The organism is Aeromonas sp. 2MA4 (assembly GCF_029237305.1).
Lineage (GTDB): Bacteria > Pseudomonadota > Gammaproteobacteria > Enterobacterales > Aeromonadaceae > Aeromonas > Aeromonas salmonicida.
Genome location: NZ_JAACFY010000002.1, coordinates 55668 through 286353, shown reverse-complemented (window position 1 = coordinate 286353; position 230686 = coordinate 55668). Strand labels below are relative to the sequence as shown.

Below are 230686 nucleotides of genomic sequence, written 5' to 3'. Positions count from 1 at the left end.
TGAAGCCCACCACGGGGGAGAACTCCTTCTGGGCATAGGTATAGGCGGAGCCGGCAACTGGATAGTGGCGCACCATCTGGCTATAGCTGGTGGCGGTGAACAACACGCCCACCAGGGCCAGCAGGTAGGCGGTAGTCACATGGCCCTGAGTGATGTCGGTGACGATGCCAAAGGTATCGAACACCACCATGGGGGTCATATAGGCCAATCCCATCACCACCACTTGCCACAGGGTCAGGGTTTGCTTCAATCGAGCCGGGCGTTGAGCCATTGGCCTCTCTCCTCGAATTTGGGGCGTATGTCCCGCGCCGCAGGCAGGCGAAGGACGCGTGACAGTGTGGCTGGCCCTGGAGGGAGCCCAGCGCGCCTGTCATCATTTTTTGGGGCGGGGATGATACCGTATGAGCAGGCCGTCCGCGATGGGCGGCCTGCGGTTATCTCACGGTATTTTTCGCCATGACCGATGAAACCGGGTGGATCTAGCCCTGACTGGCGGCGGTGAGCGCCTGTTCCAGCAGAGCCAGCCCTTCCTCGATCAAGGCCGGAGTGGCGGTAAGGGGCGCCAGGAAGCGGATGACGTTGGCCCGCACGCCGCAGGAGAGCAGCACAAGCCCACGTTTGCCGGCCTCGGCCACCAGCCGTTTGGTGAGGTCCGGGTCAGGCTGGCTAGCATCCCGGCCCTTGACCAGTTCCATGGCCACCATGGCGCCCGGGCCGCGAATGTCGCCGATGCAGTCAAAACCCTCGGCCAACTGATGCAGGCGAGCCTTGATCTGCTCCCCTTGAGCCAGGGCTTTCTGGTTGAGTTGCTCCTCTTCGATCACCTCCAGTACCGCCAGGGCGGCGGCGCAGGCGATGGGGGAACCGGCATAAGTGCCCCCCAGACCGCCCGGCTTGGCAGCGTTCATGATGGCCACCTTGCCCACCACGGCCGAGAGAGGGAAGCCACCGGCCAGACTCTTGGCCAGGGTCATGATGTCTGGTTCTATGCCGCTGTATTCAGTGGCAAAGGTTTTGCCGGTGCGACAGAAACCGCTCTGGATCTCGTCACAGATGAGCACTATGCCGTGCTGATCGCACAGCTTGCGCAGGCTCTGCATAAAGCTGGGAGAGGCGGGGTAGAAACCCCCTTCACCCTGCACGGGTTCAAGAATGATGGCTGCCACCCGGGCCGGTTCGATATCCGAGCTGAAGCAGAGATCCAGCGCGGCCAGGGCATCGGCCTCGCTCACCCCCAGGTAATCGCTCGGGAAGGGCAGGTGATAGACCTCTCCCGGGAAGGGGCCGAAACCCGTTTTGTAGGGCAAGACCTTGCCGGTGAGCGCCATCCCCATCATGGTGCGACCGTGGAAGCCCCCCTTGAAGGCGATGGTGCCGCTGCGGCCCGTGTGGGCGCGGGCTATCTTGATGGCGTTCTCCACCGCCTCGGCGCCGGTGGAGAGAAACAGGGTGCGCTTTGGCGTAGGGCCGGGCACCAGTGCGTTGAGCTTCTCGGCAAGCTCGATATAGCCGGGGTAGGGGGTGACCTGAAAGCAGGTGTGGCTGAATTTTTCGAGCTGTTCACGCACTGCCGCCACCACTTTGGGGTGGTTGTGGCCCGTGTTGAGCACGGCGATGCCGGAGGCAAAGTCGATGTAGCGATTGCCCTCCACGTCCCATAGCTCGGCGTTGAGAGCCTTGTCGATAAACACCGGCAGCAGGGTGCCGACGCCGTTGACCACGGCCGCTTCACGGCGGGCCTGCCAGGCCTGGTTGTTGTCTGCATGGCTATCTGAATGACTCATCTTTCCTCCCTGAGAGGCCTTGGCCCCTGTCTCAATGTGGCGAGCCTCCCAACCGGGAGCGCTCACTTGGTCCTTTTCATGACGGTATGCCTGCAAAGGCACGCTGCAGCTTGATAGCCGGACCCCATCCCAACCTTCCCTCTGACAGGGAAGGCGGTTGATGTTGCATCTCCTTCCCTGCCGGGTGGGGCAGTTTGCTCCGCCTTCTTGAGAAGGGAGAAGCCGGGGTCTGGTATAAATCTGCTCCTAGCGAATGCCCCCAAAACAGAGATATTTGGTTTCCAGATACTCTTCCAGCCCCTCGGCCGCCCCTTCGCGGCCCAGACCCGACTCCTTGATGCCGCCAAAGGGGGCCAGCTCGGTGGAGATGATCCCCTCGTTGATGCCCACCATGCCGTATTCGAGCTGTTCGGCCACCCGCCACACCCTGGCGATATCCCGGCCATAGAAGTAGGCGGCCAGCCCGTAGGGGGTGTCGTTGGCGATGGCGATGGCCTCGGCTTCGGTGTCAAAACGTACCAGCGGAGCGACCGGGCCGAAGATCTCCTCCTGCAAAATGGGGTTGGTTTTATCGACATTGCCCAAAATGGTGGGCTGGTAGAACAGCGGGCCGGCGGGATGCGGCTCGCCGCCCACCAGCACCTTGGCGCCGGCGGCTTCGGCCTGCTTGACCAGCTCGGCCACCTTGCTGGCCGCGGCGGCGTTGATCAGCGGGCCTATCTGGGTGCCCTCGCTCATGCCATCCCCCACCTTGAAGCCCTGCACGGCGGCAGTCAGCCTCTCGGCGAAGGCATCGTAGACACCGGCCTGCACCAGGATACGGTTGGCGCAGACGCAAGTCTGGCCCGCATTGCGGTACTTGGAGGCGAGCGCCCCGGCGATGGCGGCGTCGAGATCGGCATCGTCAAACACGATGAAGGGGGCGTTGCCACCCAGCTCCAGCGACAGCTTCTTCATGGTGTCGGCGCACTGGCGCATCAGCAGCTTGCCGATGCGGGTCGAGCCGGTGAAGGAGAGCTTGCGCACAGCCTTGTTGTTGCACAGCTCGTTGCCCACCGCTGACGAGTGATGGGTAGTAACGATATTGATAACGCCAGCCGGAATGCCGGCCGCTTCCGCCAGCGCAGCCAGCGCCAGTGCGCACAGCGGCGTCTCGGCGGCAGGTTTGATGACGATGGTGCAACCGGCTGCCAGTGCCGGGCCCGCCTTGCGGGTGATCATGGCGATGGGGAAGTTCCATGGCGTGATGGCGGCGACCACCCCCACCGGCTGCTTGATGGTGGCCAGACGCCTGTCGCTGGAAAAACCCGGAATGGTGCGGCCATAGGCGCGCTTGCCCTCTTCTGCGAACCACTGGATGAAGCTGGCGCCGTAGGCCACTTCCCCCTTGGCCTCGGCCAGCGGCTTGCCCTGCTCGCAGGTCATGATGCGAGCCAGCTCGTCCTGATTGGCCATGATGAGTTCAAACCAGGCGTAGAGTTTGTTGCTGCGCTCCTTGGCCGTGAGGGCGGCCCAGGGCGCTTGCGCCGCACTGGCGGCCTCGATGGCGCAGCGGGTGTCCACCTCGTCCATGTCGGGTACCTGGGTGATGATCTGGCCATTGGCCGGATTGAGTACCTCGAAGTGGCGTCCGCTATGCGCCTCGCACCAGCGACCATCTATATAGGCAAGGGACTTGATCAAGGAGAGAGCGGGTTGTGATGCTGACATAGAAGGAAGCCTCGATTGTGGGTCAGGGTGGCCAAGGGATCCTGTGCTGCCACCGTATAGAATAATAAGCACAGGAAGACCATAAATTGAGCTTAAATGTTTTTCAAGTGTTAAATATATTTGAGTAAACGGGGCGCTGCATGCTAGAAATGGAGCTGTTAGGGCGATTTTACCGGTTTTTGTGGGATTGGGTGTGCAAAATAATGAACGGCACGTGCCGTGCAGGATAACGAACAGGTCCGGCAATGTGACTCGCTATTTTAACCGGTTGCGCCCTCGAACCGATCCGCAAGCACACTCGACAGGCACACAAGCAGATAAATACGCAAGCCGGCAGGCACACAAGGAGGTGGGCGATGCAGCAACCACAAGCAGAGGCAAAGCGGCAGACCATGACGGCTAACCCGTTTACGGACAAGAGTATGGGGGAGCGCCTCGCCGCCACACGCCGCCGTCTCGGGCTCTCCCAGCGACGGGTCGCCGAGCTGAGCGGGCTGACCCACGGCGCCATCTGCATGATAGAGCAGGACAAGGTGAGCCCGTCGGTGGCCTCCTTGCAGAAGCTGCTTAACGTCTATGAGTTGCCGCTGTCGCGTTTCTTTGCCGAGGAGGAGGGGCGTGCGCCAAGCGTGGTGATCAAGGCCGAGCAGCTGATCGAGCTGGGCAGTCAGGGGGTTTCCATGAAGCTGGTGCACAACGGCAATAATCGTCGCCAGCTTGGCTTCATGCTGGAGACTTATGCCCCCGGCACCGACACTGGCGGTCAGGTCAAACATCTGGGGGAGGAGGTCGGTACCGTGCTGGAAGGGTCTGTGATCCTGACTGTGGCCGGGCAGACCTATCCACTCAGTGCCGGGGACAGCTATGTGATCGACACAGGCGAGCCCCACAGTTTCAGCAATCCGTCGGGGCAGACTTGTCGCATCGTCAGCGCCCATACCCCGGCCAACTTCTAGTGTCGAGGCTATGTCTCGTTTGGGAAAAGAACCGGTAAGGAAACAGGGATCATGACCGAGCATGTAAACAGTTACTACGCAGCCAGTGCCAATCATCACGCACCCTATCCGACATTGACCGAGCAGCTTGAGTGCGATGTCTGCATCATAGGGGCAGGTTACACCGGCCTTTCCAGTGCGCTGCATCTGGTGGAAAAGGGCTATTCGGTGGTGGTGCTGGAGGCGGCCCGGGTAGGCTTTGGTGCCAGCGGTCGCAACGGCGGCCAGATCGTCAACTCCTACAGCCGCGACATCGACACCATAGAAGCGAACTGCCCGCCGGATCAGGCAAGGCTGCTCGGCTCCATGTTGTTTGAAGGGGGGCAGATCATCCGCGAGCGGATCAAACGCTACAACATCCAGTGCGACCTGCAGGAGGGGGGTGTCTTTGCCGCCGAGACGGAGCGCCAGCTCCATGAGCTCAAGGCCCAGCAGGCCCGCTGGCAGAAGTGGGGCAACGACAAGCTGGAGTTGCTCGACGGGGACGGGATCCGCGAGGTGGTAGCGAGTGATCGCTACGTCGGCGGCCTGCTCGACAAGAGTGGCGGCCATATCCACCCCCTCAACCTGGCGCTGGGGGAGGCCGAAGCCATCCGCATGCAGGGGGGGCGGATTTTTGAGCAATCTGCCGTCACCAGCATCACCCCGGGCCAACCAGCACTGGTGAAGACCGCCAAGGGGGCGGTGAAGGCGCGCTTCGTGGTGGTGGCTGGCAACGCCTATCTCGGCAACCTGGTGCCCGAGCTCGCTGGCAAGAGCATGCCCTGCGGTACCCAGGTGATCGCCACCGAGGTGCTGGGGGAGGAGCGCGCCCGCTCCCTCTTGCCGCAAAATTACTGCCTGGAAGATTGCAACTACCTGCTCGACTACTACCGCACCTCCGGCGATCACCGTCTGCTCTACGGCGGTGGCGTTGTGTATGGCGCGCGGGATCCGGCGGATATCGAACGGCTGATCATCCCCAAAATGCTCAAGACCTTCCCGCAGCTGGCAGGCGTCAAGGTGGAGTACACCTGGACCGGCAACTTCCTGCTGACCCTGTCTCGCCTGCCGCAGTTTGGCCGCATCGGCCCCAACATCTATTACATGCAGGGTTACAGCGGTCACGGTGTCACCTGTACCCATCTGGCGGGCAAGCTGCTCTCCGAGGTATTGAGTGGTCAGGCAGAGCGCTTCGATGCCTTCGCCAAGCTGCCGCACTATCCCTTCCCCGGTGGCCGCCTGTTCCGTATCCCCTTTACCGCCGCTGGCGCCGCCTGGTATACCCTGCGCGACCGCTTGGGGGTGTAAGCGCCGCCGATTCAGCCTGCAGGTCGTTCACCTTGGCAGATGCCAGAAACAACAAGGCCACCGTTATGGTGGCCTTGTTGTTGACTGCAGTGACAGACCCGCTGGCTCGGTAATCCGAAGAGGCAGGCCGCAGCAGTTAAACGGACTCGATATAGTAGGCCTCAACGGTGCCTTTCAGGGTGATCAGGATCGGCTGACCGCGACGATCCAGCGCCTTGGGGGAGGGGATTTTCACCCAGCCTTCACTGATGCAATACTCCTCGACATCGGTGCGCTCTTTACCATTGAGTCGAATACCGATCGGGTGTTCGAAACAGGCTGCGACATGGTGCGGGCTGCGCGGGTTGCCCGCAAGGTGATCCGGCAGTGCCGGTTTGGTGTTGGTATCGCTCATCAATATGACCTGAAATGGGTAAAAAGTGCGTCATTGTAGAGAATGCCGTCATGGCATTCAAGGTGGTCATAAAGCCCACAAGCAGCACCCGCCACCCATTTTTGGGGCCTCATTATTGCTCGTTGGTGTTCAGGATGTTTATTGGTTTTTTCGGTCAGTGTCGGGCTTGGCTGACCGTTTGACATGACGGTGTGCAACATATTAACGGGACTGCGTTTCGCTTTGTTTTCTGAATGCACTGGGTGTCAGCCCGGTTAGGCGAGAAAATTCGCGATTAAAGTTGGATTTGGTCTGGAAGCCCGCATTCATCAATATCTGGGTGACGGTTTCATCTGTCGTCAGTAGCGCTTTTTTGGCATGCTCGATACGATATTCATTGATCACTCTGGATATGCTTTTTTTATGTACCTGATTGACCGCCGTCGAGATCTGTTTGGCGGGAATGCCCAGCTTGCGCGACAGCATTGCCAATGTCAGATCCGGATCGAGATAGCTTGCTTTTTCTTGCATCAGCTTATCCAGCATGACGGTAATCTCGTTGGCACGCTCTTCTGTCAGCAATGGTTCCGCGCTTGGCACCTTGGATATATGCGGTTTCTCTGGTTTACCAACGTCATCAAATGATGGCGTATTGACACCCACCATGATTACGGCAAGTGCCAGTGCTGGCAGCAGTATCAAGTGACCTAGCGTTAGAATATAAAGGGAAAACTTGCCCTGATTAACCGCAAAGTCGATGGATATAGCGGTATCAATCACCGCAGAGAATAATAACATCCAACCCGCTGCGTTTTCGGCCCTTTTCACTCCTTCCCAATGACTTAACGAGACATGGATGAGGAGCGGCTCCTTCGCGGAATAACGTACCAGAGCAATACCATAAAACAGATAAATTGCAGTGAGGATCTCATCCAGAGGTAGCGCAAAAAAGGAGTGAGTAAAGAGGCTGATCGCCACCAATATAGGCCCGATGGCATGTTTATAAGCAATTCTGCCTGTGTCGGTGCTCGCACGGGTAAAAATGTGCCAGGCCGCGACCGGGATGAGTGATGCAAGTATTGGCTGGGTAAAACTGAAGAGAGCAATATCGAAAGTCCAGCGAAGTCCTACAAGTCCGGTGGTAGCCGCACAGAGCGCCAAAAACAGGCAAGCCGTTTTTGCTTGTTCGGCCAATCGCACATACAGGGTCACCGCCAGCAAGGTCAGCATTAGAGAGACAACGAAGGGTACGGGAATTGCGAGCATAACTGATCCAGATCCCAGCCATGGTAGTGAAAAGATAACGTCATGCCAGCATAACGGTTCGCATCCACGTAAAGAAGAATGTCACGGACAAAGACAGGTTTTAGCACGTCCTAAAACCGGTTTCAGGACGTCTCACGCCGCGTTCGCCACCAAGATGGGTGACCAAATAACGCTGGAGATATCCTGAATGTTCTCTTTTTATTTACTTGCGTGGCGCCGTTGCTTTGATTTTTCCGGTTTCTCCTCCAGAAAGGAGTTCTGGATGTTCATGTGGGTGCACTTGTTGGTCACTCTTATGTGTATCGCACTGGATGTGCGACTGGATGATATGACCTGGCTGGATATGGGCTATGGCGTGGCAAGTGCCATTCCCGTGGTTGCACTTATCGTCCGCCGTCTGCACGATATTGATCGTTCGGGATGGTGGGGATGTGTCTTTTTTGTCCCTGTCATCGGCCCCTTTGTGTTGCTCTATTTTCTCTCGCAACAAGGCGATTCATACGCTCAATCAGCGGGGAAGACATGATGAAACATTATCTATGGCTGTTCATGCTGGCATGTCCGGTCCTGCTCGCCGAGACTGTTGATATTCATGATTTCCCCAAGGGGGCGCTGGGTATATTGTCGGTAGAGCGTTTGACTCAGGGAAGTCTTTTATGGATGCAGGGGCGAGTTGGTGAAGGGAGCTATACCACAGCTGATAGTGAAGGTCGCCACTGTACAGTCAAGGTACCGGTTGTGGTTGGGCGGGTAGCAAATACCGGGCTGGGGATAGACTCAGTGACGGGACTTTCGATCATTGTGATGAATCAACAGCTAAGTGACGCCTTGATCAAGGGCGAGCGTATTAATAGCAACGAATGGCATTTTGCCGGGATGGCAGAACAGTTGTCAGCAGATGGTTACATAGTAAAAGGCATTGAGGCAGATGAAGGGTTTGTTCTAAATTCAAAACGGCGCTGGATTTCCTGGTTGCTGGATGACAAAGCCGCGTTGAACTGCCGCTAATTGAATATAAAAAACACCGCCAGCTGGCGGTGTTTTGATATGTCGGCTTATTGAGCCAGTGATTTCAGTTGCTGCTTGTCCGGCGGGTTATTCCAGTCGATGGGGCCGTGGGTGAAGCGATACTGCAGGCGGGGCAGGCTGGTTTCCAGCCACTCTTCCCGAAAATAGGCGTAGCCCTGATCCCAGTCGGGATCGTTTGCCCAGCCGCTTTGCAGGAAGTAGAGGCGAGTACCCTGACCTTCAGGCACAAAACGCAGGCTGACCTGAGTTTTTTGCAGACGAATATGGGGCAGGGAGGGCGGAAAGTTCCAGCTGAAGCTGAGCAGGTCGTGGGGCATGACGGCCATCACCCGACAGCCTTCGCTACCACGTTCACCCAGCGGGGCATCGGGCCTGAAATAGATCTCGAAGGGACCATTCGGTTCGGGCACCATCAGGCATTCCGGCGCCAGGAAGCTGCGCAGGCCGCTCTCGGTTGTCCAGGCACGCCAGACATCGTCGATATGGGCCGGAACAAAGATGTTGCCTTCTATCTGCTTGTTATCCATAAATCAGCGAGCCTCAAACCATCCATACATGGGACTCAGGCAGTATAGCCCCATGGGCGATAAAATGGACAGAGGTGTGTCACACCCGTGCCATCGGTCGGCCGTTATCCTAACCATGATATTTGACACTGTGTGGCGATCCATCCGACAGTGTTGCCAAGTGATAACAGTGACGAAGGAAGGCCTGATGATCAGAGTCATACGAGAGACGGATATTCCCCAATTGGCGCAGCTGTACCTGAAGGGGCGGCGTCAGACCTTTCACTGGGTCGACCCTTCCCACTTTCGGCTTGAGGATTTCGACGAGCATACCCGGGGCGAGCAGCTCTGGGTGGCTGAACAGGGTGGCACCCCTTGCGGGTTTGTTTCCATCTGGGGGGATGAGAGCTTCGTGCATCATCTCTACGTGTCGGCCGACTGGCATGGTCAGGGGCTGGGGCGGGCACTGCTGACCCAGGGGTTGGCGGCTTGTCGGAAGCCGGCCTCACTCAAGGTGGCGACCCACAATACCTCTGCTCTGGCCTTTTATCATCGCCTCGGCTGGCAGAATACGGAGGAAACGGGTCACTGCGAGATCACAGGCCCCTGGCGTCGCTTGATCCTCAAATAACATGATGTGAAGCGCGAGGGTGAGAATATAGGGATGGCAGGCATGGGGCGCTATGGGGCAGTAATATATAGCGCCATTCGTCTACCTTGAGCCTCGTCTGAGTGGTACAGGTTTTAACCACAATGGCCAATTGTGAAAATAGCTGACATAAGTGTGATGAGAAATATGCCAGGGTGTGTCCGTCTATTTGTCAGGCACGCCGGGGAGAATTGTGTGGTGAGCGATCACGGCGGTTGCGACAATGAGCAACGAGTGAATAAAGTCGCTGGCATATTCAGCCAATCGTTTTTGTTAAGAAAGTGACAGGAACTATAAAAACAGTATGTTGTTATCAAACAGGCATGCTATTCTCAAGCTGTGTTATCCCTGTGACAAACAAAAATAATTTTGTGAGGAAGTAATGAACGAATTTCTGAAAGTTCTGCTGAACATTCGCAGCCTGCGTGCTGCCATCCGTGAATTGCCGTTTGAACAGCTGCAAGAAGCGAAAGAAAAGTTTGAGCTGGTATATAACGAGCGCGCCGAGTCTGTCGAGCAAGAGCGTGCCGAGCAGGAAGAGCGTCAGCGCAAGCTGAGCGAGTTCACCGAAATGCTGCAGCAAGCCGGTATTGATCCCCGTGAGCTGATCAACAGCGCCGCTGCCCCTGCCGCCACTGCTGGCGCCGCCAAGAGCAAGCGTGCACCACGTCCTGCCAAGTACAAGTATCAGGAAGATGGCCAGGAGAAGACCTGGACCGGCCAGGGCCGTATGCCGAAAGCCATTGCCGAGCAAGTTGCGCTGGGCAAGGATCTGAATGATTTCCTGATCTGATCCACCGGATCGATCATGAATGATGCCGCCCGCGAGGCGGCATTATTATTTGTGCTCACCGAAGTATTCTCCTGTCAATTCCCTCCTCACTTTGTACCGTCCCTGTTTGTCGCAGTGCGACAGCATACTGTCAGCCGTGATGTTTGCCTTTCTTATTGGCCGATTAATTGTCATGTCTGCATCGGCTTGTGGTTTCCCCATCTTGTATTGCCAGCAGTTCACCGACGACCAATGAGAGACGAGTCACTGGACTCATACAGCCCATTGCATATTCGCCTCCATCATTCCCCAGAAAATTAGGGGGCATTAAGCTGCCCGCAAGCAAGCTACGATTCTTTTTACTCATCGAAGGGCTTTTTCCATTAACTGGCATGCTTTTCAGTTTTATCTGACATGGCATAAAGGGGAGCCGGTATGCCGGTTGCTGGTCATCGAGTGAAGAAAGAAGAGAGGTAGCGCGGATATTTTCTTTATCCCATCAAAAGCCCGCACCCTATGGTCTTTATCCTGAACGGATAAGTCTGGACCATTTTATTTGGCGACCTGGCTGACTAAATGGTAATGACGGGACTTGCAGATAATAAGGCTCCCGCTGGGGGAGCCTTCTCTTGTTCAGCTGGCCAATTGGGCATCCCAGTGTACCGTTCCGGGCTGGCGTCGGGTTCGGCTTTGGCGACGCATCTCGACAGCCTCGGCCAGCATGGCGAGCAGGGTCTGGGTATCGTCCCAGCACAGGCAGGCGTCGGTGACCGACTGGCCATAGGCGAGTTCGTTCAATGGTGCAGGCTTCTGGCTGCCCCCTTGCAAGAAGCTCTCGACCATGACGGCGGCGATGGCGTCGCTGCCTTCCCCCAGCTGACGGCAGAGCTCACCTGCCACCCGGATCTGATTTTTGTGCAGTTTCTGGCTGTTGCCGTGGCTGCAATCCACCATCAGGCGGTGGCTGAGCCCCTGCCGCGTCAGGCGTTCGGCGGCATCCTCCACGTCGCTCTGGTGATAATTGGGGCGGGTGCCGCCACGCAATATGATGTGGCCTGCGGGATTGCCTTCGCTCTTGATCACCACAATGCCGCCCTGACTGCCCGGCGCTGTGAACAGATGGGAGGCTTCACTGGCCTGAATGGCATCGATGGCGACCCGGATATTGCCGTCCGTGCCGTTCTTGAAGCCGACAGGGCAGGGCAGCGCCGAGGCCAGCTGACGGTGCACCTGGGATTCGGTGGTGCGGGCGCCGATGGCTCCCCAGCTGATGAGGTCGGCAAGATAGAGGAAGCTGGTGGTATCGAGAAACTCGGTGGCGGTGGCCAATCCCAGACGGTTGATGTCGAGCAGCAGCTGACGCGCCAGCCGCAGGCCGTGACCTATGTCGTTGCTGCCATCCAGATGGGGGTCGAATACCAGCCCCTTCCAGCCCACTGTGGTGCGTGGCTTCTCGAAATAGGTGCGCATCACTATCTGCAACCTGTCTTGATAGGCGTAGGCCAGCCGTACCAGTCGCTGTGCGTAATCGAGGGCGGCGAGGGGATCGTGGATGGAGCAGGGACCTATCACCACCAGCAGGCGATCGTCTTCTCCTGTCAGGATCTGGCGAACCTGCTGGCGATGGTGATCGATCTGCGCTGCAACCTCGCTGGGACAGGGATGAAGAGCCAACAGGTCGGCAGGAGTGGGAAGAGCCTCCACCGCGAAGGCGCGCATTACTGAGTTCAAAACTGCCATCTGGATTACCTTGCTGTGCAAACGGGAGCGAATGACGTGCGCTCCACATCCAAACCTGGGGCATGGAGAGAGGCTGCAATGGGGCGTCATCACTGTTTATTGTTGAGAGTGATTATCATTATCTGGTTGTTTGCATCAAATCAAGCACAACCGCTCGGATCACCACAATGGGGGGCAAGGAGCAAATCAGGGGAGTGCAGATAGCAATCAAGCCCATGACCGGCAGGCCATGAGCTTGATATTCCAAGGAAAAAATGGGCAGATCAGCTGTCCATCACATCGTGACGGGCGTGGTGATAGGCCTCTTCATCTTTGCCGTGGCGCCAGTAGGGGACTGCGTAGACCCGAGTGCGATCCACCTCCAAGGTGCGCCTGACGTGACGGCGCAATGGCACCACCAGCCCCTCTTCACCGCCGAACCAGAAGTAGCTCGCCTGCTCCTGCATCGGCAGGGCGGTGAAATACGCCACCAGTGGTTCAGTCTGCTCGGGGGTGCCGATAAACCAGCGCAAGGTCACGCCGGCGGGTAGTGACAGATCCTGTACATCTTCCTGATAGGGTACCAGCAGGGCGATGTGGCCCTGGGCGTCGGCGGGCATTACCTCGGCCATGGCGCTGATGGCGGGCAGGGAGGTGAGGTCACCCACCATGTAGTAGTGCCGGGCGGGCTGCAGCATGGGATCCGGGCCACCCGGGCCCGAGATGGCAAGCAGATCGCCGGGTTTGACCTGCATGGCAAAGCGGCTGGCGGGGCCGGCATCGCCGTGCAGCGCGAAGTCGATGTCCAGCTCCAGTGCCTCGCGACGAAATGCCCGTATGGTGAAGGTGCGCATGATGGGGCGCTGGCTCGGGTCTTCCCAGCGCGGCCCTTGCGGGGTGGGCGTGGGCAGTACGGCGTGGGTCTGGCCCGGCTGTGGCAGCATGATCTTGATATGAGCGCCGCCGCAGGTGAAGGGGTAGTCAGCGAGTTCCGGGCTGGTCAGGCAGACTCGGCGCAGGTGCGGGCTCACATCCCGGACGTGTTTGACCGTGAGCAGACGAGGGCGATTGACCGGGGTGGGCTGAGACATATGAATACTCCTGACTGACAATGGCGCCCATTTTTCATTAAATGAAAACTATTATCAATTGCTTTGTGTGACAGGCAATCAGGAAGTGGAGATCAAGAGGGGGAAAAAGCACCGCCTCTCATGGCATGAGAGGCGGTGTCGAGCGCGCTGGCTTAGCTGTGATCACTGCCCCCCAGCGCCTTGTAGATCCTGGCCATGGTGTTGAGCTGCTCCTTCTGTTGACCGAGCAGGGCCAGCTCGGCCTCCCACAGGCGGTTCTGCTCATCCAGCCAGGGTTGTACCCCGGTGGCACCGGCCTGGAAGCGAGCCCGGGCAAGCCGTTCCGCCTCTTTGGCAAACGTCAGCTGCTCGGCCAGATAGTTCAGGCGCTGCTCGCCGTGATGGCGGGCGGCCAGACCGTCTTCCACCTCGACCAGGGCGGTATAAAGCTGCTTGCGAAATTCGGTTTCGGCAATCTGGTAATCAAGCTCTGAGCTCGCAATGGAGATCCGGGTCTTGTTGTATTCGAGGAAAGGCAGCGTCAGGCTGGCACCCAGAGTGCCCACCGGATTTTGCAATACCTGGGTCAGGGTGTCCGAGGTGCTGCTGGCACCGCCGGTGAGACTCAATGAGGGATAGAAACCGGTGCGGATCTCATCCCCTTTTGCCAGTGTCTTGCGCAGGCGCAACTCGGCGGCGCGCACGTCGGGGCGCCGCGCCAGCACATCCGCTGGAATGCCGACCGCCAGTGATGGCACCGGGGTCGTCGTCAGTGCTGTCGGGGCAAATTCCAGCGGTCCGCTGCTGCGCCCAAGCAAGAGGCGCAGCCCGTTGCGGGCCTGTTCCTGCTGCATCAAGAGCGAAGTGAGCTCAGCTTGTTTGTTGGCCTTCTGCTGGCTGGCCTGCACCAGATCGAGCCGGGTGATGGCGCCGGCCTGGTACTTGGCCTGGGTCAGCTGTTCGGCGCGGGTGTAGTTTGCCAGTTGCCGCTCGCCCAGTGTGATGGCCGAGCCGAGATAGGCAAGCTGCCAGTACTGCTCCAGCGCCTTGCCGATCAGCATCAGGCGGGTGGCCGCCAGATCCTGGGCGGAAGCCTGGGCTTCCCAGCTCGCCTGATCCCGCGCCGAGGCGAGCCGACCCCAGAGATCCACCTCATAACTGAGGGTGAGAGAGGGGCCCATGCCGCTGCTGGCACTGCCATCTTTCAGATTTTTGGTGCCGTTGGCCCCCAGGCTGGCACTGACCGAGGGGGTCTGGTTGGTATCGGCAAAATCTGCGCCCAGCAGTGCGCTCCTGAGCCTCAACCCGGCGACCTGCATGTCAGGGTTGGCGGCCAGCACGGCTTCCACCAGTTGATCCAGCGCCGGATCATGGAACCCTTGCCACCAGAAGCCGGCCTGCTGATGGGTGAGGCCGTCATCCGGCTGTTGCCAGCTCGGAGCCAGTGCCAGATCTTGTCTGTGATAGGTGCTCTGCTGGCTGCAGGCGCTCGCGCCAGCAGCAAGGGCCAGGCAGAGCGCCAGTTTGGATAAGTTGTGCATCGTCATTCCCTCGCCAGCGCCTCGACCGGATCGAGCCGGGCGGCATTGCGGGCGGGCAGGTAACCAAACAGGATCCCGATGAGCGAGGAGCAACCAAACGCCATCAGGATGGAAAAGAGCGAGAACTGCATCTGAATACTCTCCACGAACAGGGAGAAGAGCAGGCCTATGAACAGGGAGACGCCGACCCCGAGCATGCCCCCGAGCAGGCTGACCATCACGGCCTCGATCAGAAACTGCTGCAAAATGTCGGACTGGCGAGCGCCGACCGCGATGCGGATCCCGATTTCGCGGGTACGCTCCACCACCGAGACCAGCATGATGTTCATCACCCCGACCCCGCCGACGATGAGGGAGATCACCGCGATGGCGGAGACCAGCAGCGTCATGGTGGCAGTGGTCTTCTCCACAGATTTGATGATGCTGTCGCTGCTGAAGGTGAAGAAGTCCTTCACTCCGTGGCGCTGGGTCAGCAGCTCGATGGCAGCCTGTTCGGCAAGGGCGGGTTGCACCCCGTCCTTGACCCGAATGGTGAGCTGGCTGAAGTGGTTCTGGGAGATGAGGCGGCTCATCACGGCGCTGTAGGGCAGCCAGACGTTCACTGACTGGCTGCTGCGGCTAAACCCCGTCTCCTCTTCCACCACACCAATGATGCGCACCGGCAGGGTGCCGACCAGTACCACCTGACCGACCGGATCTTCCTTGCCAAGCAGGCTCTCTATTGTTTTGCCATCCACCACTGCCACCGCGGCCCGGTTCTGGATATCGCGCTCGTCAAACAGGCGGCCACTGGTGAGCTTCATCCCCTTGACCCGGAAGAAGTCGCTGCCGACGCCCACTATGCTGCCACTGCTGGTTTTGTTGCGATAACGCAGCTGACCCGACGAGGCAATCTGGGGGCTGGCCCCTTCCAGATAAGGCTGGCCGAGCAGCGCATCGAGATCCCGCTTGTTGAGGGTCTGGATGCTGGCAGCCTTCTCGTCTCCCCAATCCTTGCCCGGGAAGATGTCGATGGTGTTGGTGCCCATGGCGTTGATCTGGTCGACCACCTTGGCTCGGGCCCCCTGACCGAGCGCGACCACGCTCACCACGGCGGCTATGCCTATGATGATGCCGAGCATGGTGAGGAAGGTGCGCATGCGGTGTGCCAGCATGGCGTGCAGCGCCATGCGTCCCGCCTCGCGATAGCGATCCCAGTCGTTGCCGCTCGCCCTGGCGGCGGGGGAGGCGGCCGGGAGGCGGGCTGTGGTCGTAGCCGGTTTACCGCTGTCTTCCAGCACCCGGCCATCGCGCAGCGTGATGATGCGATCCGCGTGGCTGGCCACTGCCATGTCGTGGGTCACCAGAATAATGGTGTGGCCCTGGACGTGCAGCTCCTTGAGGATGGCCATCACTTCCTTGCCGCTCTGGCTGTCGAGGGCACCCGTGGGTTCGTCCGCCAGTATCACTTCGCCGCCATTGGCCAGCGCCCGGGCAATGCTGACCCTCTGCTGTTGACCGCCGGAAAGCTGCCCCGGGGTGTGATGGCTGCGATCACTCAAGCCCAGCCGTGCCAGCAATGCGTTGGATCGTGCCTGCCGATCGGGGCGGGAGGTGCCGGCATAGACGGCCGGGATCTCCACGTTGGCGGCGGCGTTGAGGTGTGGCAGCAGATGGTAGCGTTGAAAGATGAAGCCAAAGTGGTGGCAGCGCAACCGGGCCAGGGAGAGGGCATCCAGAGTGGCGGTGTCCTGCCCCCGAAACAGATACTGGCCCGCGCTTGGGCGATCTAGGCAGCCTAGCAGGTTCATCAGGGTGGATTTGCCGGAGCCGGAGGCGCCGACGATGGCGATCATCTCACCCGCTTCAATGGTCAGATCCAGCGGATGCAGGACGGTAACCTCCTGCTCTCCGCTCTGGTAGCGTCGCTCTATCCCTTTGAGCTGGATCAGTGGCTCACTCACAACATCATCTCCACATCGGGGCCGTTGACGGGAGCACTTTGACCCAGCTTGACCTTGTCCTGCTCGGTGAGGCCGCTGACTACCTCGACCTTGATGTCATCTTTCATGCCGGTCTTGATGCGGCGTGTCTCTTTCTGATCGTCATCCTTGATCAGGGTGACTTCGTACTCGTTCTCCCCCAGTTTCTTGCCAAGGGCCGTCTGCGGAATGGTCAGCACCTGCTTGCGCTCGCCGAGCACTATGGTGACTTGCGTGGTCATGGCGACTCGCAGGGTGTGATCCGGATTGGGTACGTCGAACAGGGCGTAGTAATAGACGGCGGCATTGTTGGTGGCCGTGGTGCTGGTGGCCTGCTCGTTGATGTTGGTGGGGGCCAGTTCGACCGTGCGCAGGGTGCCGTGATAACGGGTATCCGCATCCCCCATCAGGGTGAAATAGACCGGCATGCCTGCCTTGACCCGGGTGACATCCGCCTCCGAGATCTGTGCCTTGACCGTCATGGTTTCCAGATTGGCGAGCTTGAGCAGGGTGGGCACCGTCTGGCTGGCAGCCAGGGTCTGGCCCTGGCGGGTCACTATGCTGACGACTGTGCCATCCATGGGGGCCAGAATGCGGTTATAGCCCAGCTCCGTCTTGGTGCGATCCACCTTGATCAGCGCATTTTCGATCTCGGCCTGGGCGCTCTGCAACTCGGCCCGGGTGACCGCCAACTGGGCTTCGGCGTTCTCCAGATCGGCGCGGGAGCTGGCTTCCTGCTTGAACATCTGCTGCTGACGGCGCCAGGCCAGCTCGTTTTGCTTGAGCTGTGCCTGTTTGATCTTGAGCTGGGCACGGCGGCTGGCAAGATCCGCCTCGGCGGTCTTGAGGTTGTTCTGGGCGATCAGGGGATCTATCTCGGCCAGCAGGTCACCCTGCTTGACGCTCTGTCCTGCCTCGACGGCCAGATAGGTCACCTGACCCGAGACCTGGGCACCTACATCCACCTGCTCTATGGCCTGCAAGACGCCGCTGGCCAGCACTGTCTGCTCCACATCCTGGCGGGTCACTGGCGCGCTCAGCACCGGGTCCAGGGTCGTATTCGGCCAGGCCAGCCAGGTGATGGCGGCCAGGGGGATGAGTGCGAGCAGGGCAAATTTTCTCTGCTTGGGAGTTATCTTCATTTATCACCTGAATGAAACGTGCGAAGGCATGCAAGGGCAATATCCTGCAGCAAACGAGGCTTAAAAAACAGCGATGAATATGTAAGGAAACATGTAGATAGGCTTGTCAATAGTGAGGCTGCCAGCGGGCTGGGCAGCGGTGGCGGCAATGAGCGAGTCGCGTGGCGAACGGGAAAAGTGCGGGTGTTGACGGCAACAAGAGGGGATAGGGGGAGATGAGGCGCCCACCACTTGAGCAAGCGCCTGTCAGGTTAGCTGACGGCTTTGAGCTGCTCTACGTAGGGTTCGTGGCAGATCTGGATATCGATCGGCAGCTTGTAGATAAGCAGACGGGCCAGGGATCCTTCCATCCAGTGATGGCGGCTGCCCACCAGCAGCAGATCCGTCGGGTGTGAAGCCAGCCAGTGCTTCAGGTCCGACACAACGTCATCGACCACCAGGCACTGATAATCCACTGGATGCTGCAAGGTGGTGATGAGTTCACTGATGATGGCCTTGGCATCCAATGTGCCCTGGGCACTGCGCTCTTCTTCGGACAGCGACAGGCTTTCGCGGCGCACCTTGCTGCTATGAGTCAGGTGCAGCAGGGTCAGCTCAGTGCCCATGCCCTGTGCCAACCGGCTTGCTTTGGCCAGCGTCTCCTGCTCGTAATCCTTGCCTTCCAGCAAGAGCACAATATGGGTTGAGGTCATAAGCAGTTCTCCTTGGCATGACGCGGGTCACCAGAGACACCAGGTGTGTCTCTTACCACTGTGTTCCCGCTATATATATGGTATGGCGCTAACATGTCCTGGTCGTCTGGCGTCACCCTCTGTCGGTGATGCATAGTAAAGCCATGTTCGTTTACATCAGCATAACAGACCGAGTTGAATGGAGAATGAAGGGATCCCGGATATTTGGCGGTTAGTGGGGGAATTGCGGATAAAAATGGTATTTTTTTAGCATGTTTGCATGGTTAGCAAGCACTGCATATCTGAATCATGCTGCCTGGTCTCTACCTGAGTATCGCGTGACGCCGTGAGCACGAACAAGCAGGATGAGGGAAGTTGACGACAGGGCGTACAGAAAAAGTCGAATGCCGACCGAGGTGGCGTGTCAAAGCCATGGGGTAGAAAGAGAGAGCAGGGAACCCGGCATGTACCGCTTCCCTGCCACTTGGCATCACACCGGGTCTGTTGACAGATAGTGGGCCAGCCAGGGCAGACCCTCCTTCTTGCGGCTGACGGCACCGGCCAGATGGATGGGTTGCTCGGGCAAGATGCCGTTGCTGGCGAAATAGAGCAGGCTGTTCCCCTTGGCGAGATCGGTCAGCATCAACACATAGGCATCCAGCTTGTCCTGTTCCAGCCGGGCCTGCATGGCCTGAACCAGCTCTGCTTGCCGTGACTGAAGCTGTGCCGGATCCATCACGCATATCTGGCTGACAGACAGTGTGTAACCGGCAATCTGGTACGCCTTCTCATCGGCGATGAGCAGCTCGGCCAGGGGAGCATCACCTAACTGGGTGCGGCGTTCCAGCAGGGTCTGCGCGAAGGGCTCCAGCGCCAGATCGGCCAGGGGCAGCAGCGCATTGACGGCGGCGCGATCACGGGGCGTGGTCGTCGGCGAGGTGAGGCTGAAGGTGTCGCTGATGATGGCGCCCAGCAGCAGGCGAGCCTGTGAACGGGAGAGGCTGTCATAGCCCATCAGCTCCAACAGCACAGTGGCACTGCAACCCACGGCGCGGATCCAGGCATCGAGAGGGCCCCGAGTCACAAGAGTGCCGATCCTGTGGTGATCGATCAGCCCCTGCACGTCCGCCTCGGCAAGGCCCTCTGGCCCCTGCTCCAGCTCGCTGAAATCGACCAGAAACACAGATTTGTTGGCCACGCTGCCCTGCAGCAGGGGCGGGGCACCGACCCCGGCGGTTTCCAGAATGAAGCGGGTCTCGGCGATGGGGTCACCCAGTGCATAGGCCTGGGCCGGTCTGCCCTGGCCATTGAGCCAGTCGGCGGTGACCAGAGCGGTGCAGATGCTGTCGCTATCGGGGTTCTTGTGACCAAACACGTGGAGCATAAAGGCATTCCTGACGTTGGAGGCGCCTGGTCGACCGCGCAAGGACGCTGGCCGGACAAGGGGGCAGATAAAACAGGTGAAGGCGCACGGGTTTTTGCTCCCGACCCGGTCTCACTCTATGCGTCGGTGCTGGCCATGGCAACCTGGATGACTCGCACCGTCCTTGATGGTCACACCGTCACCTAGCTGGTTGTGTCGCTTGTCCGAGCACCTTGTTACTGAGCCAGACCCGGCACTCGGAGCTGGGTCTGGTTGCTGTGCGGCGCTATTGAGGTTGAGCCAGGATTGGCTCCCACACTCGATCCGGGCCAGAGAGTTCCCTGGATGCTGGCTAACCAAGCGGCTGGTTTGTGGGGAAAAATAGAAGAGAGGATCGGGCGATCGCAACGTCAGATAGCCATATTCAGATAGCTATATAAAGAAGGGGAACCTCACACCCGCAGGTGTGAGGTTCCCCTGTTACTGGCCGTGTTGGGCGTTCCTTCTCAGGAGGCAAGCAGCTCGCGGGCGTTGGCCAGGGTATTGTCGGTGATATGATCGCCTCCCAGCAGACGAGCCAGCTCCTTGAGGCGGGCGCCCTGATCCAGTGCCTGCATCTGGGTTTCCGTTGTCTTGCCGTCTGTGTGCTTGCTCACCACCATGTGCTGGTGGCCCTTGCCTGCTACCTGGGGCAGGTGAGTGACCACCATGACCTGTGTGGATTCACCGAGCTGGCGCAGCAAACGACCCACCACTGCGGCGGTGGGGCCGCTGATCCCCACGTCCACCTCATCGAAAATCAGGGTCGGGGTCGAGACCTTGCGGGCGCTGATCACGACGATGGCGAGGCTGATCCGCGACAGTTCACCGCCCGAGGCCACCTTGCCCAGCGGCTGGATTGGTTGCCCCGGGTTGGTGGTGACCATAAATTCCACCCGATCGATGCCGAGCGGCGACAGGCTGCTCTGGGCATCCGGCCGCACCTCGATGGCGAAGCGGCCGTCCGGCATCGCCAGCTCGTGCATGCTGGCGGTCACCTTGGTGCCGAGCTCCTCGGCGTAACGCTGACGGCTCTGGCTCAGTGCCTCTGCGGCCTGTACGAAGGCAAGGCGGGCTTCGGCCAGTTCATCTTCCATGCCTTCCAGGCGCTCTTCGTCCGAGTTGAGGCGGGCGAGATCACTGGCAAGATCCTGATGGTGCAGTGCCAGCTCGGCTGGTTTGACATGGTGCTTGCGGGCCAGATTGATGGCTTTGGAGAGGCGCGCCTCCAGCTCGGTGAAGCGCTCCGGGTCCAGCTCAAGTCGATCCAGATAGCTGCGCAGCTCGCTGTGGCTCTCCTGTACGCCTATCATCGCCTCGTTCAGCATCTCCAGCACAGGGCTGAGGCGGCTGTCCATGCCCACCAGGCTCTCGGCTTTGTCGACGGCAACCTGCAACAGGCCGGCGATGGTGGTCTCTTCGTTGTCATAGAGCAGATCGAGACAGGCGCCGCACTCCTGCATCAGCTCGGTGCCGTTGGCGAGCCGCTGATGCTCTTCTTCGATCGACTCGAACTCTCCCGGTTGCAAGGCAAATTCGTCCAGCTCCTGCACCTGATATTCGATGAGCTGACGGCGGGCTTCCCGCTGTTGCTGTTCGGCCTTGAGGCGATTGAGCTCGTTTTGCAGCTGGCGCCAGAGCTGATAGTGCTGGCGCACCTCTTCCAGCAGCAGGTGATGGCCGGCATAGCCATCCAGCAAGCTGAGCTGGTAGTCGGGTTTGAGCAGGAGCTGGTGGGCGTGCTGGCCGTGGACGTTGACCAGCAGTTGACCGAGATTTTTAAGCTGGGTCAGGGGGACGGGCACGCCGTTGATGTAGCTGCGTGATCGCCCTTCGGCAGAGAGAACCCGCCGCACTATGCATTCACCTTCGTTTTCCAGCTCGTTGGCGGCGAGCCAGGCACGGGCAGCTGGGTTGCCGTCCAGCAGGAAACGGGCGCTGACCTCTGTCTTGTCGCTATCGGGGCGCACCATGCTGGCCTCTGCCCGCTCACCCAGACAGAGGCCGAGTGCATCTATGGCGATGGATTTACCGGCACCCGTCTCACCCGTGATGCAGGTCATGCCGGGTTGCAGATCGAGTTCGAGAAACTTGACGATAGCGAAGTTGTTGACGGTCAGCTGGGTCAGCATGGTCTCATCCTGTATGGGCCAACATTACTGTGTATGCATCCAGTATATACTGGTTTTCCATACAGTAAAGAGTCGGCCCGCAACAGGATGGACAAGCACGGGTTGAAAGCGGCTTAGAACAGCTTGCTGCCCCAGCCGAGCTTGTTGCGCAGCACGTGGAAGTAGCTGTAATCGAGCGGATGCACCAGGTGCAGCTTGTGTTTGCTCTTCTTGATGAGGATCTCGTCCCCCGGGTGTACCGCCAGTGTCACCTGACCGTCGCAGCTCACCTGCATGGCATCATCCTGATTGTCCGGTGAGACCAGCAGGCGCACCTCGCTGTCCGCATCCAGCACTATGGGGCGGCTGCTCAGGGTGTGCGGGAACATGGGCACCAGCGTGATGGCGTTGAGCTTGGGAGTGAGGATGGCGCCGCCTGCCGATAGCGAATAGGCGGTGGAGCCGGTCGGGGTGGCGACTATGATGCCGTCCGAGCGCTGGCTGTACATGAAGCTGCCATCGATATAGACCTCGAACTCGATCATGTGGGCTATCTTGCCCGGGTGCAGCACGGCTTCGTTCACCGCCAGGTTGCTCGATTTGCGCTCCCCGTGACGATAGACGGCGGCTTCCAGCAAGAAGCGGTGTTCACTCTTGTAGTGGCCGGAAAGCACCTGTTCCAGCGGCAGCAGATAATCCTGCGGCGACAGGTCGGTCAAAAAGCCGAGATTGCCCCGGTTGACCCCGATCACCGCCACATCGAACCGTGACAGCACCCGGGCCGCTCCCAGCATGTTGCCGTCCCCGCCGACGACGATGGCCAAGTCCGCCTGCTCACCAAGCTGGACCAGATCCATCACGTTTTCATCCATGATGCCGAGGGTGTGGGCGACCCGGCTTTCGACCAGCACCTTGAAACCACGGGTAGTGAGATATTGATGCAAGCCGGTCAGGGTCTGGTTGGCCCCTTCGTGGTGGGGTTTGCCAATCAGGGCAATGGTTTTGAACGGAGAATCCATAGTCTGTCGGGTCTGGGATGAGTATTGGGGGGAGTATACCCCGCTTTGTGGGGGATTTGTCTGCTGCCAGCGCTCTGCTCGCGCCAGAGCACCGGGAAAAGTGGCAATTTGCCTGTCGGTGCGGCTCATTGGCGACGATAGCGCCTTTTTCCCCTTGAAAGCCGAGGCTGCGTCCCCATAATAGCGCCATTACAGGGTCTGTTGCCGACTTGTCTCGCACCCGAACGTCAGCAGACCCTCATAAGCAACCCTGAAATTGGAGATGTCATGAACCACGAAGAACAAAAGGTTGAAACGATGGAGCAAGTGGAAGCCCAGCCAGTCGAGCCGACCGATGTAGACAGTGAAGTGACAGCCGAGCAGGCCCGCATTGCCGAGCTGGAGGCCCAACTGGAAGCCGCCCAGCTGGCGTCCAATGAAGAGCGTGAGCGTGCCATTCGTGCCGTCGCCGAAATGGAAAACCTGCGTCGCCGTGCCGCCCAGGATGTGGAGAAGGCCCACAAGTTTGCGCTGGAGAAATTCGCCGCCGAACTGTTGCCGGTACTGGACAACCTGGAGCGCGCCATCGAGCTGGCCGACAAGGAGAGCGAAGAGCTCAAGCCGATGATAGAAGGGGTCGAGCTGACCCTGAAATCGATGCAAAGCGGCGTGGCCAAGTTTGGTCTGAATCCGCTTGATCCGCTCAATCAGCCGTTTGATCCCAATGCCCATCAGGCGATGAGCATGATCGAAAATGGCGAGCTGGCACCGAACACTGTCATCGCCGTGATGCAGAAGGGCTACGAGCTCAATGGCCGGGTGATCCGTCCGGCCATGGTGATGGTCTCCAAGGCGCCAGCCTGATTGCCATCGCTGTGCTGAGCCCGCCGCTCGGCGGGCTTTTTATTGGTTGCGGCGCCAACTGCTTGTTTTTGGCGTCATTTGGCAAGCATTCTTCCGTAAACAAGGCAAGAATGTGCGGTTTTTTGAGGGTAGGGCTTGAAGCGTCAACTTGAGACCCCATATAGGTTCCAAGGCCACGGCGGCACAAAAAATTTGATGCCGGGAGCTTGAAAGCCACACTGGCAGCCCCCACCTAGCCGTTAACGCATTAAGGCGAGTTCCTCGCCAGTTTATTCAAAGTATTTGGAGATTCGTCAAATGGGTAAAATCATCGGTATTGACCTGGGTACTACCAACTCCTGCGTCGCTATTCTGGATGGCGACACTGCTCGCGTGATCGAGAACGCAGAAGGCGATCGTACTACTCCGTCCATCATTGCCTATGCCGATGATGGCGAGATCCTGGTTGGTCAGCCGGCCAAGCGTCAGGCCATCACCAACCCGAAGAACACACTGTTCGCCATCAAGCGTCTGATCGGTCGCCGTTTCGAAGATGAAGAAGTGCAGCGTGACCTGAAGATCATGCCGTACGCCATCGCCAAGGCTGACAACGGTGATGCCTGGGTGGAAGTGAAGGGCAAGAAAATGGCACCGCCGCAGATCTCTGCCGAAGTGCTGAAGAAGATGAAGAAGACCGCCGAAGATTATCTGGGTGAGCCGGTGACCGAAGCCGTTATCACAGTGCCGGCCTACTTCAACGACGCCCAGCGTCAGGCTACCAAGGATGCAGGTCGCATCGCCGGTCTGGATGTAAAACGCATCATCAACGAACCGACCGCAGCGGCATTTGCCTACGGCGTGAACAAGGTCAAGGGTGAGCGCAAGGTTGCCGTGTATGACTTAGGGGGCGGTACTTTCGATATCTCCATCATCGAGATCGACGAAGTCGAAGGGGAAACCACCTTCGAAGTACTGGCGACCAACGGTAACACCCACCTGGGTGGTGAAGACTTCGACAACCGTGTCATCAACTATCTGGTAGATGAGTTCAAGCGTGAGCAGGGCATTGACCTGCGCAACGACCAGCTGGCCCTGCAGCGTCTGAAAGATGCCGCCGAGAAAGCCAAAATTGAGCTCTCTTCTGCCCAGCAGACCGACGTGAACCTGCCGTACATCACTGCAGATGCCACAGGTCCGAAGCACATGAACATCAAGGTGACCCGCGCCAAGCTGGAATCCCTGGTGGAAGACATGGTGAAAGACTCGCTCGAACCAGTTCGCACTGCCCTGAAAGACTCAGGCCTGGCAGTCGGCGAGATCGACGACGTTATCCTGGTGGGCGGTCAGACCCGTATGCCTATGGTGCAGAAGACAGTTGCCGAGTTCTTTGGCAAAGAGCCGCGTAAAGACGTCAACCCGGACGAAGCCGTGGCCATGGGTGCTGCCATCCAGGGTGCCGTACTGTCCGGTGAGAAGACCGACGTACTGCTGCTGGACGTGACCCCGCTCTCTCTGGGTATCGAAACCATGGGCAGCGTCATGACTGCGCTGATCGAGAAGAACACCACTATCCCGACCAAGAAGTCCCAGGTGTTCTCCACTGCCGAAGACAACCAGTCTGCCGTGACCATTCACGTGCTGCAGGGTGAGCGCAAGCGCGCCAGCGACAACAAGTCTCTGGGCCAGTTCAACCTGGAAGGCATTCGTCCGGCTCAGCGCGGCCTGCCGCAGATCGAAGTGACCTTCGACATCGATGCCAACGGTATCCTGCACGTCTCTGCCAAAGACAAGGAGACCAACAAGGAGCAGAAGATCACCATCCAGGCTTCCTCCGGTCTGTCTGATGAAGAGATCGAACGCATGGTACGCGAGGCAGAAGCCAACGCGGCCGAAGACAAGAAGTTTGAAGAGCTGGTGCAGACTCGCAACCAGGCTGACGGTCTGGTCCACTCTGTACGCAAGCAGATCACCGAAGCCGGTGACGCCCTGCCTGCCGACGACAAGACCAAGATCGAGACTGCATTGAGCGAGCTGGAAGCCGTCATCAAGGGTGACGACAAGGCTGTCATCGAAGCCAAACAGCAGGCTCTGCTGGAAGCGTCCCAGAAGCTGATGGAGATTGCCCAGCAGCAATCCCAGGCTCAGGGTGCTGGCGCCGATGCCAACCAGTCCTCTTCTTCCAAGGCTGACGACGACGTGGTCGATGCCGAGTTCGAAGAAGTGAAAGACGACAAGAAATAAGCCACACCCAGATGGGTAGAGCCCGCTCTACCCATCGGCTTGATCGATGAATTTACGGGCGTTGGGTGACCAACGCCCGTCTGCATAACTGTTTACGTAGCAACAGGATCAGTATGTCAAAGCGCGATTTCTATGAAGTGCTCGGGGTATCGAAAGGTGCCGATGAGCGCGAGATCAAGAAGGCGTACAAGCGTCTGGCGATGAAGTTTCACCCGGACCGCAATCAGGGTGATGCCGCATCCGAAGAGAAGTTCAAAGAGGTCAAGGAAGCCTATGAGATCCTGACCGACGAGAATCTGCGGGCTCGCTATGACCAGTATGGTCATGCCGGCGTGGATCAGAGCCAGGGTGGCGGTGGCCACGGTGGCTTTGGCGGCGGTGCCGATTTCGGTGATGCGTTCGGCGATATCTTTGGCGACATCTTCGGTGGCCGCAGCGGCGGCGGTCGTCGTGGTCCGGCCCGGGGTTCAGACCTGCGCTACACCATGGAGCTGACCCTGGAAGAGGCGGTGCGCGGTGTCTCCAAAGAGATCAAGGTGCCGTCCCTGGTCCACTGCGAGGTCTGCAACGGCTCCGGTGCCCACACCGGCAGCACAGCCCAGACTTGCCCGACCTGCCACGGTGCCGGTCAGGTGCAGATGCGTCAGGGCTTCTTCGCGGTGCAGCAGGCCTGTCCGCACTGTCACGGTCGCGGCAAGATCATCAAGGATCCGTGCCGCAAGTGCCATGGCGAAGGTCGTTACCAGAAGACCAAGACGCTGTCGGTCAAGATCCCGGCGGGCGTCGATACCGGCGACCGTATCCGTCTCTCCGGCGAAGGGGAAGCGGGGGAAGCGGGCGCTCCGGCCGGGGATCTCTATGTACAGGTGCACGTCAAGGAGCACGAGATCTTTGTGCGTGACGGCAACAACCTCTACTGCGAAGTGCCCATCAGCTTCACCGCAGCCGCCCTGGGTGGCGAGATCGAAGTGCCGACCCTGGATGGCCGCGTCAAGCTCAAGGTCACTCCCGAGACCCAGACTGGCAAGATGTTCCGTATGCGGGGCAAGGGCGTCAAGTCAGTGCGCTCCGGCCAGGTGGGGGATCTGATGTGCAAGGTGGTGATAGAGACTCCGGTCAAGCTGACCGAGTCCCAGAAAGAGCTGTTGCGCCAGCTGGACGAGTCGTTCAGCGGTGCCGCCGCCAAGACCCACAAGCCGAGATCGGAAGGTTTCTTCGAAGGGGTGAAACGCTTCTTCGACGACCTGACCCGCTGATCTCAGCGCATCTCAGCAAAGCCGGCCTCTGTGCCGGCTTTCTTTTTGCCTGCCATTTGGCCCGTCTCTTCGTTATTGAGTGGATCCTGATGAGGGATCCACCTCACAACTCCCGCCAATTCATTCTGTACAAATGTTATCCCGCTCACAGAGTGGCTGAAACGGTTTAGCTGTCATCTTGAGTTAGCTAAAGGGGTTTAGCTATGCTCTCTTCGCCGATAAAAACAGAGCCCGACCGGGCAACACACGACAGGTGAGGAAGATGACCATGTTCAAGAGCAAATTGGCGTTGGCAGTGGCGCTGGGATTGGGGATGAGCAGCCCGCTATGGGCGGCGGAGGGCGGTATCGAAGCCAGGCTGGCGGCGCTGGAGGCGCGGGTACAGGCGGCCGAAGCAAGAGCCGAGGCAGCGGAGAGTCGTGCCAGTCAGGCTGAGATAAAGGCGAGTGCGGCCAGTGAGGAGGCCCAGGTCGCCAACACCCGCAGCCAGAAGGTGGATGAGAAGACGGCGGGGGCACAGGGCTTCGAGTTTCACGGCTATGCCCGCTCTGGCCTCCTGGTCAACGGCAATGGCAACGGTGGGCGGGGCGGTCCCTACATCACGCCGGCAGGATCTGTGGGGGGCGCAGTGGGCCGGCTTGGCAACGAAGACGACACCTACATGGAAGCGAATCTGCTCAAGACCCAGACGTTTGATGACGGCAGCTGGGCACGCTACAAGCTGATGCTGGCAGATGGCGTGGAGACCAGCAACGACTGGACCGCCAGCGACTCGAGCCTCAATACCCGCCAGGTGTTTGCCGAAATAGGCAATCTGGCGAGCTTCGATGGCGCTTTCAAGAATGCGGTGCTGTGGGCGGGCAAGCGCTTTGATCGGGACAACTTCGACATCCACTGGCTCGACTCGGACGTGGTCTTCCTGGCCGGTACCGGTGGCGGTGTCTATGACGTGCAACTTGCCGACAGCTGGAAGGCGAACTTCTCCCTCTATGGCCGCGACTATGGCGACATCAGTGCCAGCGGTCTGTCGGACATAGAGAGCTACATCCTCACCATGAACAACCGCTTCGGCAACTGGCAGTGGATGGTGAACGGCCTCTCGGCCAATGACAACGAACAGCGCATCAACGACGGTGGCAAGGGAAGCGAGGCGGCAGACAAGGGGGCCCACACCCTGGTGGCTTATCATGCCGACAGCTTCTTTGGTATCAACCCCGGCTTCTCCAAGGCGGCGATCCTCTACGGTCATGGTCTGGGTGCCGAGCTCAAGGGCTTGGGTTCCGACAGCGAACTGCTGCCCGATGCCGATGCAGTGCGGGTCGCCGTGTTCGGTGCTACCGACCTCAACCCGCGCTGGCGTTTCGCACCGGCCCTGCTGGCAGAGCAGAGCCAGGATCGTTACGTGAAAGGGGATGAATACCAGTGGCTGACCCTCAATACCCGGGTGGCCCAGGTGCTGAGCCAGAATGTCGAGCTGGTCTATGAGGCGGCATGGCAGTACATGGATCTGGATCCCAAGGGCTACAAGGGTCGTCAGGCGGTGAACGGCAATTTCACCAAGCTCACCTTTGCCCCCACCTTCAAGGCACAGACCGCCGGCTTCTTCGAGCGTCCGGAGCTGCGGGTGTTCGCCACCTGGATGGATTGGTCATCGGAGCTCGACAGCTACGCCAGCGACGATGCCATGGGCCAGAGCAACTTCACCGCCGGTGGCGAGTGGAACTTTGGCGTGCAGATGGAAACCTGGTTCTAGTTCGTTATCCCGATCACAAAAATGGCAGCCGGTGCCAGGATCTGTTGGTTGGCTAAATCGGTTTAGCTGATAATGAAAGCCAAGAGAGATGAGGGCCCGGCCCTGTCAATGAATCCTGTGCAGCAGTGGAGTAGCAAGGTGACGAATCGTGTGTGGGTAATGGGGGATGCGGTGGTGGACTTGATCCCGGAAGGGGAGCAGCACTACCTCAAGTGCCCCGGTGGCGCACCCGCCAATGTGGCGGTCGGGGTGGCGCGACTCGGCGGCGAGTCAGCCTTTATCGGCCGGGTCGGCGCCGATCCCTTCGGTCGCTTTATGGCCGATACCCTGGCAAGGGAAGGGGTGGATACCGCTTGTCTGCGGGCGGATCCCGCTCATCGAACCTCCACAGTGCTGGTGGAGCTCGATGAAGAGGGGGAGCGCAGCTTCACCTTCATGGTGCGCCCCAGTGCGGATCAGTTCCTCACTCCGACGGACTTGCCCGGCTTCCAGGCCAGCCAGTGGTTGCTGACCTGCTCCATCGCCCTTGCCAACGAACCGGTGCGCGGCAGTTGCCTGCAGGCCATGGCCACCATCAAGGACGCGGGGGGACGGGTCTGTTTCGACCCCAACCTGAGGCCCGAGGTGTGGGGCAACCCCGCCGAGATGCTGCCAGTGGTGCGCCAGACCATAGCGCTGGCGGATGTGGTCAAGCTCTCGGTGGAGGAGCTGCAACTGCTGAGTGGCGAGGATGAGCTGGCCGCGGGGCTTGCCACCATATCAGGCCCGGCGCTGGTGCTGGTGACCCGGGGGGCGGCCGGTGTGGTGGCCCGCCTCGATGGCGAGTTGCTGGAGTGGGTGGGGCAGAAAGTGACGCCCATCGACACCACGGGGGCGGGGGATGCCTTCGTCGCCGGTCTGCTGGCGGCGCTGGCCGGGCGCTCGTCGCTGCCGACGCTGGCCGAGCTGCCCGCCATCCTGGCTCAGGCTCACGGCTGCGGGGCGCTCGCCACCACCGCCAAGGGGGCCATGACGGCACTGCCGACCCGCACAGAACTGGATGCCTTTTTGCGATCAGCCTCAAGCGGCTGTTGAGCTGCGGCTAGAACCGCAGCTCAACAGACCTTACTCTCATGTGACAAGGGCCTGCCAGCGTGGCGGGTCATAAGAGGAATAATATGAATATCAGTGCGATAGCCAAGGATTTGGTGCCCCTGCTCGGGGGCAAGGAGAATATCGTCAGCGCTGCCCACTGCGCCACTCGGCTGCGGCTGGTGCTGGCCGATGACAGCAAGGTGAACAAGGCTGCCATCGACAAGCTGGAGGGGGTCAAGGGGTGCTTCAGCAACGCGGGCCAGATCCAGGTGATCTTCGGCACCGGTCTGGTCAACAAGGTCTATGCGGAGTTTGTGGCTATTACCGGGACAGGGATGGCCAGCAAGGCGGAGCTGACCGACATCGCCAGTGCCAAGCTCAACGTGGCCCAGCGGCTGGCGCGGACGCTCTCCAACATCTTCGTGCCCATCATTCCGGCCATCGTTGCGTCCGGTCTGCTGATGGGGCTGCTCGGCATGGTGCGCACCTATGGCTGGGTCAATGCCGACAGCGCCCTCTTCGTCATGCTCGACATGTTCAGCTCGGCGGCCTTTATCATATTGCCCATTCTGATCGGGTTCACGGCGGCGCGTGAGTTTGGCGGCAACCCCTATCTGGGGGCCACCATGGGGGGGATCCTCACCCACCCGGCCCTGACCAACGCCTGGGGTGTGGCCGGTGGCTTCAAGACCATGGACTTCTTCGGTCTCGATGTCGCCATGATCGGCTATCAGGGCACCGTCTTCCCTGTGCTGCTGGCGGTCTGGTTCATGTCCCATCTGGAGAAGCAGCTGCGCAAGCGCATTCCGGACGCACTGGATCTGATCCTCACGCCGTTTCTCACCGTCATCATCACCGGCTTCGTGGCCCTGCTGTTTATCGGTCCGGCCGGACGGGTGCTGGGAGATGGCATCTCCTTCGGCCTGAGCGCCCTTTATGAGCAGGCAGGCTGGCTGGCAGGGCTGGTGTTTGGCGGGACTTATTCGCTTATCGTCATCACCGGTATCCATCACAGCTTCCACGCCATAGAGGCGGGGCTGCTGGCCAATCCTGCCATAGGCGTCAACTTCCTGCTGCCCATCTGGGCCATGGCCAACGTGGCGCAGGGCGGTGCCTGTCTGGCGGTCTACTTCAAGACCCGGGATCCGAAAATCAAGGCCATTACAGTGCCGGCGGCCATGTCCTGCCTGCTCGGCATCACGGAAGCGGCGATCTTCGGGGTCAACCTGCGCTACATCAAGCCTTTCCTGGCCGGCCTGCTGGGCGGTGCCCTGGGTGGCGCCTACGTGGTGGCGGCCAAGGTGGGGATGACGGCGGTGGGCCTGACCGGTATTCCGGGCATGGCCATCGTCCAGCCCATGAATCTGATCCACTATGTCATCGGCCTGGTCATCGCCTTTGGCGCCGCCTTCGCTGCCTCCTGGCTGCTCAAGTACAAGGTGGAGTGATGAAGGAAGTCGATTTTTTCCAACAGATAGTCCGGTCTTTGCTGACCGGACAGCTCAAGGCGGCGGCCGATCCCCATAGGCCCCGCTGGCATCTGGCAGCCCCGGTGGGGCTGCTCAATGACCCCAACGGCTTTATCGAGCACGGCGGCCGGTATCACCTTTTTTACCAGTGGAACCCGCTGGGCTGCACGCACAGCAACAAGGGGTGGGGGCACGTCAGCTCCAGCGATCTCCTGCACTGGCAGCACGAGCCCATCGCCTTGCTGCCCACCGAGGCGTATGAGAGCCACGGCTGTTATTCGGGTTCGGCGGTGAGCGACGAGCAGGGGCGCCTCACCCTCATCTACACAGGCAATGTCAAATACCCGGATGGCAGCCGCACCGCTTATCAGTGTCTGGCCCGCGCCGACGGTGAGGGTGGTTTTGCCAAGCTGGGACCAGTGCTCGATTTACCTGAGGACTACAGCGGCCATGTGCGCGACCCCAAGGTGTGGCACGACGGCCAGCAGTGGCTGATGGTGCTGGGAGCCTGCACCCTGGACGACAAGGGGGAGGTGCTGCTCTATCGTGGCGAGAGCCTGCAAAGTTGGCAGCTGCTCGGCCCCATCGCCGGCAGCGGGCGAGGCGGTCTGGGGGAGTTCGGCTATATGTGGGAGTGCCCGGATCTCTTCCCGCTGGCTGATCGCCATGTGCTGATAAGTTGCCCGCAGGGGATTGCCCCGCAAGGGGAGGATTATCGCAACCTCTACCAGTGTGGCTGGCTGGCGGGGCAGTTCGATGGCGAGCATTTCGAGCACGGGGCTTTTCACGAGCTGGACCGCGGCTTCGAATTCTATGCGCCGCAGACCACGCAAGATAGCCTGGGCCGTCGCCTGCTGTTTGGCTGGCTGGGGCTGCCGGAGGAGAACGAGATGAGCCAGCCGACCATTCCCTACGGCTGGATCCACCAGATGAGCTGTCCACGGGAGCTGTTCTGGCAGCATGAGTGGCTCTGCCAGCGGCCGGTGGCTGAACTTGCCGCCCTCAAGGGGGAGCTGACCCGTTTCGAGGGGGTCGTCAGCGAGTTTCCGGGGATGACCATCGACTCGGCCTGGCTGGATCTGACGCTGACCGGCGCGGGCAGTCTCTGGCTCGGCACAGTGGCCGAGCTGGTGTGGCAGAAAGGGCGCATTGGATTGCGTCGCCAGAACTGGCAGAGCGGGGAGTGGGAAGAGAGGTCAGCTCCCTGGCTGGGTGGCCCGCTGACACTCTTGTGCGATCGGTCCAGCCTCGAGTGTTTCGTGGATGATGGGCGTCAGACGCTGTCAGCCCGTTACTTCCCCGGTGAAAAGCCGCAACTATCGGCAGGGGATGCGGGCGAGGGCGGCAAAATTTGCCTCAATCACTGGCCGCTGTCGGCGTGCCTAGTACAATAGCCCGGTTCTAGTCAGCCGGGAGGCCAGGTGGAGAAGAAGAAACGGATCACGATTGCCCAGATAGCCGAATTGGCAGGGGTGTCCAAGGCGACCGCCAGTCTGGTGCTCAACGGCAAGAGTGCGGAGTACCGGATTGCCGACCAGACCCGCAAGCGGATCCAGGCGGTGGCGGACGAGTGCCACTACCAGCCGAGCTTTCATGCCCGTGCCCTGCGCGAGACCCGCAGTTACACCTGGGGGCTGGTGATCCCCGATCTCACCAACTTCGGTTTTGCCAGTATCGCCCGGGCCCTCGAGGCCCTCTGTCGCGAGGCCGGGATCCAGCTGCTGATCGCCTGCTCCGAAGATGATCCCACTCTGGAGCAGAAGGTGGTGGACAACCTCATCAGTCGTCAGGTGGATGGCATTATCGTCGCCTCCAGCGGCCACAGCGATGACACCTATGCCCGTATTCACGACCGCCTGCCCGTGGTGCAGCTGGATCGCCACATCGGCGAGTCGCGCCTGCCCATGGTGATCTCCGACGCCTGCAAGGCCACCGCCGAGCTGGTGCGGGACATGGCTGGCGAGTGCGGGGCGGAGATCTACTACTTCGGCGGCCTGCTGGATCTCTCCCCCAGTCGCCACCGGCTGGCGGGTTATGAGCTGGGTCTGCATAGAGCCGGTCTTGAGGCCCAGCCAGCCCGGGTGCGCCATCGGGACTATCAGCCCAGCTCCGGCTATCAGCTGATGGCCGAGCTGGTCGCCGAGCTGGGGGCGCCCCCCAGGGGGCTCTTTACCGCTTCCTTTACCCTGCTGGAAGGGGTGCTGCGCTACCTCAACGAGGCGGGGTTGATGGAGACGGGGATGCGCCTGTGTACCTTCGATGATCACGACCTGCTCGACTGCATTCCCATGCGCATCGACTCTGTGGCGCAAGATTGTCCGGCGCTGGCCCGCGCCGCCTTCGAGCTGATGCAGCAGCTGATTGCAGGGAATGTTCCCGGCCAGACCGCCCAGGTCATAGCCCCCAGAGTGCGCTGGCGCAGTCGCCGCTAGTCGCGTTCCCATCAAAAAGCCCCGCCAATGTTGGCGGGGCTTTTTGTTTATCGGGAGAGGACGCAAAGATATTCCCCGTGCGTTCAATCCGTGGTGCTGGCGCGCCAGAACACCTGCTTGATATGGGGATGAATGGCCAGCTTGACCATAAGGGCATCCAGCTCGTCGCCGTCGATGGAGGTGGCCAGCAACACGGCCGATATCTCCAGATCCCGCTCGCCGAACGGTGCTATGTCCAGCTCGCTCAAGGGGTAGTTGGCCTGCTCCATCATCTCTTCCAGCCAGTGCAACACCTCCTTCTGATACTCGCGCTGGGCGAGAGCCGTGACCCTGTAGGTCACCTCGGTATCGGTATTGTCCACCGGGCGGCGGTTGATCTGGTTGACCAGGGGGCGCAGCAGGGTGTTGGCGGCCAGCACGAACAGGGCACCGAGCACCGCCTCCATGGCGAGCCCGGCCCCACTGGCTGCCCCCACGGCGGCTACGCCCCACAGGGTAGCTGCCGTGTTGATGCCGCGGATATTGCCCGACTCGCGCATGATGACACCGGCGCCGAGAAAACCGATGCCGGAGACGATATAAGCCACCACATGGACCACGTTGTAGTTGCCACCGTGCAGGTCATAGATGCGCTGGGCCAGGCTGACGAACAGGGCGGCCCCCACGGCGACCAACACGTTGGTGCGCAGGCCGGCGGTGCGTTGGCGGTACTGACGCTCCAGCCCGACCAGGCTGCCCAGCACGAAGGCCAGCAGCAGGCTGGCCAGGGTGTCGAGCAGGGAAATCATGTCAATTTGCTGCCACATTCTCATGGCGTACTCCTTCTGATAACTGATGGCCTTCGGGATGCATGATGGCGTGCCAATGGGCACTCCTGATGAATCGCAAGGCTGCATGCGGTAAAGACCACCATGGAAAATGAAAACGGACGTCCGGGTCGCACAGACCCGGATATTCAGGCGCTCAATGAAAGGCGACGGGCGAGGTGCCGGGTCAATGGAGAGGGGCCAGCATGGCTGGCCCCGGATTCACCTGATAGCTGTCAGTTGAGCACTGGCTCGGCATCACGCCGGGGGCGCAGCTCCCAGCGTACCGGGTGGGCTACCCCGACCTGATGCACGAACTGCACCAGATACCGGCGCTGGGGCGGGGTGCAGTGCAGGTTGAGCACCAGCTCCCGACCACCACTGCGCCCAGGTCTCAGGGATTGCATGGGATGCAGCCCGGCCGGTTGCAGTGTGTGGCTCACCATGTCGAGTACCTGCTCCATGTCGGCGCGATCCTGGCAGCGGATCTGCAACCGGTAGTGGTGCTGACTCGGCTTGCCACGCAGCCAGAGTGGCAGCAGACCACGGCCCAGCTTGCTCAGCAGGGGGTGAACCTGGGTGGACCCAGATTTGGTTGAAATAAAACGCATAGCAGCCTCCTTGTGGGAAGCAGAAACTATGCAGGCAAGGTGTCCAGGCCTGGGCTTGGGTCACCTGACGTCAAGTGTAAAAACAGAGAAGAGGGGAGTGGATTTCCGCTTCTCGCAGGGTTGCGAGAACGCGGCAGAGGAAGACCTGCGGCTATCTCGCGACCTGGGTGCCGACTATGAGGGTCGGCCTACAACTGTCACTTGATGAATTGCCCACTGATGGTCTCCGCTGTTGATGAACGGCCAGATGGTACTCATCCAGAGCGATGAGGTAAAGCCCTATCCTCCTTCAGCAACATTTAGATACAAGTTTGTCAATAATGTGAGCCAGTTGGCTACATCAGCGACAACCGAGCCTGCGCAGTACCATGGCGGCAGGGCAGAAACCGGTGAAAGCGCTCTGGATCAGGTTGACCCCGACAAAAACACTCAGCCAGAAAAAGCCCGGATGAACCCATTGGGTCAACGCCAGTGACAACAACAGCATGCTTCCCGCCACGATTCTCACTCCGTTATCAACAGTCATATCTTGTTCCTTGGTTGTTTATCCGGCTGCTTGCGAAGGTTTAAAATTAGAAGTTGCTAATTTAGGTTTTATTTATAGAATAAAACCAAATATAAGCAACTACTAATTTATGCCTATGGCCCCTTTCGATGAGATGACCCGCCACGCAAGCGAGGCGGCTGTCCTGCTCAAGGCGCTGGCCCATCCAGAGCGATTGATGGTGCTCTGTCAGCTGATTGATGGGGAGAAGGGGGTCGGCGCGTTGCTGGCCCACAGCAAGTTGGGGCAGTCAGCCTTTTCCCAGCAACTGGCGGTGCTCAGGCGTAGCGGCCTGATCCGATCGCGCAAGGTTGCCCAGCAGATCTACTACTCGCTGGCAAACGAGGCGGCGGCGGATGTGCTGGCCGTGTTGCAAACCCATTTTTGTCACTCCCAAGAGGATGAGGTGTCTTGATGTTTGAAACCCAATGGTTGCTTGCCCTGTCCGGGGGCATGCTGGTGGGGCTCTCCGCCCTGATGTTGATGCTGTTCAATGGTCGTGTGGCCGGGATCAGCGGCATTCTGGCGGGAGCCTTGCAGCACAGGCATGCCTGGCGCTGGCTGTTTTTGTTGGGACTCGGGGCGGGCGCCTGGTTGGCGTTCAGCCTGGGCTGGGCCCGGATGCCGAGCTTCAGCGCTCTGCCGACCTGGCCACTGGTCGCGCTGGCGGGTCTGCTGGTGGGTATGGGTACCCGTCTTGGCAATGGCTGCACCAGTGGTCACGGTATCTGCGGCATGGGGCGGCTCTCGGTGCGCTCCCTCTTTGCCACCCTCACCTTTATGGCGGCCGGTTTCATGACGGTGTTTGTCACCCTGCATCTGTTGTAACGAGGTAATGAGATGAAACTTTTTATCAGTCTGCTCGCAGGTCTCTTGTTCGGGCTCGGTCTGGCCATCTCCGGCATGGTGGATCCGGCCCGGGTCATCGGTTTTCTCGACCTGGCGGGGGCCTGGGATCCCAGCCTGGCCTTCGTGATGGGGGGCGCCTTGCTGGTGTTCATGCCGGGCTACCAACTGTTGGTCAAACCGAGCAGCCGCAGCCTGCTCGATGAGCCATACCAGTTCGGCCAGCTCCGGCAAGTGGATCGCCGGCTCATCGCAGGATCGGCCCTGTTTGGTATCGGCTGGGGGCTGGTTGGCATCTGCCCGGGGCCAGCCTTGAGTCTCATTTCCAGCGGTCAGCCCATGATATTGTTGTTTGTGGCAAGCATGGTGGCCGGGATCTTGCTGGTTGATAAGGGATTGAATCGGGTATGGGTGAAGGTGCGGCCATCTCCCATCGCCTGATCCTGTGGCGTAAACCGCTGGCGTACTGAACCGCAGCACCAAAGAGGGAGGTTATCATGAAGCATTTCCGGTTGCCGGGGGCCACCTTGCTGGTCATGACATCCACCCTGGCGCTAGCCGCAGAAGGGAAGAGCGTGGCCCCGCTGACGGTTGCGCCACAGCCGGTGACCGACTGGCTCACCCTGGATGGCACCGTCAGTGCCATCAATCAGGGGACGGTGGCGGCCCAGACCGGTGGTCGGGTCTCCCGCATGTTGGTGGATGTGAACGATCAGGTGCAAGCGGGGCAACCGCTGCTGGAGATCAGCGGCAAGGAGCAGTTTGCCGCCGTCACCGGGGCCGAGGCGCGGTTGGCCCGGGCGCAGGCCCAGCAGGTGGAGGCCGAGCGCCAGCTCGCCCGCTTTCAGGCGCTGATTGCCAAGGGGGTGATCACCCGTGCCCAGCTCGACAATGCCGAGGCCTCAGATCGCGCCGCCCGCGCCGAGGTCAATGCGGCCGAGGCGACCCTCACCCAGGCCCGCGAGGCTTACGGTTATACCCGCATTCTGGCCCCCTACGCCGGTGTGGTGACCAAACGGCTGGTGGAGCTGGGGGAGACGGTGGCCCCCGGTACGCCGCTGCTGTCGGGCTTCTCCCTCGACACCTTGCGGGTGGAGGTGGATCTGCCCCAATCCGCCCTGACGCTTGCTCGTGAGCCTGCGGATGTGCAGGTGCTGCTGCCCGATGGCAAGAGGGTCACCCCAGTCAAATTGACCCGCTTCAACTATGCCGACAGCCAGAGCCACGCCTTCAGGTTGCGCCTCGACTTGCCGCCGCAAACCGCCGGGGTATTGCCCGGCATGTGGCTCAAGGTGCAGCTCAAGCAGGGTGAGCGTCAGGTGTTGCAGGTGCCGGAGCCCGCCCTGCTGCGGCAAGGAGAGTTCAACGGCGTCTATCTGCAGCAGCCTGCTGGTTGGTCCCTGACGCCGGTGCGGGTCGGTCACTGCATGGAGGGGCAGTGCGAGATCCTGGCCGGGCTGCAAGCCGGTGACAAGCTGGCCCCGGATGCCTGGGCGCAACAGCAGGAGCTGGACCATGAGTAGCGAGCTGAACGGCAACAAGGAGAGGCTGGGGCCTGCGGGTCGGCTGGCGGCGCTGTTTCAGGGCTCGGCTATTACCCCTCTGCTGGCGCTGGTGGGGCTGCTGCTCGGCCTGTTTGCGGTGCTGGTGACCCCCAAGGAGGAGGAGCCGCAGATCAATGTCACCTTCGCCGATGTCTATATCCCCTTCCCGGGAGCCAGCCCGGCGCAGGTGGAATCCCTCGTCACCACCCCTGCCGAGCAGGTGGTCTCCCAGATAAAGGGGATAGATACCCTCTACTCCTTCTCCCAACCCGATGGCGCCCTGCTGGTGGTGGTGTTCAAGGTGGGGGTGAGCCGCGAGCAGGCCATCGTCGATCTCAACAACCAGCTCGACTCCAACCGCGACTGGTTGCCACAGGGGATCGGAGTCGGTCGGCCGCTGGTGAAACCCCGGGGGATCGATGATGTCCCCATCGTCAGTTTGACCTTATGGAGCAAAGAGGGGAGCAAGCAACTGGGTGCACCCGAGCTGACTCGGGTCGCCCATGAGCTGGAGACCGAGCTCAAGCGCATTCCCGGTACCCGCGATATCTACACGCTGGGCAGCCAGAGCGCCGTGCTGCGGGTGATGCCGGATCCGTCGGCCCTGAGCGCCCACGGCATCAGCTGGGGTGAGCTGAGTCAGCGACTTGCGGCCGCCAATCAGGTAGGAACGACACAGGCTATCGAGCAGGACAACAGTGAGATCAAGGTACAGGTGGGGCAGTTCCTGCAAAGCGAGCAGGATGCTCGAGAACTGGTGGTGGGGCTGCTGGGCGGCAAGCCGGTCTATTTGGGGGAGGTGGCCAAGGTCTCTCTGGGTCAGGAGACCCCGACCAGGAGCAGCTGGATGGGGATGGGGCAGGCCAGTTATCCGGCGGTGACCCTGGCCATTGGCAAGCAGCCGGGTCAGAACGCGGTCGATGTGGCCAAACGGGTGGAGGCGCGGGTCGAGAGTTTGCAGAACCGGCTTATCCCTGCCGGGGTCGAGGTGACGGTGACCCGTGACTACGGCGTTACCGCCGAGACCAAATCCAACACCCTCATCGGCAAGCTGATTTTTGCCACCACGGCGGTGGTGCTGCTGGTGCTGGTGAGCATGGGCTGGCGCGAGGCGCTGGTAGTGGGGGTGGCCATCGTCATCACCCTGGCGCTGACCCTGTTTGCCAGCTGGGCATGGGGCTTTACCCTCAACCGGGTGTCGCTGTTTGCGCTGATCTTCTCCATCGGCATTCTGGTGGATGACGCCATAGTCGTGGTGGAGAACATCCATCGCCATCGCGGTTTGGGCAAGGGGTCGCTCAAGGAGCTTATTCCGGGGGCGGTGGACGAGGTGGGGGGGCCGACCATACTGGCGACCCTGACCGTTATCGCCGCCCTGCTGCCGATGGCCTTTGTCAGCGGCCTGATGGGTCCCTACATGAGCCCCATCCCCATCAATGCCAGCATGGGGATGCTGATCTCCTTGCTGGTGGCCTTTATCTTCTCCCCCTGGCTGGCGAGCCATTTGCTCAAGGGGGAGGTGCACTGTGTCCACGGCGAAGCCAAGGCTGGTCTCTTTCACCGGCTGATGACCCCTTTCCTGATCGGTGACGGCGCCAAGCGCGCCAGACGCAAACTCTGGCTGGTCATTCTGCTGCTGGTCGGGGCGGCTACCGCCATGCCGGTGGTGCAGTGGGTGGTGCTCAAGATGCTCCCCTTTGACAACAAGTCGGAATTCCAGCTGGTGCTCGACATGCCGGAGGGGGCGACGCTGGAGCAGACCGAGCGCACCCTGCTGGCGGTCGGGCGGGAGCTTGCCAAGGTGCCGGAGGTGAAGGATTACCAGATCTACGCCGGTACCGCGGCCCCCATCAACTTCAATGGCCTGGTGCGCCACTACTTTATCCGCAGCGGCGCCAACGTGGGGGATATTCAAGTCAATCTGGTGGACAAGCATGAGCGGGATCGCAGCAGTCACCAGATTGCCCAGTCGGTTCGGGAACCGTTGCAGGCCATCGCCAGCGCAGTGGGAGGCAACCTCAAGGTGGTGGAGGTACCGCCCGGCCCGCCGGTCTGGTCACCCATAGTCGCAGAAGTGTATGGCCCGACACCGGCCGCCCGCGAAGCGGCGGCCCGCGCCGTACAGGCCCGCTTTGTGGCCACGGCGGATCTGGTGGATGTCGACATCTATCTGACCGACCCGCAGCCCAAGTGGCGGCTGGTGGTGGATCGCAGCAAGGCGGCACTGCTCGGGGTCGATCTCGGAGATCTAGTGGCGACCCTCAACGGCGGCGTGGGCTACCAGGATGCCAGCTGGTTTCATGGTCAGCGCGCCAAGTACCCGGTGCCGATCCGTATCGAGCTGGCCCCCGGTGACAAGCGGGATCTGGCGGGCGTGCTGGCCCTCAAGGTGCGCAGCCAGAGCGGCCAGCTCATCCGGGTATCCGAGCTGGTGAGTCGCCGTGATGAGGTAGCCCCCAGCTATATCATGCACAAGAACATGCAGCCCATGGTGATGGTGGTCGCCGACATGGGCGGTCATACCGACAGCCCGCTCTACGGCATGTTTGCCGCCGGTGCCGACATCGACCTGCCCCAATATTACGTGCAGCAGCCTGATAAATTTGGGGAGGTGGCCCTGTTGTGGGACGGGGAGTGGAAGATTACCTACGAGACCTTCCGCGACATGGGGATTGCCTATGGGGTGGGGATGATCCTCATCTACCTGCTGGTGGTGGCCCAGTTCCGCTCCTATCTGGTGCCGCTTATCATCATGGCTCCCATTCCACTCACCCTCATCGGGGTGATGCCGGGCCACGCCCTGCTGGGGGCCCAGTTTACCGCTACCTCGATGATCGGGATGATAGCGCTGGCCGGGATCATAGTGCGCAACAGCATACTGCTGGTGGACTTTATCGAGCAGCAGCGAAGAGCTGGGGTGGCGTTCGAGCAGGCGGTGATCGAAGCGGCCCAGGTGCGGGCCAAACCCATCATGCTGACTGCGCTGGCGGCGATGATCGGGGCCCTGTTCATCCTCGATGATCCCATCTTCAACGGACTAGCCATCAGTCTGATTTTCGGGATCCTGGTCTCCACCCTGCTCACCCTGGTGGTGATACCGCTGCTCTACTACAGCTTGATGGCACCGCGTGTTTGACGGGAGCAGGGCGCGGCCAGTGCTGGCGTGAGACAGCAAGGTTCAGTGTTTCACCAGACCGGGCGGGGGAGAGGCGAGGGGGCCATCGGGCGAGAGGAGGGCCTCTTCCTGCATGCTGGCCTTCAGCAGCGGGAAATAGCGTCTGTCCTGCTTGACCATGTGACCCAGCACCAGATCCTGCAGAACAAAATCCAGTAGTGCAAGATTGGTGAGCTCGCCAGTGCGGGCCGCCTGATAGAGGCTGTCGGCCTGACGGAGCAGCTTTTGATGCTCCTGATGGTGAGTGCCCAGCTCTGCGTACTCCAGCTTGGCCAAAATGGCCTCTTCATTGTTGAAGTGGCGGGTGGCCAGGGCCAGCAGGGCCTCGAAGTTTTGATGAAACTGGTCGGTATCCTCTTCCATGGTCAGCACGCCGTTGAGCAACTGGTTGGCCAGGGCAAACAGCTGGCGATGGTCATCATCGATCTGCGGGTGGCCGCAGTCGTGGCTCTGTTTCCAGCCCAGCTGCATCTGGTTGGCTGCCTCTCGCGTGATCCCGCCCGCCATCTGGGGCGTGAACAGCTGGATGCGGTTTCGCCCCGCCTCCTTGGCCTGATACATGGCCTGATCGCCGTGATTCATCAACTGCTTCTGGGTGGTGCCGTGCTGCGGATAGAGGGCCACACCGATGCAGCTGGAGATATGGAAATGGAGCGCATCCGTCATGGCAAAGGTCTGGTTGAGACTCTGGTGGATGGCCTCGGCGATGGCGATGGCCCCCGCCTCTCCCGTTATCTCGGGCAGCAGCACCATGAATTCATCCCCGCCGATCCGGGCGACCGTGTCCCCCTCCCGCACACAGTGCAGCATGCGCTTGGCGACGGTGGCCAGCAGCCAGTCGCCTGCCTCGTGCCCATGCTGATCGTTGACCGGCTTGAAGTGGTCGAGATCGATGAACAGCAGGGCCAGCGGCTTTCCGTCCGCCTGTTGCAGTGAGTGTTGCAGCCTGTCTTGTAGCAGACGACGGTTGGGCAGGTGAGTGAGGGGATCATAAAAAGCGAGCTGGCGCATCATCTCCTCGCTGGCTTTGCGATCGCTGATGTCCCGGGTTACGCCGAGCACAGAGACGGGGTTGCCATCCTTGTCGGCATGCAGCGTGGTCACCACTTCTGTGTGGATGAGGCGCCCATCCTTGTGAGGCTGATCCACCAGGGTGACTCGCTTGGTATTGATGTGATCCCCCGCTGCCCATGTTGCCAGCGACTCCTTCATCTGGCGGGCGATGCGGTCGGCAGATTCAGCCGTCATCAGCTCCTCGCCCGTCTGGGCCAGCACCTCCTCGACGGTGAAACCACGCAGGTGCTGTACCGACGGGCTCAGGTAGGTGAAGCGACCACTCTGGATATCCATGGTCCAGATGACGTCGGCACTGTTCTCCGTGATGAAACGGAAGTGGCGCTCATTGTCGGCTATCTCCTGGCTTAGCTGATGGCGTGCCTTGCTCTCTTCCCGCAGACGGCGGTTGAGACGAAGGAAGATCATAAGCAATATCAATAGGAAGGCGGTGACCAGCAGGCCGATGGCGATGCCCTGATAGATCATCAACTGCTGTTGATGCGCTCTCTCTTCCTGCTGGCTGTAGAGGAAACTATCCAGATCCGGCATGGCAGTGAGCAGGCCGAGGTCCATATAGGTTTGCGCTATGTGTTGCCAGCGGCCGGGATACATGTAGCCCATCTCCACCAGATCGGCGCGGATCAGCGGCTGCATCTGCTTGGCTTCAAACAGCAGCTTGTTGCGGTCCAGGGCCGGATTATTGGTCGCCGGATATTGGGTGAGGATCCAGGCCACCACCTCTTCCGGATGCAGCATGGCGTAACGCCACCCCTTGAGGCTGGCTTCGCGAAAGGCTCTGACTCTTGCCCCGTGGTCGCGCAATTCACGCTCGGAGGTAAACAGGTTGTCACCGTAGAAGTCGATGCCTGCGCTGCGGGGAGTAAAGGTCTGATAGGGCACACCGCTTTGCTGCAATGTGTAGGTTTCATCCGTGTTGTAGGCGCTCATGGCGTCCACTTCGCCCCGAATTAGCGCATCAGCACTCAGGGTATGGGGCTGGCGATGGAGCAGCCCAAGTGCAACCCCTTCGTGTTGCAGATAGGCGATCAGCTCTTCGGAGTGATATTCCAGCATCAGACGGCGGCCAACGAGATCATGCACGTTGTCGATATCGGCACGGGCCAGCAGCACCAGAGGGGAGTGTTGAAACGGGGTAGCCAGGACCACGACAGGTTGGCCGCGCTGGCGATCCAGCAGCAAGTCACTGCTGCCGACTCCATAATGGGCGCGCCCCGAGACAACTTCGTCGACCACATCCGTGCCCGGGCCGGCCTCTCTGAGCCTGACATCGAGCCCTGCCTCCCGGTAATAGCCCTGGGCGATGGCCGCATAGTAGCCGGCAAACTGGAACTGATGATGCCACTTCAACTGTAAAACAATCGGATCCTGTGCCGCGACTCTGGCCGGAAGACAGGCCAGTATGATCAGCAGCAACGGCATGAGCAAAGGGCCAATATGCCGGCCCGAGCAATGGAAAAATGCAGGGGGTGAGCTCAAGTAAGGCCGCCTGGTGATGTATCTATGGCTAGCGTCGGGCAATTTCTCTCATGCTGCAAGTGTCAATCCCTCGGTCAGGGGGGGATTTTTGCACGGTTGTGACCGTATCGGTGCTTTTGGCGTCATTCTTGTCAATTTTTGATGGTCTATGGCCACAACCTGGCCTGGTTGAAGACTGCAGGTGAGAAAGAAAGTGGTAATATCGGCCCGCTATTGACTCGATAAAGGCCTGCCCATGACTGCTCTGCGTCTGCTAGTTTCCGACTCTCACGATCCCCTGTTCAACCTGGCGGTGGAGGAGTGCATCTTCCGGCAGATGGACCCGAACCAGCGGGTACTGTTTCTGTGGCGCAACGCCAATACAGTGGTGATTGGCCGTGCCCAGAACCCGTGGAAGGAGTGCAACACCCGCCGCATGGAAGAGGATGGCGTGACTCTGGCCAGGCGCAGCAGCGGAGGTGGCGCCGTGTTTCACGACCTTGGCAACAGCTGCTTCACCTTCATGGCGGGCAAGCCGGGCTATGACAAGAGCATCTCCACCGCCATAGTGCTCGATGCGCTCAAGCTGCTCGGGGTGAGTGCCTTTGCTTCCGGGCGCAACGACCTGCTGGTGGCCACCCAGGACGGGGATCGCAAGGTGTCTGGCTCGGCCTATCGGGAGACCCATGATCGCGGTTTCCATCACGGTACCCTGCTGCTCGATGCAGACTTGAGCCGCCTCGCCAATTACCTCAATCCCGACCCCAAGAAGCTGGCCGCCAAGGGGATCAGCTCGGTACGCAGTCGGGTAGCCAACCTGTGCGAGCTGCTGCCCGGGATCGAACATCAGCAGGTGAGTCATGCGCTCATTGAGGCCTTCTTCGCCCACTACGGTGCGCGCGTCTCCCCCGAGCATATCTCCCCGATCCAACTGCCGGACTTGCCCGGCTTTGCCGACACTTTCGCCCGCCAGCGCAGCTGGGAGTGGAATTTTGGTCATGCGCCTGCGTTCACCCATCAGCTGGACGAGCGTTTCGACTGGGGCGGGGTGGAGCTGCATTTCGATGTGGAGAAGGGGGTCATAGGTCGGGCGCAGATCTTCAGCGACAGCCTGGATCCGGCACCTCTGGATGCATTGGCCCAGCGGCTGGTGGGCGTGACCTATCGCAGCGACGCCATCGCCTCGCTGCTCGGGCAACTGAAGACCGATTTCCCGGCTCGGCAAGCCGAGCTGGATGCGCTTGCTGGCTGGTTGCAGGCGGCACTGCGCTGACCGCATTGTCCAGGCTGCACGCTCACTGGCGAGGTGCCCAAACGAACCTCAAGATAAACGGCGGGATGGAGAGTCCCGCCGTTTATCTTGTCCGTCAATTCACTGTTTTTGCAGCTGGGTGACTGTCAGCTTGCCAGCCGGGTTCTCGGCGTGAAAGCGCACGGCATCTCCCACCTTGAGCCCCTTGAGTTGCGCCGGATCGGCCAGCAGGAACACCATTGTCATGGGGGGCATCTTGAGGTTGTCGATGGCCTCGTGCTTGATGCCCACCTTGCCATTGGCCTCGTCGATACGGCTGATGATCCCCTTGGTCATCATGCTCTCTCCCGTCGCCTGCATATCCATTCCCTCCATCTGGGACATATCGTGCCCCTCGTGGCTCATGGTCATCTCGGCCCGGGCCTGGAGAGAGGCAAGGCCGAGCAGCAATGTCAGGGTCAGCGTCTTATAGTTCATGGTCTTTTCCTTGTGATTGATTCAAACACTTCGTTGATTGCAAAAGGGTTAGTCGGCTTGTTGGTCTGCCTGCTTGCCAAGGCTGCGGCTGCGCCACAGGTAGTAGGCAGCGGGCAGCACCAGCAGGGTCAGTACCAGGGCGCTCACCATGCCGCCGATCATCGGCGCGGCGATGCGCTGCATCACTTCAGAACCAGTGCCCTGGCTCCACATGATGGGCAGCAGGCCTGCGATGATGGTCACTACCGTCATCATCTTGGGGCGCAGGCGCAGGGCGGCGCCGTGGATCACGGCTTGATGCAGGCCCGCCTTGTCCGGTTTGCCCAGGGCCACCAGGTCATCCCAGGCGTGGTTGAGGTAGATCAGCATCAGCACGCCTGTCTCCACCGCGACGCCTGCCAGGGCGATAAAGCCCACCCCCACCGCCACCGAGAGGTTGAAATCCAGCAGCCAGAGGGTCCAGATCCCGCCCACCACGGCGAGCGGCAGTGTGGTGAGGATCAGCAACACCTCCTGCATGCGGCGAAACGCCAGATAGAGCAGCAGCACGATAATGGCGATGGTTAACGGCACCACGTAGGCTAGGCGCGCCTTGGCCCGTTCCATGTATTCATACTGACCCGACCAGGTGAGGGCGTAGCCCGCCGGCAGCACCAGCTGCTTGGCCACCTCGGCCTTGGCCTCATCGACAAAGGTGCCAATATCGCGGCCGCGAATGTCGACGTAGACCCAGCCATTGAGTCGCGCATTTTCACTGCGCAGCATGGGCGCCTCGTCGCTGATGTAGACCCGGGCCACGTCCGCCAGCGCGATGCGCGCACCGTTCGGGGTGACCAGCGGCAGCAGCTCCAGACTGGCCACCGAGTCGCGATAGCTCTGGGGATAGCGCAGGTTGATGGGGTAGCGCTCGCGCCCCTCTATGGTCTGGCCCACCTCCATGCCGCCCACCGCGGTGGCGAGCACCGCCTGCACGTCGGCGATATTGAGGCCGTAGCGGGCCGCTTTGAGCCGGTCGATATCCACCTTGACGTAGCGGCCGCCCGCTACCCGCTCGGCGTAGACCGAGGCTGCCCCCTCCACCTTGCCGACTACTTGCTCAAGCTTTTGGCCGAGCTGCTGGATCACCTTGAGGTCCGGCCCCGCAATCTTGATGCCGACCGGGGTCTTGATACCGGTCGCGAGCATGTCGATACGGGTCTTGATGGGGGGCACCCAGGCGTTGGTGAGTCCGGGGAAACGGATGAGGGAGTCGAGCTCTTCTTTCAGCTTCTCCGGCGTCATGCCGGGGCGCCACTGATCGCGGGGTTTGAGCTGTATGCTGGTCTCCATCATCACCAGATCGGCTGGGTCTGTGGCCGAATCGGCACGCCCCGCCTTGCCGAATACGTTCTGCACCTCGGGCACGGTGCGAATGAGCTTGTCGGTTTGCTGCAAAATTTCCCGCGCCTTGCCCACCGAGATGTTGGCCGCCGTGGTGGGCATGTACATTATGTCCCCCTCGTCGAGCGGCGGTATGAACTCGGAGCCCAGATACTGGAGTGGCCAGAAGCCCGCCACCGTCACCAGCAGTGCGGCGGCCAGCGTGGTCTTGGGGCGCGCCAGTACGGCCTTCAGCAGCGGTATATAGGCCTGGCTCAAGCCACGGTTGAGAGGATTGGCCTGCTCGGCCAGCACCTTGCCGCGAATAAAATAGCCCATCATGACTGGCACTAGGGTGATGGCGAGCGCCGCGGCGGCCGCCATGGCGTAGGTCTTGGTGTAGGCGAGCGGATGGAACATCCGCCCCTCCTGCGCCTCCAGCGCAAACACCGGCAAAAAGCTCATTGTGATGATGAGCAGGGAGAAGAAGATGGCGGGCCCCACCTCGATGCTCGCCTCCGTGATGATATGCCAGCGGTTCTTGTCGGTGAGTGCCTCCCGCTCCATATGTTTGTGGACGTTCTCAATCATCACGATGGCGCCATCCACCATGGCGCCGATGGCGATGGCAATGCCCCCCAGCGACATGATGTTGGCGTTGATCCCCTGCAGGTGCATCACGATAAAGGCCGCCAGAATGGCGATGGGCAGGGTGATGACCACCACCAGCGACGAGCGCAGATGGAACAGGAAGGCCAGACAGACCAGCACCACCACGGCGAACTCCTCCAGCAGCTTGCCGGAGAGGTTGTCGATGGCACGCTGGATAAGATCGGATCTGTCGTAGACGGTGACGACTTCGACCCCCTGTGGCAGGCTGCTTTTCAGCTCCGCCAGCCGCGCCTTGACCCCGTCGATGGTGTGCTGGGCATTCTCGCCATAGCGCATCACAATGATGCCACCCACCACTTCCCCCTCGCCGTTGAGCTCGGCAATGCCGCGCCGCATCTGGGGGCCGGTGACCACATCTGCCACATCCCCCAGCAGCAGCGCGGCGCCGCGCACAGTGGTGCCGAGCGGGATCTGCTTGAGGTCTTCCACGCTCTTCAGATAGCCATTGGAGCGCACCATGTACTCAGCTTCCGCCATCTCGATGACGGAGGCGCCTGTCTCCTGGTTGCCCTGTTTGATGGCGGTCTCGATAAGGGAGAGCGGAATGCCGTAGGCACGCAGCTTGTCGGGGTCGACCCGAACCTGATACTGGCGCACCATGCCGCCGACGGTGGCCACTTCGGAGACGCCATTGACGGTTTGCAGCTCGTACTTGAGGAACCAGTTCTGCAGCGAGGTAAGCTCGCTGAGATCATGTTTGCCGGTTCTGTCCACCAGGGCGTACTGATAGACCCAGCCTACCCCGGTGGCATCGGGGCCGAGCTGGGGGCGGGCGGAGGCCGGCAGGTTGGGGGCAACTTGACTCAAATACTCCAGCACCCGGGCGCGGGCCCAGTAGAGGTCGGTGTCGTCGTCAAACAGTACATAGACGAAGGAGTCGCCGAAGAAGGAGTAGCCGCGCACCGTGGTCGCCCCCGGCACCGCCAGCATGGCGGTGGTGAGCGGGTAGGTGACCTGATCCTCCACCACCTGGGGTGCCTGGCCCGGATAGGCCGTCTTGATGATCACCTGCACGTCGGAGAGATCCGGCAGGGCGTCCACCGGGGTCTGTTTGACCGACCAGAGCCCCCAGGCGGTGAGCATGACGGTCAACAGCAGCACCAGAAAGCGGTTGCCCACGGACCAGCGAATAATGGAAGGGATCATGATATGGCTCCTTTCTCAAAGGGTGCAGAGAGCGGAGTTCGGTTGCCTGCCAAGCAGAAAATGATGGACGGGATCATGGCTTGGCCCCCATATCGTGCTGGCTATGGTCCATGCCTTCCATTTTTACTTGCTCCGGAGCGTGGCCGCTGGCCGGGGCACTTTCCTTGGCACTATCCTGATGAATGGTGGTGATACGGTACTCGTCCCCCTCCTGCATCACCTGCAGATGGAGGGGTTGTCCTGTGGCGAGCTGGGAAATGTCCACTCCATCCACCACGGTGAACTCCATCTCCATGGCGGGCCACTGCCACTCGGGGATGGGCTGGTGGGCCACCATCAGGGTGCGACTGGCTAGCTCGATGCTCTGTATCGTCCCCTGGGTCCACACCTGTGCCGGACGCACCGCCGTCATGCGCTGAAAGTCCGAATCGATGGCCGATTCCGAATCGAGCAGGAACTGGGCCGAGCTGACGATGCTGTCACCCGCTTCTATCCCTGCCTTGATGGCGACCTTGTCGCCAAACTGGGGGCCGAGGGTGACGGCGACTGACTTGAAGTTGCCATCCCCCAGCGCCAGCACCAGCCTGTCCTGACTGCCGGTGCGGATCACCGCTTCGCTCGGTACCACCAGCCGGGGTTCCCCCTGGCCAGTGCGAATGGCCACCTTGGCGAACATATTGGGTTTCAAAAACTCGTCCGGGTTGTCAACGCGCAGCCGCACCTTGAGGGTGCGAGTGGCGGCATCCAGGGTCGGATAGAGGTAATCCACCTTACCTTGCCAGCGGCGGCCGGGTGCATAGTCGAGGGTCATGGTGACCGGATCCCCCACTTTCAGCTGGGCGGCCTGGCGCTCGAACACCTCGGCGCTGACCCACACCTGCTTGAGGGTGCTGATGTTGAACAGGGCGGCGGCGGGTTCCACGTACTGCCCCTCGCGCACTTTGAGCTCAGAGACATAGCCGCTGCTGGGGGCGTAGATGCCAATGGTTTCACGCACCTGCCGGCTGCGCTTGAGGGTGGCAATTTGATCCGCCGGCACCTGCAGGGACTTGAGCTTGCCCTCGGCGGCACGCAGTAGCAGGGGGTTGGCTGTGTTGAGGGCGAGCAGGTATTCGTGCTGGGCGTTGACCAGATCGGGCGCGTAGAGCTCATAGATAAGGCTCCCCTTGGTGACCCTCTGCCCTTCGCTCTTGATGGCGAGGGTGCGGATCCAGCCCGCCATGCGGGCGTTGATGGCCTCCAGCCGATCTTCGTCATAACCGACATAGCCCACTGTCTCGATCTGCTGGTGGATGGGCAACTTCTCCACTTTGGCCAGCCGCACACCCAGGTTCTGCTGGATCTCGGGGCTGATGGTGATGGTACCGGGGGAGCCGCTTTTTTGCTCCTGATAGACGGGGATAAAATCCATCCCCATGTTGTCCTTGGCCGGGCCGTCGCGTTTGTCGCGGGGATCCATGGGGTTGACCCAGTAAAGGGGGGTCTTCTCTTTGGCGGTTGCACCGTCGCCAGTCTGTTTGGCGGCCCAGTAGCCGCCACCGGCCCCGAGGGCCAGCAACAGGGCTGAGACAAGCAGCTTTTGGCTTGACTTATGACTCATAGGGAACCTCCGACCTGCATCAGGCGGGCGCTAATTGTGCAAGGGTGAGCGGCAACAGGTTCGGTCAATCGGGCAGATGACATGTGCATCTTCTCTTCTGTTAGGCCGCCGGCTTGTGATGGTGACAGACGCATAACGAGCGTCTGGTTGCTGCATCTATCGCAGCAGATCACACAGGCTGGGCGGCAAACGGGGCGTTGCTGACGAGTCAGCGGACGCACGGCTCCCTGCTATTGCTGGCGGTGCCAGCCGTCACAGGGTCAGGCAAGGACGTGCAGTGTCGGGCAAGGTCAGCCTTGTCCCATGCACGGGAGAAGATCCTTCTAGTGGCGCAGTACCGACAGCATCAGATGTCGGCGGGGCCAGGAGGGGGGATGAGTACCGCGGCTACGCAGGAAGGGATCCCGCAGCCAGTGATCGAACAGATGGCTGGCGACCCCCAGATGGGGCAGCAGCAAAAGGGGGAGGGCAAGCAAGGTCAGCAGCGCGGCCAGCAGTGGCAGGCCGGCCCCGGTTGGCGAGGTGAGGCCGCCGTGCATCTGGCAATCTCCCTGGCTCATGGCGTTGCCTTGCTCTCCATCATCGGCTGCCATAGTGTGACAGGCGAGCCCCTGCATGGCGGTCGCACTCATGGTTGCGTTGTCGCTGCCGGTTGTCATGGTGGAGGAGATGACATCGGTCCCGTGCCAGCTGATACAGAGGGTCAGATTGCAGACAAGCATCAGCGCCAGCAACAGCCGGGCCAATAGCAGGGTGGGCAATCGAACCAAACTCATCATGTGTCAACTCTGGCAAGGGATGGGGCAAATCTAAACCTTACTCGCGGGAGAAGGTCAAGGCATCTGCTGAGTCTGTCGTTGCTGCTCCAGATAGAGGGTGCTGTATTTGTCCAGCAGTTGATCTATCCACTGACTCATACCCGGGGCCTGCAACATGGGTTCGAGTTTCTCCAGGGTATCGAGGTGGGGGGAGTTGAGGGACACCGAGATGTAGAGTTCTCCCTGTTGCAGGGGCCAGAGCAGATCGGCCAGACCGCTATCCGGGTAATTTTCCCGTAAAAAGAGGCGACCAGAAGAGCGACCGTAGGGCACAAAGTCGACCCTGTCGCTGGCCAGCAGCCCAAAGACCTGCTTGAGGGAGTTGACCCTGTGGATCCGGGTATTCTCTTCCAGAAAAGTGTCCAGCTCGCTGCCAAGGCTGACCCCGATCATCATGGCTCCCCTTAGCCCGGCCAGATCCTCCCGTTGCTCCAATAGACGAGGGCTGGGCTGGCGAACAAACACAGCCATGTCATTGATGGCCATCGGTGTTTGCGTGAAGCGGGAGTAGCTTTCACGCTCGCCGTTGCGCAGGGCACAAATATTGATGTCTACCTCGCCGGAGGCCACCTTTTGCTGGCAACGGGCCCAGGGGCCTACGTAGTCAAGGTTAACGTTGAGCCCCAGCCGTTGATAGAGGGTGCTCACTACTTCGGCGCAGACACCCACGATTTTACCGCCCGCATGCCAGTTCCACGGGGGATAGTCATGGTGACCACAGGCTGTCATGTTTGATCCGGCAAGTGCCGCAGCGAGCCAAAGCTGAACCAGCATAGAAATACTCCCCCTCAAATCTCCCAGAGTTTAGGTGATTGAGCCGAGTTGATTTGAATAAAAACGCCCTCGCAGAGCGAAGGCGTTTGAGCAAATACCATATTGATTGATAACGGTATTAGCGCTTCTTTTGCGAGCCTTGCATGATCAAGCGGAAGAAGAGCGGGATAAAGAAGATGGCGATAAAGGTGGCTGCCAGCATGCCGCCAATGACCGGCCAGCCGAGGGCATGGCGGCTGGCCGCACCGGCACCGCTCGATGTGATCAAGGGGATGCAGCCGAGAATAAAGGCCAGCGATGTCATGACAATCGGGCGAAAACGCAGGCGCGCCGCCTCCAGTGCCGACTCGGCAATACTCATCCCTTCCTCATGCTTCATCACGGCAAACTCCACAATCAGGATGGCGTTCTTGGCCGCAAGCCCTACCAGGGTGACCAACCCAATCTGGAAGTAGACGTTGTTGGTGAGGCCCACGGCCCAGGTGGCGAGCAGGGCCCCGAACAGCGCGAAGGGAACCGCAGTGATCACCGCAAACGGCAGACTCCAGCGTTCGTACTGGGCCGCCAGAATGAGGAAAATCATCACTATGCCGAAGCCAAACGCCATGCCGGCACTGCCGGCAGAGGCTTTCTCCTGATAGGCAGAGCCGGTCCACTCCAGTTTGGCATCGTTGCCGAGGGTACTGTTCGCGATCTCTTCCAATGCGGCAATGGCTTGTCCTGAACTGTATCCCGGTGCGGGTTGCGCCATGATCTTGGCGGCAGGGAACACATTGAAGCGCTCTACCAACTCGGGGCCGCTGGCGTCGCGTACCGTCACCAGGCTGCCAAGGGGGATCATCTCGCCCTTGTCGGAACGGACATAGATGTTGCGAATGTCGCCCTTCTTGGCGCGATAATCCGCTTCTGACTGAAGCTGGACCCGATAGGTACGTCCGAACTGGTTGAAGTCGTTGACGTAAACCTGACCAAAGGTGGCCTGCATGGTGTCGAACACCGCATTGATGGGCAGCCCCAACGCCTTGGTTTTTTCCCGATCAAGATCCAGATAGACCTGAGGAACGTTGGCGCGATAGGTCGATGTGACGCTGGCAAACTCAGGCCGTTCTCTGGCTGCGGCCAGGAAATGTTCAACCTCTGCCGAGAAGGTCTTAGCATCGCTGCCGCTGCGGTTTTGCAGATACCCTTCCAGTCCCCCCGTGGTGGACATCCCCTGGATGGGCGGTGGATTGAAGGAGGCCACAAAGCCATCCGCCAGCCCCATCAGACTCATACCTTGAAAGGTATTCGCCAGGGAGAAGGAGTCTTGTCCTGCGTCTTTTCGCTCGCTCCAGTCCTTGAGGGTGATGAAGCTCAGGCCGCTGTTGCTGACCACAGCACTGGAGAGAATGTCGAAACCGGAGAAGGTGACGACATCCTTCACGTTCGGGTTGGCCATGGCGATTTGATCGAACTTGTCAGCCAGCGCCTGGGTGCGAGTGAGTGCCGCTGCGTCCGGCAGCATGATGGCAGAGATGAGGTAGCCTTGATCCTCATCCGGTACCAGTTCCCCCGGTACTTTCATAAACAGCAGATAACTGGCGAGCAGCATGGTCACTATGATGCTGAAGGCCAGTGCCACCCGGCGATTCAGGAAAGCCACCCCACGCACATATCCTCTGGTGAGCTGGTCAAAGCGGTGATTGAACCAGACGAAGAAGCGAGCGGGCTCCTGATGGCCGTCCTTGAGCAAAACAGCACACAAGGCCGGCGACAAGGTCAGGGCAATGATGCTGGAGATGACCACAGAGACGGCGATGGTGATGGCAAACTGTTTGTACATCACCCCTGTCATACCACCCATAAAAGCCACGGGTATAAACACGGCGCACAGGACCAGGGTGGTGGCGACTATGGGGCTGAACACCTCCTGCATGGCGAGGATGGCGGCTTGCGGTGCCGAGAGCTTTCGCTCGCGCATGCTGCGCTCCACGTTCTCCAGCACCACTATGGCGTCATCCACCACTATGCCTATGGTCAGCACCATACCGAACAGGGTGAGCAGGTTGATGGAGAAGCCCAGCAGCAGCATGCCGGCAAAGGTGCCGATCAAGGACACTGGCACAGCGATACAGGGGATCAGGGTGGCGCGGAAATTCTGCAAGAAGAGGTAAACCACCACGAACACCAGCACCATGGCTTCAAACAGGGTATGCACTACCTCCTCAATGGAGAGTTTTACGAACTCGGTGGTGTCATAGGGGATCTGATACTCGATATCCTGCGGAAACCGGGTTTGCAGTTGCGCCATGGTGGCGTGTACGGCATCCGCCACGGCGACGGAGTTGGCACCCGGTTGCAAATAGGTGGCGATACCGATGGCCGGTTTGCCGTTGGCGCGAGCGACTATGTCGTAATCCTTGCCACCCAGCTCGACCCGGGCAATATCCTTGACCCGGATTTTGGCGCCATTTGGCATGGATCGTATGATGATGTTCTCGAACTCTTTGACATCCTCAAGGCGCCCCTTGGTCTGCACCGTGTAAGTGAAGTCGATGGGCGTGCTGGTGGGCTGAGCCCCTATTTTGCCCGCGGCAAATTGGGTGTTCTGTTCACGGATGGCGCCAATCACATCGCCCGGAGTCAGCTGCAACTGGGCAAGACGATCCGGGCGCAGCCAGATCCGCATGGCGTAGTCAGTGCCACCAAAGAGCATGGTGTCGCCAACGCCAGGTATCCGCTTGAGCTCGTCGATGATGTTGAGCAGGGCATAGTTCGACAGGTAGGTCGTATCAAATGACTGGTTGGGTGACACCAGGGTGATGACCTGCAAGATGGAGGTCGATTTTTTCTTGACCGTGACCCCCTGCTTTTTCACCTCTTCCGGCAGTTGGGCCATGGCGGCCGAGACCCGGTTGTTGACGTTGATGGTGGCCTGATCCGGATCGGTACCGATCTCGAAGTAGACGTTGAGGTTCATCTGGCCATTGGAGGCGGAGCCAGATTGCATGTACACCATATGCTCAACCCCGTTGATCTGCTGCTCGAGTGGGGCTGCAACGGTTTGAGAGATGGCTTCGGGGGTTGCCCCCGGGTAAAAGGCCGTGACCGATACCACGGGGGGCGTGATCTGCGGATACTGCTCGACGGGCAGGGAACGCATGGCGGCCAATCCTGCCAGTACGATAATGATCGATATCACACAGGAAAATATGGGGCGCTCAATGAAGAACTTGGAAAACATACGAGCTCCTTACCTGGCCGCTGGCTTGCTGGCCATCTTGTCGCTGATCGCCTGCATCTCTTGGGCCGAGACAGGTTTGACTATGCTGCCGGGTCTGGCTTTCATCAGCCCCTCTACGATGTAACGCTCGCCTGCATCAAGACCGCTCTCGATCAGCACACCTTCTGCAATGGCCGGACCGAGTCTGACCGGGCGTGGCACCACCTTGTCATCGCCGTCCACCACCATCACCATGCGATCGGCCTGGGATTGCACAATCGCTCTGGCTGGCACCACTATGGCGTTTTTACGAATACCCAGGTCGATGGTGAGTCGGACAAATTGACCCGGTAGCAGGACCCCCTCTTTGTTGTCAAAGATGGCGCGGGCCCGAATTGTTCCCGTTTGCGGGTCGACCCGGTTATCGGAGAAGTTGAGCTTGCCCGCCCGGGGATAGACGGAGCCATCAGCGAGACGGATATGGGTACGCCAGTTGGTGGTGTCTTTGGCCTCAATCAATCCTTTTCGCACCGAGGTTTCAAAATTGAGACGGTCCTGTTCCGAGTAGGAGAAATTGACGTAGAGCGGGTTGTACTGGGTGATGGTGGTGAGCAGGCTGCTGTTGGCATTGGTTGAGATAAGGCTCCCCTCGGATTGGGAGCTCTTGCTCGCCATGCCATCAATCGGTGCCGTCACCTGGGTGTAGCTGAGGTTGAGTTCTGCTTCTTTGACTTTTGCCTGTGCGGCCTGGCGGCTGGCAATGGCCGCTTCGTAGTTGGCGATGGTGTCGTCATAATCTTTGCGGCTCACGACCTGGCGCTTGAACAGCGGTATGATGCGATCCCGATCTGCGCGTGCCTTGTTGAACCGGGCCTGTTCCTGAGCCAGGGCCCCTTTAGCCTGTTCCAGTGCCACCTTGTAGGGGGCGGGATCGATGAGGAACAGCTCCTGGCCTGCTGTCACGGGTTGCCCTTCCACATAAGTACGTTCAAGCAGGATGCCGTTTACCCGGGAGCGAACTTCGATTTCGCGATAACCCGCCGTCTCTCCCACCATCTCGGTCGTCAGCGGCACATCGGTCAGTCTGGCCTCGGCCACTACCACGGGCACAGGGGGGCGTACCTGGGCACTACTGGCGGGTTTGTCGCCGCAGCCAGCCAGCACGCTGACCAGTGCCAGAGCAATGCAGCCACGCTTGAACATACTTTCCCCGATGTTTTGCACCTTCATCATCACACTCCTGTTGGATGGACAGCGATCGCCCTGCCCACCCCTGTTCTGAACTGATGTCATCAACTGCATGATTAATAATTCAACTTATTGGATTACAAATAGTTTTTAAATGATAGAGCACAGACATTGAACCCAAGCTGCTCGGTGTTGAATGTTGTCAGCTCCAATGAGGAGATGGGCGGCAGGCCAGCGACAATGGTTATCCTGGTGGTGCGGGCGCACTCCATTATGAGCATTGCTCATGATCCGGGCGGTTTGTCGGGAATTATAAGAAGGAAAGGGGAGGGGGAAGTGGGGGCTGGGTCACAGTGGGGAGTCAAACGTCCCCACTGTGTGAATTTATCAGGCGAAGGTGGCCCAGATGGGAGCGTGGTCGGAGGGTTTTTCGATACCGCGCAGCTCGTAGTCGATGCCGGTCTCGGTCACTGTGTCCTTGAGGGCGTCGGAGGCCATGATGAGATCGATGCGCAGGCCGCGGTTCTCGTCAAAGCCCTTTGAACGGTAGTCAAACCAGGAGAAACGCTCGGACTCCGTGGGGTTGGCTGCGCGGAAGGTGTCGGTCAGGCCGAACCCTTTCAGGCGTTCCATCCATTCGCGCTCGATGGGCAGGAAGGAGCACTTGCCCTCTCGCAGCCAGCGTTTGCGGTTTGCCTCGCCGATGCCGATGTCGAGATCCGTGGGGGAGATATTCACATCGCCGATCAGTACGAGTTGATCATTCGGGGTGTGGTGAGTTTCCAGATAGTGCTGCAAGTCCTCGTAGAACTTCTGCTTGGCCGGGAACTTGGTCTCGTGATCCTGGTTCTCCCCTTGCGGGAAATAGCCGTTCATCACCTTGATGAGGGAGCCATCCTCCCGTTTGAAGGTCGCCATGATCATGCGGCGCTGGGCATCTTCCGGATCGGTAGGGAAGCCTTTTTGTACCTCGACCGGCTTCTGCTTGCTCATGATGGCCACCCCGTAATGGGCCTTCTGACCGTGGAATTCCACGTGATAGCCCATGGCTTCCACGTCTGCCAGCGGGAAGGCCTCGTCGTGTACCTTGATCTCCTGCAGGCCGATCACATCCGGCTGGTGTTTGTCGATGATGGCTTGCAGCTGATGAAGGCGGGCGCGCAGGCCATTGATATTAAAAGAGATGATCTTCATGTCCGGGATGCTCATGTCATTTTTATAAGTCGCTATTGGACTAGGAATCCGCCGCGGATGCAAGTTCAGGGGCCGGCTTGGTCCCGCTTGCATGGGCGCTTGCCCCGGCGCCATCGCTGGCCGGGGAGGGCGGCGCCACTCAACGGGTCATCTTTTTCACGAACACCACCACAAACAGCGCCAGCGTGAAGCTGCCGGTAAAGGCCTCGAAGGCGGCGAAGATCCGCGACAGGCCCACGGGAGTGAAGTCGCCATACCCCAGGGTAGTGAAGGTCACCACGCTGTAGTAGAGGCATTCGAGCAGGAAGATGGCATTTTGCTTGAAGGGGGCGCCGGGCTGGTAGATAAGGTGCTCACCCTGGAAGTTCAGGCCGAAGAAGAAGTAGAAGATGCTGCAGATGAAGATGAGCAGCAGGGAGAAGAGCACCACCCGCATCGGCGCCTCGCCGTAGCCGCAGAAGAGGTCGACTATCCAGGAGGTGAATCTCTGGATTGACCAGAGCGGCAACTGCAGGCGGCGCATGGTGAGCTCCCGCTGTATGTAGCGGCCTGACATGGTGAAGATGCCTTGCGCCTCCGAGGCTTTGCGCAGATCCCGGTAGGTCTCTTCCGCCTCCTTGAACCAGATGCGGGCCTGTGCCGGATCCCGCTCGCTGCGTCCGCGCCGCTCCTGCATCAGTCGTTTGCCGGTGTTGAGGTTGTCGAGGCGGGTGTTGTGCCAGCGGATGCCGAGCAGATTGACGTCGTCGAGTTCGGCGCAGTGGAGGTTGGCATCACTGAGATCCGCCTTCATCAGGCTGCCGCCCTTGATGCGAATGCCGTAGAGGTGGGCACCTTGCAGGTTGGCCCGATAGAAGTTGCACTGCTCCAGCAAGAAGCCCTGCGGTGCCCCCTTCTTCACCAGATTGAGCCCGGCCAGGTTGGCACGGGCCAGTTGCAGGCCGTGGCACAGACCGTCCTGATGAATGTAGTGCTCAAGCTCATGCGCCGTCTGGGGATCCTGATGATCGGCGTGGGGATCGTGCCATCGGCACAGCTCATGCTCCCCTGCCTCCTCGCTGCAGTGACGCCCGTCCGCCACCAGATATCGACACATCGCCATTGCGGTTCTCCTCCCCTCGCCGAGTCTGTATCAGCATAGGCGAGGGGAGCCGCTCTTGGGTCAGCTGAGCTGGGTAAACTCCTGACGCAGCTTGCGAAAACGATCCTGCTGGGTGGGGTTGAGGGGGATGCCGTCCAGCACCTCCAGCGTCTCCTTGCACTCGGCGCCAAACTCCGGGCTCTTGCGATTCTTCTGCATCAGTTGCAGCAGCACCTGGATCTTGTTGAGGGCAGCACCTGTATTGGCGGGGGCGCGGCGCAGGGCCTCGCGAAAGTGGCCGAGGGCCTGCTCCAGCTCACCGCTCTGATAGGCCTTGATACCGAGATCGTTGAGCTGCTGGTAACGCTGACGCCGCTCCAGCACTGTCTTGTCATCGCGGGTGGCCTGGATGCAGGTGGTGAGTAGCCTGTCTTCATCTTCCGCCAGCAGTGCCTGCAGGCTCTCGGCGTATTCGAATTCGCCGAGCTGGTAGAGGGCCAGTATGGTCTCGCCCAGCAGGCTGGGGGGCATGGTGGCCGGTTGGTCGAGCCAGTTCTGGTTGGCGCGATAGAGCATCTTCTTGCCCTTGAGCAGCTCCCCCAGGGCGATCTGCACCCTGGCCTGGCAGATCTGCTCGAACACCGGGTAGTTGAACTCCGCCATCATCAGCGAATCGCGGATGCGAGACAGGGCCGAATTCACCTGTTTCTGCAGATTGGCGATGTGGTAGCTGTCGTTGCTGTTGAGGGCGTACAGGGTCAGAGTCTGGATATAGGCCCCCAGATAGTGGGGGGTGCGATGGATGGAGTTGCGCGACAGGTCGATGAGGGACAGCAATACATCCTTGGCCTGGGCGTAGTCGTGGCGTAGCAGGCACACTTCTGCCAGCCGGCGGGAGAGCTGCACCGACTGGGGCGAAATATCCACCGCTCGCCTGAGCTCCTGCTGGGCCAGCTCGCTATTGCCAAGGGCCAGCTGGGATTCTGCCAGCCACATGTGGGCCTCCACCATCAGCGGGGTATTCTTGAGGGTAGCCTGCAGGTGGCTCACGGCCTCCTCGTTCAGGCCCAGGGTGTGGCACGCCTTGCCCAGCGTCAGCCGGGCCCAGCTGTTCTCCTGGCCAGCCAGCAGTTGGCGCATCAGGCTGCGCGCCTCCTTGGCCTGCCCCAGCTTGAGCTGGGTATCGGCTTGCAGGCAGCGGCAGAAGTTGGCAAAGCGGGGCACCGCATCGGCCCGTTCTGCACAGACGGTCAGCAGAGCAGGCAGATCGTCCTTGGCAAGAGCGGTGAAGACGCTCTCCAGCGCCTGGCGGCGGGCGAGGGCACGCTTGAGGCGAAACGAAAACTGTTCCTGAGAGAAAGGCTTCATCAGGTATTCGTCGGGCTCGGCCTCCAGCGCACTCAGCACCATGGCGCGGGAGCTGTCAGCGCTCACCATGATCACCACGCTCTGGGGGGGGATGAGATGCTGATCCCGCAGGCTTTCCAGCAGTTGACGCCCGTTCTCGCCGCCCCCCAGTTCGTAGTCGAGCAGATAGATGTCAAAGGTCTCTTTCTGACAGCGGCGCCGGGCCTCCTCGGCCGCATTGACGTAGGTAATGCGGTTGATGCCCAGGTTGATCAGCATGGCCTTCATCATCACCTGAAAGGATCGCTGTTCGTTGACCAGCAAGATGCGTTTGGGCTTGGGCGGGGCTTTTTTCTCTGGTTCGGTGTCAGGTGTCTGCATCTGTCAGGGTCAAGGCGCTACGGGCGGATAACAGAAGTGTGCCACCAAAGCGCGCAGACAGGCAATTGAACATGGGCAGGCCCCGCTGTTTTTCAGCGGGGCCATACGGCTTATGGCTTTTCTTGCACCAGATAAGGGGCAAACTGGGGAGTGAATTTAGCGGTAAAGCCCTGCTCCGTCTTGATGATGAGATAGGCCGCCAGCTGGTGTGCTTTGGCGAAGGCCATAGCCTGCTCAGGCCCCATCACCATGAGCGCTGTATCGAGGGCATCGGCTTCCAGCGCTGTGTTGGCCATCACGCTGGCGGAGACCAGCTTGTGGGTCACGGGGGCGCCTGTTTCCGGGTCGATAATGTGGGAGTAACGCTGGCCATCGAGCTCGTAGTAGTTGCGATAGCTGCCTGCGGTGCTGAGGGCCATGCCATTGGGGGTTACAACATCGGAGAAGGCGCCGGGTTGATCCGCCGGCTTGACAATGGCGACGCGCCAGGGCTTGCCCTTGTTGTTGTGACCTTTGCTGCGCACTGCGCCCGCCACCTCGATGAGGTAGTTGTGGACTCCCCTGCTCTCAAGCAACACGGCAATTTCATCCGAGGCGGCGCCTTCCCCCAAGGTAGAGAGATCGAGGTAGAGATCCGGGATTGCCTTGCTGAGCAGGAAGTGGTCCCCCCGCGGGGTCAGGGTCAGCTTGTCGATACCCACCTTTTGACGCGCCTTGGCGATCTGTACATCACTGGGTTTTTTGAGCGGGCGCATGTCCGGCCCGAATCCCCACAGGTTGACCAGAGGGCCCACTGTGACATCCAGCTTGCCCTGGCTGAGGTGTCCCGTATCAATGCCCTGCTGCACTATGATGGCCATGGCAGGCGGGATCATCATGGGCTTGTTGGCTGGCCCCTGGTTGAAGCGGGAGATGAGGGAGCTCTTGTCATAGGTGGAGATCTCCTTGTTCATCCGCGCCAACAGGGCATCCAGCTCACGCTTCAGCTCTGCTTCACCGCCCGGATAGAGATCGTTCACCGTCACCACATAGTAGGTGCCCATGGTTTGACCCTGAATGCGGGTCTGGGTGGGGGCTGGCTGGCAGGCGGTCAACATCAGCACCAGAGGTAACAGCAGGCCACGCAGGGCCGACATGGAGGTGAACGACATAAGCAAGATCTCTATCTCAAACAGGGCGTTGTGCCATAGGGGCGCCAGCTTAGCCAAGAGGTTGGCGGGTGGCGAGCGTCTGGCGCACAAAATTGCGGACAAAATTAAACACAGGTGGGCCTATGACGAGGCGGGTGCGTATCCATTCAGGCTCAAGGTCTGTTGTTAATAAGGTCAATCTGGTGACTTGACCCGCAGCTTTGCACTAAAGCCATAGCCGATTGACAACACTTGAGTAGAATAAGGTCGATTTTGACAGCATCTTTGCCCGTTGTGGATCACAGCCTGAGGCAATTGTGTTGCCATCTATTGCCAATCAAAGGAGAAGATGATGAAAAAGGCGATTACCCTGCTGTTTCTGAGCACCCTGGCTGCCCCGGCTCTGGCCGATGAGTGCGCGTTGGTCATCGAAGGCAATGATGCCATGCAGTACAACCTCAAAGAGATGAGCGTACCGGCGACCTGCAAAGAGGTGACAGTGACCCTCAACCACACCGGCAAGATGCCGGTGACCGCCATGGGCCACAACTGGGTGCTGTCGAACACCGCCGACTATCAGGCTGTCGCTACAGCCGGCATGAGCGCCGGTGCCGACAACAACTACCTGCCCAAGGATGATCCGCGGGTGCTGGCCCACACCAAGATGATTGGCGGCGGCGAGAGCACCAGCGTGACCTTCAAAACCGATGGTCTGGCCGGTAAAGACCTCACCTTCTTCTGCTCCTTCCCCGGCCACTTCGCCATGATGAAGGGCAGCTTCAAGATCGGCTAAGCCGCTTGTTCTGGTTGTCATGAAGAAAAAGCCGGGCTGCCCCGGCTTTTTTATGATGCGCAAATCTTGTGTCGATCGCGGATGTAGATGAGCCAAGCGATTGAATAAAAGATTCATTTCGTGATCTGGCAAGGAGTGGCCGCGCCTTGGACGGGATAAAATAGGCCGCAAGCGAGGCCTGCTGGCCCGGACACTGAATGGATGTGAGTGATGAGCGCAGTCAAATGGGTTGTCAGCTGTTGCCTGATGCTGGTGTGCGCCCTGGCGCTGGCGGCTGAGCCCCCGGTCAAGAAGAGCCGCAACGGCATCTGCCACCCCCAGGGCGGCACCTACTACAGCCGCACCAAGCACTATGTTCCCTACGACACCATGCAGGCCTGTCTCGACAGCGGGGGCCGCGCCCCCAAACGTTGATCCCGTCTCCAATGGCCTGCGCGGGCCTCTCCCCTATCTGGCTTGCAGGGTAAAGAAGGCGATGGCGGTCTTCTTCTGGCACTCCAGCCGTATGCTCTCCTCGCCGGTCACCACCAGGGTGTCGTTGACCGCCACGGTATGATCCTGAACCGTGAGCTGACCGCTCAGCAGATGGCAGAGGTATGTTTTGTCGGCCTCCAGAGTCAAGCTGAGGGGAAACGGCAGATTGAGCACCCGTACGTTGGCGCTGATGCGCGCAGGGTCGTAGATGAGCCCCAGATCCGTCACCTCTTTTTTCAGCAAGGCGCAGTGGGTCTCGTCATCCCCGCTGAAATGGGCCGCCTCCAGGGTGGCGTAAGGGTGGCCGTTGAGCACGAAGCCGGCGCCGCTGACGGGCAGCAGGATACGCTGATAACCCGGGAAACGAGAGAATACACCGGCTTCCTTGATGGGGGCCGAGCTCAGCCGGTAGTCAAAGTCGAGTTTGTCCAGAGTCGCTCCCCTGGGAGAGATGAGGATCTGGGCTGTGGTGCCCTGCTTGTTCTTCCAGGGCATCTTCAGCTGGTCCGACTCTTTAATCAGGGTGATCACAATGGCGCCTCGGCAGATGGATGAGAGAAGTGGTCAATGAGGCCAAGTGATACCATTCCGCACGGCGGCTCACAAGGCGGCAGGTATCCGCGGCCGTCCGGTTGCCCACTATTTCAGCACTCTTTCGCTGCGCAGGCCGGCTGTCAGGTTACCGGCCTGCCTCTGCCACCCGTTCTGCTCAAGAAGACGCCACTCGACCCGGTCTAGGGGAAGGCAATCGTCAGGGTGTGATCACAGCGCTGTTAAACGGACAGGGTGTCGTTACACTGGCAGCTCCGTTGTTGTCTGGAGGCCCTATGAGCCACAAAATCATTCTGGATACCGACCCGGGTATCGACGACGCCATGGCAATTCTGTTTGCCGAGGCGCACCCCGCCATCGATCTCATCGCCATTACTACCGTCTTTGGCAACGCCACCATCGACAATGGCACCCGCAATGCACTCTGGCTCAAGCAGAAGTACGGCATGAAGGCAGATGTCGCCCAGGGCGCGGCCGCGCCGCTGCTGCGCGATCCCGTGGGGCCGACCACTGTCGTGCACGGCCCGAGTGGTTTCGGCGATGTCGAGGCCGGGGAGGTGAACCTTACCCCGGATGCCCGCCCGGCCTGGCAATACATAGTCGACGCGGTAAAAGCCGCCCCCGGCGAGATCACCCTGGTCACCATAGGGCCGCTCACCAACCTGGCGCTGGCGCTGCAGGAGGTACCGGAGATCACCGGGTTGGTGAAGCAGGTGGTAGTGATGGGCGGTGCCTTTGGCGTCAACGGTCATCGCGGCAACGTCACCCCCTATGCCGAGGCCAATATCCACGACGATCCCGATGCCGCCGACCGGGTGTTTACTGCCAACTGGCCCGTGGTGATCATAGGGCTGGATGTGACCCAGCAGAGCTTCTTCAGCAGTGGCTATCTGGATGCGCTGCGCGATGAGGCGGGCGAGCCGGGCCGCTTCCTGTGGGAGGTGAGCCGTTTCTATCTGCGCTTCTACTCGGAGCGCATCGGCCTGGATGGTTGTCACGTACATGATCCCTCCGCCATCGCCTACGTGATCGATCCGACTCTGTTCACCCTGAGAAAGGGGCCTGTGCGGGTGATCAACAGTGGCCCCGCCATCGGTCATACCCTGCAAAAGTTCGATGACAAATCCCATCCTCATGACGGCTGGGCCGACTATCGTGCCCAGCATGTGGGGGTGGCTGTGCGGGATCAGGCGCTGCTGGCGCTCTATCGCGACACCCTGGTGGCCTGGGGCAAGGATTGCTGACCTGCGTAGGGTGACCGAACGCAAGGTGAGTCGACGGCTGTGATCCGCGCCAAACATTCCGGCAATGGGGCCGCTTATACTGTCTGACAGCAAGACGTCAGCGGGGTGGAAATAGCCTGGAGTGACGTGCTGACACTGAGTCGTTAGGAGGGAAGAGATGGCCTGGTTATCCTTGTTGGTGGCAATTGCCCTGATCGGGTGGTTGATGACGCTGGGGCGGGGAGCCCTGTTCGAGATCCGGTTGCAAGCGGACAAGGTGGTGGTCAAGCGGGGCAAGGTATCCCCCGCGTTTTTGGCCCAGGCCCGGCAGATCCTGCACCACGATCCCGTGCGGGGCCGCATCCTGGGTCAGCGGGATGGGCATGGGGTCAGGCTGGTCTTCTCCCGTTCGATCCCTGAGCCAGTCGCCCAGCGTTTTCGTAATATCTTCCCTTACGCCGATTACCACCAGTCAGCTGTGCCCACCCAAGGTCCCAAGTCCCGCAAGGGCTGACGCCCTGATGGCACACAGCAAACGGGCCTCCATGGGAGGCCCGTTTTTTATGGCTAAGGTCGGCAGTCGTGCTACTCGTGCAGCTCGCGCTGGGCCTTGACGGCTGCCGGTTTGATGGCGGCGCCTTCATTGCCCCAGGAGGCGCGCAGCGTATTGGCCAGCTCGGCCATCTGCTCGTCGTTGAGGGTCCATCCATAACCTGGCATGTGGTAGCCGATATGGCCCTGGGTGATCGGGGTCTCGGCGCCGTGCAGCAGCACGTTGAGCAGGCTGGCCGGGTCATCGGCCAGCACAGTCTGGTTGCCCACCAGTGAAGGAATGACGTGGTCATTGCCCTCACCGTTGACCCCGTGACAGGTCGAGCAGTACATGGCGTAGTCTGCCTTGCCGCCCGCGCTGGCGTAGGCCCGGTTGCCCTGGCTCACCGGCGTGTCGTCACTGAGCTCGGTGAGATAGGTGGCGATGCTGGCCAGATCGGTGTCGCTGAAGTACTGACTGCTGTGAGTGATCACTTCCGCCATGGGGCCAGAAACGGCCTGATGCTGGCTGAGGCCGGTTTTCAGCAAATCGATGATCGCCTGCTTGTCGTACCGGGCACCACGGATATTGGGGGCATACCAGCCATCGAGCGTTGCACCGCTCAGATAGAGGGGGTCTGCCTCGGTCAGGGCCTTTTCCTGCATGCCGAGCCCGCGCGGGGTGTGGCAGCTGCCACAGTGACCGGCACCTTGCACCAGATAGGCGCCACGATTCCACTGCTCGCTCTTGCCCGCTACCGGGGTGAAGCGACTGTCATCGTGATAGAGCCAGTTCCAGCCCATCAGCGGCCAGCGCATATTGAGCGGCCAGGGGATGTCGCTCTCCTTGTTGGCCACCGCCAGCGGGGGAACCTCCTTCATCAGGTAGTGATAGAGATCTTCAAGATCCTTATCGCTCATCTTGGCGTAGGCAGTGTAGGGCATGGCCGGATAGAGCTGGTGACCATCCCGGGCCACCCCTTCGCGCATCACCTTGATGAACTCCGGCAGGCTGTAGTTGCCGATGCCGTGGGTCTTGTCGGGGGTGATGTTGGTGGCGAACACTGTGCCTATGGGGGTCGGGAAGCCCTTGCCACCGGCAAGCGGGGCACTGGCCTCGCTGGTGTGGCAGGCGGCGCAATCCCCCAGCTTGGAAATATACTCGCCCGCCGACATGGCGGAGCCTGCCTGTGCGGGTTGGGCCGCCATGGCTGCCAGCAGGGCGGTGGCGGTCAGTGACAGGGTGCGGATCATTGGGCACCTCCTTTTTGCATGGCGACCAGCTCGTTGACCGCGCGCCAGGCCTGATCGATGGCGGAGTGGGCGTAGGGGCTCCAGTCCGAGTCGGAGTTGGCGATAGTGATGTTGCCGATAGGCTGACGACCCAGCTCAATCCATTTTTCGCACTGCGCTTCGTCATCAAACAGGGTATTGGTGATGTAGGAGTAGCCGTGGGACCAGCGGTTGACCGTGATGGCGAGGATGTCCTGCTCATGGTTGAAACCGGCGCTGCCCAGCATTCCCTGCAGTTGTTCGCGGATCATCTGTTCGTGCTGCTCGAACGGCATGCCGAGGATCATGGCGCGTCCCTTGCGGGACTGTTCGCGAGCCGACAGGCCGCTGCCCGGCAGGGTCGGCACATAGACCATGTGCAGGCACATGGGCTGATCCGGATTCTTGGGATGCTCATAGCCGCCGAGGTTGACCGGGTAGTCCAGCTTGACCCGGCTGTAGGGCGCCGCGGGGGAGTAGACCTCGTGCACTCCCAGCTTGACGAAGGATTGCCAGTTCTTGATCACCACCTTGGTGTAGACCAGCGGCGCCTTGGCGTTCTGGCGCAGCGCCTCCTTCTGGGGCTCTGCCATCTCCGGCACCATGTAGGGGATCATCATGTTGTATCCAGCCATGACTGACTGTTTGGCCCGCACCCTATGGAGCTTGCCCTCCTTGATGTAGGTGACATCCACCCCAGTGCTGCCATCGGTGCGGCGGATGTTCTTCGCCTGCAGCGCTGTGCTGCCAAGGCGTAGTTGCACCTTGTGCTCCGGCAGATCGAGCTTGCCGTAGTCAAACTTGGCCAGCACCACATCCTGCATGGTGTGGCCCGGCGCCACCTGCGGGATCAGCTTGCGCACCATCAGGCGGGTGAGGCCGGCGTTGCCATCCGGGAAGTGGAAGATGTAGGGATCGTCCAGCTCCGCCTGCTCCTCGGCATCGAGAGGAGTGAGGTTCATGCCGCCAAAGCCAGGCAGGGCACAGAGGCGCGCATCGGCGCAGGCGGTGGCATCGATACCGACCGCCTGGAAGTCGTTGGTGCGCTGCTGGAAGTAAGTGATTGCACGCTCGCTCAGGCCCACCTTGTCTCGCAGGAAGCTGGTGTAGCTGTTGCGGGTCATCCAGAGATCTTTCTCCTCCCGGCTCATGCCACTGAGGTAGTCGATCTTCTCTTCGTGCAGGGCCAGCAAGGCTGCACGGTCGTGCTCATCGAGCGGGAAGTCACCGATGAATTCGGCCAGGGGGCGGCCGTTGAGGCGATCCCGGGGGATGTCATCGGCCACGTTGTGGCCAGGGTCACCGCTCACCACCTTGTTGACGCCAAAGTGCTTCTCGTCGAAGTAGACGCCGCGGCTCAGGCCCAGATCCGGATAGAAGGTCTGCTGGAAGCCGGCGGCCAGTTCGTCGATGTTCACCTCGAGCGTCTTGAGCAGGCCGAGTGCGATGGGGCTGTAGACGGAGCGCGGCGATTGCAGGGATTCGCTGCCGCCGTAACCCAGTCGCAGGCCATCGGGGGTTGTAAACTCGTTGCGCTTGGCGTGGCCGCCAAAATCGTCGTGGTTGTCCAGCAGCAGGATCTTTTTATCCGCGCCGAGCAACTGTTGATAGAAGCAGGCGGCGGCCAGACCGCTGATCCCGGCGCCGACGATCACCAGATCGTACTCCCCCTCGAGGGGAACATTGGCGAAGTCATACTGCTTGCCGTCGCGGGCTATGCTGTGGGCCGGTTCAAAGGAGCCTGGGTGGTTGCCCCGCAACCCTGTGAGGGCAGGCGGATAGGCAAGCGTCTTGTCGGCCAGCGCCTTGCCGCCCTCTGCCGCCTGCAACAGATTGATGGGGGCGATGCCTGCCGCTATGGTGATGGCTACGCCGTTGAGAAAGTCTCTGCGTGTGATACTCATGGCAATCCCTGTGGTATGAAGAGTCAAATGGGGAATGGGATAGGTCGGTTTCGTCACTGGCTTGGCAACGAAGGGGCGCAACCTAACGCCATATCCGGATGGAGTCCATGGGTTTGATAATAACTTATTAAACAAGATGATGACGGTTGTGATGAAGCAGACCCGATGAAATGCATGAGACAGGTATGTTCAGGAGATAGTCTCACCAAGAGCATGGAATTAACCTGAGCGTATTTTGATTAATTAAGGGTCTGTAAGAGTCTTTATATCTGCTTTTTATGTGGTTATTTCCATTGTTGAAAACAGGGCCGCTTGCAGCTGATGTAAATACAGGAAAAGTCATTTAACCGCATTAAATAAAGGGTTTAAAACTGATTGTTCACTTGCTGAGCTAATTCTGATTGAAATGAAATCAATGCTGCTGGTGAATAATTGCACATCCTTGTGAAAATGGCGGCTGTCAAGGCATTAACATACATCACAGGTCACCTCCAAACAGAAAACAACTTGCAGATTAATTTCCCACCTTGTTTACATCCATTCTCAATGCAATATAATGATGCGCTTTTTTTATACCTTTACGCCTGCGAATGATGAGGACACTGCATGAGACCTTTTGAATTAAAGAGGGGCTTGGGTGCTTTGCTGTTGATCGCATCGGCCAGCTTGCTGACCGGCTGCGACATGGCGTTGATGAACCCCAAAGGGCAGATTGGTCTGGAGCAGAAATCACTGATATTAACCGCCTTGGGGCTGATGTTAATTGTGGTGATCCCTGTGATTATTATGGCAGTGGTATTTGCCCGTAAATACAGGGCATCCAATACCGACGCCAAATATACCCCGGATTGGTCTCACTCCAACAAGATTGAAGCGGTTGTCTGGACCGTTCCCGTCATTATCGTCGTCATTCTGGCGACCATCACCTGGAAAACGTCCCACGAGCTGGACCCTTACAAGCCGCTCGATTCAGAGGTCAAACCGATCCTGGTTGATGTTATTTCCCTCGACTGGAAATGGTTGTTTGTCTACCCGGAGTTGGGGATTGCCTCGGTCAATGAGTTGGCCTTCCCGGTCAACACGCCGGTGAATTTCCGGGTGACGTCTGACACCGTCATGAACTCCTTCTTCATTCCCAAACTGGGCGGGCAAATTTATGCCATGGCCGGTATGCAGACCAAGCTGCATCTCATCGCCAATGAGGCCGGGAAATATGACGGCATCTCCAGCAGCTATAGCGGTGCCGGTTTCTCCGGGATGAAGTTCAAGGCCATCGCCACGCAGGATCAGGCAGGTTTCGACGCCTGGGTCGCCAAGGTGAAACAGTCACCCAAGCAGCTCACCACAATGGCGGAGTTCGATGCTCTGGCCAAGCCGACCGAATACCATCCGGTGGAGTATTTCTCCAGCGCCGATCCGTCACTGTTCGTCAACCTGATCAACAAGTTCATGGGTGACATGGGCCACGGTGAGCATAAAGGGATGGCGCACGGCGAGACCATGGATCACACCACCATGGATCAGCAAACAATGAACCATGACGCCATGGCGCATGACACACAAATGGATCATGCCGGGCATATGACGATGCCGACGGATGACAACTCTGTGAAAGCGGGATCCGAGGAATAACTGATGTTTGGAAAATTAACGCTCGATGCCATTCCGTACCATGAACCCATCATCATGGTGACTGTGGCCGGTATCATTCTGGGTGGCCTCGGCCTTGCCGGGCTGATCACCTATTTTGGCAAGTGGCAGTATCTGTGGAAAGAGTGGTTCACCTCGGTCGACCACAAGCGTCTGGGGGTCATGTATCTGATCCTCGGCATGGTCATGCTGCTGCGCGGCTTTGCCGATGCGGTGATGATGCGTACCCAGCAGGTGATGGCCTCGGCCGGTGGCGATGGCATTTTGCCGCCCCACCACTACGACCAGATCTTCACCGCTCACGGTGTCATCATGATCTTCTTCGTGGCCATGCCGCTGGTAATAGGTCTGATGAACATAGTGGTGCCACTGCAGATCGGTGCCCGTGATGTGGCCTTCCCCTTCCTCAACAACATCAGCTTCTGGTTCACCGCCGCCGCCGTTGTGTTGATCAACGTCTCCCTGGCGGTCGGCGAGTTTGCCCAGACCGGCTGGCTGGCGTATCCGCCACTCTCTGGTCTGGAATACAGCCCGGGTGTCGGGGTGGATTACTGGATCTGGAGTCTGCAGATCTCGGGGCTGGGTACCTTGCTGACCGGCGTCAACTTCTTCGCCACCATCATCAAGATGCGTGCCCCCGGCATGACCATGATGCGCCTGCCGGTGTTCACCTGGACTGCCTTGTGCGCCAACATTTTGATCATCGCTTCCTTCCCGATCCTGACCGTCACTGTGGCACTGCTCACCGCTGACCGTTATCTCGGCACCCATTTCTTTACCAATGACATGGGTGGCAACATGATGATGTACATCAACCTCATCTGGGCCTGGGGCCATCCCGAGGTATATATCCTGGTACTGCCAGTGTTCGGGATCTTCTCGGAAGTGGTGGCCACCTTCTGCAAGAAGAAGTTGTTCGGTTACACCTCGCTGGTGTGGGCGACCATCGCCATTACCGTGCTCTCCTTCATCGTCTGGTTGCACCACTTCTTTACCATGGGGTCCGGCGCCAACGTGAATGCCTTCTTCGGCATCACCACCATGATCATCTCCATCCCGACCGGGGTGAAGATCTTCAACTGGCTGTTCACCATGTACCGTGGTCGCATCGAGTTCACCTCGCCCATGCTGTGGACCATAGGGTTCATCATCACCTTCACCATAGGTGGCATGACGGGGGTACTGCTGTCAGTACCGGCTGCGAACTTCGTGCTGCATAACAGTCTGTTCCTGATCGCCCACTTCCACAACGTCATCATCGGCGGAGTGGTGTTTGGCTGCTTCGCCGGTATCACCTACTGGTTCCCCAAGGCGTTCGGCTTCACCCTGGACGAAACCTGGGGCAAGCGCTCCTTCTGGTTCTGGATTGTCGGCTTCTTCGTGGCCTTCATGCCGCTCTACGTGCTGGGCTTCATGGGCATGACCCGTCGGGTCAGCCAGCAGCTGGATCCGGCCTTCCACCCCTGGCTAGTCGTGGCCGCCGTGGGTGCCGGCCTGATTGCCATTGGCGTCTTGTGCCAGGTGATCCAGGTGGTGGTCAGTATCCGTGACCGCGAGAAGAATCGCGATCTGACTGGCGATCCCTGGGGTGGCCGTACCCTGGAGTGGGCGACCTCTTCACCGCCGCCCTTCTACAACTTCGCCATCGAGCCGACCATCACAGGTCTGGATGCATTCTGGGAAGCCAAGCAAAACGGCACCGCCTATCAGCAGCCCAAGCAGTATGCGCCGATCCACATGCCCAGGAACACAGGGGCGGGTGTCATCATCGCAGGCTTCAGTGCTCTCTTTGGCTTTGCCATGATCTGGCACATCTGGTGGATGGCGATTGCTGCCTTCGTCGCCATGATTGCCACCTGGATCATCCACAGCTTCAACGATGATGTGGACTACTACGTGCAGGTTGACGAGATCGAACGCATCGAAGGTCAGCATTTTGCCAACATCAACAAGGGGGCGTGACGCCATGGCGACCGACGTTCTACATCACACTCACGAGGGTGCCCATGACCATGGGCACCATGATGCCGGAGCCAACAAGGTATTCGGTTTCTGGATCTACCTGATGAGTGACTGCATCTTGTTTGCATGTCTGTTTGCAACCTATGCAGTCCTGGTCAACGGCACCGCCGGCGGCCCCAGCGGCAAGGATATTTTCGAACTGCCGTTCGTGTTTGCCGAAACCATGCTGCTGCTGTTTAGCAGCATCACCTTCGGCTTTGCCATGCTGGCCATGAACAAGGGCCGTGCCGCTGCCGTCAATGGCTGGCTGCTGGTGACCTTTGTGCTGGGCGCCGGCTTCATCGCGATGGAAATCTACGAATTCCATCACCTGATTGCCGAGGGTTATGGCCCGGATCGCAGCGCCTTCCTCTCCGCCTTCTTCACCCTGGTTGGCACTCACGGCATCCACGTGACCAGCGGCCTCATCTGGCTGATCGTCATGATGGTGCTGGTGGCCAAGAAGGGGCTGACTGACCGCACCCGTTCCCGTCTGATGTGCCTGAGCCTGTTCTGGCACTTCCTGGACGTGGTGTGGATCTGCGTGTTTACCGTGGTCTATCTGATGGGAGCAATGTAAATGAGCACTCATAGCGTTGACAATCATGGCGCCAGCCACGGCAGTGCCAAGAGCTATCTGATCGGCTTCGTACTGTCAGTCATACTGACCGCCATCCCGTTCTGGATGGTGATGGACGGGGGCTTCACCCACCAGACCATGCTGATCACAGTGGTGGCCATGGCGGTGGTGCAGATCTTCGTGCATCTGGTCTACTTCCTGCACATGAACACCTCGTCCGAGGAGCGCTGGAACCTGGTGGCACTGGTGTTTACCGTGCTCATCATCGCCATCGTGGTCGTGGGTTCCCTGTGGATCATGTACAACCTCAACATCAACATGATGGTTCACTGAGCAGGTTGGCAATGATGATGAAGCAATACCTGCAAGTGACCAAGCCGGGCATCATCTTCGGTAACCTCATCTCGGTTATCGGCGGATTCCTGCTGGCGTCCAAGGGGAGCCTGGATGTGCCCCTGTTCATCCTGACCATGGCCGGTGTCTCACTGGTGGTGGCCTCCGGTTGTGTGTTCAACAACTACATAGACAGGGACATCGACTGCATCATGGAGCGTACCAAAAACCGCGCTCTGGTGAGGGGGCTTATCGCCCCCGGCGTCTCGCTCTGGTATGCGAGCGCGCTCGGTGTTGCGGGCATTGCACTGCTCTACTGGGCGGCCAATCCGTTGGCCGCCTTGCTGGCGGTGCTGGGCTTCATTGTCTATGTGGGGGTCTACAGCCTCTACATGAAGCGCCATTCTGTCTATGGCACCCTGGTTGGCAGCCTTTCGGGTGCCGCGCCACCCGTCATCGGCTACTGCGCCGTGAGCGGCCAGTTCGACTCGGGGGCCCTGATACTGCTGGCGATCTTCAGCCTGTGGCAGATGCCGCACTCCTATGCGATTGCCATCTTCCGCTTCAAGGATTATCAGGCGGCCAACATTCCAGTACTGCCGGTGGTGAAGGGGATTGTCGTGGCCAAACACCACATCACCCTCTACATACTGGCCTTCATGGTGCCGACCCTGATGCTGTTCCTCGGCGGTTACGCCGGTTACAAGTATCTGATCGTGGCCACTGCGGTCAGCGTCTGGTGGCTGGGCATGGCGCTGTCGGGTTACAAGCAGGCGGTCGATGACTCCCTCTGGGCCCGCAAGCTGTTCATGTTCTCCATCGTCACCATTACTTGCCTGAGCGTGATGATGTCGGTGGACTTCCAGCCGGACGCGACGCCGGTATTGGTGAGCATGCTGCCGTGATGGCTCGTGTTGCCGGACCCCAAGGCTGTGATGCAACACAGGAAAATCAATAGAATCCAGAGCCGGGAACCCTCCCGGCTCTGTTATTATGAGGCCCGCCCCACGGGGCGCATTGTCGGCTTTTTCGGGTGTGGCGTGCCTTGTCATCCGCCCCTTTTCTCTTCTCTCTCTCTTTGACCTATCGAGGCCATCATGAATGATTTCACCATGACGAGGGGCGAGCGCCGCGCCACCTGGGCGCTCGGCTCCGTCTTCTCTTTGCGCATGCTCGGCATGTTCATGGTGCTGCCGGTGCTGACTACCTATGGCATGTCACTGGCCGGCGCCTCCGAGGCCCTGATTGGTCTGGCCATCGGCATCTACGGCATGACCCAGGCGCTGTTCCAGATCCCGTTCGGCCTGCTCTCTGATCGCATCGGCAGAAAGCCCTTGATCGTCGGCGGCCTGCTGATGTTTGCGTTGGGCAGCGTGATCGCGGCACTGACTCACTCCATCTGGGGCGTCATCCTCGGCCGCGCCTTGCAGGGCAGCGGTGCCATCTCGGCCGCCGTCATGGCGCTGCTGTCAGATCTCACCCGTGAGCAGAACCGTACCAAGGCGATGGCTTTTATCGGGGTAAGCTTTGGCATCACCTTCGCCATTGCCATGGTGACGGGCCCCCTGATTACCCATGCGCTGGGGCTCTCCGGCCTGTTCTGGCTGATAGCCTTGCTGGCCCTGGGGGGCATTGGCATCACCCTCTGGCTGGTGCCGACCCCGACCAGTCATCTGCTCAACCGCGAGTCCAGCATGGTCAGGGGAGGGATGCGCACCGTGCTCACCAACCCGCGCCTGCTCAAACTCAACCTCGGCATTTTGTGCGTCCATACCCTGCTGATGTCGAGCTTCGTGGCGTTGCCGCCACTGCTGGAGCAGGCCGGTCTGCCCCGCGACAGTCAGTGGCAGGCCTATCTGTTCACCATGCTGGTCGCCTTTGTGAGCGTGGTGCCGTTCATCATCTATGCCGAGAAGCACCGCCAGATGAAGCGGGTATTCCAGATCTGCGTGCTGGTGATGCTGATCGCCGAAGTGGTGCTGTGGCAGGCCGGGTTGCAGCTGTGGGGCCTGCTCGCCGGGTTGCAGCTCTTCTTTATCGGTTTCAACGTAATGGAAGCGCTGTTGCCATCCCTCATCAGCAAGGAGTCCCCCCCCGGTTACAAGGGCACCGCCATGGGGGTCTACTCCACCAGCCAGTTTATTGGCGTGGCTCTCGGTGGCAGCCTGGGCGGGCTCTTTTACAGTCTGGGAGGCGGTGCACTGGTGTTTGGTTGCTGCGCCCTGCTGGCCCTGATCTGGCTCGGTGTGAGCCTGACCATGCAGGAGCCCCCCTATGTGAGCAGCCTGCGCATCGTGCTGCCGGAAGGTGTGGAGGCGAGTCCGGCGCTGGAGCAGAAGATCCGCGCCTGTGAGGGGGTGAGCGATGTGATGCTGGCCAGTGCAGAGCGCTCTGTGTACGTGAAAATCGATGCCAAGCGCCTCACTCGCCAGGATCTGGAGCAGTTGATCGCCGCCTGATCTCTTTGTGCCATCGATAAAGAAGCCCGCCAATTCGGCGGGCTTCTTGTTTGGTTTTTTATGAGTCAGGGCAAGTGCTCAATCAGCCTTGCAGCTTTGCTCCCGCATCAGTGTTTGCCTGTCGCCCAGCAGCAGGGTGCTGAGGGCCTGATTGGCACATTGGACACTGCCCAGCTGAACATGGAAGTTGCTCTGCTCGACTCTGACCAGACGGGCCGCCTGCCCAAAGGCGGCCTGCATCTGGCGCGTATTGCTGAAAGGGGTTATGGGGTCATACTCTGCCCCCAGTACCAGTGCCAATGATCCAGCTGGGAGCTCAATCTCTCCGGCGTCCACAGTGGGCACTGGCTTGCGGGGATAGGGCCAATCTGCACAGGCATGGAAGCTGTTATCCAGCATAAAAGCCCCCGCACCTTGGAAGCTGGCATCTTCCGGATCCAGATCCTGCCAGCGGTAAGATTGGCCGTTGTCGGTGCAGTGAATGGCGGAGAAGAAGGGACCGCCCATGATCTCCTCGTAGGGATTGTTCCCCTCTTGCTCTTTGGCGAGACGAGCCAGCAGTTCGCTGGCATCGTCCTGCAGCCAGAACGCCAGCTGGTCGTAGCCCTCTTGCCCGGTGAGCGCATCTCCCATGACCGCCTCCCACTGCTTGTGATCCAGAGTATTGCCTTGGTTATCGACATACAGGCCCTTGTCGCGCACCTGCCGGGTCACCTCCACGCTGCGTTGCAGCGCCTGGGCGCCAAAGCGCCAGTTGAAGACACGGCCCGCATTAGCGGCATCCTCTTGGAAGATGGCTGGATAGCGATCCTCGCTCGGCGACATGGAAGAGTCGACGATCACATCGGCCACGTGGCTCGGGTAGCGCTGGGCGTAGAGAGCTGCGAGGCGGGTGCCATAGGAGAAGGTGAGGGGAGTGATCTTGTCATGCCCCAGGTGTTGGCGCAGGCGATCAATGTCCTGCACTATGGCCTGGGAGCCCAGATGGGGGGCGTAACGACGAAATGGCTCGTCGCAGCGTTCCAGTATCAGTTTGCTGAGAGCCTTGCCGTGATCGCCGCTGTTGTTCAGCGCCGACAGGGCGCCCTTGTCCCGTTCAATGAATAATCTGGCGAGCTCGCTTGGGGTCATGTCAGGTTTGACGCCGTCTTTGTCTTTTAGCAGGCAGCTTCTGAGCTCGTGTCCTAGTGCACTGTAACCAGCCCCTCTGGGGTCCATGGTGACGATATCGTAATGTCTGAGAATGTCAGGATCGGCATTGCGCAGCGCGGTGAGCAGGGGGCCCATCCTCGGGGTTGCTGAATCGGGGCCGCCCGGGTTGAAAAAGAGGGTGCCGTGATAGCCGCCGGTGGCGCGATAGTGCACATAGAAGAGATCGATAGTGTCACCCTTGACCTTGCGGGTCTCCTGCTTGACCTGACCCAGGTCGATGCCGTTTGACCAGGAGGGCGTCGAGAACCGGGTTGTGCTATCTGACCAGGAAGGGGATGAGAAGCGAGTCGTGTTGCCGGAGAGGAAGGAGCTTGCTGTGGTGGGCGCAGGGCGCTTCTCCCATTTGGTCTGTTTGACATCGACCCACTCCTTGTCGTAATCCAGCGGTACTGTCAGGTAGTGGCAACTGAGCTGACTGGCGATGTCATCTTGCTGCCACTCTTGCTGCAATTGGCGGCAGACGACACCTGTGTCATAGGCGGCGGTGATATGTTGCCCCTTGAAGGGAGGCTCCTCTTTCTTTTCCAGTTCGCAGCCCGCCAACAGGGTGGGTGCCAGTAGAGAGATCATCAGCGTGTATTTCATCGTTTGTTTCCATCGTATTGCCTGAACAAGCGGATGGTAAGCGAATGAACAAGATGAAATGCAGTGATTAATTGTGTGAAAATATTGCTGTTGTTTATATCAAAAATAAATGAAAGGCATTAAATAAGAATATAGATAGTAACTGTTGTGTGCGGAACCATTATTTTCAATTTTATCACCCCTGCGTTATTAATTTAAAATGTGTAATTAAACAACAATTTAGGTGATTTTTTTTTGGGTTTAGTTACCTTGTCTGCCAGGTTGCCAATATAGTTTTCAATATAGGCGACTTGATGATAGCCGCTATCTGCGGCTGCTGTTGCAGCCTGTATTTTGGTTGCCTTTTCGCCACGCTGGCGGCCTCTTGCTTTGGATGATAAATAATATAATAGTGAGCTGTCGCCATCCGGGCGAGAGCGGACCAAATAAAAATGCCCACTCATGAAGTGGGCATGTTTATTTTCTGGCCGAGTGCTGGCTATTAGCGCTCCAGCAGGGGGGCGGAGCGGTAACTCCAGAGGCCATAGGTGCGCAGCGCATCGCGGTAGATGCCGAGCAGTTCGCTGTCGCTCACCTTGGCCAGTGCCGAGAGCGGCTTGTCCGGGTAGCTGACGCTGTCTATCTGGATCCCGGCGGGACCGCTCTGCCAGCAGGCGATCTCCAGCAGGGTCTGGCCTCGGCGCACGTGGCTGGCCGAGCTCACCAGGGTCGCATACTGGATCTGGTGACGGGCCAGGGCATAGCCGCTGTAGAGGGCATTTTCCACCGTGCTGGTGGCGTAGTTCTCCTCAATGATGCGCGAGCGATCTACCCCTTTCTTTACCAGCCAGTCGGCCATCAGCTTGCCTTCGGTCTGGCGGTTCTGGGGCACACCACCTGTCAGTATGATCAGCGCAGACGGATTGGCCTGGGCCAGGGAGCGGGTGGTCTCCAGCCTGCCCAGCAGGATCTCGTGCATGCTGCCATCCGGGTTGAGGGCATACCCCAGGGTGACGATGGCTTGCCGCCCCTTTTTCTTTTCCCGGCCCTGACGCTCCTTGAGCGGAGTGGCATTGACTCTGTCTATGGTGTCGAAGATGCGTTTCAGATCGGCGGCGCGGCCGCTGTTGAGCTCGCTCACCCGCTTGAAATAGTCATCAGCCTTGCCCTGATTGCCTTTGAATCGCTGCCAGGTGGCGAGATAGGTGTTCAGATCCAGATCGTCTGGCGCCGTGCTGAGACCCTGCTCGAACAGTGTGATGGCCTTGTCCACGTTGCCGTTGTAAATCTGGGCGTTGGCTGCCGAGATCAACAGGTCGGTGCGGTAGGGTTCGAGCTGATAGGCCTGCAGCAGCAGTTCTGTGACCTGCTCCATGTTGCTCGGCATCTTGGCGGTGAACCCGGCAGTGGAGATGCGAGCCGGCGACTTGAAGACCTGCCAGGCATCCGCCAGCAGTTGATCAACCACCTGGCGCTTGCTGATGTACTGATCGTAATTTTGCTCCTTTTGCAGGGAGCGCACAGGGGCCGCCCAGGCATCGGAGGGGATAAACACTGGCAGCGCCAACAGGCTGGCCAGAGTCAGGGCAATCGCATTTTTCTTCATCATGGCGTTCCACCGAGGGTTAAGGGCACCAAGCCATTCCATCACCCGTAGGGGCTTTTTCAATAAAAACATCAACTTGGTGATTGCTTACTCTACTCCCTTTCAGATGAAAAAAACGTGAACCGCTTCGGTTATCGGGGGATGGGCTGTGGTGGTGCGGTCAAAGAGAGCAGCAAGGTCTGTGATGCAGAGCAAGAACCAATACCCATGCAGATACCGGGGCAGGGTGTGCTTGTCACTTGCCCCCCGACGTTTTGCCGGGGGGACGTGCTGTCGGTGCCGAGGTCACTCCGGCTTCGCGACCTTGTCGAACCAGGCTTTCCACTGGGGGACTGCGGTGGCGAAGGTGCCGCGATGGGTGGTCGGGCCGGTCGAGATGGCCTCGACGTTCTGGTTGCCCGATCCCATGGATTGGGCATACATCATCGCCATGCGACCGACTCCCGGTGTGATTGCCTCATCGGTTTCCCCGTAGTAGTTGCGTACCGGCGACTGTATGACCCAGCGGTAGGCGTGTGCTGAGCCGATCAGCTTGCCGAACGCCGAGTTGGCAAAATAGTGAGGGTCGAAATAGGCCGGGCGGATCAGCTTGTGCAGATCCGTGGTGATGTCGGACGGATTGAAGGGCTCTCTGTCATAGGCCTTCTTGGCAATGTCGTAATACTCGTCGGTCAGCAAGGAGCGGGCGAGCCCGGGTATGCCGTAGTAATGCTCGTAGGCAAAGGATGAGAGGATCATGATGCTGTTGAGCCAGACGGCATCGAACTTGCGCGGGTAGACCAGAAAACCCTGCATCAAGGCGTAGACATCCAGCGGTGCGCTGGCGGTGGCGGCGCCATCGACCTTGACCCCGGCTGCTTCGAGTTTCTCGAGGAAGGCCATGGTCACGAATCCCCCCTGTGACCAGCCCGCCAGAAACAGCTTGTCGCTGACGATCTGCATGTGGGCGAGCACGGCGCGGCTGGCCATCAGCAGATCAAATGTGGCCTGTTGATGGCTGCCCTTGACCATATAGCCTTCCGGCTCGGTCGAGGTGCCGAGGCCAAAGTAGTCGGCACCGATGAGCAGGTACCCCTGACCCACGAACTGCGCGATCATCAACTGGGTTTCCGGTGACTGATCGGCAAAGGAGGGCACCTCATTGTGACCATAGACGGTGCCGTGCTGATAGGAGACGGTTGGAAAGGCCTGGCCACCGGTGTCAGGCACAGCCAGCAGGCCAGAGGCCACTGTAGGCTTGTTGCCCATCTCGGGGATGACGGAGTGGTAGCTGATGCGATAGAGGCGCACGGCATTGCGCGCGGGAGTATACGAGACAGTGATGCCGGCAAAGGCCGGTGTGTCACGGGTCAGGATCTTGTTCAGCTGATCCTGATCCCAGCGTGCAATCAGCTGGTATTGGATGCCTGATGTTACCTGAACCGGCTCGCTCTGTTGAGCAAACGCCTGTGACACGCCTATGTGCAAAAGCAGGGTAAAAATACCGAGACGAATCCAATTTCTCATCCTGAAGACTCCATTTTCCAGTAAAGATACGCAATGTGGCGCTGTTCATTGCCCGGCTTTCTGCGTCTGCAGGTCCTGGGTGTGCCAGCGAGAACACAAGGCAGAGACAGAGCCTGACCACCGTCAGTTTATTCCTGTTAGCCAGCCCAGTGTGATCCATCCGCGCCATGGATGCGACCCTCTTGAGGCTTGATTGCTCACTGCTCATGTCAAGGGCTAAACCCGAAAGGGACAGCAGCGCGTGGTGATAATCGGTTCCCGATCATCCAATGGCCTGTTTGTTGATGGCACCCGGCATCTGGAGGGGGGGGACATGACAAGGCGAGGCCGCATGGCGCGACCTGCCTGGTCAGGCTGATGCCCGCTTCTGCAGATGGGGGGCGATGATATGGCGGTTGGGAGCGAGCTCGGGTTGCTGCATCCGGGTCAGCAGCCGCAGGGCAGCCTGGCGGCCTATTTCCCGTGCCGGTGAGCTGACGAAGGTGAGGGCAGGATAAGTGAGCTCGGCCTCTGCCACGTCGTCAAAGCCGAGCAGGGCTACTTGCTGGCCGATGTAGTTGTCCTTGCCCACTGTGCGTCCGCTCGCCTCCACCCCGTAAATGCCGCCGAGCGCCACCTCTGGGTAGTGACAGAGGATGGCCGTCACCTTGGGGTGCTGGTGCAGCAGCTGGGCTATGGTGTCGGCGGCGCTGCGCTGGGTGCGCTCGCACTCCAGTACCCACTCCGGTTTGAAGGGGAGGCCGTATTGCAGCAGGCTGGCGCAGTAGCCGCCGATGCGCTCGGCGCGGGTGAGGGAGTCGGCCCGCCCGCCGACGTAGGCGATATGGCGGTGGCCCTGCTCGATTAGATAAGTGGTGGCCTGCTGGGCGGCGTGAGTGTTGTCGGGGCCGATAAAGTCCACGTCATCCCGATAGTAGGAGCGGGCGGCGCACACCACCGGCAGCTGTGAGCCCAGCAGGGTCTCCAGGGTTTTAGCCGCCGCGCCGCGCACCGGATTGAAGATGATGCCCGCCACCCCCTGCCGTGACAGGGACTGGATGCTCTGCTGCAATCGCTCCGGGCTGTGGCCGCACTGGGTCAGAAACAGCAGATAGCCCTGCTGCTCCAGCACCTCGCTCACCCCGGCCGTGACCTCGGTATAGAAGGGATCCGTGATGTCGCGCAGGATCAGCCCCACCAGGTTGGATTGCTGGCTGCGCAGGTTGGCGGCGGCACTGTTGGGCACGTAGTCGAGCGCTTTGATGGCCTGCTGAACCCGCTCGGCGGTCGCCGGCGAGATGCGCCCCTTGCCATTGAGCACCATGGAGACGGTAGTGACCGAGACCCCCGCCAGCTGGGCCACGTCGGTGATCTTGGCGTTTTTCGAGACGAGTGATTTGGACGACATAGGTTTGGACGGCATGGGTTGTGACGACATAGTGCGAGTGCTGCAGCCATGGGCAAAGAGACCGGAGAACCACAGCATACCCCCTCGTATACCCAAGTGAAACGTTACATCACAGCTGCGCCGATCTGGCTCACAGATTTTAATCCACTCGCCATTCGGGCCTGCCATTCTGTGATCCTGTCGGCACTTGTGAGTTGATAAAACGTTTTATCATCCACAAAACCTGATGCGGTCTCTCTCCCCTGCCTGCCCTCCTTGAGTGCAGTACGGGAGATCGGCATCGAGACGTGACCTTCACTTCACAAGGATCAGACACATGGCCAAGCCCCAAGCCAAATCCACCATCTGGGAGTTCCTCCAGAGCCTCGGCAAGACTTTTATGCTGCCGGTCGCCCTGCTGGCCTTCTCGGGCATTTTGCTCGGTGTCGGCAGTTCGCTTACCAGCGATGCGGTCAAGCAGAGCATGCCCTTCCTCGACAATACCGTGCTGCAACTGCTGTTCCTCTGGATGACCAAGGTGGGGCTGGTGGCCTTTATCTACCTGCCGGTGATGTTTGCGGTGGCCATTCCGCTGGGGCTGGCGCGAGAAGAGAAGGGGGTCGCGGCCTTTGCCGGTTTCGTCGGCTATGCGGCGCTCAACCTCTCCATCAACTTCTACCTGACCGTGGCCAACGTGATCGGTGATGCAGCGGCGGAGAAGGCCTACGGGGTGAAATCGATCCTCGGTATCAGCTCCATCGACACCGGTATTCTGGGGGCCATCATCGTCGGGGTGATCGTCGCCAAACTGCACGCCCGTTTCTACACCTACAAGATGCCCGATGCGCTCGCCTTCTTCGGCGGTGCCCGCTTCGTGCCTATCATCACCGTGCTGGTACTGGGTGTAGTCGGTCTGGTCGTGCCGTTCGCCTGGCCCTGGTTTGCCGCTGGCATCAATGGTATCGGGGCGCTGATCTCCCACGCCGGTCCCTTCGGCCCCTTCCTGTTCGGTACCGGTGAGCGTCTGCTGCTGCCGCTCGGCCTGCACCACATTCTGGTGGCGCTCATTCGCTTTACCGAAGCGGGCGGCACCCAGCTGGTATGCGGTCACGAGGTGAGCGGCGCCCTCAATATCTTCTACGCCGAGCTCTCTTGCGCCGACACCAGCGGCTTCTCGGTCTCTGCCACTTCGTTCCTCTCTCAGGGCAAGATGCCTGCCTTCCTCGGCGGCCTGCCGGGTGCGGCGCTCGCCATGTATCACTGCGCTCGCCCAGAAAATCGCGGCAAGATCAAGGCGCTGCTGGTCTCCGGCGTAGTGGCCTGCGTCATCGGCGGCATCACGGAGCCGCTGGAGTTCCTGTTCCTGTTCGTGGCACCGGTGCTCTACGTCATTCACGCCATCCTGACGGGTCTGGGCTTTATGACCATGGGGCTGCTTGGCGTCACCATCGGCAACACCGACGGTAACATCATCGATTTTCTGGTGTTCGGCGTGCTGCAAGGCACCGCCACCAAGTGGTATCTGGTGCCGGTCGCGGCCGCTATCTGGTTTGCCATCTACTACAGCGTGTTCCGCTTCGCCATAGTGCGCTTCAACCTGAAAACTCCTGGTCGTGAAAAAGAGAGCCGGGAGATTGAGACGAGCGAGACCGCCCAACCGGCGGGCAAGAAGGTGGGCAACAGCGGTTACAACGGTGAGGTGATCCTTAACGCCTTGGGCGGGGCTGATAACATACTCGCGCTCGATAACTGCATCACCCGCCTGCGGATGTCGGTGCAGGACATGAGCCGGGTCGATGACAAGGTATTGAAAGCGAATGGCGCCATCGGGGTGATCAAGCTCGACGAGCACAACCTGCAGGTGGTGATCGGCCCTCAGGTGCATCTGGTGAAAAACCAGCTGCAGAGCCTGATGGGGGCCTGAACCGGCCAATGACATCCGAACGGGGGGCGCAAGCCCCCCTCTTTGCCTCTCCCAATATGTCTCCTGTTTATGGAGGGAGAAAATTAATGCGCAATATTGATTACTTCGACCGCGTGGTCGATCGCCACGGCACCTACTGCACCCAGTGGGACTATGTGGTCGACCGCTTCGGCCACGCCGACCTGCTTCCCTTTACCATCTCCGACATGGATTTCGAGACTGCCCCCTGCATTCGCCAGACCCTGGCAACGCGGCTCGAACACGGGGTATTTGGCTACAGCCGCTGGAATCACGGCGACTTCAAGGGGGCGGTGAACGACTGGTTTGCTCGCCGCTACGGGGCAGAGCTCGACCCCGAAACCCTGGTCTATGGCCCCTCTGTCATCTATGTGATTGCCCAGCTGGTGAGCCTCTGGTCGGCGCCGGGTGAGGGGGTGCTGGTACATACCCCCGCCTACGACGCCTTCGGCAATATGCTGGCCGCCAACGACAGGGTGTTGCTGCCTTGTCCACTTAAAAAAGAGCAGGGGCGTTACCAGATCGACTGGCAATGTTTCGAGCAACAGGCGGCCCGCTCCGATTGCCGGATTTTGCTTCTGTGCAGCCCTCACAACCCCACCGGCCGGGTCTGGACGCGGGATGAACTGAGCCGAATGGCCGCTATCTGCCTGCGCCACGGAGTCAAGGTGATCTCGGACGACATCCATATGGATGTGAGTTTTGCCCGCTATCTGCCGTGGAGCGAAGTGGCGCCGGACGATCACTGGGCGTTGGTGAGCTCGGGCTCGAAATCCTTCAATATTCCCGCCCTTGGCGGTGCCTACGCCTTTATTGCCAACGCAGCGGCGCGGGCCGCCTATCTGCAGCGGCTCAAGGCGGCCCATGGTCTCTCATCGCCGCCCATTCTGGGGGTGCTGGCCCATATCAGCGCCTATCGGGACGGGGCTGCCTGGCTCGATGTGCTCAAATCCTATCTGCACGGCAACCTCACTCATGTGGCGACGCGGCTTAACGCAGCCTTACCCGCCATCGACTATCGTGTGCCCGAGGGAACCTATCTCGCCTGGATTGACTTGAACGGCCTCGGTATCGACTCCACCGAACGGATGGATGCGCTGCAAACCTTGCTGGTGGAGAAATACCGGGTCGCTATCATGCGCGGCGACACCTACGGCCCGGAAGGCACAGGCTATATCCGCCTCAACGTCGGCTGTCCGCGATCTAAGGTAGATAAAGGCCTCGACGCCCTGATTGGTGCGCTGCAGGATCTGCTTGCCGGATAGAGAACCGCCGCCCTCGGGCGGCGGTTGTTATTTCGAGGCCGCCTTTTCAGGCTTGTAGCGGGTCTGCTCTATTTGATCGAAGCGCAGGATCAGGGTGTCGCCACCCTTGAGGCGGTAGGCGCAGTGGGAGTTGTTGCAGGCGATGCGGATATGGGGTTCATCCCCCAGCAGAGGGGATTGGCTATGGGCCTCGGTTAGCGGCCAGTTGCCTTGTTCTAGGTGGGTAATTTGGCTACGAGCCAGTTCTTCTCCCAGGGGTTTGATATGTTCAGATGCCATGATGACCAGCAAGGGAGGCACGACAAAAACAGCGAGCTTGATAATAGAGTTTCTTAGCCAGAGCATGGCGTTGAAGGTAAAGGGGGCCGGATAGTTATTGGCGATTTTTCCCCCCTTCAGCACGAGGGGGCACAGCACAAAGAAGCGGATAATCCACCAGGAGAGTGTTAGCCGCCACTTCACGGCAAACAGCATGACAAAGAGAGCAAGAAACAGCATTCCTAGCGCAGCGAGTAATGGAAATACATAGGGTAAAAGCAGCTGAATTAGCAGATAAAAACCGGTAAAAAGCGTAATGTCGGCGGATAGAGAAAACTCTGTTGAGTCCAGTCTGAATTGCCCCAGATAACCTTGGTAATAGCGCATCCCCACAAAGTACACAGTTGCCGTCAGCAAGGGGATTAGAGCGCATAGAATGCCGACAAATCCCAGCATGCCTTCTTTATCTTCATCCTCGTCCTTTGAAGCCCGCAGTTCTTGTAGATGTTTCTTAAGCCATTTCCGCTTCAAGGCGGTTAAATCTATCTCCATGTGACTACTCCCTGTCTCAAGTGAGTTGGGTTGTGTTCATCTATTCATGAGTCCCAGTTCGTGTCATATCAATGAAGAGAGGACGATGGTTTGGGGCTATTCAACGGGGCTCTTCGGTACGATACAGCACCTTGCCGCAGGCGAGGCAGGTATGGCGAAAGCGGTTGTCGTACCAGCCGGTCTGGGGGTAACCCAGTACCTTGTCCGAGCCGCAGGCACAGCAGCGGACCCCGAGTGCATCGTCGGTGGTGCACTCGGGGTGGGCGTGGCGCCTGTCCCAGAAACGCATGGCATAGAGGCTGGCCGCAAGGGAAAGCAGGCCAAACAGCCATAAGAGGTCCATGATGTGACTCCTTGGTGAGAAAGCGAGATAAGGGGCCTGGATCAGAGAATGGCGCGGCTGCGAAACAGCACCTTGCCGCAAGCAAGGCAGGTGTGACGCAGGCGGTAATCACCGGAGCCGGTCAGCGGGCTGAACAGTACCTTGTGGGAACCGCAGGCGTAGCAGCTGGCGTTCTCGTCATCCTCGGTGGCGCACTCGGGATGCAGGTTGAGGTACTCGGCCAAGGTGGGCAGCTTGTCCCAGTCGGGCTGAGTGACAGAGCGGTTCTTGAGGATGATGCCGGCGGTCACCAGACCCGCCAGGGTGAGCAGTACGTCCGTCAATTCCATGTTGTGCAAGGCTCCGTCCATGTGCGGTCGCAAGGCCGGCTGGCAGGCGAAGGCACAATATGGCTCCTATCTTATATTTCCATGGGCTGAGTGCGCTATCCCCGTCCGGGTAACGGTTAGCGGGTTGGTGCTTGGCTCCTGCCTGGCATTGAGAGTCTATGGATTGAAATAAACGAAGGGGCCCTCGGCCCCTCCTGCTGCACACCGGATTAAACGCCCTCGTCAGGCTACCTTGCTGCCCGTTAGAGTGCGGGCCAGCAGCCCTTCCGGGTTGTGGATGGCCTCCCTGGTCTTCACATCGATGACCTCGATATTGGCGAAGCGCTCCCGGTTCTTGATGGCCACATCGTGGGCCAGGATGACACAGCGAGCGTTGGCTACGTCCTTGGCGCTGATGCGGTTGATGATGCCGTTGGCGCCCTGGGTCTCTACTTTCAACTTGATCCCGGCCTTGGCGGCCGCCTTTTGCAGGCTCTTGGCGGCGAGGAAGGTGTGGGCCACCCCTGAGGGGCAGGCGGTGATGGCGAGCACGTCCGCTTCCCCTTCCGCTTCGATGATCTGATCGCCGCTGTCGGCGGCTGTCACTGTCTCATCCTCGGTCACCGGCTTTTTCAGCAGGTTGACGATAATGGCCGTGGTCAGGGCGCCGAGCACGGTTCCCAAGATATAACCCATCTTGCCTTCGACCACAGGTAGCACTATCCAGCCACCCCAGGGGGCATGGTTGATGCTGTGCATCATGAAGCCTGTGATGTTGCCGACGATCCCGCCTGCGACTATGGCCGGAATGACCCGTACCGGGTCGGCGGCGGCAAAGGGAATGGCCCCCTCGCTGATGCCTATCATGCCCATGATGGCGGCCGCCTTGCCCGCTTCACGTTCTTCCTTCTTGTAACGACGCGGTGAGAGCAGGGTCGCCAGCGCCATGCCGAGCGGTGGCACGCAGATGGCGATGCCGACCCCGCCCATCAGCCAGGGCTGGGTGTTGACTTGAGTCTGGGCGAACAGGGTCGCCACCTTGTTGACCGGGCCGCCCATGTCAAAGGCGGTCATGCCACCCAGGGTGGCGCCCAGCATCACCTTGCCGGATCCCGCCATGCTGGAGAGCCAGTGGTTCATCCCCTCCATCATGGCGGCGATGGGCGCCCCTATCACCCACATCACTATGCCGCACACCAGGAAGGTACCGATCAGCGGATAGATGAAGATGGAGCCGAGCGAACTCATGGAGTCTGGTAGCTTGATGCGTTTGAGCTGATTGACGATGAGGCCGGCGATAAAGCCCACCAGGATGGCGCCAAGAAAACCTGTGTGGAACTGCTGCACCGCTATCCAGGAGCCGATCATGCCGGGTGCCAGGCCCGGCTTGTCCGCCATTGAGTAGGCGATGTAGCCGCCGAGCACGGCGGTAAAGAGGGTGAGCCCTGCTATCCCCATGTCGGCCATGTCCTTGAGCACGCCCGCCTCGGGCACGGCGCCCTTGCCGCTCATCATCACGGAGAGTGACAGCAGTACGCCCCCCGCGACTATGAAGGGGATCATGTGGGAGGTGCCAAACAGCAGGTGCTGCTTGAGGGTATTGAGCTGGGCCTTGATGCTGCGATCCTGGGGCTCGGGCGCTTGGACTCGCGGTTGAGCTGTTGCCTCGGCGCGCACCGGCTGCTTGCCGGCAACGCCGACAGGCGCCGTGGCCGCCAGCAGTGACAGCACCTCGGCCTTGTTGGTGGCCGCCTGCATCTGGGGGATAAAGCCGGGTTCCAGCAGCTTGGTGGAGAGCTCGGCCAGCACCTCGATATGGTGATTGGCGCCGCCCGCCGGGGAGGCAATCATGAAGAACAGTCTGGAGGCCAGCCCATCTTCGGCGCCGTAGTCGATCCCCTGCCGGCTGATGCCGATGACGATGGCGGGCTGCAACACGGCTTCGCTTTTGGCGTGGGGCAGGGCAACTCCCTGTTCAAAACCCGTGTTGTCGAGGTTTTCCCGTGTCCAGAGGTCGCGCACGAACTGATCCTGATTGCCTATCTTGCCGCAGGCTTTGAGCCGGGCGGCCAGTTCGACAAACAATCCCTGCTTGTCGTTGGCCGCTATGTCGAGGCAGATCAGTCCTTCATCTATCAAGGTGGTGAGCATAGGTGTCTCCTGGCTCTGCGAGCCCTGGTGATATGAGTAACGAATGGAGCAAACGATTGACCTGCCTATTGTTTCGCCCAAGCTATGTCACCGAAATCGGATATATGTGCCCTTTACTGGATTTTTGTGTCAATGCCCCGGCCCTGTGAGCAGGCTCGCACTTTGATTGTCAGGTGAGAGCTGGGCTGAATGGATTTAAATCTTTTTAAAAACAAGTACTTGATTATTTCTCTGGAATGATGGGCAAGAGGCGTTGCGGCTCCGCCCTCTTGCAAAAGGGGAGGTTGGGACGGGGTTTTGAACCCTTTAACCGTCTCTTGAATGTGAGCCGTTTGGCAAAAGTGCTGCCGGGGAGGGGGATCTTCTTTTGCCGTCTATGTCTGTATTGGCAAGCCGGGGCAAGGAAAGGAGGCCAGGCACAAGCTGTCGCAGAGGATTGGCCTCTTTGGGTATATGCATAGACCCTTGATATTGCAGCACAATCTGGGTGGGCAGAATGGTCATCTGCCAGCTTGGGGAGCATGGGCTGCATGGCTTCATAAGAAGCTATCACCCATTTTTTAGATTGGTTTAGAGATAATCAATCGTTTATTTCGTTGGGCAGTTATGGGGATCGGGGTGTCTGACTAGGTGAGCAGGTTGGCCAATAGCGCCGTCAGCCAGTCTTAACCTTGTCATGCTAACCCAATGATGTAAGGAGACATTCTGATGGAAACACTTGACCAGAAGATCGACACCATGCGTGAAGAGTTCAAGCAACAGGAGCTCAAGCAGGCCCACGACAAGTGGCAAGCCAGAGTCGATGAACTGCAACAGATACGGGCAGGGGAACGGCAACCGGATGAACTGGATGAGTAGCCGCTGATCCTGTCACTGGCCGATAGCCAAGCCAGTTGTCATCGTCATCAAGCAGAAAAGTACAACCCCCACAGCCCGCAAAGGAGGTGGGGGTTTTTATTAGTCAGGTGGTACACGTCATGCAGGGCAGGCTAACGGTGAAGATGATTTCCAAAGAAAAACAACAAGGGCCATCAGTGATGGCCCTTGTGCGTTTATTCAGTCATTGAACCCGTGCCGGGTTCACGCCTTAGCAGCGGTTGCCGGCGCGGGCGACCCGGCCTTCGGCCAGCAGCTGGTAGTGGCCGGTGGCAGCAGGGATAAAAGCGGACTGACCCTTCTCGAGGCGCAGCATCTCGTCGCCCTGCTTGAGCGTCGCAGTGCCATCGATGGCAAACAGGATCTCGGCACTGGCGGTGGTGAGCTGATGCTCGCCTGCCGGATAGACGCTGAAGGTGAAGTCCGGCACCGGCACATCGAAGTGCTGTACGGCACCCTCTACGCGGGGGGCCAGCAGGATCTGGTCATCTGGCTTGGGCAGGCAGCGGGTGCAATCCAGCAGCTCGGCCACGTCTATGTATTTGGGGGTGAGACCGGCGCGCAGCACATTGTCAGAGTTGGCCATGATCTCGAGGCCGGTACCGCGCACATAGGCGTGGGGGGTGCAGGCATCGAGGAACATGGCCTGACCCGGCTGCAAGGTCACGACGTTGAGCAAGAGCGGCGAGAAGAGTCCCACGTCCCCCGGGTACTGGGCGGCCAGGTTGGTGATGAGGGCAAAGGTTTCTTCATCCTGATGTGCGCTGGCGTAGGTTAGCAGGCCAGCCAGTGCCTCATCTTTGCGCTCACCGCTGAGGATCAGCAGCTGGTGGAAGAAGTGCTGCAGGCCAGCTTCATTCCGTGACTGGCGCAGCGCCTCGGTCAGGTCGGTCAGCACTGGCAGCGCCATGCGATCGAACAGCGCCAGGATGGCGGGAATGGCACGAAAGCCGTTCATCGCCTGATAGGGGGTGAGAGCAAACACCAGCTCCGGCTTGTGATTGGGGTCCTTGTAGTTGCGATTGCCCGCCTTGATGGGGATGCCAGCGGCTTCTTCTTTGGCAAAGCCCGCTTCGGCCTGGGCTTTGCTCGGGTGTACCTGGATGGAGAGGGCCTTCTCGGCGCACAGCACCTTGAACAGGAACGGCAGGCTGCCGAAGCGGGTGACGGTGGCCTCACCCAGCACGGCGGCCGGGGCGGCATAGATCACCACCGAGAGCTTCTGGGCACTGCCCGCCAGGGTCACCTCGGAGCAGCCGTTGGGGTGGGCGCCCATCCACAGCTCGGCCTGGGGTTTGCCCGTCGGATTGGAGATGCCAAACAGGGTGGTGAGGGAGTCATGGCTGCCCCAGTCGTAACCTTGAATCGGATTTTGCATTAACAAAAAAGAGGGCAGATCGCGACTGCTCATAAGGGATGCCTCATTTAGTGTGAAGAAAGTCGGGTGAAGAAAAGGGTGGCATTGCTGCTGTGGGCCGGACTATAACATGGGCGGTTGTGGCCGCCGCAACCGCTTGCCTCTCTCTCTTTGATCAGGATCAGCATGTCACTTATCTTCAGCCAACTGCTCGATGGCGCCCTCCATGAGCAAGCTCCTTTTGAGCAGATCTGGTTTGCCCAGGATCAGGGGGTGCCGCCCAGTTTCAGCTATCAGGTCAACTTTCCCCGCCTCGAACTGGTGTTCAGCGGCGAATACCTCAACCAGGTCTGGGACAAGGAGCTGGGCTGCAAGGAGATAAGCGTACTGCCGGGGCAGGCGCTCTATATTCCCCCCAACGGTTGGAACAAGCCGCAGTGGACCACGGACTGCTCGGTGCTTAGCCTGCTGTTTGGCAAGCGCCAGCTCGGTTTCAGCCTAGTGAGCAAGCGGCGGGAAGACCCCGATTTTTTCGATGTGCAAAAGCACAGCATAATGGCGCGGGCCGGCCACGTGATCGAACACATACTGGCGGCGCTCAATGTGCTGACCGAGGATCCCGGCCGCTCCCCCACCGACAACCACCTGTTGCAGGCGCTGCTCACCAGTGCCCGCCAGCTGCTGGCGGAATCCGCCGCCGAGCGGCCAAGAGGGGCAGACCTGTTTCATGGCATCTGCATCTATATCCAGGAAAACTTTCACCGCCCCATCACCCGCGACTCCATCGCCCACCGCTTCAATGTGTCGGCCAGCCATCTCTCCCACCTGTTTCGCGAGCAGGGCCACATGCGCCTGGCCGATTACATCAGCTGGGTGCGGATCGACAGGGCCAAATTCATGCTGAAAAAGTACCGCTTCCGCCTTGAAGAGGTGGCGAGCCGCTGTGGTTACGGCGATGTGAACTATTTTTGCCGGGTGTTCAAGCAAAAGACCGGGCTGACCCCCTCACAGTACCGCTCCCTGAGTCAGCCGCAAGGGCAGGGGGATAGGCTGGTGGTATGAGTCATGCCGCCGTCTGGGCCCGAGTACAACAGGGTTGGATGGCGCCGAATGTATGCAGGGGCGAGCGAGCCGGCCGCATTGTGATCCAGTACTCGACTATGGTCTGACATGCGTGCTCGCCATTTGATTATGAAAACGAATGGGCTAAGATGGCCGCGCGCAACTTACAGATTGATAACAAACGGAAGTTAGGAGATGCCGATGGAAAGCAAAGTAGTTATCCCGACCCAGGGCCAGAAAATCACAGTCGATGCCAACGGCAAGCTGCAGGTTCCCAACCATCCGATCATTCCGTTTATTGAAGGGGATGGCATCGGTGTGGACGTGACTCCGGCCATGTTGAATGTGGTCAATGCCGCGGTCGAGAAAGCCTACAAAGGCGAGCGCAAGATCGCCTGGATGGAGATCTATACCGGCGAGAAGTCGACTCATATCTATGGCGAAGGTGCCTGGCTGCCGGCCGAAACCCTGGATTTCATTCGTGAATACTGCGTGGCCATCAAGGGCCCGCTGACCACCCCGGTCGGTGGCGGTATTCGCTCCCTCAACGTGGCCCTGCGTCAGGAGCTGGATCTCTACATCTGCCTGCGCCCGGTCCGTTACTACGAAGGCACCCCGAGCCCGGTCAAGCGTCCTGACCTGACCGACATGGTGATCTTCCGCGAAAACGCCGAAGACATCTACGCCGGTATCGAGTGGAAGGCGGACAGCGACGAAGCCAAGAAGGTGATCGCCTTCCTGCAAAACGAGATGGGCGTGAAGAAAATTCGCTTCCCCGAGTCCTGCGGCATCGGCATCAAGCCCATGTCCAAGGCCGGTACCGAGCGTCTGGTGCGTGCCGCCATCGAGTATGCCATCGACAACGATCGCGACTCCGTGACCCTGGTGCACAAGGGCAACATCATGAAGTTCACCGAAGGTGCCTTCAAGGATTGGGGCTATGCCCTGGCCCAGAAAGAGTACGATGCCCAGCTCATCGACGGTGGCCCCTGGTGCTCCTTCAAGAACCCGAAAACCGGCAAGACTATCGTGGTCAAGGACGTCATCGCCGATGCCTTCCTGCAACAGATACTGCTGCGTCCGGCCGAGTACGACGTCATCGCCTGTATGAACCTCAACGGTGACTACATCTCCGACGCCCTGGCCGCTCAGGTTGGTGGTATCGGTATCGCGCCGGGTGCCAACATCGGCGACGGTGTGGCTCTGTTCGAGGCGACTCACGGCACTGCGCCCAAGTACGCCGGTCAGGACAAGGTCAACCCGGGTTCGCTGATCCTCTCTGCCGAGATGATGCTGCGCCACATGGGCTGGGTCGAAGCGGCCGATCTCATCATCAAGGGCATGGAAGCGGCCATCGCCAACAAGACGGTCACCTATGACTTCGAGCGTCTGATGGAAGGCGCCACCCTGCGCTCCTGCTCCCAGTTCGCCCAGGACATGGTCGATCAGATGTAAGCGGTAAGACTAAAATGCAAAACCGGCGCCATGAGCGCCGGTTTTTTATCGGTGAAGAGTCAAGTGGCTTACTGCGCTTGCTCTGCGTGTTGCTGATAGCGCTGCTGCCATTTGCTGCTTTCGGCTTCGTCACCCTGGGTCTGCCAGAACTCGCAGATGGAGTTGGCGAGCTCGGATGCCATGGCGTGATCTCCATCGCGGCGACTCATCAGATATTGTCCCAGCCAGCTTTGATATTGTTTCATTGCCCGATCTCCTTATCTAAGGTGCCCTTGGGTGTTGCCCGTCTGGTAAAACAGCCTCTCGACTGCGACCAGACCTGACTCAACCAGGTCACTGTTTTTCTGCGCACCTCTGTTCGTTGTTATCACCGGATTGGGTGGCGATCTCGCCGGATAACGGTGCGAACTGGGCGCAGATGTCAAAAAACGGACCCTATCTTATCACAAAATAACCAACTTGGGGGGATTGGCAGCCGCAGGAGGAGACGTGGCGTGCTCATGTTCAAGGCAAAGGATGTGCCATCTTGCTGATCCATGAAGAGAAAAACCCGCCAGAGTGGCGGGTTTATCGGGTGAAAAAAGATCAAATTTTGGCGGTAGTCAGGTATTTTTCCATCTCTTCGGCGGGCACCATGCCGCCGCCGGTAGCCCATACCAGATGGGTGGCCCGGGCCAGAGTAGCGGTATCGAAGCCGCGATCCGCCGGCCATTCGCGATCGGCCGCGATGCGCCACGGGCCCGGCATGCCGGCCAGGGCAGAGGGTTCGAGTTTGATCTGCTCATCCCGCGCCAGCAGCCCCAGCAGGTTATACATCTCCTGATCGCTCAGGGTGTAGAAGCCATCGAGCAGTCGCTCCATGGCGCGGCCGACGAAACCGGATGCACGCCCCACTGCGAGGCCGTCGGCGGCGGTGAGATTGTCGATGCCCAGATCCTGCACCGCAATATTGTCGTGCAATCCTGTGTGGACCCCCAGCAACATGCAGGGGGAGTGGGTCGGTTCGGCAAACAGGCAGTGTACGTGGTCACCGAACGCGAGTTTCAGGCCAAAGGCCACGCCACCCGGGCCGCCGCCGACGCCGCAGGGCAGGTAGACGAACAGCGGGTGCTCGGCATCCACCTTGATGCCCATCTCATCGAACTGCTTTTTCACCCGCTCGCCCGCGACCGAGTAACCAAGGAACAGGGTGCGGGAGTTCTCGTCATCGATAAAGAAGCAGTTGGGGTCGCGTTCGGCCTCCTTGCGACCCTGCTCTACCGCCACCCCGTAATCTTCGGTGTATTCCACGACTATGACGCCGTGTTCGCGCAGCTTGCGTTTCTTCCACTCCCGTGCATCGGCGGACATGTGGACGGTGACGGTAAAGCCGAGTTTGGCACTCATGATGCCGATGGACATGCCGAGGTTGCCGGTGGAGCCTACCGCAATGCTGTACTGGCCGAAGAAGTGGCGAAACTCGTCCGTGAACAGTTTGCGGTAGTCATCCTCTTTCCGCAGCAGACCGGCTTTGATGGCCAGCCGCTCGGCATGGGTCAGCACCTCATAGATACCGCCACGAGCCTTGATGGAGCCGGATATGGGCAGGTGGCTGTCTTTTTTCAGCAGCAACTTGCCGGTTACCTCGACGCCGTAACGCGCATTGAGCGTTGCCTGCATCGCCGGGATGGCCGCGATCTCGGACTCCAGAATGCCCTTGCTGGCACGGGTCTCCGGGAAGGCTTCGCACATGTAGGGGGCGAAGCGGGCAAGCCGGGCTGAGGCATCCGCCACATCGCTGCCATCCAGTCCCACATAGGGCAGGCCAACCGCCAGCGTGCTGGCCTTGGGGTTGAACCAGGTCACGGGCTCGAGTGCCATCAGGGATTGCACCAGCGGGAATTGGTTGGTGAGCTGTTGTACGTCGATGTTTTTCATAGTGTTCTCGGTCTTGTTACACGATACAGGAGAGCAGGAAAGTACCGGCCAGCGCCACCAGGGAGGCGACAAAGGTGGCGGTAGTGTAGTACTTGAGCGTTTCGTTCAGAGTGGCGCCGCAATACTGCTTGACCAGCCAGAACAGAGAGTCGGTTACCATGGTGCAGCCAATGGCGCCGGAGCCGATGGCGAGCGTCATGATCTCGGGGCTTATCTCGGGGTAGTGCACCATGATGGGGGAGACGATGGCAGTGGCCCCCATCATGGCGACCGTGGCCGAGCCTACGGCTGCGTGCAGCACTATGGCCACCAGCCAGGCCAGCAGGATAGGGTGCATGTCCAGCTGGGAGAGGATGGTCGCCAGGCTGTCCCCCAGGCCGCTCGCCTTGAGCACTCCGTTGAAGGCGCCGCCTGCCCCTATGATGAGCAGGATATTGGCGATGGAGGAGAAGCACTGCTCGGTCTGGTTCAGCAGCCCTTCCATCTTCATGTGCTGACGGATCCCCAGCACGTAGTAGGCGGTGAAGGCGGCGATAAACATGGCGGTGATGGGGTTGCCGATGAACTCCAGCAGGGTATAGAGGCCACTTGCGTGATCCATGTTGAGCTCGGCCACCGTCTTGGCCAGCATCAGCAGTATGGGCAGCAGCACGGTGAAGAGGGAGGCGCCCAGGGTCGGGAGGGTCACCTCATCGCGCGCCTCTATATTCGCAAAGGCGGCGGGTACCTCCTTGAACGGCACCCGTTTACCGAGCAGCTTCAAAAACAGCGGGCCGCCCACCAGGGAGGCAAACAGCCCGACCGCGAGGCCATAGACGATGACGGAACCTATGTCGGCACCCAGCTGATTGGTGACGTAGAGCGCGGCCGGGTGGGGCGGCACTATGCAGTGCACGGCCATCAGGGCGGTGCAGAGCGGGATGGCCAGGGTCAGCAGCGAGGTTCTGGTCTTGCGGGCGATGGAGAAGGCAAGGGGAATGAGCAGCACCACACCTACTTCGACAAACAACGTGATGCCGCACACCAGACCGACCAGCACCATGATCACCTGAGGCGAGAGCCAGCGGCACTTTTGCAGGGCGAGACCTATGCGCTCCGCCGCGCCAGATACTTCCATCATCTTGCCGAGTATGGTGCCAAGGCCGATGACGGCGGCGAGAAAGCCCAGGGTGCCGCCTATGCCCTCTTCCATGGCGTTGACCATCTTGACCGGGTTCATCCCCATCATGGTGCCGACATAGAAGCTCGCCAGCAGCAAAGCCAGGAAAGGATGTACCTTGCCCTTCACTATGGTGAAGACAATCAGAATGATGCTAGTCAGCAAGGTACCGACGACCCACACTTCAGAATTCATACTGCGCCTCTATGTGTCATGAGTGATGATTAGGCGCCTATTGAATGAAAATGACGGGCGGCTGACAAATGATGAAAATGGCGTCTTGGATGATCCAGATTGATGCAAAGGTGCCACATTCATCACATTTATCTTATTTGATGAAATTTGAGTTGTTTGGCTGCATCCAAAGGCGGGTTTTCTGGCTATCATCTGTGCGTTTTTTGGGGCGAAGAGGCGTGCCAGATGTATACCGAAGACAACTACGTATCGAGAAACAAGCTGCTGAACGGTTATCAGCTATCCAAGCTGCATACCTTCGAGGCGGCGGCTCGCCACAGCTCGTTTGCCCTGGCGGCGGATGAGCTGGCGCTGAGCCCCAGTGCGGTGAGCCACAGGATCAGTGCGCTGGAAGAGGAGCTTGGTTTCAAGCTGTTCCAGCGCTTTCACCGCAAGGTGATGCTGACCGCAGAGGGACAAAGAGTCTTCTGGGCGCTCAAGTCATCGCTGGAGTTCATCAATCAGGAGATCCTGGAGATCAAGCATCAGGAACTGTCCGGTTTCCTGACGGTCTACTCCCGCCCCTCCATCGCCCAGTGCTGGTTGGTGCCCAGGCTCGCGGATTTTTCTCGCCTGCATCCCCAGATCGATCTCAACGTCATGACAGGTAACGAGAACATCAATCTGCACGGCTATGGCATAGACCTGACTATCTATTTCGATGACAAACTCCCTGAGCGGCTCGCCATCCACCCGCTGATGGATGAGTACATGGTACCGGTCTGCAGCCCCGAATATGCCGAGCAGCATGGGCTGCTGGACAATCCTGACCACTTGCCTCGCTGTCGCCTGCTGCACGACAGGCAGGCCTGGGGCTATGACTCGGACAGCGATGAGTGGAGCAGTTGGGCTCGCCAGTGCGGCATCTCCCTCGACGCCTGCCAGTCGAACATGGGGTTCGATCGCTCCGATCTCGCCATCATAGCTGCCATGAATCACGCCGGGGTCGCCATGGGCCGCAAGAACCTGGTGAGCAAGCGGCTGGCCAGACATGAACTGGTTGCCCCTTTCTCTGGCATGGAGGTGCGCTGCGAGCAGCGTTACTACATAGCAACCTTGCCCAACCGTCAGTGCCCCAAGATCCAGGCCTTTGTCGACTGGGTCTGCGCCCAGGCAGGGGAGACACAATAAGCGGCAGGGCCAATCGCCGTTTTATTCCTCGTCTGGCGTGCAGGATGGAGGGCGAATACCCGGCAAAAAACGGTGTAGATGGCATGAGAGGAACCGGAGAACTCGGGGAAGTTTGTCTCATATCTCAGCGAGTTAGCAGAATGAACTGTCAGTAAAGGCTCAATCGTTCGATACGGGATGGAAACAGGATACAAATAAAAAGGGCCACTTCTTGCGAAGCGGCCCTTTCCAAACGTTTGGTGGAGCTGGGGGGATTTGAACCCCCGTCCAAAATTACTACATCCTCGGTACTACATGCTTAGTCACTCTTTACATTCGCCAACCCGCTGCGGAGAGACACGCCACGAATTGACTAGCTCGATTGGTTTTAATGCTTCCGCCCCGAGCAGGACTTCCACACGATCCTGTGAAGGATGACCTTCCGATTCCCTAGGACACAGGCAAGCTAGGGTAGAAGGGCTCTATGCAGGTTATTAAGCTGCTAGTGCGTAGTTTTCGTCGTTTGCGACTATTTTTTTGCGGTTTGTTAACGAGGCCTACCGCACCTCGGCATGCACCTTGGGTTTCGTGAATCTTGTCGAATCCAGAATCAGCCCCAAGTTGTCAAAAGCGATTGTACGCAAAAATCCTGTCATGGCAAGGCGTTGATAGCAATCGACCGGCCTTGGCCGGTCGATTGCTGGTTTATTGGACGCCGCGCAAGCGCTGGCGGCGCACAATCAGCCGCGATGCTTGTTCTTCATGATGCGGGCTTTCTCCCGATCCCATTCGCGGGCCTTGGTGTCTTCCCGCTTGTCGTGTTCTTTCTTGCCTTTTACCAGGCCGATCTCGACCTTGACCCAGCACTCTTTCCAGTAAAGTGCCAGCGGCACTATGGTGTAGCCCTGACGGGCAGTCAGGCTCTCCAGCTTGTCGAGCTCATGGCGGCTCAGCAGGAGTTTGCGGGTGCGAGTCGGGTCACACACCACGTGGCTGGAGGCGGCATTCAGTGGCAAGAAAGTGGAGCCGAACAGGAAGGCTTCGCCTTGCATGAAGATGACATAGGCTTCGCTGATATTGGCCTTGCCCGCCCGCAGGGATTTGACTTCCCACCCTTGCAGGGACAGACCGGCTTCCACACGTTCTTCAATGAAGTACTCGTGACGGGCGGTTCTGTTGAGTGCAATGGTGCTGGACCCGGCTTTGTTTTTACTGTTCTTTTTGCTCATGACGGGCGCCTTTGGCAATGATTAGGAAGGCGCATTATACGTGGGTGGCGGCGGCTGTAAAACGCGCAACCGCTCAAGTGGCGGCTTTGTGAGCAGTTTCGGCGGTGATTTTGGCCGGGAAGGTGATTTAGAGGTGGGTGGCGGCGGCGGTAAAACGCGCAACCGCTTGAGTGATGGCATTGTGAGCAGTTTCGGTGGAGATGTTGGCCGGGACGGTGATTTAGAGGTGGGTGGCGGCGGTGGTAAAACGCGCAACCGCTTGAGTGATGGCATTGTGAGCAGTTTCGGCGGTGATTTTAGCTGACAAGGTGATAAAATCGGCCCGATTGGATGAGGAAAACCCATGCCCCGTATTACTCGCAGTGCCCTAGTGATGTTCAGCGCCGAACAAATGTTCCGGCTGGTCAATGATGTTCACGCTTATCCGGAGTTTCTGCCCGGTTGTGTCGGCAGCCGCGTTCACGAAACCGGCAATGACTACATGACGGCCTCGGTGGATGTGGCCAAGGCGGGAATTGCCAAGACGTTTACCACCCGCAACCAGCTCGATGCCAACCGGCAGATCAAAATGGAGCTGGTGGACGGCCCCTTCAGCAAACTGGCTGGCTGGTGGACCTTTACGCCGCTGGATGTGGATGCCTGCAAGGTCGAGTTCGACCTCGATTTCGAATTCACGTCCAAGTTGATCGAGCTGGCATTTGGCCAGATTTTCCGCGATCTGGTGGGTTCCATGGTGCTCGCTTTCTCCAACCGCGCCAAGGTGGTGTACGGTGTCTGATTTACTCAATATCGAGGTGGTGTATGCCCTGCCCGAGCGCCAGACGGTGCTGCGCATCCGGGTTGCCCCCGAGACGAGCGTGCTGGCTGCCATCGAGCAGTCCGGCATAGTGACCAAGCACCCAGAGATCGATCTGTCGGTCAACAAGTTCGGTATCTACAGCCGTCCGGTCAAGGGTTCCGAGTTGCTGCAGGATGGGGATCGCATCGAGATCTATCGTCCGCTCATTGCCGATCCGAAAGAGATGCGCAAGAAGCGGGCAGAGAAGGCCAAAGAAGAAGGGCGCGCCGATGTGGTGACTGGCGGCCGGCCCAATACCAACCGCAAGCGAGGGGAATAATGGCTCCCGTTTGTTCGTCATCACTCCCGGATTGACACCTGCAAGCCTCTGCTGTAACCACTGCAACCTCGATTATGTCAGGACTGCTGCCATGCAATTTACCGCTATTCATAACCAGCTGCTCTTTTATGTGGCAAACCACCATCAATGCAATGTGACTCAACTTGGTCGGTTCATGGGTCATACGCTCAAAGCGGCTGAGAGGACAGCATTGGCCGAGTTGGTCGATACCGAGATGATTCATCTGGAGCGAAACGGGATCTATACGTTGGCGACAGAGGGGTTCTGGTTTCTGCTCTATCTCTATTTCAGTCAGCCTCAGGCTCTCCCCGGTGACGTGCGCTTTTCCAACTGGAATTACATCGCCTATGCCAGGCTGTTGATGCAGGGAAAACAGGCAGTCTGGCATCAGCGTGAGTTGCGTGAGGCAGACAGGGAAGTGTTCGGCGCCATGGGCGCGACGCGAGTTTTTGGTTACCTGTCCCTCAAGTTACAGCAGGTGATTGCAAGATGCTGGCATGAGGAAGAGTTCCTCAATGGAATCCCTAGTTACTCTTGGGGAGAGTTGTGTTCGGAGGGGGATAGGCCAGTGATGGCAGATCAGCTCTCCTATATGCAGTTCGAGCAGGATTGTCTGCTGACGCTGCAGACGTCTGACTATCCGGGAGGTCCGAGCGAGCTTGTCGATTTGCTGCGTGGCTATAAAGGTGATGGGACCGGGCAAGCGGCCGCGTTGGAGCTGGCGTTGCTGACATGGCGTGTTCGTGCCAGCCAGAAGGGTTTTTTCCCCGGTGGTTTGACCGTGATTTGGTTCGGTCTGCTTGCAGTTGTGGGGGGAGATATCTTCAAGTGGCACAAGCAGGCGATGACATGGGCGAAAAAACAGCATCCCTGGCTGGTGGAACCCTTGTTGCTACTGGGCGAGAAAGGTCGGATGCCGCCCGCTATCTTGATGCGAGAGTGGCGTGGTCCTGTTGAGGCGTTTACTTCCCAACCTCACATAGCTTGGGGGCAACTGTGGCTGGTGCTCTGTTTGCTATGGCAGGCCCAGCAGTCAGGCGTTGATGTTGGCGAGTTGGCAACCTGGCAAGTAGAGCCCCTTTTAGCGGCGCCCCCACAGCACCTGTTGATGGCGCTGTGTCAGGATTTGCTGCGTCTGCTGCTGGATAAGTCAACGTCCCTTGGCATCTTTGCGATTCATCGCCCTGCACAGTGGGAGCGTTGGCTCGCCAGCTTGCCATCGCCACAGCAGGAAGTAGGTAAATGTGAACGGCTGGTGTGGCAGCTTGACAAGCGTGGCGACGAGCTGGTTTGCCGCTTGCAAAAGGAGAGTGTCAAAGGCGGCTGGAGCAGTGGTCGGGTGATTCACAACCTGTGGGATATCGACAACCTCTATCCCGAGGTGGCTGACGAGCAGGATCTGCGCATTGCTCATAGCATGCGGCATAACTACTACTGCGCCCCTGATCTCGGTACATTGCGGATATTGGCAGAACATCCCCGCCTGCAAACCAGTGATGGCACGCCCTTGGCCCTGCTGTTCAACTCACCACTGGTCACCATTGAAGAGCGTGAGGGTCGCTGGCAAGCGACCCTGATGAGCGACGGTAAAGCGGTATCGGTAACCAACCGCAAGAAAATTACCCCGATTGCCGCCGATCTGTGGCAAGTGGAGGCGGTGCCAGCCAAGGTGCAAGAGCTGTTGCCCCATCTTGCGCGCATGCCTGAACTGCCAGCCGAAGCGCTGCCTAAATTGGCAGATACCCTCAACAATCAACCAGACCTGGATTGGATCAGTGAGCATCCGGCGCTCTGCAGTCATACCCGGCTAAGCCCTTGTCCCATCGATGCGGTGATGTTGGCTGATTTGCAAAAAGAGACCCTGAACCTGCAGCTGGTTAACCAGTTGGCGGGGGGCAAGGCGATCCCCTTGGGGCTGGGGGCGGAATTCATTAAAGATTGGCAAGCCCCTCATCACTATTGGCAGCGGTCATTGAAGCAAGAGCGCGCCCTGACCAAAACAGTGGCCAAGGCGTTGGAATTGGTGGGCAAGGGCCCCTGGTCGCTGAGCGGCGTTGAGATGATCCCCATGCTGGAACGGTTCGCCGCCCTTGATGAACTGGGGGTTCGCTTGCAATGGCACAGCGACAGCCAGAGGATGCATCTGATTGGCGAAGAGGCGCTGACTCTGCGAATAGAGCAACAGCAGGAGTGGTTTGCCATCGACGGCGAATTACAGGTCGATCAGCAGCAGGTGCTCGATTTACGGCTGTTGTTGCGGCAAGTGGCCGGTGGCCGGCGCTATATCACCATTGAGGGTAAACAGGCTCAGCTGATGTTGAGCGAATCACTGCTGGCGCGGTTGACCACCTTGGCGGCGCTGGTGGATGACAAGCAGCAGGTCAGCCAGCGGCTGGCCTATCCACTGATGCACCTGCTTGAGCAGAGCGCGGTCAGCGGAGATGCAGGATGGCGCGGGCTGACCGACGCCTGGCGCCAGCAGGCCAGTTGTCCGGCCGAGCTGATGACATCGCTGCGCGATTATCAGAGGGTGGGGGTGCAGTGGATGGCCAATCTGGCACAGCACCGCTTCGGGGCCTGTCTGGCTGACGACATGGGGCTGGGCAAAACCATCCAGGCGTTGACCCTGCTTCGGCTTAGAAAAGAGCAGGGGCCTGCGCTGGTGATCGTGCCCACTTCGCTGTTGACCAACTGGTGTGACGAGGCGGCCCGTTTTGCCCCTGAGCTGACGGTACAGGTGCTCAATGAGCAGCAAGACAGGGGCGCAGCAGTGGCCAATCTGGGGCCGGGCTCCCTGCTGTTGACTACCTATGGGCTGGTGTCCAGCCATGCCGAGCTTGGCGAGATTAAATGGGCCACCATAGTGGCCGATGAGGCGCAGCAGATTAAAAATGCCAGCACGGCGCGCGCCAAGGCGCTGTTCAAGCTCGATGGCGAGTTTCGACTCGCCTTGAGTGGCACTCCGGTTGAAAACCATCTCGGTGAGCTCTGGAGCCTGTTCAACTTTATTAACCCGGGTCTGCTTGGTAATAAAACCCATTTCAAACAGAGGTTTGGCAAGGCGAGTCGTGATCCGGCCCATCTTGCCCAGTTGAAAGGAGTTATCGCGCCCTTTGTGTTGCGGCGCCTCAAACGCGAAGTGTTGGCCGAGCTGCCAGAAAAAACCGAGATCGTTCATCACATCCAGCTCTCCGGGCCGGAACTTGCCCTGTATGAGGCGAGCCGGCGCGAAGCATTAAGCCAGATGGAGAGTGGTGAGGGGCACAACCTGATGTTGATGCTGAGCAACCTCACCCGGTTACGGCGTATCTGTTGTTCACCCGCCTTGCTGCTGCCCGATTGGTCGCAGCCACAGAGCAAACTGGATGCGGCGATGGAGCTGGCGCTGGAGGCCATCGACAACGGTCACCGGATCTTGATTTTCAGCCAGTTTGTCGATCTGCTGACCCTGCTGCGTCAGCGTTTGGCCGATGTGGCGCTCGATTACTGCTATCTCGATGGCAGTTGCAACACCAAGCAGCGGCAACAGGCGATCGCACGTTTTAAAACCGACGCGATACCGCTCTTTTTGATCAGTTTGAAAGCAGGAGGCACCGGGCTCAACCTGACTGAGGCCGATACGGTTATCCATCTCGATCCCTGGTGGAATCCGGCGGTAGAAGATCAGGCCAGCGATCGGGTTCACCGGATGGGTCAAACTGAGCCGGTCACCGTCTATCGATTGGTGTGCGAGCAGACGGTGGAAGAGAAAATTGTGGCGCTGCATGCCCAGAAGCGGGAGCTGGCCGAAGGCGTGTTGGGCGATCAGCATCAGGTGGCACAGATCGATGCTGAGGTGATCAAAAACCTGTTATCGGCGAACTGATATCTCTGGCCGCGTCTTTCAGGATGGGTATTGAGGAGCAGAGCTTAAAGACGTTGCAGGCGCTCGTTTTCCACCAGCTCGATACCATGTTCCTGCTGGCTGAGCACTATCATGGCGTGGGCGACCTGGCTGGCGTCGATGGCGCGCCAGCGGCGCAGCTTGCCGATGAGCAGGGGACGCAGCAGCGGATAGAGTGCCTGAAAAAATTGCTCGGAACGGCGTGGCGGCTGGCGGTTGCCGAGCAGCATGGCGGGGCGCACTATGGCAAGCCGTTGCCAGGATTGTGCCAGCAAGGCCTGTTCCATCTGCCCCTTGGTGCGGGGATAGAGGGCCGGTGAGCGTGGGTTGGCTCCCAGACTCGAGACGACGATGAGGCGTTGACAGCCGTGGCGGAGAGCGAGCTTGGCAAAAGCCAGCACATAGTCGTGGTCGACCCGACGAAATGCGTCGTCAGAGCCTGCCTGCTTGCGGGTGGTGCCCAGGCAGCAGAAGGCGATGTCGACAGGGGAGGGCAGGTCCAGATCCGCCAGTTGTTCGAAGTCGGCTGGCAGCCAGTGATGCCGGGGCTGGGGAGCACCCGCCTTGCGACAGAGCAGGGTCAGTGAGTGAGCGGGATCGAGTTGGCGGACAAGGGCTGTGCCGATCAGTCCGCTGGCACCGGCAATCAGGATCTGGCTCATCAAGCACTCCTTGCGAACGAGATAAAACAAAACCGGCGCTGGGCCGGTTTTGTGAATGCGATCAGAGCGGGGTGTGGAAGGCCGCAGGTAACGGGAAGTCGCCGGTGACCGTGGCCAGCTTGTCGTTGGCGAAGGTCACGGTGAGCTCTTTGCGCTCTTTTTCGCCGCGCCCCGGCTGGAATTCATAGAGGTAATACCAGGTGTTCGGGTCAAAGCCATCGCGCAGCATGGCGGAGCCCAGCACGAACTCGACCTGTTCGCGGGTCATGCCCTGGCGCAGTTTGTCGACCTGTTTTTGTTCCACATAGTTGCCCTGGGGAATATCGATGCGATAGACCAGGCTGCAACCGGACAGGGTGAGGGCGGTCAGGGCCGCGGCAATCAGGTGTTTCATCCGCATATCGAGTTCAGATCATCCATTCAAGTCTTTTACGCTGGCCGAATCATACCTACTCCCTTGGCGGAAGTAAAAGCCATGGAAAAAATAGCCAGAGGGCGCCTGGCCCTCTGGCCGATGGGATCACTCCTCAACGGTGGGGATGGGGCGGACCAGTCGCAGCATGACGCTGGATAATCCTATTCCGCCAACGTTGAAGGTTTCCCCGCTGCCGGCAAAGTTCAGAAAGTCGTATCCTTCCCCCCCCGAACTGTCTGAACCAAAGGCGATGTTGGCCAGTGCCCAAAGTTGTTGTTCAGCTGCGCGGCATGCAGTTTTGACATCATCGGGAGCCTCGATCCACTGCTCAGCTACCTTATCCCACTTGGAGGCTGCGTCAGCACACAGGGTGTCTTTGTCTGCTGCTATCTGTGATTGGAGCGATGTCGCAGGGTAACCTTGTGCCGCATAAATGGCCGGCTGGCACTGGTTGTTGTAGAGGGTAAACAGTTCCTTGATGTCGGGTGCCCGCCAGGGTTGTGCGGGTGTACCAAGCCGGTCGTTGGCCTGCTTGATAACGCCCATCAAGGGATTGTCTTCAGCATTGGCGCGGGTTGAAATAAACGCGGGTGTGCCCTCGCAACCGGTGCCATCGGTACTGGCGTGCTGACCATAGGGGCAATAGAGCCACTGCAGACCTGTGGCTCTGTCGTTGACCACGTTCAGCTTGCCCTCGGCCGTGTCGACCTGCTCGCTGACGAAACGGTTGTGATCGTTCTGATAGCCAGGCAGACACTCGCTGGCCTGGCTGGTGACCGGCAACAGGGTGGCGATCAGCAATAGGGGGGGGAAATAGCGGTGCATTTTATTCTCCTGTGACCTTGAAGCCATCGCTGACCAGCATGACGTAATGGGGTTGATACTGGCGGGCGATACTGCCTCTGAGGTCAGAGCCTGGCCGTACCTTGTAGGCATCCGGCCCGCCATCATCCTGGCTCCAGGTGCCGACCGGGCGGCTCACTGGCATGACATCTGCCGTCCAGAAGCCGTAAAAGATACCTTCCAGCTTGTTCCATTTGCCGTAGGTGTATGCCAGGCCGGAATAGAGCGGGAAATAACGGGTATCGAGCGCAATGGGGTTCTCTTTGGTCAGGGTCATGATGCCGTAGAACTCCTGCTGGCTCGGGGCGCGCCAGTTATCCAGGCCGCACAGCTTGCTCTGATTGACCTGATTGACCTGACGTTTCAGGTTGCAACGGCTTCTATCACTTGCCAGGGTGCCACTTTGCGGGTCATAGCAGCTGCCGTTGAAGGCGTTGTCGCTCTGGATATCGTCATAAGCAAACAGGCTCTTGTCATCGTGCAGGGAGGATTCCCCATCCTTGTGTTGCACCTTGGTTTCCCATACCAGTCCGCTCAAGGCATCAACCACGCAGGCGAAGGGCAACTGTTTGTAGGAGAGGTCTTGCCGTGGCAGGGGTTGTCCCTGGCTGTCCAGCTTGATGTAGCGAGCGCCAAGCACCCCATCCTGATTGCTGTTGACGGCCTCACCGCTCAGGGGATCGCAGCGATTGTCCAGATCCCGTCCCCGCTTGCCGTCATCGTCTCCCATGCTGTGGGTGATGCGGGTATCGGCCACATGCAACTGGCCCGTCCGATAGTGGAGGGGGGCGCTGATGGTGCCGCCTTCGCTCATCACTCTTATCTGGTAGTCCTGATAGCGAGGGAGACCCTTGAGGGTGATGCGAGTCTGCTGGCTGCTGCCTTGCTGTTCGGCGTTTTCAATATGCTCAAACGGGGTTTTCCCCCAGCCAATCCGATACTGACTCGCCCCCTCCTGGGGTTGCCAGCCAAGGGTGACCCAGTGGCTGCCATCCTGATCACGGCCCTGGCCCAGAATGGCCAGGCCGATCACTTGATCTGACAACACCTCGCGCTGACAGACGGGGGATAGGGGGCTGTTGGGGTAGGGGGTGACCCAGCTACCCGGTGTGCTGGTACCGGGATAGAGAAGTGCATCGCTTTCCGAGTTGCGGATAAGACCGGCCGCCGCCTTGATGATGTGGGAGATGTTCTTGTCTGGATTGGCATTCAACAGGGGGCCCAGCCCGCTATTGTCGGCGATGGCGGATTCCAGTTTGAACAGGTCCGGTATCTGATTGTTGCGGGACACGGTTGAATATTCATTGGCCATGTTGATCTCCAGCCAGCTCAGCAGTTGCTGGCGAAAATCAGTGCCTTCGATCAGGTTGACGGGTTGCTGCCAGAGCTCCCCCTCGGCCTGCAGGGCGACCATGGCTGCCAGCAGCTCAACCTGATGCCTCGGCAGTGCCTTGAGTTTTTGATCCAGCTCCGCCAGGGTCCAGGCTTGCCAGTCCAGGAAAGAGCCCATGCCGGCACTGAGTGTGGCTTTGAGCAGCAGGGCTTGCTGGGCCGTGCTGGTATAGCCCACTTGCAGGCGCGGGAATTCGCTGGCGGTGAGGATGCCGTCCCGGTTGCCGTCCTGCTTGACCAGTTCGCACAGGGATCCGAGTACGGATCGCAATTCCACTTCGCTCTTCTCATCCTGTACCACCAGGGTGAGGGTGTCCTGCATCAGGTCGTCGCTGGTCTCGCTCTCGCCAGGCTGGCAAGTGGTGAAGGTATTGTTGAGGTCCGGCAGTGCGAGGGTGAGGCTGTACTGGTTGCCCTGTTTGACGGGCAGACCGTCAAGCACCTGGCCATCCAGGGCCCTGACGGGGAGTCGCTGTGGCCGTATTGGGCGTTCCGGTTTGAAGTAGTTCTGGTTAAGGCCATCGTGATTGGGCTTGGCGCCTATCTCTACCATGACGGTCGGCTCACCAAGCCTCGAGGGGAATATTCCCTGCAGGGTCAGCTGTCGATGAGGGTAGAAGGTGGCGTGCAGCTGATAGGCCGGGGTGCGGGTGTCGAGGGCCGCCATGGCTTTGACCGCAGCCGCCAGCATGGTCTCCGTATCGACAGGCAGTGCCGTCCCTTGCTGGACGGCATAGTTCAACAGCCCTTCTCGCAGGTCAGCACCTGGCTGAACCTGCTGGTAGGCGACCAGGTGCTCGGCCAGCTGGGTGATCTCGCTGACAGGGAGGGGAATGTCGCCATCGAGTACCAGTTGCAGCAGTGCGGTCAGCTCGCGGGCCATGCCGTGATTGAGCTGTGGATCGCTGACCAGCTGCGCCGTGACATCCTGCCTGCCTTCCCGTTTTTGCAGTGCCGTGGTGAGGCTCTGGTATGCCAGCAGCATGGGGGAGAGGTGCAGATGGGGGGCCTCCTGTTCGGTGATGATGCCATCCCCATTCTGATCCTGCTTGAGCAGTTGCTCCAGCGAGGGCAGCTGACTGCTGAGGATAGACGCACTCTGCTGGCGGTTGCTGGCGGTCAACCTCAGTGGTTTATCCTGAGGCCACTGGCTCAGCTTGAGTTTGAACCCAAAGCTGCCGTCGGCCAGGGCGCTCTGAGTCACGCACACCTTGTCGGCGCAGAGCTGGATATCGAATTGGGCTCCCTGCTCGTGTGTGATGGAGAGCGCACCCGCCAGATCCAGGCTGGTGGGTTTGGTGGCAGGATCTGGTGCCTTGTCCGGTTGATCCGGTGGTGTAGGCGGGGTCACAGTGCCTGTGTTGCCTGTGTTGCCTGTGTTGCCTGTGTTGCCTGTGTTGCCTGTGTTGCCTGTGTTGCCTGTGTTGCCCGTGCCGCTGCCGTTGTTCCCGGTGTTGTTGTCCGATGGCGGGGTCACAGGATCCGGGGGGGGAGGCGTGGTTTGACTGCTGCCGTTATTACCACTGGTGTTGCCGTTGTTTCCTTCCTGATCCGGGGTACCCAGCTCGGCCTTGCATGCCAGCAAGGTTGCGCAGCAGAGGGCCAGGATCAGGGGTCGCGTTGTCCTGAACAAGATCGACTCCATTATTGTTCTATAGGTGAATAAGCTGCCGAACCAGTCTCTTCTTGCGAGTTGAACGATTAGCGCAGTTTTTTTTGCTGTTAAAAGTGTCAAAAACGAAAATTCACTCTGCGAATTATTTCATTTTATGATAATGATATTGATTCTCGTTTGCGATCTCAATATTATATTGTCGCTGTTTAATTTCAGGCATAAAAAACAGGGACAATAAAATGAAGATGCGAGTTTGGGATTACCTTGGGGACTATCTGAAGGATGACACCGGCGCCACGGCGATCGAATACGGCATTCTGGCGGCGGGGCTGGCGGCCGGGATCCTCGCCATCTTCGGCTCGGACGGGATCTTCATCACGGCCTTGAAGGAGAAGTTCACCGCCATAGTGGCGGGGTTGAACATGGATGCCGCGGGCAAGTGACAGCGCTCGGGCAGTGGCTGGCCATATTGATGGCGTGCTGGTGTCTGGTCAGCGACTTGTTTGAGCGGCGTGTCCCCAACCTGGCTGTGCTGGTACTGGCACTCTGGGCGCTTTGGCTGCTGCCGTTCAATCCGCTTTCGCTGACCCTGGCCCTGCTGACACTGCTGCTGGGGCTGTTTGCCTATCACAGGGGCTGGTGCGGGGCCGGTGACAGCAAGTTGCTGGCGGTTTGCCTCTATGGTGCATCCGGACGCTGGCCCGAGTTGCTGCTCTGGATGGCATTCTCGGGTGGCGTGCTCAGCCTCGTATGCCTGGCTTATGCCCGTTTCCGGCCATCTCCCGAGCCCGTCACTGTGCCTTATGGATTCGCCATTTTGTGGGCGGCGAGTCTGACCACTCCTCTATTTATGTAGTCACACCTATGAAGAAACTCCTCTCTCTTATCGCTGCACTGCTGGTGCTGGCGGCGACGCTGGCTGCCTTCTGGCCGGTTGAACCGGCGCCGCAGAAGACAGTTCCACCGCGAGACCTGACATCGGAATCGACAGCTTCCGACAGGGTCGCCCAGGTGCTGGTGGCCGCCCACAGGGTACAGGCCGGCTCCTTTATCCATCCCGAGGATCTGGTCTGGCAAACCCTGCCCGCCGCCGAGGAGATGAATCTGCCGGGGCTCTTCCTGTTCGGCTTTACCGATACCAAGGCACTCAAGGGAAGTCTGGTCACCCGTACCCTGGAGTCGGGGCAGATTGTCTCGTCTGATGATCTGGTGCGCCCGGAGCAGAGCCACTATCTCTCCGCCATGATGGCGCCGGGGATGCGGGCTGTGACCCTGGCGCTGGGGCGGGAGGCGGCCAGCCATGGCCTGATCCGGCCCGGCAACCGGGTGGATGTGATCCTCACCAGCAAGCATGCCCGTCAGCACAATGCGCAAGGGGCCGAGGTGACCAGCAACCAGTCGGCGGAGATCATTCTGATCGACATCAAGTTGTTGGCCATCGATGCCCAGGTGACCGATATCGCCGCGCTCAACGGCACTGCGGCGGCGCAGGACAACTTCGATCAAGTGGCTGTGACCTTCGAGCTGGCCCCGCGGGCGGCAGCCCGTCTGCTGCTGGCCCATCGATTGGGAGAGCTGGCACTGGTACTGCGCTCGGCCCAGGGTGCCCCTGCGGGCAGCGAGGCTGTTGCCCTGCCTGAAGGGAGCCTGATATGGGCCGAGCAGGTGGCCAGTGGCCAGAACCCGAGGGCCATTCCGGGTCACGGAGTCCGGATCAGTTATGGCGACGGCAACGACCGTAACCGCCAACCTTAATCAACCCAGAAAGGACACGATGTTGCGAACATTCGCCATGGTGCTCGCCCTGCTGCCGTTATGGGCAGTGGCGGCAGAGAGCCTGACTCTCACCCCCGAGCAGTCCACCCTGCTCAATTTCGATGAACCCGTGCTGGATGCCTTCGTCGCCAACTCGGAGTTGGTGCGGGTACACAGCCCCTCTGATCAGCAATTGCTGATCTATGGTCGCAAGGTTGGCCGCACCGATCTGGTGGTCACCGCGCAGGATGGCCGCACCCTGGGTCACTACCGGGTGCAGGTGGTGGCGGATCTTGCCCCCCTCAAGCAGCTGGCCAGGCAGCACTTTCCCCAGAGCCGACTCACCTTCAGCGAGTCTGGCGGCGCCATAGTGGTGGCGGGGGAGGTAACCAGTCCGCTGCAAGCCCACGAGATCCTGGCCATGGTGGAGGCGTTCGCCAAAGGCATTCAGCCTCAGGGAGTTCCCTCTGGCCCAGTCGCCCCCGCTCAGCCTCAGAGCGGTAATCAGGATGAGGGGGCGGCGGTCGCCGGTGGTGGCAGCGGGCAATATGCGAACGTCATCAACCAGTTGCGTCTGGCGGGCTCGGATCAGATCAACATATCGGTGCGCATCGTCGAGATGCAGCGCACCACCAGTGAACAACTGGGATTGCGCTGGAGCGCCATGGGGGAGTACTTGCAGCTGGGTGTCTCGCCGGGCAACCGTTTCCCCAACCCCGCCGAGCGGGGCAGTTGGGGCGGCAAGAAGGATGTGGTCTACATCAACGCCATCATAGATGCACTGGTGGAGAACAGCCTGGTCAATGTGCTGGCCGAGCCTAACCTGACGGCCAAATCCGGTGAGGCCGCCACCTTCATGTCCGGTGGTGAGTTCCCCTTCCCGGTGGGCAATGGGGATAACGGGCCCGAGATCGAATTCAAGAAGTTCGGCATCTCGCTGGAGCTGACTCCCACCTTGCTCGACAACAACCGCATCAGCCTGACGGTTTCACCCGAAGTGTCGACCTTGAGCCGCGAGAACAGCGTCTCCATCGCCGGGGTCGTGGTGCCGGGCATAGAAACCCGTCGCACCACCACCACCATAGAGCTGGCGGATGGCCAGAGCTTCGCCCTGGCGGGCCTGGTGCGTACTCATCGCAACCAGAGCAACGAGGCCTTGCCCTTCCTCGGCGAGATCCCCGGGCTGGCCCCCTTCTTTGGCAGCAACAGCTTCAAGAACCAGGAGAGCGAACTGGTGATCATCGCCACCGCCCGCCTGGTGCAGCCCACCAGCGATCCCCTCTCCCTGTCGACGCCGCTGGATCACTATCGGGCGCCGAGCCGGTTCGAGCGGCTGTTCTTCACCGACATGGGGTCAACCGAGCGACCTGGTGCGCAAGCGACTCGCCTGTTTGGCAACTACGGCTACAGCTACTGAGGGAAGTGACCATGTTAAGAGAGACACTGTTGCTGGCCCTGGCGTTACCGCTGATGGCCTGCACCACCCAACCCCCTGCCGCCACCCTCAAGGATCAGCTGCAGTTCCGGGTTGCCCCGTCGCAACTGCAACAACAGCTGCAATGGCAACTGGCCCCGCTGGCCAACCGGCTGGAGGCAGGATCCCTGCACCTGACGATCACGGGCCCGCAACCCGGTAGCCGGGAGCCAACTCCGGAAGCTCTGCGCCAGCAGTTGGCCCAGTGGCTGGCGCTGGAGACCCGCCTCACCTTCATCCCGGCGACCCGGCAAGCGTATGAGGTCGAGCTTGACGCCACCTTGCAATCCGACACCTGCCGCTATGCCAGAGGCGTATCTTTGGCATCGCCCGGCGCTTGTCTGGTACTGCGCAACCAGTATCGCGCCCAGAGTCATGGGGAGCACTGGGCCCGCGGCGCCCGCTATGACGGCAGTGGCAGCGCCCTCGATGCCGGTGCCGTGCAGCGCCTCTATCAGGGCAAGGCCAAGTCGGCCAAGAAACAGCAGACGACAGGGGAGTAGTGCATGAGTGAACAAGCCAAACAACTGGTGGCTGTCACCCGCCAGCCGGCCCTGCATGCCGGGGTCGGCCTGGTGCTGGCCCAGCTGGCCGAGGTCGAAGCCCGACAGATCCCGGGCTCCCTGGCCGAGGCCAGGGCCTACTGCCTGGCGCAAGGGGCCCCCGATATCCTGCTGGTGGAGGTGGAAAATCCACAGACGCTGGCGGCCGATCTGGCCGCCCTTGCCGAGTGCTGCCCGCCCCAGATGCGGCTGGTCCTGCTGGGGGAGAGGGGGGACGTGACCCTGTTCCGCTGGCTTATTTCGGTGGGAGTGGATGATTACTATCCGGCGCCGCTGGATCCCGATGCCCTGCGTACCGGCCTGCTGCGTCTGCTGGGGGTGCCGCTGGTGACCTCATTGCGCAAGGGGCGGGTGATCTGCGTGGTCGGCGCCGCCGGTGGCGTGGGCACCAGCACTGTGGCTGCCAATCTGGCCATGGCGTTAGCCGACCAGCATCACCGTCAGGTTGCGTTGCTGGATCTCAACCTTCGTCACAGCCGTCACCCTATTTTGCTGGGCAGCGACTATGCCCCGCCCGGTGAACAGTGGTGGCAGGCTACCGATCGGCTCGATGGCACCCTGCTGGCCCACACTGCCCATCAGCTTGGGCCAAGGCTCTTCCTCTTCTATGACGAGGGGCAGGAGCTGGTGCTCGGTGCCGAGCAACTGGTGGCGGCGGTCAACGTGATGGCGGAGCACTACAGCACCCTCATTATCGATGTGCCGGATCTGCGCACCCATGGGCTGCGTGCCTTGCTGCAAGAGGCGGACGTAGTGCTCTGGCTGCACGATTTCAGTCTGGGGGCACTGCGGCTGCTGGGGCAATGCCCGCAAGGCGGGCCGGCCCAACGCCGCCTGCTGGTGGGCAACCACTGCCGTGGCAAGGAGGGGCGGGTGCCGGCGCAGGAGCTGGAGCGCGTCTGTGGTCAGCCCCACGCCGCCGTGCTGCCCTATGATCACGGCGCCTTTGTGCGCGCCGAGCGTGCCGGGCAGCCACTCATCCAGCAAAAGAGCAAACTGGCTCGCGCCCTGACCTTGCTGGCGGGTGAGCTGGTGGGGGCTCAGGTCACAGGGCGAGGGCGGCGCTGATGTTCGGACAAGCCAACAGCCGACTGCCGTCGGTGCCAGGGGCGCTGCTCACCCTGTCTGATGCCGCGCGGGAGGCCTTCTACGAGCTGGTTGAACCCTCGGTGGCCGCCACCTTGCCGCGCGCCGCGCTGCTGGAGCGGGTCACCCGTGCCCTCGCGCAGCTCTCGACCCGCCGCATGTTGCCCTATAACCGTCAGGAGCTGACCCTGCTTGCCCGTCAGCTGGTGGACGAGATGGTGGGCGTGGGGCCGCTGCAACCCCTGCTCGATGACCCCGAAGTCTCGGACATTCTGGTCAATGGCCCGGACAAGGTCTATGTGGAGCGACACGGCAAGTTGACCCTCTCCGGAGTGCGCTTTCGCGACCGCCAGCATGTGTTCAACGTGGCGCAGCGGATCGTCAATGCGGTGGGGCGGCGGGTGGATGAGTCCACCCCCATGGTGGATGCCCGACTGGCCGATGGCAGCCGGGTCAACGTCATTGCGCCGCCCATCGCCCTGTGTGGCACCACCATCTCCATCCGCAAATTCCCGAGTAGCCGCCTGACCCTGACCCATCTGGTGGAGAAGGGGGCCCTGTCCGATGTCATGGCCCGCTTTTTGGGGCTGGCGGCGCGCAGCCGCTTCAATGTGCTTATCTCGGGGGGAACGGGGTCGGGCAAGACCACCTTGCTCAACGCCCTGAGCAAGCACATCAACGACGACGAGCGGATCATCACCATAGAGGATGCCGCCGAGCTCTCCCTCGAACAGCCCCACTGGGTGCCGCTGGAGACCCGCAACGAGAGTGCCGAGGGCAAGGGAGAGGTGAGCGTACGCGCCCTGGTGCGCAACGCCCTGCGGATGCGGCCGGATCGCATCATTCTGGGGGAGGTGCGCGGCGCCGAGGCGTTCGACATGTTGCAGGCGATGAACACCGGCCATGACGGCTCCCTCTGCACCCTGCATGCCAACACCCCTGAAGATGCCCTGTTGCGGCTGACCAACATGTTGCAAATGGGGGCTGAACGGCTCTCCGATCAGATCATCCAGGCCCAGATCGCCAGCGCAGTGGATCTGGTGGTGCAACTGGAGCGGATGCGTGACGGTCAGCGCCGCATTACCGCCATCAGTGAAGTTACCTCGCTGGAAGGGAGCCAGATCAGGATGCAGCCGCTGTTTCGCTTCGTGCTGGAATCCGAGCTGCACGGCAAGCTGCAGGGGCGCTTCATTGCCCATCCCCTCTCGGCCGGAGTCGAGGAGAAAGCCCGTCAGGCGGGTTTGCTGACCGAGCTGCATGAGTGCATGGCGGGTGCCGGGGAGCCGGTGTCATGAGCACGCTCATTCTGGTGTGTCTGGGCTGGGGACTGGCCTGCCTGCTGCTCTGGCAATGGCAGAGCCGACGCGACGCCTGGCAGCAGCAGTGCCAACGCTATTGCCAGCCCGCGCAACACAAGGGGGCACGGCCTCTGCCCCACTGGTATCAGCAGATGGTGACCATGGTGGGCCAGGATCAGCTGACCCGCTGGACCTGGCAGGGCCCGGCGGGGGCGGCCCTTGCCTGCGTCTTGCTGGTGGCCAATGGCATGCCGTTCTGGCTGGCACTGCTGCTGGCGGTGGGCGGGGCTCTTTCCCTCGGGCTGGTGGTCTATCAGCAACTGCAACAGCGAGCGCTGGAGCGGTTTCGTACCCGGTTGCCCGAGGTGATTGACGGCATGATACGGGCGCTGCGGGTCGGGGCGCCATTGGCGGATATCTTCAAGCTGGTGGCCTGTCAGCAGCGCGGTCTGATGGCCCGGTTGTTTGGTCAGATGCATGACGAGTTGCAGGTAGGTCAGCCGGTGGCGCAGGTGATGCAGCAGGCGGCGAGCCGGGTCGCGGTGGCCGAGTTTCAGTTTTTGACCATAGTGCTCAGCCTGCAACAGGAAACGGGCGGCCGCCTCTCGGAGGTGCTGGCGCAACTGGTGGAGACACTGCGTGCCCGCCAGACCCTGGCGGCCAGCATCCAGACCATCACGGCCGAGAGTCGCAATGCCGCCAAGGTGCTGGCAGCGCTCCCCGTCATCATCTTGCTGGTGCTGTTCACGACCGGGCGGGAGCACTTCACCTACCTGATGACCACGGCCAGCGGCCAGTGGGTATTGGGATATGTCTCCATCAGCGTGGCGGTCGGGCTCTGGCTTATCCGTCGCCTCACACGCCTGCAGGGGTAGCTCATGACTGTCATGCAACTTTTCGGATTGGCGCTGGCCTGTCTCGCGTCGGCGGCGGTCGTTGGCTGGCACGGTTACCGGCAACAACAGCAGTGGCAGGCCCAGAGCCACCGCTATGGCCCTGTCCGTCAACGCAGGGATGCGGCGCGGGACTGGCTGGCCTGGTGCGGTCGCGGTTACCCGGTCGGCGCCCGGGAGCAGGCCCGCTTGCAGCAACTGCTGGCGCAGGCGGGGATCTTCTCCCGCCATGGCTTTGACCGGCTCAGGGCGGCCAAGTTATTGGGTGGGCTGGGAGGGGCACTGGCGGCCTTGTTGTGGCGTCTGCTGGCGGCACCCGCCGACGGTTTCACTCTGATGTGGGTGCTGGTGGCCTATGTGGTGGGGGCCGGTGTACCCGAGCGCTGGCTGCAGTGGCGTGCCCGCAAGGTGAAGAGTGCACAGCAGAAGGTGGTGCCAGATGCCATCGACCTGCTGGTGATCAGCGTCGAGGCCGGGCTGGCGCTGGATCGGGCGCTGCTGCGGGTGGGCCACTATCTGGGGGCGCTGGAGCCGGGCCTGGCCCGCCAGTTCCTGCGCACCCATGCGGAGATCCAGATGCGCGGCGATCAGGCAAGTTGTCTGGCGCGGCTCGCCTGGCGCACCGGTTTGCCCGAGCTGGACAGGCTCGCCAACACCTTGCAGATGGCCCAGCAGTACGGCTCGCCGCTGGCCGAGACAATGCGCACCATCAGTCAGGAGGCCCGCCAGATGCGGCGGCTGGCGCTGGAGGAGCAGGCAGGCTCCTTGCCGGGCAAGATCACCCTCATCCAGATGGCGCTCATCATGCTGCCCATGCTGGTGCTGATCATTGCTCCTACCCTCAATTTGTTGATCAACAGCCTGCGCTGAGCGGGCCACAGGATTTGAAATGCGATCACGACTTAATTGCTTGTTGTTGCTGGCCCTGCTCGGGCTGGCAGCGTGCAGCAACCACGGCAATACCCGCCAGCAAAGCCAGAGCAATGGCATGGCGGTGGCCAAGGCGGCGTTCGATTCTGCCCAGTATGACAAGGCAGAGCGGCTCTATCAGGCCTTGCTGGCTGACGATGCCACCCTGGAGGAGGCGCAGTTGATGCTGGCCCGTACCCGTTATCAGCAAGACAAGAAGCAGGCGGCGCGTGATGGCTTGCAGCAGTTGCTGGACAAGGGGGGCAAGCAGGGGGCTCAGGCCGCTCACTATCTTGGCAAGTTTCTGCTGGATGATGGTCTGAGCGCCGAGGCTGCACTGGCCTATCAGCAGGGACTGGCGCTGGCCGGACTGAACCGGGACGAGCGCGCGCGACTCAGCAATGGCCTGGGGGTGGCCAGCTTGCAGCAGGGGGCCTTTGGCAAGGGACGCCAGCAGTTTGAAGTGGCGGTGGCGGCGGCCCCCGACGAACCGGATTATCGCGTCAACCTGGCGCTGGGCTGGCTGATGGAGGGCAACAAGGTGGCTGCCCGTCAGGCATTCGAGCCGCTGCTGCACTACCAGAACCTGCCCCCCAGGGTGGAGATGAATTATGTCCTGCTGCTGCTGGCGGAGGGCAATGAACCCCAGGCTCGCCTCATACTGTCGCGTTTTCTTAGCGCCAGCCAGCTGGAGCACGACATCAGGCTGCTCAAGGCGCAACTGGGACGGGGGACGGGGGCGTGAGACGCGAGCTCGGTGTGGCCAGCATAGAGCTGGTGATCATCTTGCCGCTGCTGCTGGCACTGCTGTTGCTGGTGGTGGATGTGCTGCGGGTGCATCTGCAATACAGCACCCTGGAGCATGGCTTGCGATCCGTGCTCCGTGAGCTGCAGGCCGAATCTGCGGCAGGGCGGATCCCGTCGGCTGACGGGATACGCCTTCGCTTGCAACAACGGGGACGAGGGGAGCTGGATGGCGTGACGGTGAGCGTCATCCCCCATGTGTCGCTGGAGGTCATGCTGGGCCAGGAGGAGGGGAGCCCGGATCCTGCCAGCGAGATCCGCCTGCCTGCGGATCCCGTGCTGGAGGTGACGGCCAGGGTCCGCCCCCGTCTACAGCTCACCCCGAGCTGGCTGATTGACGATCGCGAGCTCAGCTATCAGAGCACCCTCTTGCTGCTCACCGACCGGCTGCCGGCCGGAGGGGCAGGATGAGTCGCTGCGCATGTCGCCATCGGCTCCCGGCGTCGGGTCCTGGCACCATGGGGGGCAGCATCAGCATAGAGGCGATGATGTTGATTCCCGTCTTGCTGGCCCTGCTCAGTTTTGGCAGCGAGGCACTGCAACTGCTGCGCCTCGAGCAACGCCTGCACAATGTGGCCTACAACGTGACCCAGATAGTGACCCAGCAGGGGACGGGGCAAAACGCCGCCGCCGTGTCGCAGCTGGCCTTCTATCAGCGCTTCGTGCAGGGCCAGTTGTCCGCTCTGCAAGAGGGACAGGCCGCCCTGACCATAGAGCAGTACAACAGCGCCAATGGCGAACTGGTTCCCCTGCTGCAGGGCACTGGCTGCGCCGGCCAGGGCAACTGGCCGCAATTGCGGGTGGGCACCTTGATGCGGGTGACCCTCTGCTATCGCCTCGGGCAGGGGGAGGGCGGCATGTTCAGCCGGTTCTGGGCGGGCCGCACCCTGGTCACCCACTTTATTCAGGAGATCCATTGAATGGGACTGCCCTTGCGCCAGGGGGGCGGGCTCTCTCCCGCCTTTGCCCTTATGTTGACAGGCGTGCTGGCGCTGACCGGCGTTGTCATCGAACTGGTCCGTGGCTACAGCGGCCAGAGTCTGCTCAGCGCCGCCGCCGATGCGGTGCTTTACTCTGCCGCCGACAGTGACACTGCCGCTGAGGATGCCGTTGCTCTGGTGCAGGCCAATCTGGCGGGCCGCCCCTTGCAGGTGGCCCCCCCCGGATTGAGCCAGAGCGAACAGGGATCCCGGGTTATTCTGCAGGGGCATGTACCCGCACTGATGGATCTCTCGGCCATTGGCGAAGGGGGTGACATGCCGGTGGCGGCGGCGGCCCGTGCCAGCAGTGCCCGTACCCGTATTGAGATTGCCCTGGTGCTGGATGTGTCCAACTCCATGTCCGGGGCGCCGATGAAAGCGATCAAGCAGGGGCTGACAGAGTTTGGCGAGGTGCTGTTTGGCCGCGAGCGGCGCAATCAGGACAGGGTTGTCAGCATCATCCCCGCCACCGGACTGGTCAATATCGGGGATCATCCTGAACTGTTTCATCCAGAGAGCCTGGCATTTCCCTTCGGGTTGCAGACGCTGGCCCATGAGCGAGGCTGGAGCAATTTGCTGACCCGTGACGTACCGGGGCGCCAGCGCAAGGCCTTCTGTGCCCGCCTGCCTGAGCATGTGGACGGCATAGACCGGCTGGCGGAACTCACCCCGGGCTGGATCCGCAAGCTGGAGCAGGCTCCCGTTGGCGAGACGCAACCCAGGTTGCACTACAGCACCAAGCCGCCAGCCATCAAGCAGTATGAAGATGGCACTCCCCTGCGGGCATTCGCCCCGAGGGAGAACCCCCTGGAGCGTTACCTGGAGAACCGGCGTGACAAGCTCGGCATCTTCGATGATGCCGACTGTGGGGTGAGCCCCATTCAGGCGCATCTGTCGACCCGGGCCGAGTACCGCCAGGCGCTCGATACCCTCTACGCCGCCTTCAACACCAATACGGCTGAGGGCGTGATGTGGGGCTGGCGCCTGTTGTCACCCCAGTGGCAGGGGCGCTGGGGACGGGGGGCAGCCGAACTGCCGCGCCCTTACGGACAAGCGGACAACCGCAAAATCATGGTGCTGTTCTCGGACGGCGAACACATGGGGCCCGAGGCGGCGCTGCGGGATCGCAAGCAACTGCTGCTCTGCCGGGAGATGAAACGCAAGGGGATCCAGGTCTATACGGTGGCATTCGAGGGAGATGCCCGCTTCGTGGCGCAGTGTGCCAGCGACCGTTCGCAGGCCTACAAGGCGACCAGTGGCAACATTCGCACCGTGCTGACCCGATTGGCCAGCGCCATCAACGATGTGGTGCTGACGAAATAGTGTGAAAAGAGGGGCCAGATCAGGCCCCTTTTCCTATCCGTTGGCAATGCGGTTTACATGGCGGCGCGGAAGATGGCGACTATCTCTTCGTGGCTCGCCTGTTTCGGGTTGGTGAAGCCGCAGGCATCTTTCAGGGCGTTGCTGGCCAGCACGTCGAAATCATCGGCCTTGACGCCGAGCTGCTCCAGACCGGCCGGGATCTTCACGTCCAGCGCCAGCTGCTTGATGGCGGCAATCGCCGCCGCAGCGCCCTGTTCATCGTTCATGGTGCTGACGTCAACACCCATGTAGCGCGCCACCTCTTTCAGACGGGCGGCACTCACCTGGGCGTTGTATGCCTGAACGTGGGGTAGCAGCACGGCGTTGCAGACCCCGTGGGGCAGGTCATAAAAGCCCCCCAGCTGGTGCGCCATGGCGTGCACATAACCCAGGCTTGCGTTGTTGAACGCCATGCCGGCCAGGAACTGGGCATAGGCCATCTGCTCGCGGGCGTGCAGATCGCCGCCCTGATTGACCGCGGTGCGCAGGTGTTTGGCGATGAGCTGGATCGCCATGATGGCGCTGGCATCGGTCACAGGGGTGGCGATGGTGGAGACATAGGCCTCGATGGCGTGGGTCAGGGCATCCATGCCGGTGGCGGCGGTGAGGCCGGCCGGCTTGGCCAGCATCAGCTCGGGATCGTTGACCGACATCAGCGGGGTGACGTGCTTGTCGATGATGGCCATCTTCACCTGGCGCGCCTCGTCGGTGATGATGCAAAAACGGGTCATCTCGGAGGCAGTGCCGGCTGTGGTGTTGATGGCGATGAGCGGCAGCTGCGGTTTGGCGGAGCGATCCACCCCTTCGTAGTCCTGGATGCTGCCACCGTTGGCGGCCACCAGGGCGATGCCCTTGGCGCAGTCATGGGGTGAGCCGCCCCCCAGCGAGATGATGCAGTCGCAGCCGTTGGCCTTGATCATGGTCAGACCCGCTTCGACGTTGGTCATGGTGGGGTTTGGCTTGGTTTCATCGAAAACCACGCTCTCAATGCCATGTTCCGCCAAGAGGGTGGTGAGCTTGGCGACCACGCCTATCTGGTTGAGGACACGATCGGTGACAATCAGCGCCTTGCGATAGCCATAACCCTTGATATCGGCCGCTGCCTCTTGCAGACAGCCCGCTCCCATCAGGTTGATTGCGGGAATATAGAACTTGAATGTCGCCATGATGGACTCCGTATGATTAGCCATTAAGTGGTATGCGGACGTCAAAATAGCATCGTCAGTGGGGATGAGAAGGGGTCAATGGTATCCTGTTTGCAACTTTATGGACTCGATCACGTACCGATAAACCGGGGCGAGACAGGGATTGACAAGGCCGCTTGCCCCTTTCTTGGCAGAAAAACGTTTTTCAAGAAATTCATCAAGTTAGCAAACGTTTTGCTCTGAATTTGTCACTTTCAATGCGTGGAAGTGTGAGGTGCTTCAAGGAATTGGAAAGCGCTTTCGACCATAGTTGGCGCCTCCCCAGAGAGGGGAGTGAAGGTTTGAAAGTACCATCAAGAATCATCTTAACTTGCGCCCTGACCATGTCGGCCGGGAGCAACCAGGAGTCCACTATGTCTGATGTTTTTCACTTGGGTTTGAAGAAAGCTGATCTGCAAGGCGCCACCCTGGCGATCGTCCCCGGTGACCCCGAGCGCGTCAAGCGCATCGCAGAGCTGTTGGATAACCCGGTGCACCTGGCCAGCCATCGTGAATTCACTACCTGGCGCGGCGAGATGGACGGCAAGGCCGTGATCATCTGCTCTACCGGTATCGGTGGCCCGTCCACCTCCATCGCGGTAGAAGAGCTGGCCCAGCTGGGTATCAATACTTTCCTGCGTATCGGCACCACAGGCGCCATCCAGCCGCACCTGAACGTGGGCGATGTGATCGTGACTACCGGTTCCGTGCGCCTTGACGGTGCCAGCCTGCACTTTGCACCCATGGAGTTCCCGGCTGTTGCCGACTTCGACTGCACCACGGCACTGGTCAACACTGCCAAAGAGATGGGCTCCAAGCTGCACATCGGTGTGACTGCTTCTTCCGATACCTTCTACCCGGGTCAGGAGCGTTACGACACCGTATCCGGCCGCGTCGTGAGCCGTTTCCAGGGTTCCATGAAAGAATGGCAAGCCATGGGCGTGCTGAACTATGAGATGGAATCTGCCACCCTGCTGACCATGTGCACCAGCCAGGGCCTGCGTGCCGGTATGGTGGCTGGTGTTATCGTCAACCGTACCCAGCAGGAAATCCCGAACGCCGAAACCATGGCGAGAACCGAATCTGATGCCATCAAGATCGTGCTGGGCGCCGCCCGCAAGCTGATCTGATAGCCACACCGAGTGGGGGGTGGGGGCCGTTGCGAAAGCGCGGCCCCTATCTTTTATCTGTCGTTCGCACCTTTCCTCTCCCGTCACGCCTTTCACTGATCCCGCCACACTCGCGCTTACGGCCTCTACTCATTGCCCCTAAAAAGGCGCAGCACAGCGGATCTGCATCGGCTCACCGCTCACCGGATGCACCAAATCCAGCTCGCTGGCATGCAGCATCAGCCGTGGCGTCAGCTCAGTACCTGGCAGTACAAGACCGCCGTAGAGATCGCAGCCGAGGATGGGGTGACCCAGAAGCTGGCAGTGGATCCGCAGTTGATGAGTACGGCCGGTCTCCGGTACCAGTCTGACCCGAGTCAGTAGCTGGGTTTCCCCATGTTCGCTTTCACGACAGAGGCGATCTTCCACCTCATAGCGGGAGCGAGCAGGTTTGCCGCTAGCGGCGCAGATCTTCATCAGCGGAAAGAGGGCCGGATCCTTGGCGATGGGGGCATCGATAAGCCCTTCGTCGTCAGCAAGGTGGCCGCACAGCAGGGCGCTGTAGGCCTTGCTCACCGCCCGCTGGCTGAATTGCTGGCAGAGCAGGGCGTTGATGGCCTTGTTTCTGGCCACCACCATGATGCCGGAAGTGCCAAAATCGAGGCGGTGCACCAGGGTGCAGCCGGGATAATCTTGCACCAGCCGGTAGTGGCCCGAGTCAAGGTTCTGCGGGTTCTTGCCCGACAGACTGAGCAGGCCGCTCGGCTTGTTCATCAGCAGCAGGTGCTCATCTTCAAACAGGATTTCGATGGCAGCCTCGCAGGGCGGGGCGATAAAGGTATCGACGATGACGGACATAGGGCGCACGGGTAGAAAACGGGGGGTGATCATACTCGAACCGGCTGCGCGGGGCGAATCGAGGGTGAGCCGATGACGTCCATTACGGCGAGTTTGACAGCAACTGCTTGATAAGATGGGCTGAGTCCGTTTTGTGACTCCCTCCCGAGTTAATCTCGTCAGGGGTTGTTAAGGTATGGTTCCCTGTCATGTTGCAAGGAGTCTGTCCATGGCGTTGCCCGTTATTCTCGATTGTGATCCCGGCCACGATGATGCCATCGCCCTCATACTGGCGCTGGCGAGTCCCGAACTCAAGGTGTTGGCGGTCACCACCAGTGCTGGCAATCAGACACAGGAGAAGACCCTCAACAATGCCCTGCGCATTCTCACCCTGCTCGGCCGTGACGACATTCCGGTGGCGGCAGGGGCGCCCAAACCACTGGCCCGCGAGCTTATCATCGCCGACAACGTCCACGGCGAGTCGGGCCTCGATGGCCCCACATTGCCGGATCCCGCCTTTGCGCCCCAGGCCATGACGGGCCTCGAATTGATGGCCAAATGCCTGCGCGAGAGCCCGGAGCCCGTGACCCTGGTGCCGACCGGGCCGCTCACCAATATCGCCCTGCTGCTGGCGGCACACCCCGAACTCAAGCCCAACATCGCCCGTATCGTGCTGATGGGCGGCGCCGCGGGGGCGGGCAACTGGACGCCAGCGGCGGAATTCAACATTTATGTGGACCCTGAAGCAGCCGATATGGTCTTCAAGTCAGGTATTCCCATCACAATGTGTGGCCTCGATGTGACCCACGAGGCGCAGGTGATGGACGAGGACATAGCGCGGGTGCGCGCCATTGCCAATCCGGTGGCCCGTTGCGTGGCCGGCCTGCTCGACTTTTTCATGATCTACCATAGGGATCCCAAGTGGGGATTTGCTGGTGCGCCGTTGCACGACCCCTGTACCATTGCCTGGTTGCTGGCTCCCGGTCTGTTTCACGGGGTCGAGTGCCGGGTCGATATCGAGACCCGGGGGTTGCATACCACAGGGATGACGGTGGTGGATCGCTATCAGCTCACCGGAAAACCGGCCAATGCGCTGGTGTTGCTGGGACTGGATCGCCCGGGTTTTATCGACTTGCTGGTCGAGCGACTGCGGTTTTTTGGCTGACGGCCATTGCACTATTGAGAGAAGGGACGGGAAATGTACAAAGCGTCGCTGGCACTGCTGGCCGGGTTGCAATTGACGGCCTGCTCCACGCCGTTCGAATCCATGTGGCAGGGGTTGGCGACCTGCGATCTCGACCATCTCTACCTCGACAGCGAGACCGGCGAGCCGGCCCACCCTCAGCTCAAGCACTTCACCCCCTACAAGGTGACGGACGGGTTTGCCTGGTACAAGACCCATGAAGAGTTGCATGGTCTGCCCATCAGTGGCTTTCTCATCCCCTCGTCCACTTTCGAAGTGCACGCCCTGTTTGTGGATACCCCCATCGCCAATGCACGCAGGCTGACCCACAATGCCTATGGCAGCGAGTTTGCCGACGAGCAGAAGCACAATGAGGGATTGGCCCCCTTGCTGCTGCGCGACCCCAACAACCCCAAGCGTTCCATCATCGACTGCACCCAGGCTGAGACCCAGGAACCGCTGCCGGAAGAGCCCTTCCCGGAGTAAGTCGTTTCCGCGTGCCGAGACCTGTGTCTGCCCGGGCAATATAAAAAGAGGCCAGCCTTGCGGCTGGCCTCTGTTGATCGTCACCGGTGCGATAGTGCCCCGTCAGTCGTTATGGATAACCCAGCGTTTGCTTGATGGCAGGCAGCTGGGCCTTGATCCAGGCTGGATTGGATAGCTCCCCAGTCACCGGTGCGATAGTGCTATGGATAACCCAGCGTTTGCTTGATGGCAGGCAACCGGGCCTTGATCCAGGCCGGGTTGATGGGACCCCAGTCGCTGATGCGATAGTGCCCCTGCAGGTGGCGCGCCCCTTCCGTCTGCTCGAAGCCGCAGCTGATATCGAGATCAGCCAGTGCCGCCAGCGTGTCCTGGGCGGTGCGCCGCGGCATGCCGGTGGCCGCCATGATGGCCGGGATTGTGTCCGTGCCGCTGCTTATCAGCCAGGCAACGTAAAGCCGTCGGTAGAAACTGGTGCGAGTCTTGCTCGGCTCTGTCATATCTCGTCCTCGAGCCGGTCGAAGTAGCGCCAGGTCGCGATGGCGGCTTTACCCATCACCAGTGCCCAGATACCGAACCAGAACCAGCGGAAGAAACTCCAGGTGGAGGCTTCAGGACCCGTACTCTCTATCTTGGTGACGTTGGGGAACATGGTGAACATGTTCACGCGCCAGCCGTAGGAAGTAATGATGGCCAGACGCTTCTCGAACTCCATGGACTTGGCTTTTGCCTGCACATCGGCCGCGTTGAACTTGAAGTAGAAAGGCCAGCCCCAGCCGGTATCTTCATTGCGAAATACCCGGATCTGTTCGCCCGGGCGTTCGGTATAGATGTAGTAGACATCCGTAGTAGGGCCGTCTGCCGGGTTTTTCTGGCTGATGGGGCCATCCTTGTCGGTGCGCTTCACTTCCACCCCTGTGATGGTGGCTATGGTGTGCTCCGGCAGGTAGTAGTCGAGCCAGATGGCGGAGACGAGGGCGATGAGGCCCAGGCCGATGAAGGCCGGTTTCTTGAAATGCAGCTTCATGGTGATCTCATGTGAGGGGAAGTGACGTGCCTCTACCATACTCACATTTGGTGCGACAGCCCAGCCCCCAATGAAGCCACATTATAGAAAAGCCGTTTAAAACAATAACAAATGTGTCCATTCATTAACACAAAGGCCCCGCAAGCGGGGCCTTTGTGTCGATCGCGCAAGCGGACGTCACAACTGGAACTGGGCCAGCTGTTTGCGCTGTTGCTCGGCGAGCTGTGACAGTTCGTGACTGGCGGCGGCACTCTGGCTGATGCCGGCCACACTCTGGTTCACTATTTCGTAAATATTGGTGATGTTGCGGTTGATGTCGGCGGTGACGCACGACTGCTCTTCGGCGGCGGTAGCCACCTGGGCATTGGCCCCATTGATCTGGTTGACCGCCTCCGTGATGCCACCGAGCAGCGCCTGCACCTCGCCGGAGAGCTGCTGGTTGTGCTCAAGGATGGTGAGGGTCTCCTGCATGCCGTTGTTGGCGGATTGGGACTGGCTCTGCAACTGCTCTATGATGGTCTGGATCTCCTTGGTGGAGTCCTGCGTGCGGGCCGCCAGCAGGCGTACCTCGTCGGCCACGACCGCGAAGCCGCGACCGGTTTCACCGGCGCGAGCAGCCTCGATGGCGGCATTCAGGGCCAGCAGGTTGGTCTGCTCCGAGATGCTCTGGATCACTTCGATCACCTTGCCGATCTGCTCGGACTGGGACTTGAGGCGCGCCACCACGGCAGCGGCGCTCTCCAGGCTGCCCGCCATGCGGCTGTTGGCAGCGATACTCTCCGCAAACAGAGCCAGCCCCTGTTCGACCCGGCTATTGGCATCCCGTGCCAGCCCATCTGCCAGGGCTGCGTTGTGGTTGACGTTGTCGGCCGTGCTGGCCAGCTCGGTCACGGCGGAGGCTACCTGTTCTGTCTCGCTGCGCTGCTGCTGGGCATTGGTCTCGGACTGGGTCATGACGGCGGCGAGCTCGGTGGCGGCAGAGGCCACGTTGCCGCTGATACCGGTCAGGGTATGGATTGTGCTGCCAAGCTGCGTCAGTGTCTGGTTGATGTCTTTGGCCAGCTGGCTCAGCTCGTTGCTGCCATCGGCGTTGGCCCGCACGTTGAAGCGCCCCTGGGCGACGGCGCGCATCACCTCCTGCAACTTGCCTATGGGGCGGACTATCTGGCCGGACAACCACCAGCCACCGAGCAGCGCCGTTATCAGGGTGGCACTCATCATCAGCAGGGTTCGCAACAGGGTGGCGTTGTAGTGCGCCTCTTCCTCGGCAATTTCGGTCTGGATCAGCTGGTTGATGCGCGCTGACATGGTGTCGATCTGCTTGATCAACAGCTCCCCCAGCTCACGAAAACGCAGCCGTGACTGCTCGTAGGTGGCGGCATCGCCACCTCCCTGATGTTTCTGGGCCAGCAGCGGCAGCATGTTGTTGCGAGTGTGGCCGAGATAAGCCTGCAGGGCGGCGGCCACCTGGCTGTTGTCCTGCTCGGCACCTGAGATCACCAGTCGGGACAAGATGGTCCCAATTTCCTGTTCCGCTGCATTGAGATCGTTTGGCAATTGGGCGAAGCGCGCCGGATCGTACAGGCCATAGATGGCGTTGGTGCGCATCCGGTAGGTGGCGTGGATCAGGGCAGCGATGTCGTCCTTGTGGCACGTCACGCTGGTGGTGGTCTGGTTCATGTCCGCAATGGCGCTGTCTATCTCCTGCTTGCTGATCCCGGCCATCAGGACCATCAAGAGGCTGGCGAGCAGAAGCGGAACAAGCACTTGAAGACGGATGGACAGGTTACTCAACGACATGGCAGGTCCTAACCCAAAAGAGGAGTGAGGCGGCATATTACACAGGCGCGACAACTATTGTCACAGGGTTTTATTGCTGAAATCATGCTGGCCGAAAAGGTTTTTTCTTGTGTTAAAAGAGTGTGATAGGCAAGATCTCAAGCTTGTTACCATGGAGGTGTAGTGTGTCCGACTGGATTGATCCCGCGATTCTGGCGCTGTTTGTGCCTACGTTCTTTTTTGTCTCTGTTACCCCCGGCATGTGCATGACGCTGGCGATGACCCTCGGCATGAGTCTGGGGGTGCGCCGTACCCTCCACATGATGTGGGGTGAACTGGTCGGGGTCGCGCTGGTCTCTGTGCTGTCGGTGATCGGGGTGGCGGCCGTCATGCTCAACTATCCGGCGCTCTTCTCTGCCTTCAAATACGTGGGTGGCGCCTATCTCATCTGGCTCGGCATCCAGATGTGGCAGGCCAAAGGCAAGATGGCCATACCGGCGGATCTGTCGGCCGGACAGGAGACACGCCCCCTTGGTCTGGCCATGCAGGGTTTTGTCACTGCCATCGCCAATCCCAAGGGGTGGGCCTTCATGGTCTCCCTGCTGCCTCCTTTCATCAACGCAGCCAAGCCGATGACGCCCCAGATCAGCGCCCTGGTGGCCCTGATCCTGGTGATCGAGTTCTCCTGTCTGCTGCTCTACGCGGGCGGTGGCCGTACCCTGCGCCACTTCCTCGCCAAGAGCGGCAACGTGACCCTGATGAACCGGATCGCCGGTTCCCTGATGTTCGGTGTCGGTGTCTGGCTGGCGCTCGGCTGAGTGCTTGTCGGCCAGTGAACGCAGTCCCGTGATGGGGCGGGTAACGTGTCTCGTCAGACAGTGACAGCAAGGCCATGACGAGCAACGAAAACCCAAAACGAAAGCCAACAGAGAAGCCCCGGCCGTGTCGGGGCTTCTCTGTTTGGTCGCCATCGAGGTTATTTTCCACCAGCGGGTATTCATACCAGCGTGAGTTTGTATCAGGCCAATATCTGGCAAGCCGGGTACATTTACTTACATTTTTTTTGTTTTCAATTGGCCCTTAATTCATCAGTCTCGAATGGCATTAGATGCATATTGTCGACGCTGTTCGCGACAGGGGTACCCCCTGCTGCTCGTTTTTATGGTCAAGGATTGTACTCAATGGTGAAGGTAATAGGCGCCGCTTTGCTCGCTTTTTCTGGCGGGGTTGCGGCCGGCAACGGGAAAAACCTGGATTTTTACAATATAAAGGAGCAGCAACTCACCAGGATGTTTGCTCAACATCAGAATGTGGCACCGGGTCAGTCAATAAAGGATTTCTCGCAACTGTTTCTCGAGAATCCTTATGTTGCCAATCGGCTGGTGGGATCGAGCGACCGGCAGGAAAAACTGGTGGTGGATTTTGGTGAGCTGGATTGCTTCACCTATCTGGATTACGTTGAGTCACTGCGACACTCAACGAGTGTGCATAATTTCATCGAGAATGTCATGTACACTCGTTATGTAAATGGTGAAGTCAACTACCTGACCAGAAAGCATTTTTTCTCTGATTGGGTCCATGGTGGCAATCAGGTGAAGGATGTGACCCATCTGGTCGGCAACTATGTGGTGACCGCCGCCAAAGTATTGAATCAAAAAGAGGATGGCAGTCACTATATTCCGGGGCTGGCGGTGAAGAACCGCGACATCACTTATATTCCTGGTGATCGCGTGGACGAAGACATGCTGAGCTTGCTGGAAGATGGCGATTATATCGGTATCTATACCAATATTGCCGGTCTGGATGTGACCCATACCGGTATTTTCATTCGGGGTGAAAATGGCCCCGTACTTCGCAATGCCTCTTCTGTTTCGACGAATATGAAGGTAGTGGATTCGCCTTTTATTGACTATGTGAAAAACAAGCCAGGCATTCTGGTTTACCGCGCAACAGAGGGCAATATCCGGTCATGATGGGGGCGGCTACAAGGGGACCAAGTCAGCCTTGATTGCCATGGCACCTTGAAATACGCCGCTCATACATGTCTTGGTCTATCCACAATACCCCCGGTCCTGACTGGGGGTATTGTTTTATACCGCAATGGCGATGAGGTTGTTTATCCCCTCTGCCATACCTTTGGCCACTGTCGGGTATTTACGCCGTCTTGAAGCGCCTGACCCAGGGGTTGGCACTGATACCGTGCAAGATGACGCTCAGTATGATGGTGCAGAGCACAGTGGCTATGATGGGTTCTTGTCCCAGCAGCGCGGGCTCGTGTTGCAACACCATGACGGCAAAGACAATGCTGGCGAGCCCCCTTGGTCCGAACCAGCCGATAAAGAGCTTGAGCTCAAAGGATTGACCCGTGCCCAGCAGGCTCAGCCAGACCGGCAGCATGCGCAGCAGGGTCAGGCTGGCGGCGGCATAGAGCCAGTATTGCCAGTGCAGCAGTATCGGCAGCATGGGCATCAGGGTGGCGCCGAACACCATCCAGATCACCACGGAGAGCAGGTCCCCATACCCTTCGCAGCTATCCATGTAAGCGTGTTTGTGCTCCCCCAGTCTGCGGCCCATCAAGAGCCCCCCGACGAAGGCGGCGATAAAACCGCTGCCCCCCAGGGTCTGGGCAAGCGCAAAGCAGAGCAGGGCCAGCCCCGGCATGGTGAGCTGGCGCCAGAGCGGCAGTTGCCAGCCGTTGAGGTAGGAGGTTTTCAGCAGCCGTATGGTGAGGCTGGTGAGCACCAGGGCCACCAGCAGGCCTATGCCTATCTCTTCCAGCAGCAAGGTCATGGCCAGCATGCCCGTGCCTGTGTGCTGTTCGGTGGGGGCGATGAGGGCGAGCAGCAGCAAGAGTACAGGCACGCAGATGCCGTCGTTGAGGCCGCTCTCCTGATTGAGCCCCTCCCTGATGGGGGCGGGCACGGCCGGATTGCTGACCACGGCCTTGCCGAGCGCCGCATCTGTGGGGGCGAGAATGGTGGAGAGGATGGCCAGCTCCAGCAGCGGCAGATCCGGGTAGAGCCAGAGGCCGAACAGGGTGCCCCCCAGCAGGGTGAGTGGCAGGCCGATGAGCAGCAATCGTATGGGGAGGGCGCGGTTGGCCGCCAATACCTGCCAGTTGGTGTTGGCGGCGTCATTGAACAGCACTATGACCAGAGTGAGCTCTGCCAGCAGCTTGATCCCCTCGCTATTGACCGAGAGTGACAGCAGACCGAGCCCGCCAGGTCCCAGCAGCCAGCCCATCAGCAGGAACAGCAAGGGGCCATTGATCAGTCGGGATTCGAAGCGACCTGCGATCAGACTGTAGATCAGCAAGAAGGCGGCAAACACCGCCAGGTTCTGGTAGATCAGGGATGCGTCCATGCAGCCTCCTGTGGCATCTGGCGTGGCTTGTCTCAGTCGGTCAGGCAGTCAGGATCAAACACATATTCACCGGCCAGCCAGCGCAAGATTTCGTTTACACACACCTGATCCTGAAATGGCAGGTAACGGCGCTTGAGATGGGCGATCTGCTCCTGGGTGAGCAGGGCCAGCCCTATGTCCTGAAACAGCGGCAGGTCTGCCTCTATCATCGCCGAAATCTGCGGCCCGCAGGTGGCATTGAGGGAGGCGTGCAGCGCCTTGTCAGCATCATACTGCTTGCCGAGCCGGTAGCTCATGGGCAGGGTGGCGAGCGGCAGCACAGAGAGCGCAGCCTGCTTCATGGGGTTGACTGCGTGGCCCGCGACCAGATCCACAAGTTCTGCCGGACGATTCTCGAAGGCGCGCAGGTGCAGGAAGCTGCTGGCCTTGCTGCCGTCGTTGACCGGGTAGTTGTCCCACAAAAAGGGTTTGCGCCCGAGCAGCTCGGTCACCTGTTTGAGGTGGGGGGCCGGGTATTCGCTGGAGCAGACCCTGGGGCCTGTCCAGAAAATCTCGAAACGGCGGTCGAGTTGCTGGCCTATATCCTCCAGATAGCGGGGGGGCATGGCGCCGAACACCTTTTCCAGCACGGGATCCGTGGAGTAGTAGCTGGGGCAGAAGATGAGACGGCCGGCCTTGCTGTGGGCCGCAATGTCGTGGGCTATGGTGAGCTGGTGGTGGGCCAGATCCGGGGTATCCCCCTTCATGTCATCGAACAGCACAGCCAGTATGTCAGGCTGCAGCGCTTCGTCGATGAGGCGCACCTTCTCCAACAGGGCCGGGCGCTTGCGATCATAGTCGTGGTGGGCACCCATGGGGCTCAAGCCCACCCCGAAGGCGAGGCCGTTGTCGCGGCACTGGCGGGCCAGCTGGCGCAGAGCCTCGAGCTCGGCTTCAGGCCAGGGCAGGGCCCAGTGCTTGCGCAGATGGCCATCTTCTTTCGGGGCATATATGTAGAAGCCGTAGCCGTGGCGTGGCAGCCATTGAGCGTAGCGGGCGCGGGCTTCCCAGCTCCAGCCCTTGCCAAAGAATCCCTCTATCAATCCCAGATTGGGAAACGGGGGTTGCAGGCCAGACAACTCGGTTTGGTAAGGCATAATGAACTCCCTGCTCGCAAAGGCGGGTCAGACGATGTGCGTCAGACCGGGTCTTCTTCCTGAAAGCGCACCCCTATCTTGCGGGGCTTGCCCTCTTCCATTTCGGCCACTGTCCAGATCAGGCCCTGCCATTCGACTTGGTCGCCGACGACCAGATTATCGCCCAACTGGTCGGCAAGAAAATCGCCAAGTGTCTGATCCGCCACCTCGCTCACATCCAGCCCGTAGAGCGGTGCCAGGTCCACCATATTGGCGGCCGCCTCCAGCAGGAAGTCACCGAAGAAGCGCGGGCCCAGATCCTGCTCAGGGGCCTGACTGAACAGCTGGCCGAGAGCAGGCAGATCTCGCTCGTGTCCTATGACGCAGAGAATGTCATTGGATTGCAGGCAGGTACTGCCCGAGGGGTGCAGCAACTCCTGATCCCGGAACAGGGCGCAGATGCGGGTACCCTTGGGCATGCGCAGATCCCGCAGGGGCGAGCCGATGCACCACTTCTCGGCGCTGAGGCGGTAGACGAAGGTCTCCCACTGGCTGTCCAGATCTATCTCAAGCCCGGATCGGTTGATGGGTGACGGCGGTGCCGGTACCTCAACCCTGGCCAGCTTTGATGCCAGCGGCAGCGAGCTGCCTTGCAGTATGAGAGAGACCAGTACCACGAAGAAGGCGACATTGAAGTAGAGTTGGGCGTTGGGCAGCCCGGCCATCATGGGGAAGACCGCCAGTATGATGGGCACGGCGCCGCGCAGCCCCACCCAGGAGATGAACCAGCGCTCGCGGGGCGCGAAGTTCTTGAACGGCAAGAGGCCAATCCAGACAGAGACGGGACGGGCGAACAGTATCATCCAGGCGGCGAGTGCCAGCGCCGGCAGGGCGATGGGCAGCAGCTTGTGGGGGGAGGCCAGCAGCCCCAGCACCAGGAACATGCCGATCTGGCTGAGCCAGGTCAGGCCATCGAGTACCGACAGCGTGGTACTGCGACTGCGCAGGGAGAGGTTGCCGAGCAGCAGGCCGGTGAGATAGATGGCGAGGATGCCGCTGCCTCCGATAGCCGTGGTGAGTGCGAAGATGAGCAAGCCACCACTGACGGTCAGCAGGGGATAGAGGCCCGGAGCCAGCCTGGCGCTGTTGATAAGTTTCCACAACAGCCAGCCGCCGCACAGACCTATGCCGGCACCGAGGCCAAACTGCTTGCCCAGTTGCAGCAGCAGGAAGAACCAGTCCAGCCCCTGTTGGTTGGTGGCAAGAATTTCGATCAGGGTGACGGTGAGAAACACCGCCATGGGGTCGTTGCTGCCGGACTCTATCTCCAGGGTGGCACTGACCCGCTCGTTGAGGCTGCGCCCGCCGAGCAGGGAGAAGACAGCCGCCGCATCGGTGGAGCCGACGATGGCGCCGATCAGCATGCCCTGCATCAGGTTGAGGTCGAACAACCAGGCGGCGGCCAGACCGGTCAGCCCTGTGGTGATGGCCACGCCGACGGTTGCCAGCGAGAGCGCGGGCCAAAGTGCGACCCGAAAAGAAGAAACCCGGGTACGCATGCCGCCGTCGAGCAATATGATGGCGAGCGCCAGGTTGCCTACCAGATAGGCGACCGAGTAGTCAGCGAAGTGAATGCCGCCAGGACCATCTTCCCCGGCCAGCATGCCGACCGCGAGAAATATCACCAGGATGGGGATGCCCAGACGAGAGGAGAGCGCGCTCAACAGGACACTGGCTCCCACCAACAAGGCCGCGACTAAAAAGAAACTGTTGATGGCGACGGCATCCAATGGCGAACTCCTTCTGTCAAAATGCAAAACAGGCACATTATATGCAGTTTGTTGGGCGCAGTGTGGCTTAATTGTGCATTTATTTGCAGTTTTTTACATTTTCAGTGCTGCCAGGAACTGGGTTTTTGCCTTGAAGATGGCGGGAAGGAAGGGAGAAGGAAGTCCTGTTCTATGTGAACGGGATCACTGAGCCTGCATCAGTATGGAGAGGGGGAGTTTTGCCCTCGTGAAAAACAGCAGGGGCGCCACAATGGCGCCCCTGGCGGGCTGAGAGGGCGATCAGTCGTCCTCGTCATCCTTGACTTCCCGTATCTTGTCCTTGTATTTGGGCAGCTGTTTCTCCAGCCGCTTCATGTCCTTGATGGCATTGAGAAACATGCCAAGCAGGAAGAGCAGTGGCAAACCAATCCACAGCCAGAGATTCATGGGGTTTTCCTTTCGTCAGGACAGGTGGTGACATAACGGGCCAAAATCTCGTCAAGATGGGCCAATATGGTCGATTGGCCTTCAATATCCGCCTGTTGCAGGCAAAGCGCCAGCGCATCCGGATCCAGCCGCTGCTCTCTGGATTCCAGCGCGAAGCTGATATGCCAGGGTTCGTAGGCGACACCGCTGCCGCTACCCACAGGTCTGGCATAAGGCAGGAAGAAGCCGAAGTCATTCATGTGGTCGGTCAGCCAGTCGCCGAGGTCGCTAAACCAGCCCCCGGCTTCATACTCCCAGGGCTCCAGCGCCAGCTTGGTACCGGCAGGCAGGCAGTCGGGATCATAGATGTCCAGATCCGTGCCCCAGTGATGGCGGCTGGTACCGGGCAGGGCGCTCCAGCGTAATATGGCGTGCAGCCGTTCGCACTCGCTCAGTTGCAGCGTATCCATAGGCTGGTTGTTGGCATCCAGCAGGGGGCGCTCACCGCGCCACTTGCCATTCCAGATGGCGAGCTGACGCTCGAAGCTGCGCCAGCTGGAGGCCGCCTGCAGGTTGTGCCCTTCGTGGGCGGCGGCCACCTGCATGTCGTTGAAGGCCGCTGCAGTGGCAGCGGTCAGGCGATGAGGCCCGCGTCCCACCAGAACAAGGTGACTCTCGTCGAGCCCCAGCAGTTGTTCCTGGGTCATGCCAGCAATCTCTCGAGTACCCCTTGGTACATCTCTGCCAGCAGATCCAGATCCTCGGCCTTCACGCACTCGTTCACCTTGTGGATGGTGGCATTGACGGGGCCGAGTTCAATGACTTCGGCCCCTGTGGGGGCAATAAAGCGCCCATCCGAGGTACCGCCCGTGGTGAGCAGGGCCGGTTGCTGGCCGTTGACCGCCGCTACCGCCGCCACTGTGGCCTCCAGCAGGGCGCCGGTATCGGTCAGGAAGGGCTGGCCTGAGAGGGTCCATGTCAGTTCGTAGTCCAGACCGTGCTTGTCGAGCAGGGCCTGGACGCGTTCACGAATATCCATGTCGGTCAGTTGTGTACTGAAGCGGAAGTTGAATTGAACCTGCAACTCCCCCGGAATGACGTTGGAGGCGCCGGTGCCGGCCTGGATATTGGCAATCTGGAAGCTGGTGGGGGGGAAGTAGGCGTTGCCTTCATCCCATACCGTCTCGGCGAGCTCAGTCAATGCCGGCGCCGCCTTGTGGATGGGGTTGGCCGCCAGATGGGGATAGGCCACATGCCCCTGCACGCCACGCACCAGCAGGTCCCCTGTGATGGAGCCACGTCGACCGTTCTTTACCACGTCTCCCACCACATGGGTGGAGGAGGGCTCGCCGACGATGCACCAGCGGATCTTCTCGTTGCGCGCTTCAAGGGTGTCGATGACACGCACTGTGCCATTGATGAAGGGGCCCTCTTCATCCGAGGTGATGAGAAAGGCGATGGACCCCTTGTGATCCGGATGCTCGGCCACGAAGCGTTCGACGGCCACCACCATGGCGGCGAGGGATCCCTTCATGTCGGCGGCGCCGCGACCGTAGAGCACGCCATCCTGGATGGTCGGTTCGAACGGCGGTGTGTGCCACTTCTCCAGCGGCCCGGCCGGTACCACGTCGGTGTGGCCGGCGAAGCAGAACAGGGGGCCTTCGCTGCCACGGTGCGCCCAGAGGTTGGTGGTGTCTTCAAACACCATGGGTTCGATGACGAAGCCAAGACGCGCCAGGCGTTCGCTCATCAGGGCCTGACACCCTTCATCCTGCGGGGTAACGGAGGGGCGGCGGATCAGATCCTTGGCCAGTGCGATGACGTCCGACATCAGCGTTCCTTAAAAAAGTTTAACGAGAGAAGAGGGATTGATAGTGATCAGCCTTGAAACCCAGGGTCAGCTCGCCGTCCCGATCCAGCAGTGGGCGCTTGATCATGGCAGGATGTTCCAGCAGCAGTGCGCGCGCTTTTGCGGTATCCAGCCCCTGTTTTGCTTCATCCGGCAGGGCGCGGAAGGTGGTGCCACGGCTGTTGAGCAGAGCTTCCCAGCCAAGCTTTGCCAGCCAGCTATCCAGCACGGCGGGATCCAGGCCATCGGCCCTGTGGTCGTGAAAGCGGTAGTCGATGCCAGCCTCGTCCAGCCACTTGCGGGCTTTCTTGATGGTGTCGCAGTTTTTGATGCCATAGAGGGTGGTGGCCATGGGGAGTCCTTGTCTGCGGGCGTGGGCCCTGAAAGCTGAAACTTGAGATCTGAACATGAAATCAAGGAAAGGCCCGATTCTGGCATTGTGGCGATCTCAAGGCAACGCTGGCGCTGCGACTCGGGGGATTTTACCAGGGGAGTCGCCAGCCAAAGGGGAAGAGTCAAATGCAGTGGCGAGGGGAAAAGAGCCCGGCGCACGGGGCGCCGGAGGGGATCATAGCTCGCAGAGGGATTGGCACCAGAGATGCAATTCTGACTCGAACCAGTTGAGCATGGCGTGGTTGTCGTCGCGGCGATGGCGGATGAGGCTGACCTCGAAGGTCGGCAGGGTAAAGCGGGTCTCGTACTCCACCAGATCCAGCAGCGGCATCAGTGGACGCAGCACCCTGGCTGGCGAGGTCAGCAGCAGGGGGGCATAGGGCAGTATGAAGGGCGCTGCCAGAAAACTCTGCACTATCAAGGGGGTATGGCGGGTCATGCCGTGCGCTGCGAGCAAGTCATCGACTATGCCCCCTTCGCTGCCACGGGGGGCGACCAGCAGATGCTGGGCCTTGGCGAAAGACTCTATGCAGAGCACCTGACCCTGAAAGGGATGGCTGCTGTGGGCGGCGCAGATCAGCTTGTCTTCAAACAGCGGGATGCGGCGAAAGCGACCGGGTACCTCGTCCTGCTTGCTGATCACCATGCTGACAACCCCTTCGTCGAGCTGGTCTTCGTAATCTGCATTGAGGGGCACCATGTGGATGCGCAGGTTGGGCGCTTGCTGCTGCAGTCGCCCCAGCAGGCTTGGCATCATCACATATTCCACATAGGTGTGGGCACCGATGCGCAGTACTCCCTCGAACTGGCTCGGGTCGTGCTGTTCGGGCTGGCTGAAGGTCTGCTCTATGTCGTGCAGTATTTCCCGCAGTGGCAGCAAGAGTGCCTGTGCCCTTGCGGTAGGCTCCATTCCCAGGGGGGTGCGGATCAGCAGGGGATCGTCATAGAGCAGCCGCAGGCGGGCCAGAGCCCGACTGACGGCAGGCTGGCTCATGGCGAGTCGCTCGGCGGCCTTGGTGGTGTTGCGTTCCTCCAGCAGGGCCTTGAGCACCACCAGCAGGTTGAGGTCGACGCCTCGTAAATTCATTCTGTGCATAATGGAATACTAATAAATCATTTCCTTAAGCAAGGCCTTCACTTTAGTCTCACTCCCCGTCGATGGTCAGCATGAAGCTTGGATAAATCAGCGATTTATACAAACCCATGTTGTCCTGTTACCTCTTTCGCGTGGTGCCGGGGGTGGCAAGATTCGACAGCCTGAACTCTTTACTCTGGTCATCCAGAGCGTTGCTTGCTTAGTACCCGCCTTTGAGGCGGGTTTTTTTTGCCTGCGGTTCAGGAAAGTGGGCCCGAAGAAGTACAAAACGCGCCAGCGGGCGCGTTATGGTGATGAATGTCTGGATCAGGGGGCAACAGGCCATTGGTAGTCAAACACCCTGGCACGCTCCCAAGGAGCGTCCGGCAGGCCGGAGGAGAGGCCGGTGTATTTGCCCACATCGTCCACCACTATGGTGGAGAGGATCGGCAACTGGTGTTCGGTGCAGTACATGCGGATGCGTTGCAGCAGGGTGCGCAGCTCATCCTGGCTATTCTCCAGCCCGGCCTGCCTGGCCAGTTTGGAGTAACGAATGGTAGTGCGTTCCTTTGCTGACTCGACGAGGATGTCCCATAGCTTGTAGTCGCAGGTTGTGGTGCCTGCAGTGGCTTGGTTTGTCATAACTCTCTCCGGCGCGAAATGGTCGCTGTATGTCGATGGGCATCTTGGCCAGTTCACTGGCCCCTGACGTTGATCCAGAGCAAAAAAGCCTGAGGTTCCTCGCCAGAATGCTTGGCAAAGGGATTCTAAAGCTTTGCTATTAGTTTAAATTTCCATTTTTTATTGTTTTTTTGGAGTTTTGTTCTGGCGAAGTGAGGCTCCGTCATGGTTGGCGACCAGGAGCAAGGAAAAACGGTGCCGTCTATGTCTGTATCCTCCTGTTGCTGGCTCATATGGCCCTTGACCAAACAGCGACCGGACCAACGATTGAACCCGCTTGTTTGCCGCTAGCAGAAGAGCCTGCCTTCACCGCCGCCCGGCTACTCCTCCTCTTTTGCCAGGTAGGCCAGGTGTGCCTGCGCTGCCAGATGCCAGCCATCGAGCCCAAGAGGGGCGGCAAAGCCCGGGCCGTCGGTCACCATGGTGTGGTATTCCCCTTGTTCCCCACACAGATCGAACCCCTGCCGGTTCGCCAGCGCCTTTAATTCAGTGATGGCGGATGCGTCCAGCACTCGGCCGACCCAGCCGGGTGCCAGCGTGCGGGTATCGACGCAGGAGAGGCGGGCGACGATGCCGCGCCCGAGCATGTCGCTCAGCAGCGCTTCGCGAGATTGCTGCCAGAGCGGTGTGTGTACCTCAAGCCCCAGCGGGCGGCAGCGTTCGCGGATCCAGTTGCTGGCGCCCCCCACGCTGTCGATATCGCCGGTCACCACCCCATCGAGTTTCCACTCCTGCCGCAAGTCGGCCAGTGCCCTTTCGTAGCTCTGATCGAATGGCGCCTCTATGGTGACCAGCTGATGGGGCAGGCCCAGCGCCTCGGCCTGACGGAGCACCAGCGGCAAGGGATGAGCCAGAAAACGGGGCGCAGGGGGGGCAAAGGTGACCAGTGCCACCACCTGATGCCCCTGCTCACGGGCATGACAGAGGGCCTGCATGGCATCTTTGCCGCCGCTCCAGAGCAGGATGACGCGAGACATGGAGTCGATTCCGATGGTGAAAGAGGGAGCATGCTACCCAGTGGCGGGGTCGCAGGTAAAGCCGTGGTGTGAAATCGTAACGGGAATAGACAGGGGGAGAAAAGAGCAGGCCCCCGACGTTGGGGGCCTGTGTGGCAATGGCGTGATAAACGCCGCTGCGATTAGAGCAGTATGCTGGTCAGTACGTAACCCAGGGCGCAGGAGCTGCTCACCCCGATCAGCCCCGGAATGATGAAGCTGTGGTTGATGATGAACTTGCCGATGCGGGTGGTGCCGGAACGGTCGAAACCGATACAGGCCAGATCGCTCGGGTAGGTCGGCAGCACGAAGTAACCGTAGCTGGCCGGCAGGAAGGCGATCAGCAGCTTGGGCTCCACCCCCAGCGCCAGACCCATGGGGGCGATGGCGGTCAGGGCGGCAGCCTGGCTGTTGACCAGCTTGGAGATGAGGAACAGCACCAGGGCGTAGGTCCAGGGCTGGGCCTGTACCACGTGGGACAGGGTTTCTTTGAGCAGCGGCATATGGGCCTGGAAGAAGGTTTCGCTCATCCATGCAACCCCGAACACGGAGAAGATGGCGACCATGCCGGCCTTGAAGACAGCCCCGTTGGCGATCTCACCTGGTTTGACCTTGCAGCGCATCAGAATGATGGCACCGGCGATCAGCATCATCATCTGGATCACCAGGTTCATGGAGAGAGGGCCTGTCTTGTCCTTGATGGTGAAGACGGGGCGCAGCCCTTCGTTGGCGCCAAGCAATACCACGGCAGCGATGGCGGCGAAGAAGATCCAGGTAGACCAGTAGGCCTCTTTCGGGAACTTGGTGTTGAGCAGAGTTTCACCGCCGCCATAGATGAAGGCGTGCTGCTCCGGATCCTTGATCCTGGCCTGAAACTCTTCATCCTTGTCCAGATCCTTGCCGCGACGCAGGCTCCACAGGGCCGCCATCATCACGCCGGTCAACGAGGAGGGGATGGCAATCATCAGGATATCCAGCAGGCCGTAAGCCTCACCTATACCGTGCCCAGCTGCCAGTATGGAGACCATGGAGACCACGGCGACCGAGACTGGCGAGGCGCAAATCGCCATCTGGGAGGCGACGGAGGCGACCGCCATCGGCCGTTCCGGGCGGATGTTCTTTTGCAGCGCTATGTCGGAGATGATGGGGAACATGGTGTAAACCACGTGGCCGGTACCGCACAGGAAGGTGAGGGTCCAGGTGGTGAGCGGGGCCAGTATGGTGATGTATTGCGGGTGACGGCGCAGCAGACGCTCGGCCACCTGCATCATCAGGTTGAGGCCGCCGGCGGTCTGCAGGGTGGCGGCGCAGCCGATCACCGCGAGTATGGTCAGCATGACTTGCACTGGCGGTTCGCCCGGCGCCAGGCCGAACACGAAGGTCAGCAGGAACAGACCTATGCCACTGATGAGACCCAGTCCCATGCCCCCAAATCGGGTACCCAGCAACAAGCAGCCGAGTACCACCATAAATTCCATCAAGATCATTCCATTACCTCGCGTGATTTAATCCATATCTGTGCTGTGTTGAGCTCATGGACCGGGATTGTCTGTTTTTATTTAGCCCTAAAGGGTTAGTGGGTATTGTGCCCTTGTCAAAGGGGCAAAAAATTGAGGTACTTCAATAACTCATCGCTTTTTGATTTAACTGCATAAAAACCACGTATTAACATGATTGTTATTTGAAGGGGTTCTGGTTGGTATCATACGGGGCTGGCATCTTGAGGGGCAGTACAGCAAGGCTGCAGCCAGAAGGGGAAGTGTGATTAATTGTGGTGGCTGCGAGGGGCGAATGCCGTGGGGCGGGCAATAAAAAGCCGACCTTGAGGTCGGCTTTGTCGGCAAAGGGCCGTTATCAGAATTCGGCGGTACGGGGTGTACGGGGGAAGGGGATAACGTCACGGACGTTGCCCATACCGGTCACGTAGACCACCAGACGCTCGAAACCGAGGCCGAAACCGGCGTGCGGGACTGTGCCGAAGCGGCGCAGATCGCGATACCACCAGTAATCTTCCTTGTTCAGACCCATTTCGGCCATGCGCTGATCGAGTACCTCGAGGCGCTCTTCACGCTGGGCACCACCGATGATCTCGCCGATCCCGGGGGCCAGTACGTCCATGGCGGCAACTGTCTTGCCGTCATCGTTGAGACGCATGTAGAAGGCTTTGATGTCTTTCGGGTAGTTCTTCACCACTACAGGAGACTTGAAGTGCTCCTCGGCCAGATAGCGTTCGTGCTCGGAGGAGAGATCGATGCCCCAGGAGACAGGGAACTCGAACTTCTTGCCACAGTTTTTCAGCACTTCGATGGCATCTGTGTAGTCGATCTGGGCAAAGTCGGAGGAGACGAAGCGTTCCAGACGACCGATGGCATCCTTGTCGACGTGCTGGGCAAAGAACTCCAGATCGTCGCGGCGCTCGGCCAGTACGGCGTTGAAGACGTATTTGAGCATGGCTTCGGCCAGGGCGGCGTTATCGTCCAGGTTGGCGAAGGCAATTTCCGGCTCAACCATCCAGAACTCGGCCAAATGGCGGCTGGTGTTGGAATTCTCGGCGCGGAAGGTGGGCCCGAAGGTGTAGACCTTGGAGAGGGCACAGGCGTAGGTTTCGACGTTGAGCTGGCCGGAAACGGTCAGGAAGGTCTCCTTGCCGAAGAAGTCCTTGTCGTAATCGACCTTGCCAGCGTCGGTGCGCGGCAGGTTTTCCAGATCCAGGGTGGAGACGCGGAACATCTCGCCGGCACCTTCGGTGTCAGAGGCGGTGATGAGCGGAGCCGCAATCCATAGGTACCCCTCTTCATGGAAGAAGCGGTGGATGGCCTGGGCCAGGCAGTTGCGCACCCGGGTCACGGCGCCGACTATGTTGGTGCGCGGACGCAGGTGGGCCTGTTCACGCAGGTACTCTATGCTGTGGCGCTTGGCGGCCATGGGGTAGGTGTCCGGATCTTCGACCCAGCCTACGACCTTGACGTCGGTGGCTTGCAGTTCGAAAGCCTGACCGCTGCCCTGGGAGGCGGCAACCACACCGGTCACTTCCACGGAGCAAGCTGTGGTCAGACGCAGCACTTCATTCTCATAATTGGCCAGGGTATTGGGGACAACTGCCTGTACCGGATGGAAACAGGAGCCGTCGGATACGGCCAAAAATGAGATCCCCGCCTTGGAATCACGGCGAGTCCGGATCCACCCTTTTACTGTCTGGGTGGTGCCAACCGCATATTTACCGGTCAGCACATCTACTACGGATGCGTGCGTCATCGAAATATTGTCTCCAGCTTGTTCTTGCAGCGCTATTTGCAACACTAGGGGTCTGGCCCGGGCATTCACTGGCCCATCATGGCAGACTAAGCCGACAATCTTACCCGCGCGGGTTTGATAAACAAGCAAAAATGTCGGACTCTGGAGGGGATTTATGCTCGGATCACCTCATGGCCGGGCCAGTGGGGCAGGGGATGGACGTGAAAGAGCGGCGACAGGGACCGGACTGGTTGACCAGAGGGCTGCAGGGCTTGGTGATCCTCTGCTGGGCGGGCTTTATCGTGCTGCTCTCCCTCTATCACTATGCGCGCCCGGAAGTGGCGTACGGTTTTCTGGTCTACGGGGGGATAGCAGTTCGCGATTATTGGGATCCCGTACTGACTCCCTGGCTGGTGTATTGGCTCTGGGGTTGTTGCCTGCTTACCCTGGCGGTGTTTTTGCTGGAGCGTAAACGCAGCCGACGACGGGAGGACTCACTGCACGTCAATCTGACCATACTGCTGCTGATCTTCATCGCCAGTTTGCTGTTCTACTATGCGGGCTAATCCTGCTTTTTGTCCGGCTTCGCCTGCGCAGCAGGGCGCTTGCCGAGCTGGCGTTCCACACTGTCGAGCATCTGGTTGTAAGCCAGTGCCACCCGGCCAATCTCGTCCCCTTCATCCCCTTCCAATCGGTGACCGAAGTCATGCAGGTCGGTGGCCTCTTCCATGGAACGGGTCAGCTGGTTGAGGGGGCGAACTATCCAGGTACGAATGACCCAGAGAGTCAACAGCAGCCCCAGCCCGAAGATGCCGGTGAGAATAAGTGCCGACGTGAGAATGTTCTGCTCGACCCGGGTAAAGAGGGTGTCGAGGGAGTAGTCAAAGCGCACGGCCCCCAGCACAGTGTTCTCCGGTACCAGATGGCAACTTGTGCAGTCTGTGCCGCGAAAATCTTTCTTGGCCAACAGCGGTCGGGTTACCACCAGCTTGCTGTGCATGCCGTCGTGCACCACCTCCAGGCTGCCCTTGCCCGCCAGCGCCAGTCGATCGTACTCATCCTTGCCCTGCTCTGTTTCGCGGCCCGGCCCGTATTGCTTGCTGATTGCATCACCGCGGACGATGCGGGCATCTTCCACGTGGGCGTGATCGAGGAACTTGTTTCGCAGTGTGTCGCGAGCGTCCATCTTGCCGGTCAGCATCAGCATGTTGAGGCCGTCGAAATAGGCTTCGGTCTGCTCGCGGCTCTGCTCCTTGATAAGCGTCAGGATGAGGTCGCGCTCGCGCACCGCCTGATAGGCCGCGGAGAAGACCAGCACCATGGAGAAGATGAACAGCAGGAAGAAGTTGATTTTGGCAGCAATGGAGAGGCGCATGGGAGCAGTACATCTGTTGGGTAAAACCCGCGCAGTCTACTCGTCATGGTCGCCCGGGTCTGGTGTCTTGCTCACATTCTGATAAAAAAGAGTCAAAAGGCCCTGCATTGTCATGCAGGGCCTTTTCATGCCGGCTTAGAACTCGCCGCTGGCGATGGCTTCATGGATGGCCTGGGTCAGCACACTCAATTGTGCCGGTGTGATGACGAAGGGGGGCATCAGGTAGATGAGTTTGCCAAATGGCCGGATCCAGGCACCCAACTCCACAAACTTGCGCTGGATACGGGCCACATCTACCCGCTCCTTCATCTCCACCACGCCGATGGCGCCAAGCACTCTCACATCGGCAACCAAAGGGTTCAGGGTCAGCCGCACCAGCTCGGTTTTGAGCTGGTGCTCGATGGCCTGCACCTGTTCCTGCCACGGTGAGGCCAGCAGCAGATCGATGGAGGCAAAGGCCACGGCGCAGGCCAGCGGATTGCCCATAAAGGTGGGCCCGTGCATAAAGACCCCCGCTTTCCCGTCGCAAATCGTGCGGGCGACGTGCTCAGTGGTGAGGGTGGCAGAGAGGGTCATGTAACCGCCGGTGAGCGCCTTGCCAAGGCACATGATGTCGGGGCTGATGCCAGCCCAGTCACAGGCAAACAGCTGGCCGGTGCGACCAAACCCGGTGGCAATCTCGTCGGCAATCAGCAGCAGGCCGAACTCGTCGCACAAAGCGCGTACCCATTGCAGATAGCGGGGGTGGTAGAAGCGCATGCCGCCCGCTCCCTGCACTATGGGTTCGAGGATGATGGCTGCGATCTCTTCATGATGGTCAGCGACGAGCGTGGCGAGATCCACCACACACTCTTCGTCCCATTGGGCGTGGAAACGGCAGCTGGGGGCCGGGGCAAAGTAGTGCTCGGGCAGGAAGCCCTGGTAGAGCTCGTGCATGCCGCCATCCGGGTCACAAACGCTCATGGCACCGAAGGTGTCGCCGTGATAGCCGCCGCGCAGTGTGACGAACTTGGCTCTGGGGGTGCCTTTGGCGTGCCAGTACTGCTGGGCCATCTTGAGCGCCACTTCCACTGCCACCGATCCCGAGTCGGCCAGAAACACCCGGTCCAGACCGGCCGGTGTGATCTCCACCAGCTTGCGGCACAGCTCGACCGCCGGGGCATGGGTCAGGCCGCCAAACATGACATGGGACATCTTGCCGAGTTGGGCGGTGGCGGCCGCGTCGAGTTCAGGCACCTGATAGCCGTGTATACAGGCCCACCAGGAGCTCATGCCATCCACCAGTTCGCGACCATCGGCGAGAGTGATGGTGACTCCTTTGGCGCTGGCCACTTCATAGCAGGGCAGGGGATGGGTGAGAGAGGTATAGGGGTGCCAGATGTGATTCAGGTCGAATTCTTGGTTGGTCATTTTATGTTCTATTGTCAATTGGTTTGATCTGGTCGGTGTTGACAGTCTACGCGCGCTCTCTACACTAGCCAACAATTTCAGCCACTTGGCTCCTCACTCGCTGGATGGCGCGGGGGCAAAGTGGCGGGTCCGGGGCTCGGCCATCCAGGATGGCGGGCGCAGGATCCCACTTATAACAACCGGAAGCCATGTATGAATGCTCACACCGCGGGCGGCCACGCCCTTCGTCACGACTGGACTCTGTCCGAGGTTCAGGCCCTGTTTGCCCTGCCATTCAACGATCTGCTGTTCCAGGCTCAGACTGTCCACCGCGCTAATTTCGACCCCAACGAAGTGCAGGTGAGCACCCTGCTCTCCATCAAGACGGGTGCCTGCCCGGAGGATTGCAAATACTGTCCCCAGAGCGCCCGCTATCACACAGGGCTCGAGACAGAGCGGCTGATGGAGGTGGAGAAGGTGCTGGAACGGGCCCGTGAAGCCAAGGCCAACGGCTCGTCCCGTTTCTGCATGGGGGCTGCCTGGCGCAACCCCAAAGAAAAAGACATGCCCTACGTCATCCGGATGATTGAGGAGGTGCGCGGGCTGGGCATGGAGACCTGCATGACCTTGGGGATGCTCACCGCGGATCAGGCCGCCCGCCTCGGTGCCGCAGGTCTTGACTACTACAACCACAATCTCGACACCTCGCCGGAGTTCTATGGCGAGATCATATCCACCCGCACCTATCAGGACAGGCTCGATACCCTGGAGCATGTGCGCGGCGCCGGCATGAAGGTCTGCTCCGGCGGCATCGTCGGTATGGGTGAGCAGGCAAAAGATCGGGCGGGCCTCTTGATGGCGCTGGCCAACCTGCCGCGCCACCCGGAGAGCGTGCCCATCAACATGCTGGTGAAGGTGAAAGGGACGCCGCTTGAAAACGAAGCGAATCTCGATTCGTTCGAATTCATCCGCACCATAGCCGTGGCACGGATCATGATGCCTGCCTCCCATGTGCGCCTCTCCGCCGGGCGGGAGAAGATGAACGAACAGATGCAGGCCATGTGCTTTATGGCAGGTGCAAATTCGATTTTTTATGGCTGCAAGCTGCTGACCACGCCAAACCCGGATGAGAACAGCGACATGCAGCTGTTCAAACGGCTCGGCATTCGCCCCGCCCAGCGGGCCCAAAAGCCGGATCAGGTTCAGACATTGGAACTGGAAGCCGAGCTGCTGGCCGAGGTGAGCCGCCAGAGCGAACCTGCCGAGATGTTTTATGATGCCACCCGTCCTCGTGCAGGGGTTGCGCGGTCATGAATGGCCTGGCGGTAAAAGGCCCCTTTGCATTGGGCGCCGCGCTGACCGGGCGAGAGCTGGCAGCGCTGCTTCGCCGCCGCACTGCCACCGATGGCAGCGTGGGGGGGAGGCTGCAGGTCGATGGCCGCGACTACCTCAACTTCTGTGCCAACGACTATCTGGGGCTGGCCGATCATCCTGCCATCAAGGCCGCTTTCAAGGACGGGATTGACTGCTATGGGGCTGGCTCCGGTGCCTCGCCCCTGGTGACCGGCTACAGCCGTGCTCACCAGCAGCTGGAAGAGACCCTTGCCGACTGGCTCGGGGTGGAGGCGGTGCTGCTGTTCAACTGCGGATTTTCCGCCAATCAGGCGGTGCTGAAAGCCTTGCTCGGCAAGGAGCATCTGCTGTGGCAGGACAGGCTCAACCACGCCTCCCTGCAGGAGATGGGCAGCCAGCTCCCCTGCAAGATGCAGCGCTTCGGTCACAACGATATGACTGCTCTCGAGCGCCAACTCGAACCAAACCGGGGTTTGATCGTCTCGGAGGGGGTGTTCAGCATGGATGGGGATCAGGGCCCCTGGCCTGAGCTTGCCCGCCTGGCCGCCCAGAGCGGCAACTGGCTGATGATCGACGATGCCCACGGCCTTGGCGTGTTGGGGCCGGAGGGGCGCGGCACTCTGGCGGCGCAAGGGGTGGCTCCGGCATCCGTACACATCCAGATGGGCACTTTCGGCAAGGCGCTTGGGGTAGCCGGCGCCTTTGTCGGCGGCAGCCGCGAGCTGGTGGATTATCTGGTCAATTTCGCTCGCCACTATGTCTACAGCACCCATATGCCGGCCGCCCAGGCGTGTGCCGTGAGCAAAAGCATCGAATTGGTGCGCGCTGCCGACGAGTCCCGCGCCCATCTTGCCCGCCTTATCACCCGCTTTCGGCAGGGCACCGCCGCCCTTGGCTGGCAGCTTGGGGCATGCGAGACCCCCATACAGCCGCTGCTGGTTGGGGAGAGCAGTGCGGCCCTGCAACTGGCCGAGCTGCTGCGGGATCGCGGCGTCTGGGTGAGCGCCATCCGCCCGCCCACTGTGCCGGCGGGTACGGCGCGGCTGCGCATCACGTTAAGCGCGGCTCACAGCGAGCAGGATGTGGACCGCCTGCTCGAGGCCCTCGGCCCTTGCTCGGGCAGTGCCAGTTTGGAGGGGATTCATCATGGATGAGCGTTTCCAGTCGGTCGACAAGGCCCAGCTCGCCCGCCGCTTTGGCGCGGCCGCCCGTCACTACGATGCCCATGCCCGTTTTCAGCAGGAAGTCGGTTTGGCGCTATTGGATCGTATGACTGGGGAGCCAGTGACACCCGCTTCCTTGTCAACATCATCTCCCATATCCGGGCTGGATCTGGGTTGTGGTACCGGATTTTTCCTGCCCCACCTCGCCAGTCGTTGCCACCAGTTGCATGGACTGGATCTTGCCCCCGGCATGTTGCAGCAGGCGGCTCTGCGTGGCAGCGGTGCGCAACTTGTGTGCGGCGATGCCGAGCGTCTGCCGTTTGCCGACGGGAGTCTGGACTGGGTCTTCTCCAGCCTCGCCCTGCAGTGGTGTGAACGACCGTCGCAGGCGTTTGCCGAACTCCACAGGGTACTCAAACCCGGTGGACAACTGCTGTTCTCGACCCTGCTTGTCGATTCGCTCTGGCAGTTGCGTGAGGCCTGGCGCACGGTTGACGACCATCCCCATGTCAATCGCTTCCTCAGCCTGCCACAATTGCAAGATGCCGTTGCCGCAGGGGGCTTCACAGCGCCTTGCCTCGAGAGTCTGGCCTGGGCGCTCTCCTATTCCGAGTTGAGCGATCTGCTGCGCGACCTCAAGGGCATAGGAGCCAGCCAGCTCAATGATGCGCGTCAGTCAGGTCTGAGCAGTCGGCTGCGCTTGCAGCGCCTGACGGAGGCTTATGAAGCCTACCGTCAGCCGGATGGCCTGCTGGCCGCCAGCTATCAGGTGTGCCTGGGGCGCCTGATCCGCCGATAGCTGGCCTGAGTCGCCCCTTGCCGGGTCTGTCCGGGGGACGCAATGTGCGAACAAGTCGGGCTGAACTCATCTTCTGTCCCGGATACTTGATATGCAGGTGATCTGCCCCTATAAACGGCGGGCTGTCGCCTGATTTGTGTTGAGGAGTCATCATGGTTAAATCCTTCTTTATCACCGGCACAGATACCGATGTGGGCAAGACGCTGGTCGCCCGCACCCTGCTGCTGGAGTTTGTCGCCCATGGCATTCAGTGCGCCGGTTACAAGCCGATCTCCGCTGGCTGTGCTCGCACCCCGGATGGGTTGCGCAACCTGGATGCCGTCTTGCTGCAAGAGGCAGCCAGCCTGTCGCTGCCTTACGATATGGTCAATCCGTATGCCTTTGAACCGCCCATTGCGCCCCATATCGCGGCCAGCGAGGCCCGTGATGCCATTACCCTGAAGGGTCTGTCCGACGGTCTGCGCCAGATAGAGCAGGCGGGTGCCGAGCTTGTCGTGGTAGAGGGGGCGGGCGGCTGGTTTCTGCCGCTGGATCGCAAGCATCTGCTGTCGGATTGGGTCAAGCAGGAGAACATGCCGGTGATCATGGTGGTGGGGGCCAAGCTGGGTTGTCTCAACCATGCGCTGCTCACCTTTGCCGCCATTCGAAATGACAATCTGCCGGTGGCAGGCTGGGTCATGAATCGGCTGTACGGATCCATGAGTCACTACCAGGAAAACCTGGACACCTTGAGGGGCTTGCTCCCCGCGCCATTTTTGGGTGAAATACCCTTTGTAAACAATCCACTTGAGGCTGATTTGCGCGGGCGTCTCGATATATCCCCTCTGCTCTGAACCCGACATTCAGCGAACATTCATCGAATCTATCTATTATGCGGAACAGGTGTGATACCGACCGGCTGTGAACCGGCACGGAAGGCACCTATCCATATCTCACAAGGAGTCTATATGAAGCGAATTATGCTATTCCTGGTGACCAACCTGGCCGTCATGCTGGTGCTGGGGGTGGTACTCAATATCCTGTTCTCGGTTCTGGGGATCAACAAGTCCAGCATTTCCGGTCTGTTGATGTTCTGTGCCGTGTTCGGTTTTGGGGGTTCCTTTATCTCCTTGCTGATGTCCAAGTGGATGGCCAAGCGCAGCTATGGCGTCCAGGTCATCGAGCAACCCCGTAACGAGACAGAACACTGGCTGGTCAGCACAGTTGCCCGTCAGGCCCGTGAAGCGGGTATCAAGATGCCGGAAGTGGGGATCTACGACTCGCCGGAGATGAACGCGTTCGCTACCGGTGCCCGTCGTGACGATTCCCTGGTCGCCGTTTCGTCCGGCCTGCTCTACAGCATGAGCCGCGACGAGGCGGAAGCCGTGCTGGCTCACGAGGTGAGCCATGTGGCCAACGGCGACATGGTGACTCTGACCCTGATCCAGGGGGTGGTAAACACCTTCGTGATGTTCTTCGCCCGCATCGTGGCCGGTGTCATCAGCAACTTCTTCAGCTCCAACAACGACGAAGAGAGCAGCAGCTCCGGTGGTTTTGCCTACATGATCACAGTGTTCGTGCTGGAGATGGCATTCGGTGTGCTGGCCTCCATGATCGTCATGTGGTTCAGCCGTCAGCGTGAGTTCCGCGCCGACGCAGGTGCCGCCAAGCTGGCGGGTCGTGACAAGATGATTGCAGCGCTGCAGCGCCTCTCTCGCGGTGCCGAGCCACAGATGGAAGGCTCCATGATGGCGTTTGGCATCAACGGCAAGCGCTCCATGAGCGAGCTGTTCATGAGCCACCCGCCCATCGAACAGCGCATTGCCGCTCTGCGTGGTTGATGCCATTCGGTCTTGAAAAAGGCCTTGCTAAAAAACGGCTGCCCTTGGGCAGCCGTTTTGCTTTGCAGCGTTCTTTAAAGCTTGAAGCGACCCATCTCCTGGCGCAGCAGCCGTGACAGCTGCTTGAGCTTGGCGGCCTCCTGCGATACATGACGGGCCGCATCCCCCGACTGTTCGGAGAGGGAGGTGATGTGGCCGACGGTGGAAACCACCTCGTTGGCGGCGGTGGATTGCTCGCGCAGTGTGTGGCTTATCTCCCCCATCAATCCGGTCAGGTTGGCTGCATGACTCTTGATGCTGGTGATGGCCTCGCCGGTCTGGTTGGCCAGACTCACGCCGCGAGAGACGTTGTTGACCGTATTCTCCATGCTGCGGATGGAGGCATCCGCCCCGCTCTGGATCTTGCTGATCATGCCGGTGATCTGCTGGGTCGAGGCCGCCGAACGACTGGCGAGATTGCGCACCTCGTCGGCCACAACCGCAAAGCCCCGTCCCTGTTCTCCCGCCCGCGCTGCCTCTATGGCGGCGTTGAGGGCCAGCAGGTTGGTCTGATCGGCGATGCCGCGGATCACCTCTATGATGTCCGAAATCTGCTGGGTGTGGCTGTTGAGCTCGGAGAGGCTGCTGGCCGCATCCCCTACAGTGCTGGAGATGTTTTCTATGCTGTCCAGGGTCTGCTTGATGACGCCGGAACCCTCTTCCAGGGTGTTGGCCGACACCTTGCTCAATTCGTCGGCATGGGTGGCGTTGTCGGAGAGGTGGCTGATGCTCACCACCAGCTCCTCGATGGCGGCCGCCATTGTCTGGGTACTGGTCTGCTGGGAGGTAGCAAACTGGGCTGTCTGCTCCGCTATCTGGGCTATGCTGTCGGCCGAGCCTGACAGCTCCTCGCTGGAGTGGGAGACCTGGGCGATGATCCCCTTGAGGGTTGACTGCATGGTGGCCAGCAGGCCGATCAGGCTCTCTTGTGCGCCAACGGGTACCTGGATCTGACGGGAGAAATCCCCTTGCGCCAGACTGTTGAGATCGCTTCTGAGCTGGCTGACCGAGGTGCCGGTCAAGTCGAGCAGGGCCCGATAGGTGCGCCACAGGAAGAACATCAATACCAGGCCCAGGGCGATAAACAGATAGCGCAACATGGCAGACTGGCTGGTGGCATCGTCCACCGCCTGCTGGGTGCGGGTCTCCATCATGACGTAGAAGTCATCGATGGGGGCCATGATGCGTCCCTTGTTCTGGTGATAGGCCTTGTCATGCATCATGGCGATGGCTTTTTGCTGGTTGACCGCGAGATCCCCCTCCTGCTGTTGTACCAGCTTGAAGGCGGCGACTTCGGTACTGACTAGGGCATCCGAGTTGTTCTTGGCCTCGTTGAGCTTGGCCAGCTCACCGTCGGTAAACCCGGCATCCTTCATCAGGTCGATGAGGCCACGCCGCAGCGAGGTGTCGGGTCTGGGGTTTTGACCACTGGCCGCCACGAAATCCCAATAGATGCGGTTGTAGCCTTCCGGTCTGTTCTGTTCGCCGTTGCGTATGGCCAGGATCCGCATGTACTGCTGCTCATAGGCGGGATCCTTGGTGATCACATAGGTGCGACCGAGCCGGGTCAGATCGTCGGAGGATTGCCTTAGCTCATCGGCCAGCAGATAGGATTGGTAGCGTTGTTGATAACTCTGCTCGAGTTTTGTCCCTGACCAGGTGTAGGCAAAAAATACCAGCGATAGCAGGATCAGGGTGACAACGGAGAGCAAGAGATTGAGTTGAAAGGCAGGTCTGTTCTGTTCCATGGTTTGAGCGTCCTTATTCTCACCAGAATAACCCCCTTTGTCACACGGCGAAGGCCGGTACTTCTGAAGGTTTTTATTGTTCTGCAGTGAGTATAGGGGGCTAGAGGAGCAGCATGGCTCGGGTATGCCGAGAAAAGGGAAGGGGGTAAAAACAGCGGGGAAAATAAGGGCCGGGGGGCGCTTAACCCATGATGCTCCCGGCCCGCACTATTATCGCGGCCCGATCACCAGATCGGTCAATGGCACGGCGCAGCAGGTGAGGATCTTGCCTTCGGCCCGCTCGGCTGCCGTGATGGCCGGGGCATCCGGGTGATCCACTTCCCCCGAGACGAGGGTCTGCTTGCAACTGCCGCAGATGCCGGCGCGGCAGCTCCAGGGCAGCTCCACTCCCTGCTTGTGGGCTTGATCCAGTATGGTGCCCTGATTGTTGCCAGCGAAGGCCTCTTCACCGATACGCAGTTGCACCGCCTGATGGGGGCGAGTCACCGAAAGAATGGCGCCGCCAAAGCTCTCCTGCTTGATGCGGTCCGCAGCAACGCCGAGTGCGCACAATCTGGCGGCCGCATCGGCCATAAACCCGTGAGGACCGCAGATAAATACCTCGCGCCCGGTCAACCCCTTGACCTGGGCCAGATGATCATCGCACAGCCGCCCTTTGAGCCCCTGCCAGTGAGCATCCGGCTGGCTCAGGATCAGGGTCAGTTGCATGCCTGCCTGGCTCAGGGCGTGCAGCTCGGCGGCGGCCGGTATGTCGGCCTCGCTGCGGCACAAATGCATAAAGTGCACGTCGCCGAGTTCGTGTCTGAGATGCAGGGTGCGGGCTATCGACAGCATGGGGGTCACGCCCGAGCCAGCCGAGAGCAGCAGCAGGCTGCGCTCGGTGCCGAGGTGAAACTCGCCCGCCGGTGCGGCCGCCAGCAGGGTATCCCCCACCCGCAGCTGGTGGTGCAGCCAGGGGGAGATGCGCCCTTCACCCAGGCGCTTGACGCTGATGCTGTAGCGCTCCGGCAGCTCCGGGCTTGAGCTCAGGGTATAGCGCCGTTGCAGCCGCTCGCCCTTGATATCCAGACTGATGGGCAGGTGCTGGCCCGGCAGGTAGTCGGGCAGCGGCTCGCCGTCGGCGGCTTCGAACCAGAAGGTTTCCAGATCCCGTGCCAGCGGCTCGCGGGCGACGCAGACCAGCTCCCGCTTCTTCGGCGCCGCATTGGGATAGACCACGGCCCGGGCGGTTTCAAGCACCTCTATCTCGCTGCCCGCCTCAATCCAGCCCTCGTTGAGGGCCACCAGATTCTGGCCGAAATAGACATCCCTATCCTCGCCACGACGATAGCGGGTGAGGGTGGCCAGCGGCTCCTTGAGGGCATTGAAGCGATCCGTGCCCGCCTCCACCGTGGTCATGATGCAGCGGCTGCAGGGCTTGGCCACACTGAATTCCACCTCGCCGATGCGGATGCGCACCCAGCTGTCCTCCTCGAACGGCCGGGTTCCGGTTGCCACCAGGTTGGTACGAAACTGGCTCATCTGGTGCAGGGCATCGGAGCGCAGGTTGAGGTCATCGAGCGAACTCTGGCTGATCAGCAGCAGGGGATAACCGTCGGCGAAGCTGACCCGGGTGCCGGTTTTTTCCCGGAAACGATCCGATTGCTCGCCGAGCCAGAGCAAGGCGACCGGCTCACCAGCGACCTTGCTCAGCCAGAGATCGGCGCTGATATCGGTATGCAGGGCGGTGAAGCTGTCGCGCCAGACGCCGGTAGTCCGAGGTGTGCGGGAAAAATTCTGTTCTCGCAGCGTGAGCGGTTCAAATCCCGGATAGCGCAACTGCAAGCCGCCCTCTATGGGAGTTGCCACTACTTGCTGTAGCTGGGGATGGGTACGGGCCGTGATAAAAGTGCCGTCCGGTTTGACCACCATGTAGCGGCGATCTCCCTGCAATCCCTCTTCGGTCACCAGAGCGCGAGTCAGTGGCATGCCTGCCGTTGATTTGATGGGGTAGAGATGAATGCTGTCGAGTATTGGCATGTCCTGATCCTGTGAAGTGCCCTGTGTCAACAAGGGGAAGAGCGCTGTGACTGTCGTGGCAGCCATCCCTGCAGTGTGCTGCGCCGATTGTCGAAGGTGCGACATGGTCAACCCAATCACATCTTCAATCGGGCAAGATGTTACAGGGGTCACGTTCTGTTCTCCATACCCCATAAAGTGCAACATTATTTGATCCTGATCCGTCAATCAGTACAAAAATCAGTCCACTATCGAACCAGCTTCCAGTTTCTAACGCTTTCGCTTCTTCCCTCTCCGGCCACCGTCCGCTTCGGCTAAACGGTATCAAGTGCCATCGGATGGGGCCTGTCACACAAAAAGAAGAAAGCAATGTATGAGCAAACAACTGGATATGACCCCACAGCCGGATCTCTCCCAGAAAACGGGAACAGGCCCGGTCCGTACTCGGCTGCCCATCTGGCGGCCGGCCCTGCCACCCTGCAACCACGCCTGCCCGGCTGGCGAGAACATCCAGGCCTGGCTCTCCCTCGCCGAAGCGGGCCGCTTTGAAGCCGCCTGGCAGACCCTGATCGAAGAAAATCCCCTGCCCGCCGTTCATGGCCGGGTCTGCTATCACCCCTGCGAGAGCGCCTGCAACCGCGCTCAGGTGGATGAATCCGTCTCCATTCACGCCATCGAGCGTTTCCTCGGCGACGAGGCGCTGGCCAAAGGCTGGCTGCCCGCGCCGCCAGCTCCTGCCAGCGGCAAGAAAGTGCTGGTGATCGGCGCCGGTCCCTCCGGCCTCTCCTGTGCCTGGCACCTCAGCCGGCTCGGCCATCAGGTGGAGATCCGCGAAGCGGGGCCGCTGGCTGGCGGCATGCTGCGCTTCGGTATTCCTGCCTATCGCTTGCCTCGCGACGTGCTGGACAGGGAGGTCGCCCGCATCCTTGCTGCCGGAGTGACTCTCACCCTCAACCACAAGGTGGAAGACGTGCTCAAGGCGCGCGATCAAGGGGGCTTTGACGCCGTCTTTATGGCCATCGGTGCCCATCTGGCCAAGCGGGTCGATATTCCGGCCCGGGAAGCGGGCAAGATCCTCGATGCGGTGAGTTTCCTTGAGCAGGCCAGTCTGGCCGAAGAGCAGGGACTGCCACCGCCAAAACTGGGACGGCGGGTAGCGATCTACGGCGGCGGCAATACCGCCATGGACGCAGCCCGCACCGCCCGTCGCCTCGGGGTGGAGGAGGCGATGATCATCTATCGCCGCGACCGGGACCATATGCCCGCCCACGTCTTCGAAGCCCTTGAGGCCGAGGAGGAGGGGATCAAGATAAACTGGCTGCGCAGCATCCGCCAGCTCGACAACACCCATATCGAAGTGGAGGTGATGGCGCTGGATGCCGAGGGCAAACCGGTACCCACCGGCAAGTTTGAAACCCTGGAGGCGGACTCCCTCATTCTGGCGTTGGGGCAGGAGGTGGACTTGAGCGTACTGGAGAGCATTCCCGGCGTGCGGGTCAACAAGGAGGGGGTGGTGCAGGTGGCGGGCAACCTGATGACAGATGTGCCCGGCCTCTTTGCTGGCGGCGACATGGTGCCCTCAGAGCGCACCGTCACCATAGCCACCGGCCACGGCAAGAAGGCGGCGCGCCATATGGATGCCTGGCTGCGCGGTCGCCACTACCACAAACCGCTTTCCTATCCATTAGTGGGACCCGAGCAGTTGCAACTCTGGTTCCAGACCCACGCGCCCGCCAGCAGTCAGCCGGTCAAGCCGGCGTGGGCGCGGGACGATTTTGGCGAGATCATCGGCGGGCTGGATGAGGTGGCCGCCCGTTACGAGGCGGCGCGCTGCTACTCCTGCGGCAACTGCTTCGAGTGCGACGGCTGCTACGGCAGCTGCCCCGAGCAGGCCATCGAGAAGCTGGGGCCGGGCAAGGGCTATCAGGTGGATGCGACGCGCTGCACCGGCTGCGGTGCCTGTCACGACCAATGCCCTTGTCACGCCATCGAGCTGCGCCAACCGGAGGAGTCCCAATGAAACATGAACTGATCATGGTCGATGGCAACGAAGCCGCGGCCCGGGTGGCATACCAGCTGAGCGAAGTGTGCGCCATCTATCCCATCACCCCGAGCTCGACCATGGCTGAATTGGCCGACGCCTGGGCGGACGAAGGGCAGACCAACCTCTGGGGCAACATCCCCACAGTCGTGGAGATGCAGAGTGAAGGGGGTGCGGCTGGTACTGTACACGGCGCCCTGCAGGCGGGGGCGCTCGCCACCACCTTCACCGCCAGTCAGGGGTTGATGCTGATGCTGCCCAACATGTACAAGATCGCCGGTGAATTGACCGCGGCAGTGTTCCATGTGGCGGCCCGCTCGCTGGCGGCGCAGGGGCTCTCGATTTTTGGCGATCATCAGGATGTGATGGCGGCGCGCAGCACCGGCTTTGCCATGCTCGCCTCCGGCTCGGTGCAGGAGGCACAGGATCTGGCGCTGGTTGCCCACAGCGTCACCCTGCAGTGCCGGGTGCCCTTTATCCACTTCTTCGACGGCTTTCGTACCTCCCACGAGGTGAACAAGATCACGGCCCTGCACCGGGACGAGATCCGGGCGCTTATCGACAACGACTGGGTGCGGGCCCACCGCGCCCGGGCGCTCAACCCGGATCACCCCGTGATGCGCGGCACGGCCCAGAACCCCGATACCTATTTCCAGTCCCGCGAGAGCGTCAACCCCTTCTACGAGGCAGTTCCGGCCCGGGTGCAGCAGTGCATGGACAACCTCGGCGAGCTGACCGGCCGCCACTACCGGCTGGTGGAGTACCACGGTGCGCCCGATGCCACCGACGTCATCGTGCTGATGGGCTCGGGGGCCGCCACCGCCCGCACCACCGTGGATTGGCTCAACCGGCAGGATCGCAAGACAGGGGTCTTGGTTGTGCGCCTCTATCGCCCCTTCCCGGTACAGGCGCTGCTCGATGCGTTGCCCGAGAGCGTGCGGCGCATGGCGGTGCTGGATCGCACCAAGGAGCCGGGGGCCGGTGGCGAGCCGCTGCTGCTGGATGTGCAGAGCGCGCTGATTGACGGCTTGCAGCGCGGCCTTATCAAGCGGCTGCCGTGGCTCAGTGGCGGTCGCTACGGCCTCTCGTCCAAAGAGTTCACCCCCGCCATGTGCGCGGCGGTATTCGAGGAGCTGGCATCCGATGCGCCGCGCCCCCGCTTTACCGTGGGGATAGTGGATGACGTGTCGGGCCTCAGTCTGGCATGGCACCCCATCGGCGATCTGGAGCCTGCCAGCCGGGTGCGGGCGCTCTTCTTTGGCCTCGGTGCCGACGGCACAGTCGGTGCCAACAAGAACAGCATCAAGATCATCGGCGAGCTGGAGGGCTTCCATGCCCAGGGCTACTTCGTCTACGACTCCAAGAAGTCGGGCTCGCGCACCGTCTCCCACCTGCGCTTCGGCCCCGAGCCCATCGACGCCCCCTGGCTTATCGAGCAGGCGAGCTTTATCGGCTGCCACCAGTGGGGTTTTGTCGAATCGGTCGATCTGCTGGAGCATGCCGCCGAAGGGGCGACCCTGCTGCTCAATGCTCCCTATGAGCCTGACCGGGTGTGGGCCGAGCTGCCCGAGCGGCTGCGCGCCCGTATTCGCGCCCTCAATATCCGCCTCTACTGCATCGATGGGGATCGGGTGGCCGAGCGCAACGGCATGGGCAATCGCATCAACACCATCATGCAGACCTGCTTCTTCGCGTTGGCTGGCATCTTGCCGCGGGATGAGGCGATTGCGCTGATCAAGGAGAGCATCGAGAAGAGCTATGCCCGCAAGGGGCCCGAAGTGGTCGAGCGCAACTTCGCGGCGGTGGATGACACCCTGGCCCATCTCCATCAGGTGGCCATCCCGGCCGGGGACGAGCAGATCAGCGACTATCCGCTGCCACTGGCACCGGGGGGCAGCGAGTTTGTCCAGCGGGTCACTGGCGAGATGCTGGCGGGGCGCGGCGATCTCATCCCCGTTTCCATGCTGCCGGTGGATGGCACTTACCCCACCGCCACCAGCCGCTTCGAGAAGCGGGATATTGCCCGCGAGATCCCCATCTGGCACTCCGATATCTGCATCCAGTGCGGCAACTGCGTCTTTGTCTGCCCCCACGCGGCGCTGCGGGCCAAGTTTTACCATCAGGACTGGCTGGCGACCGCCCCCGAGGCGGCCCAGTCGGTGCCCGTCACCGCCAGGGGCTTCCCCGACAGCCGCTATACCCTGCAGCTCTATCCGGAGGATTGCACCGGCTGCGGCCAGTGCGTGCAGGCCTGTCCGGTGCGGGTCGGGGCTGATGAGGAACATGAAGGCACGCGCGCCATCACCATGATGGACAAGGCGCCGCATCTGGCTGGCCAAAAGCAGGCGCTGCGCTGGTTCGAAAGCCTGCCGTGGCCTGCCCGCGAGCGGGTGGATTTTTCCACCGTGCGCGGCGCCCAGTTCCTGGAGCCCCTGTTCGAGTTCTCCGGTGCCTGCGCTGGCTGTGGCGAGACCCCGTATCTCAAGCTGCTGACCCAGCTGTTTGGCGATCGCATGCTGGTGGCCAACGCCACCGGTTGCTCCTCCATCTATGGCGGCAACCTGCCGACTACGCCGTGGGCCAAGAATGGCGAAGGAAAGGGGCCCGCCTGGTCAAACTCCTTGTTCGAGGACAACGCCGAGTTCGGCTTTGGCTTCCGCCTCACCGCCGATCAGCATCATGGTCAGGCGGTGACAGCCTTGCAGGCGATGAAGGGGGAGCTGGGCGCCGAGCTGGTGGAGTCGCTTATCAGCGCCCCGCAGCGGCTGGAGTCGGAGATCCGTGCCCAGCGCACCCGGGTCGCGCAAGTGCGTGAGCGGCTGGAGGAGGTGAAATCCGGCAAGGCTCGCGAGCTGCTGTCCCTTATCGATCAGCTGGTGCGCCGCTCGGTCTGGATCATCGGCGGCGATGGCTGGGCCTATGACATCGGCTCGGCGGGGCTAGATCATGTGCTCGCCTCCGGGCGCGACGTGAACGTGCTGGTGATGGATACCGAGGTCTACTCCAACACCGGCGGCCAGATGTCGAAATCGACCCCGCTCGGTGCCGTCGCCAAGTTCGCGGCGGGGGGCAAGACGCTGGCCAAGAAGGATGTGGCGCTGCAGGCCATCTCCTACGGCAACGTCTATGTGGCACGTATCGCCTTTGGCGCCAATCCGCAGCAGACGCTGCAGGCCTTGCGTGAGGCCGAGGCCTACCATGGCCCGTCCCTCATCATCGCCTACAGCCACTGCATCGCCCACGGCATCGACATGGAGCTGGGGCTGACCCAGCAGAAACGGGCGGTGGACTCGGGCCACTGGCCGCTGCTGCGCTACAACCCGGTATTGCGCAGTGCGGGGCAGAACCCCTTCAGCCTCGACAGCCTGCGCCCCTCCATTCCGCTCGCCGAGTACAGGGCAGAGGAGAACCGCTACCAGGTGCTGACCCAGAGCCACCCCGAGGAAGCCGAACGGCTGATGCAGGTGGCGCAACAGGTTGCCTGGCAGAAGTGGGCCACCTACGAGGAGATGGCGACCCGGGAGGCCAGCCATTTCCATCCGCCGGTGTGAGCGTGGGGTGAAATCGATATAACCAAGCGGGCCACTGGCCCGCTTTTTATTGGGTGAAGAATTTACCTGACCGCCAATATGGTCAACATAGTGGCTATTGAAGAGGTAGAATAATTTGTTGATATATCTTTCTAAGCTAGGCAGGATCCAAAAAATGGAAATCTTCATTTTGATGTTTTATGTGACACCTTTTTATGTTGTAAGGAGTGATTTTGAAAGTGGCTGGTATAGATGCAGGAAAACTAAAGCCTATTCCTGATATAGAGTCTGGAGATGAAAAGGAAGTCTTTGCATTTTACGGCTTGGCTTCATTTAATGCACAGTGTGCAGAAAAGGCACTTGTGAACTTTGCTATGGGCTACAAATTATTGGATGAGTCAGCCCTTACAGAAGAACAATGGTTAGAGCTTTATGATGGATTAAACTCCAAGACATTTGGACGCCTATTGGGTCAGATAAAAAGGCGAGTTGATTTATCAGAGACTTTGTTAACTCACCTTGATGATACTTTGCAAAAAAGGAACTGGTTAGCCCATGATTTCTTTTACGATTATGCTATCCATATGAGTGATTATGATGGGCGTGTTGAGATGATAACGCAGTTGCAATCGCTCATAATTAAATTTCAAATAGTAGATCGTGAAATCGAAAAATTAAGTTCTTTAGTATGGCTGCAATTTGGTATTGATGAGTCTTGGATACAGAACGAAATATCAGCACAGAAGTTAGAAAAACAATCAGCCAAAAAAAATAACAAAACCCCATAATGGAATGTCAAATTGGTTCTATAACATTTTGCATTAATTTTACTACAGGAGTGTTAATTGAATATTAGTGATGAACAGGCCAAAGCTGCATATCAGATTGCTAAAAAAGTATTTAACGGCAGTTTACAAAAAAAGGAAGGTGCAGAAATTTTAGCTACTAAGTATGGCTTAAATAAAAATAGCGCTAACGACTTTATAAATAACTATCAATGTATCATAAATGGCTTGATCTTCAAAAGAAACCTCAAGACATCCTTTATCGATTTTTTCTTGAGCTCTATTTATATAGAAAATGGGTTTGAATCACTACAGAAGGCCATAAAGGCTTTAAAATTACATGTTGAATATTGGGAGGATCAAACAGATACCAATGCTTTATCCAAAAGGAGACTTATAGAAAAATTTGAATCAATAGTTGAACATCCAACCACAATGGAGGAGTATAAACAAAATTTTCAGTTGGAAGTTAATAACGCATTGAGTTTATCACATGAAGAACGCCAAAGAGGGTTATCCCAAGTTGGAATAAGTTCGTCATATTATGAGGTAAAAACGAAAGTTTTTATTCGAAACCCATATGTTGTTGCAGCAACATTAGTACGAGCTAAAGGAGTGTGTGAGGAATGTAAATGTAAGGCCCCCTTTAATAGGGTTTCTGATGGAACACCATATCTTGAAGTTCACCATATAAAGCCCTTGGCCAACGGCGGTGAAGATACCATTCAAAATACTGTGGCTTTATGTCCGAATTGTCATAGAAAATTCCATTTTGGTTAGATGGAACCAAACTAATTTTAAGCTGAATTTATCAACGCGTAAACTTCTTGCTCATTCACTGAGTGATGATGCTTTCTTTTTATTCCAAGGCAAGTAAGCTGCGTGGCAAATAGCGTCAAGCAGGAGAAAGGGACGATGACAGAGCAATATAGAGCTGGGACGATCGGCATTCTGGGAGCGGGGTGGCTTGGGCTGCCGTTGGCGGCCTGATAGGGTCTACTTAGCGCCGTCGTGAGCGGCCAATAAAAAGCCCGGCTTGAGCCGGGCTGGAGGGATAAGTTGCTTATCCGGGTATTCGTCGAGGCGTCTAATGTGGATGTTGTTTGAGGATGTCGTATATCTCCTCTTTCAGTTTGAGTTTCTGTTTTTTCAGATCCTTCACCTCGGAGCTGTAGTCGCTGGCATGATGCTTTTCCAACTTTCTAATCTCCGCATCCAGGTCGTTGTGCAAGTCAAACTTCTTCTGGAAATGGACATCACTGCTCTTCAGTTTCGAGATGAGATCTCTGTACTCTGGGAACATGTAATGAAGCCTCCTTGGTTTCGTTTGATTGTGCCTTCAAAACAAAAGTACCCCTTCCCCCCAGAGATAAATGTGATCCCGATCGAATTCGGGACCAATGATTTGCTGCATGGGGAAGATTATTTCTAACTCATTGAATCACAAGCTGATAAGTCATTTGTAAGTAATGTTTTGAGCTTCAAACTGGAATCTCGATCACAGCTGTGACGGTTTGATGACGGCGGCGGGCTGGCAAGGGAGTAGCAAAAAGGGGCGCAAGGCCCCTTTTCGTAACGGGTATGGCGTTTACTCTTTTTTCTTTTTCTTCTCGGGCAGCGGCTTGCCATCGCGGGCGATGACCTTGCCCACTTCGAAGCCTATCTGCGCTGCCAGCTCTTCCAGATCCGGCGCCTTGGCTTCGTTGCCGATGGCGTACTGGTAGTTGGCTATGGTGATCTTCTCGGCTACCGGGGTGCCCGGCACTATGGGCTCACGCCAGCCCTGCCCGACATGCGCAACGAGCGTGCCGTTCATGATGAGCTCGCCGACGATTTCCTGGGTGGGGATGCCCTTGCCGTAGGTGAGACCCTGCGGGTGCTTCTTGCCGACCAGCGGCTCCGTGCTGGCAGGCATCAACTTGGTGCGGATCAGCCACTTGGGATCCTTGGTCTTGCCGAGTGCTTTGCCGGTCTGGTATTCGTTGATCTTGATGGTCTTGATCATCTGGGCCATAAAATCTTTGGTCAATGCTTTCTGGGCTTCGCTCGTCTCGTCGATGGCGATGGGCGCCACATACCAGATTTTAGAAGCCTGCGCCTTGGGAGCCGCGGGCGCGGTTTGCGCCATGGCCAGCGGGCTGAGCAGGATGGCAGCCAACAAGAGTCCGATTTTCTTCATTGTGATTCCGCTTATGTTTCAACAAGAATTTTGTTTTGCCAGCGACGACTGCGCCAGCGCCAGAACATGGCCAGACCGCGCACCCACTCATCGCAGGCGAGCGCCAACCAGATGCCGACCAGTCCATAACCCTGCATGATACCAAGGAAATAGGCGAGGGGAACGGCAATCCCCCACATGGAGACGAGCGCCATGTAGAGCGGGAAACGGGCATCCCCGGTGGCACGCAAGGCGTTGATCACCACCAGATTGAAGGTGCGGCCGGGTTCGAGGATGAGGCTGATGAGAAACAGCTGTGCCACCTGGGTGATGATGTCCGGATCGTCGGTGAACAGGCTGATGATGGCGCGGCCGTTCAGGGCGGCGGCGATGGCGATCAGGGTAGTGACGATGAGGCCTAACTTGAGGCTCTTCATCAGCTGGTTATAGGCCTGCTCGAAGCGGCGCGCTCCCGCCAGATGGCCGATGATGATCTCGTTGCCAAGGCCGATGGAGAGGCCGAACAGCAGAATGAACAGGCAGATCTGGAAGAAGTAGGACTGGGTCGCCAGCGCCTTGTCACCGAGCAGGCCGACGAAGGCGGTGACCACCATGAACTGCAGCATCCAGGAGAGGTTCTCCCCCGCCGCCGGCAGGCCTATGTGCAGCACCTTGTCCAGCATGACCTTGCTGGGACGGACAATCTCGGGCAGACGCAAGCGGATGCCTGTCTTGCGCGTCACCAGCCACACCAGCAGCACGACGCCAACGATGCGACCCGCCACAGTGCTGATGGCGACCCCGGCCACCCCAAGCTGGGGCAGGCCGAACCAGCCGTAGAGCAGCAGCAGGTTGCCGACGAAGGTGATGAGATTGACGGTCAGGGTCACGTACATGGCCTGACGGGTATGACCGTGGGCGCGCAGGGTAGCGGCCAGACAGAGGGCTGCCGCCTCCGGCAACAGGCACAGACCTATGATCTGCAAATAAAGGGTGGCATCGCCCATCAGGTGGGCGGGCAGGTTCATCAGTGAGAGCATGGTGCCGGCGCCGGCGAGCACGCCGACCGCGGCCACCAGCCCCACCAGCAGGTTGAAGCCGATGGCGGTGTGGATGACGATGCGGGCTTTTTCCCGATCGCCAGCCCCCAGATATTGGGTGATCACCACGCTGGTGCCTATGCTGACGAAGCTGAACAAGGTGATGGCCAGATCGAACACCTGGTTGCCGACCGCCAGTGCGGCGACGCCCTGATAGGAGACGTGGCCCACCATGAAGGTGTTGAGGGCCCCGGTCAGAAAGTGCAGGGCGAGATCAATAAACAGCGGCCAGGTCAGGGAGAAAAGTGTGCCCGGGCCCGCGTGGGGTTGAGTTTGCATGGGATGTCCAAATACTGGGGATGGCCCTCGTCAGCGCCATCTGGACGGGCATTTAACACCAAGAGCCTGCGGGGTGCAATCTTGCCTTGGGAGGAGAGTGTGCCAGACCAGCCCTGGGCATGGTCTGGCAACCGATCAGGCCAGGGTGGCGCCCGCCTCCTGCTCGGAGGGCAGGGTGAGCCGCGCCGAGTCCGGCAGGGCATCATCCTGGGGCCAGTGGGAGAGGATGGCGTCCGTGGTGCTCTCCACCACGGCGTCATCCTTGAACACGGGCTCGCGGTAGCAGCGGGTCATGCGCAGCGCCTGATACATGTCGGGGCAGAGGATGACACCCTCGTCGCCCACCCGGATCCCCGCCTGCTTGAGCCACTGGCTCATCTGGCCGTGGCGACCGGCCATCACCATATGAATGCCGCGCCGTTTCAGTTCCCTGTGCAGCTCCCCCACCATGCTCATCACGCTGATGTCCTGATGGGTGAAACAGGCTACCGCATCCACCACCAGGCATTTGGGATTGTGGGGATCCTGCACCAGCAGCGCCAATACCCGCCGTTTGAAGTAGGGGGCGTTGAAGTAGGTGAGCGGCGAGTTGAAGCGATAGACCAGGATGCCGGGAATGGCCTTGGCCTGTTCGTTGTCACCCAGGGTGCGCACTACCCCTTCGTCATCCATGCCGAGCAGTTGATCGGTGGGGCGCATCACGTTGCGCAGGAACTGGAACAGACCCAGCAAGACGGCGAGGGTGATCCCAGGGATCACTCCCATGGCCAGCACGCTGATGAAGGTGATGAGCGCCAGCCAGAAGGCGGATCTGTCGGAGTGGCGCAGGGCCCACAGGCCGCGAAAGTCGGTGAGCGACAGCGCCGCCATCACCAGCACAACGCCGAGGGCGGCGGTGGGTATGTATTGCAGCGGTGCCGTCAGGTAGAAGGTGATAATGGCGATCACGGCGGCGGCTATGATGGAGACCAGCTGGCTCTTGCCGCCGTTGGCATCGTTGACCGCGGTGCGAGAATCGGCGCCGCTGATGGCAAAGCCCTGGGAGGCGGCGGCCGCCAGATTGGCCATGCCAAGGGCCCGAAACTCCTTGTCCGCATCTATCTCGTAGCCGTTTTTGGCGGCGAAGCTGCGGGCGGTGAGCATCATGGAGACGAAGCTCACCATGGCAAGGTTCAAGGCGGGCAGCACCAGTTCGCGCATCAGACCGGGAGGAAACTGGGGGAGCTGAAACGCGGGCAGGCCCGAGCCCACCAGACCGAGGGTGGCGATTTCGTGATCCCCAAGGCTGAAACCCCATACCAGAGCCCCCGTCACCACCATGGCTACCATGGAGGAGGGCCAGGCAGGCTTGTAACGTTTGGCCAGCAGCAGGGTGAGCAAGGCGGTCAGGCTCATGGCCAGGGTCGGCAGATGGGTTTGAGTGATGTAGTAGGCCCCGCTGGCGATCCGCTCTATGAGGTAACGCTCATCGAAGGTAAATCCGAAGATCTTGGAGAGCTGGCTCACCATGATGGTGATGGCCACCCCGTTGAGCAGCCCCATCAGTATGGGGCGGGAGAGAAAGTCCGCCAGCACCCCCAGCTTGAAGCGGCTGGCGATGAGGCACCAGAAGCCCGTCATGGCGGTCATGGTCATCACCAGTTGCCAGTGGCGGGTAGCATCACCGGCGGCGAGCGGGGTCACCACGGCGGCGATGACGGCGCAGGTGGCGGCATCCGGGCCGACGATGAGCTGGCGGGAGGTGCCAAACAGGGCATAGACCAGCATGGGCAGTATGCAGGAGTAGAGGCCGACCAGGGGCCCCACGCCGGCGAGCTCGGCATAGGCGATGGCCACGGGCAGCGCCACGGCCGCCACCGACAGTCCAGCGCGCACATCCGGCATCAGCCAGGCCCGCTGGTATTGCAGCAGGGCGGCGAGGCCCGGTAGCCAGCGTTCGAGAGAGAAGAAGTCGCGCATTATTTAACCCATTGAGTTACAAACAGCTTTTCCCTAGTGTGCCCAAGGTTGCCGAAACATTGCAATGCGGTTATGGCCAGTTCACTACAAGGTCAGGCCAGATGCTCAGCCAACGTTTTTCCTGGATGCGCTGCACAAACACCTGGCTCTCCTGACGACAGCGCGGATTGGCACTCACCTGCAGGGACCAGTTGTGGGCAAAACCGTAGGGGGCCAGCCACTCGAACTCCTCGTCCGGCAGCAGCCTGACCCCGATGCAGGTAGGTACCTCCACCCAGTGGCTGAGGGCTTCCAGACTGCTGACAAAGGGGGAAACCCGCTGGCGCTGGTGCATCCGGGCCTGATTGCGCACTTCCCAGCGCTGGCCAGGCAGGCGGGCCGTCAGCCACTGCTCATGTTCAGACTCTGCCAACCCTTGTGGGTCAAGGGGGTCGAGGTAGATGAGATCGATATCGTTGAGCGGGGTAGGTACGGCTTTGCCGTGCAGGTGATCCCAGATGAGGTTGCGGATAAAACCGGCCCCCAGCGCCCAGTCGGGCAGGGCCAGCTCGGCGGCGGCCTGCAAACAGGCCATCCGCTGGCGATCGGCCCGCAGCAGGCGTTCTGTCTGCGCTCTCAAGTCAGCGTCGTCTAGTGCCAACTGGGCCAGCACCTCAACCTGCATTGCGGCGCAGCCAGACGTCTATGTAGCTGCAGCTGGGCACTATGGTGAGCCCCTCGGCCTGGGTCCAGTCGTAGAAGGTGCGCGCCAGCTGATCGGCGATGCCCTGTATCCTGAGCTCCGGCGGGACGAAGGTGCTGTAGGCATCTATGGTCTTGGCATCGAGCCGGCGGTAACGCAGCCTGGACTCCTTGCCATCCACCACACAGATGAATTGTTGCTGGTTGGCCTGATGAATGATCTCGCTCATGCTTGCTCCTCGATACGGGGGATGGGGCTATCTGACCATGTTGGCAACCCTTTGCCAACTGTGCGGGCTCGCTTACACTGCGAACCCCATCGGGTGCATACCCGCTAGCCAAGGTATAGAACAGTTAACAGAGGATGGATCCCATTATGGCCTTCGCCACGCTGGAAGATCTGATTGGCAATACCCCCTTGCTGGCCCTGCGCCGCATCAATCCCTGGCCCGACGTCACCCTGCTGGTGAAGCTGGAGGGCAACAACCCGGCTGGTTCGGTCAAGGACAGGCCGGCGCTGAACCTCATCAGGGCGGCGGAAGCGAGTGGCAAGTTGCGCGCGGGAGCCAGGCTGATTGAGGCCACCTCCGGCAACACAGGCATCGCCCTTGCCATGGTGGCGGCGGCGCGAGGTTACCGGATGCGGCTCATCATGCCGCGTACCATGAGCCAGGAGCGGCGAGATGCCATGCAGGCCTATGGCGCCGAGCTGGTGCTGGTGGAGAACGGCATGGAAGAGGCGCGGGATCTGGCGCTGGCCATGGAGGCCAGCGGTGAGGGGCTGGTGCTCGATCAGTTCAACAACCCGGCCAACCCGGATGCCCACTACCAGTCGACCGGCCCCGAAATTTGGCGCCAGAGCGAGGGGGCGGTCACTCACTTCGTCTCCGCCATGGGCACCACTGGCACCATAATGGGGGTCTCCCGTTATCTGAAGGAGCAGAACCCGGCGGTGCAGGTGATAGGCCTGCAACCGGCAGAGGGGAGCCAGATCCCGGGCATTCGCCGTTGGCCTGCAGCCTATCTGCCCGCCATTTTCGAGCCACAACGAGTCGATCGGGTGCTGGATGTGACGCAAGAGGAGGCGCTGGTCATGATGCGCCGACTGGCGCGGGAGGAGGGGATCTGCTGCGGAGTCAGCTCAGGTGGTGCCGTAGCCGGAGCCCTGCGGGTGGCGGCAGAGATCAAGCAGGGGGTGGTGGTGGCCATCATCTGTGATCGGGGGGACCGCTACCTCTCCACCGGGGTCTTCACGCCGCCAGAGCAGGTGGCCACCTAGCGTGGCGCTCGGTACTGCCTGAAACCAAGATGTTATTAATCAGTACCTTGCTGATAGTTTTCTTCATGTACAACTTGTAACAATCCATCCTGTTCGCAAGGTTGAATCCCTCTCTCTCCTGTTTGACACTCGGCGCCCTCTCGTCACCGATGCAAACAGGAGCGTCACATGATCTTGCCTTCCTCTCTGAGCATTTCCCTTATTGGCCTTAGCCTGGCCCTGACAGGCTGCGCCGTCGAACCCTACGCCTACCAGTGCGGCGAAAAGCACTGCTCCGTCATCGATCACAAGGGGGAGAAACATGAGCGGCCGCTGGATGAGATGAAACCCGTCTGGGAGCGCAACCAGGAGCGGGAAGAGGCTATCCGCCGCAACAAGGAGTCCATCTGGCGCGAAAAAACGCCTGAAGAGAGCGGCAACTACGGCGCCGGTGCCACCATCCGCTGGTAACTGAGGGCCCCGCGATGCGGGGCCTCCATCCAGATTACTCCCACGCCCGTTCCAGCAGGTCGAGCAGTTGAGCCCGGTCGGCATCCTTGCGGTTATAGAGCAGGGCGCCGTCATTGATGGCGAGATCCCGGATCTCGGGCAGCAACCCCTTGTCGGTGATGCCTGCCTCACGCAAGGTGCGCGGCAGCTTCACCGCCTGCCACAGGCTATCGCGCAGGGCGCACAGCGCCTGGATGGCTGCCTGGGCCCGTTCTGTGGCCGGGGTTGCCGCAAAGCGCTCGGCACCGACCAGGGGCAGCAGCAGGCGGGCCAGCTCAGGGTCTATGCCCGGGCGGTTGTAGTCGAGCACGGTCGGCAGGAAGAGGTTCATGCACAAACCATGGGGCAGGTGACAGCGGGCCCCCAGGCTGTGGCCGAGGGCATGCACCAACCCCACCATGGAGTTGGAAAAGGCCATCCCCGCCAGGGTGGATCCTTCCGCCAGTTGCAGCCGCAGCTGCTTGTCTTGCGGGCTTTGCAGCACCTTGGGCAAGGCGTTGGCGATTTTCTCTATCGCCATCAGGGCCAGGGCGTCGCTGACCGGATTCTTGGCATTGCCGATGAAGGCCTCGATGGCGTGGGTCATGGCATCCATGGCGGTGGCGGCCGTGATGTTGAGGGGCAAGCCCTGGGTGAGGCGCGGATCCAGCACCGCCAGCTGGGGCAGCAGGAAGGGGGAGGTGAAGGGCACTTTGCGCCCGCTCGCCTCATCCTTGATCACCGCCACCAGCGTCACCTCGGATCCCGTACCTGCCGTGGTGGGCACCACCGCCAGTGGCTGCAGGGGCCGGGTCAGACAGCCTGCACCGGCGTAATCCAGCAGCCGATCCCCGCCCATGGAGGCGAGGATGTTGACCGCCTTGGCGGTGTCGATGACGGAGCCGCCGCCCAGCGCCACCAGGCTGTCGCATTCGAGCTCCCGATAGCGGGCCGCGATCCGCTCCACCACGGCGGTGGAGGAGTCGGCCGGGATCTCGTCCCAGATGTCGGCGACCGGCAGCTCCCCCTCGGCCAGCACATTGGCCAGCAGGGTGGCGAGCCCTGTGCCGCTGACCCCCTTGTCGGTGAGCAGCAGCGGACGGCGTGCCCCCAGACCCGCCAATTCGCCAGCCAGCTGTTCCAGCGCCTGCTCGCCCGCCATCAGTTTGACCGGACAGAAGAAATCATAATAGCGACTCATGTTGTTCATCCTTTTATTCAGCCGGTCAGCAGACCCAGGTAGATGTGGCAGGCACGCGCCAGCTTGTTGCGCGGGCTCGGATAGTGGCGCAGCAGCGGCCGCGCTATGAAGGCGGGCAGGATCAGGGCCTGCAATTGCTCCAGTGCCCGCACCAGGTGCATGGCGACGGTGAGATCCCCTTCCACCAGCAGGCGGTTTTCACTGAACGCCTGATTGACACCGAGCCGAAAGCTGAGGGCGCGAAAGGCGATACCCGGATGTTTGAAGCGCACCCGCAGCGGGTGCAGATCGCCGCTGGTATGTGCCGGTACGCCGCATTGCCAGCGACCCGCTGCTTTATGGATGATCAGCGCCTGGGTGAGGCCCGCTACCTCCAGCCGTATGGTGAGGCCGTCGGGCAGGGGGGCGAGTTCACGCCGTACCGCCTCATCGACCCGGGCGGCGCGGCACAGGGTGCGCCCTATGACCCAGAGCAGGGTGGCGATCCAGAGACGGCGGCCAAGGGCCACCAGGGATTCAAGCGTCCGGTTTTGCATGAGGATTCACTCCCGAGATGGCAGACCAGAAGAGGGCGAAGGCACTGGCTTGCCAGTGGGCGTTCTGCCCCAGTTCAGGTTGATCGACAAACAGGGAGGCGCACGCCAGAAACTGGCTCTGGCATACCTCCAGCATCAGGGCCGGCGGGGCTTGCATCAGGGCTCCGCTGGCCTGGCCCAGGGTCAGCAGTTGCGGCAGAAAACGCAAGGTCTCGCTCAGGATCTGGCTGCGCAGGGAGCGCGCCAGCAGGGGAGAATGGAAGAAGCCCAGCACGAACTTGAGCTCGTTGGGATGGGCCTGCATCCACTGCATGGCTTGCTGCCAGTAATGACGGGCCTGCTCGCACAGGGGCAGGGCGGCGTCCGCCTCCGTGATGGCGGCGCCGAGGCGCAGTTTGATGTCCTGATAGAGGCACTGGATCAGCACCTCCTTGCTGGGGAAGTGGTGAAACAGGGTGCCATTGGCCACCCCTGCCGCCTTGGCGATACGGGCGGTGGCGGCGCCTTGCAGCCCATCCTCGGCACACAGGGCAAGGGCGGCATCCAAGATCTGGCGGCGTTTGTCGGTCATGGGTTTGCTCATGCAGGCCTCGTCACGGGCGGTTAGCGTAAAAACAGCGCCATCATCAGCCGCTGGTGCCAGCGCCGATAAGGGGGATGAACCAGGGAGCCGGTACTGAATTTGCCACGGCTGAGCACGGTTTTGGCCTTGGAGAAGGTGAGAAAGCCTTCATGGCCGTGGTAGTGGCCCATGCCGGAGGCACCTATGCCGCCAAAGGGCACATCATCGGCCGCCACCTGGAACAGGCTCTCGTTGATGGCCATGCCGCCGGAGTGGGTCTCCCGGGTTACCCTGGCTTGCAGGGCCGGGTCCAGGCTCATCAAATAGAAGGCGAGGGGGCGGGGGCGGGCACCTATGTAGGCGAGCGCCTCGTCGATGCTGTCGTAGGGCACCAGCGGCAGCAGGGGGCCGAAGATCTCCTGTTGCATCACCTGACAGTGGTTGGGTACCTCGGTCAATAGATGGGGCACCAGCCGGTGGGCTAGGTCGTCCCGGGCCGGGCTGCCGCAGGGGTGCACCTGGGCACCCGCCTGTTCGGCCTCGGCCAGCCAGCCGGTGATCCGTTCATATTGGCGCCCATTGATGATGGAGCCGTAATCTTTGCTGGCCAGTCCCCTGGGATAAATGCGGGCAAAGTGGTTGCGATAGGCCTCGATGAAGGCCTGCTCCTGGCCCCGTGGCAGCAACACATAGTCGGGGGCCACGCAGATCTGGCCGGCGTTGAGGCTCTTGCCGAAGATCATCCGTTCCACTGCGAGTGCGATGGGCATGTCGGGGGCGACAAGGCAGGGACTCTTGCCGCCAAGCTCCAGGGTGAGCGGGGTGAGCTGGGGGGCGGCTGCGGCCATCACCAGCTTGCCCACTGCGGTTGAGCCGGTGAACAGCAAGTGATCGAAGGGGAGGGCGCTGAACGCGGCGGCCACTTGCGCATCCCCCTCGACGACCGTCACCTCCTCTTCGTCGAACACGCCGTCCAGCAGCTCGCGCAGCACGGCATTGGTGTGAGGGGTGAATTCGGATAGTTTGAGCATGGCCCGGTTGCCGGCGGCGATGGCGCTGATGAGAGGTCCCAGGCTCAGCATCACGGGGAAGTTCCAAGGCACTATGATGCCGACTACGCCAAGGGGCTGGTAGAACACCTCGACTCTGGCCGGTGCCAGCAGCAGACCGGTATGGCGGCGGTGAGGGCGCATCCAGCGTTTGATCCGCTTCTGGGTGTAGTTGATCTGCATGACACAGGGCAGGATATCGGCGATCAGGCTGTCGTAGTCGCTGCGCTGGCCATAATCCTGTGCCAGGGCGTCGCACAGTTGCTGCTTGTGGTCGAGCAGGGCGCGCTTGAGCTGATTCAGATGGGCTCTACGTTCACTCAGGCCAGGCATGGGATTGGCCTGACAGGCTTGCCTGAGCCTGGCCAGCTTGTTTGGTAGCGACAACTTGTCTGTGGTGGTCTCCTGCAACTGAACCGCTTCCATGGCATACCTCGCGCGTTAATTGACCGACTGATTGGTCGGTCTAAATCTAGCGGCTTGTTAACCTACTGTAAAGTTATCTCATCTGGCTTGGCACAGGGTTGCGGATGACTCACCTGTTAACTGTGCGACCCACCACACTTTCAGGGTTTGATGGTTGGTGGTTTATCCAATAAGGGGTAGTTTTTGGTTATCAACCTACAAGGAGTGAGCGATATGACCAGGGAACTGAACAGCTTGTTGGCCCGGCTTGATGATGTGGTCGAGCGGATGCCGGATTGCTTCAATACCTATGAGTTTGCCCAGAAGCTGGCACTGCAACATCAGCGCGAGTTCTTTGCCGCGGGCCACTCCCTGGCCGAGCAGGAGGGGCGCCTGTTGCGGGTGCTGCACCAGAAGATTGCCGAGGCGCTGGCCAGCAGCGATGTGGTTATCGAGGGGGCACTCTTGCCATGCGTGACCCCCTGGGGCGAGAAAGCCACCTCGCCGCGCTGGCATCGCAAGCACTGAGTCGGCAAACAGACAATGAGAAAGGCCCGTGACGGGCCTTTCTCATTTCTCATGGCGAGCGGGGCTCACTGCGTCAGGCGGCGCGCCTGCCAGTAGCGGCTGTTCCAGTAGACGTTGTCGAGGCGCGAGCGGATCACCCCCTTGCTGGTGGAGGCGTGGATGAACTCCCCGCCACCGGTGTAGACGCCGACGTGGTATTGCTGCCAGCCGGTCTTGAAGAAGACCAGATCGCCGTGCTGCAGCCGGAAGCGATCGACTGGCGTGCCGAGACTGGCCTGGGATTCTGTGGTTCTGGGCAGGTTGAAGCCCAGTACCTGGCTGTAGGCAAGCTGGGTGAAGGCGGAGCAGTCGAGGCCCGCCCGGCTGGATCCGCCCATGCGATAGGGCACACCACGCCACTGCTGATAAAAGCTGTCGAAGGCACTGCTTTGACGAGGTGGCGGCGGTTCGGGCGTGCTGGAACAGGCGGCCAGCAACAGGGCCAGCAGGGGCAGCAGCAACTTGCAATCCATAGGGGCTCCCTCGATGCGACAACCTGCTCATCATAAACGGGGTTTGGGGCTCGAACATAGCCTTGGCCGTGATAAAACCCATTTTAACAAGGCATGTCGAGTATAAAGGGGGTCGTATGGATTTCATTTATACCATCAAGTACCACTAATTGAATAATATCATCCGGCTTACTTGAATGAGCATTTCAATATTAACGCGTTTATTCTAATACGATTTAAATAAGTTTATTATTATCCTTGTTGACGTCACTGCGTGATCTGTGTCACGTTCTGATTTCAGGTTAATTCGTTATGATGCTCCTGCGTAATATATATAGTCATGCTGATTACCTGAATGAAGAAATGACAGTATCAAGCTGGATATATAAGGAATTATTTTGTAACAGGCTGTAAATGATATTAATCCCTGGCTGGCATTGATTAATTATGGCGCCAGAGGAATAATTCCACCAGCAAAGAGGAGGGCAGCATCATGATCGCAAGCCCATAGCAGTCAGTGTTTCCTCGCACCCTGTCTCCCGCGCAATCCGGGTTACAGGCAAGACAGACACGATAGACATATGAGTCAGGCCAGTATGTCATATCCGTGATGGCGAGATTCATGACAGATGTCACCCGCATCACAAATGGGGCGCGCACCAGAGCGCGACAACCGTGTAATAGCATCGGCGAACGCCGAGTCGTCCACCCTGGACTGCATTGCGGTCCTGGCGCTGCCATATGAAATATCACCCATCAATCCGTTGTTAATTCACAGCGAGAAAAATGGAAGATACAGCTTGGCTGGCAAAGAGAATAACGCCTCCATATAACCATTGATAACAGGGTTATGCTATTTCACTGCATGGGGAAATAGTCTGGCGGGATTCGATCAGGAGATAACAATGAAAAACAATAAACCACGCAAATTAGTCACTCATATTCCCGCCCTCAGTCTGCTCGCGCTGGCCTTGCTGGCGGGCAGCGTTCATGCCGAAGACATAGGTGAACGCACCGATCAGGGCACAGCCATGCTGGCCAGCCTGCAATCGGAGCAGGGACTCGTCTACCTCAACGCCAGCAGCTGGCTGGATGAACAACAGGCAGCCAAGGCGTTGACCCGTGACCAGTTGCGCGAGCGTGTGCTGGGGCAGGGGGAGCGTATCTTCATCGATTTCAGCGGCATCACTGACAAGGCCGAACGGCAACAGGCCAGAAAAGCCATGGAGCAGCTGGCAGGCATCTCGTTTGATGCCGACTGGGTGCTGGTCTCCGCCTACAAGGGGGAGCTGCTGTTTACCCCGCTGGGGGGCGCGGATGATCCTGCTTTCTATCAGGTGATGGAGCGAATCGACACCCTGGCAGGGCAGGGCAAACGCCACAAACGCTCCCTGACGCAAACCGCGACGGCGGAAGCGGGCCTGCCTCACGTGGCTTTTTATCTCAACGTCAATCGCAAGATCAGCGATGGCGAGTGTACCTTCCCGCGCTCACGCACCTGGGATCGGGGGGAGCGCCTCTTTTGTGACTCGCCAAACATCGCGCTGGTCTATCGGGTGAATCTGGAGCGCTCCCTGCAATTTGGCAACACGGGGTCAGCTACGCCGGATGCCAAGATAGTGCGGATCTCGCTGGATGACGAGTCGGCAGGTGCCGGTATTCAGCTCAACGAGAACCTCACCTGGAGCGAGAATATCGCAGATTATCTGCTGCTCGATGGCTGGGCGCGGGACTATGCCACCGATGCCATCGCCCAGGATTATCGCTTCACCATAGACGCTTCCAACACCAAGGCGGCTGTGCTCAAGAGTCTGCCGACCAACCTCAACAGCAAGTATGAGCATCGCGAAATCTCGGGTTTCGAGGTAGGGGTGACCGGCGGGGTTGAAGTGAACAAGGATGGGCCCAAGGCCAAGCTGGAGGCGTCAGCCAAGTTCAGCCAGCAGCGTCAGCTAGCCTACAACACCCAGGATTATCGGGTCGAACGCTCGGCGCCGAGTGCCCAGAAGGTGAGTTTCAGCTGGGTGCGGGATCAATACGCGACGGCGGAGTCACTGCTCTCCTCCAAGACCGCCACCGTCTGGGGCATGGGGTACGATGTGGATCACAACCGCATCCAGCCGCTGAGTTACAAGGGCTTCGTGCCGAATCTGGATGTCATCTACAAGGCGGCTCCCGACGAGACGGGCAGTACCGAGTTCAAGATCGACTCTTCGGTCAACATCCGCCCCATCTACACCGGTATCTACAAGCACTATTACGTGGTGGGAGGGCATGTCTCCTTCCAGGGGTTCGAGGATGTCGACAAGCGCAGACGGGTGACCGCCTCAACCAGCTTCAAGGTGGATTGGAACCATCCGGTATTCACCGGCGGACGCCCGGTCAACCTGCAGCTGGGAGGCTTTGACAACCGCTGCCTGAGCGCCGACGCCGAGCATGGCCTGAGCGCCGTGACCTGTGACGAGACTTCGGCTGCCCAGTCCTTTATCTATGACCAGTACGGCCGTTATGTCAGTGCACTGGATACCCATCGCTGCCTCGATGGCAACAACCTCGGCCAGTTGCAGAGCTGCAGTCTGAGTTTGGGCCAGCGCTGGGAGTGGAAGGCGGACAGCGATGCGCTGAGCAACCTGAGTGCTCATCAGCTGCTCGGCCACAACAAGCAGACCGGTGAGCTGGCGCTCTATGACGAGAACGGCAATCCGGCGGATGTGAGCGTACGGACCCTGACCTCCTATACCCGCATCTTTGGGCCACCGGCCGGCAACTGATCTGCCGATGTGTCTGAACCAATGAAAACGCCGGCAAGCTGCCGGCGTTTTTGTGGCTCAGAACGTGACTCAGGTCTTGGGCTCGATGAGCGGAGTGAGCAGCTCGGCCAGCTTGTAGAAGGTCTGTACCCGGGTGGTGCTGGGGCGCCACACCAGGCCTATCTCGCGATACGGCTTTTCACCCGGCAGAGGAATGGCCACCAGGTCGGTGTTGTCGAGAATACCGGAATCTATTGCCATCTGGGGCAGGAAGGTGGTGCCAAGCCCGGCACCGACCATCTGCACCAGGGTGTGCAGGCTGGTGGCGGCAAAGGGGTTTATCTTGCTCTTGTCCCGCAGCCGACAGGCGCTGACCGCATGTTCGGTGAGGCAGTGCTCCCGTTCCAGCAGGAAGATGCTCTGGTTGGGCAGCTCCTTGTAGTCGAACGGCGTATGCAGACCGGCCGCCATGCTGGCGGGCATCACCATGTGGAAGGGATCCTGGCCGACCATCTTGCAGTGGAAGCCGCCGATCTCCACCGGCAACGCCAGGATCAGCAAGTCGAGCTGACCCTGCTCCAGTTGCTTGAGCAGGTTGGTGGTGGTGTCTTCACGCAGCAACAATTCCAGTTCAGGATAAGCCTTGCCGCACTCTTGCAGCAGCTTGCTGAGCAGGAAGGGGGCTATGGTGGGGATGCAGCCGAGCCGGACTGTGCCGTGCATGACGCCGCCCTGATGTTGCCCCAGTTCCATCAGATCTCGCGCGTCCGAGAGCAAATTGCGAGCTCGCTCGACGATTTCCATGCCGACCGGGGTCATAATGAAGCTCTTGTGGTCCCGCTCCACCAGTTGCAGGTTCATCATGTCTTCCAGCGTCTGGATCCCGGTACTCAGGGTGGACTGGCTGACATGACAGGCCTTGGCGGCGCGATTGAAGTTCTTGTGCTCGTCGAGAGCGACCAGATATTGCAGCTGTTTCAGGCTGGGCCAACGTTGCATAGGAAAACCCGATGAATGCTATCTATTTAATTTGATTTAACTAATCTACCACTGGGTATAGGGTTTGTCGCTTGAATTAGACGGACTTGGCTCTAGGTAGCCCAATCCTGACAGGATTGTTCACTTCACATAATGAGGAATTGAATATGGTATTGGTAGGCCGTCCCGCACCTGATTTCACCGCTGCTGCCGTTCTGGGCAATGGCCAGATTGTTGACTCCTTCAACCTGGCGTCCCACATCAAAGGCAAAGCAGCCGTCCTGTTCTTCTATCCCCTCGATTTCACCTTCGTCTGTCCGTCCGAGCTGATTGCCTTCGATCACCGCTATGAAGAGTTCCAGAAGCGCGGTGTGGAAGTGATCGGTGTTTCCATCGATTCCCAGTTCTCCCACAACGCCTGGCGTAACACCAAGGTGGAAGATGGCGGTATCGGTCAGGTGAAATACCCGCTGATCGCCGACGTGAAGCACGAAATCTGCAAAGCCTATGACGTTGAGCACCCGGAAGCCGGTGTGGCCTTCCGTGGCTCCTTCCTGATCGACAGCCACGGCATGGTGCGTCATCAGGTGGTCAACGATCTGCCCCTTGGCCGCAACATCGACGAGATGCTGCGCATGGTCGATGCCCTGCAATTCCACGAAGAGCATGGCGAAGTGTGCCCGGCCCAGTGGGAGAAGGGTAAAAAAGGCATGACAGCTTCTGCTGATGGCGTTGCCAAGTACCTGTCCGAGAACGCGGCCTCCCTGTAATCGGGTCTGCGTACCGGATACCGAAAAACCGATGCCATGGCATCGGTTTTTTTCTGCCTGCCGCCAGCCAAATCATGTAACAGGCCGAATGCCAGCCATAAAAAAGCGCGCCTCAAGGCGCGCTTTTGCTATCCAAGTGGTGGGGCTACTCGTCAAAGATACCGAAGTGATCCTTGGCGAAACTGACCCGCTGCTCCACGTTCATCTTGACCTGACCCAGCTTCTCGATGGTTTTGAGATTGGGCACCAGGCCGCGACCGTTGGCGATCTGGATGGCAAGGCCGGGACGGGCGTTGAGCTCCAGCAACATGGGGCCGCGGAACTTGTCCAGCACCATGTCTGTGCCTATGTAACCCAGACCCGACATCTCGTAGCAGGAGGCTGCCAGCGTCAGCAAGGTATCCCAGTGAGGTACCTTGAGATCGTACAGATCGAGGCCGGTATCCGGGTGATGACGCAGCGGATTGCCAAACTGTACCGCCCGCAGCGCCCGGCCGGTGCGCAGGCACAGGCCCACGCCCACGGCGCCCTGGTGCAGGTTTGCCTTGCCGTCGGAGGCGGCGGTGGAGAGGCGCATCATGGCCATCACAGGGAAGCCCTTGAAGATGATCACCCGTGCATCGGGCACCCCTTCGAACGAGTAACCGTCGAACACATCATCAAAGTTGATGAGGCCTTCTACCAGTGCCACGTCAGGCTTGCCGCCGAGGGAATAGAGCCCCGCCAGAATGTTGGAGACATGGCGCTCCAGATCCTGACCGGTGGACGCGCTGCCATTCGGTTTGAAGAAGAGACCCTCTTCCTGACGGAGGATCACCAGGATCCCCTTGCCGCCGGAGCCACGGGCCGGCTTGATACAAAAGCCCGGCCAATCTTTTACCAGTTCGGTAATGCGGCCAACGTCATGCTGCTCGCGGATGGTGCCGATAAGCTCGGGCACTGTCACACCTGCATCCAGCGCTATGCGCTTGGTCTGCAGTTTGTCATCCACCAACGGGTAGAGTCGACGCGGGTTGTAGCGGCTGATGTAGGAGTGGTTGCGCTTGTTCATGCCGAGGATGCCTGCCTGAGACAGGCTCCACGGGCTGGTGTATTTTTCCCAGAACCACATCTGTTACTTGTCCTTACCCGGGGTGGCGCCAGACTTGATCTCGTTCACCAGCGGCTTGAAACGCTTGAGCTCGCTCAGCTTGTAGCCGGTGTAGTTACCCAGCAGCAGCACGGTCGCCATCAGCACCAGCTGCAGGCCGAGGAAGTTGAAGGTCAGATGGCGGATCAGCTCGTTATCCATGGCCAGGTAGGCGATGACCGCCACCAGCAGAGAACCACCGCCCTGACGCACCACCTCTTTCGGACCCTCTTCTTCCCACAGAATGGACATCCGCTCTATGGTCCAGGAGAGGATGATCATCGGGAAGAAGGTGATCTTCATGCCGTCGGTCAGTCCCAGCTTGAAAGCGAAGGCGGAGAAGATACCGATCATCGAGATCACCATTATGATGATCGCCGATATTCGGGCGACCAGCAGCAGGTTGAGCCGCGACAGATAGGAGCGGATGACCAGACCCGTGCCGACGATCAGCAGGAAGCCGACCAGGCCGGTAACCAGCGAGGTCTGGATGAAGGCGACCGCGATCAGCACAGGCATGAAGGTGCCCGAGGTCTTGATACCGACGAGAACCCGCAGGAACACCACCATCAGCACGCCGATGGGGATCAGCAGCAAGCCTTTGAACAGCGCCTGCTCTTCCAGCGGCAGACTGTGGATGGAGAAGTTCTGCATCTCGGACTTTTCGAACTTCTGCGCCAGCGCCACGTTGACCGGTTGTTCCTGCTCGATCATCGAGAAGGTGACCCGGGAGTTGTGTCCGCCGGTGACATCCAGCAGGGCACCTGAGTTGTATTCCCACAGCAGCAGGTTGGCAGGGCGACCCTGTTCACCGGTTTGCGGGTTGAACAGTTTGTAGTCGGTCGGGCTGTTGAATACCTGCAGGTAATCCACCAGCTCCTGGCGACGACGGCCATCTTCCAGACTCAGGGCATGGACCACCCGCGCCGGGACGTCAGCGTTGCTCAGCAGCTCTGCAATCAGGCTGGCCCGGCTCTTGTGAGATTTCAGCAGCTCGGCGTTCTGCTCCTGTTTCTCTATTTCCTTGATGATCTCGCGGGTCAGGGTGTAACCATCGGCGGAACGCTCCTGGGCCCGTTCGGAGATCTGCTTCATGGCAGTGGCGTAAGGCTCACTCTCTATCTGCTTCTCGATGACGGGAGGCTTTGCCAGGGCAGCCGGCTTGGCATGGTCGTCAGCCATCATGTCGACGCGGTAGTAGAGCTCCTGGCGGCCTGAGGCGGAACGGATCGACCACTCGGCGCGGGCATCCCCGTCCTTCTCGACAAATGACAGGCCGTAGCCCGGGCTTGCGGCGTTCTCGTTCATCAGGGTGAAACCGGGCTGGGTGCCCGGAATGGCCAGGGAGGCGATCACCGGTTCACCGGTAGCTTCAAATTCGAGCTTGGCCTCGATGGACCAGATCTGGCGTTTCTCACCCGGCGTCAGCGGTACATCCAACGCTATGTGGTGATAAAACGTCATCCCCAGGCCGACAATGAACAGCAGGGCGACCAGCAAATAGAACGGCTTACGGGAAACCATGGATTATTTCACATCCTTGAGCGTGGGTTTTGGTTGGATATATTCGCGGGCCACATCAACCACAGCGATGTCTTTCAAAAATTCACGACCCAGCAGCACGGGGAAGGTCATGTCGCTGCGATCTTTGAGGGTAAATTCGGCCTTTTCGGTCATGTCACCGATCCGCACCGCCAGACGCACCACGGGACGACGGTCGAGATCGTCGGCAGAGGCCTGGCGCACACGCACGTGGCGTACCAGCGGCGCTTCGATCTGGATCTTGTCGTCCATCTCCTGGTGGCTCAGGAAGAAGCGCACCCAGTTCTTGCCGTTGCGCTCGAAGATGGTGATGTCCTGGGCGCTGATGGAAGAGGTGGTCGCGCCGGTATCGACCCGCGCCTGGAAGGCGTCATTGGCGGCATCAACCCAGATCCACTCTGCTTCACCCACCAGCAATTTGCCGTCGACTGTGTGGCCCTGGCTCGGGGCCTGACACTTCTCGGTCGGGATCGCCATGGGTTTGGGTGGCTCGGGAGCCAGGTTTTCGAGCTTGCTGTCGACTTTTTTCACGGACTCTTTCATGTTGTTGACATCGGTGTTGAGCTGAACCAGCAGGTGCTGTTGCTGCACATACTGCTTCTGTTGCTGTTCCATGGATGTTTGCAGGCGTTGCTCGCTCAAGCTTATCTCGCCGCGAAGCTCGGCCAGCGTCAAGGTTGGGACCGGAGGCGCTTTATCCACACTGACACACCCGCCGAGACTGAGCAGGGAGAGCAGGGTCATTCCTTTTAATTTGCTTTTCATGTCATTCATTTAACTGTGCTTCCTGGAATTGGGTCAGTGTAACTTCCGCTGGCGCCATCGGCTAGTCTTTGGCCTTTCTGGCAATCAGTACGGCACGTTTCGGCGCCGGGTGTCCTTCTACCGTGAGCGCGGGATCCGCAGGATCCAGATAGTCGCTCAGGGATTCATTGATCATCCAGTCGGTACGACGCTGTTCGTCGGTGCTGGTCATATTCTCGTCTACGATCCGCACATCGGTAAATCCGCAGCGTTCCACCCAGAGTTTGAGCGCCGCGCTTGAGGGGATGAACCAGACGTTGCGCATCTTGCCGTAACGGTCGGTGGGCACCAGCACCTCATTGACGCCACCATCGATCACCAGCGTCTCCAGCACCAGCTCGCCGTCGTCTTTCAGCTGGTTGCGCAGCTGCTCTATGTGCTCTATGGGGGACTTGCGGTGATAGAGCACTCCCATGGAGAAGACGGTGTCAAAGGCGCGCAGGTCAGGCAGCTCCTGAATGCCCAGCGGCAACAGGTGAGCGCGCTGATCGCCGCCGGTGAAGTGACGAATGGCCTCGAACTGGCACAAAAACAGCGGGCTCGGGTCTATGCCGACGGCCAGTTTGGCCCCTTCGCCGACCATGCGCCAGAGGTGATAGCCGCTGCCGCAGCCCACATCCAGCACATAGCGGCCGGCCAGCGGGCTGATGTGGGGCAATACCCGATCCCACTTCCAGTCGGAGCGCCACTCGGTATCGATGTGGATGCCGTGGACCCTGAAGGGCCCCTTGCGCCAGGGCATGAATTGTCGCAGCAGACTCTCGACTTTTTTGCGCTCCCCTTCACTCAAGCTCTGACTATTGCCGATCTCGACGCCCCGTTGCAGCTCGATATGGCCTGGCGCTGTGGTGGGCAGCTTGTTGAGGGCCCGATTCCAGCGCGGCAGGTCCCCGTGCAGGTTGTCGTGCTGCCAGGCATGCAGCTGAGCGGGCAGGGTATGTAACCAGTGGCTCAGCCGGTTCTTGGCGATCAGTTGATAAAAATTGGCAAAGTCGATCATGGCTTAGTTGGCGTCGCTGGATTTGATGGCAATCATGGAACCGAAGTTGAAGCACTGGAACCAGAGATCCTGATGAACAAAGCCGGCGCTTTGCAGGCGGGATCTGTGGGTCTCCAGGCTGTCGGTACGCATCACGTTCTCGAGGGCGTTGCGCTTCTGGCTGATCTCCAGCTCGCTGTAGCCATTGGCGCGTTTGAAGTCCAGGTGCAGCTCGATGAGCAGATCGTTGACCGGTTCATCCTCGAAGCGGAACTTCTCGCTCAGGATCAGGATGCCGCCCGGACGCAGACCATCAAAGATGCGCTGGATAAGGGCCATCCGCTTTTCGGGGTCCACGAACTGCAGAGTGAAGTTGAGCACCACCACAGAGGCGTTTTCGATCGCTATGTCGCAGATGTCCGCTTCGACCAGTTCCACCGGCACCTCGGATTTGAAACCCGAAAGGTGGGCACGGGCGCGCTCTATCATGGGGTGAGAGAGATCCACCGCCGTGATGTGGCAACCCGGTTGAGTCAGGTGGCGACGCATGGCCTGGGTGGCGGCGCCGAGGGAGCAGCCAAGATCGTACAGACGACTCTCTGGCTGGGCATAACGGGCAGCCATCATGCCGATGGCGGAGATGATGTTGCTGTAGCCCGGCACCGAGCGCTGGATCATGTCGGGGAAGACGTCGACGACCTGTTCGTCAAAGCAGAAGTCCCCCAATCGGGCGATGGGGGCCGCAAAAATTTGGTCTTTGGTATGCATGCTTGCGCAACCTGACAGCCGGTGTGTAATCCGGCTGTATTGTTCAATTGAGTCGTTGGGTGATACCCATCAGAGCAGAGTTATCACCTGTTTACGAACGGGGTGAGGGGCCTTGAGTTCCTTGGGGCCGTCCCAGTTCGTATGGGCCATGTTCCGAACCCTTGCTTGGGGCGCTAGTGTAGAGGATTGATGGGCGTTTGTCTTGACGCCGAGCCCTGTCCAGCCACAAAAAAGTGGCTTTTTTTGTGGCTGATGAAGGGCCGTTGAAATGGCTGGCTAAAAGCGCAGCACGCCCTGGCGTGCGCGATCGTTTTCCCCCGGCCAGGGTGCCATCTCATGCCCCAACAGGTGCGTTATCTGGCGGGCCAGTTCGGGTGACTGGGCATTGTCGGCGGTATGTATAAAGAGGTAGAGATCCTTTCCCTCTACCAGCCATTGACGCCAGTGGGGCAGCCAGTCCGGCAGAAAGGGGTGATTGGCCGCCGGTTCCGGCAAGCCGATGAGCCTTACAACAGGGGCGCTGGCGGTGGCCAGCAGATGAACCGGTAGTCTGGGCTTCTTGCCCTGGGCATCTATCATGGCCGCCGTGGTGGCAGGCACAGAAAACAGTGGCCGGCTGTCGAGCATGATGCGGTTGATGCCTTTTTCCATCAGCATGCGGTTGAGGCTGCGCTCTGCTTCCCCTTTGGCGAAGAAATCGGGATGACGTACCTCAAGGGCATAGCGAAACGCTGCCGGCAGCCGATTGAAGAATTCGGCGAGGCGGGGAAGGCCGCTCGGGCCGAAGCGCGCGGGCAGCTGTAGCTTGAGCAGTCCCAGCTTGTCGTGCAGTGGGGTGAGCAGGCGAATGAACTCGGTCACCTGCTTGTCTACGCTCACCAGATCGCTCTGGTGGCTGATTTCTTTCGGAAACTTGAAGCTGAAACGAAAGTGGGCAGGCACCGCATCGGCCCAGCGCTGCACTGTGTCAGGGGTGGGCGAGGCGTAAAAGGTGGTGTTGCCTTCCACTGTGTTGAACACCCGGGCGTAGTGAGCGAGATGTTCGGCGGGTTTGGCGCCCACGCCCAATAATTGACCGGGCCAGGCCGGGTGCGACCATTGTGGCAGGCCCAAAAAGAGGCTCATGGCGGATCCTGTCTGCGTGTTTATCTCGGTTTATGCCCATTTTTTGCCTTGAGACGCAAAAAACAGGGCAAAGGAGGCTGCTGGCCATTTTACCCAAATGGGGGTTTTCCTCTATAATGCCAGCCCTTTTGTTTGCCAATTTGTTGTGACTCGCCCCGCTGTGCGCATATTGTGGCGACGGTAGCGGCCATGAATTGGCCAAACAACAATGCTTTCCGATGCCCTCTGACCGACTGCCCGGCCGCTTGCCAGCCGCCTCTGGTCGAGCCGATATCGGTGGCAGGTGTCCGATCCAGGGGGTCGGACGGTACGAGACAGATTTCAAACCGGGCAAGAACAAGACTCTGGCCAGCTGTGAGACGGACTGTGCTGCCAGTCGTGCCCGGCGGCTCAGGTTAACCGTCTCTCTACAATTTCGAAGGAAGAAGTCCATGCGCTCTATCTATTGCGGACAGGTCAATGAGGCCCATGCCGGGCAGACCATTACATTGTGCGGTTGGGTCCATCGTCGTCGCGACCTCGGCGGTTTGATCTTTATCGACATGCGTGACCGGGAAGGGATCGTGCAGGTGTTCTTCGATCCGGACAAGCCGGACGCCTTCGCCCTTGCCTCCGAACTGCGCGGCGAGTTCTGCATTCAGGTTTCAGGTGTGGTACGTACCCGTCCTGACTCCCAGCGCAACAGCGACATGGCCACAGGTGCCATCGAAGTGTTCGCCCATGAGCTCACCATCATCAACCGCGCCGAGCCGTTGCCGCTGGACTTCAATCAGATCAACAGTGAAGAGCAGCGCCTCAAGTTCCGTTATCTGGACTTGCGTCGCCCCGAAATGGCCAAGTACCTGAAGACCCGTGCCAAGGCCAGTGCCTTCGTACGCCGTTTCATGGACGAGCATGGCTTCCTCGACATCGAAACCCCCATGCTGACCAAGGCCACCCCGGAAGGTGCCCGTGACTATCTGGTGCCGAGCCGGGTGCACAAGGGCAAGTTCTACGCCCTGCCGCAGTCCCCGCAGCTGTTCAAGCAGTTGCTGATGATGTCCGGCTTCGATCGCTACTACCAGATCGTCAAGTGCTTCCGTGACGAAGACCTGCGTGCCGATCGCCAGCCGGAATTCACCCAGATAGACGTGGAGACCTCTTTCATGACGGCGCCCCAAGTGCGCGAGCTGATGGAAGAGATGATCCGCAACCTGTGGCAACACGTGCTGGACGTGGATCTGGGCGACTTCCCTGTCATGACCTTCGACGAAGCCATGCGCCGTTTCGGCTCCGACAAGCCGGACCTGCGTCTGCCGATGGAGCTGGTCGATGTGGCAGATCTGCTGACCGCCGTCGAGTTTGCCGTGTTCGCCGGCCCCGCCAACGACCCGAAAGGCCGTGTGGCAGCCCTGAAAGTGCCGGGCGGCGCCGAGCTGTCCCGCAAGCAGATCGACGAGTACACCAAGTTTGTCGGCATCTACGGTGCCAAGGGCCTGGCCTGGATGAAGGTCAACGAAGCGGCCAATGGCCTCGAAGGCGTGCAGTCTCCGGTTGCCAAGTTCCTCTCCGATGAGATAGTGCGCGAGATCCTGGCCCGTACCGGCGCCGCCGACGGCGACATCATCTTCTTCGGCGCCGACAGCAAGAAAGTGGTGGCTGATGCCATCGGTGCCCTGCGTCTGAAAGTGGGCCGCGATCTGGGTCTGATGGAAAACAGCTGGAAGCCGCTGTGGGTCATCGACTTCCCCATGTTCGAGGAAGACAGCGAAGGCGGCCTGGCGGCCATGCACCATCCCTTCACCGCCCCGAGCAACCTGGGCCCGAGCGAGCTGAAAGCCAACCCGCTCAGCGCCTATGCCAACGCCTACGACATGGTCATCAACGGCTACGAAGTGGGTGGCGGATCTGTGCGTATCCACAACAGCGAGATGCAGGCCACCGTATTCGACATCCTCGGCATCACCCCTGCCGAGCAGCGCCTCAAGTTCGGCTTCCTGCTGGATGCGCTGAAGTACGGTACCCCGCCGCACGCCGGTCTGGCCTTCGGTCTGGATCGTCTGAGCATGCTGCTGACCGGTACCGACAACATCCGGGACGTGATTGCCTTCCCGAAAACCACGGCGGCCGCCTGTCTGATGACAGACGCCCCCAGCTTTGCCAACCAGGCGCAGATGAGCGAACTGGCGATTGCGACGACCGTCAAGGGTGATGAATAAGCCGGCATCCGGCACAGTCCCGGCCGCGCCCGGCGCGGCCTACCCGGTCACTTTGTGTTATTGAAATCTAAAAAATATAACGGAGAGTCTCTATGGCAGGTCACAGTAAATGGGCCAACATCAAACACCGCAAGGCAGCTCAGGATGCCAAGCGCGGCAAGATCTTCACCAAGCTGATCCGTGAAATCACTACCTCGGCTCGTATCGGCGATCCGGATCCTGCCAACAACCCACGCCTGCGTGCGGCGGTGACGGCAGCCCTGACCAGCAACATGACCCGCGAAACCATCAACCGCGCCATCGCGCGTGGGGCCGGTGGTGGCGACGGCGAGCAGCTCGAGACCATAGTGTATGAAGGCTACGGCCCGGCAGGCTCCGCCGTGATGGTGGAGTGTCTGACCGACAACCGTAACCGTACCGTTGCCGAAGTGCGTCATGCCTTCAGCAAGAGCGGCGGCAACCTAGGGACCGATGGCTCGGTTGCCTACCTGTTCAGCAAGAAAGGGCTGCTGACCTTCGTCGGTGTCGATGAAGATGCCCTGATGGATGCGGCACTGGAAGCGGGCGCCGATGACGTTGTGACCGAGGAAGATGGCTCCATCGAGGTGTACACCACCCCGAACGACTTCGGTACCGTGCTGGATGCGCTGGAAGCCGCCGGCTTCAAGGCCCAGAACGCCGAAGTGACCATGATCCCTTCCACCGAAGCCGAGCTGGATGCGGAAACCGCCCCCAAGCTGATGCGTCTCATCGACATGCTGGAAGATCTGGACGACGTGCAGGAGGTGTACCACAACGGTTCCATCTCTGACGAAGTCGCCGCGACCCTGTAATCCGGTCCGTGAACACTCAGGTGGCTACGCTCTGTTCGCCCCCGCTAAAACGGCAGCCTCGGCTGCCGTTTTTCTTATGATGAGCTGGCACCTGAAAATCGTGCCGACCATGGCATTGCCCGCCTTAATTTTCCCTTAAGTTTGGCGACTTAAGCTGCCTGCCGTGTCCGGGCGCCCCAGCCCCTTGCCGCGCTTGCCCTCCGGAAGAGGTGCGCGGCAAGCGAGCACTCACAACGGGTGCCCCCATGCAGGGGCCCCAGTCCTGCCTGGTTTGTCGGAGTATCGTTATGCGCATCACCCTGGGAGTGATGAAGGTGAATCTGTTGCTGGTGCTGCTGTTTGCACTGGTGTTCAACTGGCCCATCTTCCTGCACTTTTACCACATTCTCACCCAGTTGGAGCACGTCAAGGCGGGCTTTGCCCTCTCTATCCCCTTGGTGCTGCTGGCCGCGCTCAATGCGGTGTTTCTGCCCTTCACCTTCCGCTATCTGCTCAAGCCCTTCTTCGTGCTGTTGATCCTGATGGGCTCTGTGGTCAGCTACGCCATGCTCAAATATGGCGTCATCTTCGACAGGGACATGGTACAGAACATGGTTGCGACCAATACGGGGGAGGTGAGCGCCTACCTCAATGGCTCGGTCGCGCTCTGGTTCCTGCTGACCGGTGTGCTGCCGGCGCTGGCCTTGTTGTGGGTCAAGATTGAATATCCCAGCCCCTGGTATAGAGGGTTTGGCCTGCGACTTGGCTCCATCGCCCTGTCACTGCTGTTTCTGGTGGGTGTGGCTGCGCTCTATTATCAGGATTACGCCTCGGTCGGGCGCAACAACAAGTCTCTTGGCAAGGAGATAGTACCAGCCAACTATGTACACGGCTTCTATCGCTATGCCAGAGATATACTGTTTGCCACCCCCATTCCTTATCAGCCGCTGGGGACGGATGCCAGGGTGGTGGGGCAGGGAAACAAGCCGACCCTGATGTTCCTGGTGGTGGGGGAGACGGCGCGTAGCCAGAATTACTCCCTCAACGGCTATCGCAAGCAGACCAACAGCTTCACCGATCAGGAAGCGGGAGTCATCTCCTTCAAGGACGTGCGCTCCTGCGGTACGGCCACGGCTGTCTCCGTGCCCTGCATGTTCTCCAATCTCACCCGACGCGGGTATGACGACACCCTGGCCCAGTCCCGGGACGGCATGCTGGATGTGCTGCAACACGCAGGTGTCTCTGTGCTCTGGAAGGAGAACGATGGCGGCTGCAAGGGGGTGTGCAAGAATGTGCCCACCATAGATATCGAAGCCAAGGCCTTCCCGCAGTATTGCCAGCAGGGTTCATGCTACGACGAGGTGATGCTGGAAGGGCTGGACCGACAGATTGCCGACATGAAGGGCAAGCAGGGCAACAAGCTGGTGGCTTTTCATCTGATGGGCAGCCATGGTCCGACCTACTATCGCCGTTATCCCGCGTCCGAGCGTTTCTTCGTGCCGGACTGCCCGCGCAGCGACATCGAAAACTGCACCAATGAAGAGCTGGTCAACACCTATGACAACACCATCCGCTACACCGACAAGGTGGTGGCACGGCTGATCGCCAAGCTCAAGACGCTGCAGAACGACTACAACGTGGGGTTGGTCTATCTCTCCGATCACGGCGAATCCCTCGGTGCCATGGGGCTCTACCTGCACGGCACCCCTTACAAGTTTGCGCCGGACGATCAGACCCGGGTGCCGCTGCTGACCTGGCTCTCCCCCCAGTTGCAGGCGGATCGCCGGCTGAACATGGATTGCCTGCAGCAGGAGGCGAGCAGCAAGCGCTTCTCCCACGACAACCTGTTCCACTCAATGCTGGGGATCATGGATGTGCAGACCAGCGTCTATGACGGTGCCTTGGACTTGTTCAAGCCCTGCCGGGCGGGATAAACCGGCGAAAAGCGCACAATGAAAAACGGCAGCCAGTGGCTGCCGTTTTTGTTTCGCAAGGCCAGTGCCTTACTTCTGCTCCATGATGATCTGCAACAGATCACCTTCCAGCAGGGCCCGTTTCACCAGGGCGAAGCCGCCTATGGTGGGCTGGTTCTGGAAGCGAGCCTTCACGATGGGCAGGCCACGGTGGAAGCTGGGCAGAGACTGGTGTTCGACACAGCGGCGGATGGCCGGGAAGAGGATCTCTTCGGCGGCGGTGATTTCGCCTGCGATCAGCACCTTCTGCGGGTTGAACAGGTTGACCGTGATGGCCACCGCCCGTCCAAGGTGCTCACCCACGTTCTCGATCACGCTGCGTGCCAGCTCATCCCCTGCCATGGCCGCCTTGCACACCTCCTGTATGGTGATGTGTTTCTCCTGCAGCGAGCTCAGGTGACCGCGACTGATCAGCTCTTTTACCTTGTCGACAATGGCCTCGTTGGAGGCGATGGTCTCGAGGCAGCCAAAGTTGCCGCAGTGGCAGCGCTTGCCCAGCGGTTCGACCTGGATGTGGCCGATCTCGCCAACGTTGCGGTTCTGACCGAGGAACACCTTGCCCTTGGTGATGATGCCGGAGCCGGCACCCTGGTGCACGCTCACCAGAATGGAGTCCATGCAGTCGCGGGACTCGCCGAAGAAGTGTTCGGCCAGTGCCAGCGAGCGGGTGTCATTGCCCACGTAGCAGGGGAGGTTGAAGTGGTTTTCCAGCAGCTTGGCCAGGGCCAGATTGCGGATCTGGTACTTGGGGGTATAGATGACCATACCCGATTCCGGATTGACCAGACCCGGCATGGTCAGCGCTATGCTGATCAGGTTGCGGTTGCGCTCCTGCTGGGAGTCCATGAAGGCACCAATTTCCCGCAGCAGCATGTCGACCACAGGCTGTTGATCGATCTCGGTCACCTGGGTGACATGCTGATCGAGCTCCTTGCCATCGAGATCGTACAGGCTCAACTGCAGATAGCCGCGACCGAGCTTGGCGGACACAAACTGAAAGCGATGCTTGATGGTGGTCAGGGAGATGGCGCGCCGCCCGCCGGTAGAGGCTTGCGGTGAGGTCTCCTTGATCAGGCCATGCTCGATCAGTTGCCGGGTTATTTTGGTCACGCTGGCCGGGGCCAGCTGACTCAACTCGGCAATTTTGACCCGCGAGATGGGGCCTTGCAGGTCGATGAGCCGATATACGGCTGCACTGTTGACCTGCTTGATAAGATCTACGTTTGCTATTTGTCCGCCAGTCATAGTGTCACTGTGTTGTGTAGTGTCCGTTAACCACGGTCCCGCAGACCGTGAAGGTCTGATCAAAGACAGTCAGGTTGGCTATTTTTCCGACCTGGATACTACCGAGACGTGAGTCCCATCCAATGGCGCGAGCGGGATAAAGAGTGGCCATTCTCAGTGCTTCATCGAGCGGTAATCCGACCTGTTTGACCAGATTCTCCACCCCCTCAATCATGGTGAGGGCAGAGCCGCCGAGTGTACCACTCTCGTCGACGCACTGACCATCGCGGAAATAGACGGTTGCGCCACAAAAATCAAACTTCTCAAAGCCTTCCGGCGCACCGGCGGGGGCGGTCGCGTCGGTGACCAGCACCAGTCTCTCCCCCAGCATCTTGTGGGCCAGTCGTACGTTGGCCCAGTGCACATGGTGTCCATCGACGATGACGCCGGCATAGACATCCTTGCGATCATAGATAGCACCCACCACACCCGGCTCGCGGCCGTTCACGGTCGGGGTCATGGCGTTGTAGAGGTGGGTGGCAAAACGGATGCCGTCATCAAAGCCGGCCATGGCCTGATCGTAGTTGGCGGCGGTATGGCCGGCGGAGACCAGTATGCCTGCTTCTACCAGCTGACGGATGTGCTCGGGCTTGTTGCGTTCCGGTGCCAGGGTGATCTTGGCGATGGCATCGCTGTTGGCGCAGAAGAAGTCGATCATCTCGTCGGCGGGCTGACGGATCTGGGCGGCCGGGTGTATGCCTTTGCGCTTGAGGTTGGTGTAGGGGCCTTCCAGATGCACGCCCAGCACTTCATTTGGGTGCGTGGCCATGTAGTCGCGGGTCACGGCGACGGCCCGCTTCATGTCCGAATCCGGGCTGGTGATCAGGGTCGGAAGGAAGCTGGTGGTACCGGATTTGAGGTTGGCGGCCTGCATGATCGCCAGTGTCTCTGTGGAGATGTCGGTGTTGAACATGACGCCGCCACAGCCGTTGAGCTGCACGTCGATAAAACCGGCGCTCAGGTTGGCGCCATGCAGATCATGTCGCTCTATACCGGCAGGCAGCTCGGCCTGATGCTGGATGGCGACAATCTTGTCGCCCTCGATCACGACCCCGTAACCGGTCAGCACACAGCTGCCGGTGTAGAGGGTGCAATTGGTCAATGCGTACATGGTGGCTCCTTACAGACGGCCGATGTTGGCGGCTTCGAGCTGCTGGAAGTAACGCACCGTCTTGACCTTGAGCTCCATGGTGGAGGGCTCGTCGCACACCATCATTCCCTTCGGATGCAGTTGCAGGGTGGAGATGGTCCACATGTGGTTGACGCTGCCTTCCACTGCAGCTTGCAGGGCCTGGGCCTTGCCGTGGCCAGTGACCAGGATCATGATCTCTTCGGCGTCCATCAGGGTGCCGACACCCACTGTCAGCGCCAGCTTGGGCACCTGCTCCATGTCACCGCCGAAGAAGCGGGAGTTGGCGATGCGGGTGTCCTCGGTCAGGGTCTTGACCCGGGTGCGGGAGGAGAGGGAAGAGGCCGGTTCGTTGAAGGCGATGTGACCGTCATTGCCGACGCCACCCATGAAGAGGTTGATCTTGCCATAGGACTTGATCTTGTCCTCATAGCGCTTGCACTCGGCCACCAGATCCTCGGCGTTGCCGTTGAGGATGTTGATGTTTTCCGGGCGGATGTCGATGTGACAGAAGAAGTTGTTGTGCATGAAGCTGTGGTAGCTCTCCGGGTGATCTTCCGGCAGGCCGACATATTCGTCCATGTTGAAGGTGACCACGTGCTCGAAGCTCACTTCGCCGGCTTTATGCAGCTCAATCAGGCGCTTGTAGGTGTTGAGCGGGGTGCCGCCGGTGGGCAGGCCCAGTACGAAGGGGCGATCGGCCGTGGGTTTGAACCCATTGATACGGTCAACGATGTAACGGGCAGACCACAGACCCACTTGGCTGGCAGATTTCAACGGGATCAGGCGCATTGTAGATACCTCTGTACGGGTTGCTGCCGGGGTGTCGGCGGCAAATAGGCTAAGACGGATTCAAGTTGTTTTATAGCGTAAATAAAGATTGCGAACTAAGCCACATGTATCCGCTACCTTTATCTCGTTTGGGTGATAATGATCACGATTACAGGTTTATTAATTTGCGCAGCGAAATAAAAGCCCTAGACTGCCAATCAAGCCTTGATGGCTTATGCGTCAAACGTGATAAGCACTTAATTTCTAGAAAAACATTAACTAAGGAGAGGAACCGTGAACATTCTCGGTTATTTGCAAAAGATCGGCCGTGCCCTGATGGTGCCGGTAGCGGTATTGCCTGCCGCCGCGATCCTGATGGGGGTTGGCTACTGGATTGACCCTAACGGTTGGGGTGGTGACAGCGCGCTGGCTGCCTTCCTGATCAAGGCCGGTGCCGCCATCATTGACAACATGTCAGTGCTGTTTGCTGTCGGTGTTGCCTACGGCATGTCCAAGGACAAAGACGGCTCTGCCGCACTGGCCGGTCTGGTCGGTTTCCTGGTCGTGACCACACTGTTGAGCCCGGGTGCCGTTGCCCAGATCAAGAGTATCGCGATTGAAGATGTACCCGCGGCTTTTGGCAAGATCAACAACCAGTTTATCGGTATCTTGACCGGTGTGATTGCCGCCGAGCTTTATAACCGCTTCAGCAGTGTCGAACTGCACAAGGCGCTGGCTTTCTTCTCCGGCCGTCGTCTGGTGCCGATCGTGACCTCAGTGGTGATGATCATCGTCTCCTTCATCCTGATGGCCGTTTGGCCTGTCATTTACGGTGGTCTGGTGGGCTTTGGTGAATCCATCGTCAGCCTGGGCTCTACCGGTGCCGGTATCTACGCCTTCTTCAACCGTCTGCTGATCCCGATTGGTCTGCACCACGCCCTGAACTCAGTGTTCTGGTTCAACGTGGCCGGTATCAACGACATCCCGAACTTCCTGGGGGGTCAGGGTACCATTGATGCCGCACTGGCTGCCGGCAAGAGCCTGGAGCAGGTGAAAGGCGTTGTCGGTATGTATCAGGCTGGCTTCTTCCCCATCATGATGTTCGGTCTGCCGGGCGCAGCCCTGGCCATCTATCACTCCGCCAAGAAAGAGAACAAGGACAAGGTTGCATCCATCATGATCGCCGCCGCCTTCGCTTCTTTCTTCACCGGTGTGACCGAGCCGCTCGAGTTCTCCTTCATGTTCGTGGCACCGGTACTCTATGTCATCCATGCCCTGCTGACCGGTATCTCTGTGTTCATCGCCGCCAGCATGCAGTGGATGGCCGGTTTCGGTTTCAGTGCCGGTCTGGTGGATATGGTGCTCTCCAGCCGCAACCCGCTGGCGACCCAGTGGTACATGTTGCTGGTGCAGGGTCTGGTGTTCTTCGGTCTCTACTACTTGGTATTCCGTGCCGTCATCGTCAAGTTCAACCTGAAAACTCCGGGTCGTGAAGATGATGAAGCCGTACCGGCACAGGCTCAGACCACTGACCGCACCGAACTGGCTCGCCAGTATCTGGAAGTGCTGGGTGGTCAAGACAACCTGGTTACCATCGATGCTTGCATCACCCGTCTGCGTCTGACCCTGAAAGACCGCAGCATAGTGGATGAGCGCAAGCTCAAAGCCCTGGGCGCGGCCGGTGTGGTCAAGCTCGGTGAACAGAACCTGCAGGTGATTCTGGGCCCCTTGGCCGAGATCATTGCCGGTGAGATGAAGGCCCTGCGTTAATCGGGCGCCAAGCTCGCCTCAAGTCTAAGTCCATTGTTGACATAACTAGGGCCCCGCCACGGGGCCCAATATAAAAAACGCCAAGAAAATCCAACCTTTACTTCAAATGAGAGCAGCAGTTATGAACTTGAAACATTCTCTGTTAGCCATTGCCATGTCTACTATTTTTGTCAGCCAGGTACAGGCAGCCGATGCCGCCAAGCAAGCCGTGGTCGATTCCCTCGCCAGCAACCTGGTGGTCAAGTACGAAGTCGTCACCAACGACGGTGCCGGTGCCGGCCTCGATTGCCAGGCGCTGGGTTCCGAGTGGGCGAGCTGTGGCGTTGCCAAGCTGCACCTGACCAATACAGGTGCTGACGTGACCTCCAAGGATTGGGGTATTTATGTCTCCTCCATCCGCCGTATCCAGCGCGTCGACAACGACCAGTTCACCATCACCCATCTGACCGGCGACCTCTATCGTTTGACGCCAACCGAGCAGTTTAAGGGATTTGCCAAGGATGCCACGGTCGAAGTGCCGCTGGTGGTGGAATATTGGGTATTGTTCGAAACTGACATCATGCCGAACTGGTATGTCGCCAGCGAAGGTGCCGAGCCAAAAGTCCTGGCCAGCATGAGCAACATCGACGACGCCAGCACCTACGAGAAGCCGATGCCGGCCGATGGCTGGAAGCGTACCAAGGATGACAACAACATCCTGATGAACAGCGAGACCCGTTTCGATGCAAACCTGACCAGCAGCCTGCTGCCGGCCAGCAAGATTGATGATCAGATACTGCCGACCCCGCTCAAGCAAGTGATCAAATCGGGTCCGCAAGTGGACTTCTCCACCATCAAGCTCAACGCGCTGGACTTGCCAAGCGATCGTGCCGAAGCCCTGAAGGCTCAACTGACCAAGCTGGGTGTTACCCTCTCCGACACCGGCTATCCAGTGACCGTCAAGCTCGGCAGCAAGCTCAAGCAGGCCGAAGGTTATGACATGACCATAGGCAAGCAGGGCACTGTGATCCAGGGGCACGACATCGAGGGTGCCTTCTGGGGCGCGCAATCCCTGCTCTCCCTGCTGGGGGTGAACGACAAGCTGGTGAGCCAGATGAGCGTCGAGGATGCGCCGCGTTTTGAATACCGCGGCATGCAGACCGACGTGGCCCGTCACTTCAGAAGCCTGGAAACCATGAAGAAGCTGGTTGACCAGATGTCAGCCATGAAGCTCAACAAGTTGCACCTTGGTCTGACCAACGATGAAGGCTGGCGTCTGGAGATCCCGGGTCTGCCGGAGCTGACTGACGTAGGCAGCCAGCGTTGCCACGATCTGTCTGAAACCAAGTGCCTGATGCCGCAGCTGGGTTCCGGCCCGACCAGCGACAACCAGGGTTCCGGTTTCTACAGCAAGTCCGACTACATCGATTTGGTGCGTTATGCCAAGGCCCGTGGTGTTACCGTCATCCCCGAGATCAACATGCCGGCGCACGCCCGTGCTGCCGTGGTCTCCATGGAAGCGCGTTACCAGCGTCTGATGAACGAGGGCAAAGAGGCCGAAGCCAGCCAGTTCCGTCTGACGGACCCGGCGGATACTTCCAATGTCACCTCGGTGCAGTTCTACGACAAGATGTCCTTCATCAACCCTTGCCAGCCGGGTGCTGCCACCTTCGTGAGCAAGGTGATGGATGAAGTGGCCCAGATGCACCAGGCCGCCGGTCAGCCGTTGACCGCCTGGCACTACGGTGGTGACGAGGCGAAGAACATCATGCAGGGCGGTGGCTATCAGGATCCGGCCGTCACCAAGAAAGAAGAGCTGGTCGCCTGGAAGGGCAATGTCGATTCCAGCAAGCAGGACAAGCCGTTCGGCAAGTCTCCGGTCTGCCAGAAGATGATCGATGATGGCAAGATCAAGGACGTGGCCGAGCTGCCGGTTTACTTCGCCAAGGAAGTGAGCGAGCTGGCGAAAGACCGTGGCTTCTCTACCCTGCAGGCATGGGAAGATGGCCTCAAGTACGCCAATAGCGCCAAGGATTTCGCCACCGACAAGACAGTGGTCAACTTCTGGGAAACCCTCTACTGGGGTGGCTTCAACGAGGCGATGAAGTGGGCGCACAAGGGTTATGACGTTGTGCTCTCCAACCCGGATTACCTCTACTTCGACTTCCCGAACGAGGTACACCCGGCCGAGCGTGGCTACTACTGGGCAACCCGTTTCAATGACACCCGCAAGGTGTTCGCCTTTGCCCCGGAAAACCTGCCGCAGAACGCCGAGACCTCGGTTGACCGCGACGGCAATGCTTTCGTGGCCAAGGGTGACCAGGATCCGGTCAAGTTCCGCGGTATCTCCGGTCAGCAGTGGAGTGAAACCGTGCGGACCGATGCCCAGTACGAGTACATGGTCTACCCGCGTATCTTCTCCGTGGCCGAGCGTGCCTGGCACAAAGGTGGCTTTGAGCTGAACTATGTGAAGGGCCGCGAGTTCTCCGGCGAGACCAAGCATGTCAACAAGGCCACCCTCAACAAAGAGTGGAACCAGTTCGCCAACCTGCTGGGTCAGCGCGTGCTGCCGAAGCTGGATCAGGCCGGTGTTGAATACCGCCTCTCAGTACCGGGCGCCAAGGTCATCAACGGCAAGCTTGAAGCGAACGTGGATCTGCCAGGTTTGCCCATCCAGTACAGCCTGGACGGCACCACCTGGACTGCCTATGACGCCGCGGCCAAGCCGAGCGTGACCGGCAAGGTCTACCTGCGTACCACCAGTTTCGATGGCCAGCGTACCAGTCGCGTCACCGAGCTGAACTGATAGCAGCCAACCGCTAACACCAGGCGGGTCGCAAGACCCGCCTTTCCCAAGGCCGAGACTGCATCGGGTTTGGGAAAGGTTGACTGTGCGTGTGAGCCTTTGTTGTGTGTGTGTATTGTCTGTTTTTGTTTTTCATCACCTTGAACCCCGCCCAGTGCGGGGTCTTTTTTATCCGCGAGCAGATGATGGCGGTTGGATCACTTCGTTTTGGCGTGCCAAGGGGCCGGATTGGCCAAATTCAGGTTGAGGCAAGGCGCGTAATGAGGGATCATAACCGGCTTGATGGCGGGGGGATGAGGGTGCCAGCCGGCACAACTTCCGCCAGTGACGCATTTTTGAGGTGAGCCATGAGTCAGGCGAACAGCCCAACTAACTTTATTCGTCAGATCATTGATGAAGATCTGGCCAGCGGTAAGCACAACCACGTGCATACCCGTTTTCCGCCCGAGCCGAACGGTTATCTCCATATCGGCCACGCCAAGTCAATCTGTCTGAACTTTGGCATCGCCCGTGACTACCAGGGCCAGTGCAACCTGCGTTTCGATGACACCAACCCGGTGAAAGAAGACATCGAGTACGTGGAGTCCATCAAGCAGGACGTGCAGTGGCTCGGCTTCCAGTGGAGCGGCGAGATCTGCTACTCCTCCGACTATTTCGACAAGCTGCACGGCTACGCCATCGAGCTTATCGAAAAAGGTCTGGCCTATGTGGACGAGCTCTCTGCGGAGCAGATGCGCGAGTACCGTGGCACCCTGACCGAGGCCGGCAAAAACAGCCCGTTCCGCGATCGTCCTGTGGCCGAGAACCTGGCGCTGTTTGCCAAGATGAAGAACGGCGAGTTTGCCGAAGGCACCGCTTGCCTGCGCGCCAAGATCGACATGGCGTCCCCCTTCATGGTGATGCGCGATCCGGTTATCTATCGCATCAAGTTTGCCCACCATCACCAGACCGGTGACAAGTGGTGCATCTATCCGATGTATGACTTCACCCACTGCATCTCGGACGCGCTGGAAGGGATCACCCACTCCATCTGTACCCTGGAGTTCCAGGACAACCGTCGTCTGTACGACTGGGTGCTGGACAACATCACCATCGACTGCCACCCGCGTCAGTACGAGTTTTCTCGTCTGAACCTCGAATACACCGTCATGTCCAAGCGCAAGCTGAACCTGCTGGTGACCGAGAAACACGTGGATGGCTGGGACGATCCGCGCATGCTGACCGTTTCCGGTCTGCGTCGTCGTGGCTACACCTCTGCCTCCATCCGCGAGTTCTGCAAACGCATTGGCGTGACCAAGCAGGACAACATAGTCGAGATGAGCATGCTGGAAGCCTGCATCCGTGACGATCTCAACGAGAACGCACCGCGCGCCATGGCCGTGCTGCATCCAGTGAAGGTGGTCATCGAGAACCTAGCGGTCGACGAGGTGTTGACCGCACCGGCGCACCCGAACAACGCCGAGATGGGTACCCGTGAACTGAACTTTACCCGCGAGATCTTCATCGACGAAGCGGACTTCAAAGAAGAAGCGAACAAGCAGTTCAAACGACTGGTGCTGGGCAAAGAAGTGCGCCTGCGCAACGCCTATGTGATCAAGGCCGAGCGGGTCGAGAAGGATGCGGATGGCAAGGTGACTTGCATCTACTGTTCCTACGATCCCGAGACTCTGGGCAAGGATCCGGCGGATGGTCGCAAGGTGAAGGGGGTGATCCACTGGGTCAGCGCCACTCACTCCCTGCCGGCCGAGATCCGTCTCTACGATCGTCTGTTCAAGATGCCGAACCCGGGTGCCGAGGATGACTTCGAAGGGGCACTCAATCCGGATTCGCTGGTGATCATCGAGGGTGCCCGCGTCGAGGCTTCCCTCAAGGACGCCAAGCCGGAGTTTGCCTACCAGTTCGAGCGCGAAGGCTACTTCTGCGCCGACAACAAGCTCTCCAGCGCCGAGCACCTGGTGTTCAACCGCACCGTGGCCCTGCGGGACGTCTGGGGCAAGGCCGAGGCCTGATGGCCAAAGCCTGACAAGCAGAGGGCAGGGGAGACCCTGCCGCTCTTGTCCAGATTACGGATGCAAAAAAGCCAGCGCTATGCTGGCTTTTTTATTGACCGGTGCAAGCGTCTATGAATCTTCGTGCTTGCAGTCGCCATTGGCGCAGTGGCCGTACAGATAGAGGCTGTGATTGGTCAGGCGGATGTTGTGATGCTTGGCGATATCACGCTGGCGCTGCTCGATCACCTCATCGGAAAACTCGATCACCTTGCCACAATCGAGGCAGACCAGGTGGTCGTGGTGTTCCTGGGTGGCCAGCTCGAATACCGACTTGCCACCTTCGAAGTGGTGACGGGTAACAATACCGGCATCATCAAACTGGTTGAGAACGCGATATACGGTAGCGAGACCAATCTCTTCACCCTGGTCGATCAGTCGTTTGTACAGATCTTCCGCACTGGTGTGCTGGCAATCCGGCTGTTGCAGGATTTCCAGAATTTTGACGCGGGGCAAGGTGATCTTGAGCCCGGCCTTTTTTAACGCTTGGTTGTTGTCTGCCATATTCTACTTATTCGCATTCTCGAAGGTGTGGTTATTCTGATTGACTGCCGCTGGAATGGCAACCACGAACTCGCTTGGCCTGTCATTATAGGTCGTAGCCAACCTAAAAATAAACCCAGTAATTCAAGGGCTTTAGCGCAAAGTCCGCCATCTGGCCGAATTGATCAAATCCTGTCACCGGCTTGCTCAGCGGACGAATGTTGATAAGATGTAACCTTCTTCATTATCTGGTCGGATGAGATCCATGGATTGGCTTTTTGACAACGCTGCCTGGGTGCGGCGCGCCCTCAACGCCTGGCCTCCCTTCTGGGGCGCCGGCATCAAGATAGAAACCCTGAGTGATGACTTCCGTTTTTGCCGGGTGACGTTGAAGTCACGCTGGTGGAACAAGAACGCCAACCGGACCCAGTTTGGCGGCAGCATGTTTGCGATGACGGATCCCATCTATCCGCTGATGCTGATGGGGTACTTCAAGAACCGCTACTACGTCTGGGACAAGGCGGGCAGCATCAACTACATCAAGCCGGGCAAAGGCAAACTGGTGGCCGAGTTCAACCTGGCCGACGGCAAGCTGGCGTCCATAGTGGCCGCGACCGAGGGGGGCAACAAGCACTTCCCCGAGTTTGAGGTCACGGTACAGGACAAGAGTGGCGAGCTGGTGGCCCAGGTCAAACGCACCCTCTATGTGCGTGCCAAACCCGAGCACAGAGGTGGCTGAAAAGATCGGATCGCAAAAACAACAAGGGCCCCGGCGGGGCCCTTGTTGTCAGAGGTGGCTGGCTTGCCGGATCACTCCAGCTCGGCCAGGCACATCTCTTCATGCAGCTGCTTGCACCAGCCCTTGACGCGCTCGGCGGTCAGTTCCGGCTGGCGATCTTCGTCGATACCCAGACCAACGAAGTGCTTGTCATCCACCACAGCCTTGGAGGCTTCAAACTCGTAACCGGCGGTTGGCCAGTTGCCGATGATGATGGCGCCTTTGGCTTCGACGATGTCACGCAGTGTGCCCATGGCGTCGAGGAAGTACTCGGCATAGTCTTCCTGATCGCCGCATCCGAAGATGGCAACCAGCTTGTTGGTGAAGTCGATCTCTTCCAGCTCGGGGAAGAAGTCATCCCAATCGGCTTGGGCTTCGCCGTAATACCAAGTCGGGATACCGAACATCAGCAGATCGAAGCTGTCGATGTCGGCCTTGCTGCTCTTGGCAATGTCACGGACTTCAATCAGTTGTTTGCCCAGTTCTTTCTGGATCATCTTGGCGACAGCTTCGGTATTACCGGTATCGCTGCCGAAAAACAGACCTACACTAGCCATAGTGTTTAGTTACCCGTATCTGGTGTTAATGCTTAACGGTCAGATTGCGATGCCTGCTGCGAAAGCAGACTCAATCTGTTGCTTCAGGATAGATTGGATCAGCTCGGCTCGGCTGACGTTCTGTTGTAACGCAAGTTGGTTCAGGCGCTCCAGCAACTCGGCCTCCACCTTTAACTCGACCCGTTTCAGGCCGTTCTCGCGATCGCGCTTAAGCTGGTTGCGCTTGTTGATCTTGAGTTGGGTCTCACGGGGGAGTGGATTGGTCTTTGGCCTGCCGGGGCGCTTCTCATTTGCGAACAGATCCAGTGTTGTTCGATCAGTTTGCTGTTTGGCCATACATCACAGATGAAAATAAGTTAGCCGATCCCTGAGCCTTCCCAGCCCAATTCGATCAGCCCCTTGGCGACAAAACCCGCGCAACCCAGACAGAGTACCAACCAGACGATGACTCGACCAAAACGGGGCACGTTGCCGCGTTTGAGTACGTCGTGAATGGCCAGGCCAATCAATATGAAAATGGCCAGCAAGAATAACTTCAGGCCCAGACTTTCAATCAGATCGATATGTTCACTTAGCATGGATTGCGCACACTCCTTATGACGGGCGCACTATATCACAAAGGATTTGAAACTGTTAACCGCCTGTCGACAGGAAATCCACAACCAATTTGTTGAACAAAACCGGCTTTTCGGCATGCAGCCAGTGGCCTGTTCCTGCGATAACGCGCGCCTTTGCCGCCGGAAATTGTGCCATCACAGTGTCGGTATATTGGGGCTGCATATAGTCCGAATCGCCGCCCTTGATAAAGAGTGTCGACCCTTCGAATCGATGCTGGTTGTCGGGCCAGCCCATGATGTTGGCGTAATTGTGCTCAAGGGCTGCTACGTTGAAACGCCAGCCCCAACCGGACTCTCCTTTGGCGAAGGATTTGAGCAGGAACTGGCGTACGCCGGCGATCTCGATGTGCTCGGCCAAAATGGCCTCTGCCTCGCTGCGGCTCTGCACCGGCTGGTTCAGGGTGGCGTTGAGACCGGCGAACACATTCTGATGGCGGGAGTGGGGATAGGCGACAGGGGCTATGTCGGCCACCACCAGCCTGGCAACCCGGGCGGGAGCCTGCTTGGCCAGTTGCATGGCGACCTTGCCGCCCATGGAGTGACCGACCAGAGATACCTGATCCAGTGCCAGGGCATCGAGCAGGGCGAGTACGTCGGCAGCCTGCTGGGGATAGCTCATCTCGTTGCTGTGGAACGAGGCGCCGTGGTTGCGCAGATCCACGCTGATGACGCGATAGTGTTCGCTCAGGGCGCGTGCCAGCAGCCCCAGGTTGTCCAGGCTGCCGAACAGGCCGTGGATCAGCACAACGGCTTGGCCCTGGCCCTGTTCCTTGAAGTTCAATAATGGGTTTTGTTGCAAAATAACACCTTGTCGGTCGTGGGCTTTTTTGCCTTATTTTTAACACACTGAAAGAAAAGGATTTCATTCCTTGAGGGTCATTTTTTTGTGGTTTTTTTTCAAAAAAATGACGCCGGATGCGCTATCAGTGCGGAGGATCACACACTTGGCCCCGTATTATGCCGTATTCTCGATGAGATTCATGCACATCTGCCAGCCCTTGGCTTGGGCTGCCGGGTTTGCCTATGTATAATCGCCGCATCCGAATTTCGACGAGTCCAGCGCATCCCTATGAAAACCATCGAGCTTGATGACGATCTCTACTTCTATATCGCCAGCCAGACCCGGCACATTGGTGAGAGTGCCTCCGATATCCTGCGCCGTCTGCTGGAGCAGCCCACGCACATAACAGTGCCGGTTGCCGAGCCTGTGGACCTTCCCCAGCCGAGCGTCGCCACCGATGCCATGGGACTGCAGGCCCTGCTCGACTCTGGCGAGCTGCAAAAAGAAGAGAAGTCCATCAACCGCTTCATGCAGGTGCTCAGTACCCTCTATCGGGATAATCCGGTCGGGTTTACCCAGGCCACCGAAATCAAGGGGCGCAAGCGCGTCTATTTCTCGCGGGATCCCGAGGCACTGCGTGCCAGCGGCAGCACCACCAAGCCCAAGCCGGTGCCGGATACCCCGTTCTGGGTGATCAGCAATACCAATACCAGTCGCAAGCAGAACATGGTGGCCCAGATGATGGCCAGCATGGGCTACGACGAGGCGCTGATCGCCCAGGTAAGCAGCGCGATTTAACGGTTCATCAAGTTCAGGCCTTGCCCGGCAAGGCCGCCATCAAGCAAGGATAACGCCATGGCTCAGCATTCCCACGCCGGTCAGCCGGCTCGTTTAAGTGACCTGACCAACATTCCCCGTCTGGTCAGCGCCTACTACCTCAACAAGCCTGACATGAGCCGCCCCGAGCAGCGGGTGGCCTTCGGCACCTCCGGCCACCGTGGCAGTGCGCTGCACAACGCCTTTACCGAGTCTCACATTCTGGCGGTAACCCAGGCGCTGGTGGAGTATCGCCAGCAGGCCGGCATCACGGGCCCGCTGTTTGTCGGCATGGATACCCACGCCCTGTCTGAATCCGCCTTTGCCAGCGCAGTCGAAGTGCTGGCGGCCAACGGCGTCGAGACTCGCATTCAGGCTGGTATGGGCTTCACGCCGACGCCGGTCATCTCTCACGCCATCCTGCGCCACAACGCTAGTAAACCCGCTGCGCGCGCTGACGGTGTGGTGATCACCCCGTCCCACAATCCGCCGGAAGATGGCGGCTTCAAGTACAACCCGCCCCACGGTGGCCCCGCCGAAGGTGAGATCACCAAGTGGGTGGAAGACAGGGCCAACGCCATTCTGGAAGCCGGTCTGGCCGGCGTGAAACGCATGCCATTCGCCGATGCCCTCAAGAGCCCCTTCGTAGTTGAGCACGATTATGTCACCCCCTATGTGGACGACTTGAAAAACGTGCTGGATCTGGATGCCATCAGAGAGGCCGGTATCAAGATTGGTGTCGACCCGCTGGGTGGCTCAGGCGTCGCCTACTGGGACGTCATCGCCAAGACTTATGGTCTGAACATCGAGGTGGTCAACTATCGTGTCGATCCTACCTTCTCCTTCATGACCTTGGATAAAGACGGCAAGATCCGGATGGATTGCTCCAGTCCGTTTGCCATGGCGGGCCTGATTGCCCTCAAAGACAAGTTCGACATCGCCCTTGGCAACGATCCTGACTACGACCGTCACGGCATCGTCACCAAGGCGGGTCTGATGAACCCGAACCACTATCTGGCGGTGGCGATCCAGTATCTGTTTACCCATCGCACCGGCTGGCCTACAGCGGCTGCCGTCGGCAAGACGCTGGTCTCCTCTTCGATGATCGACCGGGTTGCCGGCGAGATTGGCCGTACCCTGAAAGAGGTGCCGGTCGGCTTCAAGTGGTTCGTGGATGGCCTCTACAGCGGCGAGTTTGGTTTTGGTGGCGAGGAGAGCGCAGGCGCCTCCTTCCTGCGTAAAGACGGCACCGTCTGGACCACCGACAAGGATGGCTTCATTCTGGCGCTGCTGGCGGCCGAAATTCTGGCGGTCACCGGCAAGGATCCCCAGGTGCATTACGATGCACTGGAAGCCAAATTCGGCCGCTCCAGCTACCGCCGTATCGATGCCCCTGCCAACAGCGCGCAAAAAGCCGTGCTCTCCAAGCTGGATCCGGCACTGGTCGAAGCCTCTACTCTGGCCGGTGAGCCCATCATTGCCAAGCTGACCCGCGCACCGGGCAACGATGCCGCCATCGGTGGCCTCAAGGTGGTGACCGAGAACGGCTGGTTCGCGGCGCGTCCCTCCGGTACCGAGTCCATCTACAAGATCTACATGGAGAGCTTCAAGGGCGAGGCACACCTGGATCTTATCCAGCAAGAAGCCCAGCAGATTGTCTCTGCTGCGCTGGCCAAGGCGGGCGTCTGACCCATGCCGTTGGCGGGCTGAATTGAACATCGGATAGATAGCAAGAGGAGCCACGGCGGCTCCTCTTTTTTATGGTTCTTTTTCTCGGTTCAGGGGTTTCCCTGCCCGGCCTCAGGCCTTGTCATCGGTGATCGCCGCCCCGGCGATATTCGCCCTGCGGGCTTGCCAGCGCTTGAAGAAGGAGCGCGCCGGCAACTTCATCAGAAACAGGGAGAGCAGGATCACTCCTATGCCGAGCCACTGCCGGCCATCCAGGGTTTCACCGACCATCAGCACGCCCAGGGAGACCGCCACCATGGGGTTGGTGAGGGCCAGCATGCCCATTACCTCGGGGCCATGACGCTTGAGCCCCCACAGCCAGGCCCAGTAGGCCAGCGCCGTGTTGAGCAAAATGAGCCAGACAAGCCCGGGTGCCGCAGCTGGTTGGGGCAGTGGCATGGGGCCGGCCAGCCACCAGGCGAGCGGGATCAGCATCAGGCCGCCGAGCAGCAGTTGCCAGGCGGTGAGGGCCAGCAGATCGCTCACCGGCCAGCGCTGCATCCAGCGGCTGGATTGACCGATCAGCAGGGTTGCCAGCAGGGCGCATGTCACGCCTATGGGATCCAGATTGGCGGAGGGATTGAGCAGCAGCAAGACACCGGCGAGCCCCATCAGCCCCAGCAGCAACCACTTCAGGGTTGGCCGCGTGCCATCCTGCAACCAGGCCAGCAGCATGAGTACCAGCGGCAGTGTGGCCCCGAGCGTGCCTGCCACTGCCCCCGGTAGCCGGAAGGCGGCTACAAACAGCAGGGCAAAGAAGGCGGCTATGTTGCAAAACGCCAGCAGGAACTGCTTGCCCCAGGGCAGGGGCGGTAGACGCGGATGCAGCAACAACAGGAGCAGCCCGGCTGGCAGCGCCCGCCACACGGCCACCCAGTAGGGGGAGTAGTCAGTCAGGTAGAGGCTGACGACGGCATAGGTACTGCCCCATAGCAGGGGGGCCAGCAAGGCAATCAGCAGTGGCATGGCTTATCTCTTTATGAAGTATCTTTTTATGAAGATAACTTAGTCTCAAATTGGTTTACTATCAAGTATCTCGATAAAAAGATAAGTGACCAAGATGGACAGCGATCATGTAGATATGCTGCTGGCCCAGTGGGCCCGGCAAAGACCGGATCTCGACTGCTCTCCCATGGGGGTGCTGGGTCGGGTGGCGCGGATGGCGGCGATCACCGGCCGCGAGGTGAGCGAAGAGCTCAAGACGTGCGGCCTGCTGGGCAGCGACTTCGATATTCTGGCGACCCTGCGCCGGGCCGGTGAACCGCTGACGCCGACCGCGCTCTATCAAGCTGCCATGTTGAGCTCCGGGGCCATGACGGCACGGCTCGACAAGCTGGCAGAGCGTGGCCTGATCGAGCGACAGGCGGCGCCGAGCGACAGGCGCAGCCTGCTGGTCTGCCTGACGGCGTCTGGGCGCGAACTGGTCGATCGGGCCGTCGAGCGGCATGTGGCGAACGAGCGGCGTTTGCTGGCGCCACTGACCGAGGCTGAACAGGCTCAGTTGGCTGCCCTGCTCAAACGCTGGCTGCTGGAAAACGAGTAATAAAAACGGGCCCGCGGGGCCCGTTTTTATTGGCAAGCAGCCTGACTCAGTAACCGCCTCTGGCAGCTTTTACCGCTAGCCCCAGCTGCCATACCGCCATGGCGTAGTGGGTGCTGTGGTTGTAGCGGGTGATGGTGTAGAAGTTGGGCAGGCCGTACCAGTATTGATAGCCGGTGCCGACATCCAGGCGCAGCAGGCTTGCTTCGCTGTGGTTGCCAAGGTTGCTGGTGGGATTCAGACCGGCGCGGTGCAAGGTGGTGATCGGGTACCGGGTCTGAAAGCCATGCTCATAGCCGGGCAGCTGGCCCTGACCACGCACCGCTACCGGTTGACCCTGCTCCCAGCCATGCGCCTTGAAGTAGTTGGCCACGCTGCCGATGGCATCCACCGGATCCCACAAGTTGGTGTGGCCATTGCCGTCAAAGTCCACTGCGTAGCGCTGGAAGCTCGATGGCATGAACTGGCCATACCCCATGGCGCCGGCGTAGGAGCCCTTGGGTTCGGTGGGATCCATCCCCTCATCCCGGGTCATCACCAGGAAGGCCTCCAGTTCGCCGGTGAAGAATTCGGCGCGGCGCGGATAGTCGAAGGCCAGGGTCGCCAGCGCATCCAGAATGCGGGTCTTGCCCATTACCCGACCCCAGCGGGTCTCCACGCCTATGATGCCGACGATGATTTCGGGCGGCACCCCATACTCCTGCTCGGCACGGTTGAGCTCGCTCTCGTACTCACGCCAGAAGTTGACGCCGTTTTGCACGTTGTCCGGCGTGATGAACTTGGCGCGGTAGCGATTCCAGGCGCCGGTTGGTCCGATTGGCTTGGCGGTGGTGGGGGCCTGGGCATCCATCAGCCGTATTATCCAGTCATAGCGATCCGCCTGTGCCAGCAGTCGATGCAGCTCGACGCTGTCAAAACCGTGCTTCTCGACCATGCGTTGGACGAAGCTGTCCACGTTGTTGCGATTGGCGAAGTCTCCCTTGCTAACCCCTTGGCTGTAAGCAGGTTTTATTTGTGGCGTCTGATTGATGAAGGCACTTTTGAACGGCTTGGCCACGGGTTTGGGGGCAGGCGTGCTGCTGCAACCGTAGAGCAGGGGAAACAGGGAAAGAGTAAGCACGGAGACAAGGCGACGCATAAGGTTCTCATGAGCCTGAAAAAGAGTGTCGACATGGTAAAACATTGTCATCCATGCGCAAGTGCTCAGTGCATGGATGAGGGCTCAAACTCGTGGCCTGTCGATGGGTTGGTGCGCTCCGCGCCCCTATGTCCTAAGCCCGAATAACGTTACTGGCCAAGGGTATGGTAACCGCTCCAGAGCCGCGTCAGGGTGGTGACAAGACAGAGCAGGGCAAAGCCGTAGGCCAGGGTTGCAAACCCGGCGGGCCAGAGGCACATCAGCACGAACAGGGTTATGGTCTCGCTCCCCTCCGTCAGGCCCCCGAGATAGTAGAGGGACTTGTGGTAATAGACGGGATTTTCAATGCCCCGCTTGCCCGCCATGATGGCAAAGGCCAGAAAGCTCGACCCTGTGCCCATGAAGGCGAACAGCAGGGTGGCGGCGGGCAGGGCGTTGGCGGGGCTACTCAAGGCAAAGCCCAGCACAACGGCGGCGTAGAAGATGAAATCGAGGGTGATGTCCAGAAAGCCGCCGCAATCCGTGATCTTCGTCTCTCGCGCCACTGCGCCATCGAGCCCGTCCAGCAGCCGGTTGAACAAGATGACGATCAGCGCCCAGGAATAGAGCTCCAGGGCCAGCAGTGGCAGTGCCAGCATGCCGATGGCAAAGCCGGTCAGGCTTATCTGGTTGGCGCTGATCCCGGCTCGGCAGAGGGGTTTGGCCAGCCGGGTGAGGGGACTGCGAATAAGGGGAATAAGGTGGCGATCAAACAAGATGAGTCTCCTTCGCGATCAATCAGCCGCGATCAATCAGCATAGTGAGTTGAGGTGCGGGGTAAGGTGAAGGATAGCCCCTGGTGCATCCTCCTCGTCGTGGGTGACCAGCAGGGCGGGTATCCCCAGCGCCTTAAGTCGCTCGAACACCAGGGTTCTGAAGGCGGCGCGCAGCGGCTTGTCGAGACGGGAGAAGGGCTCGTCCAGCAACAGGGCCCTGGGCTCTGCCAGCAAAGCCCGCAGCAGACTGACCCGCGCCCTCTGGCCGCCGGAGAGTGCTCCCGGCAGCTTGTCGGCCTGATCGACCAGCGCTACTTCTGCCAGCGTGTCCAACGCCTTTGCCCGTCTGGCCGCCGTGCCCTTGAGGGTGGCAGGCATGCCGAACATCAGGTTTTCAGCCACCGTCAGATGGGCAAACAGCAGGTCATCCTGAAACAGCATGCCGATGCGTCGGGTCTGGGGAGGCAGTGAGGTGAGCTGCCGTTCAGCCAGCCGTATATCCCCTTCCAGCCGGATCGGCCCCCTGGGCGGCAAGACGCCCGCCAGCGCCCCCAGCAGTGAGCTCTTGCCACAACCACTGGGGCCCATCAGGGTCAGCACTTCACCGGGGGCAATCTGTAGCGCAGGCAGCGACAGCAGCAGGTTCTCATCGAGGTAGAGATGAAGTGGGGTTGTGCTTAGCATCGGCAGCTTCTCGTGTTCATCGGGCGTCCTTGAGCGCAGGGTTGAGCCGGGCTGGCAGCCAGAGTGCCAGCAGATAGATGAAAAGGGGCAGCAGCAGTTGCAGCAGGCCGTAGAGGCCAGCCAGCCGGCGGTTGAGGCCGCTGCCAATGGCCACCGCCTCAGTGGTGATGGTGACCACTCTGCCTGCGCCAAACAGCAGGGTCGGCAGGTATTGGGCCAGACTCACCGCTGCCCCCACCGCAAAGGCAAAGAGCAGTGGACGTGCCAGCAATGGCCCTTTCACCCGCCACCAGACGTGCCAGGGGCGGGCCCCCAGGGTGAGCGCGGCCTGAGTGATGTGCGGGTCGAACTGGCGATAGGGCCCCTGCAGGCAGAGATAGACATAGGGGAAGACAAACAGCAGCTGGCTCCAGAGCACCCAGTCCCACCCAATCCCGCCCCCCAGCCAGTCAAGCCCCAGCCGGATGCCAAACAGCAGGCTGGCCTGGGGCAGCAGAAGGGGCAAACAGATGAGCCAGAGGGGCCAGGGCCGACGGCCTTGCTGGGCCTCCAGACTCAATACCGCCATCACCAGCGCCAGCAGCCCGCTCGCCAGTGCCAGCAGAGCACTCGTTACAAGCAGGGGCATCAGGCCGGGCAGGAGTGCATGCCAATGGTGGCCGCTCCACTGACCAGGCAGCAGGTCGGGAAAGGACCAGCGGCGGGTCAGCGACCAGATCACCAAGGCTGCCAGCACCGCCAGATTGATGGCCATCAGGGTAAAGGTTGTGATGCAGGTCAATCTGGCTGTCAGCGGATTTGGCACGGCGCGCCGGCCATCGAGCCAGGCGTGCTTGCCGACAGTCGTGTGGCCCCACTCCAGCAGCCGCAAACCGGCGAGCAGCAGCAGGTTGATGGCGAGCAGCAAGAGGGCGCCGCTGGCGGTGGCGCCGCGCCAGCCAAGGTCTGGATCCTGATACCAGAGCCAGAGCCGCACGGCCAGCGGGGCAGGGGCATCGGGTCCCAGCAGCAGTGCGAGATCCACCACGGCCACTCCGTACGCGGCCACCGCATAGAGGGGCAGGCGCAGAGCGGGCCAGAGCGCAGGTAACAACAGGCGCCACCAGATCTGCGGGGCACTGAAACCCAGGCTGGCGCCAAGCCACTGCTGGCGGGCCAGCTTGGCGGGTTCTTGCGCTGCCAGTGCCATCAGCAGCAGGAAAGGGGTCTCTTTGAGGATCAGCGCCAGGATAAGACCGAGCCCGACCGGGTCTTTGATGGTCTGCCAGTCCGGGGGCAGCTCAAAACCGGTCAAGGAGGGAGAGACGAGCCGCAACAACCAGCCGGAGGGGGCGAGCAGGAAAGCAAAACCGATGGCAAAGGCGACGTGGGGCAGCGCCAGCAGGGGGGAGAGCAGACGGCGCAGCAGCCGAAAGCTGCGGCTCTCTTCCCCGTTCTTGACGCTGTACGCCAGCAGTAGTGCGGTCAACAGCAGACTGCCCAGGGTGGAGGCAGCCGCAATCCAGAAGCTCAAGGCTGCCGAGTGCCAGAGCCCGGGCTGGGCCAGCAGGCGCTGAATATGCGGGCTGAGTGTCCCCTGTGTCACCAGCAGCCACAGCCCTCCCAGCAGGGGGGCGGCCAGCAGGAGGGCGCAGAGGAGGGTAAACATGGGGCGCCAGCCGAGGGTGCGGCGGATGGCATTGCCGAGTCCTGCCGTCATCAGTGACCGTAACGCTCGGCCCAGGCCGCTTCGAGCTTGGTCTGCCAGCTGGGATGGGGTTCAGCCACCGCCTTGAAGCGCAGGGCTGGTACCTGTTTGGTGGTCGCTGGCAAGGCGTCGCTGCGCAGCACGCTGGGATCTCCCCAAAAGGCGGGCTCGGCCTTGCGGGCCTGGGCTGCCGGGCTCAGCAGAAAGTTGGCTACCACCTTGGCACCCGCGCGGGCGTTGGCGTTGAACGGGATGGCGAGAAAATGGCTGTTGGTGAGCGCCCCTTTCTCCATGGCCACGGCCACCACGCTGGGGGGCAGGGCGCCGTTTTGCACCGCACTCTGCGCTTCTTGCGGGTTGAAGCTGATGGCCATGGCCAGCTCACCGTCATCCAGCAACTGGCGAGTCTCGGCGGCGCCGGTGGGGAACAGCTTGCCCTTGCGCCAGAGCACCGGGTGCAGTTCATCGAGCCAGACCCAGAGCGGCGCTGTGAGTCTGGCAAAATCGGCATCGGTTGCCTCCCGATAGAGTGGGTCAGGAGCCGGGGTCAGCTCCAGCAATATCTGTTTGAGAAAGCTGGAGCCATGAAACTGGGGCGGCTTGGGATAGCTGAAACGACCGGGATGGGCCTTGGCCCAGGCGAGCAGCGCCTCTGCGGAGCGGGGGGGATTGCTCACCTCGTCCCTGTTCACCATCAGGTTGAGCTGGCCTATGCCCCAAGGCGCTTCCAGTCCCTCTACCGGTACCGTGAAGTCCTCATTCACCGGCAGGCTCTTGTCCACCAGGGCCAGGTTGGGCAGCTCATGGCTGAAGGGGGTACCCAACAGCCCCTGCTCCTTGAGCGCCTTGAAATTCTCGCCGTTGACCCAGAGCAGATCGATGGGGCCGCCCGTAGTTTTGCCAGCCTGTTTGTTGGCCAGCAGCTGGCTGACGCTCTGGGCTATGTCATCCACTTTCACCTGCACCAGCTTGACCTGATACTGACGCTCAAGCTCCTGCCCCGCCCACACCAGATAGGTGTTGATCTCCGGGCTGCCGCCCCAGGCGTTGAAGTAGACGGTCTGGCCCTTCGCCTGATCAAGGGTCTGCTGCCAACGGGATCCCTCGTCGGCAGTGTCATCGGCAAAGAGTGTGCCGCTTGCCAGCAGGGGCAGGGCGCACAACAGGGATTTGAGCAAAGGCAGGGTCTTGAACATGGGCGTTACCTTGGGCAAAGGGTCAGGCGCCGCGGCGCCAGTGGTGATAACGGGCCAGCAGGGCCAGCACCCGAGTGGGCTGATGGGCCCGTTTCCATTCACCGGCCACGTACTTGTTCCCCTCCATCAGGGTGGGATAGGCGTGGATGGTGGCGAGTATCTTGCCAAGCCCCAGTTGGTGGCGCATGGCGAGCACGAATTCGGCGAGCCGCTCACCGGCGTGAGTGCCCACTATGGTGGCGCCGAGGATCTTGTCGTTGCCGGGCATCGTCAGCACCTCGATAAAGCCATGGCGCTCCCCATCGGCAATGGCGCGATCCAGCTCCCCTAGCGCTAAGCGGGTCACCTCGAAGGGGATTCCTTGAGCCATGGCCTCCTTGCGGTTGAGACCCACCCTGGCAATTTCCGGGCTGGTGTAGGTCGCCGCGGGGATCACGCTGTAATCCGCCTTGAAGCGCTTGAACTGGCCGAACAGGGCATTGACGGCGGCATACCAGGCCTGATGGGCGGCAAAGTGAGTGAACTGGTAGGGTCCTGCCACATCCCCCACCGCCAGTATGCTGGGGTAGTTGGTGGCGAGAAAACCATCGACAGCAATGGTGCCGCGTGGCGCCAGCTCGACCCCCAGCGTTTCGAGGCCGAAGCCGCTGACATTTGCAACCCGTCCCAGTGCCAGCAGCAGTTGATCCCCTTCAACCATCAGGCGTTGATCGCCCCGACACAGGTGGAGCCGGATGGGGAGGTGTTCCCCTTGCTCACTCCCTTCTTGCTGCACATAGTCGACCCGCTCGGCACGCCAGCCGGTGAGCAGGGTGACGCCGTCCGCTACCATCTGGTGTTGCAGGGCATCGGCTACGTCGCGCTCTTCACGAGGCAGCAGCTGATCGGCCAGCTCCACTTGGGTGACCGGGATGCCAAGCAGGGCAAAACTCTGGGCCAGCTCGCAGCCGATGGGGCCGCCGCCAAGCACCAGCAGGCGGCGTGGCGGGGTGCGCAGCTGCCAGAGGGTATCCGAGGTGAGATAAGGCGTGTCGGCCAATCCGGGCAGGTCCGGCACCAGGGGTCTGGCCCCGGTGGCGATCACGATATGGCGGCTGGTGAGGCGCTGGCCATTCACCTCCACCTCCCAGGGAGAGACCAGTTTTGCTTCGCCCTCGATGCACTCCACGCCCAGGCCCTGATAGCGTGCCACCGAGTCGTGGGGCTCGACCTCCTTGATCACCTGTGCCACCCGCGCCATCACGGCGGCAAAATCGGCGCGGGCCTGACTCGGGCTAAAACCCAGTTCCCCGGCCCTGCGCTGCTCCGCGGCAAAGCGGCTACTTCGGATCAGTGCCTTGGAGGGAACGCAGCCGGTATTGAGGCAGTCCCCGCCCATCCTGTGCTTCTCGATGAGCGCCACCTTGGCCTTCACCGCCGCGGCAATGTAGCTGGTCACCAGACCACCGGCGCCGGCACCTATCACCAGCAGGTTGTAGTCATAGCGGCTTGGCTTTTGATAGGGGGCATGGAGGCGAAGCAGGGCCAGCCATGTCATCGCCCTCTTCATCAGAAAGGGCATCAATCCCAGCAGGGTCAGCGCCACCATCAGGCCGGGGGAGAGAATATTCCCCGTGCTGGTTAATTGGCCAAGCTCGCTCCCCGCCAGCACATAGACGAAGGTGCCGGGCAGCATGCCAAGCTGGCTCACCCAGTAGTAGGTACTGACTCTGATGGGGGTGAGCCCCATCAACAGATTGACCAGAAAGAAGGGGAAGAGCGGGATGAGGCGCAGGCTCAGCAGGTAGGCGGCGCCGTCTTTTGCCATGCCGGCCTGAAACGTGGCCAGCTTGTCGCCAAAGTGCCTGAGTACCCAGTCGCGCAGCAAAAAGCGGGCGCTGAGAAAAGCCAGTGTGGCCCCGAACGTACTGGCAAAGGAGACCAGCAGCAGCCCCCAGCCAATACCGAATACAGCGCTGCCCCCCAGGGTCAGCAGACTGGCGCCGGGCAGTGAGAGGGCGGTACTGATCACATAGATAGCCACAAACAGCAGGCAGGCGGCGACAAAATGGGTGTTGACCAGTTGTGCCAGTGCATCCTGGTGGGCCTGCAACTGGGACAGGCTCAGGTAGCGGCCGAGATCGAGGGCGAAAAAGGCGCCAATCAGGCATCCCATCACCAGCAGGAGCAGCAGGCGGGCGCGTTTCATCAGGCGTCCTTGCCGGGTTGCTGTTCTGGGGCTGCCACGGGGCGCTCAGGTTGCACCGGCAACTGGCAGAAGCCCTGGGGGGCAATATCGAGGGCCGCATTGAACTTGGCTGACATGTTCTGGAAGGCGACAAGACCGGTCAGCTCCACCATGGCATCGTCATCGAACCAGGGCTTGAGGCGAGCCGCCTGCTCATCGCTCACCCCATCGAGCCCTGTCATGGCTTCGGTGTAGTCGAGCACCGCCTTTTCCCGTTCATCGAACAGGGGGCTGGTGCGCCAGTGGGCCAGCGCCTCCACCTTGTCGCTGGAGCCCGCTCGCTTGATGAGGGTCATGGCGTTGATGTCGACGCAGAAACGGCACCAGTTGAGCTGGGAGACCCTGACCGTTACCAGGGAGCGCAGCGCGGGATCGATGGGAGAGCGCTTGCGGTTGATGACGCCATACAGGGTGGCCACGGCGGCAAACAGCCGTGGTGAGCGGCCCCAGCATTTGCCCGGGATCAGCACCTGACCATAGTTGCGTTTTTGCAGCCAGAAGAAGGGGCGGATAAACCAGGCATATTCCCGATCCGGTTTGACCTCAACGCGCATACTGATCCTCTTCAATTTTCTTCATCTTGGGTTTATAGGCACCGCCTAACCGTTCGTTGAGCAGATCCAGAAATGCATGGATCCGTGCCCGATTCGCCCCCAGATCGCTGCGCCCCTGACGGGAGGCAGAGCGCATGTCGACTCGGGTCTCCTTGGGACCCGCGAAGACCCTCAAGGCCACGTCATCCTGAAAGCCGAACCAGCGAGAGGTGACGACGGCATCAATGCCGGTTGGGCTCGGTCGTTGCTGCCAGCCGAGCTCTTCCATCAGCTCGCTCGCCTCCGTGATCACCTCGACCGGGGAGGCTCTGGTATAGAGAGGACCGGGATTTTTCTCAAATACTTGCAAGGGGGCCGGATTTATCGGCAGATCCTGCGGGCTTCTCAGTTCGGCAGCCCAGGCAAGGGCGGGGGGATGATAGGGATCCGTGCTGACATCGTTGGTCAGCGGCATGCGCAGTGCTTGCACCACAAACAGCAGGGGCAGCAACAGGGGAACTATGCCCCACAGGCTTGGCACCTTGTGCCGGCTCCAGGGCAGGCGCAGCAAGAGACCAAGGGCGATCAGGGCGCTGACGAGACAGAGGGCGAAGCCTGCCCACCAGGGCCAGAGATGCATGCGACTGCCGAGGGCGCCAGCCAAGGGCAGCATCCAGGCCAGCAGTGGCCACCACAAATAACTGGGCATAACGGGGATCCACTGGTTATGATGGACATGTGCCCAGAAGGATAAACTTAATTGACTGATAACGTTAGTAAATTTATCTCAATCCTGCTGCTTTTCCAAAGCACACCGCTCTGGGCGGACACGGCTGTCATGGCGGCAGGGGACATGTGGCGCGCCGAGATCATATATGAAGCCGTGCCCGGCGTGACCCGGGTCGAGCCCGGTTATGTCACGCCCGAGCTGAAAGGAAAGCCGGAGGCTGAAAAGAGGGCGCTGCGGCGTCAGGCGGTACGCATCGAATACGATCCGGCTTTGGTGGGATATGGGGATCTGCTCAACATTTTCTGGCAACTGGTGGATGGCAATGATGGGGGCGGACAATATTGCAACCGTGGTCAGGCATTTGCCCCTGTGCTGTTGCCAAGAGATGATTTTCAATGGCGTCTGGCTGACATCAGCCTGACCCGCTGGCAGGCCCTGCATGGTCGGGCTAGCCGGGTATCGCTCTGGCCGGATAGCAAGTTCACGCCGGCACCCGAGATGGATAACTGGGCACAACGCCATCCCTGGCGCTTTGGCTTCTATGCCCGCCGGTGCGGCGGTTGGCCCCTGGTGTTGTCACCCGAGCTCTGAGCCATCCGTTTATGAGCAATCAGTTGCGGTATAGCACCTTGATGAGGTGAAAGCCGAACTTGGTGCGCACAGGGCCGAGTACGGTCAGCAACTCACCCTTGAACACGGCATCGTCAAACGGCTTGACCATGTCACCCTTCGAAAACTCCCCCAGATCCCCCGAGCGCTTGGATGAGGCGCAGGTGGAGAAGCGCTTGGCCATCTGGCCAAAGTCGGCTCCCTTGGCAAGTTTCTCCTTGATCTCCAGACACTGCTTCTCGGTCTTGACCAGGATGTGCTGGGCACAGGCTTTCTTCATTCGGGTGCTCCTCGGCGGATGGCAAATCGGGGCGCAAGATTACCCCAATTCATCGCACACGTCAGCCGGACTCTGGCATTAGCCACGCAGGTGAGCCGTCAGATGCGCTCTTGGGCGTGATTGCCACAGTATCTCCAGGCCCAGCAGGGCATGCAGGCTCCAGATGGCCAGGGGGTTGAGCCAGTTGCCACCCAGTTGCAGGGTGGCCAGCGCACTGCCTGCCAGCAGCAGGGTGACACCCGGCAGGCGCCAGTGTGCCGGCAGCGGTGCCAGCATGGCTAGCCCCAGCAAAATGGCGAGCCCGAACGGCAGATTGAGCGCGGTAAAGGCCAGCGCCTGCTGGCCGTTCATGCCCGTCAGCAAGGCCAGCATGGCGCTGCAACAGGCGAGAAAAGTGATGAACTCGAGACGATCGGCAATATAGTCAGCCATCTGTTCGCTACGTGCATGCATGATGTGTCCCCTCAATGAATAACGCCAAGGCTGGCGAAGATGATGTGCGTCCCTTTGTTGATAGACCCAGTGTGGTGGAGGGAGAGGCAAGGTGGCAGCGGGATAAATCGATTGAGGTGAACGAGGCTTTGATTATTGTTACTCAACCAATTGATTTATATCGTCTAAATAGACATGCCTTCAAGGGAGGGGGACGCCAGGGCCAGTGTTTGGGGGCAAGCCATGAGGGCGGTGATGTCATTTTGACCGTTTGCCGACAATGGATGTCGCATCATCCGGAGCGCCTTGAGAGTGGGCCCCTGACGTGAGTCGCCGCCGTTGAGGCGGTACTTCATGGCCTGACGGGCGAGGAATTCCCCTTTTTACCCGCAATGGCGCAGGTCAGTGTGGCTGGCGCGGGGGTAAAGGGGGTCACCCGGTCGGCAAAGGCTTCAATAATATGGTGAATTTCAATGCCACCCCGCTCTGATGTTGGGCTGGGGATATGCTAGGATGAGGCGCGCTTGCCATCGAGTGAGCCTCATTATCGTTCTGAATACTGCATTATTTTAATCATGTTCTTCGGGGAAATTGACGTTTGACAGGATGCAATCCGCCCCTGCCAGCAGGGATCTCACCGCCCGGACGGGCGTTCCGTCGCGGGCTTCGTGCACTTGGCCTGAGCCTATGTCTGCTGCTGGTTGTCACGCCCGCCATGGCGGCCAAGCTCACCTATCAGATCAAGGGTCTGAGAGGGGATAACAAGAGCAACGTTGAAGCCTACCTCAATGCCCTGCCTGTCTATCAGGAACGCCAGTTCCGCCCCGCGCGCGCCAAGATCACCGAGAGCGTGCAAAAAGCCTTGCAGGTCTATGGCTACTATCAGCCCAAGATCACCCTGAGCCGCGACAAGCAGGCTCCCTCCAAGGTGGTGATAGAGGTGGATCCGGGCAAGCCTGTCATCATCTCTCGGCTCGATATTTTGCTGGAAGGGGACGCGGGCAGCGACGAGGTTTACAGCGAGCTGCTGGACAAGCTGCCCTTGAAAGAGGGCGATGCCCTCAACCACGGCAAGTACGAATCCATCAAGGCGGATCTGGGCAACCTGGGGCTGGCCCGGGGTTATTTCGATGCCAAGATCAGCAAGAGCCAGGTCAAGGTGTTCCCGGATCAGGGCACGGCCGAAATCTTCATCCTGTTCCGCTCCGGCCCCCGCTATCACTTTGGCGATATCCACTACGACGCCACACCGGAGGCGCTGCGCCTCATTCGACCGCTCATCAACATCAAGCGTGGCGACCCTTATCTGGCGATCCGGATGGCCGAGATGTCGCAGGATGTCTCCTCCACCAAGCTGTTCAAGCAGGTGGATATCAAGCCCATGATCAGTCAGGCCGAGGGCAACCGTGTGCCTGTGCAGGTCACCTTGTCCAACCGGGTTGACCACGAGATAGAGACGGGTGTCGGCTTTGCCACCGACGTGGGCCCGCGCATGAGTGCCACCTGGGAGAAGCCCTGGGTCAACCGCTATGGTCACCGTCTCAACGCGACCGCCAATGTATCCGCCCCTCAGGCCGATCTCAGCTTTGATTACCAGATCCCGGTGGGCAACCCGCTGCGGGATTACTACTCCCTGCAAACCGGTTATCGCTATACCAACAACAATGATACCCGCTCAGATCTCGCCACCTTCAGCGTCCACCGCTGGACGCGGCGTCCGGAGACATGGGACCGTGACGTCTTCATTCGGCTTGAAAACGAAAGCTATGTGCAGGGCAAGGATGAAGGGAACAGCTTGCTGCTGATCCCCGGCGTCTCCTGGTCGCGGCTGCGGGTGCGAGGTGGTCTGGTACCGGACTGGGGTGATCGCCAGCAACTGACCCTGGAGTTTTCCGACCCTTACTGGGGATCGGATATCAGCTTCATGCGGGTGTGGGGCCGCAGCAAGTGGCTGCGAACCCTGGGGGATGATCACCGCTTCCTGCTGCGGGCCGAGCAGGGCGCCATCATAGGGGACAGCTTCTCGCTGGTACCCCCCTCCTTGCGCTTCTTTACCGGGGGCGATCAGACGGTACGTGGCTACGGCTATGAGACCATCTCGCCGCGAGACAGTGATGGCAAGTTGCTGGGGGGACGCTACGTGAGCGCGGCCAGTGCCGAATACAACTACCGGTTCAGCGACAAGTGGCTAGGTGCCCTGTTCGTGGATGGCGGCACGGCAACCGAGGATTACAGCGAAGCCTGGAAGATAGGGACAGGTGTCGGTGTGCGCTGGGTGACCCCCATAGGTCAGGTCAGGCTCGATCTGGCGGTGGGCATTTCCGAGGAAGACAAGCCGCTGCGGCTGCATTTCGCGCTGGGGCCTGAATTATGATTTCGTTTGAACGCACGTTTCTTTGGCCGCTGCGGCTGCATGTTTCGCGGGGGTCTGCACTGTGATCTGGGTAAAACGCATTTTTCTCTGGCTGATGGGGCTGGTCTTCTTGCTGCTCATCGGCGTCAGCCTGCTGGGGTTCACCCACCAGGGCAACAAGTGGCTGTGGTTGCAGGCCAGGGCTGCGCTGCCTTCTCTCAAGGGGGAGCTGGTGGCTGGCCAACTGGGCTACGGCTGGACCCTGGAAGGGGTCGGCTGGCAGGATGAACTGGTGGATGTCACTGTGGATCGGGCCGTGCTCGACTGGGATCTTGGCAAGCTGCTGCAGGGCAAGCTCTGGATAAAATCCCTGTCGGTTACCCATCCTGTGGTGAAGGTTGCCGAGTCTGAACCGACACCGGAAACGCCATCGGAGCCTTTTGTCTGGCGGCCCTTGCCGCTGAAAATTCAGATCGACAGCCTCAAGGTGGCAGATCTGGATCTGGCGGTACCCGGGGTCGCGGTAACCCTCACGTCGCTGGAAATCGGTGCCTCCCTCAATCGCAAGGGGCTCATAGTGCGTGGGCCCGTGCTCGATGGTCTGAGCGTGATCCTGGCCGAGACACCGCCTGCCAATGCAGCCAAGCCAGCTGCAGACAAGGCTGCCAGAGAGAAAGCGACCAAAGACAAGGCGACTGCAGACAAGGCTGCCACCCAACCCATGCTGAGCGCCAAGGCGCAGCAGGCGGGCAAGGGCAAGGCAGAGCAGACAGCACCCATAACCTTGCCTGCCATTCACTTGCCATTCCCGATCCAGCTGGAAGGTTTGCATGCCACCAAGCTGCACTACCAGCAAGGGGAGCTGATCGAAGGGCTCGATTTTCTGCGGTTGTCGGCCACGGCAAAAGAGGAGCGCATCGAGGTGCGCGAGCTCTCCCTGCGCCATGCCATGGCGGATCTGGCGCTCAAGGGCCATGTCCGGCTGACCGAGGATTATCCGCTGGCGTTGACCCTGGATGCCAAAGCCCGCAAGGGGTTGCTGGATGGGGAACTGAAAGGGGAGCAGGCGACCCTGACCCTGGGTGGCTCAGTGGGCAAGCTGGCGCTGGCACTGCAAGCCAAGGGGCCTGTGGCCGCCAACCTCAAGGGGTCATTGGCCCCCCTCAACCCTGACTTGCCGTTTGACCTGGCGCTGGAGTGGAAGCGCCTCGGCTGGCCCTTGCACACCGTCACCAAACAAGCAGCCAAGGACGAGCCCGGCTATCAGCTGGACAAGGGCAGCCTGACCGCCAAGGGCAAGCTCTCTGCCTACCAATTTGCCTTGAATACCGCCGGCAAGGGCACGGATGTGCCCCCCTTCAAGCTGGCGCTGACGGGCAAGGGGGATCTGGAACAACTCAACCAGATAAACCTGCTGCTCAACGCCCTGAAGGGGGAGCTCAAGCTCGATGGCAAGCTGGCCTGGAACAAGGGGGTTCGCTGGCAGGGCACCACCGAATTCAAGGAGATCAATCCCGCCGAACTGGTGCCTGAACTCAAGGGCAAGCTGGCGGGCAAGATAGTCAGCCGTTTCGAACTGAGCGAGGCGGGTCACTGGCAGTTGCAACTGCCCGAGCTGAAAGTCGAGGGCAAGCTTAATCAGTATCCGCTCGCCATCCAGGGCGAGCTCAGCGGCAACGACAAGATGGAGTGGCAGATCCCTGCTCTGGCGCTGCAAAGCGGTCCCAACCGGTTGCAGGCCAAGGGCAGCCTCAGCCAGCAGGCGTGGCGACTGGATGCGGATCTCAATGCCCCCAATCTGACGGGGCTCTATCCTGGCCTGAAAGGGGACATAAAGGGACAGGTGCGTCTGACCGGTAACCAGAAAGCGCCGCGGGTCACTACTGAACTGGTCTCCAGCCGTCTCTATTATGCGGGCACGGATCTGAAAGGGATCGCCATCAAGGGCAATGCCCTGGTCGGTGACAAGCCGGCCGGTGAACTGGCGCTGACGGTGGCGAGTCTGGCGCAGGGAAAAACCACCCTCAGTCAGCTGGCCCTGACGCTCAGTGGCGACCTCAACCAACATGTGCTGAGTCTGACCATGAAGGGCGATCCGGTTGCGGCCAACCTCAACCTGAGCGGCGGGCTGCGCGGAGATCGCTGGCGTGGTGCCTTGTCGGAGCTCAAGCTGAAGACGCCGTTGCGGCGCTGGGAGCTGACCGACCCCTGGGCCCTTGATCTCGATCTGCCACGCCAGCGGCTGACCATGGGGGATCTCTGCCTGACTTCCCAGGGGGCCAGCCTCTGCGTCAAGGGGAGCCAGGTCTCGGCCCAGCAAGGAAGCCTGGAGTTTGCCCTAAGCGAGTTTGATCTCAAGCGCCTGCGTCCCTGGCTGCCGGAAAACTTCCGCTGGCAGGCGGTGCTCTCTGCGGATGGTCGCGCCAGCTGGCGTGGCAATCAGCCGACACTGCATGCCAATGTACGCACCACACCGGGCACCTTCGTGGCTGACGGGCTCAAGACCGATTATCAGCGCCTCGAACTGGGGGTGGATTTTGAACGCCAGCAGGCGGCGATCAGGCTCGACTTCGTCTCCAAACAGATAGGTCATATCGATACCGATCTGCTGATCAAGGATCCGGCCGGTCGTGGCACTCTGTCGGGCCAGCTCAAGTTTGATGACCTCAAGCTGACGACGTTTGCACCCCTCATTCCCGAGGTGCGCTCCCTGCAGGGAGTCATCTCGGCCGATGCCCGCTTCGATGGCACACTGGCGTCCCCTCTGCTGTTCGGTCAGCTCAACCTGCTCGATGGAGAGGTGCAGACCCACTCCGACATGGTGACCCTCTCCAAGCTGGTGACCCACCTCAAGATAGAAGGTAACCGGGCCGAGCTTGACGGTACCATGCTGGTGGGCAAGGGCCCGCTGGCGCTGGGTGGTTGGCTGAGCTGGGCCAGCATGCCGGTAACGGGCAGTCTCACCATTCAGGGCAAGGAACTGGAAGCCCAGTATCCGGGCATGGGACGGGTACGGCTCTCCCCCGACATCGCCATCTCGCTGGGAGAGGAGACCCTAGTCAGTGGTCAGGTCGATATTCCCTGGGCGCGGATCCTGGTCAAGAGCCTGCCGGAGAGTGCTGTCTCTGTCTCCGACGATGTGACCGTGATCTATGACGACCTGCCGCCTGTGCCCAAGGCGGCGCCGCTGCCGATGGCCATCAAGCTGGCCATTCGGCTCGGGGATGACGTTCGGCTCGATGCCATGGGGCTCAAGACCCGGGTGGGCGGCGGCATCAATATCAGCCAGCAGCCTTCCCGGCCACTGGCGGGCAATGGTCAGCTGGTGCTCAACGATGGTCGCTTCAGGGCTTATGGCCAGAACCTCATCATCAAGGATGGCCGCATCCTCTTCTCCGGCCCGCTCGATCGGCCCTTCCTCAACATAGAGGCCTATCGGGATCCGGATACCATAGAGGACAAGGTGACGGTCGGGGTACGGGTGACCGGGCCGGCGAGCAAGCCCAAGATCACCGTCTATTCCGAGCCGCAGATGGCACAATCCGAACAGCTCTCCTATCTGCTGCGCGGCAAGGGCCTGCAGACCAGTGGTGAAGATGGCGGTTTCAACGGCCTGCTGGTGGCCGGTGCCGTCAGCCAGGCCAATGGCGTGGTCTCCAGCCTGGGGGAATCCCTCGGCATGAGCGATGTGGCGCTCGATACCGCCGGCAGTGGCAACAACACTCAGGTGACCCTGTCGGCCTATCTGTTGCCCGGTTTGCAGTTCCAGTACGGGGTCGGTGTGTTCAGCCCCATCGCCGAGTTCAAACTGCGTTACGAGCTGATGCCCAGGCTCTATCTACAGGCCATGAGCGGCGTCGCCCAGGCGGTGGACATCTTCTACCGCTTCACCCTGTAGGGCTGGGGGATGCAAAACGGGAGGCCTTGGCCTCCCGTTTTCATGGGGGCAGTGTGAGGGTGGGTCACACGACATCCTGATGGCCAGAAATGCGAAAACCCGGCGCCAGGCCGGGTTTTCTGAAGAGTGGTGGAGGGAGAAGGATTCGAACCTTCGAAGGCAGAGCCGTCAGATTTACAGTCTGATCCCTTTGGCCGCTCGGGAACCCCTCCACGGGGTATTGCATACGTTTATTGGCCTGACTTGCGTACTGGCTGCACTTGAAATGGTGGAGGGAGAAGGATTCGAACCTTCGAAGGCAGAGCCGTCAGATTTACAGTCTGATCCCTTTGGCCGCTCGGGAACCCCTCCACAAGTGCGAGGCGCATACTAACAGATCTTCTGTCGTTGTGAACCCCTTGGCAGGATTTTTCCTGCTCAAAGGATCCGATTTGCGGCCGATAAGCAATGAAACCACTATTTCCAAGAGTTATCTCATGTTACCCAGCGCGATTCGTGATCAGCTGTTGGTTGACGAGGCCCAGCTGGGGCAGCGTCTCAACCGTGATCTCCAGCACGGAGACAGGGCCGACTTTCGTCTGCACCTGGCCCTGCTGACCGATGCTGTGGAAGAGCAGCCCTGGTTCGATCCGGTGCGGGTTTCCAAGCCAGATAGCCGGGTCTGGCGTAGCCATTTTGAACTACCGGCCGTGACCCCCTTGCAAGGAGGCGAGGATGATGGGGGATCTGCGTACCTCAATGAGCGGTTGCAGCAGGGGGGATCCATGGTGGATGTGAGGCTTTGGCTGGCGCTGCGATCACCGCCTTTGCTCGGCCCGCAAGCTGCGCTGGATCCTGCCGTCTATGACAACCTCTCGCCCCTGGGTCGCGAGCGCTGGCAGCACAAGCTGGCGGATCAACCAAGGCGTGACGATCCCTTGCTCATGTTGCCAGTCCTCAATGCACTGCAAGAAGGGGTGGATACACGGTTGCACTGGTTAAGTTGAGGGCAGCGGCACAAGCATCAAGGGGATCGTACAACAGTCAGCATGCAAAAAGGCGGGAAGATCCCGCCTTTGAATTCAAATTGGTGTGATGTGATTGCGGATTATGCGTCGGCTTCGTCCGGCTGGGGAATTTCCTTGGCACTGGCCGCCGCCCGACGGGCAATGGGTTTTTCGATGTGACGGGTGAGCTGACGCTCCAGCTTTTGCCCCAGTTCAGTGATGGCGGCGTAGAGATCCTCGTGTTCTGCCTGGGCAAACAGTTTGCCGTTGGGGATGCCAGCAGTGGCTTCAATGATGAACATCAGACGCTCTTTGGAGACAATCACATGAGGTGTGATGAGAGGCACCTGAAGACGTTCGAGCTTTTCAAAGCGGGATTCAATGCGCTCGCGGATAGCCGGGGTAATGTCGATGATTTTGCTGGTAATTTCGATTTTCATATTGGCCCCCTTCGGGTCGTCTTGCTTGTGTCTTCACCTTCAGATTACTCATGGGGGAATAATGAAATGTGATCTGTGTCACGAAATGAGCCCTTTACTATCACGGGACATATAAATTGTGATCTTTTCCCGTTCTGCACCAAAAAGCGCTTGAGCTCCATGAAACAGGCAGGCAGTATGGGAAAACTTGGATCGTTTCTGTCCCTTCTTGGCAGCGCCGCATGTCGACCTCATGTCCGGTTTCCACCGCTTAGTCTCGCATCTTTCGCACTTCCCGCCGCACCTCGTCATGCCGTAGTGCGACCTGTGAATGTGGGCGCTATCAAGTTATTCGGGCATTGAACGTGGTTGTTGTGGTGTTGGAGTAGTACATGAAACAGCAGGCCACTCAAATGATGTGGTTTTATGATCGACAACAGGAGCAGTGGAGCCTGTCCGATCATGCCTCTTACCAGCTTTGGCAAGGGGAGGGCGCACACCCCTGGGCCGGTCAGCTGGCTGCAGATGATGAACCCGGATTCTCCGATTTTCTCTCCAGACTCTATCACTCGCACCAACCGGCCCAGTTTATCGGCCATTTGAACGATGAAGAGGGGAGCGTGCGCCACGTGCTCTGGAGCGGTCAGTACATCCCCGCCCAGCAGGTTTGCTGTGGCTGGCTTGCGCCGCTCGATACCACCCGCAGCACCCCCTTGCCTGCCGAGTTATCCCAGCAGCTTCCTCTGTTGCAAGATCCCCTGCTGGCCCAGCTGGCCCAGGCACTTTCCGCCAGAACCGGGCTCGATTTCTTCGATACCCTGGTCAATCAGCTTGCTCATATTCTGGTTGCGGATGCGGTCTGGCTGGCAGAGCGCACCGGCAGCGATCGCCTCAAGGTGCTGGCCTGTCACGGCATCGACCTCAAGGAGTACGAGCTCGCTGGCATGCCCTGTCAGCAGGTTTATCGGCGCGGTGAAGCCTGTGTGGTCACCATTGAATCTCATTGTCAGCTCAACCCCCAGCTAAAGGCGGGGCAGCGTTATTACGCCCAGCCGCTGTTTGACCGAAATGGGCAGATCCTGGGTCATCTGGCCCTGCTTTTCTCCGGCGAGATTGAGATCCCCAATCTGGACTCAGTGCTGACCATCTTCTCCGTGCGTATGGTGGCCGAGCTGGAGCGACTGCAGAGCGACGCCCAGTTGCGGCTCTCTGCGGTGGCGTTTGAAACTCATGAAGGCATCATCATCACGGATCCTGACTTCAAGATCCTGCGGGTCAACCATGCCTTCAGCCAGATCACCGGTTTTGACAGCCAGCGGGTGATAGGTCTGCATCTGGGCAATGAGCTTTGGTCAGGGCTTGATGGCCTTGGCTACGAGCTCAATACCCTCAACCGCTGGCAGGGGGAGACTCAGCGCTTGCACTTCGATGGGCACACCTATCCCCAGTGGGAAATCGTCACGCCTGTGCAGGATGACAAAGGCGTTATCAGCCATTTTGTCATCTGCTTCGAAGACATCTCTGAGCGCAAAGCGGCTGAGCGCCGCATTCAGGATCTTGCCTATTACGACGAGCTGACCGGCCTGCCCAATCGCCGCCAGTTGCACGAAACCCTGGCGCAGGCATTCAGCGAAGCGAGCCGTGACAACCTGATCGGGGCCCTGTTGTTCATCGATCTGGACCACTTCAAGACCATCAACGACTCCCTCGGTCACGCTACCGGCGACTGGTTGCTCAAGGAGGTATCCAGCCGCCTCAAGCGATTGGTGCGTCAGGGGGACTGCCTGGCCAGACTCGGCGGTGACGAGTTCGTGCTGCTGCTGCCCTCCCTCTCGGCCAGCCCGCCTCAAGCGGAGATGCAGGCCGACCTCATCGCCGAGCGGCTCATCAGCGAGATTGCTGCGCCTTACAACCATGGTGTGCAGGTGCTGCACATAGGTGCCAGCGTCGGTATTACCCTTTTTCCTGGGCGTGAGCAGGGGGTGGATGACTTGCTCAAGCAGGCTGATACCGCCATGTATCAGGCCAAGTCGGCGGGCCGCAAGACCCGGCGCTTCTTCGATGCCTCCATGCAGCAACAGGCGGATCGTCGCTTGCTCATTCATAACGAATTGCGCAATGCCTTGAGCCAGCAGGAGCTGACGCTCTATTACCAGCCCCAGCACATGGTGGAAGGAGGCGATATCATAGGCGTTGAGGCGCTGATCCGCTGGCAACCGCCGGGGAGGGCACTGGTCTCACCCGCCGAGTTCATTCCTATCGCCGAGGAGACGGATCTCATCGTCGACATCGGCAACTGGGTGCTGCACGAGGCGTGCGCCCAGTATGTGCTGTGGGAGGAAAACGGCATCCATATCCCCCAGCTGTCGGTCAATGTGAGTGCCAAGCAGTTCCATGCCACCGATTTTGTCGAATGCATTCACGACGTACTGGCGGCGACCGGCATGGACCCCGCCTGCCTGAATCTGGAGATCACCGAGTCGGTGGTGCTGGGGCATGCGGAAGACACCATCAGCAAGATGAGCGAGCTCAAGGCCATTGGCATCAGCTTCGCCATCGATGACTTCGGTGCCGGCTACTCCTCCCTGAGTTACCTGAAACGGCTGCCGGCCGATGAGCTCAAGATCGACCGCTCCTTCATTCAGGACATTCCCAAGGATGGCGACAACATGGCCATCGTCGAGGCGGTCATCGCCATGGCGCGTCACATGGGTTTCAACGTGACGGCAGAGGGGGTGGAATCCCGCCAGCAGCTGGAGTTCCTGCAAGCTCAGGGCTGCCATTTCTATCAGGGCTACCTCGCCTCCAAACCGCTGCCTGTGCCCTATCTGGAGCGCTATGTCCGGCGTCTGACCCACAACGACCATACCTGTGTGGTGGCAGAAAAATAGTATCGTGGGCGAGCTGTAGCCCTTGATGTTAACGGGTAGAATGAGTGGACATGACACCACCGCCAGCGGGCGGTGGCATTGCTGCTCAATGGAGACGTCTTTGGTGAAAGCCGTGCAGGGAATCATATTATCGGCGCTGTTCGTGCCAGGACTTCTGATGCCAGTCGCGGCACAGACAATGGATCAGTCCCTCTATCGTCAGGCCTATGACGCGGTACGTGCCAACGATCAGGCTCGTTTCCAGCAAATTCGTGCCCGTTTGACCCATTATCCGCTGTTGCCCTATCTGGATTATTACCAGTTGGCCTTTCGGCCCGGGGCGGCAGATTATGACAAAGTAACCCGCTTCATTCGCGAACACGGCGATACGCCGCAATCCAATCGCCTGGAGCGCAGCTACCTGACCCATCTGGCCCAGAGCCAGCAGTGGTCCCAGTTTCTGCGCTTCTACCCGGCCAAGCCGAGTTCCACCGATCTGCTCTGCATGCACTATCAGGCCCGCTACTACACGGGGCAGCAGATCCAGGCCTTGCAGGAGGCGGGCAAGCTCTGGTTGAGTGGCCAATCCCGTCCCGATGCCTGTACCCCTTTGTTCCAGCTCTGGCAGCAGGCCGGATTGCGCACTCAGGAGAAGGTCTGGACCCGCATGACCTTGGCGTTTGAAGCGGAAAACCCGAACCTGATCCGCCACCTTGGTGCCCAGCTCGGCAGCGGCATGCAGCCTTATGCAGACCAGATGATCGCCTTGTTCGAGCAGCCTGCAAGGGCGATGAATCCGGCTTACTTTTCCACGGCAGCACCCTCCCGGCGACTGCTGTCACTGGGACTGGCCCGTTATGCCAATCAGCAGCCCGAATCCGTGTTGCACCAGCTTGCGCAAGCTCGCTCCCGCTTTGGTTTGACACCTGCCGAGGTGGCGCCGGTGGAGCGGGCTGTGGCCCGTCGCCTGCTGCTGGATCGATCCATTTCCCAGCGCAGTTGGGTGGATGCCACTGTCGTGCGGCTCGATGACCCGGATCTGCTGGAGCTCAGAGCCCGCCTTGCCATCTGGGAACAGGACTGGCGCGGCCTCTCCGGTTGGGTCAAGCGCATGCCGATGGCCTTGCAGAAAGAGGACCGCTGGCGTTACTGGCTGGCCCGCTCGCTGGAAGTGCAGGGGCAGAAGAAACCGGCGCGGGATCTCTATCTGGAAACGGCCAACTTGCGCGGCTTCTATGGCTTCATGGCGGCTCAGCGTACCGGCGTGCCTTATCGCATCAAGAACCAGAGCGCCGGCACCAAGGTGCCTGACTGGCGTACTGCAACTCACCGCTGGCCCTTCCTGCTACGGGTGCGTGAGCTGCTGGACATGAACGAGATCACGGCGGCGCGCGCTGAGTGGGTCCACAACATGGATCGCAACCCGGTTGCCCAGCGCATCGAGTTCGGTCATATAGCGCTTAATCAGGGCTGGCATGAGCTGGCTATTCTGGCCAGCATCCGCGCCGAAGCCTGGGATGCGATCGAGTTGCGTTTTCCCAAACCCTACAAGCAGACCTTCAGCCAGATGGCGCGGGAGCGCTCGGTCGATATGAGCCTGCTTTATGCGGTGTCGCGCCAGGAGAGCGCCCTCTACCCGCGGGCAGAATCGCCGGTGGGTGCACGCGGTCTGATGCAGTTGATGCCGGGTACCGCCAAGGAAACAGCCAGCAAGCTGGGGGTGCCTTATCGCAATCCCGAGCAGTTGTTCGAGCCTACCCTCAATGTCAGGTTGGGGAGTGCCTACCTCAAGCGCTTGCTGGATGTGTATGACGGCAACCGTATTCTGGCGACGGCGGCTTACAACGCCGGGCCGGGGCGGGTGAAACGCTGGCGGGAGCAGAGCCGCAATCGGCCAATGGATGTCTGGGTCGAGAGCATCCCCTACAAGGAGACACGCAACTATGTGCAGAATGTGCTGTCGTTCGATCTCATCTACCAGCACAAGCTGCAACAGCCGTTGCGCTTCATGTCCGAACGCGAGCTGAGTCACGCTTATTGAGACGGCAGCCGCCCTGGCGGCTGCCCAATTCCCTTTCCTTCCCCAAAATGGTTATTATCCCACAAGGTTTTGTTACAAAAGGAAACCTGTCAGGTGATCGGGCGCCACGTCTTGGTCTGACAGGTTCGATATAATCGCCCGATCAACACAGACAGGCTTCCCCAACAAAGGAATTGATAGTGGCAACGATTAAAGACGTTTCTCGGTTGGCCAATGTGTCCATTTCAACTGTGTCGCGGGTGATCAACAACACGGCACAAGTGGCACCAGAAAAGCGTGTGGCCGTATTGGCGGCCATGAAGGAACTGAATTTTCGTCCCAACAGTTTTGCCCAGGCGCTGGTCAGCAAGCGATCCAACTGCATCGGCGTACTGGTAGGGGACCTGTGTGGTGGCCCCTTTTTCGCCCAGATGATGCGCGGCATCGAGACCATGGTCGACAAGGCGGACAAATTCACCATCGTCATGTCCGGCAACCATGATGCGGCACGTGAGCGTCATGCCATCCAGGCGCTGCTGCAGCGCCAGTGCGATGCCTTGATCTTGCACAGCAAGGCACTGCCGGACGAGGAGCTGAGCGAACTGGTGGCAGGCAATACCCCCATTGTCTTCATCAACCGACAGGTACCGGGTGCAGAGGATCGCTGTGTCTGGCTGGATAACCAGGCCGGTATTACCACAGCGTGTCAGCATCTACTGGATGCTGGGCATAGCAAGATTGCCTTCGTGACCTCGGATGACGAAGAGTTTGTGGATGGCTTGCAGCGGATGGCGGGTTACCGCTACGCCCTGCAAAGGGCGGGCATTGAGCTGGATCCTGCACTGATTGGCCGTGCCTTCGCCGATGAAAATGGCGGTTATGTGGCCATGGGCGAGCTGCTGGAGCGGGGCGTAGAGTTCACTGCCGTGCTCGGTTTCAACGACGCCATGGTGGCGGGAGCCATCTCCTGTCTGCTGGAGCGTGGCTACAAGATCCCGCAGCAGATCTCTGTGGTGGGTTTTGATGACATCCCTTATGCCCGTTACATCTACCCCAAGCTCACGACAGTGCGCTATCCCATCGAGGAGATGGGTGGCCGCGCGGCCGAGCTGGCCTTGCGTCTGCTGGATCACAAGCCGGTTGACGGGCTGACGCTCAAGTTCGAAGCAGAACTAGTCCGTCGCGAATCTGTCGCCTGATGAGATGAAATTGGCCCTGAATGGGCCATTTTTTTGCTGACTCCGCATTAAAAATTGAAACCGTTTTCAGAAATCCTTTTCAACTGTGATCCGCTTCAAAGCTTTTTGGCCAGCCTGCCACTAGCATAGCCCCCACGAATTAGGAGCCTGCGCTCCCGATTTTCCCGCTGTGGGAGGTAACTGGTCAATCCAGCTATTTCCTTCGTTACTTTCGACGGTCATCATGGATGGCCGTTTTTTTTTGCCAGGATTTTTGCCAATGACAACAGAATGCAGGAACCAGACGGGAATAGTGGGAGCCGGTTGGCTGGGATTGCCGCTGGCGCGGGCGTTGCAGGCGCAAGGCAAGGCCGTGGTAGTGACGGTCAGCTCGGCCGAGAAGGCCGAGCGCTTGACCGCCGAAGGCGTGAAGGCCTGGCCGCTGCAATTGTCGGCCCGGCTGGATGTTTTGCCACTGGTCTGCC

The 230686-nt window shown here is 59.9% G+C and carries 202 protein-coding genes, 2 tRNA genes and 1 other RNA gene (2 of these 205 only partly in view); 92 read left to right on the top strand and 113 right to left on the bottom strand.

All coding sequences use genetic code 11. The features are described 5' to 3' along the window. From GWQ31_RS03845 to GWQ31_RS03835, 3 genes are all read right to left on the bottom strand, one after another. Nucleotides 1-271, bottom strand: partial view of an APC family permease gene (locus GWQ31_RS03845; RefSeq protein ID WP_113720154.1) — the beginning only. 1055 nt of this gene lie to the left of the window's left edge; the window shows 271 of its 1326 coding nt (coding positions 1-271); the start codon lies at nt 269-271; its stop codon lies off the left edge, out of view. Nucleotides 272-479: 208 nt separating this feature from the next. Continuing rightward, a complete protein-coding gene (gabT, locus tag GWQ31_RS03840; protein ID WP_275908670.1) occupies nt 480-1784 on the bottom strand; it encodes a 4-aminobutyrate--2-oxoglutarate transaminase in 1305 nt (434 codons plus the stop codon). 246 nt (nt 1785-2030) lie between these two features. Next, complete coding sequence (locus GWQ31_RS03835; protein WP_275908669.1) at nt 2031-3494, bottom strand: NAD-dependent succinate-semialdehyde dehydrogenase; 1464 nt, start codon at nt 3492-3494, stop codon at nt 2031-2033. 356 nt (nt 3495-3850) lie between these two features. Here GWQ31_RS03835 and puuR point away from each other — a divergent pair, with 356 nt between their 5' ends. Together puuR and GWQ31_RS03825 are read left to right on the top strand one after the other, a co-directional pair. Then, nucleotides 3851-4450 carry an HTH-type transcriptional regulator PuuR gene (gene puuR / locus GWQ31_RS03830; RefSeq protein ID WP_265462180.1) on the top strand — a complete coding sequence of 200 codons (600 nt, stop codon included), beginning with the start codon at nt 3851-3853 and terminating at the stop codon, nt 4448-4450. A 51-nt stretch (nt 4451-4501) separates the two neighbouring features. Next, nucleotides 4502-5779 (top strand): FAD-binding oxidoreductase, encoded by a 1278-nt coding sequence (locus GWQ31_RS03825; protein WP_265421286.1) that lies wholly within the window; start codon nt 4502-4504, stop codon nt 5777-5779. Nucleotides 5780-5915: 136 nt separating this feature from the next. On the opposite strand, the gene GWQ31_RS03820 is transcribed toward GWQ31_RS03825, so the two are convergent. Both GWQ31_RS03820 and GWQ31_RS03815 read right to left on the bottom strand, forming a co-directional pair. After that, nucleotides 5916-6173: a DUF3297 family protein gene (locus GWQ31_RS03820; protein ID WP_005312504.1), complete on the bottom strand. Its 258-nt coding sequence runs from the start codon at nt 6171-6173 to the stop codon at nt 5916-5918. 201 nt (nt 6174-6374) lie between these two features. Beyond that, complete coding sequence (locus GWQ31_RS03815; protein ID WP_275908668.1) at nt 6375-7418, bottom strand: AraC family transcriptional regulator; 1044 nt, start codon at nt 7416-7418, stop codon at nt 6375-6377. Nucleotides 7419-7605: 187 nt separating this feature from the next. Between GWQ31_RS03815 and GWQ31_RS03810 the strand changes: the two genes are divergently transcribed. Together GWQ31_RS03810 and GWQ31_RS03805 are read left to right on the top strand one after the other, a co-directional pair. Beyond that, nucleotides 7606-7944: a DUF805 domain-containing protein gene (locus GWQ31_RS03810; protein ID WP_275908667.1), complete on the top strand. Its 339-nt coding sequence runs from the start codon at nt 7606-7608 to the stop codon at nt 7942-7944. Continuing rightward, a complete protein-coding gene (locus GWQ31_RS03805) occupies nt 7944-8426 on the top strand; it encodes a hypothetical protein (RefSeq protein ID WP_275908666.1) in 483 nt (160 codons plus the stop codon). The genes GWQ31_RS03810 and GWQ31_RS03805 overlap by 1 nt, the downstream gene beginning before the upstream one ends. Nucleotides 8427-8473: 47 nt before the next feature. Here the strand turns inward: GWQ31_RS03805 and GWQ31_RS03800 are convergent, their stop codons facing one another. Then, nucleotides 8474-8974: an SRPBCC domain-containing protein gene (locus tag GWQ31_RS03800; protein ID WP_021138069.1), complete on the bottom strand. Its 501-nt coding sequence runs from the start codon at nt 8972-8974 to the stop codon at nt 8474-8476. 187 nt (nt 8975-9161) lie between these two features. On the opposite strand from GWQ31_RS03800, the gene GWQ31_RS03795 reads away from it, so the two are divergent. Next, nucleotides 9162-9584: a GNAT family N-acetyltransferase gene (locus tag GWQ31_RS03795; RefSeq protein ID WP_275908665.1), complete on the top strand. Its 423-nt coding sequence runs from the start codon at nt 9162-9164 to the stop codon at nt 9582-9584. Nucleotides 9585-9984: 400 nt separating this feature from the next. Then, nucleotides 9985-10395 (top strand): H-NS family nucleoid-associated regulatory protein, encoded by a 411-nt coding sequence (locus GWQ31_RS03790; RefSeq protein WP_005312526.1) that lies wholly within the window; start codon nt 9985-9987, stop codon nt 10393-10395. Nucleotides 10396-11007: 612 nt separating this feature from the next. Here the strand turns inward: GWQ31_RS03790 and GWQ31_RS03785 are convergent. From GWQ31_RS03785 to nadK, 9 genes are all read right to left on the bottom strand, one after another. Continuing rightward, a complete protein-coding gene (locus tag GWQ31_RS03785; RefSeq protein WP_275908664.1) occupies nt 11008-12114 on the bottom strand; it encodes a 3-deoxy-7-phosphoheptulonate synthase in 1107 nt (368 codons plus the stop codon). Nucleotides 12115-12377: 263 nt separating this feature from the next. Beyond that, nucleotides 12378-13184 (bottom strand): siderophore-interacting protein, encoded by an 807-nt coding sequence (locus GWQ31_RS03780; RefSeq protein WP_058394302.1) that lies wholly within the window; start codon nt 13182-13184, stop codon nt 12378-12380. 152 nt (nt 13185-13336) lie between these two features. Beyond that, nucleotides 13337-14710, bottom strand: coding sequence for an efflux transporter outer membrane subunit (locus tag GWQ31_RS03775; RefSeq protein WP_275908663.1), 1374 nt, complete (start codon nt 14708-14710; stop codon nt 13337-13339). Continuing rightward, complete coding sequence (locus tag GWQ31_RS03770) at nt 14707-16647, bottom strand: MacB family efflux pump subunit (RefSeq protein WP_275908662.1); 1941 nt, start codon at nt 16645-16647, stop codon at nt 14707-14709. Before GWQ31_RS03770 ends, GWQ31_RS03775 begins: the two co-directional genes overlap by 4 nt. Then, on the bottom strand, nt 16644-17807 hold the full coding sequence (locus tag GWQ31_RS03765) for an efflux RND transporter periplasmic adaptor subunit (protein WP_275908661.1): 1164 nt from the start codon (nt 17805-17807) through the stop codon (nt 16644-16646). The genes GWQ31_RS03770 and GWQ31_RS03765 overlap by 4 nt, the downstream gene beginning before the upstream one ends. Before the next feature lie 251 nt (nt 17808-18058). Then, a complete protein-coding gene (locus tag GWQ31_RS03760; protein WP_005312572.1) occupies nt 18059-18499 on the bottom strand; it encodes a universal stress protein in 441 nt (146 codons plus the stop codon). Nucleotides 18500-18968: 469 nt separating this feature from the next. Beyond that, entirely contained in the window at nt 18969-19862 is an 894-nt protein-coding gene (locus GWQ31_RS03755; protein ID WP_275908660.1) for a DHHA2 domain-containing protein, read from the bottom strand. 485 nt (nt 19863-20347) lie between these two features. Continuing rightward, nucleotides 20348-22012, bottom strand: coding sequence for a DNA repair protein RecN (gene recN, locus GWQ31_RS03750; protein ID WP_275908659.1), 1665 nt, complete (start codon nt 22010-22012; stop codon nt 20348-20350). A gap of 113 nt (nt 22013-22125) precedes the next feature. After that, complete coding sequence (gene nadK, locus GWQ31_RS03745; RefSeq protein ID WP_005312583.1) at nt 22126-23010, bottom strand: NAD(+) kinase; 885 nt, start codon at nt 23008-23010, stop codon at nt 22126-22128. A gap of 267 nt (nt 23011-23277) precedes the next feature. Here nadK and grpE point away from each other — a divergent pair, with 267 nt between their 5' ends. The 8 genes from grpE (at nt 23278) to GWQ31_RS03705 (ending at nt 34057) form a co-directional block, all read left to right on the top strand. Next, a complete protein-coding gene (grpE, locus tag GWQ31_RS03740) occupies nt 23278-23853 on the top strand; it encodes a nucleotide exchange factor GrpE (protein ID WP_005312586.1) in 576 nt (191 codons plus the stop codon). 297 nt (nt 23854-24150) lie between these two features. Continuing rightward, entirely contained in the window at nt 24151-26073 is a 1923-nt protein-coding gene (gene dnaK / locus GWQ31_RS03735) for a molecular chaperone DnaK (protein WP_125606494.1), read from the top strand. 113 nt (nt 26074-26186) lie between these two features. Beyond that, complete coding sequence (gene dnaJ, locus GWQ31_RS03730) at nt 26187-27329, top strand: molecular chaperone DnaJ (protein WP_021138057.1); 1143 nt, start codon at nt 26187-26189, stop codon at nt 27327-27329. Between the two features lie 262 nt (nt 27330-27591). After that, on the top strand, nt 27592-29082 hold the full coding sequence (locus tag GWQ31_RS03725) for a carbohydrate porin (RefSeq protein WP_087756173.1): 1491 nt from the start codon (nt 27592-27594) through the stop codon (nt 29080-29082). Nucleotides 29083-29199: 117 nt separating this feature from the next. Next, nucleotides 29200-30156, top strand: a complete 957-nt coding sequence (locus GWQ31_RS03720) for an aminoimidazole riboside kinase (protein WP_275908658.1) — start codon at nt 29200-29202, stop codon at nt 30154-30156. Between the two features lie 83 nt (nt 30157-30239). Then, nucleotides 30240-31604 (top strand): sucrose-specific PTS transporter subunit IIBC, encoded by a 1365-nt coding sequence (locus GWQ31_RS03715; protein WP_265432414.1) that lies wholly within the window; start codon nt 30240-30242, stop codon nt 31602-31604. Further along, complete coding sequence (locus GWQ31_RS03710; RefSeq protein WP_275908657.1) at nt 31604-33019, top strand: sucrose-6-phosphate hydrolase; 1416 nt, start codon at nt 31604-31606, stop codon at nt 33017-33019. The genes GWQ31_RS03715 and GWQ31_RS03710 overlap by 1 nt, the downstream gene beginning before the upstream one ends. A 27-nt stretch (nt 33020-33046) precedes the next feature. Continuing rightward, nucleotides 33047-34057 (top strand): LacI family DNA-binding transcriptional regulator, encoded by a 1011-nt coding sequence (locus tag GWQ31_RS03705; protein WP_265421276.1) that lies wholly within the window; start codon nt 33047-33049, stop codon nt 34055-34057. Between the two features lie 83 nt (nt 34058-34140). On the opposite strand, the gene GWQ31_RS03700 is transcribed toward GWQ31_RS03705, so the two are convergent. From GWQ31_RS03700 to GWQ31_RS03690, 3 genes are all read right to left on the bottom strand, one after another. Further along, entirely contained in the window at nt 34141-34869 is a 729-nt protein-coding gene (locus GWQ31_RS03700) for an MgtC/SapB family protein (RefSeq protein ID WP_034523310.1), read from the bottom strand. Between the two features lie 230 nt (nt 34870-35099). Further along, nucleotides 35100-35474: a hypothetical protein gene (locus GWQ31_RS03695; RefSeq protein WP_265453262.1), complete on the bottom strand. Its 375-nt coding sequence runs from the start codon at nt 35472-35474 to the stop codon at nt 35100-35102. 340 nt (nt 35475-35814) lie between these two features. Continuing rightward, nucleotides 35815-36000 carry a DUF2892 domain-containing protein gene (locus GWQ31_RS03690; RefSeq protein WP_021138049.1) on the bottom strand — a complete coding sequence of 62 codons (186 nt, stop codon included), beginning with the start codon at nt 35998-36000 and terminating at the stop codon, nt 35815-35817. A gap of 115 nt (nt 36001-36115) precedes the next feature. On the opposite strand from GWQ31_RS03690, the gene GWQ31_RS03685 reads away from it, so the two are divergent. Genes GWQ31_RS03685 through GWQ31_RS03665 form a run of 5 tightly spaced genes read left to right on the top strand, consistent with a single transcriptional unit; the run spans nt 36116 to nt 41544 of the window. Then, the gene (locus GWQ31_RS03685) at nt 36116-36433 is read left to right on the top strand and encodes a metalloregulator ArsR/SmtB family transcription factor (RefSeq protein ID WP_275908702.1); all 318 of its coding nucleotides are present in this window, start codon (nt 36116-36118) and stop codon (nt 36431-36433) included. Beyond that, nucleotides 36433-36846 (top strand): YeeE/YedE thiosulfate transporter family protein, encoded by a 414-nt coding sequence (locus tag GWQ31_RS03680; RefSeq protein ID WP_021138047.1) that lies wholly within the window; start codon nt 36433-36435, stop codon nt 36844-36846. Before GWQ31_RS03685 ends, GWQ31_RS03680 begins: the two co-directional genes overlap by 1 nt. A 12-nt stretch (nt 36847-36858) precedes the next feature. Next, on the top strand, nt 36859-37305 hold the full coding sequence (locus GWQ31_RS03675; RefSeq protein ID WP_021138046.1) for a YeeE/YedE family protein: 447 nt from the start codon (nt 36859-36861) through the stop codon (nt 37303-37305). Between the two features lie 56 nt (nt 37306-37361). After that, nucleotides 37362-38387: an efflux RND transporter periplasmic adaptor subunit gene (locus tag GWQ31_RS03670; protein WP_275908656.1), complete on the top strand. Its 1026-nt coding sequence runs from the start codon at nt 37362-37364 to the stop codon at nt 38385-38387. Then, nucleotides 38380-41544, top strand: coding sequence for an efflux RND transporter permease subunit (locus GWQ31_RS03665; protein WP_275908655.1), 3165 nt, complete (start codon nt 38380-38382; stop codon nt 41542-41544). The genes GWQ31_RS03670 and GWQ31_RS03665 overlap by 8 nt, the downstream gene beginning before the upstream one ends. Nucleotides 41545-41586: 42 nt before the next feature. Here GWQ31_RS03665 and GWQ31_RS03660 read toward each other — a convergent pair whose 3' ends face one another. After that, a complete protein-coding gene (locus GWQ31_RS03660) occupies nt 41587-44079 on the bottom strand; it encodes a diguanylate cyclase (RefSeq protein ID WP_275908654.1) in 2493 nt (830 codons plus the stop codon). Between the two features lie 292 nt (nt 44080-44371). Between GWQ31_RS03660 and GWQ31_RS03655 the strand changes: the two genes are divergently transcribed. Further along, a complete protein-coding gene (locus GWQ31_RS03655; RefSeq protein ID WP_275908653.1) occupies nt 44372-45388 on the top strand; it encodes a lipoate--protein ligase A in 1017 nt (338 codons plus the stop codon). A gap of 99 nt (nt 45389-45487) precedes the next feature. On the opposite strand, the gene GWQ31_RS03650 is transcribed toward GWQ31_RS03655, so the two are convergent. The 11 genes from GWQ31_RS03650 to GWQ31_RS03600 all read right to left on the bottom strand — a co-directional run bounded on the left by GWQ31_RS03650 (nt 45488) and on the right by GWQ31_RS03600 (nt 61757). Further along, complete coding sequence (locus GWQ31_RS03650; RefSeq protein WP_275908652.1) at nt 45488-45844, bottom strand: copper-binding protein; 357 nt, start codon at nt 45842-45844, stop codon at nt 45488-45490. Nucleotides 45845-45892: 48 nt separating this feature from the next. Beyond that, entirely contained in the window at nt 45893-49021 is a 3129-nt protein-coding gene (locus tag GWQ31_RS03645) for an efflux RND transporter permease subunit (protein ID WP_275908651.1), read from the bottom strand. Between the two features lie 73 nt (nt 49022-49094). After that, nucleotides 49095-50621 (bottom strand): efflux RND transporter periplasmic adaptor subunit, encoded by a 1527-nt coding sequence (locus GWQ31_RS03640; protein ID WP_275908650.1) that lies wholly within the window; start codon nt 50619-50621, stop codon nt 49095-49097. A 323-nt stretch (nt 50622-50944) separates the two neighbouring features. Next, nucleotides 50945-51400, bottom strand: a complete 456-nt coding sequence (locus tag GWQ31_RS03635) for a hypothetical protein (protein ID WP_011898950.1) — start codon at nt 51398-51400, stop codon at nt 50945-50947. 54 nt (nt 51401-51454) lie between these two features. Beyond that, the gene (locus GWQ31_RS03630; RefSeq protein ID WP_125609372.1) at nt 51455-52213 is read right to left on the bottom strand and encodes a transporter substrate-binding domain-containing protein; all 759 of its coding nucleotides are present in this window, start codon (nt 52211-52213) and stop codon (nt 51455-51457) included. A gap of 118 nt (nt 52214-52331) precedes the next feature. Beyond that, nucleotides 52332-55436 carry a multidrug efflux RND transporter permease subunit gene (locus tag GWQ31_RS03625; RefSeq protein WP_021138037.1) on the bottom strand — a complete coding sequence of 1035 codons (3105 nt, stop codon included), beginning with the start codon at nt 55434-55436 and terminating at the stop codon, nt 52332-52334. A 9-nt stretch (nt 55437-55445) separates the two neighbouring features. Further along, nucleotides 55446-56645 carry an efflux RND transporter periplasmic adaptor subunit gene (locus GWQ31_RS03620; RefSeq protein ID WP_275908649.1) on the bottom strand — a complete coding sequence of 400 codons (1200 nt, stop codon included), beginning with the start codon at nt 56643-56645 and terminating at the stop codon, nt 55446-55448. A 345-nt stretch (nt 56646-56990) separates the two neighbouring features. Further along, on the bottom strand, nt 56991-57797 hold the full coding sequence (gene xthA / locus GWQ31_RS03615) for an exodeoxyribonuclease III (protein ID WP_275908648.1): 807 nt from the start codon (nt 57795-57797) through the stop codon (nt 56991-56993). A gap of 139 nt (nt 57798-57936) precedes the next feature. Continuing rightward, nucleotides 57937-58899, bottom strand: coding sequence for an ion channel (locus GWQ31_RS03610; protein ID WP_275908647.1), 963 nt, complete (start codon nt 58897-58899; stop codon nt 57937-57939). A gap of 60 nt (nt 58900-58959) precedes the next feature. After that, nucleotides 58960-60606, bottom strand: coding sequence for a tetratricopeptide repeat-containing response regulator (locus tag GWQ31_RS03605; protein WP_169046508.1), 1647 nt, complete (start codon nt 60604-60606; stop codon nt 58960-58962). 110 nt (nt 60607-60716) lie between these two features. Beyond that, on the bottom strand, nt 60717-61757 hold the full coding sequence (locus tag GWQ31_RS03600) for an FAD:protein FMN transferase (protein ID WP_275908646.1): 1041 nt from the start codon (nt 61755-61757) through the stop codon (nt 60717-60719). Between the two features lie 331 nt (nt 61758-62088). On the opposite strand from GWQ31_RS03600, the gene azu reads away from it, so the two are divergent. Together azu and GWQ31_RS03590 are read left to right on the top strand one after the other, a co-directional pair. Then, nucleotides 62089-62529 (top strand): azurin, encoded by a 441-nt coding sequence (gene azu / locus GWQ31_RS03595; RefSeq protein ID WP_275908645.1) that lies wholly within the window; start codon nt 62089-62091, stop codon nt 62527-62529. 210 nt (nt 62530-62739) lie between these two features. Further along, on the top strand, nt 62740-62943 hold the full coding sequence (locus GWQ31_RS03590; RefSeq protein WP_059113944.1) for a hypothetical protein: 204 nt from the start codon (nt 62740-62742) through the stop codon (nt 62941-62943). Between the two features lie 33 nt (nt 62944-62976). On the opposite strand, the gene GWQ31_RS03585 is transcribed toward GWQ31_RS03590, so the two are convergent. Beyond that, on the bottom strand, nt 62977-63534 hold the full coding sequence (locus GWQ31_RS03585) for a HutD family protein (RefSeq protein WP_275908644.1): 558 nt from the start codon (nt 63532-63534) through the stop codon (nt 62977-62979). Between the two features lie 296 nt (nt 63535-63830). On the opposite strand from GWQ31_RS03585, the gene GWQ31_RS03580 reads away from it, so the two are divergent. Both GWQ31_RS03580 and GWQ31_RS03575 read left to right on the top strand, forming a co-directional pair. Then, nucleotides 63831-64799 carry a nucleoside hydrolase gene (locus GWQ31_RS03580; protein WP_271771676.1) on the top strand — a complete coding sequence of 323 codons (969 nt, stop codon included), beginning with the start codon at nt 63831-63833 and terminating at the stop codon, nt 64797-64799. Between the two features lie 157 nt (nt 64800-64956). After that, nucleotides 64957-65292 carry a DUF3634 family protein gene (locus GWQ31_RS03575; protein WP_275908643.1) on the top strand — a complete coding sequence of 112 codons (336 nt, stop codon included), beginning with the start codon at nt 64957-64959 and terminating at the stop codon, nt 65290-65292. Between the two features lie 71 nt (nt 65293-65363). On the opposite strand, the gene GWQ31_RS03570 is transcribed toward GWQ31_RS03575, so the two are convergent. Both GWQ31_RS03570 and GWQ31_RS03565 read right to left on the bottom strand, forming a co-directional pair. Further along, nucleotides 65364-66563 carry a cytochrome c gene (locus tag GWQ31_RS03570; RefSeq protein ID WP_265421261.1) on the bottom strand — a complete coding sequence of 400 codons (1200 nt, stop codon included), beginning with the start codon at nt 66561-66563 and terminating at the stop codon, nt 65364-65366. Beyond that, the gene (locus tag GWQ31_RS03565; protein ID WP_265421260.1) at nt 66560-68485 is read right to left on the bottom strand and encodes an NAD(P)/FAD-dependent oxidoreductase; all 1926 of its coding nucleotides are present in this window, start codon (nt 68483-68485) and stop codon (nt 66560-66562) included. The genes GWQ31_RS03570 and GWQ31_RS03565 overlap by 4 nt, the downstream gene beginning before the upstream one ends. A 606-nt stretch (nt 68486-69091) precedes the next feature. Here GWQ31_RS03565 and cyoA point away from each other — a divergent pair. From cyoA to GWQ31_RS03535, 6 genes are all read left to right on the top strand, one after another. Then, a complete protein-coding gene (gene cyoA, locus GWQ31_RS03560; RefSeq protein WP_219590287.1) occupies nt 69092-70117 on the top strand; it encodes a cytochrome o ubiquinol oxidase subunit II in 1026 nt (341 codons plus the stop codon). Nucleotides 70118-70120: 3 nt separating this feature from the next. Next, complete coding sequence (gene cyoB, locus GWQ31_RS03555; RefSeq protein WP_265421258.1) at nt 70121-72097, top strand: cytochrome o ubiquinol oxidase subunit I; 1977 nt, start codon at nt 70121-70123, stop codon at nt 72095-72097. A gap of 4 nt (nt 72098-72101) precedes the next feature. Beyond that, on the top strand, nt 72102-72716 hold the full coding sequence (locus tag GWQ31_RS03550; RefSeq protein ID WP_005312702.1) for a cytochrome o ubiquinol oxidase subunit III: 615 nt from the start codon (nt 72102-72104) through the stop codon (nt 72714-72716). Beyond that, complete coding sequence (locus GWQ31_RS03545; RefSeq protein WP_005312705.1) at nt 72717-73049, top strand: cytochrome o ubiquinol oxidase subunit IV; 333 nt, start codon at nt 72717-72719, stop codon at nt 73047-73049. Between the two features lie 11 nt (nt 73050-73060). Then, complete coding sequence (gene cyoE, locus GWQ31_RS03540; protein ID WP_005312708.1) at nt 73061-73954, top strand: heme o synthase; 894 nt, start codon at nt 73061-73063, stop codon at nt 73952-73954. Nucleotides 73955-74146: 192 nt separating this feature from the next. Beyond that, nucleotides 74147-75508 (top strand): MFS transporter, encoded by a 1362-nt coding sequence (locus GWQ31_RS03535; RefSeq protein WP_265462207.1) that lies wholly within the window; start codon nt 74147-74149, stop codon nt 75506-75508. A gap of 78 nt (nt 75509-75586) precedes the next feature. Here GWQ31_RS03535 and GWQ31_RS03530 read toward each other — a convergent pair whose 3' ends face one another. The 5 genes from GWQ31_RS03530 to GWQ31_RS03510 all read right to left on the bottom strand — a co-directional run bounded on the left by GWQ31_RS03530 (nt 75587) and on the right by GWQ31_RS03510 (nt 81783). Then, a complete protein-coding gene (locus GWQ31_RS03530) occupies nt 75587-77305 on the bottom strand; it encodes an alpha/beta fold hydrolase (protein WP_275908642.1) in 1719 nt (572 codons plus the stop codon). 194 nt (nt 77306-77499) lie between these two features. Continuing rightward, nucleotides 77500-77748 (bottom strand): hypothetical protein, encoded by a 249-nt coding sequence (locus GWQ31_RS03525; RefSeq protein ID WP_275908641.1) that lies wholly within the window; start codon nt 77746-77748, stop codon nt 77500-77502. Nucleotides 77749-77786: 38 nt separating this feature from the next. Next, on the bottom strand, nt 77787-78890 hold the full coding sequence (locus GWQ31_RS03520; protein WP_096118830.1) for a YdcF family protein: 1104 nt from the start codon (nt 78888-78890) through the stop codon (nt 77787-77789). A gap of 285 nt (nt 78891-79175) precedes the next feature. Further along, nucleotides 79176-80396: an alpha/beta hydrolase gene (locus GWQ31_RS03515; RefSeq protein WP_111589093.1), complete on the bottom strand. Its 1221-nt coding sequence runs from the start codon at nt 80394-80396 to the stop codon at nt 79176-79178. Nucleotides 80397-80745: 349 nt separating this feature from the next. Next, the gene (locus GWQ31_RS03510; RefSeq protein ID WP_265421346.1) at nt 80746-81783 is read right to left on the bottom strand and encodes a Mal regulon transcriptional regulator MalI; all 1038 of its coding nucleotides are present in this window, start codon (nt 81781-81783) and stop codon (nt 80746-80748) included. 316 nt (nt 81784-82099) lie between these two features. Between GWQ31_RS03510 and malX the strand changes: the two genes are divergently transcribed. Next, on the top strand, nt 82100-83686 hold the full coding sequence (malX, locus tag GWQ31_RS03505; RefSeq protein ID WP_265421254.1) for a maltose/glucose-specific PTS transporter subunit IIBC: 1587 nt from the start codon (nt 82100-82102) through the stop codon (nt 83684-83686). A gap of 86 nt (nt 83687-83772) precedes the next feature. Continuing rightward, a complete protein-coding gene (locus GWQ31_RS03500) occupies nt 83773-84969 on the top strand; it encodes a MalY/PatB family protein (RefSeq protein ID WP_275908640.1) in 1197 nt (398 codons plus the stop codon). Nucleotides 84970-84996: 27 nt separating this feature from the next. Here GWQ31_RS03500 and GWQ31_RS03495 read toward each other — a convergent pair whose 3' ends face one another. The 4 genes from GWQ31_RS03495 to GWQ31_RS03480 all read right to left on the bottom strand — a co-directional run bounded on the left by GWQ31_RS03495 (nt 84997) and on the right by GWQ31_RS03480 (nt 88581). Beyond that, complete coding sequence (locus GWQ31_RS03495; RefSeq protein ID WP_265421252.1) at nt 84997-85779, bottom strand: hypothetical protein; 783 nt, start codon at nt 85777-85779, stop codon at nt 84997-84999. A 100-nt stretch (nt 85780-85879) separates the two neighbouring features. Continuing rightward, nucleotides 85880-86122, bottom strand: coding sequence for a hypothetical protein (locus GWQ31_RS03490; RefSeq protein WP_265421251.1), 243 nt, complete (start codon nt 86120-86122; stop codon nt 85880-85882). A 41-nt stretch (nt 86123-86163) separates the two neighbouring features. After that, nucleotides 86164-86451, bottom strand: a complete 288-nt coding sequence (locus tag GWQ31_RS03485; protein WP_265421250.1) for a hypothetical protein — start codon at nt 86449-86451, stop codon at nt 86164-86166. Between the two features lie 222 nt (nt 86452-86673). Beyond that, nucleotides 86674-88581 carry a PTS fructose transporter subunit EIIC gene (locus tag GWQ31_RS03480; RefSeq protein WP_265421249.1) on the bottom strand — a complete coding sequence of 636 codons (1908 nt, stop codon included), beginning with the start codon at nt 88579-88581 and terminating at the stop codon, nt 86674-86676. Nucleotides 88582-89289: 708 nt separating this feature from the next. Between GWQ31_RS03480 and GWQ31_RS03475 the strand changes: the two genes are divergently transcribed. Beyond that, a complete protein-coding gene (locus tag GWQ31_RS03475; protein ID WP_021138017.1) occupies nt 89290-89439 on the top strand; it encodes a hypothetical protein in 150 nt (49 codons plus the stop codon). Between the two features lie 229 nt (nt 89440-89668). On the opposite strand, the gene manA is transcribed toward GWQ31_RS03475, so the two are convergent. Beyond that, nucleotides 89669-90868 carry a mannose-6-phosphate isomerase, class I gene (manA, locus tag GWQ31_RS03470; protein ID WP_275908639.1) on the bottom strand — a complete coding sequence of 400 codons (1200 nt, stop codon included), beginning with the start codon at nt 90866-90868 and terminating at the stop codon, nt 89669-89671. A 132-nt stretch (nt 90869-91000) separates the two neighbouring features. Between manA and GWQ31_RS03465 the strand changes: the two genes are divergently transcribed. Beyond that, complete coding sequence (locus tag GWQ31_RS03465) at nt 91001-91876, top strand: AraC family transcriptional regulator (RefSeq protein ID WP_275908638.1); 876 nt, start codon at nt 91001-91003, stop codon at nt 91874-91876. Nucleotides 91877-92077: 201 nt separating this feature from the next. Further along, nucleotides 92078-93331 (top strand): NADP-dependent isocitrate dehydrogenase, encoded by a 1254-nt coding sequence (gene icd, locus GWQ31_RS03460; RefSeq protein ID WP_005312750.1) that lies wholly within the window; start codon nt 92078-92080, stop codon nt 93329-93331. Between the two features lie 68 nt (nt 93332-93399). Here icd and GWQ31_RS03455 read toward each other — a convergent pair whose 3' ends face one another. The 3 genes from GWQ31_RS03455 to dsdX form a co-directional block, all read right to left on the bottom strand. After that, on the bottom strand, nt 93400-93576 hold the full coding sequence (locus GWQ31_RS03455) for a hypothetical protein (protein ID WP_005312753.1): 177 nt from the start codon (nt 93574-93576) through the stop codon (nt 93400-93402). A gap of 340 nt (nt 93577-93916) precedes the next feature. After that, complete coding sequence (locus GWQ31_RS03450) at nt 93917-95248, bottom strand: D-serine ammonia-lyase (protein WP_169046498.1); 1332 nt, start codon at nt 95246-95248, stop codon at nt 93917-93919. Between the two features lie 16 nt (nt 95249-95264). Further along, on the bottom strand, nt 95265-96602 hold the full coding sequence (dsdX, locus tag GWQ31_RS03445; protein ID WP_275908637.1) for a D-serine transporter DsdX: 1338 nt from the start codon (nt 96600-96602) through the stop codon (nt 95265-95267). A gap of 225 nt (nt 96603-96827) precedes the next feature. Between dsdX and dsdC the strand changes: the two genes are divergently transcribed. Beyond that, nucleotides 96828-97772 carry a DNA-binding transcriptional regulator DsdC gene (dsdC, locus tag GWQ31_RS03440; protein ID WP_275908636.1) on the top strand — a complete coding sequence of 315 codons (945 nt, stop codon included), beginning with the start codon at nt 96828-96830 and terminating at the stop codon, nt 97770-97772. A gap of 237 nt (nt 97773-98009) precedes the next feature. Here dsdC and ssrA read toward each other — a convergent pair. Both ssrA and smpB read right to left on the bottom strand, forming a co-directional pair. Continuing rightward, nucleotides 98010-98369: a transfer-messenger RNA gene (gene ssrA, locus GWQ31_RS03435) on the bottom strand. 122 nt (nt 98370-98491) lie between these two features. After that, a complete protein-coding gene (smpB, locus tag GWQ31_RS03430; RefSeq protein WP_005312834.1) occupies nt 98492-98980 on the bottom strand; it encodes an SsrA-binding protein SmpB in 489 nt (162 codons plus the stop codon). 40 nt (nt 98981-99020) lie between these two features. Between smpB and GWQ31_RS03425 the strand changes: the two genes are divergently transcribed. The 4 genes from GWQ31_RS03425 (at nt 99021) to GWQ31_RS03410 (ending at nt 103984) form a co-directional block, all read left to right on the top strand. Beyond that, nucleotides 99021-99284: a hypothetical protein gene (locus GWQ31_RS03425; RefSeq protein ID WP_275908635.1), complete on the top strand. Its 264-nt coding sequence runs from the start codon at nt 99021-99023 to the stop codon at nt 99282-99284. 39 nt (nt 99285-99323) lie between these two features. Next, the gene (locus GWQ31_RS03420; RefSeq protein ID WP_005312837.1) at nt 99324-99758 is read left to right on the top strand and encodes an SRPBCC family protein; all 435 of its coding nucleotides are present in this window, start codon (nt 99324-99326) and stop codon (nt 99756-99758) included. Further along, the gene (locus tag GWQ31_RS03415; protein ID WP_059113643.1) at nt 99751-100098 is read left to right on the top strand and encodes an RnfH family protein; all 348 of its coding nucleotides are present in this window, start codon (nt 99751-99753) and stop codon (nt 100096-100098) included. The genes GWQ31_RS03420 and GWQ31_RS03415 overlap by 8 nt, the downstream gene beginning before the upstream one ends. 211 nt (nt 100099-100309) lie before the next feature. Then, nucleotides 100310-103984 carry a DEAD/DEAH box helicase gene (locus tag GWQ31_RS03410; RefSeq protein WP_275908634.1) on the top strand — a complete coding sequence of 1225 codons (3675 nt, stop codon included), beginning with the start codon at nt 100310-100312 and terminating at the stop codon, nt 103982-103984. Nucleotides 103985-104028: 44 nt separating this feature from the next. Here the strand turns inward: GWQ31_RS03410 and GWQ31_RS03405 are convergent, their stop codons facing one another. The 4 genes from GWQ31_RS03405 to GWQ31_RS03390 form a co-directional block, all read right to left on the bottom strand. After that, nucleotides 104029-104664, bottom strand: a complete 636-nt coding sequence (locus GWQ31_RS03405) for an NAD(P)H-binding protein (RefSeq protein ID WP_265448283.1) — start codon at nt 104662-104664, stop codon at nt 104029-104031. A gap of 61 nt (nt 104665-104725) precedes the next feature. After that, nucleotides 104726-105064 carry an outer membrane protein assembly factor BamE gene (locus tag GWQ31_RS03400; protein WP_011898937.1) on the bottom strand — a complete coding sequence of 113 codons (339 nt, stop codon included), beginning with the start codon at nt 105062-105064 and terminating at the stop codon, nt 104726-104728. Nucleotides 105065-105184: 120 nt separating this feature from the next. Beyond that, nucleotides 105185-105904 carry a DUF1566 domain-containing protein gene (locus GWQ31_RS03395; RefSeq protein WP_169046486.1) on the bottom strand — a complete coding sequence of 240 codons (720 nt, stop codon included), beginning with the start codon at nt 105902-105904 and terminating at the stop codon, nt 105185-105187. 1 nt (nt 105905) lies between these two features. Beyond that, a complete protein-coding gene (locus GWQ31_RS03390) occupies nt 105906-108947 on the bottom strand; it encodes a DUF1566 domain-containing protein (RefSeq protein ID WP_275908633.1) in 3042 nt (1013 codons plus the stop codon). Between the two features lie 221 nt (nt 108948-109168). Here GWQ31_RS03390 and GWQ31_RS03385 point away from each other — a divergent pair, with 221 nt between their 5' ends. Genes GWQ31_RS03385 through GWQ31_RS03325 form a run of 13 tightly spaced genes read left to right on the top strand, consistent with a single transcriptional unit; the run spans nt 109169 to nt 120014 of the window. Next, nucleotides 109169-109372 carry a Flp family type IVb pilin gene (locus GWQ31_RS03385; RefSeq protein ID WP_005312855.1) on the top strand — a complete coding sequence of 68 codons (204 nt, stop codon included), beginning with the start codon at nt 109169-109171 and terminating at the stop codon, nt 109370-109372. Next, nucleotides 109369-109785: a prepilin peptidase gene (locus tag GWQ31_RS03380; protein WP_265462218.1), complete on the top strand. Its 417-nt coding sequence runs from the start codon at nt 109369-109371 to the stop codon at nt 109783-109785. Before GWQ31_RS03385 ends, GWQ31_RS03380 begins: the two co-directional genes overlap by 4 nt. An 8-nt stretch (nt 109786-109793) precedes the next feature. Beyond that, the gene (gene cpaB, locus GWQ31_RS03375) at nt 109794-110684 is read left to right on the top strand and encodes a Flp pilus assembly protein CpaB (protein ID WP_275908632.1); all 891 of its coding nucleotides are present in this window, start codon (nt 109794-109796) and stop codon (nt 110682-110684) included. 19 nt (nt 110685-110703) lie between these two features. Then, nucleotides 110704-112101, top strand: coding sequence for a type 4 pilus assembly secretin FlpC (gene flpC, locus GWQ31_RS03370; RefSeq protein ID WP_275908631.1), 1398 nt, complete (start codon nt 110704-110706; stop codon nt 112099-112101). A gap of 11 nt (nt 112102-112112) precedes the next feature. Further along, nucleotides 112113-112661: a pilus assembly protein FlpD gene (locus GWQ31_RS03365; RefSeq protein WP_159165922.1), complete on the top strand. Its 549-nt coding sequence runs from the start codon at nt 112113-112115 to the stop codon at nt 112659-112661. A 3-nt stretch (nt 112662-112664) separates the two neighbouring features. Next, nucleotides 112665-113789 carry a P-loop NTPase gene (locus tag GWQ31_RS03360; protein ID WP_275908630.1) on the top strand — a complete coding sequence of 375 codons (1125 nt, stop codon included), beginning with the start codon at nt 112665-112667 and terminating at the stop codon, nt 113787-113789. Then, nucleotides 113789-115102 (top strand): CpaF family protein, encoded by a 1314-nt coding sequence (locus GWQ31_RS03355; RefSeq protein WP_275908629.1) that lies wholly within the window; start codon nt 113789-113791, stop codon nt 115100-115102. The genes GWQ31_RS03360 and GWQ31_RS03355 overlap by 1 nt, the downstream gene beginning before the upstream one ends. Next, entirely contained in the window at nt 115099-115980 is an 882-nt protein-coding gene (locus tag GWQ31_RS03350; protein WP_275908628.1) for a type II secretion system F family protein, read from the top strand. The genes GWQ31_RS03355 and GWQ31_RS03350 overlap by 4 nt, the downstream gene beginning before the upstream one ends. A 3-nt stretch (nt 115981-115983) precedes the next feature. Beyond that, nucleotides 115984-116868 (top strand): Flp fimbrial biogenesis protein FlpH, encoded by an 885-nt coding sequence (gene flpH / locus GWQ31_RS03345; protein WP_087756076.1) that lies wholly within the window; start codon nt 115984-115986, stop codon nt 116866-116868. A 19-nt stretch (nt 116869-116887) separates the two neighbouring features. Then, nucleotides 116888-117652: a tetratricopeptide repeat protein gene (locus tag GWQ31_RS03340; RefSeq protein WP_275908627.1), complete on the top strand. Its 765-nt coding sequence runs from the start codon at nt 116888-116890 to the stop codon at nt 117650-117652. Beyond that, nucleotides 117649-118122: a TadE/TadG family type IV pilus assembly protein gene (locus GWQ31_RS03335; protein WP_005312887.1), complete on the top strand. Its 474-nt coding sequence runs from the start codon at nt 117649-117651 to the stop codon at nt 118120-118122. The genes GWQ31_RS03340 and GWQ31_RS03335 overlap by 4 nt, the downstream gene beginning before the upstream one ends. Beyond that, nucleotides 118119-118631 (top strand): pilus assembly protein FlpK, encoded by a 513-nt coding sequence (locus tag GWQ31_RS03330; protein ID WP_275908626.1) that lies wholly within the window; start codon nt 118119-118121, stop codon nt 118629-118631. The genes GWQ31_RS03335 and GWQ31_RS03330 overlap by 4 nt, the downstream gene beginning before the upstream one ends. After that, nucleotides 118632-120014, top strand: a complete 1383-nt coding sequence (locus GWQ31_RS03325) for a VWA domain-containing protein (protein WP_275908625.1) — start codon at nt 118632-118634, stop codon at nt 120012-120014. 53 nt (nt 120015-120067) lie between these two features. Here the strand turns inward: GWQ31_RS03325 and yiaY are convergent, their stop codons facing one another. Continuing rightward, complete coding sequence (yiaY, locus tag GWQ31_RS03320; RefSeq protein ID WP_275908624.1) at nt 120068-121219, bottom strand: L-threonine dehydrogenase; 1152 nt, start codon at nt 121217-121219, stop codon at nt 120068-120070. A 392-nt stretch (nt 121220-121611) separates the two neighbouring features. Between yiaY and udp the strand changes: the two genes are divergently transcribed. Beyond that, entirely contained in the window at nt 121612-122367 is a 756-nt protein-coding gene (gene udp, locus GWQ31_RS03315) for a uridine phosphorylase (RefSeq protein ID WP_005312923.1), read from the top strand. A 138-nt stretch (nt 122368-122505) separates the two neighbouring features. Here the strand turns inward: udp and GWQ31_RS03310 are convergent, their stop codons facing one another. After that, a complete protein-coding gene (locus GWQ31_RS03310; protein WP_275908701.1) occupies nt 122506-123204 on the bottom strand; it encodes an RluA family pseudouridine synthase in 699 nt (232 codons plus the stop codon). A 208-nt stretch (nt 123205-123412) separates the two neighbouring features. On the opposite strand from GWQ31_RS03310, the gene rihA reads away from it, so the two are divergent. Together rihA and GWQ31_RS03300 are read left to right on the top strand one after the other, a co-directional pair. Continuing rightward, nucleotides 123413-124348 carry a pyrimidine-specific ribonucleoside hydrolase RihA gene (gene rihA, locus GWQ31_RS03305; RefSeq protein ID WP_275908623.1) on the top strand — a complete coding sequence of 312 codons (936 nt, stop codon included), beginning with the start codon at nt 123413-123415 and terminating at the stop codon, nt 124346-124348. A 33-nt stretch (nt 124349-124381) separates the two neighbouring features. Beyond that, nucleotides 124382-124852: a hypothetical protein gene (locus GWQ31_RS03300; protein ID WP_021137959.1), complete on the top strand. Its 471-nt coding sequence runs from the start codon at nt 124382-124384 to the stop codon at nt 124850-124852. A gap of 200 nt (nt 124853-125052) precedes the next feature. On the opposite strand, the gene GWQ31_RS03295 is transcribed toward GWQ31_RS03300, so the two are convergent. The 3 genes from GWQ31_RS03295 to GWQ31_RS03285 form a co-directional block, all read right to left on the bottom strand. Next, entirely contained in the window at nt 125053-125349 is a 297-nt protein-coding gene (locus GWQ31_RS03295) for a winged helix-turn-helix domain-containing protein (RefSeq protein ID WP_059112600.1), read from the bottom strand. Then, nucleotides 125346-125876 carry a DUF1523 family protein gene (locus tag GWQ31_RS03290; RefSeq protein WP_005312938.1) on the bottom strand — a complete coding sequence of 177 codons (531 nt, stop codon included), beginning with the start codon at nt 125874-125876 and terminating at the stop codon, nt 125346-125348. Before GWQ31_RS03290 ends, GWQ31_RS03295 begins: the two co-directional genes overlap by 4 nt. A gap of 177 nt (nt 125877-126053) precedes the next feature. Next, nucleotides 126054-127676, bottom strand: coding sequence for a methyl-accepting chemotaxis protein (locus GWQ31_RS03285; RefSeq protein ID WP_275908622.1), 1623 nt, complete (start codon nt 127674-127676; stop codon nt 126054-126056). A gap of 164 nt (nt 127677-127840) precedes the next feature. Between GWQ31_RS03285 and GWQ31_RS03280 the strand changes: the two genes are divergently transcribed. Together GWQ31_RS03280 and GWQ31_RS03275 are read left to right on the top strand one after the other, a co-directional pair. Further along, a complete protein-coding gene (locus tag GWQ31_RS03280; RefSeq protein WP_021137956.1) occupies nt 127841-128473 on the top strand; it encodes a LysE family translocator in 633 nt (210 codons plus the stop codon). 363 nt (nt 128474-128836) lie between these two features. After that, nucleotides 128837-129628: a DUF1460 domain-containing protein gene (locus tag GWQ31_RS03275; RefSeq protein WP_058395060.1), complete on the top strand. Its 792-nt coding sequence runs from the start codon at nt 128837-128839 to the stop codon at nt 129626-129628. A gap of 181 nt (nt 129629-129809) precedes the next feature. On the opposite strand, the gene GWQ31_RS03270 is transcribed toward GWQ31_RS03275, so the two are convergent. From GWQ31_RS03270 to asnS, 12 genes are all read right to left on the bottom strand, one after another. Continuing rightward, nucleotides 129810-131018, bottom strand: coding sequence for a cation:proton antiporter (locus GWQ31_RS03270; protein ID WP_265422446.1), 1209 nt, complete (start codon nt 131016-131018; stop codon nt 129810-129812). Nucleotides 131019-131050: 32 nt separating this feature from the next. Next, nucleotides 131051-132154 (bottom strand): beta-N-acetylglucosaminidase domain-containing protein, encoded by a 1104-nt coding sequence (locus GWQ31_RS03265; protein WP_275908621.1) that lies wholly within the window; start codon nt 132152-132154, stop codon nt 131051-131053. Nucleotides 132155-132195: 41 nt separating this feature from the next. Next, complete coding sequence (locus GWQ31_RS03260) at nt 132196-133923, bottom strand: potassium/proton antiporter (RefSeq protein ID WP_275908620.1); 1728 nt, start codon at nt 133921-133923, stop codon at nt 132196-132198. A 279-nt stretch (nt 133924-134202) separates the two neighbouring features. After that, complete coding sequence (locus GWQ31_RS03255; RefSeq protein ID WP_017411705.1) at nt 134203-134349, bottom strand: hypothetical protein; 147 nt, start codon at nt 134347-134349, stop codon at nt 134203-134205. Beyond that, the gene (locus GWQ31_RS03250) at nt 134346-135035 is read right to left on the bottom strand and encodes a M15 family metallopeptidase (RefSeq protein ID WP_275908619.1); all 690 of its coding nucleotides are present in this window, start codon (nt 135033-135035) and stop codon (nt 134346-134348) included. The genes GWQ31_RS03255 and GWQ31_RS03250 overlap by 4 nt, the downstream gene beginning before the upstream one ends. After that, the gene (gene dapE, locus GWQ31_RS03245; RefSeq protein WP_275908618.1) at nt 135032-136159 is read right to left on the bottom strand and encodes a succinyl-diaminopimelate desuccinylase; all 1128 of its coding nucleotides are present in this window, start codon (nt 136157-136159) and stop codon (nt 135032-135034) included. Before dapE ends, GWQ31_RS03250 begins: the two co-directional genes overlap by 4 nt. A 19-nt stretch (nt 136160-136178) precedes the next feature. Then, complete coding sequence (locus GWQ31_RS03240; RefSeq protein ID WP_113721132.1) at nt 136179-136529, bottom strand: ArsC family reductase; 351 nt, start codon at nt 136527-136529, stop codon at nt 136179-136181. Between the two features lie 216 nt (nt 136530-136745). After that, complete coding sequence (locus tag GWQ31_RS03235) at nt 136746-137657, bottom strand: LysR family transcriptional regulator (protein ID WP_011898932.1); 912 nt, start codon at nt 137655-137657, stop codon at nt 136746-136748. A 315-nt stretch (nt 137658-137972) separates the two neighbouring features. After that, complete coding sequence (locus GWQ31_RS03230) at nt 137973-138287, bottom strand: hypothetical protein (RefSeq protein WP_005312982.1); 315 nt, start codon at nt 138285-138287, stop codon at nt 137973-137975. A 359-nt stretch (nt 138288-138646) separates the two neighbouring features. After that, a complete protein-coding gene (locus GWQ31_RS03225; RefSeq protein ID WP_265434626.1) occupies nt 138647-139303 on the bottom strand; it encodes an adenine nucleotide alpha hydrolase in 657 nt (218 codons plus the stop codon). A 161-nt stretch (nt 139304-139464) separates the two neighbouring features. Further along, nucleotides 139465-140808, bottom strand: coding sequence for an anaerobic C4-dicarboxylate transporter (locus GWQ31_RS03220; protein WP_017411707.1), 1344 nt, complete (start codon nt 140806-140808; stop codon nt 139465-139467). Between the two features lie 367 nt (nt 140809-141175). Next, the gene (gene asnS / locus GWQ31_RS03215; RefSeq protein ID WP_059112591.1) at nt 141176-142576 is read right to left on the bottom strand and encodes an asparagine--tRNA ligase; all 1401 of its coding nucleotides are present in this window, start codon (nt 142574-142576) and stop codon (nt 141176-141178) included. Between the two features lie 194 nt (nt 142577-142770). On the opposite strand from asnS, the gene GWQ31_RS03210 reads away from it, so the two are divergent. Further along, nucleotides 142771-143121 carry a hypothetical protein gene (locus tag GWQ31_RS03210; RefSeq protein ID WP_011898929.1) on the top strand — a complete coding sequence of 117 codons (351 nt, stop codon included), beginning with the start codon at nt 142771-142773 and terminating at the stop codon, nt 143119-143121. On the opposite strand, the gene GWQ31_RS03205 is transcribed toward GWQ31_RS03210, so the two are convergent. Both GWQ31_RS03205 and bioA read right to left on the bottom strand, forming a co-directional pair. Further along, the gene (locus GWQ31_RS03205; RefSeq protein WP_005312995.1) at nt 143118-143930 is read right to left on the bottom strand and encodes a HAMP domain-containing protein; all 813 of its coding nucleotides are present in this window, start codon (nt 143928-143930) and stop codon (nt 143118-143120) included. The genes GWQ31_RS03210 and GWQ31_RS03205 overlap by 4 nt on opposite strands. Before the next feature lie 135 nt (nt 143931-144065). Next, complete coding sequence (gene bioA / locus GWQ31_RS03200) at nt 144066-145340, bottom strand: adenosylmethionine--8-amino-7-oxononanoate transaminase (RefSeq protein WP_275908617.1); 1275 nt, start codon at nt 145338-145340, stop codon at nt 144066-144068. A gap of 192 nt (nt 145341-145532) precedes the next feature. Here bioA and bioB point away from each other — a divergent pair, with 192 nt between their 5' ends. The 5 genes from bioB to htpX all read left to right on the top strand — a co-directional run bounded on the left by bioB (nt 145533) and on the right by htpX (nt 150454). After that, the gene (gene bioB, locus GWQ31_RS03195) at nt 145533-146633 is read left to right on the top strand and encodes a biotin synthase BioB (protein WP_275908616.1); all 1101 of its coding nucleotides are present in this window, start codon (nt 145533-145535) and stop codon (nt 146631-146633) included. Then, entirely contained in the window at nt 146630-147826 is a 1197-nt protein-coding gene (gene bioF, locus GWQ31_RS03190) for an 8-amino-7-oxononanoate synthase (protein WP_275908615.1), read from the top strand. Before bioB ends, bioF begins: the two co-directional genes overlap by 4 nt. Continuing rightward, complete coding sequence (bioC, locus tag GWQ31_RS03185) at nt 147816-148634, top strand: malonyl-ACP O-methyltransferase BioC (RefSeq protein ID WP_111589156.1); 819 nt, start codon at nt 147816-147818, stop codon at nt 148632-148634. Before bioF ends, bioC begins: the two co-directional genes overlap by 11 nt. Nucleotides 148635-148786: 152 nt before the next feature. Then, complete coding sequence (gene bioD / locus GWQ31_RS03180) at nt 148787-149467, top strand: dethiobiotin synthase (protein ID WP_111589129.1); 681 nt, start codon at nt 148787-148789, stop codon at nt 149465-149467. 114 nt (nt 149468-149581) lie between these two features. Further along, nucleotides 149582-150454, top strand: coding sequence for a protease HtpX (gene htpX, locus GWQ31_RS03175; RefSeq protein WP_005313012.1), 873 nt, complete (start codon nt 149582-149584; stop codon nt 150452-150454). A gap of 74 nt (nt 150455-150528) precedes the next feature. Here htpX and GWQ31_RS03170 read toward each other — a convergent pair whose 3' ends face one another. Both GWQ31_RS03170 and GWQ31_RS03165 read right to left on the bottom strand, forming a co-directional pair. Further along, nucleotides 150529-152241, bottom strand: coding sequence for a methyl-accepting chemotaxis protein (locus GWQ31_RS03170; protein ID WP_042468385.1), 1713 nt, complete (start codon nt 152239-152241; stop codon nt 150529-150531). Between the two features lie 210 nt (nt 152242-152451). Beyond that, the gene (locus GWQ31_RS03165; protein ID WP_275908614.1) at nt 152452-154260 is read right to left on the bottom strand and encodes an MOSC N-terminal beta barrel domain-containing protein; all 1809 of its coding nucleotides are present in this window, start codon (nt 154258-154260) and stop codon (nt 152452-152454) included. Nucleotides 154261-154612: 352 nt separating this feature from the next. Between GWQ31_RS03165 and GWQ31_RS03160 the strand changes: the two genes are divergently transcribed. The 4 genes from GWQ31_RS03160 to GWQ31_RS03145 all read left to right on the top strand — a co-directional run bounded on the left by GWQ31_RS03160 (nt 154613) and on the right by GWQ31_RS03145 (nt 161375). After that, on the top strand, nt 154613-156259 hold the full coding sequence (locus GWQ31_RS03160) for an NAD(P)-binding protein (RefSeq protein WP_275908613.1): 1647 nt from the start codon (nt 154613-154615) through the stop codon (nt 156257-156259). Beyond that, the gene (nifJ, locus tag GWQ31_RS03155) at nt 156256-159831 is read left to right on the top strand and encodes a pyruvate:ferredoxin (flavodoxin) oxidoreductase (RefSeq protein WP_275908612.1); all 3576 of its coding nucleotides are present in this window, start codon (nt 156256-156258) and stop codon (nt 159829-159831) included. The genes GWQ31_RS03160 and nifJ overlap by 4 nt, the downstream gene beginning before the upstream one ends. Before the next feature lie 218 nt (nt 159832-160049). Next, entirely contained in the window at nt 160050-160598 is a 549-nt protein-coding gene (locus GWQ31_RS03150; RefSeq protein WP_241776498.1) for a hypothetical protein, read from the top strand. A gap of 57 nt (nt 160599-160655) precedes the next feature. Beyond that, entirely contained in the window at nt 160656-161375 is a 720-nt protein-coding gene (locus GWQ31_RS03145) for an HNH endonuclease (protein WP_275908611.1), read from the top strand. A gap of 307 nt (nt 161376-161682) precedes the next feature. Here GWQ31_RS03145 and GWQ31_RS03140 read toward each other — a convergent pair whose 3' ends face one another. From GWQ31_RS03140 to GWQ31_RS03115, 6 genes are all read right to left on the bottom strand, one after another. Next, complete coding sequence (locus GWQ31_RS03140) at nt 161683-161898, bottom strand: DUF465 domain-containing protein (protein WP_005313020.1); 216 nt, start codon at nt 161896-161898, stop codon at nt 161683-161685. Nucleotides 161899-162183: 285 nt separating this feature from the next. Next, a complete protein-coding gene (locus tag GWQ31_RS03135; RefSeq protein WP_005313022.1) occupies nt 162184-162774 on the bottom strand; it encodes a hypothetical protein in 591 nt (196 codons plus the stop codon). An 11-nt stretch (nt 162775-162785) separates the two neighbouring features. Continuing rightward, the gene (locus GWQ31_RS03130; RefSeq protein WP_042468540.1) at nt 162786-164132 is read right to left on the bottom strand and encodes an MATE family efflux transporter; all 1347 of its coding nucleotides are present in this window, start codon (nt 164130-164132) and stop codon (nt 162786-162788) included. Nucleotides 164133-164267: 135 nt separating this feature from the next. Then, nucleotides 164268-166091: a SulP family inorganic anion transporter gene (locus tag GWQ31_RS03125; protein WP_275908610.1), complete on the bottom strand. Its 1824-nt coding sequence runs from the start codon at nt 166089-166091 to the stop codon at nt 164268-164270. A 70-nt stretch (nt 166092-166161) separates the two neighbouring features. Further along, entirely contained in the window at nt 166162-166755 is a 594-nt protein-coding gene (locus tag GWQ31_RS03120) for a nucleotidyltransferase family protein (protein ID WP_275908609.1), read from the bottom strand. Continuing rightward, a complete protein-coding gene (locus GWQ31_RS03115) occupies nt 166745-167002 on the bottom strand; it encodes a GNAT family N-acetyltransferase (RefSeq protein WP_005313036.1) in 258 nt (85 codons plus the stop codon). The genes GWQ31_RS03120 and GWQ31_RS03115 overlap by 11 nt, the downstream gene beginning before the upstream one ends. 134 nt (nt 167003-167136) lie before the next feature. Between GWQ31_RS03115 and cysM the strand changes: the two genes are divergently transcribed. Beyond that, complete coding sequence (gene cysM, locus GWQ31_RS03110) at nt 167137-168051, top strand: cysteine synthase CysM (RefSeq protein ID WP_113721147.1); 915 nt, start codon at nt 167137-167139, stop codon at nt 168049-168051. 168 nt (nt 168052-168219) lie between these two features. Then, the gene (locus GWQ31_RS03105; RefSeq protein WP_099992382.1) at nt 168220-168501 is read left to right on the top strand and encodes a hypothetical protein; all 282 of its coding nucleotides are present in this window, start codon (nt 168220-168222) and stop codon (nt 168499-168501) included. 34 nt (nt 168502-168535) lie between these two features. Here the strand turns inward: GWQ31_RS03105 and GWQ31_RS03100 are convergent, their stop codons facing one another. From GWQ31_RS03100 to GWQ31_RS03085, 4 genes are read right to left on the bottom strand one after another with little or no spacing between them, the layout of a single operon-like run. Then, the gene (locus GWQ31_RS03100) at nt 168536-169720 is read right to left on the bottom strand and encodes an iron-containing alcohol dehydrogenase (RefSeq protein WP_021137929.1); all 1185 of its coding nucleotides are present in this window, start codon (nt 169718-169720) and stop codon (nt 168536-168538) included. Between the two features lie 17 nt (nt 169721-169737). Next, nucleotides 169738-170256, bottom strand: a complete 519-nt coding sequence (locus GWQ31_RS03095; protein ID WP_275908608.1) for an SCP2 sterol-binding domain-containing protein — start codon at nt 170254-170256, stop codon at nt 169738-169740. Then, complete coding sequence (locus GWQ31_RS03090) at nt 170237-170839, bottom strand: TetR/AcrR family transcriptional regulator (RefSeq protein ID WP_275908607.1); 603 nt, start codon at nt 170837-170839, stop codon at nt 170237-170239. The genes GWQ31_RS03095 and GWQ31_RS03090 overlap by 20 nt, the downstream gene beginning before the upstream one ends. Before the next feature lie 20 nt (nt 170840-170859). Next, a complete protein-coding gene (locus tag GWQ31_RS03085) occupies nt 170860-172293 on the bottom strand; it encodes a coniferyl aldehyde dehydrogenase (protein WP_275908606.1) in 1434 nt (477 codons plus the stop codon). A 213-nt stretch (nt 172294-172506) separates the two neighbouring features. Between GWQ31_RS03085 and GWQ31_RS03080 the strand changes: the two genes are divergently transcribed. Further along, a complete protein-coding gene (locus GWQ31_RS03080) occupies nt 172507-172800 on the top strand; it encodes a hypothetical protein (RefSeq protein ID WP_005313055.1) in 294 nt (97 codons plus the stop codon). A gap of 65 nt (nt 172801-172865) precedes the next feature. On the opposite strand, the gene GWQ31_RS03075 is transcribed toward GWQ31_RS03080, so the two are convergent. Continuing rightward, nucleotides 172866-173312, bottom strand: a complete 447-nt coding sequence (locus GWQ31_RS03075; protein ID WP_265434410.1) for an NlpC/P60 family protein — start codon at nt 173310-173312, stop codon at nt 172866-172868. A gap of 884 nt (nt 173313-174196) precedes the next feature. Here GWQ31_RS03075 and ahh1 point away from each other — a divergent pair. Beyond that, nucleotides 174197-176062: a hemolysin Ahh1 gene (ahh1, locus tag GWQ31_RS03070; protein ID WP_275908605.1), complete on the top strand. Its 1866-nt coding sequence runs from the start codon at nt 174197-174199 to the stop codon at nt 176060-176062. A gap of 69 nt (nt 176063-176131) precedes the next feature. Here ahh1 and GWQ31_RS03065 read toward each other — a convergent pair whose 3' ends face one another. Next, nucleotides 176132-177040 (bottom strand): hydrogen peroxide-inducible genes activator, encoded by a 909-nt coding sequence (locus GWQ31_RS03065; RefSeq protein WP_005313062.1) that lies wholly within the window; start codon nt 177038-177040, stop codon nt 176132-176134. Between the two features lie 146 nt (nt 177041-177186). On the opposite strand from GWQ31_RS03065, the gene GWQ31_RS03060 reads away from it, so the two are divergent. Continuing rightward, the gene (locus GWQ31_RS03060) at nt 177187-177789 is read left to right on the top strand and encodes a peroxiredoxin C (RefSeq protein WP_005313082.1); all 603 of its coding nucleotides are present in this window, start codon (nt 177187-177189) and stop codon (nt 177787-177789) included. Nucleotides 177790-177934: 145 nt separating this feature from the next. Here the strand turns inward: GWQ31_RS03060 and GWQ31_RS03055 are convergent, their stop codons facing one another. The 6 genes from GWQ31_RS03055 to GWQ31_RS03030 form a co-directional block, all read right to left on the bottom strand. Next, nucleotides 177935-178900: an alpha-L-glutamate ligase-like protein gene (locus tag GWQ31_RS03055; protein WP_021137922.1), complete on the bottom strand. Its 966-nt coding sequence runs from the start codon at nt 178898-178900 to the stop codon at nt 177935-177937. A gap of 3 nt (nt 178901-178903) precedes the next feature. After that, complete coding sequence (locus GWQ31_RS03050; protein WP_275908604.1) at nt 178904-180442, bottom strand: inactive transglutaminase family protein; 1539 nt, start codon at nt 180440-180442, stop codon at nt 178904-178906. Between the two features lie 3 nt (nt 180443-180445). Beyond that, a complete protein-coding gene (locus GWQ31_RS03045; RefSeq protein ID WP_021137920.1) occupies nt 180446-181204 on the bottom strand; it encodes an ATP-dependent zinc protease in 759 nt (252 codons plus the stop codon). An 82-nt stretch (nt 181205-181286) separates the two neighbouring features. Next, nucleotides 181287-182264 (bottom strand): tRNA 5-methoxyuridine(34)/uridine 5-oxyacetic acid(34) synthase CmoB, encoded by a 978-nt coding sequence (gene cmoB, locus GWQ31_RS03040; protein WP_219593641.1) that lies wholly within the window; start codon nt 182262-182264, stop codon nt 181287-181289. Nucleotides 182265-182267: 3 nt separating this feature from the next. Continuing rightward, nucleotides 182268-183011: a carboxy-S-adenosyl-L-methionine synthase CmoA gene (gene cmoA / locus GWQ31_RS03035; RefSeq protein ID WP_275908603.1), complete on the bottom strand. Its 744-nt coding sequence runs from the start codon at nt 183009-183011 to the stop codon at nt 182268-182270. Nucleotides 183012-183287: 276 nt separating this feature from the next. Continuing rightward, nucleotides 183288-184136 carry a DUF72 domain-containing protein gene (locus tag GWQ31_RS03030; protein ID WP_275908602.1) on the bottom strand — a complete coding sequence of 283 codons (849 nt, stop codon included), beginning with the start codon at nt 184134-184136 and terminating at the stop codon, nt 183288-183290. Nucleotides 184137-184567: 431 nt separating this feature from the next. Between GWQ31_RS03030 and aspS the strand changes: the two genes are divergently transcribed. From aspS to GWQ31_RS03015, 3 genes are all read left to right on the top strand, one after another. Further along, entirely contained in the window at nt 184568-186334 is a 1767-nt protein-coding gene (gene aspS / locus GWQ31_RS03025; protein ID WP_265461240.1) for an aspartate--tRNA ligase, read from the top strand. 92 nt (nt 186335-186426) lie between these two features. Continuing rightward, a complete protein-coding gene (locus GWQ31_RS03020) occupies nt 186427-187167 on the top strand; it encodes a YebC/PmpR family DNA-binding transcriptional regulator (protein ID WP_005313105.1) in 741 nt (246 codons plus the stop codon). Nucleotides 187168-187454: 287 nt separating this feature from the next. Beyond that, entirely contained in the window at nt 187455-189080 is a 1626-nt protein-coding gene (locus tag GWQ31_RS03015; protein WP_275908601.1) for a phosphoethanolamine--lipid A transferase, read from the top strand. Nucleotides 189081-189149: 69 nt separating this feature from the next. Here GWQ31_RS03015 and GWQ31_RS03010 read toward each other — a convergent pair whose 3' ends face one another. The 3 genes from GWQ31_RS03010 to nagB are packed head-to-tail and all read right to left on the bottom strand — an operon-like array spanning nt 189150 to nt 192324. After that, nucleotides 189150-190364: an ROK family protein gene (locus GWQ31_RS03010; protein ID WP_005309674.1), complete on the bottom strand. Its 1215-nt coding sequence runs from the start codon at nt 190362-190364 to the stop codon at nt 189150-189152. Between the two features lie 4 nt (nt 190365-190368). Beyond that, nucleotides 190369-191514, bottom strand: a complete 1146-nt coding sequence (nagA, locus tag GWQ31_RS03005) for an N-acetylglucosamine-6-phosphate deacetylase (RefSeq protein WP_275908600.1) — start codon at nt 191512-191514, stop codon at nt 190369-190371. Nucleotides 191515-191523: 9 nt separating this feature from the next. Further along, nucleotides 191524-192324 carry a glucosamine-6-phosphate deaminase gene (gene nagB, locus GWQ31_RS03000; RefSeq protein WP_021137914.1) on the bottom strand — a complete coding sequence of 267 codons (801 nt, stop codon included), beginning with the start codon at nt 192322-192324 and terminating at the stop codon, nt 191524-191526. A 273-nt stretch (nt 192325-192597) separates the two neighbouring features. Between nagB and nagE the strand changes: the two genes are divergently transcribed. The 3 genes from nagE (at nt 192598) to glnS (ending at nt 198867) form a co-directional block, all read left to right on the top strand. Next, the gene (nagE, locus tag GWQ31_RS02995; protein ID WP_099992400.1) at nt 192598-194073 is read left to right on the top strand and encodes an N-acetylglucosamine-specific PTS transporter subunit IIBC; all 1476 of its coding nucleotides are present in this window, start codon (nt 192598-192600) and stop codon (nt 194071-194073) included. A gap of 121 nt (nt 194074-194194) precedes the next feature. Further along, nucleotides 194195-196858, top strand: a complete 2664-nt coding sequence (locus GWQ31_RS02990) for a beta-N-acetylhexosaminidase (RefSeq protein ID WP_275908599.1) — start codon at nt 194195-194197, stop codon at nt 196856-196858. Between the two features lie 347 nt (nt 196859-197205). Continuing rightward, nucleotides 197206-198867 (top strand): glutamine--tRNA ligase, encoded by a 1662-nt coding sequence (gene glnS, locus GWQ31_RS02985; RefSeq protein WP_113721161.1) that lies wholly within the window; start codon nt 197206-197208, stop codon nt 198865-198867. A gap of 111 nt (nt 198868-198978) precedes the next feature. On the opposite strand, the gene fur is transcribed toward glnS, so the two are convergent. Next, a complete protein-coding gene (gene fur, locus GWQ31_RS02980; protein ID WP_021137910.1) occupies nt 198979-199410 on the bottom strand; it encodes a ferric iron uptake transcriptional regulator in 432 nt (143 codons plus the stop codon). Nucleotides 199411-199654: 244 nt separating this feature from the next. Between fur and GWQ31_RS02975 the strand changes: the two genes are divergently transcribed. Beyond that, nucleotides 199655-200128, top strand: coding sequence for a DUF4442 domain-containing protein (locus tag GWQ31_RS02975; RefSeq protein ID WP_275908598.1), 474 nt, complete (start codon nt 199655-199657; stop codon nt 200126-200128). Nucleotides 200129-200199: 71 nt separating this feature from the next. Here GWQ31_RS02975 and fldA read toward each other — a convergent pair whose 3' ends face one another. From fldA to GWQ31_RS02955, 4 genes are read right to left on the bottom strand one after another with little or no spacing between them, the layout of a single operon-like run. Continuing rightward, nucleotides 200200-200724 (bottom strand): flavodoxin FldA, encoded by a 525-nt coding sequence (gene fldA / locus GWQ31_RS02970; RefSeq protein WP_017412672.1) that lies wholly within the window; start codon nt 200722-200724, stop codon nt 200200-200202. Nucleotides 200725-200763: 39 nt separating this feature from the next. After that, nucleotides 200764-201060: a LexA regulated protein gene (gene ybfE, locus GWQ31_RS02965; protein ID WP_005309699.1), complete on the bottom strand. Its 297-nt coding sequence runs from the start codon at nt 201058-201060 to the stop codon at nt 200764-200766. A gap of 20 nt (nt 201061-201080) precedes the next feature. Further along, a complete protein-coding gene (locus GWQ31_RS02960; protein WP_005309702.1) occupies nt 201081-201302 on the bottom strand; it encodes a DUF2788 domain-containing protein in 222 nt (73 codons plus the stop codon). 55 nt (nt 201303-201357) lie between these two features. Further along, nucleotides 201358-202122 (bottom strand): alpha/beta fold hydrolase, encoded by a 765-nt coding sequence (locus GWQ31_RS02955; RefSeq protein WP_275908700.1) that lies wholly within the window; start codon nt 202120-202122, stop codon nt 201358-201360. Nucleotides 202123-202410: 288 nt separating this feature from the next. On the opposite strand from GWQ31_RS02955, the gene seqA reads away from it, so the two are divergent. Both seqA and pgm read left to right on the top strand, forming a co-directional pair. Beyond that, nucleotides 202411-202920 carry a replication initiation negative regulator SeqA gene (gene seqA, locus GWQ31_RS02950; RefSeq protein WP_021137907.1) on the top strand — a complete coding sequence of 170 codons (510 nt, stop codon included), beginning with the start codon at nt 202411-202413 and terminating at the stop codon, nt 202918-202920. Nucleotides 202921-202977: 57 nt separating this feature from the next. Beyond that, on the top strand, nt 202978-204627 hold the full coding sequence (pgm, locus tag GWQ31_RS02945) for a phosphoglucomutase (alpha-D-glucose-1,6-bisphosphate-dependent) (RefSeq protein ID WP_275908597.1): 1650 nt from the start codon (nt 202978-202980) through the stop codon (nt 204625-204627). 111 nt (nt 204628-204738) lie between these two features. On the opposite strand, the gene GWQ31_RS02940 is transcribed toward pgm, so the two are convergent. Further along, the gene (locus GWQ31_RS02940) at nt 204739-205632 is read right to left on the bottom strand and encodes an EamA family transporter (protein ID WP_021137905.1); all 894 of its coding nucleotides are present in this window, start codon (nt 205630-205632) and stop codon (nt 204739-204741) included. 94 nt (nt 205633-205726) lie between these two features. Between GWQ31_RS02940 and GWQ31_RS02935 the strand changes: the two genes are divergently transcribed. Further along, a complete protein-coding gene (locus tag GWQ31_RS02935; RefSeq protein WP_265461247.1) occupies nt 205727-206209 on the top strand; it encodes a MarR family transcriptional regulator in 483 nt (160 codons plus the stop codon). Nucleotides 206210-206255: 46 nt separating this feature from the next. Here the strand turns inward: GWQ31_RS02935 and mltB are convergent, their stop codons facing one another. The 8 genes from mltB to GWQ31_RS02895 form a co-directional block, all read right to left on the bottom strand. Then, nucleotides 206256-207344, bottom strand: a complete 1089-nt coding sequence (gene mltB, locus GWQ31_RS02930) for a lytic murein transglycosylase B (protein ID WP_096119179.1) — start codon at nt 207342-207344, stop codon at nt 206256-206258. Nucleotides 207345-207493: 149 nt separating this feature from the next. After that, a complete protein-coding gene (locus GWQ31_RS02925; RefSeq protein ID WP_275908596.1) occupies nt 207494-208099 on the bottom strand; it encodes a CDP-alcohol phosphatidyltransferase family protein in 606 nt (201 codons plus the stop codon). A 36-nt stretch (nt 208100-208135) separates the two neighbouring features. Beyond that, nucleotides 208136-208783 (bottom strand): ATP-binding cassette domain-containing protein, encoded by a 648-nt coding sequence (locus GWQ31_RS02920; RefSeq protein WP_275908595.1) that lies wholly within the window; start codon nt 208781-208783, stop codon nt 208136-208138. 16 nt (nt 208784-208799) lie between these two features. Then, on the bottom strand, nt 208800-210482 hold the full coding sequence (locus tag GWQ31_RS02915; RefSeq protein ID WP_275908594.1) for an ABC transporter permease: 1683 nt from the start codon (nt 210480-210482) through the stop codon (nt 208800-208802). Then, nucleotides 210482-211666, bottom strand: coding sequence for an ABC transporter substrate-binding protein (locus GWQ31_RS02910; protein WP_275908593.1), 1185 nt, complete (start codon nt 211664-211666; stop codon nt 210482-210484). Before GWQ31_RS02910 ends, GWQ31_RS02915 begins: the two co-directional genes overlap by 1 nt. A gap of 22 nt (nt 211667-211688) precedes the next feature. Beyond that, on the bottom strand, nt 211689-213854 hold the full coding sequence (locus GWQ31_RS02905) for a bifunctional TVP38/TMEM64 family protein/FAD-dependent oxidoreductase (protein WP_275908592.1): 2166 nt from the start codon (nt 213852-213854) through the stop codon (nt 211689-211691). After that, nucleotides 213854-214447, bottom strand: coding sequence for a carboxymuconolactone decarboxylase family protein (locus GWQ31_RS02900; RefSeq protein ID WP_275908591.1), 594 nt, complete (start codon nt 214445-214447; stop codon nt 213854-213856). Before GWQ31_RS02900 ends, GWQ31_RS02905 begins: the two co-directional genes overlap by 1 nt. After that, on the bottom strand, nt 214437-215135 hold the full coding sequence (locus tag GWQ31_RS02895) for a DUF1499 domain-containing protein (protein WP_125596402.1): 699 nt from the start codon (nt 215133-215135) through the stop codon (nt 214437-214439). Before GWQ31_RS02895 ends, GWQ31_RS02900 begins: the two co-directional genes overlap by 11 nt. Before the next feature lie 51 nt (nt 215136-215186). On the opposite strand from GWQ31_RS02895, the gene GWQ31_RS02890 reads away from it, so the two are divergent. After that, complete coding sequence (locus GWQ31_RS02890) at nt 215187-215747, top strand: peptide-methionine (S)-S-oxide reductase (protein WP_275908590.1); 561 nt, start codon at nt 215187-215189, stop codon at nt 215745-215747. Between the two features lie 19 nt (nt 215748-215766). Here the strand turns inward: GWQ31_RS02890 and GWQ31_RS02885 are convergent, their stop codons facing one another. Together GWQ31_RS02885 and GWQ31_RS02880 are read right to left on the bottom strand one after the other, a co-directional pair. Beyond that, nucleotides 215767-216045: a peptidylprolyl isomerase gene (locus tag GWQ31_RS02885; protein ID WP_005309750.1), complete on the bottom strand. Its 279-nt coding sequence runs from the start codon at nt 216043-216045 to the stop codon at nt 215767-215769. A 78-nt stretch (nt 216046-216123) separates the two neighbouring features. After that, nucleotides 216124-216498: a hypothetical protein gene (locus tag GWQ31_RS02880; RefSeq protein ID WP_005309754.1), complete on the bottom strand. Its 375-nt coding sequence runs from the start codon at nt 216496-216498 to the stop codon at nt 216124-216126. Between the two features lie 14 nt (nt 216499-216512). On the opposite strand from GWQ31_RS02880, the gene GWQ31_RS02875 reads away from it, so the two are divergent. The 3 genes from GWQ31_RS02875 (at nt 216513) to GWQ31_RS02865 (ending at nt 222728) form a co-directional block, all read left to right on the top strand. After that, entirely contained in the window at nt 216513-216806 is a 294-nt protein-coding gene (locus GWQ31_RS02875) for a hypothetical protein (protein WP_275908589.1), read from the top strand. A gap of 269 nt (nt 216807-217075) precedes the next feature. Next, the gene (locus tag GWQ31_RS02870; RefSeq protein ID WP_059112544.1) at nt 217076-218851 is read left to right on the top strand and encodes an autotransporter assembly complex family protein; all 1776 of its coding nucleotides are present in this window, start codon (nt 217076-217078) and stop codon (nt 218849-218851) included. Between the two features lie 61 nt (nt 218852-218912). Continuing rightward, nucleotides 218913-222728 carry a translocation/assembly module TamB domain-containing protein gene (locus GWQ31_RS02865; protein ID WP_275908588.1) on the top strand — a complete coding sequence of 1272 codons (3816 nt, stop codon included), beginning with the start codon at nt 218913-218915 and terminating at the stop codon, nt 222726-222728. A gap of 127 nt (nt 222729-222855) precedes the next feature. Here the strand turns inward: GWQ31_RS02865 and GWQ31_RS02860 are convergent. Both GWQ31_RS02860 and GWQ31_RS02855 read right to left on the bottom strand, forming a co-directional pair. Then, nucleotides 222856-222940, bottom strand: a tRNA-Tyr gene (locus GWQ31_RS02860). Between the two features lie 54 nt (nt 222941-222994). Then, nucleotides 222995-223079 (bottom strand) — tRNA-Tyr (locus tag GWQ31_RS02855). Between the two features lie 125 nt (nt 223080-223204). Here GWQ31_RS02855 and GWQ31_RS02850 point away from each other — a divergent pair. Beyond that, nucleotides 223205-223714 carry a VC2046/SO_2500 family protein gene (locus tag GWQ31_RS02850; protein WP_275908587.1) on the top strand — a complete coding sequence of 170 codons (510 nt, stop codon included), beginning with the start codon at nt 223205-223207 and terminating at the stop codon, nt 223712-223714. Nucleotides 223715-223815: 101 nt separating this feature from the next. Here GWQ31_RS02850 and raiA read toward each other — a convergent pair whose 3' ends face one another. Continuing rightward, entirely contained in the window at nt 223816-224154 is a 339-nt protein-coding gene (gene raiA / locus GWQ31_RS02845) for a ribosome-associated translation inhibitor RaiA (protein WP_005309768.1), read from the bottom strand. A 371-nt stretch (nt 224155-224525) separates the two neighbouring features. On the opposite strand from raiA, the gene GWQ31_RS02840 reads away from it, so the two are divergent. The 4 genes from GWQ31_RS02840 to GWQ31_RS02825 all read left to right on the top strand — a co-directional run. Then, nucleotides 224526-227024 carry an EAL domain-containing protein gene (locus tag GWQ31_RS02840; protein WP_275908586.1) on the top strand — a complete coding sequence of 833 codons (2499 nt, stop codon included), beginning with the start codon at nt 224526-224528 and terminating at the stop codon, nt 227022-227024. Nucleotides 227025-227127: 103 nt separating this feature from the next. Next, nucleotides 227128-229044 carry a transglycosylase SLT domain-containing protein gene (locus tag GWQ31_RS02835; RefSeq protein ID WP_275908699.1) on the top strand — a complete coding sequence of 639 codons (1917 nt, stop codon included), beginning with the start codon at nt 227128-227130 and terminating at the stop codon, nt 229042-229044. 179 nt (nt 229045-229223) lie between these two features. Further along, nucleotides 229224-230222 carry a LacI family DNA-binding transcriptional regulator gene (locus GWQ31_RS02830; RefSeq protein ID WP_058395010.1) on the top strand — a complete coding sequence of 333 codons (999 nt, stop codon included), beginning with the start codon at nt 229224-229226 and terminating at the stop codon, nt 230220-230222. 259 nt (nt 230223-230481) lie between these two features. Continuing rightward, on the top strand, nt 230482-230686 hold the beginning of the coding sequence (locus tag GWQ31_RS02825; RefSeq protein ID WP_275908585.1) for an NAD-dependent epimerase/dehydratase family protein. 608 nt of this gene lie beyond the right edge of the window; only the first 205 of its 813 coding nucleotides appear in the window; it begins with the start codon at nt 230482-230484; its stop codon lies off the right edge, out of view.

Coding starts and splice junctions, on each gene's coding strand:
- GWQ31_RS03605 (WP_169046508.1), bottom strand. CDS start 60,606: ATGCAGACACCTGACACCGAACCAGAGAAAAAAGCCCCGCCCAAGCCC.
- GWQ31_RS02880 (WP_005309754.1), bottom strand. CDS start 216,498: ATGCATGCACGTAGCGAACAGATGGCTGACTATATTGCCGATCGTCTC.
- GWQ31_RS03575 (WP_275908643.1), top strand. CDS start 64,957: ATGGCCTGGTTATCCTTGTTGGTGGCAATTGCCCTGATCGGGTGGTTG.
- GWQ31_RS03610 (WP_275908647.1), bottom strand. CDS start 58,899: ATGGCGATGTGTCGATATCTGGTGGCGGACGGGCGTCACTGCAGCGAG.
- GWQ31_RS03050 (WP_275908604.1), bottom strand. CDS start 180,442: ATGGTTTCCCGTAAGCCGTTCTATTTGCTGGTCGCCCTGCTGTTCATT.
- GWQ31_RS03755 (WP_275908660.1), bottom strand. CDS start 19,862: ATGCTCCACGTGTTTGGTCACAAGAACCCCGATAGCGACAGCATCTGC.
- GWQ31_RS03075 (WP_265434410.1), bottom strand. CDS start 173,312: ATGGATTGCAAGTTGCTGCTGCCCCTGCTGGCCCTGTTGCTGGCCGCC.
- GWQ31_RS03395 (WP_169046486.1), bottom strand. CDS start 105,904: ATGCACCGCTATTTCCCCCCCCTATTGCTGATCGCCACCCTGTTGCCG.
- fur (WP_021137910.1), bottom strand. CDS start 199,410: ATGGCAGACAACAACCAAGCGTTAAAAAAGGCCGGGCTCAAGATCACC.
- GWQ31_RS03085 (WP_275908606.1), bottom strand. CDS start 172,293: ATGGAAGCGGTTCAGTTGCAGGAGACCACCACAGACAAGTTGTCGCTA.
- GWQ31_RS03015 (WP_275908601.1), top strand. CDS start 187,455: ATGCGCATCACCCTGGGAGTGATGAAGGTGAATCTGTTGCTGGTGCTG.
- GWQ31_RS03550 (WP_005312702.1), top strand. CDS start 72,102: ATGGCGACCGACGTTCTACATCACACTCACGAGGGTGCCCATGACCAT.
- GWQ31_RS03490 (WP_265421251.1), bottom strand. CDS start 86,122: ATGGACCTCTTATGGCTGTTTGGCCTGCTTTCCCTTGCGGCCAGCCTC.
- GWQ31_RS03300 (WP_021137959.1), top strand. CDS start 124,382: ATGTACAAAGCGTCGCTGGCACTGCTGGCCGGGTTGCAATTGACGGCC.
- dapE (WP_275908618.1), bottom strand. CDS start 136,159: ATGTCGGACGTCATCGCACTGGCCAAGGATCTGATCCGCCGCCCCTCC.
- aspS (WP_265461240.1), top strand. CDS start 184,568: ATGCGCTCTATCTATTGCGGACAGGTCAATGAGGCCCATGCCGGGCAG.
- GWQ31_RS03240 (WP_113721132.1), bottom strand. CDS start 136,529: ATGGCCACCACCCTCTATGGCATCAAAAACTGCGACACCATCAAGAAA.
- GWQ31_RS03485 (WP_265421250.1), bottom strand. CDS start 86,451: ATGGAATTGACGGACGTACTGCTCACCCTGGCGGGTCTGGTGACCGCC.
- GWQ31_RS03535 (WP_265462207.1), top strand. CDS start 74,147: ATGAATGATTTCACCATGACGAGGGGCGAGCGCCGCGCCACCTGGGCG.
- GWQ31_RS03360 (WP_275908630.1), top strand. CDS start 112,665: ATGAGTGAACAAGCCAAACAACTGGTGGCTGTCACCCGCCAGCCGGCC.
- dsdX (WP_275908637.1), bottom strand. CDS start 96,602: ATGAATTCTGAAGTGTGGGTCGTCGGTACCTTGCTGACTAGCATCATT.
- cysM (WP_113721147.1), top strand. CDS start 167,137: ATGGATCCCATTATGGCCTTCGCCACGCTGGAAGATCTGATTGGCAAT.
- GWQ31_RS02905 (WP_275908592.1), bottom strand. CDS start 213,854: ATGAAACGCGCCCGCCTGCTGCTCCTGCTGGTGATGGGATGCCTGATT.
- GWQ31_RS03810 (WP_275908667.1), top strand. CDS start 7,606: ATGTTCTCTTTTTATTTACTTGCGTGGCGCCGTTGCTTTGATTTTTCC.
- GWQ31_RS02895 (WP_125596402.1), bottom strand. CDS start 215,135: ATGCCCAGTTATTTGTGGTGGCCACTGCTGGCCTGGATGCTGCCCTTG.
- GWQ31_RS03295 (WP_059112600.1), bottom strand. CDS start 125,349: ATGACAGAGCCGAGCAAGACTCGCACCAGTTTCTACCGACGGCTTTAC.
- asnS (WP_059112591.1), bottom strand. CDS start 142,576: ATGACGCACGCATCCGTAGTAGATGTGCTGACCGGTAAATATGCGGTT.
- GWQ31_RS03340 (WP_275908627.1), top strand. CDS start 116,888: ATGCGATCACGACTTAATTGCTTGTTGTTGCTGGCCCTGCTCGGGCTG.
- GWQ31_RS03265 (WP_275908621.1), bottom strand. CDS start 132,154: ATGCCTTACCAAACCGAGTTGTCTGGCCTGCAACCCCCGTTTCCCAAT.
- cmoB (WP_219593641.1), bottom strand. CDS start 182,264: ATGATCGACTTTGCCAATTTTTATCAACTGATCGCCAAGAACCGGCTG.
- GWQ31_RS03835 (WP_275908669.1), bottom strand. CDS start 3,494: ATGTCAGCATCACAACCCGCTCTCTCCTTGATCAAGTCCCTTGCCTAT.
- GWQ31_RS03510 (WP_265421346.1), bottom strand. CDS start 81,783: ATGTCGTCCAAATCACTCGTCTCGAAAAACGCCAAGATCACCGACGTG.
- GWQ31_RS03630 (WP_125609372.1), bottom strand. CDS start 52,213: ATGCTGGTTCAGCTTTGGCTCGCTGCGGCACTTGCCGGATCAAACATG.
- GWQ31_RS02975 (WP_275908598.1), top strand. CDS start 199,655: ATGGATTGGCTTTTTGACAACGCTGCCTGGGTGCGGCGCGCCCTCAAC.
- flpC (WP_275908631.1), top strand. CDS start 110,704: ATGTTGCGAACATTCGCCATGGTGCTCGCCCTGCTGCCGTTATGGGCA.
- GWQ31_RS03060 (WP_005313082.1), top strand. CDS start 177,187: ATGGTATTGGTAGGCCGTCCCGCACCTGATTTCACCGCTGCTGCCGTT.
- GWQ31_RS03125 (WP_275908610.1), bottom strand. CDS start 166,091: ATGCGCGACTTCTTCTCTCTCGAACGCTGGCTACCGGGCCTCGCCGCC.
- GWQ31_RS03495 (WP_265421252.1), bottom strand. CDS start 85,779: ATGGAGATAGATTTAACCGCCTTGAAGCGGAAATGGCTTAAGAAACAT.
- htpX (WP_005313012.1), top strand. CDS start 149,582: ATGAAGCGAATTATGCTATTCCTGGTGACCAACCTGGCCGTCATGCTG.
- GWQ31_RS03465 (WP_275908638.1), top strand. CDS start 91,001: ATGTCACTTATCTTCAGCCAACTGCTCGATGGCGCCCTCCATGAGCAA.
- GWQ31_RS03220 (WP_017411707.1), bottom strand. CDS start 140,808: ATGATCTTGATGGAATTTATGGTGGTACTCGGCTGCTTGTTGCTGGGT.
- GWQ31_RS02960 (WP_005309702.1), bottom strand. CDS start 201,302: ATGCTAAGTGAACATATCGATCTGATTGAAAGTCTGGGCCTGAAGTTA.
- GWQ31_RS03065 (WP_005313062.1), bottom strand. CDS start 177,040: ATGCAACGTTGGCCCAGCCTGAAACAGCTGCAATATCTGGTCGCTCTC.
- GWQ31_RS03255 (WP_017411705.1), bottom strand. CDS start 134,349: ATGAATCTCTGGCTGTGGATTGGTTTGCCACTGCTCTTCCTGCTTGGC.
- GWQ31_RS03650 (WP_275908652.1), bottom strand. CDS start 45,844: ATGAACTATAAGACGCTGACCCTGACATTGCTGCTCGGCCTTGCCTCT.
- GWQ31_RS03800 (WP_021138069.1), bottom strand. CDS start 8,974: ATGGATAACAAGCAGATAGAAGGCAACATCTTTGTTCCGGCCCATATC.
- GWQ31_RS03095 (WP_275908608.1), bottom strand. CDS start 170,256: ATGCAAAACCGGACGCTTGAATCCCTGGTGGCCCTTGGCCGCCGTCTC.
- GWQ31_RS03350 (WP_275908628.1), top strand. CDS start 115,099: ATGAGCACGCTCATTCTGGTGTGTCTGGGCTGGGGACTGGCCTGCCTG.
- GWQ31_RS03045 (WP_021137920.1), bottom strand. CDS start 181,204: ATGACCCTGCTCTCCCTGCTCAGTCTCGGCGGGTGTGTCAGTGTGGAT.
- GWQ31_RS03785 (WP_275908664.1), bottom strand. CDS start 12,114: ATGGCAGTTTTGAACTCAGTAATGCGCGCCTTCGCGGTGGAGGCTCTT.
- ahh1 (WP_275908605.1), top strand. CDS start 174,197: ATGAAAAACAATAAACCACGCAAATTAGTCACTCATATTCCCGCCCTC.
- GWQ31_RS03010 (WP_005309674.1), bottom strand. CDS start 190,364: ATGACTGGCGGACAAATAGCAAACGTAGATCTTATCAAGCAGGTCAAC.
- mltB (WP_096119179.1), bottom strand. CDS start 207,344: ATGCGTCGCCTTGTCTCCGTGCTTACTCTTTCCCTGTTTCCCCTGCTC.
- rihA (WP_275908623.1), top strand. CDS start 123,413: ATGGCGTTGCCCGTTATTCTCGATTGTGATCCCGGCCACGATGATGCC.
- GWQ31_RS03520 (WP_096118830.1), bottom strand. CDS start 78,890: ATGAAGAAAAATGCGATTGCCCTGACTCTGGCCAGCCTGTTGGCGCTG.
- GWQ31_RS03530 (WP_275908642.1), bottom strand. CDS start 77,305: ATGAAATACACGCTGATGATCTCTCTACTGGCACCCACCCTGTTGGCG.
- GWQ31_RS03130 (WP_042468540.1), bottom strand. CDS start 164,132: ATGCAAACTCAACCCCACGCGGGCCCGGGCACACTTTTCTCCCTGACC.
- dsdC (WP_275908636.1), top strand. CDS start 96,828: ATGTATACCGAAGACAACTACGTATCGAGAAACAAGCTGCTGAACGGT.
- GWQ31_RS03400 (WP_011898937.1), bottom strand. CDS start 105,064: ATGCGGATGAAACACCTGATTGCCGCGGCCCTGACCGCCCTCACCCTG.
- GWQ31_RS02935 (WP_265461247.1), top strand. CDS start 205,727: ATGGACAGCGATCATGTAGATATGCTGCTGGCCCAGTGGGCCCGGCAA.
- GWQ31_RS02850 (WP_275908587.1), top strand. CDS start 223,205: ATGTTACCCAGCGCGATTCGTGATCAGCTGTTGGTTGACGAGGCCCAG.
- GWQ31_RS03690 (WP_021138049.1), bottom strand. CDS start 36,000: ATGACTGTTGATAACGGAGTGAGAATCGTGGCGGGAAGCATGCTGTTG.
- GWQ31_RS03600 (WP_275908646.1), bottom strand. CDS start 61,757: ATGTCGTTCACCTCCATGTCGGCCCTGCGTGGCCTGCTGTTACCTCTG.
- GWQ31_RS03760 (WP_005312572.1), bottom strand. CDS start 18,499: ATGACCTCAACCCATATTGTGCTCTTGCTGGAAGGCAAGGATTACGAG.
- icd (WP_005312750.1), top strand. CDS start 92,078: ATGGAAAGCAAAGTAGTTATCCCGACCCAGGGCCAGAAAATCACAGTC.
- GWQ31_RS03105 (WP_099992382.1), top strand. CDS start 168,220: ATGATCTTGCCTTCCTCTCTGAGCATTTCCCTTATTGGCCTTAGCCTG.
- GWQ31_RS03640 (WP_275908650.1), bottom strand. CDS start 50,621: ATGAGTCATAAGTCAAGCCAAAAGCTGCTTGTCTCAGCCCTGTTGCTG.
- GWQ31_RS03480 (WP_265421249.1), bottom strand. CDS start 88,581: ATGCTCACCACCTTGATAGATGAAGGACTGATCTGCCTCGACATAGCG.
- GWQ31_RS03820 (WP_005312504.1), bottom strand. CDS start 6,173: ATGAGCGATACCAACACCAAACCGGCACTGCCGGATCACCTTGCGGGC.
- GWQ31_RS03275 (WP_058395060.1), top strand. CDS start 128,837: ATGGTGAAGGTAATAGGCGCCGCTTTGCTCGCTTTTTCTGGCGGGGTT.
- GWQ31_RS03055 (WP_021137922.1), bottom strand. CDS start 178,900: ATGTGGTTCTGGGAAAAATACACCAGCCCGTGGAGCCTGTCTCAGGCA.
- GWQ31_RS03285 (WP_275908622.1), bottom strand. CDS start 127,676: ATGTCGTTGAGTAACCTGTCCATCCGTCTTCAAGTGCTTGTTCCGCTT.
- GWQ31_RS03205 (WP_005312995.1), bottom strand. CDS start 143,930: ATGCGCCTCTCCATTGCTGCCAAAATCAACTTCTTCCTGCTGTTCATC.
- GWQ31_RS03270 (WP_265422446.1), bottom strand. CDS start 131,018: ATGGACGCATCCCTGATCTACCAGAACCTGGCGGTGTTTGCCGCCTTC.
- GWQ31_RS03455 (WP_005312753.1), bottom strand. CDS start 93,576: ATGAAACAATATCAAAGCTGGCTGGGACAATATCTGATGAGTCGCCGC.
- GWQ31_RS02910 (WP_275908593.1), bottom strand. CDS start 211,666: ATGTTCAAGACCCTGCCTTTGCTCAAATCCCTGTTGTGCGCCCTGCCC.
- GWQ31_RS02940 (WP_021137905.1), bottom strand. CDS start 205,632: ATGCCACTGCTGATTGCCTTGCTGGCCCCCCTGCTATGGGGCAGTACC.
- yiaY (WP_275908624.1), bottom strand. CDS start 121,219: ATGGCGACATTCAAGTTCTATATTCCCGCAATCAACCTGATGGGAGCG.
- GWQ31_RS03655 (WP_275908653.1), top strand. CDS start 44,372: ATGACTGCTCTGCGTCTGCTAGTTTCCGACTCTCACGATCCCCTGTTC.
- nadK (WP_005312583.1), bottom strand. CDS start 23,010: ATGGATTCTCCGTTCAAAACCATTGCCCTGATTGGCAAACCCCACCAC.
- cmoA (WP_275908603.1), bottom strand. CDS start 183,011: ATGCATACCAAAGACCAAATTTTTGCGGCCCCCATCGCCCGATTGGGG.
- GWQ31_RS02920 (WP_275908595.1), bottom strand. CDS start 208,783: ATGCTAAGCACAACCCCACTTCATCTCTACCTCGATGAGAACCTGCTG.
- GWQ31_RS03355 (WP_275908629.1), top strand. CDS start 113,789: ATGTTCGGACAAGCCAACAGCCGACTGCCGTCGGTGCCAGGGGCGCTG.
- nagB (WP_021137914.1), bottom strand. CDS start 192,324: ATGCGCCTGATCCCGTTGAAATCTGCCAGCCAAGTGGGTCTGTGGTCT.
- GWQ31_RS03665 (WP_275908655.1), top strand. CDS start 38,380: ATGAGTAGCGAGCTGAACGGCAACAAGGAGAGGCTGGGGCCTGCGGGT.
- GWQ31_RS03515 (WP_111589093.1), bottom strand. CDS start 80,396: ATGAGAAATTGGATTCGTCTCGGTATTTTTACCCTGCTTTTGCACATA.
- flpH (WP_087756076.1), top strand. CDS start 115,984: ATGACTGTCATGCAACTTTTCGGATTGGCGCTGGCCTGTCTCGCGTCG.
- GWQ31_RS03115 (WP_005313036.1), bottom strand. CDS start 167,002: ATGAGCGAGATCATTCATCAGGCCAACCAGCAACAATTCATCTGTGTG.
- GWQ31_RS03090 (WP_275908607.1), bottom strand. CDS start 170,839: ATGAGCAAACCCATGACCGACAAACGCCGCCAGATCTTGGATGCCGCC.
- GWQ31_RS03775 (WP_275908663.1), bottom strand. CDS start 14,710: ATGACGATGCACAACTTATCCAAACTGGCGCTCTGCCTGGCCCTTGCT.
- GWQ31_RS03790 (WP_005312526.1), top strand. CDS start 9,985: ATGAACGAATTTCTGAAAGTTCTGCTGAACATTCGCAGCCTGCGTGCT.
- GWQ31_RS03405 (WP_265448283.1), bottom strand. CDS start 104,664: ATGAGCCAGATCCTGATTGCCGGTGCCAGCGGACTGATCGGCACAGCC.
- GWQ31_RS03635 (WP_011898950.1), bottom strand. CDS start 51,400: ATGATGAGTTTGGTTCGATTGCCCACCCTGCTATTGGCCCGGCTGTTG.
- smpB (WP_005312834.1), bottom strand. CDS start 98,980: ATGAGCAAAAAGAACAGTAAAAACAAAGCCGGGTCCAGCACCATTGCA.
- GWQ31_RS03030 (WP_275908602.1), bottom strand. CDS start 184,136: ATGAGCCTCTTTTTGGGCCTGCCACAATGGTCGCACCCGGCCTGGCCC.
- GWQ31_RS03170 (WP_042468385.1), bottom strand. CDS start 152,241: ATGGAACAGAACAGACCTGCCTTTCAACTCAATCTCTTGCTCTCCGTT.
- raiA (WP_005309768.1), bottom strand. CDS start 224,154: ATGAAAATCGAAATTACCAGCAAAATCATCGACATTACCCCGGCTATC.
- bioD (WP_111589129.1), top strand. CDS start 148,787: ATGGTTAAATCCTTCTTTATCACCGGCACAGATACCGATGTGGGCAAG.
- pgm (WP_275908597.1), top strand. CDS start 202,978: ATGGCTCAGCATTCCCACGCCGGTCAGCCGGCTCGTTTAAGTGACCTG.
- GWQ31_RS03525 (WP_275908641.1), bottom strand. CDS start 77,748: ATGAGTGGGCATTTTTATTTGGTCCGCTCTCGCCCGGATGGCGACAGC.
- puuR (WP_265462180.1), top strand. CDS start 3,851: ATGCAGCAACCACAAGCAGAGGCAAAGCGGCAGACCATGACGGCTAAC.
- GWQ31_RS03500 (WP_275908640.1), top strand. CDS start 83,773: ATGCGCAATATTGATTACTTCGACCGCGTGGTCGATCGCCACGGCACC.
- GWQ31_RS03580 (WP_271771676.1), top strand. CDS start 63,831: ATGAGCCACAAAATCATTCTGGATACCGACCCGGGTATCGACGACGCC.
- GWQ31_RS03715 (WP_265432414.1), top strand. CDS start 30,240: ATGAATATCAGTGCGATAGCCAAGGATTTGGTGCCCCTGCTCGGGGGC.
- GWQ31_RS03210 (WP_011898929.1), top strand. CDS start 142,771: ATGGACGTGAAAGAGCGGCGACAGGGACCGGACTGGTTGACCAGAGGG.
- GWQ31_RS03685 (WP_275908702.1), top strand. CDS start 36,116: ATGGCCCCTTTCGATGAGATGACCCGCCACGCAAGCGAGGCGGCTGTC.
- GWQ31_RS03135 (WP_005313022.1), bottom strand. CDS start 162,774: ATGAAGAAAATCGGACTCTTGTTGGCTGCCATCCTGCTCAGCCCGCTG.
- GWQ31_RS03710 (WP_275908657.1), top strand. CDS start 31,604: ATGAAGGAAGTCGATTTTTTCCAACAGATAGTCCGGTCTTTGCTGACC.
- GWQ31_RS03160 (WP_275908613.1), top strand. CDS start 154,613: ATGAGCAAACAACTGGATATGACCCCACAGCCGGATCTCTCCCAGAAA.
- GWQ31_RS02900 (WP_275908591.1), bottom strand. CDS start 214,447: ATGCGCGTTGAGGTCAAACCGGATCGGGAATATGCCTGGTTTATCCGC.
- azu (WP_275908645.1), top strand. CDS start 62,089: ATGAAAAAGGCGATTACCCTGCTGTTTCTGAGCACCCTGGCTGCCCCG.
- GWQ31_RS03780 (WP_058394302.1), bottom strand. CDS start 13,184: ATGTCTCAGCCCACCCCGGTCAATCGCCCTCGTCTGCTCACGGTCAAA.
- GWQ31_RS03805 (WP_275908666.1), top strand. CDS start 7,944: ATGAAACATTATCTATGGCTGTTCATGCTGGCATGTCCGGTCCTGCTC.
- bioA (WP_275908617.1), bottom strand. CDS start 145,340: ATGACCAACCAAGAATTCGACCTGAATCACATCTGGCACCCCTATACC.
- dnaJ (WP_021138057.1), top strand. CDS start 26,187: ATGTCAAAGCGCGATTTCTATGAAGTGCTCGGGGTATCGAAAGGTGCC.
- gabT (WP_275908670.1), bottom strand. CDS start 1,784: ATGAGTCATTCAGATAGCCATGCAGACAACAACCAGGCCTGGCAGGCC.
- manA (WP_275908639.1), bottom strand. CDS start 90,868: ATGAGCAGTCGCGATCTGCCCTCTTTTTTGTTAATGCAAAATCCGATT.
- GWQ31_RS03825 (WP_265421286.1), top strand. CDS start 4,502: ATGACCGAGCATGTAAACAGTTACTACGCAGCCAGTGCCAATCATCAC.
- GWQ31_RS03450 (WP_169046498.1), bottom strand. CDS start 95,248: ATGAAAAACATCGACGTACAACAGCTCACCAACCAATTCCCGCTGGTG.
- GWQ31_RS03620 (WP_275908649.1), bottom strand. CDS start 56,645: ATGAAGGTGCAAAACATCGGGGAAAGTATGTTCAAGCGTGGCTGCATT.
- bioB (WP_275908616.1), top strand. CDS start 145,533: ATGAATGCTCACACCGCGGGCGGCCACGCCCTTCGTCACGACTGGACT.
- GWQ31_RS03235 (WP_011898932.1), bottom strand. CDS start 137,657: ATGAATTTACGAGGCGTCGACCTCAACCTGCTGGTGGTGCTCAAGGCC.
- GWQ31_RS03670 (WP_275908656.1), top strand. CDS start 37,362: ATGAAGCATTTCCGGTTGCCGGGGGCCACCTTGCTGGTCATGACATCC.
- GWQ31_RS03325 (WP_275908625.1), top strand. CDS start 118,632: ATGGGACTGCCCTTGCGCCAGGGGGGCGGGCTCTCTCCCGCCTTTGCC.
- GWQ31_RS03565 (WP_265421260.1), bottom strand. CDS start 68,485: ATGAGTATCACACGCAGAGACTTTCTCAACGGCGTAGCCATCACCATA.
- GWQ31_RS02915 (WP_275908594.1), bottom strand. CDS start 210,482: ATGACGGCAGGACTCGGCAATGCCATCCGCCGCACCCTCGGCTGGCGC.
- recN (WP_275908659.1), bottom strand. CDS start 22,012: ATGCTGACCCAGCTGACCGTCAACAACTTCGCTATCGTCAAGTTTCTC.
- GWQ31_RS03680 (WP_021138047.1), top strand. CDS start 36,433: ATGTTTGAAACCCAATGGTTGCTTGCCCTGTCCGGGGGCATGCTGGTG.
- GWQ31_RS03140 (WP_005313020.1), bottom strand. CDS start 161,898: ATGTTCCCAGAGTACAGAGATCTCATCTCGAAACTGAAGAGCAGTGAT.
- udp (WP_005312923.1), top strand. CDS start 121,612: ATGTCTGATGTTTTTCACTTGGGTTTGAAGAAAGCTGATCTGCAAGGC.
- cpaB (WP_275908632.1), top strand. CDS start 109,794: ATGAAGAAACTCCTCTCTCTTATCGCTGCACTGCTGGTGCTGGCGGCG.
- GWQ31_RS03625 (WP_021138037.1), bottom strand. CDS start 55,436: ATGTTTTCCAAGTTCTTCATTGAGCGCCCCATATTTTCCTGTGTGATA.
- GWQ31_RS03570 (WP_265421261.1), bottom strand. CDS start 66,563: ATGATCCGCACCCTGTCACTGACCGCCACCGCCCTGCTGGCAGCCATG.
- GWQ31_RS03330 (WP_275908626.1), top strand. CDS start 118,119: ATGAGTCGCTGCGCATGTCGCCATCGGCTCCCGGCGTCGGGTCCTGGC.
- cyoE (WP_005312708.1), top strand. CDS start 73,061: ATGATGATGAAGCAATACCTGCAAGTGACCAAGCCGGGCATCATCTTC.
- GWQ31_RS03120 (WP_275908609.1), bottom strand. CDS start 166,755: ATGCAGGTTGAGGTGCTGGCCCAGTTGGCACTAGACGACGCTGACTTG.
- GWQ31_RS03100 (WP_021137929.1), bottom strand. CDS start 169,720: ATGAGTCGCTATTATGATTTCTTCTGTCCGGTCAAACTGATGGCGGGC.
- GWQ31_RS03310 (WP_275908701.1), bottom strand. CDS start 123,204: ATGTCCGTCATCGTCGATACCTTTATCGCCCCGCCCTGCGAGGCTGCC.
- GWQ31_RS03675 (WP_021138046.1), top strand. CDS start 36,859: ATGAAACTTTTTATCAGTCTGCTCGCAGGTCTCTTGTTCGGGCTCGGT.
- GWQ31_RS03660 (WP_275908654.1), bottom strand. CDS start 44,079: ATGCCGTTGCTGCTGATCATACTGGCCTGTCTTCCGGCCAGAGTCGCG.
- GWQ31_RS03290 (WP_005312938.1), bottom strand. CDS start 125,876: ATGAAGCTGCATTTCAAGAAACCGGCCTTCATCGGCCTGGGCCTCATC.
- GWQ31_RS03645 (WP_275908651.1), bottom strand. CDS start 49,021: ATGATCCCTTCCATTATTCGCTGGTCCGTGGGCAACCGCTTTCTGGTG.
- bioF (WP_275908615.1), top strand. CDS start 146,630: ATGAATGGCCTGGCGGTAAAAGGCCCCTTTGCATTGGGCGCCGCGCTG.
- cyoA (WP_219590287.1), top strand. CDS start 69,092: ATGAGACCTTTTGAATTAAAGAGGGGCTTGGGTGCTTTGCTGTTGATC.
- grpE (WP_005312586.1), top strand. CDS start 23,278: ATGAACCACGAAGAACAAAAGGTTGAAACGATGGAGCAAGTGGAAGCC.
- GWQ31_RS03695 (WP_265453262.1), bottom strand. CDS start 35,474: ATGCGTTTTATTTCAACCAAATCTGGGTCCACCCAGGTTCACCCCCTG.
- malX (WP_265421254.1), top strand. CDS start 82,100: ATGGCCAAGCCCCAAGCCAAATCCACCATCTGGGAGTTCCTCCAGAGC.
- ybfE (WP_005309699.1), bottom strand. CDS start 201,060: ATGGCCAAACAGCAAACTGATCGAACAACACTGGATCTGTTCGCAAAT.
- dnaK (WP_125606494.1), top strand. CDS start 24,151: ATGGGTAAAATCATCGGTATTGACCTGGGTACTACCAACTCCTGCGTC.
- GWQ31_RS02885 (WP_005309750.1), bottom strand. CDS start 216,045: ATGAAGAAAGCCTGTGCCCAGCACATCCTGGTCAAGACCGAGAAGCAG.
- xthA (WP_275908648.1), bottom strand. CDS start 57,797: ATGAAGATCATCTCTTTTAATATCAATGGCCTGCGCGCCCGCCTTCAT.
- GWQ31_RS03165 (WP_275908614.1), bottom strand. CDS start 154,260: ATGCCAATACTCGACAGCATTCATCTCTACCCCATCAAATCAACGGCA.
- nagA (WP_275908600.1), bottom strand. CDS start 191,514: ATGTACGCATTGACCAATTGCACCCTCTACACCGGCAGCTGTGTGCTG.
- GWQ31_RS03545 (WP_005312705.1), top strand. CDS start 72,717: ATGAGCACTCATAGCGTTGACAATCATGGCGCCAGCCACGGCAGTGCC.
- GWQ31_RS03590 (WP_059113944.1), top strand. CDS start 62,740: ATGAGCGCAGTCAAATGGGTTGTCAGCTGTTGCCTGATGCTGGTGTGC.
- cyoB (WP_265421258.1), top strand. CDS start 70,121: ATGTTTGGAAAATTAACGCTCGATGCCATTCCGTACCATGAACCCATC.
- GWQ31_RS03795 (WP_275908665.1), top strand. CDS start 9,162: ATGATCAGAGTCATACGAGAGACGGATATTCCCCAATTGGCGCAGCTG.
- GWQ31_RS03725 (WP_087756173.1), top strand. CDS start 27,592: ATGACCATGTTCAAGAGCAAATTGGCGTTGGCAGTGGCGCTGGGATTG.
- GWQ31_RS02990 (WP_275908599.1), top strand. CDS start 194,195: ATGAACTTGAAACATTCTCTGTTAGCCATTGCCATGTCTACTATTTTT.
- nifJ (WP_275908612.1), top strand. CDS start 156,256: ATGAAACATGAACTGATCATGGTCGATGGCAACGAAGCCGCGGCCCGG.
- GWQ31_RS03700 (WP_034523310.1), bottom strand. CDS start 34,869: ATGAGAATGTGGCAGCAAATTGACATGATTTCCCTGCTCGACACCCTG.
- GWQ31_RS03225 (WP_265434626.1), bottom strand. CDS start 139,303: ATGTCTCGCGTCATCCTGCTCTGGAGCGGCGGCAAAGATGCCATGCAG.
- seqA (WP_021137907.1), top strand. CDS start 202,411: ATGAAAACCATCGAGCTTGATGACGATCTCTACTTCTATATCGCCAGC.
- GWQ31_RS03250 (WP_275908619.1), bottom strand. CDS start 135,035: ATGACCCAGGAACAACTGCTGGGGCTCGACGAGAGTCACCTTGTTCTG.
- GWQ31_RS03815 (WP_275908668.1), bottom strand. CDS start 7,418: ATGCTCGCAATTCCCGTACCCTTCGTTGTCTCTCTAATGCTGACCTTG.
- GWQ31_RS03475 (WP_021138017.1), top strand. CDS start 89,290: ATGGAAACACTTGACCAGAAGATCGACACCATGCGTGAAGAGTTCAAG.
- GWQ31_RS02875 (WP_275908589.1), top strand. CDS start 216,513: ATGAATAACGCCAAGGCTGGCGAAGATGATGTGCGTCCCTTTGTTGAT.
- fldA (WP_017412672.1), bottom strand. CDS start 200,724: ATGGCTAGTGTAGGTCTGTTTTTCGGCAGCGATACCGGTAATACCGAA.
- GWQ31_RS03020 (WP_005313105.1), top strand. CDS start 186,427: ATGGCAGGTCACAGTAAATGGGCCAACATCAAACACCGCAAGGCAGCT.
- GWQ31_RS02840 (WP_275908586.1), top strand. CDS start 224,526: ATGAAACAGCAGGCCACTCAAATGATGTGGTTTTATGATCGACAACAG.
- GWQ31_RS03365 (WP_159165922.1), top strand. CDS start 112,113: ATGTTAAGAGAGACACTGTTGCTGGCCCTGGCGTTACCGCTGATGGCC.
- GWQ31_RS03230 (WP_005312982.1), bottom strand. CDS start 138,287: ATGACAAACCAAGCCACTGCAGGCACCACAACCTGCGACTACAAGCTA.
- GWQ31_RS03765 (WP_275908661.1), bottom strand. CDS start 17,807: ATGAAGATAACTCCCAAGCAGAGAAAATTTGCCCTGCTCGCACTCATC.
- glnS (WP_113721161.1), top strand. CDS start 197,206: ATGAGTCAGGCGAACAGCCCAACTAACTTTATTCGTCAGATCATTGAT.
- GWQ31_RS03420 (WP_005312837.1), top strand. CDS start 99,324: ATGCCCCGTATTACTCGCAGTGCCCTAGTGATGTTCAGCGCCGAACAA.
- GWQ31_RS03385 (WP_005312855.1), top strand. CDS start 109,169: ATGAAGATGCGAGTTTGGGATTACCTTGGGGACTATCTGAAGGATGAC.
- GWQ31_RS03080 (WP_005313055.1), top strand. CDS start 172,507: ATGACCAGGGAACTGAACAGCTTGTTGGCCCGGCTTGATGATGTGGTC.